The 230,686-nt window shown below is 36.5% G+C and carries 227 protein-coding genes, 1 tRNA gene, 1 other RNA gene, 5 pseudogenes and 3 riboswitches (2 of these 237 cut by a window edge); of the genes and pseudogenes, 54 read left to right on the top strand and 180 right to left on the bottom strand.

Annotation, left to right across the window (positions count from 1 at the left end):
* A protein-coding gene (locus M1D73_RS25945) for a DUF4077 domain-containing protein (RefSeq protein WP_000455082.1) crosses the window boundary here: on the bottom strand, window positions 1–1,314 show its 5' portion. It extends 189 nt beyond the left edge of the window; the window shows 1,314 of its 1,503 coding nt (coding positions 1–1,314); its start codon is at window positions 1,312–1,314; the stop codon falls past the left edge of the window.
* A gap of 32 nt (window positions 1,315–1,346) precedes the next feature.
* Window positions 1,347–2,405, bottom strand: coding sequence for an endonuclease/exonuclease/phosphatase family protein (locus M1D73_RS25950; protein ID WP_000714050.1), 1,059 nt, complete (start codon window positions 2,403–2,405; stop codon window positions 1,347–1,349).
* 232 nt (window positions 2,406–2,637) lie between these two features.
* A riboswitch (Fluoride riboswitch) is annotated at window positions 2,638–2,697 on the top strand.
* Between the two features lie 54 nt (window positions 2,698–2,751).
* Between M1D73_RS25950 and crcB (M1D73_RS25955) the strand changes: the two genes are divergently transcribed.
* Both crcB (M1D73_RS25955) and crcB (M1D73_RS25960) read left to right on the top strand, forming a co-directional pair.
* Window positions 2,752–3,156, top strand: coding sequence for a fluoride efflux transporter CrcB (gene crcB / locus M1D73_RS25955; RefSeq protein WP_000639315.1), 405 nt, complete (start codon window positions 2,752–2,754; stop codon window positions 3,154–3,156).
* Complete coding sequence (gene crcB, locus M1D73_RS25960; RefSeq protein WP_000568587.1) at window positions 3,153–3,509, top strand: fluoride efflux transporter CrcB; 357 nt, start codon at window positions 3,153–3,155, stop codon at window positions 3,507–3,509. The genes crcB (M1D73_RS25955) and crcB (M1D73_RS25960) overlap by 4 nt, the downstream gene beginning before the upstream one ends.
* A 30-nt stretch (window positions 3,510–3,539) precedes the next feature.
* Here the strand turns inward: crcB (M1D73_RS25960) and M1D73_RS25965 are convergent, their stop codons facing one another.
* From M1D73_RS25965 to M1D73_RS25995, 7 genes and pseudogenes are all read right to left on the bottom strand, one after another.
* The gene (locus M1D73_RS25965) at window positions 3,540–3,779 is read right to left on the bottom strand and encodes a DUF3947 family protein (RefSeq protein WP_000980930.1); all 240 of its coding nucleotides are present in this window, start codon (window positions 3,777–3,779) and stop codon (window positions 3,540–3,542) included.
* 79 nt (window positions 3,780–3,858) lie between these two features.
* Window positions 3,859–4,071, bottom strand: a complete 213-nt coding sequence (locus M1D73_RS25970) for a DUF3955 domain-containing protein (protein WP_025118109.1) — start codon at window positions 4,069–4,071, stop codon at window positions 3,859–3,861.
* A 180-nt stretch (window positions 4,072–4,251) separates the two neighbouring features.
* Window positions 4,252–5,445, bottom strand: coding sequence for an MFS transporter (locus M1D73_RS25975; RefSeq protein WP_001293752.1), 1,194 nt, complete (start codon window positions 5,443–5,445; stop codon window positions 4,252–4,254).
* A gap of 5 nt (window positions 5,446–5,450) precedes the next feature.
* Window positions 5,451–6,998, bottom strand: coding sequence for an ABC-F family ATP-binding cassette domain-containing protein (locus M1D73_RS25980; RefSeq protein WP_481157978.1), 1,548 nt, complete (start codon window positions 6,996–6,998; stop codon window positions 5,451–5,453).
* 437 nt (window positions 6,999–7,435) lie between these two features.
* On the bottom strand, window positions 7,436–7,951 hold the full coding sequence (speG, locus tag M1D73_RS25985; RefSeq protein ID WP_001071092.1) for a spermidine N1-acetyltransferase: 516 nt from the start codon (window positions 7,949–7,951) through the stop codon (window positions 7,436–7,438).
* A 142-nt stretch (window positions 7,952–8,093) separates the two neighbouring features.
* Window positions 8,094–8,498, bottom strand: coding sequence for a phosphate-starvation-inducible protein PsiE (gene psiE / locus M1D73_RS25990; protein WP_000834708.1), 405 nt, complete (start codon window positions 8,496–8,498; stop codon window positions 8,094–8,096).
* Window positions 8,499–8,547: 49 nt separating this feature from the next.
* Window positions 8,548–9,504: pseudogene (locus M1D73_RS25995) on the bottom strand (nuclease-related domain-containing protein).
* Window positions 9,505–9,981: 477 nt separating this feature from the next.
* On the opposite strand from M1D73_RS25995, the pseudogene M1D73_RS26000 reads away from it, so the two are divergent.
* Together M1D73_RS26000 and M1D73_RS26005 are read left to right on the top strand one after the other, a co-directional pair.
* Window positions 9,982–10,254, top strand: a pseudogene (locus M1D73_RS26000) (isochorismatase family protein); the annotation flags it as partial.
* A 303-nt stretch (window positions 10,255–10,557) separates the two neighbouring features.
* The gene (locus tag M1D73_RS26005) at window positions 10,558–11,523 is read left to right on the top strand and encodes a DUF4822 domain-containing protein (protein WP_001034145.1); all 966 of its coding nucleotides are present in this window, start codon (window positions 10,558–10,560) and stop codon (window positions 11,521–11,523) included.
* A gap of 107 nt (window positions 11,524–11,630) precedes the next feature.
* Here the strand turns inward: M1D73_RS26005 and M1D73_RS26010 are convergent, their stop codons facing one another.
* The 15 genes from M1D73_RS26010 to M1D73_RS26080 form a co-directional block, all read right to left on the bottom strand.
* Window positions 11,631–11,819 (bottom strand): hypothetical protein, encoded by a 189-nt coding sequence (locus M1D73_RS26010; protein ID WP_000222859.1) that lies wholly within the window; start codon window positions 11,817–11,819, stop codon window positions 11,631–11,633.
* A gap of 272 nt (window positions 11,820–12,091) precedes the next feature.
* Window positions 12,092–12,457, bottom strand: a complete 366-nt coding sequence (locus tag M1D73_RS26015; RefSeq protein ID WP_002164645.1) for a YxeA family protein — start codon at window positions 12,455–12,457, stop codon at window positions 12,092–12,094.
* Between the two features lie 409 nt (window positions 12,458–12,866).
* Window positions 12,867–14,405, bottom strand: coding sequence for an anthrolysin O/cereolysin O family cholesterol-dependent cytolysin Alo (gene alo, locus M1D73_RS26020; protein ID WP_000576723.1), 1,539 nt, complete (start codon window positions 14,403–14,405; stop codon window positions 12,867–12,869).
* 435 nt (window positions 14,406–14,840) lie between these two features.
* The gene (locus M1D73_RS26025) at window positions 14,841–15,593 is read right to left on the bottom strand and encodes an iron ABC transporter ATP-binding protein (protein WP_000590071.1); all 753 of its coding nucleotides are present in this window, start codon (window positions 15,591–15,593) and stop codon (window positions 14,841–14,843) included.
* Window positions 15,590–16,654, bottom strand: a complete 1,065-nt coding sequence (locus M1D73_RS26030) for an iron chelate uptake ABC transporter family permease subunit (RefSeq protein WP_000631245.1) — start codon at window positions 16,652–16,654, stop codon at window positions 15,590–15,592. Before M1D73_RS26030 ends, M1D73_RS26025 begins: the two co-directional genes overlap by 4 nt.
* On the bottom strand, window positions 16,651–17,667 hold the full coding sequence (locus M1D73_RS26035) for an ABC transporter permease (RefSeq protein WP_000042076.1): 1,017 nt from the start codon (window positions 17,665–17,667) through the stop codon (window positions 16,651–16,653). Before M1D73_RS26035 ends, M1D73_RS26030 begins: the two co-directional genes overlap by 4 nt.
* Before the next feature lie 19 nt (window positions 17,668–17,686).
* The gene (locus M1D73_RS26040; RefSeq protein ID WP_000749449.1) at window positions 17,687–18,703 is read right to left on the bottom strand and encodes a siderophore ABC transporter substrate-binding protein; all 1,017 of its coding nucleotides are present in this window, start codon (window positions 18,701–18,703) and stop codon (window positions 17,687–17,689) included.
* A 385-nt stretch (window positions 18,704–19,088) separates the two neighbouring features.
* On the bottom strand, window positions 19,089–19,766 hold the full coding sequence (locus tag M1D73_RS26045) for a response regulator transcription factor (protein WP_086402109.1): 678 nt from the start codon (window positions 19,764–19,766) through the stop codon (window positions 19,089–19,091).
* 400 nt (window positions 19,767–20,166) lie between these two features.
* Window positions 20,167–20,521: a transfer-messenger RNA gene (ssrA, locus tag M1D73_RS26050) on the bottom strand.
* A gap of 126 nt (window positions 20,522–20,647) precedes the next feature.
* Entirely contained in the window at window positions 20,648–21,115 is a 468-nt protein-coding gene (smpB, locus tag M1D73_RS26055; RefSeq protein WP_001123919.1) for an SsrA-binding protein, read from the bottom strand.
* A 126-nt stretch (window positions 21,116–21,241) separates the two neighbouring features.
* The gene (rnr, locus tag M1D73_RS26060; protein WP_369862067.1) at window positions 21,242–23,623 is read right to left on the bottom strand and encodes a ribonuclease R; all 2,382 of its coding nucleotides are present in this window, start codon (window positions 23,621–23,623) and stop codon (window positions 21,242–21,244) included.
* A gap of 187 nt (window positions 23,624–23,810) precedes the next feature.
* On the bottom strand, window positions 23,811–24,551 hold the full coding sequence (estA, locus tag M1D73_RS26065) for a carboxylesterase (RefSeq protein WP_000761986.1): 741 nt from the start codon (window positions 24,549–24,551) through the stop codon (window positions 23,811–23,813).
* Between the two features lie 161 nt (window positions 24,552–24,712).
* Window positions 24,713–24,946 (bottom strand): preprotein translocase subunit SecG, encoded by a 234-nt coding sequence (gene secG / locus M1D73_RS26070; protein ID WP_000557264.1) that lies wholly within the window; start codon window positions 24,944–24,946, stop codon window positions 24,713–24,715.
* Window positions 24,947–25,040: 94 nt separating this feature from the next.
* Window positions 25,041–25,733, bottom strand: coding sequence for an LrgB family protein (locus M1D73_RS26075; protein WP_000078309.1), 693 nt, complete (start codon window positions 25,731–25,733; stop codon window positions 25,041–25,043).
* Window positions 25,730–26,098 carry a CidA/LrgA family holin-like protein gene (locus M1D73_RS26080; protein ID WP_000673222.1) on the bottom strand — a complete coding sequence of 123 codons (369 nt, stop codon included), beginning with the start codon at window positions 26,096–26,098 and terminating at the stop codon, window positions 25,730–25,732. The genes M1D73_RS26075 and M1D73_RS26080 overlap by 4 nt, the downstream gene beginning before the upstream one ends.
* A gap of 352 nt (window positions 26,099–26,450) precedes the next feature.
* Between M1D73_RS26080 and M1D73_RS26085 the strand changes: the two genes are divergently transcribed.
* Complete coding sequence (locus tag M1D73_RS26085) at window positions 26,451–27,401, top strand: nucleoside hydrolase (protein ID WP_001125051.1); 951 nt, start codon at window positions 26,451–26,453, stop codon at window positions 27,399–27,401.
* A gap of 51 nt (window positions 27,402–27,452) precedes the next feature.
* Here the strand turns inward: M1D73_RS26085 and eno are convergent, their stop codons facing one another.
* The 9 genes from eno to M1D73_RS26130 all read right to left on the bottom strand — a co-directional run bounded on the left by eno (window position 27,453) and on the right by M1D73_RS26130 (window position 36,509).
* Window positions 27,453–28,748, bottom strand: a complete 1,296-nt coding sequence (gene eno / locus M1D73_RS26090; RefSeq protein ID WP_000103955.1) for a phosphopyruvate hydratase — start codon at window positions 28,746–28,748, stop codon at window positions 27,453–27,455.
* A gap of 30 nt (window positions 28,749–28,778) precedes the next feature.
* The gene (gpmI, locus tag M1D73_RS26095; protein WP_001231152.1) at window positions 28,779–30,308 is read right to left on the bottom strand and encodes a 2,3-bisphosphoglycerate-independent phosphoglycerate mutase; all 1,530 of its coding nucleotides are present in this window, start codon (window positions 30,306–30,308) and stop codon (window positions 28,779–28,781) included.
* Window positions 30,305–31,060, bottom strand: coding sequence for a triose-phosphate isomerase (gene tpiA / locus M1D73_RS26100; RefSeq protein WP_001231038.1), 756 nt, complete (start codon window positions 31,058–31,060; stop codon window positions 30,305–30,307). Before tpiA ends, gpmI begins: the two co-directional genes overlap by 4 nt.
* 32 nt (window positions 31,061–31,092) lie before the next feature.
* Window positions 31,093–32,277 carry a phosphoglycerate kinase gene (locus M1D73_RS26105; RefSeq protein WP_001036350.1) on the bottom strand — a complete coding sequence of 395 codons (1,185 nt, stop codon included), beginning with the start codon at window positions 32,275–32,277 and terminating at the stop codon, window positions 31,093–31,095.
* A 139-nt stretch (window positions 32,278–32,416) separates the two neighbouring features.
* Entirely contained in the window at window positions 32,417–33,421 is a 1,005-nt protein-coding gene (gap, locus tag M1D73_RS26110) for a type I glyceraldehyde-3-phosphate dehydrogenase (protein ID WP_000161236.1), read from the bottom strand.
* Between the two features lie 26 nt (window positions 33,422–33,447).
* On the bottom strand, window positions 33,448–34,476 hold the full coding sequence (gene cggR / locus M1D73_RS26115; protein ID WP_001258185.1) for a gapA transcriptional regulator CggR: 1,029 nt from the start codon (window positions 34,474–34,476) through the stop codon (window positions 33,448–33,450).
* A gap of 136 nt (window positions 34,477–34,612) precedes the next feature.
* Window positions 34,613–34,858, bottom strand: a complete 246-nt coding sequence (locus M1D73_RS26120; RefSeq protein ID WP_000869726.1) for a glutaredoxin family protein — start codon at window positions 34,856–34,858, stop codon at window positions 34,613–34,615.
* A gap of 9 nt (window positions 34,859–34,867) precedes the next feature.
* Entirely contained in the window at window positions 34,868–36,175 is a 1,308-nt protein-coding gene (gene rpoN / locus M1D73_RS26125) for an RNA polymerase factor sigma-54 (RefSeq protein WP_000647955.1), read from the bottom strand.
* Window positions 36,176–36,433: 258 nt separating this feature from the next.
* Window positions 36,434–36,509: transfer RNA gene (locus M1D73_RS26130), tRNA-Arg, on the bottom strand.
* Between the two features lie 204 nt (window positions 36,510–36,713).
* On the opposite strand from M1D73_RS26130, the gene M1D73_RS26135 reads away from it, so the two are divergent.
* The 8 genes from M1D73_RS26135 to clpP all read left to right on the top strand — a co-directional run bounded on the left by M1D73_RS26135 (window position 36,714) and on the right by clpP (window position 41,299).
* Window positions 36,714–36,920 (top strand): DUF1657 domain-containing protein, encoded by a 207-nt coding sequence (locus tag M1D73_RS26135; RefSeq protein ID WP_000216166.1) that lies wholly within the window; start codon window positions 36,714–36,716, stop codon window positions 36,918–36,920.
* 93 nt (window positions 36,921–37,013) lie between these two features.
* Complete coding sequence (locus tag M1D73_RS26140; RefSeq protein WP_001228545.1) at window positions 37,014–37,499, top strand: YhcN/YlaJ family sporulation lipoprotein; 486 nt, start codon at window positions 37,014–37,016, stop codon at window positions 37,497–37,499.
* A 29-nt stretch (window positions 37,500–37,528) separates the two neighbouring features.
* Window positions 37,529–38,005 (top strand): stage V sporulation protein AC, encoded by a 477-nt coding sequence (gene spoVAC, locus M1D73_RS26145; protein WP_000146953.1) that lies wholly within the window; start codon window positions 37,529–37,531, stop codon window positions 38,003–38,005.
* Entirely contained in the window at window positions 38,006–39,022 is a 1,017-nt protein-coding gene (gene spoVAD / locus M1D73_RS26150; RefSeq protein WP_000938970.1) for a stage V sporulation protein AD, read from the top strand.
* Window positions 39,019–39,369: a stage V sporulation protein AE gene (spoVAE, locus tag M1D73_RS26155; RefSeq protein ID WP_000575919.1), complete on the top strand. Its 351-nt coding sequence runs from the start codon at window positions 39,019–39,021 to the stop codon at window positions 39,367–39,369. The genes spoVAD and spoVAE overlap by 4 nt, the downstream gene beginning before the upstream one ends.
* Window positions 39,370–39,380: 11 nt before the next feature.
* Entirely contained in the window at window positions 39,381–39,587 is a 207-nt protein-coding gene (locus M1D73_RS26160) for a DUF1657 domain-containing protein (protein ID WP_000215909.1), read from the top strand.
* Between the two features lie 20 nt (window positions 39,588–39,607).
* Window positions 39,608–40,477 carry a DUF421 domain-containing protein gene (locus M1D73_RS26165; protein WP_000018922.1) on the top strand — a complete coding sequence of 290 codons (870 nt, stop codon included), beginning with the start codon at window positions 39,608–39,610 and terminating at the stop codon, window positions 40,475–40,477.
* A gap of 240 nt (window positions 40,478–40,717) precedes the next feature.
* Window positions 40,718–41,299 carry an ATP-dependent Clp endopeptidase proteolytic subunit ClpP gene (gene clpP, locus M1D73_RS26170; RefSeq protein WP_001049162.1) on the top strand — a complete coding sequence of 194 codons (582 nt, stop codon included), beginning with the start codon at window positions 40,718–40,720 and terminating at the stop codon, window positions 41,297–41,299.
* Window positions 41,300–41,698: 399 nt separating this feature from the next.
* On the opposite strand, the gene M1D73_RS26175 is transcribed toward clpP, so the two are convergent.
* From M1D73_RS26175 to M1D73_RS26280, 22 genes are all read right to left on the bottom strand, one after another.
* A complete protein-coding gene (locus M1D73_RS26175; RefSeq protein ID WP_000250307.1) occupies window positions 41,699–41,947 on the bottom strand; it encodes an HPr family phosphocarrier protein in 249 nt (82 codons plus the stop codon).
* A gap of 23 nt (window positions 41,948–41,970) precedes the next feature.
* Window positions 41,971–42,921, bottom strand: a complete 951-nt coding sequence (gene whiA / locus M1D73_RS26180) for a DNA-binding protein WhiA (RefSeq protein ID WP_000006558.1) — start codon at window positions 42,919–42,921, stop codon at window positions 41,971–41,973.
* An 88-nt stretch (window positions 42,922–43,009) separates the two neighbouring features.
* A complete protein-coding gene (locus M1D73_RS26185) occupies window positions 43,010–43,963 on the bottom strand; it encodes a gluconeogenesis factor YvcK family protein (RefSeq protein ID WP_000712188.1) in 954 nt (317 codons plus the stop codon).
* Between the two features lie 3 nt (window positions 43,964–43,966).
* A complete protein-coding gene (gene rapZ, locus M1D73_RS26190) occupies window positions 43,967–44,848 on the bottom strand; it encodes an RNase adapter RapZ (RefSeq protein WP_000138459.1) in 882 nt (293 codons plus the stop codon).
* A gap of 20 nt (window positions 44,849–44,868) precedes the next feature.
* A complete protein-coding gene (locus tag M1D73_RS26195) occupies window positions 44,869–45,327 on the bottom strand; it encodes an NUDIX hydrolase (RefSeq protein WP_001190080.1) in 459 nt (152 codons plus the stop codon).
* Between the two features lie 229 nt (window positions 45,328–45,556).
* The gene (locus M1D73_RS26200; RefSeq protein WP_000455196.1) at window positions 45,557–46,363 is read right to left on the bottom strand and encodes a DUF368 domain-containing protein; all 807 of its coding nucleotides are present in this window, start codon (window positions 46,361–46,363) and stop codon (window positions 45,557–45,559) included.
* A 165-nt stretch (window positions 46,364–46,528) separates the two neighbouring features.
* Complete coding sequence (gene trxB / locus M1D73_RS26205; protein WP_001288078.1) at window positions 46,529–47,485, bottom strand: thioredoxin-disulfide reductase; 957 nt, start codon at window positions 47,483–47,485, stop codon at window positions 46,529–46,531.
* Between the two features lie 85 nt (window positions 47,486–47,570).
* Window positions 47,571–49,082, bottom strand: a complete 1,512-nt coding sequence (locus tag M1D73_RS26210; protein WP_121868508.1) for a tetratricopeptide repeat protein — start codon at window positions 49,080–49,082, stop codon at window positions 47,571–47,573.
* Window positions 49,083–49,221: 139 nt separating this feature from the next.
* Complete coding sequence (locus tag M1D73_RS26215; RefSeq protein ID WP_001255055.1) at window positions 49,222–49,734, bottom strand: acyltransferase; 513 nt, start codon at window positions 49,732–49,734, stop codon at window positions 49,222–49,224.
* Between the two features lie 33 nt (window positions 49,735–49,767).
* The gene (gene ppaX, locus M1D73_RS26220; RefSeq protein ID WP_001222403.1) at window positions 49,768–50,418 is read right to left on the bottom strand and encodes a pyrophosphatase PpaX; all 651 of its coding nucleotides are present in this window, start codon (window positions 50,416–50,418) and stop codon (window positions 49,768–49,770) included.
* Between the two features lie 67 nt (window positions 50,419–50,485).
* Window positions 50,486–51,298, bottom strand: coding sequence for a prolipoprotein diacylglyceryl transferase (gene lgt, locus M1D73_RS26225; RefSeq protein WP_000922849.1), 813 nt, complete (start codon window positions 51,296–51,298; stop codon window positions 50,486–50,488).
* A 26-nt stretch (window positions 51,299–51,324) separates the two neighbouring features.
* Entirely contained in the window at window positions 51,325–52,254 is a 930-nt protein-coding gene (hprK, locus tag M1D73_RS26230; RefSeq protein ID WP_001127250.1) for an HPr(Ser) kinase/phosphatase, read from the bottom strand.
* Between the two features lie 156 nt (window positions 52,255–52,410).
* Window positions 52,411–52,791, bottom strand: coding sequence for a phage holin family protein (locus tag M1D73_RS26235; RefSeq protein WP_001267310.1), 381 nt, complete (start codon window positions 52,789–52,791; stop codon window positions 52,411–52,413).
* A gap of 115 nt (window positions 52,792–52,906) precedes the next feature.
* Entirely contained in the window at window positions 52,907–53,356 is a 450-nt protein-coding gene (locus M1D73_RS26240) for a DUF4275 family protein (RefSeq protein WP_000394736.1), read from the bottom strand.
* Window positions 53,357–53,415: 59 nt separating this feature from the next.
* A complete protein-coding gene (gene uvrA / locus M1D73_RS26245; protein WP_000045572.1) occupies window positions 53,416–56,292 on the bottom strand; it encodes an excinuclease ABC subunit UvrA in 2,877 nt (958 codons plus the stop codon).
* A gap of 5 nt (window positions 56,293–56,297) precedes the next feature.
* Window positions 56,298–58,274 (bottom strand): excinuclease ABC subunit B, encoded by a 1,977-nt coding sequence (gene uvrB / locus M1D73_RS26250; protein ID WP_000441063.1) that lies wholly within the window; start codon window positions 58,272–58,274, stop codon window positions 56,298–56,300.
* Window positions 58,275–58,424: 150 nt separating this feature from the next.
* Complete coding sequence (locus M1D73_RS26255; protein ID WP_000151274.1) at window positions 58,425–58,856, bottom strand: DUF4362 domain-containing protein; 432 nt, start codon at window positions 58,854–58,856, stop codon at window positions 58,425–58,427.
* Window positions 58,857–58,901: 45 nt separating this feature from the next.
* On the bottom strand, window positions 58,902–59,522 hold the full coding sequence (locus M1D73_RS26260; RefSeq protein WP_000025210.1) for a hypothetical protein: 621 nt from the start codon (window positions 59,520–59,522) through the stop codon (window positions 58,902–58,904).
* Entirely contained in the window at window positions 59,519–60,280 is a 762-nt protein-coding gene (locus M1D73_RS26265) for a MerR family transcriptional regulator (protein WP_000260344.1), read from the bottom strand. The genes M1D73_RS26260 and M1D73_RS26265 overlap by 4 nt, the downstream gene beginning before the upstream one ends.
* 100 nt (window positions 60,281–60,380) lie before the next feature.
* The gene (locus M1D73_RS26270; protein WP_000524139.1) at window positions 60,381–60,608 is read right to left on the bottom strand and encodes a hypothetical protein; all 228 of its coding nucleotides are present in this window, start codon (window positions 60,606–60,608) and stop codon (window positions 60,381–60,383) included.
* A 147-nt stretch (window positions 60,609–60,755) separates the two neighbouring features.
* Window positions 60,756–60,953, bottom strand: coding sequence for a helix-turn-helix transcriptional regulator (locus tag M1D73_RS26275; RefSeq protein ID WP_000538370.1), 198 nt, complete (start codon window positions 60,951–60,953; stop codon window positions 60,756–60,758).
* 317 nt (window positions 60,954–61,270) lie between these two features.
* Window positions 61,271–62,293: a YeiH family protein gene (locus tag M1D73_RS26280; RefSeq protein ID WP_000438415.1), complete on the bottom strand. Its 1,023-nt coding sequence runs from the start codon at window positions 62,291–62,293 to the stop codon at window positions 61,271–61,273.
* Between the two features lie 152 nt (window positions 62,294–62,445).
* Between M1D73_RS26280 and M1D73_RS26285 the strand changes: the two genes are divergently transcribed.
* The 4 genes from M1D73_RS26285 to abc-f all read left to right on the top strand — a co-directional run bounded on the left by M1D73_RS26285 (window position 62,446) and on the right by abc-f (window position 66,209).
* Window positions 62,446–63,339 carry a LysR family transcriptional regulator gene (locus tag M1D73_RS26285; protein WP_001100009.1) on the top strand — a complete coding sequence of 298 codons (894 nt, stop codon included), beginning with the start codon at window positions 62,446–62,448 and terminating at the stop codon, window positions 63,337–63,339.
* Window positions 63,340–63,390: 51 nt separating this feature from the next.
* Window positions 63,391–63,759 carry a MerR family transcriptional regulator gene (locus M1D73_RS26290; RefSeq protein WP_001219204.1) on the top strand — a complete coding sequence of 123 codons (369 nt, stop codon included), beginning with the start codon at window positions 63,391–63,393 and terminating at the stop codon, window positions 63,757–63,759.
* A gap of 4 nt (window positions 63,760–63,763) precedes the next feature.
* Window positions 63,764–64,309 carry a flavodoxin family protein gene (locus M1D73_RS26295; protein WP_000497611.1) on the top strand — a complete coding sequence of 182 codons (546 nt, stop codon included), beginning with the start codon at window positions 63,764–63,766 and terminating at the stop codon, window positions 64,307–64,309.
* 271 nt (window positions 64,310–64,580) lie between these two features.
* Window positions 64,581–66,209 (top strand): ribosomal protection-like ABC-F family protein, encoded by a 1,629-nt coding sequence (gene abc-f / locus M1D73_RS26300; protein WP_121868509.1) that lies wholly within the window; start codon window positions 64,581–64,583, stop codon window positions 66,207–66,209.
* Between the two features lie 100 nt (window positions 66,210–66,309).
* Here abc-f and M1D73_RS26305 read toward each other — a convergent pair whose 3' ends face one another.
* From M1D73_RS26305 to M1D73_RS26380, 16 genes are all read right to left on the bottom strand, one after another.
* Window positions 66,310–66,621 carry a YbjQ family protein gene (locus M1D73_RS26305; protein ID WP_000637521.1) on the bottom strand — a complete coding sequence of 104 codons (312 nt, stop codon included), beginning with the start codon at window positions 66,619–66,621 and terminating at the stop codon, window positions 66,310–66,312.
* A gap of 65 nt (window positions 66,622–66,686) precedes the next feature.
* Window positions 66,687–68,402, bottom strand: a complete 1,716-nt coding sequence (locus tag M1D73_RS26310) for an ABC transporter ATP-binding protein (RefSeq protein WP_000944620.1) — start codon at window positions 68,400–68,402, stop codon at window positions 66,687–66,689.
* Window positions 68,403–68,681: 279 nt separating this feature from the next.
* Window positions 68,682–69,884: a PDZ domain-containing protein gene (locus M1D73_RS26315; RefSeq protein WP_033687181.1), complete on the bottom strand. Its 1,203-nt coding sequence runs from the start codon at window positions 69,882–69,884 to the stop codon at window positions 68,682–68,684.
* Between the two features lie 91 nt (window positions 69,885–69,975).
* Complete coding sequence (locus M1D73_RS26320) at window positions 69,976–71,412, bottom strand: S41 family peptidase (protein WP_000830313.1); 1,437 nt, start codon at window positions 71,410–71,412, stop codon at window positions 69,976–69,978.
* Window positions 71,413–71,530: 118 nt separating this feature from the next.
* Window positions 71,531–72,424 (bottom strand): permease-like cell division protein FtsX, encoded by an 894-nt coding sequence (gene ftsX / locus M1D73_RS26325; RefSeq protein WP_000645027.1) that lies wholly within the window; start codon window positions 72,422–72,424, stop codon window positions 71,531–71,533.
* A complete protein-coding gene (ftsE, locus tag M1D73_RS26330; RefSeq protein ID WP_001986924.1) occupies window positions 72,414–73,058 on the bottom strand; it encodes a cell division ATP-binding protein FtsE in 645 nt (214 codons plus the stop codon). The genes ftsX and ftsE overlap by 11 nt, the downstream gene beginning before the upstream one ends.
* A gap of 327 nt (window positions 73,059–73,385) precedes the next feature.
* Window positions 73,386–73,709 (bottom strand): cytochrome c551, encoded by a 324-nt coding sequence (gene cccB, locus M1D73_RS26335; RefSeq protein ID WP_000727971.1) that lies wholly within the window; start codon window positions 73,707–73,709, stop codon window positions 73,386–73,388.
* A 439-nt stretch (window positions 73,710–74,148) separates the two neighbouring features.
* Window positions 74,149–75,247 (bottom strand): peptide chain release factor 2 gene (gene prfB, locus M1D73_RS26340; protein ID WP_096001716.1). Its coding sequence is split into 2 segments (ribosomal slippage): window positions 74,149–75,174 and window positions 75,176–75,247, totalling 1,098 coding nucleotides; the frame shifts between segments, so codons are not numbered across the junction.
* Window positions 75,248–75,391: 144 nt separating this feature from the next.
* Window positions 75,392–77,899, bottom strand: a complete 2,508-nt coding sequence (gene secA / locus M1D73_RS26345; RefSeq protein ID WP_000579385.1) for a preprotein translocase subunit SecA — start codon at window positions 77,897–77,899, stop codon at window positions 75,392–75,394.
* Window positions 77,900–78,173: 274 nt separating this feature from the next.
* Entirely contained in the window at window positions 78,174–78,716 is a 543-nt protein-coding gene (hpf, locus tag M1D73_RS26350; protein ID WP_000671185.1) for a ribosome hibernation-promoting factor, HPF/YfiA family, read from the bottom strand.
* A 322-nt stretch (window positions 78,717–79,038) separates the two neighbouring features.
* Window positions 79,039–79,236 carry a cold shock protein CspC gene (gene cspC / locus M1D73_RS26355; RefSeq protein ID WP_001990088.1) on the bottom strand — a complete coding sequence of 66 codons (198 nt, stop codon included), beginning with the start codon at window positions 79,234–79,236 and terminating at the stop codon, window positions 79,039–79,041.
* Window positions 79,237–79,362: 126 nt separating this feature from the next.
* Window positions 79,363–80,067: a ComF family protein gene (locus M1D73_RS26360; RefSeq protein ID WP_013142274.1), complete on the bottom strand. Its 705-nt coding sequence runs from the start codon at window positions 80,065–80,067 to the stop codon at window positions 79,363–79,365.
* A complete protein-coding gene (comFA, locus tag M1D73_RS26365; RefSeq protein ID WP_000225362.1) occupies window positions 80,067–81,416 on the bottom strand; it encodes an ATP-dependent helicase ComFA in 1,350 nt (449 codons plus the stop codon). Before comFA ends, M1D73_RS26360 begins: the two co-directional genes overlap by 1 nt.
* Before the next feature lie 127 nt (window positions 81,417–81,543).
* A complete protein-coding gene (locus M1D73_RS26370) occupies window positions 81,544–82,971 on the bottom strand; it encodes a C40 family peptidase (protein WP_071740931.1) in 1,428 nt (475 codons plus the stop codon).
* Between the two features lie 148 nt (window positions 82,972–83,119).
* Window positions 83,120–83,434, bottom strand: coding sequence for a winged helix-turn-helix transcriptional regulator (locus M1D73_RS26375; RefSeq protein WP_000400857.1), 315 nt, complete (start codon window positions 83,432–83,434; stop codon window positions 83,120–83,122).
* 172 nt (window positions 83,435–83,606) lie between these two features.
* Window positions 83,607–84,449 carry a DegV family protein gene (locus tag M1D73_RS26380; protein WP_000684725.1) on the bottom strand — a complete coding sequence of 281 codons (843 nt, stop codon included), beginning with the start codon at window positions 84,447–84,449 and terminating at the stop codon, window positions 83,607–83,609.
* Window positions 84,450–84,685: 236 nt separating this feature from the next.
* Here M1D73_RS26380 and M1D73_RS26385 point away from each other — a divergent pair, with 236 nt between their 5' ends.
* Complete coding sequence (locus M1D73_RS26385; RefSeq protein WP_000926669.1) at window positions 84,686–85,321, top strand: YigZ family protein; 636 nt, start codon at window positions 84,686–84,688, stop codon at window positions 85,319–85,321.
* A gap of 82 nt (window positions 85,322–85,403) precedes the next feature.
* Window positions 85,404–86,522, top strand: coding sequence for an LCP family protein (locus tag M1D73_RS26390; RefSeq protein WP_000392799.1), 1,119 nt, complete (start codon window positions 85,404–85,406; stop codon window positions 86,520–86,522).
* Window positions 86,523–86,560: 38 nt separating this feature from the next.
* Here M1D73_RS26390 and wecB read toward each other — a convergent pair whose 3' ends face one another.
* Both wecB and M1D73_RS26400 read right to left on the bottom strand, forming a co-directional pair.
* Window positions 86,561–87,676, bottom strand: a complete 1,116-nt coding sequence (gene wecB, locus M1D73_RS26395; protein ID WP_000140145.1) for a non-hydrolyzing UDP-N-acetylglucosamine 2-epimerase — start codon at window positions 87,674–87,676, stop codon at window positions 86,561–86,563.
* 74 nt (window positions 87,677–87,750) lie between these two features.
* The gene (locus tag M1D73_RS26400; protein ID WP_071739739.1) at window positions 87,751–89,076 is read right to left on the bottom strand and encodes a UDP-glucose dehydrogenase family protein; all 1,326 of its coding nucleotides are present in this window, start codon (window positions 89,074–89,076) and stop codon (window positions 87,751–87,753) included.
* Window positions 89,077–89,610: 534 nt separating this feature from the next.
* Here M1D73_RS26400 and M1D73_RS26405 point away from each other — a divergent pair.
* The 3 genes from M1D73_RS26405 to M1D73_RS26415 all read left to right on the top strand — a co-directional run bounded on the left by M1D73_RS26405 (window position 89,611) and on the right by M1D73_RS26415 (window position 94,401).
* The gene (locus tag M1D73_RS26405) at window positions 89,611–90,684 is read left to right on the top strand and encodes a glycosyltransferase family 4 protein (RefSeq protein WP_000378318.1); all 1,074 of its coding nucleotides are present in this window, start codon (window positions 89,611–89,613) and stop codon (window positions 90,682–90,684) included.
* A 199-nt stretch (window positions 90,685–90,883) separates the two neighbouring features.
* Window positions 90,884–91,621 carry a polysaccharide deacetylase family protein gene (locus M1D73_RS26410; protein WP_000597149.1) on the top strand — a complete coding sequence of 246 codons (738 nt, stop codon included), beginning with the start codon at window positions 90,884–90,886 and terminating at the stop codon, window positions 91,619–91,621.
* A gap of 104 nt (window positions 91,622–91,725) precedes the next feature.
* Window positions 91,726–94,401: a sigma-54-dependent transcriptional regulator gene (locus tag M1D73_RS26415; protein ID WP_000820971.1), complete on the top strand. Its 2,676-nt coding sequence runs from the start codon at window positions 91,726–91,728 to the stop codon at window positions 94,399–94,401.
* Between the two features lie 144 nt (window positions 94,402–94,545).
* Here M1D73_RS26415 and exsM read toward each other — a convergent pair whose 3' ends face one another.
* Window positions 94,546–94,959 carry an exosporium regulatory protein ExsM gene (exsM, locus tag M1D73_RS26420; RefSeq protein ID WP_000207046.1) on the bottom strand — a complete coding sequence of 138 codons (414 nt, stop codon included), beginning with the start codon at window positions 94,957–94,959 and terminating at the stop codon, window positions 94,546–94,548.
* 188 nt (window positions 94,960–95,147) lie between these two features.
* Between exsM and M1D73_RS26425 the strand changes: the two genes are divergently transcribed.
* The gene (locus tag M1D73_RS26425) at window positions 95,148–96,329 is read left to right on the top strand and encodes a chromate transporter (RefSeq protein WP_000739648.1); all 1,182 of its coding nucleotides are present in this window, start codon (window positions 95,148–95,150) and stop codon (window positions 96,327–96,329) included.
* A gap of 39 nt (window positions 96,330–96,368) precedes the next feature.
* On the opposite strand, the gene chbG is transcribed toward M1D73_RS26425, so the two are convergent.
* The 5 genes from chbG to M1D73_RS26450 all read right to left on the bottom strand — a co-directional run bounded on the left by chbG (window position 96,369) and on the right by M1D73_RS26450 (window position 100,583).
* On the bottom strand, window positions 96,369–97,073 hold the full coding sequence (chbG, locus tag M1D73_RS26430; protein WP_000593496.1) for a chitin disaccharide deacetylase: 705 nt from the start codon (window positions 97,071–97,073) through the stop codon (window positions 96,369–96,371).
* A 49-nt stretch (window positions 97,074–97,122) separates the two neighbouring features.
* Entirely contained in the window at window positions 97,123–98,448 is a 1,326-nt protein-coding gene (celF, locus tag M1D73_RS26435) for a 6-phospho-beta-glucosidase (protein WP_100654888.1), read from the bottom strand.
* 3 nt (window positions 98,449–98,451) lie between these two features.
* A complete protein-coding gene (locus M1D73_RS26440) occupies window positions 98,452–98,775 on the bottom strand; it encodes a PTS lactose/cellobiose transporter subunit IIA (RefSeq protein WP_000989055.1) in 324 nt (107 codons plus the stop codon).
* Between the two features lie 181 nt (window positions 98,776–98,956).
* Window positions 98,957–100,264 carry a PTS cellobiose transporter subunit IIC gene (celB, locus tag M1D73_RS26445; protein ID WP_001168848.1) on the bottom strand — a complete coding sequence of 436 codons (1,308 nt, stop codon included), beginning with the start codon at window positions 100,262–100,264 and terminating at the stop codon, window positions 98,957–98,959.
* A gap of 16 nt (window positions 100,265–100,280) precedes the next feature.
* Window positions 100,281–100,583 (bottom strand): PTS sugar transporter subunit IIB, encoded by a 303-nt coding sequence (locus M1D73_RS26450; protein WP_001023569.1) that lies wholly within the window; start codon window positions 100,581–100,583, stop codon window positions 100,281–100,283.
* Window positions 100,584–100,993: 410 nt separating this feature from the next.
* On the opposite strand from M1D73_RS26450, the gene M1D73_RS26455 reads away from it, so the two are divergent.
* Both M1D73_RS26455 and speD read left to right on the top strand, forming a co-directional pair.
* A complete protein-coding gene (locus M1D73_RS26455; protein WP_001123965.1) occupies window positions 100,994–102,094 on the top strand; it encodes a polyamine aminopropyltransferase in 1,101 nt (366 codons plus the stop codon).
* Window positions 102,095–102,121: 27 nt separating this feature from the next.
* The gene (gene speD, locus M1D73_RS26460; RefSeq protein ID WP_000456821.1) at window positions 102,122–102,493 is read left to right on the top strand and encodes an adenosylmethionine decarboxylase; all 372 of its coding nucleotides are present in this window, start codon (window positions 102,122–102,124) and stop codon (window positions 102,491–102,493) included.
* Window positions 102,494–102,653: 160 nt separating this feature from the next.
* Here the strand turns inward: speD and M1D73_RS26465 are convergent, their stop codons facing one another.
* From M1D73_RS26465 to M1D73_RS26475, 3 genes are read right to left on the bottom strand one after another with little or no spacing between them, the layout of a single operon-like run.
* Window positions 102,654–102,971: a PTS sugar transporter subunit IIA gene (locus M1D73_RS26465; protein WP_000379645.1), complete on the bottom strand. Its 318-nt coding sequence runs from the start codon at window positions 102,969–102,971 to the stop codon at window positions 102,654–102,656.
* 9 nt (window positions 102,972–102,980) lie between these two features.
* Window positions 102,981–104,282, bottom strand: coding sequence for a PTS cellobiose transporter subunit IIC (gene celB, locus M1D73_RS26470; protein WP_000617789.1), 1,302 nt, complete (start codon window positions 104,280–104,282; stop codon window positions 102,981–102,983).
* Between the two features lie 14 nt (window positions 104,283–104,296).
* The gene (locus M1D73_RS26475; protein WP_001023543.1) at window positions 104,297–104,599 is read right to left on the bottom strand and encodes a PTS sugar transporter subunit IIB; all 303 of its coding nucleotides are present in this window, start codon (window positions 104,597–104,599) and stop codon (window positions 104,297–104,299) included.
* Between the two features lie 224 nt (window positions 104,600–104,823).
* Between M1D73_RS26475 and M1D73_RS26480 the strand changes: the two genes are divergently transcribed.
* The 3 genes from M1D73_RS26480 to M1D73_RS26490 all read left to right on the top strand — a co-directional run bounded on the left by M1D73_RS26480 (window position 104,824) and on the right by M1D73_RS26490 (window position 107,783).
* A complete protein-coding gene (locus tag M1D73_RS26480; protein ID WP_000649362.1) occupies window positions 104,824–106,041 on the top strand; it encodes a dicarboxylate/amino acid:cation symporter in 1,218 nt (405 codons plus the stop codon).
* A gap of 164 nt (window positions 106,042–106,205) precedes the next feature.
* Window positions 106,206–107,363 (top strand): acyltransferase, encoded by a 1,158-nt coding sequence (locus M1D73_RS26485; protein WP_000194334.1) that lies wholly within the window; start codon window positions 106,206–106,208, stop codon window positions 107,361–107,363.
* A 39-nt stretch (window positions 107,364–107,402) separates the two neighbouring features.
* On the top strand, window positions 107,403–107,783 hold the full coding sequence (locus tag M1D73_RS26490) for a VOC family protein (protein ID WP_000610160.1): 381 nt from the start codon (window positions 107,403–107,405) through the stop codon (window positions 107,781–107,783).
* Between the two features lie 40 nt (window positions 107,784–107,823).
* Here the strand turns inward: M1D73_RS26490 and M1D73_RS26495 are convergent, their stop codons facing one another.
* A complete protein-coding gene (locus M1D73_RS26495; RefSeq protein WP_000676365.1) occupies window positions 107,824–109,824 on the bottom strand; it encodes a YhgE/Pip domain-containing protein in 2,001 nt (666 codons plus the stop codon).
* Window positions 109,825–109,959: 135 nt separating this feature from the next.
* On the opposite strand from M1D73_RS26495, the gene M1D73_RS26500 reads away from it, so the two are divergent.
* Window positions 109,960–110,844 carry a LysR family transcriptional regulator gene (locus M1D73_RS26500; RefSeq protein ID WP_481157979.1) on the top strand — a complete coding sequence of 295 codons (885 nt, stop codon included), beginning with the start codon at window positions 109,960–109,962 and terminating at the stop codon, window positions 110,842–110,844.
* A gap of 47 nt (window positions 110,845–110,891) precedes the next feature.
* Here M1D73_RS26500 and M1D73_RS26505 read toward each other — a convergent pair whose 3' ends face one another.
* Complete coding sequence (locus tag M1D73_RS26505) at window positions 110,892–111,977, bottom strand: hypothetical protein (protein ID WP_001231662.1); 1,086 nt, start codon at window positions 111,975–111,977, stop codon at window positions 110,892–110,894.
* Between the two features lie 91 nt (window positions 111,978–112,068).
* On the bottom strand, window positions 112,069–112,218 hold the full coding sequence (locus tag M1D73_RS26510; RefSeq protein ID WP_000283180.1) for a hypothetical protein: 150 nt from the start codon (window positions 112,216–112,218) through the stop codon (window positions 112,069–112,071).
* Window positions 112,219–112,473: 255 nt separating this feature from the next.
* On the opposite strand from M1D73_RS26510, the gene cydA reads away from it, so the two are divergent.
* From cydA to M1D73_RS26525, 3 genes are all read left to right on the top strand, one after another.
* Complete coding sequence (gene cydA / locus M1D73_RS26515; RefSeq protein WP_000381979.1) at window positions 112,474–113,829, top strand: cytochrome ubiquinol oxidase subunit I; 1,356 nt, start codon at window positions 112,474–112,476, stop codon at window positions 113,827–113,829.
* Window positions 113,822–114,847, top strand: coding sequence for a cytochrome d ubiquinol oxidase subunit II (locus M1D73_RS26520; RefSeq protein WP_000544186.1), 1,026 nt, complete (start codon window positions 113,822–113,824; stop codon window positions 114,845–114,847). Before cydA ends, M1D73_RS26520 begins: the two co-directional genes overlap by 8 nt.
* 391 nt (window positions 114,848–115,238) lie before the next feature.
* A complete protein-coding gene (locus M1D73_RS26525) occupies window positions 115,239–116,597 on the top strand; it encodes an arsenic transporter (RefSeq protein WP_000021123.1) in 1,359 nt (452 codons plus the stop codon).
* 101 nt (window positions 116,598–116,698) lie between these two features.
* Here M1D73_RS26525 and thiC read toward each other — a convergent pair whose 3' ends face one another.
* Window positions 116,699–118,459: a phosphomethylpyrimidine synthase ThiC gene (gene thiC, locus M1D73_RS26530; protein ID WP_000814450.1), complete on the bottom strand. Its 1,761-nt coding sequence runs from the start codon at window positions 118,457–118,459 to the stop codon at window positions 116,699–116,701.
* 114 nt (window positions 118,460–118,573) lie between these two features.
* A riboswitch (TPP riboswitch) is annotated at window positions 118,574–118,689 on the bottom strand.
* Between the two features lie 71 nt (window positions 118,690–118,760).
* Window positions 118,761–118,832: pseudogene (locus M1D73_RS26535) on the bottom strand (L-lactate permease); the annotation flags it as partial.
* 45 nt (window positions 118,833–118,877) lie between these two features.
* On the opposite strand from M1D73_RS26535, the gene M1D73_RS26540 reads away from it, so the two are divergent.
* Window positions 118,878–119,147 carry a transposase gene (locus M1D73_RS26540; RefSeq protein ID WP_371400274.1) on the top strand — a complete coding sequence of 90 codons (270 nt, stop codon included), beginning with the start codon at window positions 118,878–118,880 and terminating at the stop codon, window positions 119,145–119,147.
* A 483-nt stretch (window positions 119,148–119,630) separates the two neighbouring features.
* Here M1D73_RS26540 and M1D73_RS26545 read toward each other — a convergent pair whose 3' ends face one another.
* Entirely contained in the window at window positions 119,631–119,933 is a 303-nt protein-coding gene (locus M1D73_RS26545) for a hypothetical protein (RefSeq protein WP_000717611.1), read from the bottom strand.
* A 415-nt stretch (window positions 119,934–120,348) separates the two neighbouring features.
* Here M1D73_RS26545 and M1D73_RS26550 point away from each other — a divergent pair, with 415 nt between their 5' ends.
* Entirely contained in the window at window positions 120,349–121,170 is an 822-nt protein-coding gene (locus M1D73_RS26550) for an IS110 family transposase (RefSeq protein ID WP_001236335.1), read from the top strand.
* Window positions 121,171–121,236: 66 nt separating this feature from the next.
* Window positions 121,237–121,497, top strand: a pseudogene (locus tag M1D73_RS26555) (transposase).
* Here M1D73_RS26555 and M1D73_RS26560 read toward each other — a convergent pair.
* Window positions 121,493–121,609 (bottom strand): annotated as a pseudogene (locus M1D73_RS26560) (reverse transcriptase domain-containing protein); the annotation flags it as partial. The pseudogenes M1D73_RS26555 and M1D73_RS26560 overlap by 5 nt on opposite strands.
* Window positions 121,610–121,666: 57 nt before the next feature.
* Window positions 121,667–121,782: riboswitch (TPP riboswitch) on the bottom strand.
* Window positions 121,783–121,853: 71 nt separating this feature from the next.
* Window positions 121,854–123,515 carry an L-lactate permease gene (gene lldP, locus M1D73_RS26565; protein ID WP_001099333.1) on the bottom strand — a complete coding sequence of 554 codons (1,662 nt, stop codon included), beginning with the start codon at window positions 123,513–123,515 and terminating at the stop codon, window positions 121,854–121,856.
* Between the two features lie 296 nt (window positions 123,516–123,811).
* Here lldP and M1D73_RS26570 point away from each other — a divergent pair, with 296 nt between their 5' ends.
* Window positions 123,812–124,129, top strand: a complete 318-nt coding sequence (locus tag M1D73_RS26570) for a magnetosome magnetite crystal formation protein family (RefSeq protein WP_001014099.1) — start codon at window positions 123,812–123,814, stop codon at window positions 124,127–124,129.
* 71 nt (window positions 124,130–124,200) lie between these two features.
* Here M1D73_RS26570 and M1D73_RS26575 read toward each other — a convergent pair whose 3' ends face one another.
* Both M1D73_RS26575 and M1D73_RS26580 read right to left on the bottom strand, forming a co-directional pair.
* Window positions 124,201–124,692 (bottom strand): metal-binding protein, encoded by a 492-nt coding sequence (locus M1D73_RS26575; RefSeq protein WP_001139061.1) that lies wholly within the window; start codon window positions 124,690–124,692, stop codon window positions 124,201–124,203.
* 50 nt (window positions 124,693–124,742) lie between these two features.
* Window positions 124,743–125,108, bottom strand: coding sequence for a YkvA family protein (locus M1D73_RS26580; RefSeq protein WP_000810369.1), 366 nt, complete (start codon window positions 125,106–125,108; stop codon window positions 124,743–124,745).
* A gap of 546 nt (window positions 125,109–125,654) precedes the next feature.
* Here M1D73_RS26580 and M1D73_RS26585 point away from each other — a divergent pair.
* The 6 genes from M1D73_RS26585 (at window position 125,655) to M1D73_RS26610 (ending at window position 134,934) form a co-directional block, all read left to right on the top strand.
* Window positions 125,655–127,565 (top strand): LTA synthase family protein, encoded by a 1,911-nt coding sequence (locus tag M1D73_RS26585; protein ID WP_000665334.1) that lies wholly within the window; start codon window positions 125,655–125,657, stop codon window positions 127,563–127,565.
* A 648-nt stretch (window positions 127,566–128,213) separates the two neighbouring features.
* Window positions 128,214–129,098 (top strand): D-amino-acid transaminase, encoded by an 885-nt coding sequence (locus M1D73_RS26590; protein WP_078186980.1) that lies wholly within the window; start codon window positions 128,214–128,216, stop codon window positions 129,096–129,098.
* A 209-nt stretch (window positions 129,099–129,307) separates the two neighbouring features.
* A complete protein-coding gene (locus M1D73_RS26595; RefSeq protein ID WP_075676757.1) occupies window positions 129,308–131,041 on the top strand; it encodes a C40 family peptidase in 1,734 nt (577 codons plus the stop codon).
* A 366-nt stretch (window positions 131,042–131,407) separates the two neighbouring features.
* Window positions 131,408–132,619 (top strand): NupC/NupG family nucleoside CNT transporter, encoded by a 1,212-nt coding sequence (locus M1D73_RS26600; RefSeq protein WP_481157980.1) that lies wholly within the window; start codon window positions 131,408–131,410, stop codon window positions 132,617–132,619.
* 261 nt (window positions 132,620–132,880) lie between these two features.
* A complete protein-coding gene (locus M1D73_RS26605; protein ID WP_000653218.1) occupies window positions 132,881–133,636 on the top strand; it encodes a nucleotidyl cyclase domain-containing protein in 756 nt (251 codons plus the stop codon).
* Window positions 133,633–134,934: a glycosyltransferase family 2 protein gene (locus tag M1D73_RS26610; RefSeq protein WP_059304242.1), complete on the top strand. Its 1,302-nt coding sequence runs from the start codon at window positions 133,633–133,635 to the stop codon at window positions 134,932–134,934. The genes M1D73_RS26605 and M1D73_RS26610 overlap by 4 nt, the downstream gene beginning before the upstream one ends.
* A 622-nt stretch (window positions 134,935–135,556) precedes the next feature.
* Here M1D73_RS26610 and opuD read toward each other — a convergent pair.
* The gene (gene opuD / locus M1D73_RS26615; protein ID WP_001229103.1) at window positions 135,557–137,071 is read right to left on the bottom strand and encodes a glycine betaine transporter OpuD; all 1,515 of its coding nucleotides are present in this window, start codon (window positions 137,069–137,071) and stop codon (window positions 135,557–135,559) included.
* A gap of 664 nt (window positions 137,072–137,735) precedes the next feature.
* On the opposite strand from opuD, the gene M1D73_RS26620 reads away from it, so the two are divergent.
* Complete coding sequence (locus tag M1D73_RS26620; RefSeq protein ID WP_000733328.1) at window positions 137,736–138,614, top strand: cell wall-binding protein EntA; 879 nt, start codon at window positions 137,736–137,738, stop codon at window positions 138,612–138,614.
* An 85-nt stretch (window positions 138,615–138,699) separates the two neighbouring features.
* Entirely contained in the window at window positions 138,700–139,002 is a 303-nt protein-coding gene (locus M1D73_RS26625; RefSeq protein ID WP_098212596.1) for a DUF3910 family protein, read from the top strand.
* A gap of 171 nt (window positions 139,003–139,173) precedes the next feature.
* On the opposite strand, the gene M1D73_RS26630 is transcribed toward M1D73_RS26625, so the two are convergent.
* From M1D73_RS26630 to M1D73_RS26640, 3 genes are read right to left on the bottom strand one after another with little or no spacing between them, the layout of a single operon-like run.
* Window positions 139,174–140,553 carry a zinc ribbon domain-containing protein gene (locus tag M1D73_RS26630; RefSeq protein WP_121868343.1) on the bottom strand — a complete coding sequence of 460 codons (1,380 nt, stop codon included), beginning with the start codon at window positions 140,551–140,553 and terminating at the stop codon, window positions 139,174–139,176.
* Between the two features lie 12 nt (window positions 140,554–140,565).
* Window positions 140,566–142,116 (bottom strand): zinc ribbon domain-containing protein, encoded by a 1,551-nt coding sequence (locus M1D73_RS26635; RefSeq protein ID WP_121868344.1) that lies wholly within the window; start codon window positions 142,114–142,116, stop codon window positions 140,566–140,568.
* 5 nt (window positions 142,117–142,121) lie between these two features.
* Complete coding sequence (locus M1D73_RS26640) at window positions 142,122–142,613, bottom strand: zinc ribbon domain-containing protein (RefSeq protein WP_001281753.1); 492 nt, start codon at window positions 142,611–142,613, stop codon at window positions 142,122–142,124.
* Between the two features lie 158 nt (window positions 142,614–142,771).
* On the opposite strand from M1D73_RS26640, the gene M1D73_RS26645 reads away from it, so the two are divergent.
* Together M1D73_RS26645 and M1D73_RS26650 are read left to right on the top strand one after the other, a co-directional pair.
* Entirely contained in the window at window positions 142,772–144,391 is a 1,620-nt protein-coding gene (locus M1D73_RS26645; RefSeq protein WP_016123792.1) for an SWIM zinc finger family protein, read from the top strand.
* A complete protein-coding gene (locus M1D73_RS26650; protein ID WP_000610119.1) occupies window positions 144,375–147,131 on the top strand; it encodes a DEAD/DEAH box helicase in 2,757 nt (918 codons plus the stop codon). Before M1D73_RS26645 ends, M1D73_RS26650 begins: the two co-directional genes overlap by 17 nt.
* Window positions 147,132–147,203: 72 nt before the next feature.
* On the opposite strand, the gene M1D73_RS26655 is transcribed toward M1D73_RS26650, so the two are convergent.
* Window positions 147,204–147,689, bottom strand: a complete 486-nt coding sequence (locus M1D73_RS26655) for a VanZ family protein (RefSeq protein ID WP_001080709.1) — start codon at window positions 147,687–147,689, stop codon at window positions 147,204–147,206.
* Between the two features lie 111 nt (window positions 147,690–147,800).
* Here M1D73_RS26655 and M1D73_RS26660 point away from each other — a divergent pair, with 111 nt between their 5' ends.
* Complete coding sequence (locus tag M1D73_RS26660; protein WP_000963861.1) at window positions 147,801–148,025, top strand: DUF1659 domain-containing protein; 225 nt, start codon at window positions 147,801–147,803, stop codon at window positions 148,023–148,025.
* Between the two features lie 116 nt (window positions 148,026–148,141).
* Window positions 148,142–148,357: a DUF2922 domain-containing protein gene (locus M1D73_RS26665; protein ID WP_001197591.1), complete on the top strand. Its 216-nt coding sequence runs from the start codon at window positions 148,142–148,144 to the stop codon at window positions 148,355–148,357.
* Window positions 148,358–148,378: 21 nt separating this feature from the next.
* On the opposite strand, the gene M1D73_RS26670 is transcribed toward M1D73_RS26665, so the two are convergent.
* Complete coding sequence (locus tag M1D73_RS26670) at window positions 148,379–148,777, bottom strand: DUF4359 domain-containing protein (RefSeq protein ID WP_000731405.1); 399 nt, start codon at window positions 148,775–148,777, stop codon at window positions 148,379–148,381.
* Between the two features lie 190 nt (window positions 148,778–148,967).
* On the opposite strand from M1D73_RS26670, the gene M1D73_RS26675 reads away from it, so the two are divergent.
* Window positions 148,968–149,444, top strand: a complete 477-nt coding sequence (locus tag M1D73_RS26675) for a competence protein ComK (RefSeq protein ID WP_000368312.1) — start codon at window positions 148,968–148,970, stop codon at window positions 149,442–149,444.
* Window positions 149,445–149,498: 54 nt separating this feature from the next.
* Here the strand turns inward: M1D73_RS26675 and M1D73_RS26680 are convergent, their stop codons facing one another.
* From M1D73_RS26680 to M1D73_RS26700, 5 genes are all read right to left on the bottom strand, one after another.
* Window positions 149,499–149,969 carry a sigma-70 family RNA polymerase sigma factor gene (locus tag M1D73_RS26680; protein WP_002025078.1) on the bottom strand — a complete coding sequence of 157 codons (471 nt, stop codon included), beginning with the start codon at window positions 149,967–149,969 and terminating at the stop codon, window positions 149,499–149,501.
* Between the two features lie 215 nt (window positions 149,970–150,184).
* Window positions 150,185–150,865 carry a YknW family membrane protein gene (yknW, locus tag M1D73_RS26685; protein ID WP_000387927.1) on the bottom strand — a complete coding sequence of 227 codons (681 nt, stop codon included), beginning with the start codon at window positions 150,863–150,865 and terminating at the stop codon, window positions 150,185–150,187.
* A 113-nt stretch (window positions 150,866–150,978) separates the two neighbouring features.
* Window positions 150,979–152,181 (bottom strand): ABC transporter permease, encoded by a 1,203-nt coding sequence (locus M1D73_RS26690; protein WP_000054365.1) that lies wholly within the window; start codon window positions 152,179–152,181, stop codon window positions 150,979–150,981.
* Entirely contained in the window at window positions 152,178–152,858 is a 681-nt protein-coding gene (locus tag M1D73_RS26695; RefSeq protein ID WP_000631624.1) for an ABC transporter ATP-binding protein, read from the bottom strand. The genes M1D73_RS26690 and M1D73_RS26695 overlap by 4 nt, the downstream gene beginning before the upstream one ends.
* A complete protein-coding gene (locus M1D73_RS26700) occupies window positions 152,855–154,048 on the bottom strand; it encodes an efflux RND transporter periplasmic adaptor subunit (protein WP_000937320.1) in 1,194 nt (397 codons plus the stop codon). Before M1D73_RS26700 ends, M1D73_RS26695 begins: the two co-directional genes overlap by 4 nt.
* A gap of 384 nt (window positions 154,049–154,432) precedes the next feature.
* Between M1D73_RS26700 and M1D73_RS26705 the strand changes: the two genes are divergently transcribed.
* Window positions 154,433–154,624, top strand: coding sequence for a helix-turn-helix transcriptional regulator (locus M1D73_RS26705; RefSeq protein WP_001067016.1), 192 nt, complete (start codon window positions 154,433–154,435; stop codon window positions 154,622–154,624).
* Complete coding sequence (locus M1D73_RS26710) at window positions 154,625–155,137, top strand: DUF3278 domain-containing protein (protein WP_000975588.1); 513 nt, start codon at window positions 154,625–154,627, stop codon at window positions 155,135–155,137. It abuts the gene before it with no gap.
* Between the two features lie 113 nt (window positions 155,138–155,250).
* Here the strand turns inward: M1D73_RS26710 and pgtP are convergent, their stop codons facing one another.
* The 49 genes from pgtP to nuoA form a co-directional block, all read right to left on the bottom strand.
* Window positions 155,251–156,585 (bottom strand): MFS transporter, encoded by a 1,335-nt coding sequence (gene pgtP, locus M1D73_RS26715; protein WP_000477600.1) that lies wholly within the window; start codon window positions 156,583–156,585, stop codon window positions 155,251–155,253.
* A 19-nt stretch (window positions 156,586–156,604) separates the two neighbouring features.
* Window positions 156,605–157,639 carry an ABC transporter substrate-binding protein gene (locus tag M1D73_RS26720; RefSeq protein WP_001225644.1) on the bottom strand — a complete coding sequence of 345 codons (1,035 nt, stop codon included), beginning with the start codon at window positions 157,637–157,639 and terminating at the stop codon, window positions 156,605–156,607.
* Window positions 157,636–158,418, bottom strand: a complete 783-nt coding sequence (locus tag M1D73_RS26725) for a DUF3919 family protein (RefSeq protein ID WP_121868345.1) — start codon at window positions 158,416–158,418, stop codon at window positions 157,636–157,638. The genes M1D73_RS26720 and M1D73_RS26725 overlap by 4 nt, the downstream gene beginning before the upstream one ends.
* A gap of 66 nt (window positions 158,419–158,484) precedes the next feature.
* Window positions 158,485–159,915: a HAMP domain-containing sensor histidine kinase gene (locus M1D73_RS26730; protein ID WP_481157981.1), complete on the bottom strand. Its 1,431-nt coding sequence runs from the start codon at window positions 159,913–159,915 to the stop codon at window positions 158,485–158,487.
* An 11-nt stretch (window positions 159,916–159,926) separates the two neighbouring features.
* Window positions 159,927–160,598 (bottom strand): response regulator transcription factor, encoded by a 672-nt coding sequence (locus M1D73_RS26735; protein ID WP_047792168.1) that lies wholly within the window; start codon window positions 160,596–160,598, stop codon window positions 159,927–159,929.
* Window positions 160,599–160,718: 120 nt separating this feature from the next.
* The gene (galE, locus tag M1D73_RS26740) at window positions 160,719–161,711 is read right to left on the bottom strand and encodes a UDP-glucose 4-epimerase GalE (protein ID WP_098390429.1); all 993 of its coding nucleotides are present in this window, start codon (window positions 161,709–161,711) and stop codon (window positions 160,719–160,721) included.
* A gap of 83 nt (window positions 161,712–161,794) precedes the next feature.
* Complete coding sequence (locus M1D73_RS26745) at window positions 161,795–162,625, bottom strand: SGNH/GDSL hydrolase family protein (RefSeq protein ID WP_046393094.1); 831 nt, start codon at window positions 162,623–162,625, stop codon at window positions 161,795–161,797.
* A gap of 98 nt (window positions 162,626–162,723) precedes the next feature.
* Window positions 162,724–163,632: a polyisoprenyl-teichoic acid--peptidoglycan teichoic acid transferase TagU gene (gene tagU / locus M1D73_RS26750; RefSeq protein ID WP_016099301.1), complete on the bottom strand. Its 909-nt coding sequence runs from the start codon at window positions 163,630–163,632 to the stop codon at window positions 162,724–162,726.
* 127 nt (window positions 163,633–163,759) lie between these two features.
* Window positions 163,760–164,785, bottom strand: coding sequence for a GDP-mannose 4,6-dehydratase (locus M1D73_RS26755; protein ID WP_046393095.1), 1,026 nt, complete (start codon window positions 164,783–164,785; stop codon window positions 163,760–163,762).
* Entirely contained in the window at window positions 164,763–166,175 is a 1,413-nt protein-coding gene (locus tag M1D73_RS26760; protein ID WP_046393096.1) for a UDP-glucose dehydrogenase family protein, read from the bottom strand. Before M1D73_RS26760 ends, M1D73_RS26755 begins: the two co-directional genes overlap by 23 nt.
* 175 nt (window positions 166,176–166,350) lie before the next feature.
* On the bottom strand, window positions 166,351–167,811 hold the full coding sequence (locus M1D73_RS26765; RefSeq protein WP_016099304.1) for a lipopolysaccharide biosynthesis protein: 1,461 nt from the start codon (window positions 167,809–167,811) through the stop codon (window positions 166,351–166,353).
* 12 nt (window positions 167,812–167,823) lie between these two features.
* Window positions 167,824–168,957: a CapA family protein gene (locus M1D73_RS26770; protein WP_121868346.1), complete on the bottom strand. Its 1,134-nt coding sequence runs from the start codon at window positions 168,955–168,957 to the stop codon at window positions 167,824–167,826.
* Between the two features lie 30 nt (window positions 168,958–168,987).
* The gene (locus M1D73_RS26775) at window positions 168,988–169,911 is read right to left on the bottom strand and encodes an ATP-grasp fold amidoligase family protein (RefSeq protein ID WP_080342282.1); all 924 of its coding nucleotides are present in this window, start codon (window positions 169,909–169,911) and stop codon (window positions 168,988–168,990) included.
* 46 nt (window positions 169,912–169,957) lie between these two features.
* Window positions 169,958–171,214 carry an O-antigen ligase family protein gene (locus tag M1D73_RS26780; RefSeq protein ID WP_016099307.1) on the bottom strand — a complete coding sequence of 419 codons (1,257 nt, stop codon included), beginning with the start codon at window positions 171,212–171,214 and terminating at the stop codon, window positions 169,958–169,960.
* 208 nt (window positions 171,215–171,422) lie between these two features.
* Entirely contained in the window at window positions 171,423–172,514 is a 1,092-nt protein-coding gene (locus tag M1D73_RS26785; RefSeq protein WP_046393098.1) for a glycosyltransferase, read from the bottom strand.
* 118 nt (window positions 172,515–172,632) lie between these two features.
* Window positions 172,633–173,691: a glycosyltransferase gene (locus M1D73_RS26790; protein WP_060487992.1), complete on the bottom strand. Its 1,059-nt coding sequence runs from the start codon at window positions 173,689–173,691 to the stop codon at window positions 172,633–172,635.
* Window positions 173,692–173,704: 13 nt separating this feature from the next.
* Window positions 173,705–174,175 (bottom strand): acyltransferase, encoded by a 471-nt coding sequence (locus M1D73_RS26795; RefSeq protein ID WP_046393100.1) that lies wholly within the window; start codon window positions 174,173–174,175, stop codon window positions 173,705–173,707.
* Between the two features lie 50 nt (window positions 174,176–174,225).
* The gene (locus tag M1D73_RS26800; protein ID WP_046393101.1) at window positions 174,226–175,050 is read right to left on the bottom strand and encodes a glycosyltransferase; all 825 of its coding nucleotides are present in this window, start codon (window positions 175,048–175,050) and stop codon (window positions 174,226–174,228) included.
* A gap of 121 nt (window positions 175,051–175,171) precedes the next feature.
* Window positions 175,172–175,876: a sugar transferase gene (locus M1D73_RS26805; RefSeq protein WP_121868347.1), complete on the bottom strand. Its 705-nt coding sequence runs from the start codon at window positions 175,874–175,876 to the stop codon at window positions 175,172–175,174.
* A 25-nt stretch (window positions 175,877–175,901) separates the two neighbouring features.
* Window positions 175,902–177,125: a DegT/DnrJ/EryC1/StrS family aminotransferase gene (locus tag M1D73_RS26810; protein ID WP_046393103.1), complete on the bottom strand. Its 1,224-nt coding sequence runs from the start codon at window positions 177,123–177,125 to the stop codon at window positions 175,902–175,904.
* Between the two features lie 96 nt (window positions 177,126–177,221).
* Window positions 177,222–179,033 (bottom strand): polysaccharide biosynthesis protein, encoded by a 1,812-nt coding sequence (locus M1D73_RS26815; RefSeq protein WP_016099313.1) that lies wholly within the window; start codon window positions 179,031–179,033, stop codon window positions 177,222–177,224.
* 60 nt (window positions 179,034–179,093) lie between these two features.
* A complete protein-coding gene (gene bpsC, locus M1D73_RS26820; protein ID WP_016099314.1) occupies window positions 179,094–179,975 on the bottom strand; it encodes a UTP--glucose-1-phosphate uridylyltransferase BpsC in 882 nt (293 codons plus the stop codon).
* 246 nt (window positions 179,976–180,221) lie between these two features.
* Window positions 180,222–180,989: a tyrosine-protein phosphatase gene (locus M1D73_RS26825; RefSeq protein ID WP_046393104.1), complete on the bottom strand. Its 768-nt coding sequence runs from the start codon at window positions 180,987–180,989 to the stop codon at window positions 180,222–180,224.
* Between the two features lie 104 nt (window positions 180,990–181,093).
* Window positions 181,094–181,795: a CpsD/CapB family tyrosine-protein kinase gene (locus M1D73_RS26830; protein WP_016099316.1), complete on the bottom strand. Its 702-nt coding sequence runs from the start codon at window positions 181,793–181,795 to the stop codon at window positions 181,094–181,096.
* Window positions 181,785–182,531 carry a YveK family protein gene (locus M1D73_RS26835; protein WP_000393152.1) on the bottom strand — a complete coding sequence of 249 codons (747 nt, stop codon included), beginning with the start codon at window positions 182,529–182,531 and terminating at the stop codon, window positions 181,785–181,787. The genes M1D73_RS26830 and M1D73_RS26835 overlap by 11 nt, the downstream gene beginning before the upstream one ends.
* A gap of 257 nt (window positions 182,532–182,788) precedes the next feature.
* Entirely contained in the window at window positions 182,789–183,466 is a 678-nt protein-coding gene (locus M1D73_RS26840) for a CpsD/CapB family tyrosine-protein kinase (protein WP_000467938.1), read from the bottom strand.
* Between the two features lie 344 nt (window positions 183,467–183,810).
* Window positions 183,811–184,245: a 3-hydroxyacyl-ACP dehydratase FabZ gene (fabZ, locus tag M1D73_RS26845; protein WP_000931959.1), complete on the bottom strand. Its 435-nt coding sequence runs from the start codon at window positions 184,243–184,245 to the stop codon at window positions 183,811–183,813.
* A gap of 431 nt (window positions 184,246–184,676) precedes the next feature.
* On the bottom strand, window positions 184,677–185,678 hold the full coding sequence (gene mreB / locus M1D73_RS26850; RefSeq protein ID WP_000457978.1) for a rod shape-determining protein: 1,002 nt from the start codon (window positions 185,676–185,678) through the stop codon (window positions 184,677–184,679).
* A gap of 160 nt (window positions 185,679–185,838) precedes the next feature.
* Window positions 185,839–186,111 carry a sporulation transcriptional regulator SpoIIID gene (spoIIID, locus tag M1D73_RS26855; RefSeq protein ID WP_000544012.1) on the bottom strand — a complete coding sequence of 91 codons (273 nt, stop codon included), beginning with the start codon at window positions 186,109–186,111 and terminating at the stop codon, window positions 185,839–185,841.
* Between the two features lie 308 nt (window positions 186,112–186,419).
* Entirely contained in the window at window positions 186,420–186,554 is a 135-nt protein-coding gene (locus tag M1D73_RS26860) for a hypothetical protein (protein ID WP_000008901.1), read from the bottom strand.
* A 141-nt stretch (window positions 186,555–186,695) separates the two neighbouring features.
* Window positions 186,696–187,601, bottom strand: coding sequence for a stage II sporulation protein SpoIIQ (spoIIQ, locus tag M1D73_RS26865; protein ID WP_001214926.1), 906 nt, complete (start codon window positions 187,599–187,601; stop codon window positions 186,696–186,698).
* A 161-nt stretch (window positions 187,602–187,762) separates the two neighbouring features.
* Entirely contained in the window at window positions 187,763–188,467 is a 705-nt protein-coding gene (locus tag M1D73_RS26870; protein WP_060851504.1) for an ABC transporter permease, read from the bottom strand.
* Complete coding sequence (locus tag M1D73_RS26875) at window positions 188,467–189,309, bottom strand: ABC transporter ATP-binding protein (protein ID WP_071740949.1); 843 nt, start codon at window positions 189,307–189,309, stop codon at window positions 188,467–188,469. Before M1D73_RS26875 ends, M1D73_RS26870 begins: the two co-directional genes overlap by 1 nt.
* A 181-nt stretch (window positions 189,310–189,490) precedes the next feature.
* Complete coding sequence (locus M1D73_RS26880) at window positions 189,491–190,498, bottom strand: LytTR family transcriptional regulator DNA-binding domain-containing protein (RefSeq protein ID WP_098212615.1); 1,008 nt, start codon at window positions 190,496–190,498, stop codon at window positions 189,491–189,493.
* A gap of 100 nt (window positions 190,499–190,598) precedes the next feature.
* Entirely contained in the window at window positions 190,599–191,618 is a 1,020-nt protein-coding gene (spoIID, locus tag M1D73_RS26885; protein ID WP_086401092.1) for a stage II sporulation protein D, read from the bottom strand.
* 206 nt (window positions 191,619–191,824) lie between these two features.
* Window positions 191,825–193,129, bottom strand: coding sequence for a UDP-N-acetylglucosamine 1-carboxyvinyltransferase (gene murA, locus M1D73_RS26890; protein ID WP_000411274.1), 1,305 nt, complete (start codon window positions 193,127–193,129; stop codon window positions 191,825–191,827).
* A gap of 39 nt (window positions 193,130–193,168) precedes the next feature.
* A complete protein-coding gene (locus tag M1D73_RS26895; RefSeq protein WP_000767916.1) occupies window positions 193,169–193,873 on the bottom strand; it encodes a YwmB family TATA-box binding protein in 705 nt (234 codons plus the stop codon).
* A 51-nt stretch (window positions 193,874–193,924) separates the two neighbouring features.
* Window positions 193,925–194,161 carry a DUF1146 family protein gene (locus tag M1D73_RS26900; protein WP_000057889.1) on the bottom strand — a complete coding sequence of 79 codons (237 nt, stop codon included), beginning with the start codon at window positions 194,159–194,161 and terminating at the stop codon, window positions 193,925–193,927.
* 202 nt (window positions 194,162–194,363) lie between these two features.
* The gene (gene nuoN / locus M1D73_RS26905; protein WP_345703614.1) at window positions 194,364–195,878 is read right to left on the bottom strand and encodes an NADH-quinone oxidoreductase subunit NuoN; all 1,515 of its coding nucleotides are present in this window, start codon (window positions 195,876–195,878) and stop codon (window positions 194,364–194,366) included.
* Between the two features lie 7 nt (window positions 195,879–195,885).
* Entirely contained in the window at window positions 195,886–197,388 is a 1,503-nt protein-coding gene (locus M1D73_RS26910; protein WP_121868349.1) for an NADH-quinone oxidoreductase subunit M, read from the bottom strand.
* The gene (gene nuoL / locus M1D73_RS26915) at window positions 197,385–199,247 is read right to left on the bottom strand and encodes an NADH-quinone oxidoreductase subunit L (protein WP_000568229.1); all 1,863 of its coding nucleotides are present in this window, start codon (window positions 199,245–199,247) and stop codon (window positions 197,385–197,387) included. Before nuoL ends, M1D73_RS26910 begins: the two co-directional genes overlap by 4 nt.
* Before the next feature lie 30 nt (window positions 199,248–199,277).
* Window positions 199,278–199,592, bottom strand: a complete 315-nt coding sequence (gene nuoK / locus M1D73_RS26920; protein WP_000100079.1) for an NADH-quinone oxidoreductase subunit NuoK — start codon at window positions 199,590–199,592, stop codon at window positions 199,278–199,280.
* Entirely contained in the window at window positions 199,585–200,109 is a 525-nt protein-coding gene (locus tag M1D73_RS26925; RefSeq protein WP_121868350.1) for an NADH-quinone oxidoreductase subunit J, read from the bottom strand. Before M1D73_RS26925 ends, nuoK begins: the two co-directional genes overlap by 8 nt.
* Complete coding sequence (gene nuoI / locus M1D73_RS26930) at window positions 200,106–200,525, bottom strand: NADH-quinone oxidoreductase subunit NuoI (RefSeq protein ID WP_000677191.1); 420 nt, start codon at window positions 200,523–200,525, stop codon at window positions 200,106–200,108. Before nuoI ends, M1D73_RS26925 begins: the two co-directional genes overlap by 4 nt.
* A gap of 25 nt (window positions 200,526–200,550) precedes the next feature.
* Window positions 200,551–201,552 carry an NADH-quinone oxidoreductase subunit NuoH gene (gene nuoH / locus M1D73_RS26935; protein WP_000573426.1) on the bottom strand — a complete coding sequence of 334 codons (1,002 nt, stop codon included), beginning with the start codon at window positions 201,550–201,552 and terminating at the stop codon, window positions 200,551–200,553.
* On the bottom strand, window positions 201,552–202,652 hold the full coding sequence (gene nuoD, locus M1D73_RS26940) for an NADH-quinone oxidoreductase subunit NuoD (RefSeq protein WP_000621444.1): 1,101 nt from the start codon (window positions 202,650–202,652) through the stop codon (window positions 201,552–201,554). The genes nuoH and nuoD overlap by 1 nt, the downstream gene beginning before the upstream one ends.
* Window positions 202,653–202,654: 2 nt before the next feature.
* A complete protein-coding gene (locus M1D73_RS26945; RefSeq protein ID WP_349915822.1) occupies window positions 202,655–204,022 on the bottom strand; it encodes an NADH-quinone oxidoreductase subunit C in 1,368 nt (455 codons plus the stop codon).
* Entirely contained in the window at window positions 204,019–204,537 is a 519-nt protein-coding gene (gene nuoB, locus M1D73_RS26950) for an NADH-quinone oxidoreductase subunit NuoB (RefSeq protein ID WP_000236331.1), read from the bottom strand. Before nuoB ends, M1D73_RS26945 begins: the two co-directional genes overlap by 4 nt.
* Window positions 204,528–204,896 (bottom strand): NADH-quinone oxidoreductase subunit NuoA, encoded by a 369-nt coding sequence (gene nuoA / locus M1D73_RS26955; protein WP_000179273.1) that lies wholly within the window; start codon window positions 204,894–204,896, stop codon window positions 204,528–204,530. The genes nuoB and nuoA overlap by 10 nt, the downstream gene beginning before the upstream one ends.
* A gap of 254 nt (window positions 204,897–205,150) precedes the next feature.
* On the opposite strand from nuoA, the gene M1D73_RS26960 reads away from it, so the two are divergent.
* Window positions 205,151–207,880: an EAL domain-containing protein gene (locus M1D73_RS26960; RefSeq protein ID WP_000745012.1), complete on the top strand. Its 2,730-nt coding sequence runs from the start codon at window positions 205,151–205,153 to the stop codon at window positions 207,878–207,880.
* Between the two features lie 23 nt (window positions 207,881–207,903).
* On the opposite strand, the gene M1D73_RS26965 is transcribed toward M1D73_RS26960, so the two are convergent.
* The 19 genes from M1D73_RS26965 to M1D73_RS27055 form a co-directional block, all read right to left on the bottom strand.
* Window positions 207,904–208,548: a DUF975 family protein gene (locus M1D73_RS26965; protein WP_000622462.1), complete on the bottom strand. Its 645-nt coding sequence runs from the start codon at window positions 208,546–208,548 to the stop codon at window positions 207,904–207,906.
* 49 nt (window positions 208,549–208,597) lie between these two features.
* Window positions 208,598–209,383: a DUF975 family protein gene (locus M1D73_RS26970; protein WP_000578820.1), complete on the bottom strand. Its 786-nt coding sequence runs from the start codon at window positions 209,381–209,383 to the stop codon at window positions 208,598–208,600.
* A gap of 150 nt (window positions 209,384–209,533) precedes the next feature.
* Entirely contained in the window at window positions 209,534–209,935 is a 402-nt protein-coding gene (gene atpC / locus M1D73_RS26975; RefSeq protein ID WP_000847211.1) for a F0F1 ATP synthase subunit epsilon, read from the bottom strand.
* 20 nt (window positions 209,936–209,955) lie between these two features.
* Entirely contained in the window at window positions 209,956–211,362 is a 1,407-nt protein-coding gene (gene atpD, locus M1D73_RS26980) for a F0F1 ATP synthase subunit beta (protein ID WP_001032595.1), read from the bottom strand.
* Between the two features lie 239 nt (window positions 211,363–211,601).
* On the bottom strand, window positions 211,602–212,462 hold the full coding sequence (gene atpG, locus M1D73_RS26985) for a F0F1 ATP synthase subunit gamma (RefSeq protein ID WP_000157696.1): 861 nt from the start codon (window positions 212,460–212,462) through the stop codon (window positions 211,602–211,604).
* Between the two features lie 213 nt (window positions 212,463–212,675).
* The gene (gene atpA / locus M1D73_RS26990) at window positions 212,676–214,184 is read right to left on the bottom strand and encodes a F0F1 ATP synthase subunit alpha (protein WP_000027518.1); all 1,509 of its coding nucleotides are present in this window, start codon (window positions 214,182–214,184) and stop codon (window positions 212,676–212,678) included.
* An 11-nt stretch (window positions 214,185–214,195) separates the two neighbouring features.
* Entirely contained in the window at window positions 214,196–214,738 is a 543-nt protein-coding gene (gene atpH, locus M1D73_RS26995; protein ID WP_000064683.1) for a F0F1 ATP synthase subunit delta, read from the bottom strand.
* Window positions 214,735–215,241 (bottom strand): F0F1 ATP synthase subunit B, encoded by a 507-nt coding sequence (gene atpF / locus M1D73_RS27000; RefSeq protein WP_001142624.1) that lies wholly within the window; start codon window positions 215,239–215,241, stop codon window positions 214,735–214,737. The genes atpH and atpF overlap by 4 nt, the downstream gene beginning before the upstream one ends.
* Window positions 215,242–215,369: 128 nt before the next feature.
* Window positions 215,370–215,588: a F0F1 ATP synthase subunit C gene (gene atpE, locus M1D73_RS27005; protein ID WP_000052064.1), complete on the bottom strand. Its 219-nt coding sequence runs from the start codon at window positions 215,586–215,588 to the stop codon at window positions 215,370–215,372.
* Between the two features lie 56 nt (window positions 215,589–215,644).
* Window positions 215,645–216,364, bottom strand: a complete 720-nt coding sequence (gene atpB / locus M1D73_RS27010) for a F0F1 ATP synthase subunit A (protein WP_000399871.1) — start codon at window positions 216,362–216,364, stop codon at window positions 215,645–215,647.
* A gap of 7 nt (window positions 216,365–216,371) precedes the next feature.
* Window positions 216,372–216,764, bottom strand: a complete 393-nt coding sequence (locus tag M1D73_RS27015; protein WP_000567600.1) for an ATP synthase subunit I — start codon at window positions 216,762–216,764, stop codon at window positions 216,372–216,374.
* A complete protein-coding gene (locus tag M1D73_RS27020) occupies window positions 216,764–216,988 on the bottom strand; it encodes an AtpZ/AtpI family protein (RefSeq protein ID WP_001171223.1) in 225 nt (74 codons plus the stop codon). The genes M1D73_RS27015 and M1D73_RS27020 overlap by 1 nt, the downstream gene beginning before the upstream one ends.
* A gap of 26 nt (window positions 216,989–217,014) precedes the next feature.
* Complete coding sequence (locus M1D73_RS27025; RefSeq protein WP_000232962.1) at window positions 217,015–217,128, bottom strand: DUF4024 domain-containing protein; 114 nt, start codon at window positions 217,126–217,128, stop codon at window positions 217,015–217,017.
* A 379-nt stretch (window positions 217,129–217,507) separates the two neighbouring features.
* Window positions 217,508–218,137 (bottom strand): uracil phosphoribosyltransferase, encoded by a 630-nt coding sequence (gene upp / locus M1D73_RS27030; RefSeq protein ID WP_000517539.1) that lies wholly within the window; start codon window positions 218,135–218,137, stop codon window positions 217,508–217,510.
* Window positions 218,138–218,409: 272 nt separating this feature from the next.
* Entirely contained in the window at window positions 218,410–219,651 is a 1,242-nt protein-coding gene (gene glyA / locus M1D73_RS27035) for a serine hydroxymethyltransferase (RefSeq protein WP_000349805.1), read from the bottom strand.
* Between the two features lie 253 nt (window positions 219,652–219,904).
* Window positions 219,905–220,477 carry a TIGR01440 family protein gene (locus M1D73_RS27040; RefSeq protein WP_000136374.1) on the bottom strand — a complete coding sequence of 191 codons (573 nt, stop codon included), beginning with the start codon at window positions 220,475–220,477 and terminating at the stop codon, window positions 219,905–219,907.
* 66 nt (window positions 220,478–220,543) lie between these two features.
* Window positions 220,544–220,987: a ribose 5-phosphate isomerase B gene (gene rpiB / locus M1D73_RS27045; protein ID WP_000869538.1), complete on the bottom strand. Its 444-nt coding sequence runs from the start codon at window positions 220,985–220,987 to the stop codon at window positions 220,544–220,546.
* A 97-nt stretch (window positions 220,988–221,084) separates the two neighbouring features.
* The gene (locus tag M1D73_RS27050; RefSeq protein WP_000832373.1) at window positions 221,085–221,525 is read right to left on the bottom strand and encodes a low molecular weight protein arginine phosphatase; all 441 of its coding nucleotides are present in this window, start codon (window positions 221,523–221,525) and stop codon (window positions 221,085–221,087) included.
* A 242-nt stretch (window positions 221,526–221,767) separates the two neighbouring features.
* Window positions 221,768–222,265, bottom strand: a complete 498-nt coding sequence (locus M1D73_RS27055) for a PTS sugar transporter subunit IIA (protein ID WP_000473665.1) — start codon at window positions 222,263–222,265, stop codon at window positions 221,768–221,770.
* A 386-nt stretch (window positions 222,266–222,651) separates the two neighbouring features.
* Here M1D73_RS27055 and M1D73_RS27060 point away from each other — a divergent pair, with 386 nt between their 5' ends.
* On the top strand, window positions 222,652–223,038 hold the full coding sequence (locus tag M1D73_RS27060; RefSeq protein WP_000968616.1) for a DoxX family protein: 387 nt from the start codon (window positions 222,652–222,654) through the stop codon (window positions 223,036–223,038).
* A gap of 158 nt (window positions 223,039–223,196) precedes the next feature.
* Window positions 223,197–223,808, top strand: a complete 612-nt coding sequence (locus M1D73_RS27065; RefSeq protein WP_000949054.1) for a flavin reductase family protein — start codon at window positions 223,197–223,199, stop codon at window positions 223,806–223,808.
* A gap of 315 nt (window positions 223,809–224,123) precedes the next feature.
* Here the strand turns inward: M1D73_RS27065 and M1D73_RS27070 are convergent, their stop codons facing one another.
* The 9 genes from M1D73_RS27070 to M1D73_RS27110 all read right to left on the bottom strand — a co-directional run.
* Window positions 224,124–224,402: a DUF3935 domain-containing protein gene (locus tag M1D73_RS27070; RefSeq protein WP_000197472.1), complete on the bottom strand. Its 279-nt coding sequence runs from the start codon at window positions 224,400–224,402 to the stop codon at window positions 224,124–224,126.
* Window positions 224,403–224,481: 79 nt separating this feature from the next.
* Entirely contained in the window at window positions 224,482–224,613 is a 132-nt protein-coding gene (locus M1D73_RS27075; RefSeq protein ID WP_001037634.1) for a hypothetical protein, read from the bottom strand.
* A 19-nt stretch (window positions 224,614–224,632) separates the two neighbouring features.
* Window positions 224,633–225,181 carry a manganese efflux pump MntP gene (locus tag M1D73_RS27080; protein WP_000142475.1) on the bottom strand — a complete coding sequence of 183 codons (549 nt, stop codon included), beginning with the start codon at window positions 225,179–225,181 and terminating at the stop codon, window positions 224,633–224,635.
* 77 nt (window positions 225,182–225,258) lie between these two features.
* Window positions 225,259–226,299 carry an L-threonylcarbamoyladenylate synthase gene (locus M1D73_RS27085; RefSeq protein ID WP_000557353.1) on the bottom strand — a complete coding sequence of 347 codons (1,041 nt, stop codon included), beginning with the start codon at window positions 226,297–226,299 and terminating at the stop codon, window positions 225,259–225,261.
* Window positions 226,300–226,407: 108 nt separating this feature from the next.
* Window positions 226,408–226,866: a GNAT family N-acetyltransferase gene (locus tag M1D73_RS27090; RefSeq protein ID WP_000758437.1), complete on the bottom strand. Its 459-nt coding sequence runs from the start codon at window positions 226,864–226,866 to the stop codon at window positions 226,408–226,410.
* A gap of 49 nt (window positions 226,867–226,915) precedes the next feature.
* Entirely contained in the window at window positions 226,916–227,782 is an 867-nt protein-coding gene (gene spoIIR, locus M1D73_RS27095) for a stage II sporulation protein R (protein WP_098212642.1), read from the bottom strand.
* Between the two features lie 112 nt (window positions 227,783–227,894).
* Window positions 227,895–228,746: a peptide chain release factor N(5)-glutamine methyltransferase gene (gene prmC / locus M1D73_RS27100; RefSeq protein ID WP_001267065.1), complete on the bottom strand. Its 852-nt coding sequence runs from the start codon at window positions 228,744–228,746 to the stop codon at window positions 227,895–227,897.
* Complete coding sequence (gene prfA, locus M1D73_RS27105) at window positions 228,746–229,813, bottom strand: peptide chain release factor 1 (protein WP_000887064.1); 1,068 nt, start codon at window positions 229,811–229,813, stop codon at window positions 228,746–228,748. The genes prmC and prfA overlap by 1 nt, the downstream gene beginning before the upstream one ends.
* Before the next feature lie 391 nt (window positions 229,814–230,204).
* Window positions 230,205–230,686: the 3' portion of a thymidine kinase gene (locus tag M1D73_RS27110; RefSeq protein WP_000280859.1), read on the bottom strand. Its footprint extends 106 nt past the window's final position; only the last 482 of its 588 coding nucleotides appear in the window; the start codon falls outside the window, past its right edge; its stop codon occupies window positions 230,205–230,207.

The following is a 230,686-nucleotide window of genomic DNA, read 5'->3' on the forward strand; positions in this document are numbered from 1 at the left end:
GAAACTTTCTTGATGAACAACAACCTCTCGCATTACTTCATTAATCGCATCAATAAACTTCCCTAAATCAGTTACATTTGTTAAAACGCTTGCTAACATCTCGTTACATTCTTCTTGTACTCTTTCTGACTTTTCTACTTGCACTTCTACCTTACTTGCTTGATTACTAAACTCCTTCAAAATCCCTTGAATTCTTCCCGCAGAACGATTTGATTCTTCAGCAAGCTTTAACACTTCACTCGCTACAATAGCAAAACCTTTTCCATGCTCGCCTGCCCTCGCAGCTTCAATATTTGCATTTAAAGCTAGCAAACTCGTCTGACTTGAAATATTCGTTATTACATCTACAATTTCATTAATTTGTTTCGATTGCATCATTAAATCTCTAAATATAATTCCAGACTGTGAAACAACATCATTTAAACTTCTCATGTTAATTTCAAAATTTCTTAGAGTATGTACACTACCTTTTGAAATTTCTAAGCTTTCATCCACACGAGCCGATGCAGTTCTTACTTGAGAGATGATTTGTTCAATATTTCCCTCCATATCATTCAATACTTCTACCGAACGATACATCATCTCTGATTGTGATTGCGTACCAACTGCCACCTCTTCAAAGGCAAAATTAATTTCACTCATCGATTCCATCGACGTGTTCATATTTTGTCTTAAATGATTGAAATTACTATCTAGTTTCACAACTGTTTCTTCAATAAGTCTTTGCGTCTCTTCTAACTCCTGAGCTTTTCTCATTACTTCTTGCTTCTCATCACTTAAACGAAGGAGCAGATTAGAACCGATTTTCGTGACGCCCCACATAGCGATTGTTACAATCGCTAACAAACTTGCGAAATTAGCAGCTTCAGACGAGGCTGTATAAGCAAAAAATTGCTCCGGCCAATAGCTACAAAGGATAAATGTGATTACAACAGCTACCCCGCCAAGAATTAAAATGAGGCGCTCACTTAAGTAAATAAGTGAAACAGCTAATGTAAAATAGACCATTTGAAATACAGCCGGGCTTTCATTAAAGGCTTGTACCATAATGTAAGACATTGTAAGCAACATAAATGTCATGATATATTTATACGCTGATTCCATACTTTTTATAAAAGTAAAAAGCGTTCCAAATGCAACGACAGAAATACCACAAATCCAAAACGCTATTGCTCTCTCTGTAAAAATATATCCATAATACCCAATTGCGATTATCCCAAGAAAGAAACTACAAATCGTTATAAACAGTAATAAATGATTTTTCTGTGATTCTTTCTCAAGGTTAGAAAAACAAGTCCTCTTTAACCACTCCATATGAAGCCCCACCTTCTACTTATACATATCAATTACTTCAGTTTAAATACCGCACTTACTGGGTTATGATCGCTATTTTCAAACTTTAAATCTTTCCCTTGTACATTTACAATCTCTACATTCGGTGAAACGATAAAGCCATCAATAATAGTGACGAAATTTTCACCTTCTACATATTTCTTTACATCATCTCTCACAGTCATAACAGACGGATCTACAGCCCACTTAAAGCCACCGTCTGTAAAGTCCTTCGGTAACTCTACTAACCACTCAGGGCGCTCTTTCACGAACTTCGGATCACTTAATTGAGCGTTTGAAACTAATTGATTCCAATCTCCGCCCATTATTACGTAATCACCATTTTCATAATGCTTGTTCATATATTCTTTTAAGTACTCTACTTGCTGTTTTCTAATTTTCCCGCCTTCATCATAAGCAGACAAATGTAAATTTACGAGTCTAACATGTTTCCCATTATTAACAGGAATTTTATATTCCACAATTGCTCGATCTAAATCAAACAAACGCTTTGGCCAAGGCTCCATTCCAGGAAGCTGGAACCTCTTCGCTTCTTGAACAGTGTATTTAGAAAACGTACTTAATCCAGCCTCCGCATATCCCATTGGATTTATTATTGGCACTGGAACCCATTTCGTATCGTAGTTCTTGCCAAATGACGAAACATAATCAGGTAATCCTTTTTTCAAAAATTCATGTTCATTTACATCAAATGAACGAAGTGACTTTATATCAACTTCTTGTAATAGTGCAAAATCACTATTCTCATTTTGTAAAAACGAAAGCATATTCTTTAAATTAGTTTCCGTTTGCTCTTTACTACTTGAACCAGATCCCTTTCCACCATCCATAAAGAAATCTTGATCCTTATCTAACCCAGCATATCCAATATTAAATGTTGTAACTTTAAACTCATTTCCAGTCGCTAATACGCGCTCCTTATTATTCTCCACCTTCAAGCTTATAACATCAGCAGGCTGTTCTTTAGTAAGTGTCATATACGCTAGAAATCCTCCTACAATGCCCGCTACTACTAAAACACATGTAAATACGATTTTTAAAAATTTCTTCAAATAAATGACTCCTTTTCACGCGAATTTATTTTTCTTTATTTTCAGTCAAATAAAACAAAACGACACACATAAGAAACATTTTATCATAATTAAAACCGTATATCACTATATTTAGTTGATAAGTAATCGATCCCATTTTAATTACTTGAAAAACCTTCAGACATCAAAAAAAGAAACGTTACACCCACCTCCTCACTGGAATTTAAACGGTATATTTAGTACACTATATGTAATAATCCTAGGCGATGGAGTTCGCCATAAACGCTGCTTAGCTAATGACTCCTACCAGTATACATACTGGTAGGAGTCTATTTTTTTGAGCAATCTATTTAAAGAGGTGAGAAAATTGATTTATATTATCGTCGGCATTGCCGGTATATTAGGAGCTCTTTCTCGTTATTATTTAGGTCTTAATATCACCACATTTTGGCATCATTCATTTCCATTAGCAACATTACTCATTAACTTAATCGGTTGCTTCTTCTTAGCGTGGCTAACTACTTATATCGCCCGGCTAAACATCTTACCTTCAGAGGTCATCACAGGCATCGGAACTGGATTCATCGGTTCCTTTACGACTTTTTCAACATTTAGTGTAGAAACTGTGCAATTGATCAATCATTCTGAGTGGAGCATAGCCTTCTTATATGTATCATGTAGCATACTTGGTGGCCTCATTATGTCTGGCCTTGGCTATACACTTGGAGATTTCTTAATTAAGAAATCTCTTACGGAAGGTGATTACTCATGATAGAAGCCTTATTAGTCGCAACAGGAGGATTTTTCGGTGCGATTACACGATTTGCAATTAGCAATTGGTTTAAGAAAAGAAATAAAACACAATTTCCACTTGCTACATTCCTTATTAATATAACAGGGGCGTTTTTACTTGGATATATAATCGGCAACGGAGTTACTACAGGCTGGCAACTATTATTAGGTACTGGATTTATGGGTGCATTCACTACATTTTCTACGTTTAAACTAGAAGCCGTTCAACTTCTCAATCGAAAAAATATTAGCACTTTCCTTTTATACTTAAGCGCTACGTACATAATTGGTATCCTCTTCGCATTCCTTGGAATGAAGCTAGGCGGAATATGAAAAAAAGCGACTCTATTGAGTCGCTTTCTTTCATAAGAAATATGTCCCGCCATATGGAATAGAAAATAAACCAGCTGGATGTACATCGTAATGTACAATTTGCATCGGAAGCTGTGAATACGGCATATACTGACTTTGCATCATTTGTGCAAAATATGCTTGTTGTTGCATTTGAATAGCTTGATTCATAGCATGAATTGTTCCCTGTGCCCCAGCCAGCGTAATAGCTGCTCCTACTTGTCTTCCATTATAAAAATGATGGTTCATCATGATTCATCTCACTTATTCTTTTTCTTCCATATGGTATGTTTCTATTTCATAGTGAGTATTTTGTCCCTATTGGTAACCCCTATTTATTGCCCTTTTTCAGCTTTGAAGTAATAAATCCAAATAATAATACGCCAATACCACTAAGGAACAATACATAACTTATCGGTACTAGGAAAAAGAAAGGTTCTTCAAGGAATCCATCCGCTCCTACTTTACTGTTTGAAGCATGTATAGTTAAAGAAATAATCGCTAAAATCATGAAAGAAATAGCTACTACGTATTTATTTTTCATTTCACATTCTCCTCTACTCATGTAATTCTCCTTAGATTCTTAACATCATATTATCCAAAAAACCATTAACAGTCAATAATTATTTATCGTTTAACAATAAATAATTATTGACTAGAATAATAACAAAAAGGTTTACGAAGCATATTAAATCACTTCGCAAACCCTCTGTATTATAAATATTTACACTTCAAACCTCTTGCTTAATACAATATACATTGCGCAAAATAGCACGAATATCCCAGCATAAATTAACAAAATCTCTACACTAAACATATCCGACAATGGCCCAAATATTATCATTCCTAGAGGAAGCGCGCATGAATTCGCAATTTGTACAAGACTGAACATCCGTCCGTGCATTGATGGTTCTACTTTTTCCTGCAATAACACAGTAACTGGTGTATTGAAGCACGGCATCGTTATACCAATTAAAAAATTAAATACTAAATACATAATAAATATCGGTGCTATTCCGAGTCCAATCATAAGCAGTCCATATAATGCACAAGCTAGCGCTGTTGTATGCATACGATTACGAAAACCACCCCACGCGGCAATCAATACGCCACCAGCTGCCGCACCAGCACTAAAGGTCATCTCACTAGCAGTAAGTCTCCACATTTCGGCCCCGAAAGAACGAGTTACCATTAAAGGTGTTAAAAAAGCAGCTGGACTTATTAAAATCATGATGATAATCAATAAAACGATTAGCCTTTTAATAAATACATTTTCTTTTAAATAAGAGAATCCTTCTTTAATTCCTTGTAGATTAGATTTTTGCTTATTCTCTGCATTCACATGTCCCTCTACTTGAATGATAAGCATAATACTAATTCCAATCATAGCCGTAATAACATCAATAAAAAATGTTGTTTCAATGCTGGCAATAGAAAGAATCGCCGCACTTGCTGCTGGAGAAAGAAACATAATTAAAGATGTAATACTGCTATTTATTCCATTTACTTTCATAAGATACTCTTTCGGAACGATTTGCGGAATTAATGCATTCACAGCTGGCGTTTGTACTCCTGTTCCAGCTGAACGAATGAGTAACACAATAAAAAGTAACCAAATACTTTTATATCCTGTTAAAAATAAAATTGCTAAAACTAACGTCGCAATCGCTATAATTCCATCCGATAACATAATCATCTTTTTACGGTCATAACGATCAATCCAAACACCTGCAAACAAAGATATCGCAATTTGTGGTAGAAAACCGCAAACAGTTGAAATAGTCAACATCACTCCTGATGATGTTGTAAGGGTGATATACCATATAATCGCGTATTGTACGAGAGAGGAACCGAACAACGAAATAGTTTGAGCGGTCAAAAATAATATAATTTTCGTTTTCCAATTGTTTTCACTCATATGTTTCACACCCCCTTAACTATTCCTGTCTCTATATGAAAGATGCTATCTGCCCAATCAAGATAAAAACTCGCTTCGTGAGATACGAGTATAATGCTGCCCTTAAACTTAATTAGCGCCTTTTGCAAAGCTTCCTTCGCTTCTGCATCTAAATGATTTGTCGGCTCATCTAAAATTAATAAGTTACAAGGTGATAATAATAATCCGCACAGTTTCACCTTCGATTGTTCACCACCACTTAACGTACGAATTTCTTGCGAAACGTGCGTATCCTTCACTCCACACGCAGCTAAATGATGGCGTATTTCCTTCATATTCAGTTTAGGAAACTGTTCTGAAATAATTTGAAGCGGCGTTAAAGAATCATTGCTCCAATTTAAATCTTGCTCATAATATCCAATCTTTATTTGCTCTGAAAAGTGAAACTCTCCAGAAATACTATCAATATTTCCAACGATTGTTTTTAATAAAGTAGATTTTCCTACTCCATTGAAACCTGTAATAACAAGTTTTTGCCTACCCATTACTGAAAAATTCAACTTTGGTAAGAGAGCGAAGTCGTAACCAACTTCAAGGTTATTTACTTCAAGAACTGTCTGAACTGAAATGGGAAGTTCCTGAAAATGAATAGACGGTTTATGAGTAAAACTTGGTGGCGCAATTCTTTCCATACGCTTTAATTGTTTTCTACGACCTTGCGCTATTTTTGAATTCACCCCAGCAATATTTCTACGAATATACTCTTCCGTTTTTTCAATTTTCTTTTGCTGTGCATAATATTGGCGAATATAATCTTTTCGCAAATGCTCCTTCTGTCTTACAAAATCTGAGTATTTGCCGTAATACTTCTTAACTGTCCCGAACTCTACATCACATATGCAAGAAGTTACCTTTTCCAGAAAATCAAAATCATGTGATATGACAATAAACGCTCCTTCAAAATTCATTAAATAATTAGCAAGCCACTCCACATGCTCCTTATCAAGAAAATTCGTCGGTTCATCTAGTAATAAAATATTAGGCTCTTCTAATAAGAGCTTCGCTAAAATTACCTTTGCACGCTGCCCTCCGCTTAATTCACCAATAACACGATCCATCCCAATCACATCAATACCTAAGCCGGATGCCACCTTATTCGTAATACTATCTACTGAATAAAAATCATGAGCCTCGAGCAGTCCTTGAATTTCTGCCGCTTTCAATAGTTGATTTTCATCTCCAGTCATCGCACTTTCTTCATATAACTTGTTCATTCTCTTTTCCATTTCATACAAATCATAAAAGGCTCTCTTTAAATATTGTGAAATGGTGTAACCCTCATCAATTTCTGCGTATTGATCAAGATGTCCAATTTGAATATTAGGTTGCCACTTTATGTCTCCCTTATCAGGAATAATTTCCCCCACCAATATTTTCATTAATGTGCTTTTTCCTGCACCATTCTGTCCAATAATTCCCATATGCTCCCCTTTATGCAAATCAAAAGAAGCATTTTCGTATAATACTTTATCTATAAAACTATGTGATAAACTTTCCACTTTAAGTAAACTCATTTTTATTCCTCTTTTCCTGAAATTAAAAAAAGCAGAGAGATAGCGTCATTCGACACTAGCCCTCTGCTTCGTGGTTTTTCCTATACTACTCCAATTTATAGTAAAGACTCATCGGAATAATATACACAAAGGGCCATAGACAAAGCATTGTCTATGGCCCCTTAATCTATTTTATACACCAGCTGAAAAACCATAACGAAATAAGCATAGATAAACTATACTTTTTTAGAAAAGTTATTCAGCCGATGAATATAGGGGATTTATGCCCCTTGATTAAGCTCCGTACAACGCTTCACCGTATACATTTGTGCGGAGCAAAGTTTTCTAATGAGTTTTACAAATTTTATATAAAGCATATTATGCACCTTCCTTAATACTTAAAAAGGATTTTAGCATACGGTTTTACGAAGCGTCAACATTACTTCCGAATCTTTCAACTACTTGTTTTCAAAATATTGCTTCTGAAACATACACATTCTTATCGCATTATGATAGTTACCATCAACGAAAAACTCATCGATAAGCTCACCTTCTACCATAAACCCAACTTTTTTATAAACATGTACTGCCTTTTCATTTTCCTTATCCACAACTAAATAAATCTTATGCATATTTAGTACGGAAAAAGCGTAATCCATCGCTAAACGCGTCGCATCCACTGCATAACCATATCCTTGATAATTCGGATCAATAATGATTTGGAATTCTGTTCTACGGTGAATATAATCGATTTCTACTAACTCAACTAATCCAACCATTTCATTGTCTTTCTCAACGATAAATCGGCGTTCGCTTTGATCATGTATATGTTTATCATATAAGTCTTGCAGCTCCACAAATGCCTCATACGGCTCTTCAAACCAATACGACATAATATGCGCATTATTATTCAGTTCGTGTACAAACTTTAAATCTTCTCGTTCTAATGGACGTAACTTCAATTCCTGATTCATTTCTATAACCTCCAAGTAAAAGAAACCTCTTCACTTAATTTCTCAATTTTTTTCGATTTCAAACGCCCTAATTTCATTGTAAACTTTCAAGCAACTTGAAGGTCAAGATGTAAAAAAGTAGTGCAAACTTATGTCTGCACTACTACTCTTTTCTCAAATCTCTCATATTCGATATGTATAAAGCAATAACTAAAACAAGAATTGCTCCTGCGTATAATAACGTCTCCATCGGTTCCTCATGAGACACAATAATCAATCGAATTAAGGCCGTAATTCCGATATAAATAAAATAACGTAACGGGAAATGATAGTTCGATTTAAAATACTTAATAATTAATGCAATGAACTCGAAGTATAAGAAATAGACGATGATACTTTCAACCAATTTATACGACGTATACTCTTTTGCCGAAAAAATATACTGCACAAACGTAATTGTCTCATTCACTAAGAAAATCGATAACACAATGGATAATATAATTAAAGCTATATTTAATATCCATTGCAAAACACTAGCTATAACATGATCGATATTAAATGACTTCATTTTCTCTTTAGACTCCCCTTCGTATAAGTACTTATTTATTATAGCAAAATTACGATTGGAAAGAAGTTAAATCATATATTCGTCCTTTGTTGTTGCCAGTGTAGGGGAGATTTAGTGTGTGGAGAATTCTGTTTACAACCATACCCGACGAAACATGGAGAAACTCTTTCAAATTACCGTTCGTACATGTCGTACTAATGAGCAATGCATAATCTCGTATAGCATCCTCATGTGCCACTTTTGAAAAATCTTTACAACTTGTACAACGCCAGCCCTTCTTCACTTTAACCATTGGAATAACTAAGCTTTTCTCACATTGTACTCCATTTAACAACTCCTCTTTTTCTATTTTATATTGCTCAAGTATATTTTGTTGAAGTGGAGAATGCTCCGTTATTATTTAATGAATGAGCCTATCTACATTATCTATAACTTTTCTCTTATATTTACTTTCAAACCACTTTATTTTATGAGGTAAATTTGCACTATGAATAATTGTATGAAGAAGATTGTCATCTGAAGATTTTATAATGGTACGAGGCGAGCTAATAACAACGAGGGACTCGATTGGAAGACTAGAGGAAAATCCATGTAAGCTTAACCATTTCTTTAATTGTATTTCTTGCCTTTTTATTTGTAAAACCGGATCTGGAAATCCCTCTGAATTTCCTTCTGTTATTCGGATAAGTTGATTAAACTTTGCATCAAACATTAATGTACCTGCTATATTTTTTATCTCAAGAAAAAGAAGAAACTTTGTGGAAATGATAATAGTATCAATTTGAAAGTATTGATCATGATTAGACAAGCGAACATCATGTAAAACACTATACTCTTTCTCAGAAATAAAACTAAGTGGATAATCAATTGCTTGCTCCCCTTTATACCCCGCCATGTGTTTTGCCAAGTTTTCTCCAATTAAATTTCGTTTTGGATGATGTACAGGTAACCTTCTAAGCAGTGCTTCTAACTGTCTTATATAAATCGGCATTTTTCTTTCTTTCACAATCACCTCAAACACCCCTTTACAAATATATCAACGATTTTTTCAATATATCTATCATAACTCACAATATATCAACGATTTTTCCAATATATCTATCACAACTCACAATATATCAACGATTTTTCCAATATATCGATTGGTCGACAATATCTGACACTACCTCACTCCAATCACTCACAGCATATCCTAGAAAAACACCTTCAGCAAAAACTTAAAATCGTATTTCCTCATAAAAAAACCATAACCCGCTCCTCCAGCAAAGTTATGGTTTTTAACCCTGCAATGCCACTCTATCTATAACTTTGCCGTGAAGTCCACAAAATCCATTTGTACTTATAGCAACTTTCACTTTTTTCACACTGAAACTATATACCCCAAAATCGTTTCACAACGTTATTACTTCCGCATAGCTACAATTTATATAATAACGGTACAGTACAAATAACGTGCTGAATCACTAAGTATGGGGGCATAACGATGAACGAAGCGTTGCTATTAGTAGACATACAAAATGATTACTTTGAAGGTGGCAATATGGAATTACATCAACCTGAAAAAGCCGCACAAAAAGCGAAAGAAGTTTTGAAAGCATTTCGTGAAAAACATAAAACAGTTATTTATGTACAACATATTGCGAACAATGAAGGGGCTACTTTCTTCTTACCTGATACATTAGGTGTTCAAATTCATGATGATGTACAACCGATTGCTAACGAAAGAGTCTTACAAAAACACCACTCCTACAGTTTTTCTCAAAAGTTTTGCACTACAATCGATTAGCTATATTAGCAATTACATTATTATTAGCGGCTTTCCTTCTTCTTTACAGTGTATTTTTTGGATTACTCGTAGGCACTACAGCAAGCTAGCGATTTTTTATAAATATGAACATTTTTTAGGAATTAGTTTATCTTTTTTTAATGTTTTATTTAGAGGCAGTTTATAGTCGGGTATTAACATAAGAAACGTAGCAACTAAGTTCATATATGACGCACTGCTACTATAATCGCTAACCGTACTACTTGAAATCATAAAATAAGGAGACGATAAAACATGAACAAAAAAGCAAAAGCACTATCATCCGTACTGCTCGGATTCACATTAGCATTAACAGGGTGTGCTGGTACTAAAGCTGAAGAAAATCATGGGAAACAAAAACAAGAACAAGTTGCTAAAGAAACAAAAAAGGAAAATAAATTAACTAAAGGGCAAAAAATGGCTAATATTCTTAGCGAGACAAATTGGCAAGGTACACGAGTGTATGACAAAGATAAGAATGACTTAACAAAAGAGAATGCAAACTTCATTGGTCTTGCAAAATATGATGCGAAGTCAGGCAGATATGAATTTTTTGATGCTAAAACAGGTGCAAGTCGTGGCGATAAAGGCACTTTCTTTGTCACAAATGATGGGAAGAAGAGAATATTAATTTCAGAATCAATGAAGTATCAAGCTGTCGTTGACATGACAAAACTAAATAAAAATGTATTTACTTATAAACGAATGGGTAAAGACGCTAACGGTAAAGATGTAGAAGTTTTCGTTGAACATGTCCCATATAAAGAAAAAGAACTTTCTTTCACTGATCCGGACAAGCAGCTGAACACGACTACAGGAGATATTGTTAAAAACGTTGATGGAGATAAAATTTTAGGCAGTACCCTTTGGCATGGAACAAAGGTATTAGATGAAGCTGGTAACGATGTAACACAGTTTAATTCGAATTTTATAAGTTTAGCAAAATTTGATGACAAGTCTAATAAATATGAGTTTTTCAATAGCGAAACAGGTCAAAGCCGCGGTGATTATGGCTACTTCGATGTTGTACACGAAAATAAAATAAGAGCCCATGTTTCAATTGGAAATAACAAATACGGTGCTGCTCTTGAACTTACTGAACTAAATAAGAATAAATTTACGTATAAAAGAACTGGTAAAGACCAAGCTGGTAAGGATATAACTATATTCGTTGAACATGAACCTTATAAAGGTGATATGAAACCACAATTTAGTTTTTAAATACGTTTGATTAAAGATCCTGTACTGAGTTGCAGGATCTTTCTTATTAAGCAAGAGAACGAAAAGACGAAAAACATGTAGCTTTTCGTCTTCACAATATTCCCACCTTATAGTCGATGATTTACAAAACCTAAAAACATACCGATACAAAATAAAATAAATCCAATTAGAATTAAGGGAAGAGTGAAGCCACCCCAAGCTGGTTTATTAGCAAACGCCCTTATTTTAAAATTAATCCTCGCTAAAGACATGATAACGATACCCGCTATTGATAAAATTGTAGTTACATAAGTCATCTAGAATAATACTCCTCTTCTATATTGATTTTATATCTCTGCAAACCATCTACATAAGTGTTACAGTCCACTATTCATACATGTCATCCCAATTGTAGCAATCCAGCTTTGTGCCACATCATTTGTAAAATTCATTCTTCATTCCTAAAAAAAGACAGAACCAGACGGTTCGGTCTTTTTTGTTTTATAATAATCTCTTTTATTTTTGCTACAATACCTTTTTCTTATAAATCTTACGCTAACACAGCTTTTGATTAACTTATCCTGAAATATTATGAATTTGCGTTCAACTTATCTAAAATACCTTTATCTATTTTTGCTTGATTCACTTTAGCTATTTTAGAAACAATCCCACGGCGATCTTCCCAATCAATCAAATAATATTGATTTTTTTCCAATTCATTTTGCAAGGAAATTTTCAGTTCTCTTTCTTCCCCTTTTTTATCGTACACCTTCTCATCGTAAACATGATACGTAAGAACTTCTCCATTACTCAATTTTTCGTTTTCTACTTTAGAATCAGTCGTTACTTTTACATAATATTGTTTAGTCAAATAGTATCCATTCCCTGACTTCATATAGTAGAAAGCACCTCCTACTATAGCTAATAACACAAAAATTCTCATGATCCATTTCATATGGTAATACCTAACCTTTCTATTCTACTTGTAAGATTTATACCCGTTAAAATATAAATCTTCCTTACCTTAAGTATGCTTTAACCATACAGATGGTACAATCCAGTTTCCTTACACCCACATTACATTTTTGTAATCCTATCATTTTACAAAAGTTTCTTAAGTTGGCCCAAAACAAAGGAACATAAAGTTTTATTCCTCCAATTGCCACACTTTTAGCAACACTTGTCCAAGTAATAGGAATTTCATTTCAATCCATTTTACGTGAAGAAGTAAATCAACGCCGATTAACTATATTAGGAATTACATTATTAATCAGCCCTCATCAATCGGGCTGCCCGGCAAATAGAGGAATAAAATTTATGACTAAGTAAAAAAGCGCCCTACTTATAGGGCGCTTTTTTTATACTTAATGACTAATACTAGCTGTTGGATATAATGTTGTTCCTCCAATTGAAACTTTTATTTCATTTGTTAATGGAACGTTTTGTTCATTAATAATTGTTCTCCACCATTCCCATGCAAGACCTGTACATTCTCTTGCTACAATTTTTATATTTTTTGAGTTCGGTGGAAGAGGGATAACTGTAGAGTAATGAGCCGTTTTGTCTTTTCCGCTACCATCCCATGTTTTATGTGTTAGTACTTCGTTACCCTTTTGGTCAAATGTGAATTCATCCCAAGATACATCAAATTGAGCAACGTAAGCACCATAATGATCAAGTGTCATTTTAGCACTTGAATATTCTGTAGTTGTCGTCTCAATATAATCTGTATTGTTATGAACAGCAGCAGTTGCATTATCTTTTAAGAAAGTACTTGTATATGAAATTGGGTATGCTGGATTTTTAAGACTTAATTCAGCATTATCTTTAATAATATTTCGGATTTCATTGAAATCTTTAGTAACAACCTTGTTATGCTCTTTCGCATCTCCGCCTAATACTACAGCAGTAAAGGTACTTTCTTCAAAAATATCTTTATACTGTCCACTTGTTTCAACGCTGTTATCCTTAAGTAAGGCTTTAAAAGCAGCTTGTACATCTTTGCTCTTAGATGTTGTTTCTAATTTTACATAAATCGTTCTACCATAAGCTACATTTGAAACCATAACAGGTGGAGCCGAATTACTTACGCCTTTTCGAGTTAACTCATCAAAAGTAACGCTATTATCAAAAAGGTCGGATGGATTGTTAGGTAGTTCAGCACTTACCGTATAAAATATTTGCTTATACGCCGCTACCATCACTTTTTTCTCTCCATTTGCAACCGCATTAAAATCAATGTTTAGACTGTTATCAAGATATTTAGCGTTAACATTAAGAGCGCTTGCGATTTGCGATTTACTATAAACCATGGATTCCGTATACTGCATTCTTGCAGGCAACGTATGTGTTGTAGAATACTTTTCATTCCAAGTAGATACTAAATCGTCTACTGCTCCAGCTACATTACCATATGTCGGATTTTGGACAGTGATTGTATTTTCTTTTCTCATGCCCGGTAAGTCTATACTAATATTCAAAGGCTTTCTCTTAGCCACTAATAAACTCGGTTGATTGTCTGCAAAAGCTTTATTTGCAAGTTGTACAGCTCCTGGATACGTACGATTCACTACAGAATCAATAATTGAAATATCGACTGGTGACGTTGTAAGTGATTTTTTCTCGCGTTCCACTACTACAAATTTACCATTTGAATTGATACTTTCTTTCGGAACAAAACTCTCTATCTTATCACCATTTACAGCTAAAACCTCTTGATTATTATATTTAAGATTTGCTATACCAGTATCAATGCCACTAGCATTTTTGGTTACATCAGTTGCATTACTTGCTTGTGTTTCTGCGAAGGAAATAGATGAATAATTAATAGTGCATAGACTAACTAATAAACATGCAAGGAACTTTCTTCTTTTAGTGTTTTTCTTAATATTCAGAAAAATCACCCCGTTCTTTTTTTAGTAAAATATGATAATGATTGATAAATGATTGCTAACTAATAAATTTACATAAATGCTTTTAAAAGTTCTTGAATTAACGGGATTACGCCACCTACAAATTTTAAAACTGCCATTGCGATTTCCATATTATTTCCTCCTTTTTATTGCTACGAAAATATGATTTATCTTTATGCCCTCATTATAGTGACCCCTTACACTTTTATCAATACACTCTGATATGCAATATTACATATAAAAAAACAAGCTGAATTCTTTTGAAAAATTATACAGAGATATTTTTTCCACTTGGTACATACTTGAAAAGGTGAAGCATTCTTTTGCATTTTATAAGTAATCACATAAAAAAAGCTGCTGCCTATAAAATACAGACAGCAACTTCAACTAGAGTGTCTTGCATAATCTACGCAAGACATTTTATAACTAATAAACTGCTATTGGCCCATAAGGACCATTAATAATTTCTATTTTTGTTTCAAAAATATCTGTCAAAAGTGTTGAGTCCATAACCTCTTCTACTGTTCCAAAAGCAGCAATTTGTCCATCTTTCATAGCACAAATTTTATCCGAGTATTTAGCTGCAAAATTTATGTCATGCATAACCGTCAAAATTGTTCTTCCAAATTCATTAGCTGCACGTCTTAAATGCTCCATCATTTGAACAGAACGAGCAACATCAAGGTTGTTCAAAGGTTCGTCCAAAAGTACATATTCCGTCTCTTGGCACAGTACCATCGCTACATATGCCCTTTGTCTTTGACCACCAGAAAGCTCATCTAAATATCTATTCTCTAAACTAGTTAAATCTAAGAAATCGATATATTTAGAAATGATAACCTCATCTTCTTTAGTCAACCTTCCCTTTGAATAAGGAAAGCGCCCAAATCCAACTAATTGTCTAACTGTAAGCCTAGTTACAAAATGATTTTCTTGTCGCAATATAGTCAAAACTTTTGCTAAGTCTTTTGATTTGGATTCAGAAACATCCATATTTGCTACCTGAATTTGGCCTTCATCCATATCTAAAAGTCTGCCAATCATCAAAAGTGTCGTTGACTTTCCAGCACCATTTGGTCCAATTAAAGAAGTAAAGCCTGCTTTTGGTATTTCAATATCCAAAGGTCCTATTTTTACCTTATCAGTATAGAACTTTTTAACATTATCAATTTTTATCATAAAGCCCTCTTCCTTAAAACTATAGTTAAGAATATGATTCCACCAAATAATTCAATAATAACTGAAACTACACCTTGAGCATGGAATACATGATACATTAAAAAGTATGCGCTCGTCATTATTAAAAATCCTATAGCAAAAGCCATCGGAAAAATATATCTATGATCATAAGTTGACGCTGCCTGATAACTCAAAGTTGCCACTAAAAAGCCGTAGAAAGTAAGTGGCCCAATTAGAGCTGTTGAAATGGACATTAAAATAGCTACTAATACAAGCGTATAAATTACACTAGGTTGGTATTTAACTCCAAAAGAAGTAGCAACATCTTTTCCTAGTGATAAAACATTCAAATTCTTAGAATGAGCAAAAATTAATACCGCTACAATTATGATCATAGGAATTACAATAGGAAAATATGCAGGATCTGCATGATTAACAGAACCAAATAGTCTTGCTTGTAAAATATCAAATTCTGAAGGCGCAAGTAGTTTTCTCATGAAAGTTGACACAGAATTTAGCCCGGTACCAATAATAATTCCAACTAAAAGCATAAGTTGTAAATTCCCGTATTTACCGGAAAGTAACCATCCATAAAGTATCAAACTCATGAAGACCATAACAACAACTTGGAATAAAAATGATCCAATTCCATTAAAATTTATTAACGCACTAGCACCAAAGAAGAATACTGTACTCGTTTGAATTGCTGAATAAAGTGATTCGAAACCTAAAAGCGATGGAGTAATAATTTTATTATTCGTAATAGATTGGAAGGCAACTGTCGACAAGCTATGGCAAACCGCAGCAATAATCATTGCAACAATAGCTACTATCCTTCTCTTAACGACTGGGATAAAAGAAGGTGAATCTATCGGAACTGGATTGTTATAAACTAAAAGTCCATATGAAGAAAGAAGACCTAAAGCAATCAATGTTATCAGTAAAATCCAATAACGTCTTGCTTCCTTCTTAGACCGAAAAGCGCTAGCTGATCTACTTTCATTATGAAGGCTAGAATCGATTTCGACATTTTCTTTTTTTCTATATTCTAATGTGATCATCGTAGCCTCCTTGGTTTTCTTTTTCTCAATAAAATAGTAATAAACACGACTGCTCCCACTGTTGCAAGTATTAAAGAAACAGGTAATTCAAAAGGCTGTATAATTGTTCGAGAAATGATGTCACAGGCAGTTATTGATCCCATTCCGATCACACAAACCCAAGGTAAATTACTCCTAAGATCATCACCTCTAAACATTGAAACGATATTTGGCACAATTAATCCTAAGAAAGGTAAGTGTCCAATAACAGCTGCAACAATTCCAACTGCAACAGAGATAAGAGCAGTCCCAAAAAGAACAATTCTATTGTAATTAACTCCAAGACTTGTTGCGACATCTTCTCCTAGTCCAGCTAAAGTCAATCTATTAGCATACATAAAAATAAGAAAAGTAATGATAACAATCAGCCATAAATATTCATATCTTCCCACCTGAATGTTAGCAAATGAACCTACAAACCAAGTTTCAATACTTTGCGTCTTTTGAAAAAGGAGTCCTAAAAAAGTAGACACTGCAGAAATTACTGCTCCAAGCATCAATCCAATAATCGGAACAATTAAAGACGAACGAAGCTTAACTCTTCTTAAAAATAGAAAGAAAATCATAGTTCCTATAAAAGAAAAAATGATTGCACCAGTCATTCTTTGAACTAAAGTCGGGGCAGGAAATAATAAATACACAAAAAGCAGGCCTAAGCCTGACCATTCTATAGTCCCCGTTGTAGTAGGTTCAACAAAGCGATTCTGTGTAATGAGTTGCATGACGAGCCCTGCCATCGCCATCGCAGCTCCAGTAAGCATTAATGCAGCTGTTCTCGGAACACGAGTTATGAAAAACATCTCTGTCCCGTCCTCTTGTCCACGTATATCATAAACTCCAGTAAACAGTGATATAATCCCTAAAATTATAACAACTATAACTGCTATTATAAAAGGTTTTGTCCATATTTTATTTTGATTATAAAACTGGGGTTGAGAAATATTCTCAACCCTAGAAATCATATTTTTTGACACTGTTTCGTACTCCTTTACACTACTTAGCTAAAGTTTTTGCCATATTTCCAAATAACTCTATATAAGTTTGAATTGATTCATTCGTGTAAGTATCTTCTGGTGCATAAATAACTTGTTTTTTAGAAACAGCAGTTGTGTTTTGAAGAGCAGGTGATTTAGAAATAACATCCTTAGCAGGTGTTGACTTAGCTGCATCAGATGTTGCAGCATCACGATCTAATACGAAAATCCAATCAGGATTTGTTTGTGCAATAGCTTCAACAGAAACGTCATCACCTTTATGACCTGCAGTAGAATTTGAAACTTCTAACGCTGGAGTCCAACCGAAAATTTCATACATTGGTCCCCAAACACGACCAGAATGTGGAGCAGCAAAACCAATATTACCACCAGTAACGATAACACTCATAACTTTATCTTTTCCGTTATAAGCAGATTTTGCTTTTTCAATAGATTTATCAAAATCAGCTACTAATTGTTTAGCTTCTTTATCTTTATTAAAGATTTTTCCTAAAGTAACTGTAGAATCTTTAAGTCCTTTTACTAAGTTTTCGCCAGGCTTAGTAGCTTTCTCAGAAACATCAAAATTAAGATCAATAACTGCTGCATTTGGTACTAATTTTTTGATTTCTTCGTAATGGTCAGCAAATCTTTGACCAACAATTACAAGTTCAGGATTTGCCGCTGCAATAATTTCTAGATTTGGTTCACGGTGATTCCCAATATTTTGAACTTTTTCATCCTTTTTATATGCTGAATCAGCAGGCATGATATCCTTTGGAGCAGCCGCTAATTTAATTCCCCAATCAGATAAAGTTTCAAACGTTCTGTTATCCAAAGCAACTACATTCTTTGGGTTTACAGGGACTTTAACAGTTCCATGAGCATCAGTGATTTCAACCGTTTTTGGCTTATCACTACCATTATCTTTATTATTAGCCTTCGAAGTTTCTTTACTTGAATCTGAGCAAGCTACTAACATTAAAGTGAAAACTGCTAGAATACTCACTAATTTTAAAAGCATAGATTTTTTCATATGTATACTCCTTATAGTGTGATTTATTTCGAAAATGATGACATCCATAGATTGAATTAGAAGGTAACTTTTATTCAATTGAATCGCTATTGATAATCATTTTCATTTGAACATCCTGTTAATTAGTATAGTCATTAATTCTGTGAAAATCTTGTGAATGGTGTGAATTCATAAAATCAGGCATAGAAAGTAATATGTGAAGTCGGGCGTATTGATTAGCCATAATTTCCTCTACAAAACACGCCCATTAATAGCTAATATTTTTATAATCCATTTTTTTACGTCTTTTAATACTTCTAAGAAACTATTTGATTATTAGGTTTAATAGAAAAAAGAGTAAAACTGAATGAAACAGTTTTACTCTTTTTTCTATTACCTTATTTTATCATTCAATCATTGAATAGCCTCTACCATGTATCGTTTGAATATATCTGTCTTTCTTCTCGCACTTTAACTTTTTTCTTACATACCCAATATATAAGTCTACTACATTTGGATTTACTACTACATTATATCCCCATACTTGATTCAAAAGCATTTCACGGCTCAATATTGTGTTTTTATTCTTGATTAAAAATACAAGTAAATCGTACTCTCGCTTAGTAAGCGACAGGTTTTCGCCACCTTTTTTCACAATATTGCTAGATGCATCAACAAAGAGATCTTTAAACTGATAAAAGGTTGTCTCATTTTGCTGGTTACAGTCGCTTCTCCTTAAAATAGCTTGAACCCTTGCTACTAATTCTTCTTTCGCAAATGGTTTTCTTATATAATCATCTGCTCCTGCTTGTAACCCTGCTACGCAATCCTTACTAGAAATATTGTCAGTCACAATAATGATCGGTGTCGTTTTAACAAGTCGTATTTGTCTGCAAATTTCTGGTCCAGATATACTTAATGAATCCCAATCCAATATGATAATATCCCAATCTTGTTCATATATTATATTTAAACCTTCGTTTTCATTGTGAAGTTTTAAAATGAAGTAGCCTTCTTGCGTTAAACCGCTTACGATTTTCTTTGCTGAAGACCGTTCATTTTTAATCACCAACACCTGCTTCACCGATGGTTCACCTCTACTTCAATATAAATTATTTAGATAAAAAATTATTCCGAAAAAACAATTTAAGATTTATAAACTTAAAATCCCTAAATAATCCATTAAAACAGCTTATTAGGAGAACTCTATATAATCTTACAATAGGTATGGATAAAAACTCAAAACATATGAATATTCGAATAAAGTGAAAAAATAATAAAAACTCAACAATTGGGCGTTTACTAGCAGCTATATTATCTACCTGCTTATCGTCAATAACCATTTCTTCATTTTCTATTTCAGGGATATCGTCCCATCAACTTCAGCATTCTATAAAACCACAAACAAAAAGAACCATAAGCTTGCCGTTCCGGCAAACTTATGGTTCATATCACACAAAATAAAAAAACCACCAAATATGTATTGGTGGAGACGGTGGGAGTCGAACCCACGTCCAAAAATATCGGCACTTAAGCTTCTACGAGTGTAGTCGATATATTAGCATTTCGCGAACTCTTCGGCCTATCGACAGGCTTCCAAGTTGCTAGTCTGGTTGTTCTCTTCCTTTGTCCTCAGACGGCGAACTCCGGCGTAGTCCACTTAGTTTGAGTCCCTTACCCTACCACATGGACGATGGAGGGAGGAACCTTTAGTGCAATTAAGCAGCTAAAGAAAGATTGTTTTGTTTGCCAATTATAGGCTTTGACGTTTTAACGAGGCCGATCCCCTCGACTCGCAACCTAAGCTCGAACTATCCCTGTCGAATCCGTAACGTCCCCATGATAAAAATGGAGCATACGAAGAAAATTTCGTGATAGCTACTAAGAGCTGTTTTTCAATGTGCAACAATCTTACATAAATTATTATAACATACGCGCTCCATTTTACAAATGTAAATATCTGTATTACATCTTTTGGCGATCACGGAACGCGCGTGCAATTTCACGTTTAGCTTCTTTCTCTTTTAAATCGTGACGTTTATCATATTGCTTCTTACCTTTTGCTAAACCAAGTGCCATCTTTGCAAATCCATTTTTCAAATAAATTCTAAGTGGAACTAATGCGTAACCTGTTTCTTTCGCAGCGCCCGCTAGTTTATCAATTTCTTTTTTATGCAGAAGTAATTTTCTCGTACGAAGTGGATCATGGTTGAAACGATTCCCTTGTTCGTACGTATTAATGTGCATATTATGAACCCATACTTCACCATTATGTACACGTGCAAACGCATCTTTCAAGTTTACGCGTCCAGCGCGAATCGACTTAATTTCCGTTCCTTGAAGGACAAGCCCTGCTTCGTATGTTTCTTCGATGAAATAATCATGAAATGCTTTTTTATTCTGTGCAATAACCTTACCTGTACCCTTTGGCATATAACGTCCCTCCTCTATTTTTACTATTGTAACAAATGTTAATAAAAAGCGAAAGTGGCTCGCTCTCAAGCCACGAAGAAAAAAGAAAACGGCCCCGCTTTTCATCAAAGCGAAGCCACTCTTTTCTTACTTACGCTTTTTCTTTTTCTTCTTGAATCCTGGTACGTTTTCGAAGAATGCTTTTTTCTTCTTACCGTTACCATCTTTTTTTCCCGGCTGGCTAGCAGAAGCGGATGCAGATGCAGATCCTCTTCCTTTTCCTTTACCACCACGGTCAAATTTTCTACCTGTGCCACGTTCACCGCCGCGCTCATTACTGCGCTCGCTACGTCCACCGCGTTTCTTTCTGCCTGTTCTTGGCTGCTCGATAACGACTGGACGATCTTTGAACTTACGGCGAGGTGTGCCTTTCATGCCAACGATTTCAAAGTCGATTGCACGCTCGTCTTTGTTTACGTTAATAACGCGAATTGTAATTTCGTCACCGATGCGGAATACGTTTCCTGTACGTTCTCCGATCATAGCGAAATGTTGCTCGTCATAACGGTAGTAATCATCCGTTAAATAACTAACGTGTACAAGACCTTCAATTGTATTTGGAAGCTCTACGAATAAACCGAAGTTTGTTACAGAGCTAATCATACCGTCATACTCTTCACCGATCTTATCAACCATATACTCTGCTTTTTTCATCTCATCTGTTTCACGCTCTGCTTCAACAGCACGACGTTCCATATTAGAAGAATGCTCTGCAATCTCAGGTAATTTTTCACGCCATTTTGCTTGCGTTTCGTTGTCGACTTTACCGTTAATAATGTATTCACGAATTAATCTATGAACGATTGTATCTGGGTAACGACGAATTGGTGATGTGAAGTGTGTGTAGAACTCAGTTGATAAACCGAAATGTCCTAAACTATCCGCATCGTAACGAGCTTGCTTCATAGAACGAAGCATAACTGTTGAAATAACTACTTCTTCTGGCTGTCCTTGAACCATTTCAAGAATTTGTTGTAGCGCGCGAGGATGCACTTCATTCGCACGTCCTTTTACGGCATATCCGAAGTTCGTTACAAACTCGAAGAAACGCTCTAGCTTATCTTCTTTCGGATCTTCATGGACACGGTACATAAACGGTACGTTCATCCAGTGGAAGTGCTCTGCTACTGTTTCATTCGCAACAAGCATAAATTCTTCAATTAACTTCTCTGATACAGAACGATCGCGCATAACAACATCAGTCGGTTTTCCTTCTTCATCTACTAATACTTTCGCTTCTTTAAAGTCAAAGTCAATTGCACCACGGCGCATACGTTTTTCACGTAGAATTTGTGCCAATTGCCCCATCTCTTTAAACATCGGTACTAATGGCTCATAACGCTTAATTAACTCTTCGTCCTCATCTTCTAAAATGCTTCTTACGTCAGCATACGTCATACGCTCTGTCGTTTTAATCACACTTTGGAAAATCTCGTGTTTAACAACATCACCTAAGTTGTTGATTTCCATTTCACAAGATAATGTCAGACGGTCTACTTTCGGATTTAATGAACAAATACCGTTAGATAGACGGTGTGGAATCATCGGAATTACACGGTCAACAAGATACACACTCGTCGCTCTTTCCGCTGCTTCAACATCAATTGGAGAACCTTCTTGAACGTAATGACTTACGTCCGCAATGTGAACGCCAAGCTTGTAGTTACCGTTCTCGAGCTTCGTTACTGTAACAGCATCATCTAAATCTTTCGCGTCTGCACCGTCAATTGTTACGATCATTTGATCACGTAGGTCACGGCGATCTTTTAAATCTTCTTCTGAAATCGTTTCTGGTACACTGTTTGCATGTTCCATCACTTCTTCAGGGAACGCTAAAGGCAAGTGATGTTTATGAATGACAGATAAAATATCTACTCCTGGATCATTTTTATGACCTAGAATTTGAATAACTTCACCTTCTGCACTTAAACGATTCTCTGGATAGCTCGTAATTTTCACAACTACTTTATGACCTTCTACAGCGCCCATAGATGCACTTTTCAATACGAAAATGTCACTCGTCCAGCGCTTATTGTCAGGTATAACAAATCCAAAGTTTTTCGATTCTGTATATGTACCAACTAGCTCTTTCGTTCCACGTTCTAAAATGCGTACAATTGAACCTTCTTGACGCGAACCACTCGATTGAGAACTAAGGCGTGCTAATACTGTATCGCCATGAAGTGCACCGTTTAATTCTGTAGGCGGGATGAAAAGATCATCGTCTCCTGTTTTCTTCTCATCTGGTACAACGAATGCAAAACCACGTGCATGTCCAATTAACTTACCGCGTATTAAATTCATCTTTTCAGGAAGACCGTAACGGTTGCTACGAGTACGAATAACAAGTCCCTTTTCTTCCATCGTTACAAGTGCCTTTACGAAATCTTTAAAGCCCTCAGAACCTTCAATCCCAAATGCCTCTTCTAACTCTTGTATCGTTAGCGGTTTATACGCTTCTTCTCTCATAAATAATAACAACTTATCAATATGTTCTTGTATGATTTCTTCCAAGCAAAAATACCTCCTTTAAAACCTTATATTATTTAGTGTATCCGAAAGATAGGGGATGTATAAAGTGAAACTTCAATACTCCCCTTATGATTTTTACAGTTTTCACAAAAAATTCCTTATGAAAAAAAGAGGCAACTAGATCTTACCAATCTAGTTGCTCCAAGAAGTTATATACATCCTCATGTAGCTCGTCACGTTGTTTATCAAGTGTAATGACATGCGTAGAGTCTTCATACCATTTAATGTCTTTTAACGTAGATTCTACACCGTTATAAATAATGTTAGCACTATCTGTATTAATCATTTCGTCATGACGTGCTTGTACAACAAATGTTGGTGCATAAATCATATCCACATTGTTACGTACGTCAGCAATTAATTGTTGTAATGCTTTTAATGTATTCATCGGTGTCTTTTGGAATTCCAACATTTCTTGTTCAATTTGTTCTGGTGATTTTTGCTCACGTTTTTTATATTCGCGGGCATATGCCAATATACCTTGGTACATCGTTTCTTCGCTCTTAATATACATCGGTGCACACATTGGTACTACACCTAAAACCGGTACTGTATAACCTAATTTTAAAGAAAATACGCCGCCAAGTGACAATCCAACAACAGCAATTTTCTCAAAACCTTTATCTTTTAAAAGCTGATATGCCTCCGTTACATCTTGCCACCAATCTGTAGGCCCTGTATGAACAAGCTCTTCTGGTGGTACACCGTGCCCTTTATAAATTGGCGCATGACAAGTATAGCCCTTCTTTTCTAAGAAACGCCCTAACATACGTACATCAGCTGAGTTCCCTGTGAATCCATGTAGTAATAAAACAGCGCGGTCTCCACCCTCAAATGTAAATGGTTTCGGAGATGCTAATTTCATCATGTATTTCTCCTCTTTCTCTTCTGTAATCTAGTCGTATTCTTTCTATATCTAGTGTACCATATTTGTATTTCTATAATCTAATTAGAAACATCTTTCAAATAGCAAAACAAAAAAAGAAGAACCATTAGTACCATTCACTAACGCTTCTTCTTTCAATTCTATAAATTGAAGTACGTAACACCAATTGTTAATACAAAGAACAATACAGCTAAAACAATTGTAATACGGTTTAATACCGCTTCAATTCCACGTGCCTTTTGCTTACCAAATAATTGCTCCGCACCGCCTGAAATTGCACCTGAAAGGCCTGAGCTATTACTAGATTGCATAAGTACCATAACAATCATTAAAATCGATACAATAATAAGTAAAACTGATAATAACGTATGCACTTGGCGTACCTCCTACAAAGATTCAGTTATTGTAACTGTAGCATAAATTCTATAGAAAAGCGAGAGCTATAGAGGCGCTCTCGCTTTTCTTCTATTACATAAACATCATCGCAAATAACGGTCCAAGTAAACATGTCAAAATTGCTGTTAATGTCATTGTTACCGATCCAATAACACCTTCATGTTCGTTATTTTTCATCGCTCTCATCACGCCCATAATATGAGAAGCACATCCAAATCCGATACCTTTACCAACTGAGTTTGTAACACGGCTCCATTTTAATAAAAGGGGTCCTGTAATCGTTCCAGTAATACCTGCGATAACAACGAAAGCTGCTGTTAAGGAAGGTACACCACCGACTTGCTCTGAAACACTCATCGCAACTGGCATTGTCACCGATTTTGGTAATGACGATAAGATTAAGCTTTTATCCGTTCCCATAAGTGAAGCAATCGCAAAATCACTAGCGATTGCAACTGTTGTACCTACTAATACCCCGCCAGCAATCGGTACAACATATTTTTGCAGAACATGACGTTGTTTATAAAGAGGAATTGCAAATGCTACAACACCGGGTCCAAGTAGCTTTGCAATCCAGCCACCACCACTTTCCATATAATGTTGATATGGTATATCAAGCACGATAAATAGGAAAGCCATTAATCCAGTTGCTACAAGCATTGGAATGGTGAATGGTGTTGGAAATAATTTATAGATTTTTTTAGATAATTGATATAATAGCACCGTAAAAAGAACCCAACCGACTCCGATTAATATTTGGCTCATCGCGACTCTCTTTCCTTCCTATTCGCAAGATATTGTCCTGTATGTCCTGCGACAATAATAATTAAAAATGTACTCGCTACAACTGTAATGAAAAGAGAAATTCCTTTACTCATAAAAAAAGCACCGTAATTCATTAGGCCAAGCGTTGGCGGAATTAATAAAAACGGCATAATAGCAACGAGTGTTTCTGCTCCTAAATCGAACCATTTCACTGGAAGAACTTTTAGGCTAAGTAAAACAAGTAAGAGGAACATCCCAATCAAACTTCCTGGAATTGGAATATTTAACATTTCTTGCACCCAAGTTCCAACCATATAAAACACGTAAAGAGCAGCAATTTGGACAAGAATCTTTGTAAATTTCATGTTCATCATCCCTCATGTTTATACGATCTTCTGTTAATATCTTTATCATAGTATAAATTGTAAAAAGCTGCAATTTATCAACTTGACAGCAAAAACAGCCTATGTTATACGCTTACAACCTTGATACGACTGCATTTCTAAACGAAAATTACGTCAAAAACCTTGACCTAATATAAAAAGTTTTTATTTTCTGAATTTAAAAGACTATTATTTCAATAAAATAATCTTTTTATTCTTAAACTTACATATATATAAAGTGAAACTTTAATCAATGAGATTCCCCTCATCCTTATTGATTATTAGCCCTCACCAAGCTGGTTTGTACGGGATAAACAAGATAGGTGGTGAACATATGCCCAAAAAAGTTCTCATTTTTTGTGATCCTGGGATTGATGATACGATGGCTCTCCTCTTAGCATTCTTTATCGATGAAATAGAAATCGTCGGTATCGTTGCTGATTACGGCAATGTTCCAAAAAAAATGGCCGTAGAAAATGCTCATTTTTTTAATAACGAAACAAAGAATAGAAATATCAAGATATTCGGTGGTTCAGAACGTCCCCTTACTGGTGCCCCACCTGCGTTTTTTACGGATGTACATGGGAAACAGGGGCTTGGGCCAATTATTCCAAAGGTGAATGTGACTAACGGAGAAATGGAGAATTTTTTTGAAGTCATTCCTCTTATTGAACAGTATAAAGATGAATTAATTATTGTGAGTTTAGGAAGACTTACCTCCCTAGCAATTTTGTTTATCATGTGCAAACAGTTAATGAAACAAATTAAATCTTACTATGTAATGGGCGGTGCCTTTTTACATCCTGGTAATGTTACCCCTATTTCCGAAGCAAACTTTTATGGCGATCCTACTGCCGCTAATATAGTCCTTCAATCCACAGCTAACATGTACATATACCCATTAAACGTCACTCAATACTCCATCATTACACCAGAAATGGCAGAGTACATTGAGGCAAAAGGAAAAGCTCCACTTGTCAAAACGTTATTTGATCATTATTACTACGGATATTATAAAGACGCCCTACCACATTTAAAGGGGAGCCCCTTCCATGACACAATACCAATACTCGCTTTACTTGATAACTCTATGTTTACCTATCACAAGTCACCTATCGTTGTCATGACAGAATCTTATGCACAGGGGGCAAGCATTGGAGAATTTCGCTCTTTAGGAGAATCTAAACCATTTATTGATTGGCCGAGTCATCAAATAGCAATTGATTTTGATTATAACCGCTTCTTCAAACATTTCATGTCACTTATGACGGGTGAACAATTTTAGCATAAAAAAACAGACCGTGATTTCTCACGGTCTGTCGTTTATTTTCTACAATTATCGTTTGATGTTATAGAAAGATTTTACACCATCGTAAACAGCTACTTCGCCTAGCTCGTCTTCGATACGTAATAATTGGTTGTACTTAGCAATACGGTCAGTACGGCTCATAGAACCAGTTTTGATTTGGCCAGCGTTAGTTGCTACTGCGATGTCAGCGATTGTAGCATCTTCAGTTTCACCAGAACGGTGAGATACAACTGCTGTGTAACCAGCACGTTTAGCCATTTCGATAGCTTCGAAAGTCTCAGTTAAAGTACCGATTTGGTTAACTTTAATTAAGATTGAGTTAGAGATACCTTTTTCGATACCTTCAGCAAGTTTTTGAGTGTTAGTTACGAATAAATCGTCACCAACTAATTGTACTTTATCACCGATACGCTCAGTTAATAATTTGTGACCATCCCAGTCGTTTTCGTCTAAACCATCTTCGATAGAGATGATTGGGAAGTCTTTGCAAAGCTCTTCATAGAAATCAACCATTTCTGCAGAAGTTAAGCCAGTACGGCCTTCGCCTGCAAGGTCATATTTACCAGTTTCTTTGTTATAGAACTCAGAAGAAGCAACGTCCATTCCTAAGAATACGTTCTCGCCAGCTTTGTAACCAGCTTTTTCGATAGCTTCGATGATTACTTCTAGAGCTTCACGGTTAGAACCAAGGTTTGGAGCGAATCCACCTTCGTCACCTACTGCAGTGTTAAGACCTTTGTCATGTAATACAGCTTTAAGTGCATGGAATACTTCAGCACCCATACGGATTGATTCTTTGAATGTTGGAGCACCAACTGGTAAGATCATGAACTCTTGGAAGTCAACGTTGTTATCAGCGTGAGAACCACCGTTGATGATGTTCATCATTGGAGTTGGTAATTGTTTTGCATTGAATCCACCAAGGTAACGGTATAATGGAAGACCTACGAAGTCAGCTGCTGCGTGAGCTACTGCCATAGATACACCAAGGATAGCGTTAGCGCCTAGTTTACCTTTGTTTGGAGTGCCATCTAATTCGATCATAGCACGGTCAATACCAGCTTGGTCAGTTACATCGAAACCAGCGATTTCTGGAGCGATAATTTCGTTAACGTTGTTTACTGCGTTAACAACACCTTTACCAAGGTAACGAGATTTGTCACCGTCACGTAATTCTACTGCTTCGTGCTCACCAGTAGATGCACCACTTGGTACGATAGCGCGTCCGAAAGCGCCGCTTTCTGTGTAAACTTCTACTTCTACAGTTGGGTTACCACGAGAGTCAAGGACTTCGCGAGCATAAACATCAATAATTGTTGACATAATAAATTCTCTCCTTTTTATATAAGCAAATTATTTAATAATTGTTTTACCTGTCATTTCTTTCGGTTGCTCAACACCAAGAAGTGTAAGCATTGTTGGAGCGATATCACCTAAGATACCATCTTCACGTAATTCTACGTCGTTCTTAGTAACGATGAAAGGAACCGGGTTAGTTGTATGAGCTGTCATTGGCTCTCCTTCAGAAGTTAATTCTTCATCCGCATTACCATGGTCAGCAGTAATAAGTGCTACACCATCTTTTGCAAGAATCGCTTCTACAACTTTTCCTAAACATTCGTCAGTTGCTTCTACTGCTTTAATTGTTGGTTCCATCATCCCAGAATGGCCAACCATATCACAGTTCGCAAAGTTAAGAATGATAACATCATGTTTATCATTTTCGATTTCATTTACTAAAGCGTCCGTTACTTCGTAAATGCTCATTTCAGGTTTCAAGTCATACGTTGCAACCTTTGGTGAGTTAATTAAGATACGCTCTTCTCCTGGGAATTCAGCCTCACGACCACCGCTAAAGAAGAATGTAACGTGCGGATACTTTTCAGTTTCCGCGATGCGAAGTTGCTTTAATCCCGCTTGCGCAACAACTTCACCTAAAGTGTTATCAAGGTTCATTGGCTTGAATGCCACGTAACCATCTACAGTTTCACTGAAGTGTGTCATACATACGAATTCTGGAATGTGAGGTACTTTTTCACCACGATCGAACTCACGGAAGTCTTCGTTTGTAAATACACGAGCAATTTGAATTGCACGGTCTGGACGGAAGTTATAGAAGATAACTGCATCATCATCATTGATTGTTGCAACTGGCGTGTTATCTTCGTTAACAATTACAGACGGCAATACGAATTCATCATAGATACCGTTCGCATAAGAGTCTTCTACACACTCTTCTGCTGATTTATAAGTAGGGCCTTCACCATTCACCATAGCACGGTAACATTTTTCTACGCGATCCCAACGCTTGTCACGGTCCATGGAGTAATAACGACCAGAGATAGTCGCGAATTGTCCTACTCCTGTTTCTTTAATTACTTCATTTGTTGCATCGATATAGCTTTGTGCTGTTTTTGGTCCAACATCGCGGCCATCTAAGAATGCATGAATGTATACTTTCTCAACGCCTTCTTTAGCTGCTAAGCGAAGAAGAGCAAACATATGGTTCATGTGACTGTGCACACCACCGTCAGAAAGTAAACCGAATAAATGAAGTGCAGTACCTTTTTCTTTTACGCTTTTAATTGCACTTTGGAACGTTTCGTTCTTATCGAACTCACCTTCACGAATTGCAACGTTAACGCGTGTTAAGCTTTGATATACAATGCGGCCAGCACCGATATTTAAGTGACCAACCTCAGAGTTACCCATTTGACCTTCTGGAAGACCTACTGCCTCGCCACAAGCTGTAAGCGTTGTGTGAGGGAATTTGTTCCAGTAACCATCAAAATTAGGTTTCTTAGCTTGTGCTACAGCATTCCCGTAAGTTTCTTCACGAAGTCCGAAACCGTCAAGAATGATTAAAGCTGTTGGCTTTCTCATTTTACCGCCCCCAGAAGACCTAAGAACGAAGCAGGCTCTAAGCTAGCACCGCCAACTAAAGCGCCGTCGATGTCAGATTGTGCCATATACTCTTTAATGTTTTCTGGTTTTACGCTACCGCCGTATTGGATACGAACAGCTTCTGCAGCTTCTGGAGAAACAGCTTCTGCAACAACTTTACGGATGTGCGCACATACTTCGTTTGCATCTGCAGAAGAAGAAGATTTACCTGTACCGATAGCCCAGATTGGCTCATAAGCGATAACAGTTGCTTTAACTTGCTCTTCTGTTAAACCTGCAAGTGCTTTTGTCACTTGACCTGCTACTAGATCAAATGTTTTTCCGCTTTCGCGCTCTTCTAAAGTCTCACCACAACATACGATTGGTGTTAAACCATGTTCAAATGCTGCGATAGTCTTTTTGTTTACTGACTCATCTGTTTCAGCAAACATTTCACGACGCTCAGAGTGGCCAAGTACTACATAGCCAACTTTTAAGTCGCTAAGTGCTACTGGGCTAATTTCGCCAGTGAATGCACCATTTTTTTCGAAGTGCATGTTTTGTGCACCTACTTGTAAGTCAGTTCCTTCAGTTGCTGCTACAAGGCGCTCTAAGAATAGAGCTGGAGAGCAAACTACTGCATCAACAGCTGAAGCTGCTGGGATTTGACCTTTAACTTCCTCTACGAAGCTAACTGCTTCTGATAGAGTTTTATTCATTTTCCAGTTACCTGCGATAATTGGTTTACGCATGCTTTGCACCGTCCTTTTTCTTTGGCTGCTACTTATTTGTCGTTAAGACAAACTACACCTGGAAGCTCTTTACCTTCCATGAATTCTAATGACGCACCGCCGCCAGTAGAAATGTGGCTCATTTTATCAGCCATACCGAATTTTTCAACAGCTGCTGCAGAGTCACCACCGCCGATAACAGAGTATGTATCTTCTGCATCTGCTAATGCTTGTCCTACTGCTTTTGTACCTTCTGCGAATGGAGTCATTTCGAATACACCCATTGGTCCATTCCATACAACAAGCTTAGAATTTTTAATTACATCTGCATAAATTTCACGTGTTTTAGGACCGATGTCCACGCCTTCCCAGTTAGAAGGGATAGAGTCGATACCAACGATTTTAGTTGTTGCAGTTTCAGAGAATTCCTCAGTGATTACAACATCAACTGGCATGTAGAAGTTTACGCCTTTTTCTTTTGCAAGTTGCATAAATTCTTTAGCTAGTTCGATCTTGTCGTCTTCACATAGAGATAGACCAATTTCATGACCTAAAGCTTTAACGAATGTGTAAGCAAGTCCACCACCGATGATTAAGTTATCTACTTTGTCTAATAGATGACGAATTACACCGATTTTATCTTTTACTTTCGCACCACCGATAATAGCTGTAAATGGACGTTCTGGGTTAGAAAGTGCTTTACCAAGTACATCTAACTCTTTTTCCATTAATAGACCAGATACTGCTGGTAGGTAGTCTGCGATACCTGCTGTAGAAGCGTGAGCACGGTGAGCTGCACCGAATGCATCGTTTACGAAGATGTCAGCAAGTGCTGCAAATTCTTTCGCAAGTTCTGCATCGTTCTTTTCTTCGCCCGCATAGAAACGTACGTTTTCAAGAACTAATACGTCGCCTTCGTTCATTGCTGCAACCATTTCTTGTGCAACTGGTCCGAATGCTTCGTCCGCTTTTTTAACGTCTTTACCAAGAAGCTCACCTAAACGTGCTGCTACTGGAGTTAAACGCATTTCTTCTACTACTTGACCTTTTGGACGGCCTAAGTGACTTGCTAAAATAACTTTCGCACCTTGCTCTACTAAATATTGAATTGTAGGAAGAGCTGCACGGATACGAGTTTCATCTGTAATTTTGCCTTCTTTCATAGGTACGTTGAAATCAACGCGGCAAAATACACGCTTACCTTTTAAATCTACGTCACGAATTGATTTTTTGTTCATTGGATTTCCCTCCGACTACTAGTTAGGATTGACAAAACCCACTCAAAAGCTTAACACATTTGCTTTTAAAACGAAAGAAGAGAGAGAGGGAACAAACCCTCTCCCTCGTTTTGTCATTGATAACTTATATAATTAAGAATTAAAGACCTTTTGAAGTCATGTAAGCTGCTAGGTCTACTACGCGGTTAGAGTAACCAGTTTCGTTATCGTACCAAGAAAGTACTTTAACCATGTTACCTTCCATTACCATTGTAGATAATGCATCGATTGTAGAAGAAGCTGTACATCCGTTATAGTCGATAGATACTAATGGCTCTTCGCTGTATCCAAGGATACCTTTTAATTCGCCTTCAGCTGCTGCTTTGAATGCTGCATTTACTTCTTCAACTGTTACTTCTTTGTCAAGTTCAACAACTAGGTCAACTAGAGAAACGTTAGCAGTTGGAACACGTACAGCGCCACCGTTTAATTTGCCTTTAAGTTCTGGTAATACTAATGCTACAGCTTTAGCTGCACCAGTAGATGTTGGGATCATGTTTTCAGCTGCTGCACGAGCACGACGTAAATCTTTGTGTGGTAAGTCTAAGATTTGTTGGTCGTTAGTGTAAGAGTGAATTGTTGTCATCATTCCGCGTTTTACGCCGAATTTTTCGTTTAATACTTTAGCGAATGGAGCTAGACAGTTTGTAGTACAAGAAGCGTTAGATACTACGTTGTGGTTAGCTGCATCGTATTGTTCGTGGTTAACACCCATAACTACAGTGATATCTTCGTCAGAAGCTGGAGCTGAGATGATAACTTTCTTAACTGATCCACCTAAGTGTTTCTCAGCGTCTGATTTTTTAGTGAAACGGCCAGTAGATTCTACTACTACTTCTACTCCGTAGTCGCTCCATGGTAATTGAGCTGGGTCACGCTCAGCGATAACTTTAATTTCTTTACCGTTAACAACGATGCTGTTTTCGTTAGCAGATACTTCTGCATTTAAAGTTCCGTGAACTGTGTCATATTTTAAAAGGTGAGCTAATGTTTTAGCATCTGTTAAGTCGTTGATTGCTACTACTTCTACCTCAGAGTTGTTAAGAGCTGCGCGGAATACGTTACGTCCGATACGTCCAAATCCATTAATACCAATTTTAGTCATTTGAATTTCCTCCTTGGGGGATTATATTAAAGGGTAAAACCCTTTGTTAACTGTTTTGCTGCACCTTCATCTGTAATTAGAATTGAAGTGTGCCCTTGTTTAATTACAGCCTGTATTGCTTTTGCCTTTGAAGAACCTCCAGCGACTGCAACAACGTGAGATACATTTTGTAAATCCTCTAGTTGCATACCAACTGTTCTTACTTTATGAACAACATTTCCTTCTTCATTAAAGTAGTAACCGAAAGCTTCGCCAACTGCTTCGCTTGCCTGAATCTTTAACCAATCTGCTTCTGAAGTACTTCTGCGACGTGCCATTGTTAACGCATCACCTATTCCATGAATGACGATATTGGAAGATCGAATCAACTCAAGAACTTCTTTCACGGAAGGCTCTGTCACAATAGACGCATATGCTTCGCTACTAACATGGTCTGGAACATACAATAAGCGATAATTACTCATCGTATTTTGTGCCATCTTGGCACAAATGGTATTGGCTTCTAATTCGACGCCTTCTCCAATTCCACCACGTGCTGGGACAAATAGCATATGTAAATCTTTGCAATCAAGTTGCATCATGTCCGCAGCAGCAGCTAGCGTAGTTCCTCCAGCCACAGCAACGATATTATTCGCTGTCAGACGGTCTTTTATACAAGTCACACAAGCACGGCCCATCTCCAGTTTGACCCAAGGTGATTCATCACTATCACCAGGGACAACGAAAACTTCATCCAAGTCTAATGTTTCCTTAAGTTGCTTTTCTAAAACCTTTAACCCGGAAATTTCTTTCATAAAGTCTTCCAAAGCAAGAACTAAAGCTGTTCCTTCTTCTGTCAAAGTCATTCCAGAAGAAGCGACGTGAACTAAGTTTTGTTCTTTCAAAACTTGAACTTCACTTCGCAATACTCGTTCTGTCATACCGAGACTTGCTGATAAGTTTCTTCTTCCAATCGGCTGCATGAGCCTAATGTATTGAAGAATTTGCATTCTCGTTTGCATAACAGGTAGCAGATCAGGTAATAATTTTTTTGTGTTCTGAATCCATGAGCGCATATCTTTTCTCCTCACTACATCGGTTCATTTTTCCTTCGTGGTCACTTTACGTCCCGTAGTGACATTTTGTGTCCCACATAGGTTAAAAAAATAATCCCTGCTACGTGTATTATTGTAACAGGAGATAGAAACTTATTCAACTCTTAACTGCATTCTTTATATAGTTTATTATGACACCTTTGTGAATGTTACCATATTCTACTTGTTTTCCGTCCATTTCTACAACCGGAATCATTAAGTGATATTTTTCTAAAAGGTCATTATCTTCATATATATCTATTTCCTCGATTTGAAAAGAATATTCACATTGTACTTCCTTTAAAACTTGTTTCGCCTTCACGCAAAGGCCACAATCTTTTTTAGTATACAGTACAACTTTCATCTTCTTCACCTATCCGATCGTTTTTCGTAATGACGAAGCTGGGATATGCATTTGTTCTCTATACTTCGCCACTGTTCTTCGAGAAATAACAATTTCATGCTCTTCTTCTAATAATTTTGAAATCTTTTGATCTGAAAGTGGCTTTTTCTTATCCTCTGCCCCAATTAGCGTTTGAATAAATTGTTTTACACGTTTTGTAGAAACTGCTTCATCTTCAGTCGTCGAAACGGCATTGCTAAAGAACGATTTCATCTCAAATAAACCGTGTGGTGTTTGAACATATTTATTTCGCGTCGCACGACTAATTGTCGATTCATGCACACTTAACTCTTCCGCTACCTCTTTTAAAGCGAGAGGTCTTAAATACTCTGGACCTTTCCAGAAGAAATCACGTTGTTTTTCCATAATAATAGTCATTACTTGCAGCAATGTCTGTTTTCTCTGCTTCAAACTACGCATAATCCACTGCACATGCTGATACTTTTCTGATACGTAAGATGCTACTTCACTTTCACTATTATTAAGAAGCGCACTATATTCAGAATGAATTTCAATTCTCGGCATATTTCTCTCATTCATTTGTAAAACGAGGCGATCGCCATCTTTTTTCACCGCCATATCAGGCACAATATAAAGTGGTTTATCTGAAGAAAACGCAAGACCTGGTTTTGGTTGTAATGACGTTATACAATTTACCGCACTCTGTAATTCCTCATTACTACATTTCAACACTTGAACGAGCTTTCGCCAATCTTTCTTCACAAAATAAGCGAAATGATCTTCTACAACCTCTTCTGCTAATCCATTCCGTCTTTGTAAGCGCTTCAATTGCAAGGTTAAACATTCCTGAATATTACGCGCCCCTACCCCTGCTGGTTCCAGTGATTGGACAAGCTCTACAGAGCGGTCGACTACATGAATATGCGCAGAAAGGAGCTCTGCTAACTCTTCATTCGTTTCTTGTAAATATCCATTTCCATCCATGTTCATAATAATGAAAGAAGCTACTTTTCGCTCTTCTTCATCTATTTTATAATACTGTATTTGATTTAATAAATGTTGCTGAATCGTTGTAGAATCCACACTGTAGATCTCCATCTGATTCTCGACTTGTTTGCTGGTACTTTTACTGTTGTTAGAGCTCTTTTTCTTCTCCCTCTCAAAACCACCTAACTCAATAAGGGGATTCTCTAACGATTGCTCATACAAAAACTCCGATAATTCTTGTACATTATACTGGAGCATTGTAATCGCTTGCCTTAACTCTTGTGTCATTGCCAAACGTAAGCTTTGTTCTTGTAAAAGACTTGCCTTCAAACTAATCTCCCCCTTGTTTCTATTGTACAATAAGTTTGGTAAAAGGAGAATCCTCACGCAGACACCCATTCCAAAATATTATTAATTTATATGTATTAATGAGATTTACAACTTACAACCGAAATTTGAATAATATTGAAAGAAAATAATAAGGTTAAAAATTATCATCAAGTACTAATAGTAAATCTTATTACCAAATATAACAAGAGGGAAATAAAAAAAGTCCTAACCTACAAAACGTAAGTTAGGACTTTTTGACGCGCCCAGAGGGATTCGAACCCCCGGCAGACGTGGTACCGGAAACCACCGCTCTATCCGACTGAGCTATGGGCGCATGATTATAGAAAACACTTCATTTTCTTCTCATAATAATAGCAATAAAATCCATCTAAATCAATAAAAATATCCCCATAATACCTTATACACCTTAGCTAAAAGCATATAAAATCTATTCCACCCCTAAATTTTCCAATCATAAATTCAGCCCAACTCACAAATTATAATCTTTGAATTGATATTCCAAAGGGGGCTTCATTCAATGACTGTAATTACAAAATTAAAGCAAACTGTCTCTGGATTAAAAAGTGCACAAGCTAGCTTAGAGGGATTCGCTCTTGATACGGATAACCAACAAGCGAAGCAACTTTTCCAAACAGCTGCGCAGCAAACACAAACGATTATCGATTCTTTAAACCCACGCGTTGAAGAAGTCCAACAAGAAGAACCACAATACTCACAGCAATAACAAATCAGTCTTGCTGTGAAATAGAAAAAGGATGATATGCAGTCATCCTTTTTCTATCACATTACATATTGTAATAGAAATGGAATGATAATTATGCGAAAACTCGGCCTCATAACCGCATTATTTGCACTTCTATTTAGCTCTTTTACCGGATGTGATAATAGTCCTTTAGATAAAAAAGTGAAAGAAGAAGCAAAACGAACGGAGAAAGAAAAAGGTCCAAAGTTAACAAAGACGAGTACGGAATCCTTTAATCAATCTATATCACAAGGAGCGAAAAAAAGAGCTCTCGCTATGGATGAAATTATAAAAAGCACAGCAGTGAATTCAAATTTAGATCTCTACATAGCAGTTACACCTGAGCATCACGAAAGGTTTGGATTAAAACCTCTTCGTAAAAAGCTTCAAAAGCAGCTAAGTGATGAGCATCCTACTTTCGATGTTCGTGTCAGTACAGATAAAAAAATCTTTATGTTACTCGAAAAACTCGAAAGAAAAATTAAGGAAAAAGAAGTATCTAAAGATGAAATTAATAAACAATTAAAATTCATTGGTAAAAAAATGGAGTCTAACACTTAACGCTTTTTAAAAGAAAAGGAAGGATTGCAATGGCTAGTAAAGATAAAAACTTAACCCCTGTACAACAGGAGTATAAAAAATTCGAACAAGAACGCGAACCGAAACGACCTGTCTTAAAAAATTGTATAAAAGCCTTTTTCGTCGGTGGTTTTATTTGCTTCATCGGACAACTCATTTCTACTTTTTATATCACATATTTTGATTTCACTGAACGCTCAGCAGGCAATCCAACAGTCGCAACTCTCATTTTCATCTCCATGTTACTAACTGGATTTGGTATATACGATCGTTTTGGACAGTTTGCCGGAGCAGGTACAGCTGTACCTGTTACTGGATTTGGTAACTCTGTTATTGCCGCATGTATTGAGCATCGAACGGAAGGATTTGTCCTTGGCGTTGGCGGCAATATGTTTAAACTAGCTGGTTCTGTTATTTTATTTGGTGTATTTTCCGCTTTCGTCATCGCACTTATTAAAACTATTCTCGTTCAATGGGGAGGGCTATAAATGTTACAAGGACACCGAACGTGGGTATTTGAAAACAAACCAGTCATTATCTCAACAGGGGTTGTCGGTGGACCATTTGAAGCAAAGGGGAACATCCCAGAAGACTTCGATATCCTTCATGAAGATTTATGGCTTGGACAAGATTCCTATGAAAAAGCACATAAAATTTTATTCGAAGAAGCTTGTAGCCGCGCTACTGAAAAAGCAGAACTTCGTAAAGACGATATTCAATTCGTACTCGCAGGAGATTTAATTAATCAAATCACTCCAACAAGCTTTGCTTGCCGCACACTTGGCACTCCTTATCTCGGACTATTCGGGGCTTGCTCTACTTCTATGGAAGGTTTAGCACTTGGGGCAAGTATCGTAAATGCAAAAGGTGCAAAATATTTATTAACTGGAGCTTCAAGCCATAATACGGCTGTAGAAAAACAATTCCGCTACCCTACCGAATACGGCGGACAAAAGCCGCCTACTGCACAGTGGACAGTAACCGGAGCAGGAGCCGCTATTTTAAGCGATACTGGACACGGTCCAAGAGTAACCTCTGCAACAATCGGACGAGTGATTGATATGGGATTAACGGATCCGTTTAATATGGGAGGCGCAATGGCTCCAGCTGCAGTTGATACAATTGAAGCCCATTTACGTGAACGCCAAATTGATGCCTCTTACTACGATTTAATCGTAACAGGCGATCTCGGACATGTAGGACGCGAAATTGCTTATGACTTACTACATAAACACGGAACGAAAGTAACGAGCGAACAATTTCAAGATTGCGGAATTATCATTTACAGAGAAGGACAACCTGTCATAGCTGGTGCTAGCGGGCCTGGATGTTCCGCAACAGTCGTGTATGGTCATTTATTAAACCGAATGAAAAGAGGAGAGTTCAAAAAAATACTTGTCGTTGCGACAGGCGCTTTACTATCTCCACTTACATTCCAACAAGAAGAAACAATTCCATGTATCGCTCATGCCGTTTCGATTGAATTTGGAGGTGCAACGCAATGATTTTTTTCTGGGCTTTCGTCATTGGCGGACTCATATGTGTAATCGGCCAACTTATGTTTGATGTCGGCAAACTAACACCCGCTCATACAATGGCAACACTCGTTGTTGCTGGAGCTATATTAGATGGATTTAATTTGTATGAGCCATTAATTGATTTCGCTGGAGCCGGGGCAACTGTACCTATTACAAGCTTTGGTAATGCCCTCGTTCATGGCGCAATGGAAGAAGCTGCAAAACATGGCATCGTTGGCGTTATTACCGGCATGTTTAAAGTAACGAGCGCCGGTGTATCAGCAGCTATTATTTTCGGCTTCATTGGAGCATTATTATTCAAACCGAAAGGATAAGAGGTGTTTATATGACTGTTATCGCTAGCGTAAAAACTTGCCTTGCTAGTGTAAGGGGCGCTCAAGCAAGTTTAAGCTCCCTTTCATTAAATTCACAAGACGAAGAATCAAAACGCGTATTTCATGAATGTATGTTAGAAATGGACAGCGTCATCGCTGATTTAAAGGATAGAATTTCAGTATTAGAACGTGAAGAACCTCAATATAAAGGGTTTTAAGTAGACTGGAGGAAACGACTATGTCTCACCTGCCGGAATGGACACTTGTCATTCTTCGCTCTGTATTCATATTAATTATTTTATTCGCTATTACGAAATGGTTAGGGAAAAGACAAATCTCTCAGCTTTCCTTTTTTGAATACATAGCCGGAATGACGATTGGTGACATCGCTGCCCAAGTATCTACAGGGCTCGATTCAAAATTTTTTCACGGTGTCTTTGCAATACTCATTTTCGCTGTGGTACCTTTTTTAACAGGAATCCTCTCTTTAAAGAACAAAACAGCTCGGGACTTCTTTGAAGGAAAATCTACCGTATTAATAAAAGACGGAAAGATACTCGAAGATAATTTAAAGAAAGAAAAATATACGAGTGACGAATTACTGGAACTTCTCCGTGGAAAAAGTGCGTTCAGCGTAGCTGAAGTCGAATTTGCTGTCTTAGAACCGAGCGGAGAATTAAATGTATTATTAAAGAAAGATTCTCAGCCACTTACAGCAAAAGACATCGGTTTAAAAGTACCAAACGAGAAAGAACCACAAACTGTTATTATGGATGGAAATGTACTAGATGAACCTCTTTCAGCAAGCGGACATAACCGCGCTTGGCTACATTCAGAATTAGAAAAAATCGGTGTTGTTATTGAAAATGTCTTCCTCGGTCAAGTGGATTCATACGGACAACTTACTATCGACATTTACAATGACAAACTCCAAATGCCTTCTCCTCAAAATAAACCTTTATTATTAGCATCTTTAAAAAAATGTCATGCTGATCTTGAACTATTTTCCCTAGAAACAAAGTCGAAGTCAGCAAGCGAAATGTATAGTAAAAACGCGAAACAAATCGAAAAGATTTTAAATAAAGTAACCTATCTTTTAAAAGACTAATTATCGAAAGAACGCTTAAGTTAAAAGGCGTTCTTTTCTTTTTTCTCCAGTTTTCGTAACGTTTAAATTTATGTAATTCGGTTATGATGTTGAAGATACATAAGCAGGGAATTTCGAAAACATAGCGAATATTTCATGGTACAACTACATATTTTTTTGATTTAAAGTGGTTTCGTTTGACCTTTATTGACCATAATTGTATTATAAGACTAAGAAAGCTTTATAAGGAGGAAATAACAGATGAATTTAATTCCTACAGTAATTGAACAAACAAATCGTGGAGAACGCGCTTACGATATTTACTCTCGACTATTAAAAGACCGCATCATTATGCTTGGTAGTGCAATTGATGACAACGTAGCTAACTCAATCGTTTCCCAGCTTTTATTCTTGGAATCTCAAGATCCAGAAAAAGATATTCACATCTACATCAACAGCCCTGGTGGTTCTATCACAGCGGGTATGGCAATCTATGATACAATGCAGTTTATTAAACCACAAGTATCAACAATCTGTATCGGTATGGCTGCATCTATGGGTGCATTCTTACTTGCAGCAGGTGAAAAAGGAAAACGTTATGCACTTCCAAACAGTGAAGTAATGATTCACCAACCACTTGGTGGAGCACAAGGTCAAGCGACTGAAATCGAAATCGCTGCAAAACGTATCCTATTCTTACGTGAAAAACTAAACCAAATTCTTGCTGACCGCACTGGTCAACCACTTGAAGTACTACAACGCGACACAGACCGCGACAACTTCATGACAGCAGAAAAAGCTTTAGAATACGGTTTAATCGATAAGATCTTTACAAATCGTTAATACTTAAAAGCGAAAGCGGCTCGTTCAGAATCGCAGGGCGATGGAGCCCTGATTCCGAGGCGCTTTTTGCCTCGAATGAAGGGGCGAAACAACCGGAGATTCTAGCCGCTGGAGCTGGATATAACTAAAAGCGGAAGCGCCCTATAATTGGGCGCTTCTTTTATATATTGTTCCCCGCTCACATACCCCATCCAGTATCCCTCTAAATATATCAACGATTTTTCAATTATATCGAACAAAACTTAAATTATATCAACGATTTTTTTAATATATCAACGGTTCGACACAACATATCGATTTACCGACAATCTCCGACAAGGACAAACCAGCTAAATACCCCTCCCCGCTAATCCGCACAAACAACAAAACAAAAAGCTATCGCATATACGCGATAGCTTCTTATTGTACATATGCAGCTAATGCTTCTAAAGCCTCTTCTGCATCTGAACCTTCTGTTGTAATTGTTATCATGCTTCCAGTTCCAATTGCTAAGCTCATAATCCCCATTATGCTCTTTGCATTTACTGTCTTTCCATCTTTCTCGATGAAGATATCTGCATGAAAGCGATTTGCCTCTTGTACAAACAACGCAGCCGGACGTGCTTGTAAACCGTTTTTTAATGAAACCTGAACTCGTTTTTGAACCACAGCTCCATTTCCCCTTTAACCTCTTATTTTTTTACTAACGTTTCCCCCGCGCGTAATTTCTCTGCGATTTCATCGATTTTACGCAAACGATGATTAATACCCGACTTACTAATCTTCCCCCCGGATACCATCTCACCTAACTCTTTCAATGTTACATCTTGATAATCTCTTCGTAATTGTGCAATCTCTTGTAATTTATCCGGCAAAATATCAAGACCAACTGTCTCATCAATATAACGAATATTTTCAATCTGTCTTAGTGCTGCACCAATTGTTTTATTTAAATTAGCTGTTTCGCAGTTCACTAAACGATTTACAGAATTACGCATATCACGTACGATTCGAATATCTTCAAATCTTAAAAGTGCATTATGAGCACCTATAATATTTAAAAACTCTGTAATTTTTTCTGCTTCTTTCAAATACGTAATGTACCCTTTTCTTCTTTCCAACGTCTTACTATTTAAATCAAATCCGTTCATCAGTTCACATATAGCATCATTATGTTCCTTATATAACGAAAAGATTTCTAAATGATAAGATGATGTTTCTGGGTTATTTACTGAACCACCTGCTAAAAATGCGCCACGTAAGTACGATCGTTTACAACATTTCTTCTCAATCAATTCTTGTGATATATTTCGAATAAATGAAAAGTCATCTCGAACGATATGAAGATCAGCTAATATTTCGCGAGACTTCTCAACAAGCCGCACAATATATACATTATTTTTCTTCAAGCGCATTTTTTTACGGACAAGCAATTCTACCGTCACGTCATATCCTTTTTTCAAAAGCGTATAAATCCTTCTTGCAATTGCCGCATTTTCCGTTTGAATATCGATAGATAGACGACGGTTTGAAAAAGAAAGCGACCCGTTCATTCGAAGTAACGCTGATAATTCTGCTTTCTCACAGCATTCCTTCATCTCAAGATTCGTCAACTCTTTCTTTGTTTCTGATGCAAATGACACAGTCAACACCTCCTTATACGATTATTATGGAACAAAATTCTTGTCCTATATGAATGAGGAGCGCTACCTCAAACGAGGCAACGCATATTTATAACAATGAATATAAAATGGACGCTAACTTTAACGTATCATGCCTTACAACATGATCATCATACTTCGCTAATCCCTCTTGAATAACATCAATATTATTTTCAACAAAACGTTCTTCATCCACTACAACTGGTGTAGACATTTCTTCCTCATATGACTTGCGTAATTCACAAGGAATCTCACGGTTATTTACAATTGCAGTATTGATAAATGGTTGCCCTAAATGATCGTGTAACGCCTGTACATGATCAAAAGCAGTATATCCCATCGTTTCACCCGCTTGTGTCATAACGTTACATACATATACCTTCTTCGCCTTTGCAGCAAGAACAGCGTCTCCAATTTTGTTAACAACTAAATTGGGCAATATACTCGTATACAAACTTCCAGGACCGAAAACAAGTAAATCAGCTCGTTTAATCTCAGCCAACGTTTCATGCAATGGCTCTACATCTTCTGGAGTTAAAAAGACACGATTAATCTTCTTTCCGTAATAAGGAATCTTTGATTCACCTGTTACAATTTCCCCATCTTCAAGTTCCGCATGAAGTACCGCACTTTGATTCGCTGCTGGTAATACACGTCCTCTGACATTTAATACTTTACTTGTTTCTGTAATTGCATGGAAAAAGTCTCCTGTAATCGAGGTCATACCTGCCAACAATAGATTTCCTAACGCATGACCTTTCAGTCCGTCTCCTGTTGTGAAACGGTGCTGAAATAAAGCTTCCACCAGTGGCTCTACATCCGATAACGCAACAAGTACGTTACGGATGTCACCTGGAGGTGGAATTTCTAGCTCATCACGTAATCTACCCGAACTGCCACCATCATCAGCAATTGTAACAACTGCTGTAATATCAACAGGATATTGCTTTAATCCCCTTAATAAAACAGAGAGTCCAGTTCCGCCTCCCATGATGACAATTTTAGGCTTTCTCTCTTTTTTCATCCCTTAATGGCCCTTTCTCTTCTCCACATCACGATGAGATACATGAACACTATACTCTGGTTTCAAATGTTTCCCAAGGTATTCTGTAAGCGTAACAGAACGATGCTGTCCACCTGTACATCCAATTGCAATTACAAGTTGACTTTTGCCTTCTCTTTTATAATGAGGCAGCATGAAAGTAATCAGATCCGTCAACTTCTCTAAAAACTTATGTGTCTCATTAAATTTCAGTACATACGAAGAAACTTCTTCATCTAGTCCTGTTAATGGCTTCATATGTGGAATGTAATATGGATTTGGTAAAAAACGAACATCAAATACTAAATCTGCATCAATTGGAATACCGTACTTAAATCCAAATGACATAACATTTACACGAAATGCTTGCTCAGTTTCTGTTGAGAACAAGTGAACAATTTTTTCACGTAATTCTTTCGGTTTTAAATCCGATGTATCAAGCACAATATTCGCTCGTGCCTTCATATCTGTTAATAAATTACGCTCTGCTTCGATTCCCTTTAACGGCAAACCAGTTGGTGCAAGTGGATGCGAACGTCTCGTTTCTTTATAACGAGTTACAAGCGTACTATCTTTCGCATCTAAAAATAAAATATGAGGAATAATCCATGTACGTTCTGATAAATCATCAAGTGCTCCCCATAAATGTTCGAAAAACTCGCGGCCACGTAAATCAATACCAAGTGCCACTTTATTCATTTTCCCTTTTGAATCCGCCATAAGCTCAATAAACTTTGGCAATAACATCGGTGGTAAATTATCTACACAAAAATATCCTAAATCTTCAAAACTTTGTAAAGCTACTGTTTTTCCGGCTCCAGACATCCCTGTAATAATTACCATTTTTATATCATTATTCTCTGTCATTGTATCCTCTCCTTGACGGTTTAACTCGGATCTAATCGATATGAAAGCAACTCAAAATCTGGGGTATATACAAATGTACCGTAGATTATGCCATTTCCTTTAATTAAATAATCAATAATGTGATAATCTCCTGGCGCCATTGCTAAATCATCAATTTTATCAAATGTATGCCAACCAATGATGCCTTCTTCGCTCTCTAGTTTGTTTTCTCCTGCAAAATCTGTCGCTAAAAAGGAGAACATCATCCATTCAGAAACAACTTTATCACCTTCTTGGATGACAAAGGTGAAGACCCCCTTTAACGCTGGGTTTTTCAAATAAATACCTGTTTCTTCACGATACTCGCGAACAACGGAATCTCTTACAGTCTCACCACGCTCCATTTTCCCGCCTGGTGCAACCCACCAATTTCGGCGAGGTTTTTGGAGTAAGAGTACTTCATTATCTCTAATTAACACACAGTTTGTCACTCTTTGCATGTTTCTTCACCTCAGCTACTTGCAGTAAAATTTCTCACTGCATACTTCTTTCATTATACTATCAAAAACAGTTTGCTACAACGAAGGAGCCAGTCCTCTTTCGCTAAGCATATGCTACTCAGCAATTTTAAAAAAGCTTTCTATAACAAGCAATGTAAATGCTTATACTTTGAATGAATAGCATGAAAAATCCCCTTAACGATTTTTATCGCCAAGGGGATTAAAGCCCTTATTTCTTACCGAAATAAGTAACAATCGCAAATCCTAAAATAAAGGTAATGATTGAACTTATAATTGAAAATCCACCAGTCGGAATCCCAGGGAATACAATTACAATCGAACCGATTACAAGTCCAATAATTGCCGCAAATGTCATACTTTTATAACGATCTAATAAAAAACTAATGCCTTTACTACTTACAACAAATCCAACCATAACACCAGCACCGATAACCACGATTAAAGGTAAGTTAAGTGTAGTTAAAGCGTTAATTGCTGTTGGATACACACCAATAATTAATAAAATAAACGATCCACTAATTCCAGGAAGCAGCATGGCCATGCTAGCCATCCATCCTGCGAAAAATAAACCAATTGCATTTAAAATTGTTAACGTCGTAATTGGATCTGCTGCCTTATCTGGTTTAAAGAAAGCTGTAATCGCAACAAGAATTGCTGCAACTATTAATAAAACGATGTGCTTACCTTTAAACGACGACTTTGCATCAGCTTCCCTCATTAACATCGGTAATATACTAATAATTAAACCGAGGAAGAAAAATTGAGTCGGTTCATAATGATTTGCAAGTAAATATTTAATAACGTGACTTAACGTTAAAAATGCCGCTGCCACACCAGCTGCAAGTGGAATTAAAAATCCTAAATGTTTTTTCCATTCACGACTAAAGAATCCACTAATTGCCGCAAGCAATTGTTCATAAATCCCTAACACAACAGCGATTGTACCGCCGCTCACACCAGGAATTAAATCACTAACGCCCATACAAAATCCACGATATATATTACGCCATTCCATACTGAATAAATTCCTCATTTCTTATAGTGATTTTTTCCGTAAAGTCCAGTATATCAATAAGAAAGCTTATAATCCTTATATTTTTTGACAAAACTTTTACATTTTCACACAAAAAAAGAAGAAAGCTCCTGTCGGTAGCTTTCTTCTCACAAGGTATATTATCCCTTATTTTTCTGATACAGTTTTTAATTCCTCTAATAATTCTTCTACGTAATGTTGTGCACTTTGCGCTGCAATACTACCGTCACCTGTTGCAGTTACAATTTGACGAAGCATTTTTTCACGAACATCACCAGCTGCGAAAATACCAGGAATTTTCGTTTCCATACGCTCGTTCGTTTCAAGGTAACCATTTTCATTTGTAATACCTAGTTCAACAAATGGTTTTGATAAAGGTAACATACCGATGTATACGAATACGCCGTCAGTTTTGACTTCTTTCTCTTCTCCACTATTTACGTCCACAAGTGTTACACTTCCTACTTTACCACTTGCTTCGTTGATTTCTTTTATCGTGTGGTTCCAAATGAAATCTACTTTTTCGTTTTGGAAAGCACGGTCTTGTAAAATTTTCTGTGCACGAAGCGTGTCACGACGGTGAACGATCGTTACTTTTGATGCGAAGCGCGTTAAGAACACACCCTCTTCAACAGCAGAATCTCCGCCGCCAATTACGATAAGTTCTTTTCCTTTAAAGAATGCTCCGTCACATACTGCACAATATGATACACCGCGGCCGCCAAGTTCTGTTTCACCCGGTACACCAATTTTTTTATACTCTGCACCGCTTGCAACGATAATTGCACGTGCTTTATATTCTTTTTTACCAGCAATAATTGTTTTGTATTCCTTACCATCGATGACTTCTTTCACATCACCGTATGCATATTCAGCACCAAATTTCTTCGCATGCTCGAACATTTTATTTGATAAATCTGGTCCTAAAATAGACTCATAACCTGGGTAGTTTTCTACATCTTCCGTGTTTGCCATTTGGCCACCTGGAATACCACGCTCAAGCATTAATGTGCTTAAATTTGCACGAGATGTATATACTGCAGCTGTCATACCAGCTGGTCCTGCACCAATAATAACGACATCATAAATTTTTTCTTCTGACACACTATTCACTCCTATCCATTCCTACACAATTAAGTTACCCTCATTATACTGTTAGCATCATTTTTTTCCCAATGATTTGCTTATCTTATGTGTGCGTACGCTTAACAACTTGCACATACTTTCGGACAGTCGCTACAGATACATTATATACATCTCCAAGCTCCGACTGTGTCATTTTATTTCCTTGTTCGCCGCGTACAATGTATTCAATCGCAGCTGACCAGCCGTACACATTTGTAAATATGTCTCCAGATGTATATAAACGTATGAACGTACAAAACCAAAAGTGTAAACACTCTTCAATTAATTCATCATCTTTTTTCGTATAATTGTATAATGCATCCGCGATTCTCGCGCACTGCTCAAATTGCTGTAAATCAGCTGGAATACTCTTATGACTATTAAGTAAAAAGAAGTACTTTGCAAGTTGTGATACGATGGGAACACCGTTCTTCGCTTGCGTTATATCAAAGAAGAATCCCACCTTCTCCGGCGTTGACAATTCATTCATTAAATATAAAGCTAGCATTTGTTCTTCTAGCGTCGCACTTTGCTGAAATGATTTTCGTAATTCTTCAAATAACACGTTTTGTCCTTCATCTGCTAAATTCAGCGCATTCCACGGTTCTTTTCCCTTTTTATCAGGATGCAATTCCACGACATATTGCCACATTTTTTCAGCTAGTTGCTGATCTTTCACCATATAAGCAGAATATGCAAACCAATAATAAAAACTAACGTCTCCCTCATATCCTTGACGCTTTAATAGTTTGAACCATTTATATGCATGCTCGAAATAACCAATTGTTGCAAGTGTAGTTCCCAGTTTCAAACGATGTTCAAATGAAATTGGATATACTGAAACTAGCTGTCCCGCTAATGCTTCTACTTGTTTATGCTCTCCAATTGAATATAGAAAAATAAGTGTATTACAAAGCGCATGTATATTACCAGGATTTTTCTCTAAAATCATTTCTGTTAACTTCAGCGCTTTGTCTACATTACCCGATTGAAAATGTGCAATGGCTAAATTATTATGACCTGACCAAAATTCCGGATAATCTTTCGTAACAATTTCTAATGTAGCAATTGCTTCTTCTAATTGTCCATTACGAATATAACGATTCGCTTCTTCCTGCATAACAATTAAATCATCTTCATCTTCAATCTCTTCCGCACCCATTGCTTCTTCTTCCATAATCTCTAGAAGTTCTAATGTATCTTCTACGAATTCCTTCTCTTTTGCAACTTCTAAATAGCGATCCGCATATTTCTTCGCCTGTTGAAATAACCCCATATATGCATAATTATTTGCAATAAAATAATAGCACTGTTCAAGTTCAGGATTAGATCTAACTAACTTTAAGAAGGTTTGATTCGACTCTTGATATTCACCAGCCTCAGATAATACTGTTGCTAATTGACATAAAATAAACGGCTCCTTCTCACTTTGTGCCGCTCTTCGAAAATATTTAATTGCATCTTGCAATTTTTGTCCTTTGTAAGCTCTCATCCCTTTTTTATAAAAGAAGTCCGCTAATTGATTAAAAGAGATAACTTGTCCGTTCTCCTTATATATCCTTTGATTTTTCCCCATATATCCTCCAGTTTTTTGTTTTCTTCGTTCACACATTCTTCTATCTATAAGTATAAACGATTCCGTAAAAAACAAAACAGTATATTATACTCAATTATTTCCTTTTTATTCATAAAAAAAGAGGAGAAATGTTACATTTTCACCATGAACCTTCTCTGGCGGTCATTTGCTCTTTCGTATAAATAATACGCATTGGATTTCCACCTACGAAAGCACCGCTCGGTACATCTCTATGAACAAGTGTGCCAGCTGAAACAGTCGCACCGTCTCCAATTTTCACACCTGGTAATATTGTTACATTCGCTCCAATCATCACTTCATTTCCAATGACGATTTCTCCAAGTCGATATTCACGAATTAAATATTCATGTGCTAAAAGCGTTGTGTTATAGCCAATAATCGAATTCTCTCCCACAGTTATCTTTTCTGGGAACATAATATCCGGCATTACCATAAGCGCAAATGATGTTTTCTTTCCTACTTTCATCCGTAAAAAAGTGCGGTACAACCAATTCTTCACAGATAAACATGGCGTGTAACGTGCAATTTGGATAATAATAAAGTTTTTCATTACCTTCCAAAAAGACACTGTTTTATACACATTCCATAATGAATTTTCTCCTGAAACAGGATAGCGCGTTGTCCGTCGCACTTAGCTCGCTCCTCTACTAACTTACTTGGACCTTTATGAACGGTTCATATTAGACAAAATCGGTAGCAAATCACTCATTTTATCTAGCATAAAGTCCGGCTTGTAAGCCTCTAAATACGCTCTACCTTTCAACGTCCATGAAACCGCAGCTGTTTTCGTCCCCGCATTTTGACCACCGACAATATCATGATGATTATCCCCAACCATCAATGCTTCTTCTGGTTTTGCATCTAATAATTCAAGCGCTTTTTGAAGTGGCTCTGGATGTGGTTTCACATGCTCTACATCATCAATTGTCACGACAACATCAAAAAATTCATCAAGCTTTGACAACTGTAATCCCATCTCAACGGTTTGTCTCGCTTTCGTTGTAACAATACCAACTTTATAACCTTGCTTCTTCAACTCTCGAACTGTTTCATATACAGTTTCATATTCTTCTACTAATTCATCATGATGATCATGGTTAAATTCGCGATAACTTGTAATCATCTCTTCAACCTTACTTTCATCAATCTTACTGAAAGTATCATGCAAAGATGGACCGATAAATGGCAATACATCTTCACGCTTATATTGATTTGGATAATATGTATTTAAAGTATGTAAAAAAGAAGAAATAATAAGTTCGTTTGTATTAATTAAAGTTCCATCTAAATCAAATAAAACTGTATTTATTCTCATCGCCTTAGTCCTTTCGCCTTCCTGAATATGAAAGAAGCAGCATCTTATAATAAGATGCTACTTGTCTCTAATTTTCTAAATATCTTTTATCAGCTTGCCCCATTTTTCGTCTCACAATAATGAAAATAATAGAAATAACAACAAGTCCAATTGACATTACTTGTGCAATACGAAGTGGTCCTAGCATTAAACTATCTGTACGTAAGCCTTCTACGAAGAAGCGTCCTACTGAATACCAAATTAAATATGTGAAGAATAACTCCCCGCGACGTAAATTCACTTTTCTTAATGCAAGTAGTAAAATTACGCCTGCAAAATTCCATAATGATTCATATAAAAACGTCGGATGATAGTACACACCCTCAATATACATTTGATTAATAATAAAATCCGGTAAATGAAGACCTTCTAAAAACTGTCTCGTTACTTCATCACCATGCGCCTCTTGGTTCATAAAGTTTCCCCATCGGCCAATTGCTTGTCCTAGTAAAATACTTGGTGCAGCAATATCAGCCAACTTCCAGAAAGAAAGTCCGCGTCGTTTCGCAAAAAGAACACCTGTAATAACAGCCCCGATTAAACCACCATGAATCGCCAAACCACCTTGACGAATATTAATAATTTGACTCGGGTTTTGTGCGTAATATTCCCATTCAAAAATAACATAGTACATTCTCGCAAAAAGAATAGCGATCGGTACTGCAATTAATACAAGGTCAACAAATGTATCTTTTGGAATACCTAGCCTTTCTCCCTCGCGAGTTGCCAGCCAAAGACCTAATAGCACACCTGTACCGATAATAATCCCGTACCAATACACAGGAAACGGCCCAAGTTGGATAGCTACACGGTCAAGCTGTGGTACAGAAGCTAACAGCATATGTATATGACCTCCCTCTCCAAAGTTTACTCCTGATTTCCTAACTCAATTGCACTCATTAATCGTTCAGAGAACTGCTGTGCTGCATTGACTCCCATACGTTTTAAACGGAAGTTCATCGCTGCTACTTCAATAATAACAGCCAAGTTTCGACCAGGACGAACTGGAAGTGTAATCTTCGTAAGCTCTGTATCAATAATTTTCATCTTCTCTTCATCAAGACCTAAGCGATCGTAATTTTTCTTTTGATCCCAAATTTCAAGATTAATAACAAGTGTAATACGCTTATAATTTCGTACTGCCCCTGCACCGAATAACGTCATAACGTTAATAATACCTAGACCACGAATTTCTAATAAATGCTCGATTAAATCTGGTGAGCTTCCGACTAACATGTCTTCATCTTCTTGACGAATTTCTACACTATCATCCGCAACAAGACGGTGACCACGCTTTACAAGCTCAAGAGCTGTCTCACTTTTACCAACACCACTTTGACCTGTAATTAAAACACCAACACCGTAAATATCTACTAACACACCATGAACAGCAGTTGTTGGTGCTAACTTACCTTCTAAATAGTTGGTTAAACGACTTGATAATCTAGTTGTCGTTTGAGAAGAACGTAATAAAGGCATACCTGATTCACGTGATGCTTGTAATAACTCATCTGGTACATCTTGATTACGAGTTACAATAATACATGGCGTCTCCTCAGTACAAAGCGCTTTCATTCTCTCTTGTTTTTGCTCTGACGTTAACGTGTCAAAGAACGTAAGCTCCGTCTTTCCAAGAAGCTGCACACGATCTGCTGGATAATATGTAAAAAATCCTGCCATTTCAATTCCAGGTCGTGATAAATCACTTGTATCAATCGGACGATGAATGCCTTCTTCACCACTGATTAACTCCAATTGAAATTGTTCAATTAAATCTTTTGTCCTTACTTTCGGCATATGTATAAACCTCCACTCCGCTGCGGGTTCAGTCTCGTTTGATGTAAAATTCCATTCTATCGGATATTGTACCATTTTTTTCTGGAAACAAGAAATACGGTTTCTAATAAATAGAAAAAAACATTTCATACGAATAATGAAATGTTTTTCTTTTTGTCACTTTCTCTTTTTTCCATATAGAGGTTCAACAATTGCCTTTTCAATTATCATATTAAAAATTGAAATACAAATTGCCGCAACAATCGCTACACCAAATCCTGATATATTAAAAGCATCTCCTAATAATGAATCTGCTATTTTTAACGTAATCGCATTAATAACAATTAAGAAGAAGCCGAAAGTTACAACAGTAATTGGTAGCGTAATTAAAATTAAAAATGGCTTTACGAACACATTTAAAACCGCCAATATAATACTCGCAATAATTGCAGTTTGTATATTTGCTACGTAAAATGCATCTGGTGCAATCCCTTTTAAAAGTCCCGATACAGCGATTAACACAACGCTATTTACAAGAAGTGATACAATCCATCTCATTTCGTCACACATCCTTTTAAACATATATATTTCATCATACGCTAATAGATAATAAACGCAAGTATGATACAAACACTTATATCAACTTATTCTATCTTTCATGCTTGTATACCTACTAACACTTCCTCACAAAATAAGGACCACACCACCTATGTTCATGAGTTTTTACAAAGGTCCAAGTGAAATCTTTATCTACGATATAGATATCACCTTTATACGCATCGTCTGTCTCACACAATATATCATCCATATGTAATAAACTCGCATCCTTTATTAACAGTACCTCATCACAGTGTTGATAGAAAATGTAGCAATCCTTTTTCACTTCATTATGAAACGCGTTTTCTCCTTCTTTACCCTCTAAACACTTCTTTTTCTCATAACTAAATATGTGCCATAGATAACCACATGCATACTTATCTCCATAAAGAAAAATATCTTCTTTTTCTTTATCACTTAAATGATTTGCAAAGTGATCCTCCCAGCACTTTCGAAAATATACACCCCAACTTTGAAACTCTCTTACCTTCATATGTTTCTTCCTTAACACCTCTAAAAACTCCATCTTCTCCCCCTATACAATAAAAACCGAGCGTCATTTCCACTCGGTTTTCATCAATAAACTTATTGCGATAACTCTACTTCTTTTATTTTCTCTTTCATTCTTGCTTTATCACGATTTAAAATCTCTTTTAAATACTTACCTGTGTATGAGCGTTCTTCTTTCACTACTTGCTCTGGCGTTCCGGAAGCAACGATTTGTCCACCTTTATCTCCGCCCTCTGGTCCAAGGTCAACGATATAATCAGCTGTTTTAATTACATCTAAATTATGTTCAATTACAAGTACCGTCTCACCGCTCTCAACCAGACGTTGCAGCACTTCTAGAAGACGTGCAATATCATGCGCATGCAAACCAGTCGTTGGCTCATCTAAAATGTATAACGTACGACCTGTAGAACGACGGTGTAATTCAGAAGCTAATTTCACACGCTGTGCTTCCCCACCAGATAATGTTGTTGCTGGTTGACCTAATTTCATATAACCAAGCCCAACATCTACAAGCGTTTGAAGTTTACGCTTAATTTTAGGAATATTGGCGAAGAATTCTACTCCATCTTCAATTGTCATCCCTAACACTTCAGAAATATTCTTATCTTTATATTTCACTTCTAACGTTTCACGATTATATCGTTTACCATGACAAACTTCACACGGAACATACACATCTGGTAGGAAATGCATTTCGATTTTAATAATTCCATCACCACGGCACGCTTCACAACGGCCACCTTTTACATTAAAGCTGAAACGTCCTTTTTGATATCCGCGCACTTTCGCTTCATTCGTTTGTGCAAACACATCACGAATATCATCGAATACACCTGTGTACGTCGCTGGATTAGAACGTGGTGTACGACCAATTGGTGATTGATCAATATCAATTACCTTATCTAAATGTTCAAGACCTTTAATCTCTTTATGAGTACCTGGCTTCGCTTTCGCTTTATATAACTTTTGAGCTAGCGATTTATATAGTACTTCATTAATCATCGTACTTTTACCAGAACCAGATACCCCTGTTACCGCTACAAACGTACCGAGTGGGAATGACATTTTCGCATTCTTTAAGTTATTCTCTTTTGCGCCGACAATCTCTACTTTACGTCCATCACCTTTACGTCTTTCAAGTGGAACTGGAATAAACTCTTTACCACTTAAATACTTCCCTGTTAATGAATTCTCATCTTGCATAACTTCAGCCGGCGTCCCCGCTGAAACGACCTGTCCACCGTGAATACCTGCACCAGGCCCTATATCAAGTAAATAGTCAGCAGCCATCATCGTATCTTCATCATGTTCAACAACGATTAACGTATTACCTAAATCGCGCATTTCTTGCAATGTACGAATAAGACGATCGTTATCACGCTGGTGTAAACCAATTGAAGGCTCATCAAGAATATAAAGTACGCCAGTTAGACGAGAACCAATTTGCGTCGCTAAACGAATACGCTGCGCCTCACCACCTGATAAAGTTCCTGCGGCACGACTTAACGTTAAATAATCTAAACCAACGTTCACTAAGAACCCAACGCGCTCCTGAATTTCTCTTAAAATTAAATGAGCTATTTTTTGTTGCTTCTCCGTTAGCTCTACATTCGAGAAGAATTCTTGTACTTCTTGAACTGAATACTTCGTTACGTCAGCAATCGTTTTATTGCCAACAAATACAGCTAAACTCTCAGGCTTTAAGCGTCCACCTTTACACTTTGGACAAGCTTGTTCTGCCATATACTTTTCCATTTGCTCACGAATGTAATCGGAACTCGTTTCACGATAACGACGTTCAATGTTTGGAATAACACCTTCAAATAAAATCTCATTTTCCTTTACTTGACCAAATTCATTTACATAGCGGAAATAAACTTTCTCTTCCCCGCTTCCGTACAACACTTTATCAAATAAATCTTTCGGTATATTTTTTACAGGCACATCCATATCAACGCCGTAATGATTACATACAGATTGTAAAAGTTGTGGGTAATATTGTGAACTTGTTGGTTCCCAAGGCGCAATCGCATGTTCATTTAATGATAAATCCCAGTTAGGAATAACAAGCTCTAAATCTACCTCTAGCTTTGAACCAAGTCCATCACAAGAAGGACATGCTCCGAACGGACTATTGAATGAGAACATACGCGGCTCTAATTCTCCAATTGAAAAACCACAATGCGGACAAGCGTGATGTTCGCTAAACAGAAGTTCCTCTTCTCCCATAACATCGATTAACACTCGTCCCCCGCCAAGCTTTAATGCACTTTCAAGTGAATCAGCAAGACGGCTTGCGATTCCTTCTTTTACAACAATACGGTCAATTACAACTTCAATGGAATGCTTCTTGTTTTTATCTAACGCAATATCTTCAGATACATCAAGCATTTCACCGTCAACGCGAACACGAACATATCCTTGCTTCTTAATATCTTCAAGTACTTTTACATGCGCACCTTTACGCCCAGAAACGATAGGCGCTAACACTTGTAATTTCGTACGTTCAGGATATTCAAGAACGCGGTCTACCATCTGCTCTACTGTTTGTGACGTAATTTCAATGCCATGATTCGGACAAATTGGCGTACCAATTCGTGCAAATAATAAACGTAAGTAATCATAAATCTCCGTTACCGTTCCGACAGTTGAACGTGGGTTACGACTCGTCGTTTTTTGATCGATTGAAATTGCTGGTGACAATCCTTCAATCGTGTCCACATCCGGCTTATCCATTTGTCCTAAAAACTGGCGCGCATACGCAGATAACGATTCTACGTATCTGCGCTGCCCTTCTGCATAAATCGTATCAAATGCTAATGATGATTTCCCCGAACCAGACAATCCCGTTACAACGACAAGCTGATTTCTCGGAATGGTTACATCAATATTTTTTAAGTTATGTGCTCTAGCACCTTTTACAACGATAAAATCCTTGCTCTTACTCACTTTTTTCACCCTTCCGCTTTTAATTCTAATAGTAAATCTCTTAGTTCAGCTGCACGCTCGAAGTCTAACGCTTTTGCTGCTTCTTTCATCTCTGCTTCCATCTTCGCAATTGTCTTTTCGCGCTCTTTTTTCGTCATTTTCTTAGCAGGAGTTGCTTCGTATGTTTCTGTCTCTTCAGCAGCTGTCGTTGCACGGATAACATCACGAACGCCTTTTTGAATCGTTTTCGGCGTAATACCATGCTCTTCATTGTAAGCTTCTTGTATACTACGACGACGCTTCGTTTCTTCAATCGCAATTCCCATAGATTTCGTTATACGATCTGCATACATAATAACGCGGCCGTTTTCATTACGCGCGGCACGACCGATTGTTTGAATTAATGAACGTTCTGAACGCAAGAACCCTTCCTTATCAGCATCTAAAATAGCTACAAGTGATACTTCCGGAATATCTAATCCTTCTCGCAATAAGTTAATGCCGACAAGTACATCAAATTTACCGAGGCGAAGATCGCGGATAATTTCAATACGTTCTAACGTTTTAATTTCAGAGTGAAGATAGTTAACTTTAATTCCTACATCTTTTAAGTAATCCGTTAAATCCTCTGACATTTTCTTCGTTAAAGTCGTAATTAATACACGTTCATTTTTTGCAATACGATCTTGAATCTCTCCTAATAAATCGTCAATTTGCCCTTCAATTGGTCGTATATCAATTGGTGGATCTAAAAGCCCTGTTGGACGAATAATTTGTTCTATTACTTCTGGCGACTGTTCTAACTCATACGGTCCTGGCGTTGCTGAAACATAAATAACTTGATTCGTTTTCTCTTCAAACTCATCGAATGTGAGCGGTCTATTATCTAAAGCTGACGGCAGACGGAATCCATGATCCACAAGCACTTGCTTACGCGCTTGGTCCCCGTTATACATCGCTCTTACTTGCGGTACTGATACGTGCGATTCATCCATAACGATTAAGAAATCTTTCGGGAAATAGTCTAATAGCGTATACGGCGTTGCCCCCGCTGGACGAAGTGTTAAATGACGGGAGTAGTTTTCAATACCTGAACAAAATCCCATCTCGCGCATCATTTCTAAATCATAACGTGTACGCTGTTCTATACGCTGCGCTTCTAACAACTTGCCGTTTTCATTTAATTCCTTTAAACGCTCTTCTAATTCTTTTTCGATATTTTCAATAGCGACCTTCATCTTTTCTTCACGTGTAACGAAGTGAGATGCTGGGAAGATTGCTACATGCTCACGTTCTGCTAATACTTCACCTGTTAACGCATTTACTTCACGAATACGATCTATTTCATCACCGAAAAATTCGATTCGAATACAATGCTCATCAAGTGATGCCGGGAAGATTTCAACTACATCTCCTCGCACACGGAATGTACCACGCTTGAAATCAATATCATTACGTCCATACTGTACATCAACAAGTTCACGAAGCAATTGATTACGGTCTTTTTCCATACCAACTCGAAGCGAAACAACTAGCTCGCGGTATTCTTCTGGAGAACCTAAGCCATATATACAAGAAACACTCGCAACAATAATTACATCGTCCCGTTCAAATAATGCAGACGTTGCCGAGTGACGCAATTTATCAATTTCATCATTAATCTGCGCATCTTTTTCAATAAACGTATCTGTTTGTGGTACATACGCTTCTGGCTGATAATAATCGTAGTAACTAACAAAATATTCAACTGCATTATTCGGGAAAAAGTCTTTCAACTCACTATATAACTGCCCTGCTAACGTTTTATTATGAGCCATAACAAGTGTTGGCTTTTGCACTTCTTTAATGACATTTGAAATCGTAAATGTCTTACCCGTTCCTGTTGCTCCAAGCAACACTTGCTTTTTCTTTCCACTATTAATTCCCTCTACAAGCTTCTCTATAGCTACCGGCTGATCACCTTGCGGGGAATACGCTGAGACAATTTCAAATTGACGTTCCAAGAAAATCCGACCTCCTCATAAAAATCTGTATTATTATTTTACCACGAATACCTATAAAAAACCTAAAAAAACGAACAGATATTCGGTAAAGTTTTCGACAATATACACATAGAAAAAGGAAGGAGTAAATACTTCCTTCCTCTACTAACTCTATTTTTTTGATACATATAATAAGTCATATCCATTGCGTCCATCTTCATTCGTACAATCTGTTAACCGATAAGTACTTTCTGATTCGCGCTGCTCTTTAACAATACTTTTATAACTATCTTTATGTAATCCTTTATGGTCACCAGCAAACTTGTCTTGTCTACTATCTAACACATAAAGGATATCTTTCCCACTATGCTCTAACGTTTGAAAAACCGGGTCACCTTCATCGGTATACTGTACAATTCTTATTTTATCAACTTCCCCTTGATCAACGTTCATAACGAACTGTTCGAATTTATCTAGATTGGAAGTTCCTACTCCCTTTACAATGACATCATTCTTCTTATCAATTGTAGTGCTAGATGGTGAACATGCTACTAAACTAAAGAGAAATAGACATATACAGCTGATTCTTTTTTCTATTGTCATCCTCTCCTATAAAAATTATTTGTATACCAGAAAAGCTACTTTCAACTATGAAAGTAGCTTTTCTTTTCCTTTCTCCTTCTTCGGAAAAATCACATATGAAAATGAAATTGCTGTATCAACTAAAAATACAATCGCCCACACTTGGCTCACGCGACTTGCAGCTTTATTTAAAACGATTCCCGATTCTAACCAATTACCCCATTGTTCAAATGGAATAAATCCATACGCGAAGAAAAAGAATATGTGCACACCAACGAATAAAACAAGATGTAATACCCAATTTTTTATTTCCTGCTTTGCATAGGCCATGCCTATTAATTCTACCTGTTCTTCAATAATAGGCGCCGGTTCATTACGCCATTTCGCAACTGATTTTTGTGCAAATATATCAAGCTTCTTCAAATCCTTTTTCCCGTAGAAAACTGCATACAATAAAATAATTACAGTAATAATTTGAAAGTTAGAGAACTTTCCTGTTTGATAATAGTCCACTACTCCTAAAGTTAAAATAAACACTTCATTTACGAGGAGTACAATTCCCATAATAAAACTCGCCTTTTTCAAACGGAATCCGTAGCGAAGTAAAAAGAAACCGATAGCTGATAACCAAAATACAATTTCTGCCCCAATTAAAAAATACCAACGATATTCTGCGAGTATGCTCATTTATCCTTCTCCCTTTCATCATAAATACGAAAAGCCTCATCCATATACACTAAAAGTTCTTCTTCAATTGGATACATGCTCATTTTCTGTGAATCTTCCTTCGATTTTCTAACTTCCCATAACTTATCTAAAAACGCTTCATCACCATTGGCCATTTCTAAACACTTCTGCATTAATCTCTTCATTGCCCCTTGTACCTCATCACTAGCAGCTTCTTTACCGTCTTTCATAAAAGTGCGTAATTGCTTTAATAAATCTACCCATTCTAAAACATTCGGATCTTCCTTACTCATGTTTGGTAAATTATGAAGCAATTTTTGTTCTTCCTTTGAAAATACTTCATTTTGAAATATTTCACGTATACGAGGAGACTGCTTCGAAAGCTGAATCAGTTCAAACATAACTTTCCAATCGAGTTCTCCCTCCACATCTACCGAATAAACAACTGCTTGTAAAACACTCTCCATTCGATTAAATTTCTTTTGTTCTTCCTGTACAAACCGAAGTTGTTTTTCAAGCGAATTTTTTAAATCCAGCTCACCTTTTACTAACATATTCGCAGTTTCTTTTAATGAAAATCCCATTTCTTTTAAAAATAAAATTTGTTGCAAACGAATAACGTCATTTTCACTATATAACCGATGTCCACCCTCTGTTTTTCCGCTCGGCTTTAATAAATCTATTTGATCATAATAACGTAGTGTACGTACTGTAACCCCTGTTTCTCTCGTCAATTCTTGTATTGAAATCACTACCATCACCTCTTCCCTTTCATTATAAAAGATGACGTTACGTAACTTTCAAGCTTTTTGTAAAAAAAATACAAAAAGCTGTTTATACAAAATGTATAAACAGCTTTTATGGAAATAACCCCTTTTGTATGGCGCGCCCACAAAATAAAATAAGTGCTCCAACAACAACACTCGTTGCCGTTTTATGATAATGGGCTAATAATAATAAATAATACGATAAACCTACAGTACCAATCATAATACAAATACTCGGCACTGGATTACGAGAAAAGTTTTGCATTCCCCAAAGAAGCGAAAATATAGCTGTAGCGACACATAACACCGGTAATCCCATCCCAGTTCCCCTTTTTCTATCTATTATTCCTTGTTGCTAACACGCTCGTTGATGCGATACTAATTAATAAATCAAAACCAATCCTTATATATTTAAACGTTTACTCTAATTGAAATCTCTCAAGCTTATCATTTATTTTCTTTCTCCTTACTCCAGCGTAAATATTTCCTCCACCTTCACTCCAAAATATTTGGCAATTTTTAAAGATAACTCTAGACTCGGATTGTAATGATGATTTTCAATCGCCACTATCGTCTGCCGCGTCACCTGCATCACCTTTGCCATTTCAACTTGTGTTATATGATTTTGCTTTCTTAACTCTTTTATTTTATTTTTCACACCCATAGGATCCACCTTCAAAAGTAAAGATATCTTTACTTAAATTATAAATATTTTCCAGTTATAAGTAAAGATATCTTTACAAATTTTAGAAAAATGTTTCATTGAACATCTACTCTAACAAAGTACAAGAGTAATTCAATTTATATCAGCGATTTTCTAAATATATCAGTGCAACTTGAAATATATCAGCGATTTCCCAAATATATCAGCGCAACTCCATTTATATCGGCGATTTTCCAAATATATCGACATCCGTAGCGCTACTATAATCATAAGAAAAAGCTGTCCCCAAATACCTTCGGGAACAGCTTTCTCCTCTACTACATAAATCCTAACGCATATACAAGAACGTATCCAAGAACCGATAAGCAAACCGAGCCAATCAGCCCCGCCACAAATGCTTTACTTCCTAATTTACGGAACGTTTTAAACTCTACATTTAAACCGAGCCCTGCCATCGCCATTGCGATAAGCATGTAAGCAAGAACAACAATGTATCCCGCAACAACTTCTGGAATAATCCCGAGCGAATGCACTGCACTCATCGCTAAGAACCCGAAAATGAACCATGGTATTGGAAGTTCGCGCCATGATCTTTTTCCCTCGCTACCTTCACTCTTACCAAACCATAATCCGATTAAAATCGCTACTGGTACAAGCATTGCAACGCGCGTTAGTTTCACGATAACTGCGATATCTACAGCCGTGCTTCCTCCTGGCGCCGCAGCCGCAATTACGTGAGCAATTTCATGCAGTGTCGCCCCTGAGAACACTCCATATCCGTATGGAGATAGGCCAAGCACTGGATATAATAACGTATAAATAAGCGTAAATATTGTACCTAAAATTGCAATGATCGCCGCTCCAACTGCTGTTTCGTCATCTTTTGCTTTCACTTGCGGTGCAATTGCCACAACCGCGGCCGCGCCGCAAATTGCCGTACCGCATGCTGTTAAAATCCCAAGTTTCTTTTCTACTTTAAATACTTTCGTTAGTCCGTATACAACAAAAATAGTAAATGTAATAACAACCGCCGCGATGACCAATACTTTCGGCCCCGCCTTCGCAATATCAACAAGATTTAATCGCATTCCAAGTAAGATGATCCCAAAGCGCAGTAACTTCTTGCTCGCAAAGTTCGTTCCTGCAATCGCATCATGAGGAACTCCAATTGCAGCGCGCCAAACCATCCCAATTAGAATAGCAATTACTAATTGTCCCATAATATTTAAAAATGGAAGCTCTGCTAAATATTTCGCGGCAATTGCGATTAATAATGTAATCCCAATTCCTTGCGAAAATCCAAAGCCCTTCTTCTTTTGTATAACAAGTGTTTGTTCCACCTTGTACCACCCCAATAATCGTATTGGAACATGCATGTTCTTTCTACTTACATTATAAGAGAGTTTCTATAATAAGTTTAATACCAATACCAAATCTCTATCATCAGAAATACTTATGATAAGATGAAAGAAAAACGAAAGGAGCTTTGCAAATGAACGTAGACATTTTAAAAATTTTTGTTACTGTCGTTGAACAGAAACACTTCTCTCGTGCAGCGGAATTATTAAATCTTTCACAGCCTGGCGTAAGTATGCATATACGCAACTTAGAAAACGAATTTGGAACTACACTCATTCAGCGATCTCCGAAACATGTCCAAGTCACGGAAGCTGGAAATATATTATATATTCATGCAAAGCAAATGCTCTCTCTTTACGAAGATGCTAAGCAAGAAATTAATGAACTACATAACGTTGTAACAGGAACACTTCGCATCGGTGCTAGTTTTACAATTGGCGAATACTTACTTCCAAAAATACTCGCTAACTATGCGAATGAAAATCCACGCGTCGAAGTGCATACCTTTATCTCAAATACAGAAGAAGTTTTGCAAAGTCTTCGCTCTAATCAAATTGATATCGGCTTAGTGGAAGGGCAAGTCGTATACGCTGATGTTAACGTTGAAACATTTATGCAAGATGAAATGAAGCTCGTCGTTCCGCCAAATCATCCACTACTCCGCACAAAGGAAATAAATGAAAGCACACTCCAAGATCAAGTATGGGTACTAAGAGAAAGTGGTTCTGGTACACGCGCTTATAGTGACCGCTTTATTCATCAACACCATTTAAAAATGAAACGATTCTTTACATTCAGTAGTATCCAAAGTGTAAAGGAAGCTGTTAGTGCCGGTCTTGGCATCGCTATACTTTCTGATTGGACTGTACGGAAAGAGCTACTAGCAAAAGAACTATTCCACGTCGAAGTTCCAAATGAACAACTAATCCGTCCGTTTTCCATCGTACGCGGTAAATATTTCATTCCATCTAAAGCCATTCAAGTGTTCTTAAATCATGTAGATTCTTTTGCGAAAAAACAGAGTTGACCCTCACATTAGTGTGAAGGTTTACAATACATGTAGAAGGAGTGAAACGCATTGCGAATTGGAGAATTATCAAAAGAAACTGGCGTTAGTGAAAGATCACTAAGACATTACGAAGAAAAGGGCTTACTCCCTTCTAAGCGCCTCGCAAATGGTTACCGTGATTTTGATGAAAGTGCCATCGAAAAAGTGGAGCTTATTCAAATGTACTTACAAATTGGCTTAAATTTAGAAGAGACGGCAAGGATGCTGCGCTGCCTTGAAATTGAACCGCACCTGTACGACAATCCGTGTAGCAGTATCCTTACGCTTTACGAAGATAAACTCAATGAAGTAACAAAGCAAATCACATTACTTTCCAACATCCAAGCGAATTTGCAAAAACACGTTTCACTCCTAAAACAAGCAAAAGAAAAGGAATGATTACATGTTTGTTATACATGGCAGTTCAAGACAAAACGGAAATACAGAAGCTTTAACACATATGATGATAGAGGACATTGAAACAGAACAAATTTATTTGCGTGATCATACCGTCTATCCTATTACAGACCAACGTCATGATGCAGAAGGATTCCAATCCGTAAATGATGACTATGAGCAGTTAACCAAACGCATGCTAGAGCATGACACGATTATCTTTGCTACACCATTATATTGGTACGGAATGAGTGGACATATGAAAAACTTTGTTGATCGCTGGTCACAAAGCTTGCGCGATACATCTCTTCATTTCAAAGAAAAAATGAAAGGCAAAAAAATGTATGTTGTCATCGTTGGCGGGGATAATCCAAAGCTAAAAGCATTACCGCTTATTGCTCAATTCCAATATATCTTTGATTTTGTTGGTTCTTCATTTGAAGGTTATGTTATTGGAGATGCGAATGGACTGGATGAAATTAAAAACGATGCTGAGGCGCTGGCAAAAGCACAATTGTATAATAATAAATTCAAAAATAGCGAACAGAAATAAGTTTGACAAACCCTTTTGTATGCGCATACAATAAAAGTAATATTATGAAAGGAAGGTACTTTGACCAATGAAGTTCTAATTCTCTTATTTATTTCATCCATCACAAATAGTGAACAAAAATGATGAAAACTAGCAGGGGATTAGTCTGTCCATTTGTCGATACTTTCTTTCGAAACGATTATGTAAAAAATCGTTTATTTATGTACGATTTTTTACATACAAGGGCGACGTTTATCCTCTCTAGTGAAACTAGGGAGGTTTTTTTACGACTATTTTATTCGCACGTAATATTGAAAAGAGCTTTGGTGATCGCACACTATTTACATTACCATCACTGGAAATTCAAGCACAGGATCGCATAGGAATTGTCGGAGTCAACGGAGCTGGTAAATCTACGTTATTGCAAATATTAAGTAAAGAAATAGAAGCTGACAGAGGCATAGTAACTCATCATAGTTCTATCGCCATCATTCCTCAGCTCAGCGAAGAACTACCGGAAACCGCTTCTTCTCTCGCAAAAGGAAAATGGAGTATTTCAAACGTTACCGACGCAATGAGCGGCGGTGAACGAATGCGACTAAAGATTGCGCATGCTCTCGAACAAAATGCAGGCATTTTATTCGCTGATGAACCAACAAGCCACTTAGATATGGTCGGTACAGAGCAATTAGAAAAGGCACTTTCATCTTATAAAGGGGCACTTGTTTTAATATCGCATGACCGTGAATTTCTAGATAATATATGTACCAAAATTATTGAAATTGAAGACGGTATTATTCAAGAGTACAAAGGTAATTATTCAAACTATCGAAAACAAAAAGAACGTGAACGAATACAAAAACAAGCAGAATATGAGCAATATATACAAGAAAAAAATCGTTTAGAACAGTCCATTCTACAAAGAAAGCAACGTGCTTCTAACATGAAAAAAATCCCAACACGGTTCAGTTCATCTGAATCTAGACTTTATAGGTTAAGTGGGGCTCATGGCCAAGAACAGGTTAGTAAAGCAGCGAAAGCATTAGAGACACGTCTCGAAAAACTAGAAAAGAAGGAAAAGCCAAAGGATCTTTCTCAAGCTCAATTTGACGTGCAATACCATACACCCATTCATAGTAAGGTGGCAGTACAATTCAATAAAGCAACAAAGAAAATAGGCGACCGTATACTATTTAAAAATATGAATGGAACTATTGCCCCTGGTGCAAAGCTTGCCGTTTTAGGGGCAAATGGAAGCGGCAAAACCACTTTGTTCAACATGCTTCTCACAAACGAGCGTGGCATGCAGCTATCGAAAAGTTGTAAAATTGGATACTTCGAACAAACATTATCTATTTTAAAAACAGATAAAACCATTTTAGAAAATGTTCTAGAAGAAACAAACTATACAGAAGCATTCGTTCGCACAATACTTGCACGACTTCTATTCCGCCGTGAGGATGTTCATAAACCTGTGCACGTTCTAAGCGGGGGTGAACGAATGAAGGTTGCACTCGCAAAAGTATTTTTAGGAAACTATAATATGCTTCTGCTAGATGAACCGACAAACTATTTAGACTTAGCAACGCAAGAAAAATTAGAAACCATGTTACAAGAATATCCTGGCACAATACTTTTCATTAGCCATGACCGTGCCTTTATTCGCTCTGTTGCAGACCATATTCTACAAGTAGATGAGAGTGAACCTAGAGTATTCCACGGTAATTACGAGCAATACACAAAAAGAACCACCGGAGATTCTGTAAACGTTACTGAGCAAGAGTTGTTACGATTACAAACAAAATTAACAGAAGTCATCGGCCGAATTTCCATACCAAATCATCACAATGATATCTCATCTCTCGAACAAGAATACGAAACATTATTAGTTAAAATCCGGAAATGTAAAGAAGCACTCTAATGTCTTCCCTATATATCGACGGGACCTTCCGCATTTCCCAAGAAATATTGAATCTTCGACATAGAATACAAAAAGCCGTGCATCAGCACGGCTTCTCACTTTAGATACGGACAGCAGTCCCGCTCACAGCAACCATTAGCATCCCTTCGCGAACTACTTCGTAATCCACGTCGATACCAACGATGGCATTCGCATTTTTTTGTCTTGCAAGAGTTTTCATCTCTTCCATTGCGATGTCACGTGCTTCTTTCAATTTGCTTTCATAAGCGCCTGAGCGACCACCGACAACATCACGGACAGAAGCGAAAAGATCACGAACGATATTTGCACCCATAATCGCTTCTCCATTCACGATATCGACATAATCAATAATCTCTTTCCCTTGAATTGTAGAAGTTGTTGTTACAATCATACTTTATAGCCTCCCATATGAGATTTTTACCTACTTATGGTGCACTAATTCAGTACAAATTATATTTACGAACTAAACTGAGCTTCGTATAACCTACTGTATCCTCCGCCTTGCTCAATTAATTCATTATGTGAACCTTGTTCTGCAATACCATCTTTATTTACAACGACGATGCGATCTGCATTTTTAATCGTTGCAAGTCTGTGAGCGATAACTAATGTTGTACGGCCAACAGATAGCTCCGCAAGCGATTTTTGAATCGCAAGTTCCGTCTCTGTATCTAATGCAGAAGTTGCTTCATCCAATATTAAAATTGGAGGGTTTTTCAAGAACATACGAGCAATCGCTAGACGCTGCTTTTGTCCACCTGAAAGTTTCACGCCGCGCTCACCGATAACAGTATCTAAACCGTCAGGCTGTGAGTAAATTAAATCTTCTAATTGCGCACGTTTTACTGCCTGCCAAATTTCAGCTTCTGATGCTTTTAAATTTCCGTAAGCGATATTTTCACGAATTGTTCCTGAGAATAAGAACACATCTTGCTGCACAATTCCAATTTGCTTACGAAGTGAAGATAATGTCATATCTTTCGTATCAATTCCATCAATTTGAATCGATCCAGATGATTGCTCGTAAAAACGTGGTAATAGGCTACATAACGTCGTTTTCCCAGCTCCTGATGGTCCAACGAACGCAACTGTTTCACCTGCATGTATTTTCAAACTAATGTCATTTAAAATCGGTTCTTTGTTTTCATATCCAAACGTAATGTTGTTATATTGAATATCACCGTGTACATGCTTCACTTCCATTGCATCTTTAGAGTCTACAATGTCAGGCTCTGTTTCAAGAAGCTCTACATATCTTTTAAAACCGGCGATTCCTTTCGGATAGCTTTCGATTACCGCGTTAATTTTTTCAATTGGGCGGAAGAAAATATTCGTTAATAGAACGAATCCGATAAATCCACCGTACGTTAATTCTCCTTGCAGAACAAACCATGTACCGCATATTAAGACGAAGAGCGTTACGAGACGCATGAGCATATAACTAATCGACGAATTTAACGCCATAATTTTATACGCCATTAATTTCGTTGTACGGAAACGAGCGTTGTTCACAGCAAATTGCTCTTTCTCAAACTTTTCATTTCCGAATGCTTGTACAACACGAATACCACCAACGTTGTTCTCAATACATGCATTGAAATCAGCAACATCTGAGAATAAACGTCTAAATGTACCTGTCATTTTTTTATTGAAGTACAGCGCTAACCATAATAGGAATGGAATGACGAAGAACGTTAATAACGCTAACTTCCAGTTGATCATCATCATAAATGAGAATGCCCCAACTAAAGTCATTACGGCGATAAATAAATCTTCTGGTCCATGGTGAGCAATTTCCCCAATTTCCATTAAATCGTTTGTAAGGCGTGAAATTAAATGACCTGTTTTATTATTATCAAAAAATCTGAATGATAGCTTTTGAATATGATCAAATAATTTCTGCCTCATATCTGTTTCAATGTTAACACCAAGCATATGTCCCCAATATGTAACGACATATTGTAAGCCTGCATTTAACATATAAACTGCGAGTAAACCGAAACAAGCCCATAAAATAAGCGTCCAGTTTTGCCCTGGCAATAACTTATCAATAAATTGATTTACGATAAGCGGGAAGCCGAGTTCTAATAATCCTGCGACAACCGCACAAGAAAAGTCGAGTATAAATAAACCTTTATACGGTTTATAGTACGAGAAAAATTTACGCAGCATATTTTACCTCCATTTTCCAAAATTAAAAAGACTCCCTAAATGATAACCATTATCAAATAATTATTCAAGTTATCCGTCTATGAAACTGAAAATAAGCTTTGCGATAGTTGTCGTTTTTTGCTGGAAAGTCGATATATTCGAATAATCGCCGATATATTTCGAGTTGCGCTGATATATTTGCAAAATCGCCGATATAAACTTCATTTACTAACTACTCTCCCATTTCCCATCCCCCAAAAACAAAAAAGGTACCACCACAAGGTGATACCATTCCTTCTATTACATCGCTTCCGAATCCCACTCATGCTCCTGTTCAACGAATACAATACCTAATTCGTGATGTCCACCAGCATATAATGCAGTTTGTGCAAGACGAAGCTCACCATTTGTATCTAATACTTCTAATTTACAAAATGCTCCTGTCGTCTTCGTTTGAAGCGCATCATAAAATTCCTCGGCGCTTTTTGGAATGACTCCATTTACTTTCGTAATAATTTCTCCAGGCAGTAATTTCAGCTCTGCTCCAATTGTATTTGGAATTGTATCTAGTACAACGAGCCCATCATTGCGTGCAGCAAAATACGCTGGTCTTGTTTCATCGGCAATTTTTTCTTGCATCGAAATTGTGAAACGCCCAAGCATAGCGACTCCCATCGCGATAATTGCAAGTACGTGCCACCAGTAACTTGCGATTCCTAAAACGAGCACAAGTCCTGCTAACCCATAAACACGTCTTCCTGTAAATAATAAAGCTTCCGTCGGCTCATAACTTTTAATATTTCTCATAAATCCAATTAAAAATGGAACGAGGAATAGAGAATATGTATTTGAACCTATTGAAACGACAGGCCACCATGAAATAAACTGCGTTACCGCATCACCCGGTACAAGAATAAAAATAGGAACGATCCATAAACGCTTTGATTCGTGTAAACCAATCTTTAATCCACGCTTCCCCTGCCTAATCCTCGGCGTCGAATATCCTACTGCGTTTTTAGAAATCAATAAGCCTTCTACAATAAGCATAACGCCTAGTAAAATAACAAGGGATACAATGGTACTCTCTTCACCTTCTCGAAGCTGTAAAAAGGAAACTGGTAGCTTAGAAGATAATAGAACACATACAATCGCAATGCTAAATGTATAAGCCGCCGATAAATATCGATACATAGCCGTTAATCCAAATAGTAACGTCCAAATTAAAATGGCCCATAAGCTTGCTTTAGAAACAACAAGTCCAAGCCCAATCGTAATAATAGATACTACTAATCCGTATCCAATCCCTGCAAATAGAGAGGTTCGCAGTTCAAACCAAATATCATAAACTTTAAAAGAAAAATCTTTTCGTTCTCTTAACATACGTAAGTATCCAACGAAGATACTACTTATTACAAATATATAGACAGCAGGGTGTAAGAAAAAACGTCCAACTGCCCGCATTATTTCAAAAATCCACGCCTCCACGAACTCATTCACCACCATTTATATCATTCTTTCTTTTTATATTATCATAACTAAACAAACGTTTGTTTAACACAAAAAAATACAGGCAGCAAACTGCCTGTATTTCTTCTTATTTTGCCATTAATTTTAATGCTGACTGTAATTGTAGATCATTTTCTCCAGAACGGATTTTTTCGATAATTTTAGTTTGAATCGCTTCAGCTGTCTTTTTATCAAGCTGTCCTGTCGCTTCCATTTCATTTGCATTTTGGAATGCTTTCAGAGCCGATTCTGTCTCTTTACTAAAGTATCCATCTTCACGACCTGGTACATAACCTAAGCTCTTAAGCATTTCTTGAGCATGTTTTACTTGTACATCATTTGAATTGTATGAAAGTGTTTTTTCAATTTGAATTGGTGTCGCATGATAATAATTTGGTTGCTTCACTTCTACTGTTGGCGCGATTCCTTTTTTATGAATCCAGTTCCCATCCGGTGTTAACCATTTAAACATCGTTAATTTAATGTTGCTGCCGTCTTTAAATGGAACAGCTTGCTGGACAGTACCTTTACCAAATGTCTTTTCACCAATTAAATCGTATCCTTCTCCTTCTTTTAGCGCACCCGCTAAAATCTCTGAAGCAGAAGCACTTCCATTATCAATTAATACTGAAATTGGATATGGTTTTCTCTCTTTCAGTTCCGTAGAGAATTTCTTCTTCTCACCATTTCGCTGCTCTACTTGTAGCATCGGCTTTTTATTCGTCATAATTTCCCCTAGTATATCTTCTACACTATTTAAGTAGCCACCAGGATTACCACGCACGTCAATAACTAACCCTTTTATATTTTTCTTCTCTAACTCTTTTAACTGATCCTTAAATTCTTTCGCTGTATTTTCAGCAAAAGAAGTGATTTGCATATAACCGATATCTTTTCCGCTCTCTTGCTTCACAGAACTAAACACTGTAAAGATCGGAATCTTTTCACGCTTAATTTTAAATACAATCGGATCAGTTACTCCCGCACGTTTAATTTCAATTGCGACAGTCGTTCCCTTTTTACCACGAATTTTTAATACTGCTTCTTCACGTGATAAGTCTTTCACACTGTTTCCATCTACAGATAAAATTTGGTCATTCGGTTTAATTCCTATCTTTTCTGCTGGTGAACCTTTAATTGGCGATACGATAATAAGCTTACCGTCCGTCTTGTTCACCTCAGCCCCAATCCCCTCTAATTCGGGATCAAGCGATTCACTAAACTGTTTGGCTGTTTCTTTATCCATATACGTGGAATAAGGGTCCTTCAGCGTAGACAACATACCTTGTATTGCACCTTCAACTAACTTTTCATCTTTCACGTCTTCCACATAACGTGAATCAATTAGTGCATACGCCTCATTAATTTTTGCCAAATTCCCTTGCGCAGTGCTAGCATTCCCACTCGAAATTGTTTGCGTTACTTCTGATGGGTTAACCCCAAATACAGACATGCCTGCAAACATTCCGCCAGCACCAATTAAAAATGCAACAACCATTCCAATAATTGCAACTCTACGTTTCAATGCGGAATTCCCCTTTCCAAAACACACAGGTGGTGTAGCAAAAGGCATCACACATTGTGTGATGCCTTTTGCTATTTCTACTATATGATAAGCTTGTACGAATTATGTTTGCAACTTTTTATACTTTTAAGAAGCGACGAATTGACATTACACTTCCCCACATACCGATTAAAGCACCGATTAACACTAGTAAACCAGCTAATTGGAATACGAATGGACTGTATGGTAGAAGCTCGAAAATTGTTCCGCCAAGTTTTTCATTAAACACACCTTGCAACGAATTATACGTAATTAGAATTAGGCCAATTGGAATAATTGATCCTAATACTCCTAAGAATAATCCCTCTAGCAAGAATGGCCAACGAATAAACCAGTTTGTTGCACCAACAAGTTTCATAATTTCAATTTCTGTACTACGAGCATAAATTGTAATTTTAATTGTATTAGAGATTAAGAACATCGCTGTGAATAAAAGACCAGCAATTAACGCAATCCCAATGTTACGACCAGTTTTTACAGTATCAAATAATCGTTCAACTTGCCCTTTTCCGTACTGAACATTACTAACAAACTGCATTTTTTCAACCTTCTTCGCGATTGTCGCTGTATCGGTTGGTTCTTTCGCTTTTACAACGAATACGTTTTTAAGTGGGTTATCTTGTTCAAATAACTCAAACGTTTTTCCACTATCACCTAAGCTTTTAATTAAACGTTTTAACTCTTCTTCTTTAGAAGAATATTTAATAGAATCTACTTTTGCAATCTTACTCATATCTTCTTCTAATTTCTTTTGATCCGCTTCTTTTGCAGCTGGATCAATGTGTACACGAATCTCTACATCTTGCTCTACTTTCGTCGCAAAATGGTTCATATTCATAATCGCTGTTAAAAAGACACCTACAAGTAATAATGTAACTGTTACTGCACTAACAGAAGCAAATGTCATCCATCCGTTACGTGATAGATTCTTTACACCTTCTCGCAAATGTCGACTAAGGGTCTTAGCCTTCATATCCGTATCCTCCCTCAATCTCATCTCGAACAATTTTTCCGCCTTCAATCGCGATTACACGATGACGGATTGTATTTACGATATCTGCATTATGCGTCGCCATAACAATCGTTGTGCCGCGCTCATTAATGCGAGTAAAAATATTCATAATATCAAGAGCTGTTTCAATATCTAAGTTACCTGTTGGCTCATCGGCAATTACAACCTTTGGTCTATTTACAATTGCTCTTGCAATAGCCACACGTTGTTGCTCCCCGCCCGAAAGCTCACTTGGAAGTGCGTCTGCACGATCTTCAAGGCCTACAAGACCTAGAACTTCTGTTACACGCTCACGAATTGCATCCGGTTCTTCTTCAATTACTTCTAAAGCAAACGAAACATTCTCATATACCGTTAATTTAGGTAGCAATTTGAAATCTTGGAAAATCACGCCTAATTGACGACGGAAATACGGAACATCTCTTTCTGCCAATGTTTCGATAGTAAGTCCATTTACATTAATAGATCCTGTAGATGGTTTCTCTTCACGATACATCATTTTAATAAATGTAGATTTTCCGGCTCCACTCGGTCCAACTACGTATACGAATTCACCTTGTTTAATGTTAACTGTAAGACCAGCAATGGCTTTCATACCATTCGGGTACTCCTTATAAACATTCGTCATTTTTATCATTATTTATCACCCAATACTTAATGATTTTTTTCGAAATACTTTTCTGTACATCTGAAAACAAAAGACATTCTTCATTTTCATTTAGTCATCCTTGTTGAAGATAGTTTACTTATGCTTTCTCATAAGCAATACCACTCTATGTAATATATTTCAGCAAAATTCTACAAACCTCATTGTAACATCAAACGGTTTCCAATTTGGATACATTTTTGTTACAGTTATGTTACATACCAGAAAAAAGGAAAACGAGTTGACTATATTATCAACTCGTCCATTTCACCTTTTTTATTTATGTTCAGCTAACCATTCAGACACTTTTTTCGCATCTTCACCTTGAATAAGTCCTGGTGACATTGAACCGCGGCCTTTTTTAATAATCTCTTCGATATCTGCAGCGTCGTACTTACCGCCTACTTTTCTTAAATCAGGTCCAGTTGCCCCTGATAAATCTGTTGCGTGACATCCCGCACAACTTCTTTGGAAAATTTGTTCTGCGCTATCTGTGCTTGCAGACTGTTTCGAAGACTTACTCTCTTCTTTATTTCCGCATGCTCCTAAAGCAAAAACAACCGATGTCCCTAGCGCAATAGCCAACAATTTCTTTTTCACTTCTATCGCTCCCCATTGTTGATATTCTTTTTATTCCTAACACACTCATTTTCATTATAAGCATTATCTTTATATAGAAAAACTAAGGTGTATTTCATATTCCTCAAAAATACAGTGAGAACCTTGATAAAATAATGCTTTCATAAGTTGTTTCAATTCTGTGAACAACTTAAAAAACTCCTATAAAGCATCCTTTTTAAAAGGAAAATTAGAAAGTTCTATATAAATCTTTACCATATTACCGCTCTATTTTACTATTCTCTACTTTTTACAAAACAATATACAGCATTGTAATCTACATATAATCCCATCAAAAAGAGAAGTTGTCGTTTCCAACTTCTCTTCCTCTTTACTTCATCTATAAAAATAAAATCAAATTCTTTATATCCTCTATTGTCCTCAGCATGCGCCAACAATTTCGTTGGCTTTTTTTCGCTTATTAGATGCGAGAACGTAAGTAAGCATCAATAAATGGATCAATCTCTCCATCCATAACAGCTTGTACGTTACCAACCTCCGTATTTGTACGATGGTCTTTTACAAGAGAATACGGGTGGAATACGTAAGAACGGATTTGGCTACCCCATCCGATTTCTTTTTGCTCTCCGCGAATTTCATCTAATTCTGCTTGTTGCTCTTCTAGTTTCTTTTGATATAATTTCGCTTTTAACATTTTCATCGCATGCTCACGGTTTTTAATTTGAGAGCGCTCCGACTGACATGTTACAACCGTATTTGTCGGTGTATGTGTAATACGAACTGCTGAATCTGTCGTATTTACGTGCTGTCCACCAGCTCCACTTGCTCGGTACGTATCAATTTTTAAATCTTCTGTACGTACTTCGATTTCAACTTCATCATTGAACTCTGGTACAACTTCACAAGATACGAATGATGTATGACGACGCCCTGAAGAATCGAATGGTGAAATACGTACAAGACGATGTACACCTTTCTCTGCTTTTAAGTAACCGTAAGCGTTATGACCTTTAATTAATAAAGTTACACTCTTAATACCAGCTTCATCACCTGGTAAATAGTCAACCGTTTCTACTTTGAATCCGCGTTTTTCAGCCCAGCGTGTGTACATACGTAATAGCATAGAACCCCAGTCTTGTGACTCAGTTCCACCTGCACCTGGATGTAATTCTAAAATCGCATTATTTTTATCATAAGGATCACTTAATAGTAACTGAAGCTCATACTCATTCATTTCTTGAATTAAGCCTTTTACTTCTGATTCTAATTCCTCATGTAAATCTTCATCATACTCTTCTTTTAAAAGCTCATGCGTGATTTCTAAATTTTCGAACGTCTCATCTAACTGACGGAACTTTCCAACCATATCTTTTAACGCATTCGCTTCATTAATTACAGCTTGTGCGCCTTGTTGGTCATCCCAAAATCCTGCGCCCATCATTTTCTCTTCTAATTCTGCAATTTGTTTCTCCTTAGTAGGGAGGTCAAAGAGACCCCCTAAAAGCCGCTAATCGCTTAGCCATTTTCTCTAATTCCTGTCTAATTTCTACTAATTCCATTTCCTTCACCTCTATGTAATTGCTGTTACTTTCGTATGAAAACCAGGGAAACTCTCTCCACTTATTACGGAGAGAGTTTAATCCTTCTTAATTATACATTTTTGATATAAAAGTTTGCAAAACAGCCAAAGCTACCGTCCTATATTACTGAACGATACCACAGCAGTTTTTATATTTTTTACCACTACCACATTTACATAAATCGTTGCGGCCCACTTGGTCACCTTTTACAACTGGCTTTTTCTTTGCTTCTTCGCCATCGCTAGAAGGATGAACAGCTTCACCTTGAACAACTTCTTGACGTTCTAAGTTTTGTTCAATTTCAGCTTTCATAATGTAACGAGAAATTTCCTCTTCAATAGAAGCAACCATTGACTCGAACATCGCGAACCCTTCCATTTGGTACTCACGAAGTGGATCGATTTGACCGTAAGCACGTAAATGAATACCTTCACGAAGGTGATCCATCGCATCAATATGCTCTGTCCATTTCGTATCTACAACGCGGAATACAACAACCTTCTCAAACTCACGCATTTGCTCTTCTGGCATAAGCTTTTCTTTTTCATTGTATCGCTCAATTAATTTCGCAATAATTGGCTCGCTCATTTCCTCAGGAGCAAGGCGACGTAATTCTTCTTCTTTTACATCTCCGTCTTGAAGAAGGTTTGTATTTAAGTAGTCAACAAGACCTTTAATGTTCCAATCTTCTTCAATTTCCTCTTGTGTATGAAGAGCAACAGCACGTTCTACTGTAGATTTCATCATACCTTCAATAATGCCGCGTAAGTTGTCAGACTCCATTACCTCTTGACGCTGTTTGTAAATAACTTCACGTTGCTGACGAAGTACATCATCATATTGCAGTAACTGCTTACGTGCATCATAGTTATTTCCTTCAACACGTTTTTGTGCAGATTCTACCGCACGAGAAACCATTTTACTTTCAATCGGCTGAGAATCATCCATACCAAGGCGGTCCATCATTGCTTTCATATTATCTGAACCAAATCGGCGCATTAATTCATCTTCCATCGATAAGTAGAACTGCGTAACACCAGGGTCCCCTTGACGACCAGCACGACCACGTAACTGATTATCAATACGACGACTTTCGTGACGCTCTGTACCGATAACTGCTAAACCAACGTTTTTCACATCGTCTCCAAGCTTAATATCTGTACCACGACCTGCCATGTTCGTCGCGATTGTTACAGCACCTTTAATACCAGCCTCTGCAATGATATCTGCTTCACGAGCATGGTTTTTCGCATTTAAGATGTTATGACGTACACCTTTACGCGTTAACATTTTTGAAATAAGCTCTGAAGTTTCAATTGCAACTGTACCTACAAGAACAGGTTGTCCTTTTTTATGACGATTTACAATATCCTCAACAACAGCATTGAACTTACCTTCCATTGATTTAAAGATTAAATCGGCACGATCATCACGAATAATCGGTTTGTTTGTCGGAATTACAATAACGTTCATATTGTAAATGTTACGGAATTCCTCTTCCTCTGTTTTCGCTGTACCAGTCATACCAGATAATTTTTCATACATACGGAAGTAGTTCTGGAATGTAATTGTTGCAAGCGTCATGCTTTCATTTTGAATTTCTACACCTTCTTTTGCTTCGATCGCTTGGTGTAATCCTTCGCTATAACGACGACCTTTCATAAGACGACCAGTGAATTGGTCTACAATTACGATTTCGCCTTCTTGTACAACATAATCTGTATCACGATGCATAACAACGTGTGCACGAAGCCCCTGATTAATATGGTGAAGAAGTGCTACATGTTTTAAATCGAATAAGTTTTCAATATGGAAAGCTTTCTCTGCTTTCGTAATACCATCTTCTGTTAGCATTACATTTTTCGTTTTCACATCAAATGAATAATCTTTTTCATTTTCTAACGTACGAACAAATGCATTTGCAAACATGTATAGCTCTGTTGATTTTTGAGCTTGTCCTGAAATAATAAGCGGCGTACGTGCTTCATCGACTAAAATAGAATCGACTTCATCGATAATAGCAAAGTGAAGTGGACGTTGAACGCACTGCTCTTTATATAAAACCATGTTATCACGTAAGTAATCGAATCCAAGCTCATTATTTGTGCTATACGTAATATCAGCAGCATAAGCCTCTTGTTTCTCTTCGCGTGACATACTATTTAAGTTAATTCCTACCGTTAAGCCAAGGAACTCATGAAGTTGTCCCATTTCGCTCGCATCACGTTGTGCTAAATATTCATTGACTGTAACAACGTGAACACCTTTTCCTGTTAAAGCATTTAAATATACAGGTAATGTAGATGTTAACGTTTTACCTTCACCCGTTTTCATCTCAGAAATATTCCCTTCATGTAAGGCAATACCACCCATTAACTGTACGCCATATGGACGCATTCCAAGAACACGAGTTGCCGCTTCGCGAACAACTGCAAAAGCTTCAGGTAGTAGATCATCTACTGTTTCACCTTTTGTTAGACGTTCTTTAAATTCAAGCGTCTTTCCTTTTAATTGTTCATCAGTTAGTGGCTTAATAGATGACTCTAATGCATCAATTTGCTCAACTGTCTTTTGCATACGTTTAATTTGGCGTTGATTTACATCAAACACCTTTTTTAAAATACCGATCATAGGAAATACGCTCCTCTTTTTATTAAAATAAAACTTCCGATTGTTTTTCTTTTTCTCTATTACAATCAGTCGTTATAAAAATCAAATGTATGTTATGCCAATTTTTCTCCTAATTAAAAAAACTAAAATGTATATACCTAATGATAATTGTAACACTTGTCTTATAACTATGACAACAATCGGCCGATTGTCTCGTTCTAAATTAAGAAAAGTTTTTTAAAAATCTATTTTCAGCAAAAAAAGCGCAGCCTCATTCGGCTGCGCTTTCGAATTATTATTTAGTTTCGATTAAACCGTATTTCCCATCTTTACGGCCATATACAACATTAGTTTCATTTGTATCAGCATTTGTGAAGACGAAGAAATTATGTCCTAGCATATCCATTTGTAGGATTGCCTCTTCAACATCCATCGGTTTTAAATCGAATCGTTTTGTACGTACAAGTTCTAATTCATCTTCTTCTACCTCATCCAGCACAGCTACTGCTTCTGGAAGGATAAAGTTTGTTTTTATAGAACCTTTCTCACGTAACTTACGATTTACTTTTGTTTTATGTTTACGAATTTGTCGCTCAATTTTATCAACTACTAAATCGATAGCAGCGTACATATCGCTATTAGTTTCTTCTGCACGAAGTAATAAATCAGTAAATGGGATTGTTACCTCGACACGTTGCTTGTCAGAGTATACTTTTAAATTAACTTTAATCTCTGGGAATGTATCAAAATAACGCTCTAACTTACTTAGTTTTTTCTCTACATATTCCTTTAATGCTGGAGTTACTTCAATATTTTCACCACGAATGTTGAATTTCATAGATGAATTCCTCCTTTCAAGCCTATGTACTATAATTTCGACATTGGCTTAAAAACTCCTTCTAACTTTTTTAAAAAAATTAGTGGAATTGCGATTTTTTTATCGTTTTTTGTTGAAATGAAAAGATGCATCGTTTCTATCTTTATTTTATCCTATTAACATCGTGAATAACGAATATAACTGTGGACAATTCGTTACAGAAAAGAAACAACTTTTTGACAACTTACCCTATAACAAAAACCCCTTGCGAAAAACAAGAGGTTCTACTACATATATATAACGTTGCCACAAACGCAGCTTTCTCTTCCCAAAACAATATACCCTACAGTTTCACAACATTAGCTGCTTGTGGTCCACGTGCTCCATCTACAATGTCAAACTCTACTTGTTGCCCTTCTTCCAATGACTTATACCCATCTTGTTGAATAGCAGAAAAATGGACAAATACATCGTCACCATCTTCACGCTCAATAAACCCAAATCCCTTTTCTGCATTGAACCATTTCACTCTTCCTTGCATGTTCATTCCATTCCCTTCACTCTAAAAATCAGGGCATTCGCCCCATATTTTGACTATAACGAATGACAACATATGAAGTCAAAGAAGACTTATCGTCTTTTTATTATCCCTTTCGACACTGCCATATTAACTTCTACAAAGTGTCAAACTAGATACTTCCCTTGCCCCTCTTTCATATAACAAACTTCCGATTTGCCTAACTGTAATCCCTGTCGTATACACGTCATCAACGAGTAAAATATGTTGCCCAGAAAACATCTCTTCTCCCTGAAAATAAAAAGGATTGCTTCCTGACACCCTTTCTTTACGTGTCTTCTTACTTTGCTTTTCTGTTTCCCTTCTTCTTAATGATGGATAAGAAATTTTGACAGGCAAACAAGTTGCTAATAACTCAGCTTGATTAAAACCACGTTCAATTTCCCTTTCCTTACTAAGCGGAACAGCGATAACAGTTGAAACATTGGCAAAACACTTTTGAAATAAACTTCGAAAAGGACGATAAAAAATGTGCACTAACTCTGCATCCCCCCGAAACTTAAACTGCGCTACTATTTCTTTCATCTCATCATCATACATATATAACGAACGGTTTTTAAAAGAACGATACTTCTCCTCTTTCATCCACCTTATACAATCTATACAAATACCGTCTTCTTGAAATGAGGCAGGAACAAATTCTAAAGGTCGCCCGCACTCCATGCAAATTTCTCCTATAATATAGGAAAGTTTCTGCTCACATCTATCACATATATATTTTCTATGACACTTTACAAAAAAAGTGTACCAACTAACCTTTTCTACAAAACACTCATCACAAAGTAAACAATGCATTAATCGATCAATCCTTGTTCTTTCGCATTTTTATTCATACCTTGAATATGTTTTTTCGCGCGCACCATCGCCTCTGTCTTGCCATAGTGAAAATAAATGACCTCTCCATACGGTGCTTCAAAGCTCCGCCCTGCTCGGCCCGCAATTTGTACGAGCGCACTTTCTGAAAATATTTCTTCTTCCGCCCCTAAAACTGCAACTTGCAAATTTTTCACCGTTACGCCTCGCTCTAAAATTGTCGTTGTAACTAATAATGGGATTTCTCCCTTTCTGAACGCTGCGACTTTCTCTTTTCTCATCGGATCTTCTGCATGTACCCCTTCAACTTTATTATGCAATGATTTCAATAACGAGCTTATTTCTTCTATATATCGTACATGGGGAACGAATAAAAAAACAGGATACTTTTTGTTTAAGTACATCTTTAACCATTGTAGTAAAACTCGAGGAATTCTTTCACGGTTGAGGCTTTTCTTCCAATTTCCGCACCAGCAAAATAGAGGAACTGGCAACGGATGACGGTGATATCGTCCAGAAACAATAACACCTTTTTGTTCACCTTTTCTAAATTTTCGCTTCCACGTTTCATCTGGAGTCGCAGTTAAATAAATACGCGCCGCTTTTTCTTTCATCGCTTGTTTTACCGCGTACTGTAACATTTGATCTGCACAATATGGAAAAGCATCTATCTCATCTACAACTATGACATGAAACGCCCTATAATAACGTAATAATTGATGCGTGGTCGCAACGACTAGTACTGCATCTTTTTCTTTATCTACACTCCCTCCATATAAAGCCACTACCTTTATATATGGAAATACTTCTTGTAATCTCGGTGCTAATTCCAAAACAACATCCGTTCTCGGCGTTGCGATACAAACTCTTTCTCCTTTTTGAAGCGCTTCGTTAATACCGTAAAACAACATCTCTGTTTTCCCAGCCCCGCATACAGCCCAAATAAAAAATGATTCTTTTTGCTTAATAGCCTCTATAACTCCTTGCGCCGCCAAATTCTGGCCAGTAGACAACGTCCCGTTCCACTGTAACAAATTTGAATTCTTTTCTCTCTTTCTTTCAGCAATCCCGCGAACAAGTACAGTACATTCACTTACTCTCCCCATCGTTATACACTTCCGGCAATATGTGCACACTTTACTGCACCTTTTACATAAAAACGACGCAAATAGCCGCCGATCTACATTTCCACAGCGTTGGCACATATATTTAGAATTCTTCTTTTTTACACCTTGTACACATACGATCTCTCCCTTCTTTTTCAAATCGTTTAATTTCCTCTGTAAATCTGAAGAAAGTTCTTCTAATAGCAACTGTTTCCCCGCTACCATCAACAATCACCTCCAGCACTACTATAAACCTTTCTCATCATCTCGTAAAAACTCAAAAAAGCCGATAACCTACTTATAAAATAGTAAGCTATCGACTTTATACACTTGTTTTATTCTTTTATAAATCCTAGAATCGACCGTATCCTAAGAAATGTTTTTTGTTATACGAACTGTTAATATCACCGTACGCAATTCCTTTATCACTAGCATGGATCATTTGGCCATTACCAACGTAAATACCGATGTGAGATGGACCTGCTTTATAAGTACCTTGGAAGAATACTAAGTCTCCCGGTTGCGGGCTACTTACTTTTGAAACAGAATTCCAGTAACCATTAACGTCTTGACGACCTACACCAAAAATGTAAGAAATGAATCCACTACAGTCAAAACCACCGTTTGATGGAGATGCACTTCCCCAAACATATGGCATACCTAAGTATTGCTTTGCCTTACCAATTACGCCCGGAGTCGGATTTGAATCTGGTGTTGGAGCTGGCTTTTTCTCTTCTTGTTTAGGTGCTTCTTTCTTAGGCTCTTCTTTTTTTGGTTCCTCTTTTTTAGGTTCTTCTTTTTGAGCTTGTCCACCATTGTTTGCTGGTGCAACTTGCTCTGCAGGTGCTTGTGCTGGTTGAGCTTGCGCAGCTTTAGCAGCTTGCTCTGCTTGTTTTTGAGCAGCAGCTTCTTGTGCAGCTTTTGCTTGTGCTTCTTCTTCTGCAATGCGTTGTAATTGCAGTGCTTGTTTCTCAAGCTCTTTCAATTGACCTTCCGTACTTGTCATTGAAGTTACAACTGTATCCATTTTACCGCTTAAATCGTTTACCGCTGTTGCTTTTTTCTCTTTTTCAGCGTCAAGTTCTTTCTTAGCAGTTTCAATTTGAGCTTGTGCTTCTTTTAATTCTTTTTGTTTCTCTTTTACCGTTGCAACATCTTTTTTCACACTAGCTTGGTCTTCTTGTTGTGTTTTCATGATATCTTCATCAGACTCAAGAATTTTAGAAACTGAAGTTAAACGATCAACTAAATCAGCAACGTTTTTAGAGTTTACAAGAACTTCTGTTACAACGTTCGTATTTGGTTGTTCTTGAAGTGCAACTAAACGCTTTCTTAATAGCTCTTCACGTTTTGCAATCTTTGTTTGTAATTCTGCAATATCTTTATTTTTCTTTTCAATTAATTGCTCAGTATCAGAAACTTTTTTCATTGTTTCATCAAGCTTTGCAGCATTCTCTTGAACAGATTTATCTAAACCTTGAATTGTTTTGTTTAAGTCATTCATTTGCTTTTGTAATTCATCACGTTCTTGTTGTTGTTTATGTAAAGTGTCATTTTGTGTATTAATTTGTGATTTCACGTCAGAAATTTTATCTTCTGCAAATACATTTGGTGTTAGCCCAGAAAACATTAACCCTGCAACTAATGCGCAAGATGCCATTTTTAGCTTTTTCATTTTATTTTTTACACCGCTTTCTTTTTTCTTTTTCCGTATATAACCTATAAAATTTATACCATAATTCGGGATTTTTTTTGCTAATGTTACGTTTTTGTAAAACAAATGTAATATTATATGTAGCTCTAGCGCAAAATTCGTATATTTTTGTATGTGTGTGTAGAAATTTACATACTTTTCTTACTTCTATAAACAAAGAAAAAACGTAAGGAATCCCTTACGTTTTATTAAATATACGAATACAAATGAAATGCTACTTCATCCATTTCTCAGCCCAATTTTGGACCTCATCCATAACACTTTCTAACGCTTTCCCCTTGTCAGTTAAGCCATACTCGATTCGAACTGGTACTTCTGGATAGACATTACGAACTACAATGCCCTCGCTTTCCAATTCCTTCAAACGCTCTGACAACATACGATCGCTCATATTTGGGATAATATCTGCGATTTCTCTAAAACGTTTCGACTCTTCAAGCAAAGATTTAATAATTAAGCCAGTCCACTTCTTACTAAGCAGAGTAAAAGCTGACTCAAACTTTGGACATAAACAAGAATTATGCTCCATATGTTTCACCTCTCTTCTATTATAATATAGTTTCTTGTAAAAAGTAAGTTATAAAACTTTCCTCATTATTTTATTTTACGTACATTTTACCATTTCCAAATATTAACTTGTCAACCAAACGTAACATACCCGTAAAAAAACCCTCTTAAAAAGAGAGCTTTTTATATCTTTATTACTTCGTATACCATCCAAGACCTAATGCACCTTCACCTAAGTGCGTACCAATTACAGCTCCAAAATAACCTGTACGAATTGTGACGTGAGGATATTTTGCTTCTAATTCTTTCTTCCATTCATTCGCTTCTTCTTCACGTTGTGCATGAATGATAACTGCTTCCATAGGTACACCTTTACTTGCTTGCTCATCAAAAATTTCAATGATACGTTTTAATGCTTTTTTACGTGTACGAATCTTTTCAAACGGAATAATGATTTTATCTCTAAAATATAAAACTGGCTTCACTTGTAACAGACTGCCGATGAAAGCTTGCGCGCTATTCAATCGACCACCACGTTGTAAATGATGTAAATCATCAACTACAAAATAGGCGTCCATCGTTTTCTTCATTTCATCAAAACGAGCGATAATCTCTTTTGGGTTCTTTCCTTCACTTGCTAACTTTGCACCTTCACGCACATAAAATCCTTGTACTTCACAACTAATTTCAGAGTCATACGTGTATACATCAATACCCTCTACCATCTGTCCAGCTGTCGTTGATGTTTGATATGTACCACTAATTCCACTTGATAGGTGAATACTAATAACTGCATCATAATCTTTAGCTAGTTCTTCATATAGCTCAACAAACTTTCCGATTGCTGGTTGAGAAGTTTTTGGAAGTTCCTCTTGTTCACGTACTTTCACATAAAAATCATCTGCTGAAATTTCAGCTTCTTCTTGATAAGATTCTGTTCCAAACACAACGTTTAATGGAATCATATATATATTGAGTTCATCACGAATTTGCTTCGGTATATATGCCGTACTATCAGTAACAATAGCTATTTTCATTTTCGTACCTGCCTTATAAAAAGTTTTATTTCCTAATTTTACACGAAAACTACAAATGGTGCATCCATACATGAAAATGCCGGTTGAAATTATACCTACCATCTCGACAAATTACAACAAAAAGATAAAATACTCACCAAAAACTTCAGCATATTTAGAAAAAATGTTTGAATATAAAAAGGCTCGCTTTTAAAATGGAAAGTACTAGTCATTTTGATAGATAGGGGCGTACACAAGTGCTATTACAATATTTAACAATCAAAGACTACGGCGAACACGAAATCGTCATTCAAAAATCAAGATTTATTTGTTATATTAGCCGAGCAACGACTGAGGAAGAGGCTCAAGAATTTATACAAAAAATAAAAAAACAACATTGGAATGCAACACATAATTGTTCCGCTTATTTAATTGGCGAACAAGATCATATTCAAAAAGCAAATGATGACGGCGAGCCTAGCGGTACAGCTGGCGTACCAATGCTGGAAGTACTTAAAAAACGTGGACTAAAAGATACCGTTGTTGTTGTAACACGCTATTTTGGTGGCATTAAACTTGGTGCAGGTGGATTAATTCGTGCATATGGAAAGTGTACAAGCGAAGGCATTAATCATGTCGGTGTTGTCCAGCGAAAACTAATGCGTGTGATGCAAACCGAGATTGATTACACATTACTTGGCAAAGTGGAAAATGAATTACGCAATTCAAAATATGCCATTAAAGATATTCATTATCTAGAAAATGTCACATTTGATACGTATGTAGAAGAAGACGGCAAACAAGCATTTACAGATTGGATGATTGAATTAACAAACGGGAAATGTACAATTACAGAAGGAGATATGTTGTACTTAGAACAAGATGTTATCTAAGCATAACCCATTTATCACCTTCAAAGATTAATGTAGTGAATTACTTCCCTACAAATGAACTAACGAACTAAGGAGATTATATATGGAAGAACGTTATTATCATCTCCAAAATAGCAGAATAAAAAAGAAGCGAAGAAGGAAACTTTTCTTCTTCCTTATTTTCGCATTTTTATTTGGCAGCATAGGAGTTTATGTGTTAAATTCTTACTCTTCTCTCATGGGGATGTATAGTGGTTTTACTCGTGAAAAATCAGATTTAAGAAACAAAGATGTAGAAATTACAAAAGAACCTTTTACAATTCTCATTATGGGTATAGAAGATTATGCGACAGATGGTCAAAATGGTCGTACAGACTCATTAATGTTTGCAACAGTCAATCCAAAAACGCAAAAGATTTCACTTATGAGTATTCCTCGTGATTCTCGAGTTAAAATTGTTGGCAAAAATAAGGAAGACAAAATTAACGCTGCCCATGCTTACGGCGGAGAAGAAATGGCAATCAAAACTGTCGAAGGCTTTCTAAAAGTTCCTGTAGACCATTATCTGAAAATTGATTTCCAAGGCTTTAAAGGTATCGTTGATGCTGTTGGCGGCGTTACCGTTGACGTACCCTTCGATTTCTGGGAGCGCTCTGACGTGGATTACTACAAAAAAATTCAATTTAAGCAAGGACAGCAAAACTTAAACGGTGAAGAAGCACTTGCTTACGTCCGTATGCGAAAGCAAGATCCAAATGGCGATTATGGTCGAGCTGCTAGACAAAGACAATTACTGGCCGCTGTTGCTCATAAACTAAACTCCACCTCTACTGTATTTAAAATTAAAGATTTAACAGCTGTCGTTGGAAAATATATAAAAACCGACATTCCTATTTCAGACGGACTTGCTCTTTACAATAAACTTTCTGGATTTGATCCTTCTACAATGCAAACGTTAAAGCTTGAAGGCGAAGACAAAAAGATAGGCGGTATTTATTACTTCCTTCCAGATCCAATCAGTGTAGAAACGGTGCGTAACGAAATTGAAAAAGAATTAGGAGAAAAAGCAAAAAATCCAACTACAAAAAACAACTCAAATCCTGATTCAAGTTCTAACTCTAACGAACAAACAAAAAAAGAGACAAACCAAAATAAAACACCAACTGATCCGCCACCTTCTACAAATGCTCATGCAGAGTGGATTATGCGCAATCAGCCGTAAAAAAAAAGGCCCAATCTATCCGATTGGGCCCTTTTTATTTACTTATTAAAGTGTTGTAAAATCGCTTCTACAATACGCTCTGATGCACGACCATCACCGTAAGGGTTAGATGCTTTCGCCATCTTATCATGAGCTTCTTTATCTGATAACAACTCATCAGCAAGACCAAAGATTGTCTCTTCGTCTGTTCCTGCTAATTTCAGCGTACCTGCTTCAATACCTTCAGGGCGCTCTGTTGTATCACGAAGAACAAGAACTGGTACCCCAAGTGATGGAGCTTCTTCTTGTACACCACCAGAATCCGTTAACATTAAGTATGAACGAGCTGCAACATTGTGGAAATCAATTACATCTAGCGGCTCAATTAAATGAATACGGTTATGTTCACCTAAAATTTCATTTGCTATTTCACGAACAACAGGGTTCATATGAACAGGGTACACAACTTGTACATCTTCATGCTTATCAACAAGACGCTTAATTGCACGGAACATATTACGCATCGGTTCACCTAAGTTTTCACGACGGTGAGCTGTCATAAGTACAAGACGATCATTCCCAAGTTTCTCTAGTACAGGATGACTATATGTTTCTTTTACAGTCGTTTGTAGCGCGTCAATCGCTGTATTTCCTGTAATGAAAATACGTGACTCATCTTTATTTTCCTTCTGTAAGTTCGTTGCTGATTTTGCTGTTGGTGAGAAATGAAGATCCGCCATTACACCTGTTAATTGACGATTCATCTCTTCTGGATATGGAGAATACTTATCCCACGTACGAAGGCCCGCCTCAACATGACCTACTGGAATTTGATTATAAAAAGCAGCTAAGCTTGCAATAAATGTTGTTGTTGTATCACCATGTACAAGTACAATATCCGGCTTCGCTTCTTTCATTACTTTATCCAAACCTTCTAAACCACGCGTTGTAACATCAATTAAAGTTTGGCGGTCTTTCATGATATTTAAATCGAAATCTGGCGTAATTCCAAAGATACTTAATACTTGATCTAACATTTGGCGATGTTGTGCTGTTACAGTCACAATCGATTCAATTTTTTCTGGGTGTTTTTGCAACTCTAATACAAGAGGTGCCATTTTAATTGCTTCTGGACGTGTCCCGAAAATTGTCATTACTTTTAAACGTTCAGTCATGTGATTGCCTCTTTTCTTTCACTAATTACAGCTTCTATTATGACATATAAAAATATGCATGAGTACTTTCCTTTTTAACGCATAACAGAAACTTTTCTATTACAAATACTTTTTCTTCCCACCGAGTAATAATCTATCTTTTGTTTCTTAACATCTTCATCAGTATAACAATTTCTCCCATCAAATAAAATAGGCTCCCTCATAAGTTGTACGTACTTTTCTAACGGATATGTTTGAATATCTTTCCATTCTGTTACGATAAAAGCCGCACTCGCATCTCTAATCGATTCATCTATACATCTACTATATTGTATAGCATCTCCAAATATATTTTTCACATATTGAATTGCTTTTGGGTCGTAAAGAGCAATATCTGCACCTATATTAAGTAATGCTTCTATTATAATAAGAGATGATGCTTCTCTAATATCATCCGTATTCGGTTTAAAGGATGCGCCAAGAACTGCAATCCGCTTTTTATTCATATTCATAACTTTTTTGGCTTTTTCAATCAATAGCAGCTGCTGCTTATTATTTACTTCAATAACCGCTTTTAACAAACGAAAATCATGAGCAACATTTCCCGCAATTTGTACCAGTGCTTTCGTATCTTTCGGAAAACACGACCCTCCGTAGCCAATGCCCGCATTTAAAAAAGATGCACCAATTCTCTTATCCATTCCCATCCCTTTGGCAACATCCAATACATTCGCGCCTACCTTCTCACATATATTTGAAATTTCATTAATGAAACTAATCTTTGTAGCTAAAAAGGCATTCGACGCGTATTTAATCATCTCTGCACTTTTAATATCTGTAACATACGTTTCTAAACATAATTCACTATACAAACTCTCTACTCTTCTTGCTACTTCCTCACTATCCGCTCCAATTACAATACGATCTCCATGAAAGAAATCATAAATACCTGAACCTTCACGCAAAAACTCTGGATTCGATACGATATGTACTGTATGCCTCCCTTTTAACTTCTCCTCAATCCATCCCTTCATTACATCATTTGTACCTACTGGAACTGTACTTTTCGTAACAACAATAATATCGTTCGTCGCATATAATCCAATATCGTTACAAGCACTCTGAATATACGTTAAATCTGCCGTCCCATCTAATAAAGGCGGTGTTCCAACTGCAATAAATATAAACTCTACATCATCAAATGCCTCTTCTTTATTTGATGTAAAAGTTAAAGCATTATTCTCATATGCATAATTTATTAATTCATGTAATCTAACCTCATAAATAGGTAAATCCCCTTGTTTTATCCGTTCAATTTTTTCATTATCTATATCAAAACATGTAACTGAATGCCCTAATTTTGCCAATCCTACTCCTGTAATCAACCCAACATATCCAGTACCTACTATCGTAATTTTCATTTCCTTTTCGCACAGGAATTTACAATAGAAAAGATATGAAATATAGAACTCTCCCTGCGCTTCCCCCTCTCACGTTAAAAATGAGAAAACCCTTTTCCTTTTTCATTATATGAATTACTTCCCTTACTTTTTTTAAAGTTTTTGTAAAATTAAATGCACTATAAAGTAAAACTTAATCAGTGAGAATGAGGCTGCCAGGTCACGTGTAATAAATTCCCACATTTTAACACGAGACTTACTCATTTCTACGTGCAACACTTATAATACTGAAATAAAAGTATTCACTATCGAAGAAAAAGAGAAAATGTCACATTCCGAAGTCCAGTACGATTAACCTTCTTATATGATTCAACATTCTATATACAATTGTCATATATTTTATTCGCTTCCATTAACCGTAAAAAGAAAAAAAGATTGAATTCTAATCTTTTTGTGATACCATATGTTATGAGCCTGTAAACAAACATCATAATTTTCAGATAAATATATTTTCAAAAAAAAAAATTACGTTAGACTATAAAGGGTGGGGTATTAATGGACTCACAAGTGATTTATGCCATTTTGGCATCTTTCATCACTGTACTTGTCGTTACTCCTTTAGTTATTAAATTAGCTTTTAAAATAGGAGCGACAGATAAGCCAAACGCACGTAAAGTGCACCAAAAGATTATGCCACGTCTTGGCGGGTTAGCAATATTTATTGGTGTAGCTGTAGGATTTGTTGTCGGTGGCTTATATGAGCAAAGAATGTTATCGATAACGCTAGGTGCAATTATCATTGTAATCATCGGAATTTTAGATGATATGTACGAGTTATCTGCGAGAGTAAAATTCGGTGGACAACTGTTAGTTGCCATTATGATTGTAAAAAGTGGATTATTAGTGCAAGTATTATATATCCCATTCATTGGGGATACTGAACTTGGATGGCTTGCTTATCCAATTACAGTATTTTGGCTTGTAGGTATTACGAATGCAATCAACTTAATTGACGGCTTAGATGGATTATCTGCTGGGATTTCATCTATCGTACTTGCAACGCTAGCATATATGGCCTTCACTAGCCCATGGGGTACTGGAACAGCTATTATCTTGCCACTTGCATTAATTATATTAGCAAGTACAATTGGATTTTTATTCTACAACTTCCATCCAGCAAAAATTTTCATGGGAGATACAGGAGCACTATTTTTAGGATACTGTATTTCTGTTATATCGTTACTTGGATTATACAAAAGTGTAACGTTATTCAGTTTTATCGTTCCAATTATCATTTTAGGTGTACCTATATTTGATACGATATTTGCAATCATCCGTCGTATCGTAAATAAAAAACCTATTTCAGCACCAGATAAATCGCATTTACATCACCGCTTACTTGCAATGGGATTCTCTCATCGCAAAACGGTACTAATTATATACGCATTCGGTATTTTCTTTAGTGTAAATGCTATTATTTTTACTACTGCAACGTTATGGTTATCCATTATTCTTCTTTTCGCTTTGATTTTCTTCACAGAAATCATCGCTGAAATAATCGGGCTTGTACATGAACGCTACAAACCAATCATTTCCTTTTATAAAAAAGTGAAAAAACGCGAAGACTAATTGTAGTATAGCCTTTTCAATTATGAAATATTCAAATAGCATCCTCTTTCTTATAAGAGGATGCTATTTTTTATTCTCATTTTATATTTCCAAAATATAGATTGTTTGAGAGTTCCTCTATTGGAGAAAGATATACATAATAAGAAAAGTATCAAGTTTTCTTTTTTACATCTTGATTGTCAAACTGAGGGTGAATGTTATGATCAAGCGAGTATTTCAATGTATTATTTTATTTTTAACGATTACTATGTACGTATCATCTAATACTGAAGCAACAACTGTTATTCCTGCTGAATATCATCCAAATACTGAAACAACTTCTCCTACACAAAAAATTGCGTACTTAACATTTGATGACGGACCAAACAAATATACTACACAAATTTTAAACATCTTAAAAGAAAAGAACGGAAAAGCAACTTTCTTTGTTATTGGTGGAAAAGTACCACATTATAAAAAGACAATGCAACGATTAATTAAAGACGGACATTATATCGGACTTCACAGTATGTCACATGATGTAAAACGCCTTTACACTGGTGACCCTTCCACTTTAATTGCAGAAATGGAGCAAACACAAAGCATTGTCCAGCAAGTTACGAAATTAAATACACATCTCGTTCGCGTTCCATATGGTAGTATGCCTTATTTAAAGAAGAATTACCGTGACGCACTTGTATCGGCCCAGTATAAAATGTGGGATTGGACGATCGATACATACGACTGGAAAAGCTATGACAATCCTTCTGCCATACTCGAAAGAGTACGTAATCAAAGTGATGAACAAGTCGAAGTCATTTTAATGCATGATTCGAGTGTAACCGTACAAATACTGCCAAAAGTAATTGATTACTTACAGTCACAAGGATACAAACTTCTTCCCTATAATCCTTCTTCTCATCTCAAGGTAAATTTTTGGAAAGACACAAGATTGTAACAGCTTTAGTGCCTATGTGCTAAAGCTGTTTTATTTTTCTCTTCCCACCCTTCCCATTTTTGTGTAAAATTTTAAATAGTGATGAAGTTTCGAGGTGAATAGAAATGAAACGAATAGATCTCATTTTCAACGCAATACAAAAAGGCAATTATACAGAAGGTGTAACCGCATCAGAACTCGCTACATTTCTGCAACTAGATCGCGCCAATGTAAGTAGCGATTTAAACAAACTTGTAAAAGATAAACGTTTATTAAAAACAAATACGCGACCTGTTCGTTTTTACATAGAAACGAACACTTCGTTGGAAACGCATTCAAAAGGCATAACTTCATTAGATACATTTGCAATTGAAAATACGAGCCTTAAAATTGCAATTGAAAAAGCGAAAGCTTCTATTCTCTATCCTCCAAACGGTATGCATACTTTACTACTGGGAGAAACAGGGGTCGGAAAGTCTATGTTTGCTTCTTTAATGCACGAATATGCAATTGAAGTTGAACAGCTTCCCAAAGATGCACCATTTATCGTCTTTAACTGTGCTGATTATGCAAATAATCCCCAGTTACTACTCGGGCAATTATTTGGGATTAAAAAAGGAGCTTATACAGGAGCAAGTGATCAAAAAGGGTTAATTGAAAAAGCACATGAAGGAATTCTTTTCTTAGATGAAGTACATCGCCTGCCTCCAGAGGGACAAGAAATGCTTTTCACCTTTATTGACCGCGGAGTATACCGCCGCCTTGGAGAAACAGAGAACGAACGTAAAGCACAAGTATTAATCATTACTGCAACAACAGAAGAACCAAATTCATTTTTATTAAAAACATTTACAAGACGTATACCGATGACTGTTACGCTGCCACCACTTCGTGAGCGTACACATAAAGAGCGCTTTGCTTTACTACAGCTATTTTTCACAAATGAAGCAATTCGTCTGCGAAAAGACATTCACGTTAGCCCAAATGCAATGCGTGCTTTCGTCTTTTACAATTGTCCCAATAACATCGGTCAATTAAAAACAGATGTTCAAATTGCATGTGCGAAAGCCTATTCTGATTTGGTCACAAAGAAACGTGATTCTGTCTATGTTTCAAGTACAGATTTACCTTGGTATATGAAAGAAGGGTTGTTCATTGAAAGAAAGAGCCGTCACTTATACCAAATACCAAATGAAACATTTGTATTTACAGGTGAGGAAGGTTGGAGTAATCATAAAACAGAAGATGAAAAACGCTCTTCTATTTACGATTATATTGATTATAAATACGAAGAACTTCAAGCACGTGGTATTGAAGAGGAAGAATTAGAATTACTAATAGAAAATGATGTTCAAAGCTTTTTCGTACAATATTTTAACCAAATATCCAAAAAAACAAGCCATGAAAATGTTTTTAAAATTGTGGATCGTAATATCGTTTCCGTATGTGAAAAAATAGCGGAACTTGCTGAAAAGCATTTATCTAAGACGTTTGATGAAAAAGTATTTCTTGCTTTAAGTTTACATGTACAGACAACTCTACAACGTTTACAAAGCGGAAAACAAATACATCACCCACAATTAAATCAAATTCGTACGAAATATAAAGAAGCTTTTTCCGTAGCTATGCAATGCATTCAACTACTGGAGGAAGAATTACAAATAACAATGCCTATTGATGAAGCTGGCTTTTTAACAATGTTCTTCGTTGTTGATCCAATTCCTGCCTCACAAACAGAAGTAAAAGTATTAATATTAGCACACGGTAATGGCATCGCAACTGAAATGGCAAACGTTGCAAACGAACTTCTCGGTATTGAGGAAGTAACCGGTATTGATATGCCGTTACACGAATCACCGAAAGATTTCTTGGAACGTGTGAAAGTTTATATGAAAACACTACAAAATGTAAATGGGCTTCTCTTACTTGTCGATATGGGGTCACTTGCTTATATCGGTGACATATTAGAAACTGAGTTCAAAATCCCTGTACGTGTTCTCTCGATGACGAGCACACCACATGCACTAGAAGCAGCTCGAAAAGCTCAGCTCGGTTATTCATTAGATGCGCTGTATGAAACAGTAAAAAATTTAACACCGTTTTACTTAAACGTACAAGAAGAAAAGAAAAAACCTCTCTCTCCAATGAAATCTGTTATTTTAACAGCTTGTTTAACTGGTGAAGGAAGTGCTTTAGCTATTCAAAAAATGTTAGAGAACTATTTACGATTTGATAAAGACTTAATTGAAATTATTCCGATTAGTATCGTCCATGAAAAAGATTTAACGAAAATGATCGAGAACATAAAAAAAGAGCGTAATATCATTTGTATCGTCACGAATTTCGATGTGCAAGTGCCGTGCTTAACATATCATTTCCAAGACATCGTAAACTACACAGCAATTCAGCCCATTCAAGAATTAATTACGTATGAAGAAACATATGCAAAAATGGCGGATATTCTTGAACAACAAATGCAGCGTAACGATGGGGCATTACTTATTAAAACAATTCGTTACGCATTAAATACAATTCAAGAATTAATTTCCTTACAGCTAACTCCTGATAGCTTAATGGGGGTTATTCTGCATATGAGCTGTATGGTTGACCGTCTTCAAAAAGGAGAAAGCCTTCTTCCTCACCCTGATAAAGAGAAAAGAAGACAAGATGAATACTGGATGTATATGAAAGTAAAAAAAGCATTGCAACCGATTGAAAATACATTTGAAATACAAATACCTGATGACGAAGTATTTTACGTTATGGACTTCTTTATTAAAAATCAGCCTGTTAAAAATTAATTGAGGCCGTTTTTAAAAATATCGACCGTAACGTGAGTTATATCGGCGATTTTCAAAACATATCGATTTACCGACAATAATCGCTAAAACTAGCACCTTATATAATGAGAAAAGGCTGTTCCAACATATGGACAGCCTTTTCATCTACTTCTTTACTTTTCTAACTCGCCCTCTTATTTCTCCTCTTTTTTGTGATTTCGTATGGACATTAACATATACATTTGCTTGAATAATTTCTTGAAGTAAATGTACAAATGATTTCCCTTGTAAAGGTCCCTCAAAATCCTCTACATTCACTACACCAGTAATACTTCCCTCGTTCAAACTAATCCCTTGCTCCAGTGGACCATACAAATATAAAACAACAGGACCAATTTGAGTAGACTTCCCTAAATGAATTTGACACGATGTAACCTTTTCTATATTTTTTAGTATTACTCTGTAATGCAATTTCGTTAAATCATCACTAAAAATAAACTCTGCTACCCCAAAAGCTTCTGTATTTACAGGAGGCACTTCCCTCTTACCTGTTAACCTGGCAAAGAAATGTGTTGTCATAAGGCATTCTCCTTATATAAATTTCCCAGCACTACTTCTACTACTTTATGGTTTAGACATAATCATTTATGACTTTTTCAATTTTTAATTACAAAGAAAAGATTCACAAAATCTTTACATTAAAATCGTTCCTGTAGATTGAAAGTCTCTTGTATAATGCACATAGAAAAACATTATAGGAGGTTATTTTGAAAAAAAACAAACACATCTTTCACACATTATTAGAGATTTTTCTCGTCTCATTTAAATTAGGACTTACTTCATTCGGCGGTCCTGTCGCTCATCTCGGCTATTTTCACCACGAATACGTGCAAAAAAGAAAATGGATGGATGAACGAAGCTATGGAGATTTAGTAGCGCTATGTCAATTCCTTCCTGGTCCTGCCAGCAGTCAAGTCGGTATGGGGGTTGGATTATTAAGAGGCGGACTATTAGGAGCTATTATTTCATGGATTGGATTCACTTTACCGTCTGTACTTGTTTTGGTTTTCTTCGCCTCATTCCTTAATCAGTTCGATCTTGGAAGTGCTGGCTGGATTCATGGACTAAAACTTGTAGCAGTAGCTATTGTCGCTCATGCCATATGGGGAATGGCGCGAAAGTTAACTCCAGATCGCAACCGTGCGACGATTGCGATTGTAACTGCCGCAATTGCCTTATTATGGCCAAGTAGTTGGACACAAGTCATCCTTATTATAATATGTGGCTTTATCGGCTGGTTTTTATATCGCAACCAACCAATTAGCCAATCACAAAATATAAAAGTACCTATTTCAAAAAAGATAGCAGTTTCTTGTCTCGTCTTATTCTTTGGACTATTACTGCTGCTACCGATATTAAGACCGTTTTCTTATTACATCGCTTTATTTGATAGTTTCTATCGTTCTGGCGCACTTGTATTTGGAGGAGGACACGTCGTGCTGCCCCTTCTTGAAGGTGAGTTCGTACAAAACGGAATGATGACGAAAGAACAGTTCCTAGCTGGATACGGATTAACACAAGCAGTACCAGGACCACTATTTACATTCGCCTCTTATATAGGAGCAGTATTAAACGGGACGCTTGGGGCAACACTCGCAACAATTGCGATTTTCCTCCCTGCTTTCTTACTCGTTATTGGTGTTTTACCATTTTGGAACAGTGTGAGAAAAATATCATTCATACAAGGCGCACTACTTGGTGTTAACGCCGCAGTTGTTGGTATTTTAATTGCCGCTTTTTACGATCCTATTTGGACGAGTACAGTTATAAATGCTTCAGATTTCGTTTTCGCTTCGCTTCTTTTTTGCTTACTAGCTTTTTGGAAAACACCACCTTGGGTTATCGTTATACTGGGAGCCTTTGGCGGATATATTCTGTCCATTTTATAAATAAAAAACGACGGCATGATGTAGCCGTCGTTTTTTCTATTAAAACTTCACAAGCTCTATGCCTTCTGGCAACTCACTCTCTGTTAAAATACGCAATTCCTTCACACGATCCATTACGTAAGAAGAACGCTTCACAAGCTCTGGATCAATATATGCTGGATGAACCATAATTTCTACCGTTTGTTCACCTTGTACTCTTTCTTTTAACTTCACAAAGTAATCTTCCGTCACACCATCCGCATAAAAATCACTGTAAAACACATCAGAAAATGGATGCACCGCTCTATCTTCCTCACAACGACGAATCGGAACATTATATTTAGCCGCTAATCTCTCAAGAACATCATGTAAGATCGGTAAACCATGCACATGATGATGACTATCTAAATGAGTTGGTGTTAATCCGTAAGATAAAAACTTCTCAATTTGAGCAGTCCATTCTCTCTCAACTTCTTCTGGATTTATATTCCCTTCCCTTACAACACTTTGTTTATGAAACGATCCGTTTTCCCCTACGAGTGACGGTACATCCTTTAACAGTGGTTCTCCTGCCGTTAATACGAGATGTACGCCTACTCCGAGTAGGTTGTACTCTTTCGCTAAGCGTACCGCATGCTCTGTTCCTGGCATATTCATCATCATCGTCGTTGAATTTACAAGTCCATTTATATGCCCATCAATAATGCCGTAATTTGTACCTTCTGTAAGACCGAAATCATCTGCATTTACAATTAACTTAATCATCATAATACCTCCTAATAGAATAAAAAAAGCGGGCTAAATAGCGCCGCTTTTACTTCTCTACCTTTTTGAAGAACTGCGGAAGATACTCTTTATGTGCTTCCAACATTTCATCTAAAATTTGTTTTGCAACTTTATCTGATGGTACAAGTGGATTGATTGTCATAGCAAGCAGCGCCTTATGATAATCCCCTGTAACAGCAGCTTCAATTGTTGTGCGCTCAAATGATTTAATTTGTTGTACTAAACCGCGAACTGGTACTGGAAGATCTCCCACTGCAATTGGTTTTGGGCCTTCTTTCGTAATAATACAGTTCACTTCAACAGCTGAATCATGTGGTAAGCTTGCAATTGTTCCGTTGTTTCGTGTATTAACAGGCTGGATATCACCTTTATTATTGTAAATAGACGTAATTAAGCTACATGCTGCATCACTATAATAAGCTCCGCCACGTTTTTCTAATTGTGGTGGTTTAATATCTAAGTTCGGGTCTTTATATAACTCAAATAAATCATTTTCTAATTGTTTTACTACTTCTGCACGTGTACCTTTTTCAACAGAAGCTTCTTTCTCTTCTTCTAACATTTCACGTGTTTTGTAGTAGTAACGGTGGTATGGACATGGAATTACACGAAGTCCTCGAATAAAGTCTGGTTCCCAGTTAAGCGCTGCGATATTTTCCATCGTAATTTGCTTTTCTGGATCTGTCACAAGCTCTAACACACGGTCCATTACACTCACGCCATCTAAATATACGTCTAATCCATATACCATATGATTTAAACCTGCGAAATCAACGTGAACACGACTCGCATCTACTTCAAGTAATTTTGCAAGACCCATACGAATTCCGATTGGAACGTTACATAGACCAACTACTCTTTGAATATTTGTATAACGAAGAACAGCTTCTGTTACCATACCAGCTGGATTTGCAAAGTTAATTAACCATGCATTCGGACAGAGCTCCTCCATATCTTTACAAATATCTAAAATAACAGGAATCGTTCTCAACGCTTTGAATAAACCACCAGGACCATTCGTTTCCTGACCGATTACATCATATTTTAATGGGATTGCTTCATCTTTTGCACGTGCTTCTAATAAACCAACGCGAAGTTGTGTTGTTACGAAGTCAGCATCTTTTAATGCCTCGCGACGATCAAGTGTTAAATGTACCTCGATTGGTAAACCTGATTTTTTCACCATACGTTTCGCTAAGTTACCAACGATTTCTAACTTTTCTTTTCCTGCCTCAATATCTACTAACCAAATTTCACGAACAGGCAGTTCATCATAACGCTTAATAAATCCTTCAATTAACTCTGGTGTATAACTAGATCCACCGCCGATTGTAGCAATTTTAATTCCAGTCATGCTTTATTCCCCTTTCGCTTCAAGCTTTTTATAAAGATCGATAAACTCTGCTGCTAATTCTTTCACTGTAATCGCATTCATTAAATGATCTTGTGCGTGAATTAAAAGAACACTAACCTCTGTTTTTTCTCCTCTTGCTTCTGATTGTATGAGCTCTGTTTGAAAATGATGCGCTTCATTAATCGCTTCTTTTGCCTTTACCATCGCTTCATCTGCTTCTGCCATTTTCCCCTGTTTGGCAAATTGAAGTGCCTCCATCGCAAAGCTTCGTGCGTTACCACTATTTAAAATCAATTGGAATGGAATTTGTTCTGCTGTAGTCATCATAATTACCGCCCTCTCTATAAAGTTCAACCGATTTAAATACCCCTTCAGTTTGAACATGTCTATTAAAGTATGAATTTATTAATGATAGTTTAGTGTTCATATAGATGTTTTTCATCTTTTTGAACATGATATAAAGGTAATTATTCTGACGAGCTATAGGAACTCGCCAGAATAATATTTTTTAAAGTGATACTGAATTGTCGCTTCCTTTTGTTTCAGCTTTTGCAGCCTGTACATAAGTACGGTCACACATTAATACGAATGGATAGTAAATTACTACCGCGATTGCAAAGTTCACCACTTGTAGTGCTGCACCAGCGATGCTTCCGCCCGATACAAGATAACCACTAAAGATTGGTGGCATTGTCCATGGAACTAACGCAACTGTTTTTGGTACCCATCCTAAAGTAATTGCTGTATAAGAAGTAATAACTAATACAACCGGTGTAAGTACGAATGGGATAATTAACGTTGGGTTTAATACAATTGGCGTACCAAAAATAACTGGTTCGTTAATATTAAAGAAACCAGGACCGATAGATACACGGCCTACACCGCGAAGCTGCGCACTTTTCGCTACAAGCATTACTGCCACTAAGAACGCTAACGTTGCACCCGATCCCCCGATATATACGTATACATCAAAGAATGGTTTTGTGAAGATATGCGGTACGTCATATGCAGACATACCATCATTAAATAATTTCATATTTTTCTCTAATGCTGGTAAATAGATTGGGTCAATAATCCCCCCAATAATATTTGGACCATGTAATCCGAAGAACCATAATACGTGAATAAGTAACGCGATAATAATTGCACTTGGTAATGTACCCGCTAAACCTTGTAATGGTAATTGAATTGTTTCAAATACCATTTTATGAATGCTTGTTCCCGCAAGTTTCACAGCTAATTGAATACCTGCTGTTACAATCAAAATAACGAATGCTGGAACTAACGCTGCGAATGATTTCATTACTGCCGGTGGAACACCATCTGGCATTTTAATTGTAATATCCCTTTGAACAAAGAATCTAAACACTTCTGTTACAAGAAGAGCCACTATAATGGAAACGAATAGACCTTGTGCCCCTGTCCACGCTAAATCAATACCGCCTTCTTTTGGCGTTGTCGGAGAAATAATAATTAATGCACCGAATGTAATGATTGCTGCTGACAACGCATCGACGCCGTAAGATTTCGCTAAATTGTAACTTATCCCAACTGCGACTATGAGGGCGAGTATAGCAAAGGAACCAGTCCACATACCGCCACCGACATCTTTCCAAGCGTCACCAAATGTGCCCTTCATAAAGTTTTGGAAAGCATCAATTGGTAAGTTATTTATAAGTACTGCAAATGATCCAACTAAAATAAGAGGCATAACTGCGATAAATCCGTCACGGATTGCAACTAAGTGGCGCTGCGATCCAATTCTACCTGCGACTGGAACTAAATATTTCTCCATGAATGCAATAAACTTTTGCATTTCGCTTCCCCCCTAATTATTTTTTAAGTGTTAATGCGTGATCTAAAACTGCTTCTCCATTCATCATGCCGTAGTGCATTGGATTGATAACGTCGATTCCAACGTTTCTCTCATCAGCAAGCGTTTTCATTGAAGAAAGCATGTAACGAACTTGTGGTCCTAGTAATAATACATCTGCTTGATCGATATTCGTTTTTACTGCATCCCCAGATACAGCCCAAATCTTTCCTTCTAAACCGCGAGCTTTTGCAGCCGCTTCCATTTTTGTAACTAGTAAACTTGTAGACATCCCTGCTGAGCAACATAATAAAATATTCATTTGAAAATCCCCCTTGTGTAGTATAAAAAATTTATGTTTTATTTATTTTTCTTTACGCTATTTATTAATGCAATTAGCGTGCCAACTTTTTAAAACCACTAAAATCAGTGCTTTTTCGAGCATTTTCTTTGTGTGTTAACGCTTTCAATTAGTGTGTCGTCTAAAAAACACACAGTGTGTTATAAAACAACACGCTTTTAACACATAACTGTATGAAAATAGATTAGTGTTTAGTTGTCTAGTTATGTTTAATATGAAAAAACACTAAAAAAATTTTTTATCGTAGAAATCTAGTAAAAAACAACATTTTCTTGAGCTCAGTCTTCTATCTATTCTATTGTCCAAGCATACTCTACTAGATTACATAAAATAAAATAGAATAAAATAACACAATTCGAAAGGGGATTCCTATGCCAAAACATAGAAAACAAAGCAAAATAAAGATTTATAGAATAACAAGCTATAAAAAAGACAAGCGTTCTGAATTAGACTCTGACAAATTTGAACTAGAACAGCAGGACAAGCATGATATACAAGACAAACAGGACAAACAGGATGAGCAGAATAAGCAAGATAAGCAAGTACAATCGGAAAATGTAACTATAGTACCTACAGATTCACACAGCTTAGATGTGTGGGATGAAATTTCTCTAAAGGAAATACAAGCTGGTGAACATACGAGCCTATTTGAAGAAAAGAGTAATTATCAAAATATTAATTTAGTCCAAGTAAACGATGTTCGCTTATACTTGGACAAGCAACTACAATTCAGTTCCGTTGATGAGCAAATTTATCATGAAGCACTTGTACATCCGATTATGGCAAAAGTAATTGATCCAAAACGTGTTCTCATATTAGGTGGTGGCGATGGCCTTGCCTTACGAGAAGTTTTGAAATATGAAACTGTGCTACATGTAGACCTTGTTGATTTAGACGAGGCAATGATTAATATGGCACGTAATGTTCCAGAAATAGTATCTTTAAACAAAAATGCTTTTTTTGATAATCGTGTGAACGTGCACGTATGCGATGCAAAAGAATTTCTAAATTCACCTTCATCTTTATACGATGTAATCATTATTGATTTTCCAGACCCAGCGACAGAATTATTAAGTACTTTATATACAAGCGAACTATTTGCTCGTATAGCTACATTCTTAACAGAAGATGGGGCTTTCGTCTGTCAATCTAATTCACCTGCTGATGCACCTCTAGTATATTGGAGTATCGGTAATACAATTGAACACGCTGGATTAACTGTGAAGAGTTATCATACAATCGTTCCTTCTTTCGGAACTGACTGGGGATTTCATCTTGCTACTAATTCTGCACATGTACTCGATCAAATTGAACAATTATATGTAGTACCAACTCCTCGAACATTGCCTGCTCTTCTTTTTCCTTTATTTCAATTTAAAGAAGAACATCTAGAACAACGTAACCTCGCTCTTTTAAATTCAGAATCAAATCTTATCTTACATCAATGCTACAAACAGGAAATGAAGTTTTGACAATATTATAATAAGGAGTGCTACCCTATGGAATATTCTACTTTTGGCAAGCATATAATAGTAGATTTGTGGGGAGTGGACTTTTCCCTATTAGATGATATGCACTTTTTAGAATATCATCTAGTTACAGCTGCAGATTACTCTGGTGCCCATGTTTTAAACGTAAGTAAAAAAGAGTTCCAGCCATATGGTGTTACTGTATTAGTGTTATTATCAGAAAGCCATCTTTCCATTCACACTTACCCGGAACAAAATTTTGCGGCTATTGACTGTTATACTTGCGGTACAACCGTTGAACCACAAATAGCGATTGATTATATCGTAAATATATTAAAACCGGAACGGATGCATATAAAAAGATTAATTCGTGGTATAGGAGAAATTGTTACTGCCGATTAATTATAACTCTTACTCATCCGAAAAAAGGAGGATTGTAAAATACCATCAGTGGGATGAACATTCCACTGATGGTACAGGCACATACATAAAATGAAATTTTAATTAGTGGAAGTTTTACTGCCCGTTAATTCGAGATAAAAAAACCTTGCATAAGCAAGGTTCATTCATCCACCGACATCTTCCTATATAACTCTACAAACTCACTCGCTAATTCTTTCACCGTAATTGCATTCATTAAATGGTCTTGTGCGTGTACCATTAAAAGAGTAACTTCGGTCTTTTCACCACCAGCTTCTTTCTGGATAAGCTCCGTTTGTACACGGTGCGCCTCTTTTAATTCCTCTAGTGCTTCTTGTAATTTAGCTTCAGCTTCTGTAAACTCCCCACGCTTCGCACAATCAATTGCTTCCATTGAACAACTTCTCGCGTTTCCCCCATGCAAGATTAAATGAAAAGCTTTCGTCTCTATCGTATCCATTTTAGTTCTTTACTCCCCCTTTTCTTCCGCCAGTTTTTGTTTATCCCATATTTTTAAGAACGGTAAATAAATGAAGAATGCTAGCGCAAAGTTAACAAGTTGTAAAATAACACCTGAAATTTTCCCGCCCGATCCTAAATATCCACTAAAAAGAATAGGTGTCGTCCAAGGTACAGCGGCCCCACTCGGACGTGCGACCCATCCCCATTCCATTGCAAAGTACGAAACAATTGTTAACACAACTGGAACTAATATAAATGGAATTAGTAAAAGTGGGTTCATCACAATCGGCATACCAAAAGTTACCATCTCATTAATATTAAATATACCAGGTGCAATTGACAATCTCCCTAAACTTTTTAATTGTTGACTTCGTGCAAATAGTAACATTCCGACAACTAGAGCAAGCGTTGCACCAGAACCGCCCATATAAATCCATAAGTCAAAAAACTGTGCCGTAATCGTATTTGGTACATCTTGCCCAGCTTGAAAAGCGACTCGGTTTTGATCCATTAACGACAACCAAACGGGGCTCATTACACCACCAACAATAGTAGCACCATGAATTCCACACGACCAAAGAACATGAACGAGAATAACTGCTATTATTGCGCCCCAAAGACTAGCACCAAGTACACTAAGTGGTTCCTGTAAAATTTGTCCTACAATATTATGGATACTGCCAAAAGAAGTATTTTCTATAATTAAGCGTAAAATCCAAATAACTGTTACAACAATAAATCCTGGAACAAGTGCCGCAAATGAACGCGTGACAGCTGGTGGAACTGTCTCTGGCATCTTTATGATTATCTTTTTTTGTACAATAAATCGATAAAGTTCAGTAGATATAAGTGCAATAATCATTGCTACAAATAACCCTTGGCTTCCCATTAATGCAGCTGGGATAGCGCCTTCTACAAGTACACTTTCTTTTGTACTTGGTATAATATATGCAACTTGAAATGGCGTCGCAAGTAAAAACGTCACAAGCGACAATGCCCCGGATGCTAAAGCATCCACTTTATAATACTCTCCAAGCCTGTAAGCGATTCCAAAAACAGCTATTAAAGCCATTATATTAAAAGTTGCACTAACTGGATACCCTAAAGCTCTCTGCCAATTCTCACCAAACAAACCTGCCATAAACTCGTTATATCCGGGTATTGGCAGTGCACTAATAATGAGGAAAAACGATCCAATAATTAAGAAAGGCATCGTTAAAATAATTCCATCTCGAATTGCTTGTAAATGCCTCTGCTCTGCAACCTTCCCTGCTACTGGCATCACGTACTTCTCTAAAAACCGTATCATCTATCCCACTCTCCTCATGGTTTCATTGACAAAGCTGCTTGCAAGATAGCTTCTCCATTACAAAGTCCGTAATGAACGGATTGAATGACATCAACAGGTATCCCTTTATCCTTACATAATTCTTTCATTTTCGGTAATAAATAACGTACTTGCGGTCCAAGTAAAAGGACATCAGCTTTATCAATATGACTATTCACTTCAGAACCTGATACTGCCCAGATTTTCACTTCTATCCCTCTTGCCTCTGCTGCTTTCTCCATCTTTGTAACAATCAAACTGGAAGACATTCCCGCTGCACAGCAAAGTAAAATATTCATCCCGCTTCCCTCCCCTTTTTTCTCTACCTAAATTATGGTGCACTCCTTGCCACCACTAGGTTACAAATATATATGTCTAGATTTCCTGCTGTATGCCGAGCTTAAAAACAAAAATTTCTTGGTTTTCGCGCTATTCCATCTATCCGTATTCTCCTAGTAAAGAGAACTCTAACTCGCTATAATGATTCAGTATGACTTTTTTTAATTGATAGGAGGATATATTTATGAAGGCATATCGCTTTCCACTTATTTTATTATCTTCTATCCTAATTGGTGGTTTCATTGGTTATTTCATGGGTGCCGATGCAGTTGCTTTAAAGCCGCTTGGTGACATTTTCTTAAACTTAATGTTTACGATTGTTGTACCTCTAGTGTTCTTTAGCATCGCATCGTCTATTGCTAATATGGATGGATTAAAACGTTTCGGTAAAATTATGTCTAGTATGGCTGGGACTTTCTTATTTACAAGTATTTTAGCTGCTATTTTTATGATTATTGTTGTGAAAATATTCCCGCCAGCACAAGGTGTTGTACTAGAACTAACACAACCTGACAAAGCCGGCAAAGCTGTTAGTGTTGCAGATCAAATCGTCGGTATTTTAACAGTATCTGACTTCTCGAAGTTACTATCTCGTGAAAATATGTTAGCTCTTATTTTCTTCTCTATCTTAATGGGGATTGCAACTTCAGCAGTTGGCGAAAAAGGAAAGCCATTCGCTACATTCCTACAAGCTGGTGCAGAGATTTCAATGAAGGTTGTATCTTTCATTATGTACTACGCTCCAATCGGACTTGCTGCTTACTTCGCAGCATTAGTTGGCGAATTCGGACCACAACTTCTTGGAACTTACTTCCGAGCAGCAATGGTATACTATCCAGCTTCTCTTATCTACTTCTTTGTATTCTTCACGTTCTATGCATACCTTGCAGGTCGCAAACAAGGTGTACAAGTATTTTGGAAGAACATGGTCTCTCCTACAGTCACATCACTTGCAACTTGTAGTAGTGCCGCAAGTATTCCAGCGAACTTAGAAGCAACGAAGAAAATGGGTATTTCTTCAGACGTTCGTGAAACAGTTGTCCTTCTTGGTTCTACACTTCATAAAGACGGCTCTGTTTTAGGTGGCGTATTAAAAATTGCTTTCTTATTCGGTATTTTCAACATGGAATTCGAAGGACCGAAAACATTAGCAATCGCACTTGTTGTTTCTCTATTAGTAGGAACAGTAATGGGTGCTATTCCAGGCGGTGGTATGATCGGTGAAATGTTAATCGTATCTCTATACGGTTTCCCGCCAGAAGCACTGCCAATTATCGCAGCAATTAGTACAATCATTGATCCACCTGCAACGATGTTAAACGTAACAGCAGATAACGCTTGTGCCGTAATGACAGCTCGCCTTGTAGAAGGTAAGAATTGGATCAAAAACAAATTTGCTTAATAGAAAGAAAGAGGATGCTCCAAACGAGCATCCTCTTTCTTTCGTTATTTATTGATAGGTTGATATCTCCTCTCGCCACAAATTTGTTAAAATCTTCACAAATATTCCACATCCATTATCCATTCTCCGTACTATAATCATGTATGGAAAAGGAGATGGAAACGATGACACAAAGCGCACCTGAATTTAAAGTTTTGCAAAGCATTGCATTTCTCGCTGTCGTTTTGCAAAGTTCCTTATTATATACAATGAATCAAGGAAATGTCTTACTTGAGCAATCCCTCATTATGGGCATGCTATTTAATCTTGCAAAATTCTCAGCACCAGCATTCATATTTATCGTTGGATTTCACTTAATTCGTCACTATACGAAGCAATTAGTATATAAAGAATATATTTCTGAAAAAGCGACACACTTACTCATTCCTTATTTCTTTTGGTCTATTCTTTACTTATTAACAACAAATGATCTTATTACATTACAAGGCGGAATAAAAAGTTTATTACTCGGAACAGCCGCGCCCCATCTTTGGTACGTTATTATGATGTTCCAAATTCACTTATTGTTCCCTTTACTATGCACACTTTTTTATTGGTTTCAAAAACGAACAGAAAATAAAAAAGACATATATAAATATATGACCTTTTTCGCTTGCCTATATTTTCTATTAATGTGGTTCTCTTCTCACTATATTTTTAATGGAGAAAAATTAACAAGTTCAACAATTTTACATTATACAGATCGATCATTTCTATTCTACTCATTCTATTTCGTTATGGGTGGCATTGCCGCTGTAGCACTAAAAACTTGGCGTCTATTCGTCATGAAACATATCCCGCTTATAACAATATTATTTTTCATCTTATTTTTATTCATCAATTATGAGTTGTTTAGTTTTTACGGAGCAAACTCTATTCATTTAACTGTTTCTACCTATTTAAAGCCATCTATGTTTTTATATATCGTATGCGAAATTATCATACTGTATGTGTTATCTATTATGATAGTACAGCGTCGTGGTTTCTTATATAAAACGTTACGTTTCATTGGAAATTACACGTATGGTGCTTATTTAGCTCATTTATTCTTCTTGCAACTATGCACAAAACTTCTTTCCTTATTCACGCTGCAAGAAAATACTATATTATATACCCTATTACTATTTGTGTTAACGGCCATTATCTCTATTTCAACAATGGTCATTTGTAGCACAATACCATTTCATACTTGGATTACAGGACCTTCTCCTACAACAAAGATGAAATGGACGAAGGTTGTATTCCGAAAAAATCATAAAAAACTATTCAAGCCATATATTTGATATAATAATACGCATATAAAAAGAAAGCGAGAGACACCTATGATTAATCAAGTTGGACAAATTATGCTATATGTAAATAACCAAGACGAAACAGTACAATTTTGGACAGAAAAAGTAGGGTTCCAAATCATTGCGGAAGAAAATAACGGAAACGGATTCCGCTGGATTGAAATTGCACCGGCGAAAGAAGCAGGAACAAGCATCGTCCTTCACGATAAAGCGTTAATCGCGAAGATGCAACCTGAACTAAACCTAAATACACCTTCACTTATGTTCTTCTCAGATGACTTAGACCGTCTATATAAAGATCTTTCTGAGAAAAATGTCACAGTTGGACAGGTTGTAGATTTACCTACTGGTAGAGCATTCAACTTTGCTGATAATGAAAATAATTACTTTGCAGTAATGGAACGTAAATAAAAAATAAGCTATCCGAAAAAATCGGATAGCTTATTTCATCTTAAGAAACTTGTTCTACATTCGTTTCTCTATGCTGTATATGACTCGTGATCCAAGCAATTCCACCGGCAACAACGAGATAACATAACAATATTAAAATTTGCATTTGTAATTGCGACCAATCTCCTAAAGAGATAACATCTTGTAATCCTCTAAGAGAATGAGACATTGGGAGAAACTGTCCAATTTTGCTAAGAACAGCTATGTTTAATTCTCCTGGGAAAGTACCTCCGCTCGTCGCTAATTGCAGGACAAGAAGGGTTACCGCTAAGAACTTTCCAACAAGACCAAATACTGTTACTAACATAAGAATAAATGTCATGAACGTAAAGGAAATAACAATACTTGATAAAACAAAGAGTGGCACACTTGCGACTTCTAATTTCATAACACCTAGCACAACTACATCTACGAGTAGCGCTTGAATAAGTCCAATTAAATATACCAATCCTAGTTTATTAATAAAATGTACCGTTCCGCTTACCTTCATATTTTGTCTGCGGCCAAGAGGTAAAATATTCGATGCCATAATTCCGCCAACATAAAATGCAAGTGATAAGAAATATGGCGCAATGCCTGAACCGTAGTTAGGCACGTCAGAAACTGTTGACTTCACTAACTGAACTGGCTCTGAGAACATCGTATTACGTGCATCATCATTACGAACATCCGCTATCTTCTCTGCGCCCTCTCCCAATTTCGTAGAAAGTTCTTTCGCACCATCATCAAGTTTAACAAGTCCATTTGTTAATTTACCAGCACCGTTATTCAGCTCCGTTCCACCACTCGCAAGCTGATTTACACCTTCTTGCAATGATGTAAACCCATTTCCCCACTTCGTAAATCCATCAGCCAAATTCGATGCACCATCTGCTACCTTTTTCGTTCCAGCAGTAGCTTCATTTAACTTAACTCCGAATGTATTCATGCCTTCTTCAATCTTATGTTGACCGTCAGCAATCTTCTTCGCACCTTGTGTCAATTGTTGTTGGCTATTATTTAAAGTATTTGTTGCTTTAGCTAGTCCATCAGACGTAGCAACAATTTTTTGAAAAGCGGGATCTTGCTGCACTTCTGGATGATTTTTCACGTACTCTTCTAATTGTTGTTTTATACTATTAGCTGCACCATCCGCTTTTACTTGGCCTTCAGCAAGCTTCTCACTTCCGCTCACCCATTCATTTGTACCAGCACTTAATTCACTAACCCCTGATTGTAACGTTTTTTCACCTTGTGCTAATAACTCCATACCGCTATGAAGTGAAGTTGCTCCTTGACTTAGCTCATTCGCTCCGTCAGTTAAGGCTGATTTGCTAGAAGCAAGTTTTTCACTTCCCTCTTTCACTTTTGATGTCCCGTCACTTAAACGATGAATACCATCTGCAAGCTGATTTGCCCCATTTCTTGCATCTGTCGTTCCTTCATGTAACTTCCCAGCACCATTACTTGCATCACTCAACCCTTGTGCTAAGTCTTGAAACTTTGAAAACACACCTTCTGTATAAGATTTCGTAATACTATTTGAAATTTTTGTTTTCATATTTTCAACAGCTGTCGTTCCAATTTGCGCTGCTACAAAGTTTTTACCCGGATTTACTTTGTACTGCAATTGTGCTGGTTCTGGTTTCTCATCCATAAGTGTACTTACCTTTTTAGAGAAATCAGCTGGAATCGTAACAACCATATAGTACTTATCTTCTTTTAGCCCTTCATCAGCATTTTTTTCTGATACGAAATGAAAAGCCAGTTCTTTATTCTCCTTTAAATTTTTTACAAAATCGTCTCCTGCATGAATTGTTTTCTCATCCATCGCAGCACCTTTATCTAAATTCACAACCGCAACAGGTAATTTATCTAATTTTCCGTACGGATCCCAATATCCGGCTAAAAAGAATCCTGAATAAATTAACGGAACGATTAATAAAAAAATTAAAGCGATACGTCCATGTTTATGGTGCCACATCGCTTTCCAATCTTTAAATACAAGTTGAATTCCCTTCATGAAACATACTCCTTCTCCGAATTTAACACCATTAGAATGGTTTAACAGATTTACTATACACGTCACTTTCCATACTGTATAATACATCTTTAATTATTAATTCATTCCTTTTGGTCTATAGAAAGGAGACTCGAAATGGAACTGCTCCAGTTAAAATACTTTCAGACAGTGGCACGACTAGAACATATGACAAAGGCAGCTGAAGAATTGCATATCGCACAACCTTCACTCAGCAAAACAATCGCTAGACTCGAAAAGGATTTAGGCGTCCCTTTATTTGATCGCCAAGGTCGACAGATTACTTTAAATTCTTTCGGAAAAGTATTTTTGAAACGAGTAGAGCGTATTTTTCATGAATTAAGCGAAGGGGAACGAGAAATTAAAGATTTAGCCGAATTACAACAAAGCTCTATTACACTAGCCGTTTCTATTCCGAGAATATTGCCAGAACTACTTGGCTCTTTTTTACTAGAACATCCTAACGTTCGGTTCCAACAATTTCTGGCATCCACTCCTTCTATGAAACGACAACTAGATAATATAGAAATTGACTTTTGTATCTCCTCTGTGCCAATTGAAGGAGAAGAAATTGTTTGGGAACCACTTATTACAGAAGAAATTTTCTTAGTCGTCCCTTCAGGCCATCGTTTATCAGGCCGAGAAAATATCCACCTCCATGAAGTAAAGGACGAACCGTTCATTAGTATGAACACTGGCTATGGATTTCGGCACTTAACAGATGAATTTTGTAAAGAAGCTGGTTTCACTCCGCATATTGCTTTTGAAGTCGATGAACCGACCGTAATTAGCGACCTCATTAAGCACGGTCTCGGCATCGCTTTTGTTCCAAGTTTAACTTTATTAAAAAACTCTACTTTAGCATCAAGCAAGTTGCGTATTATTGAACCCACTTGTCAGCGAACCATCGGATTAAGTTGGTCAAAAAAACGCTACTTATCAAAAACAGCTCAGCAATTCCGTGAATTCGTGATTGACTACTTCTCTAATATTAGGACATAAAATTATATGAACAAATAAAAGGTGCCAACCTCATATGGTGGCACCTTTTATTGTTCACTCTTTTTTAATTCCATTTCAGCTAAAAGCGGCAATACGTTATCAAAAATATGCGTATTATTATTTTCACCTGTTACATATCCACCGTAATATCTACTAAATACATTGTCATTTCGGAATGTGGCCATATGATCATACAATTCCTTCGCAAACTTTGTATCACCTGTTTGTAGTACGTACAAAATCGTTAGTCCGTACGCGGCCGGCGATTCATAATTCACAGTTTGTTTTCCCGTTTCTAAATTGTAACGACCGTATAGCTTTCCATCCTCCTGGAACTTCTTCTTTATAAATTCCAAATAAGCGGCTGATGAAAGACCACCTAAACTTCGATGATATGCAACGTATGATTGGTCAATAAGATTCACTTCTTTATCGTACGTAAATGTACCATCTTCTTTATACTCTTTTGGGAATGCCCAGCCATGCCTTGGATAATCAGCTAAAAATTGAACGACTTCCTGATATTGCTGAGCAGAAACTTTGCCGTACTTCTTCATATAGGAGAATGCACGCGGATTTATGTATGATGTTGTTACAAAATTATTTTGTTTTCCTGCATCTGCATCATAATAATCAACATAATAATTATCTTTTTTATTATAACGAAGTACAGCATCACTTAATTGATCGGCAAGGTTTTTATAACGCTCTTCCTTATACATTTCATAAGCACGATATAATTGTTCTATAATACGAAGATCATCTATAAGTGCATTTGTAGCTGACTGCCTCTCTCCCTTTTCAGAGAGTTTCCATAAAACGATATGATTCTTATATATGAAATTATCTTGAATAACCTTTACTTGCTCATCAAATAACGCCTGATCATCTTTATCAAGTGTATACTGTAACCATAATCCCGCCGATTCTGATAAAGCTTCACGTCCCTTAGCTTCACCCGTACCTGCCTTAGTATCTACTAAACGATACGTGGCAAGTGTTCCATTGTCATTCACCATATGTCTTAAAATAAAATTTTCTGTACGGTTTCCTTGTAAAGCTGACCAAAATACAATTCCACCTAAAGCGATTAAGAAGATAACTCCAATCCCTATATATAAACGTTTCCGCAATCTTTTCACCTCCCTAGTAAGGCTAACCTTAATTTTATCAGAACATACATAAATTTAAAAAAGACAATCTATTAGATTGTCTCCCGCATTTCTATCCCCCGCAAACCTCTTTAGAAGGTTTATATAGCGATTGTACAAGTCGATCATATTCACGACGTGTAATTTCTTTATTATATAGCTTCAATAATAAATCTCTATGCTCTTTTGAAAATGCCATCTTTTTAATGACTTCAGGATACATAAAACACCCTCTCCATTTCACATAAACTTCTTGATTCCGAAAAACAGAACTTATGTTCGCATAAAAGATTATAAAAGATTCCTGAGCAAAAAACAAACAAAACATGACCAACTATTTATTTCTTTCTATTCAAAATATTACAACATTATATTATCATATTCACTTTTTAAATACATATATATTTTTGGTAGTTTTTTTGAATAAATCTTCCAATTCAATCAGAAAATAATGGCAAAAAAGAAGAGGAGTTTACATATGGATACGGTAACATTAGCAAGAGCATTTTTTGGTTCTTCATTAGCATTCCACATTATCTTTGCAACACTTGGGGTCGGTCTTTCATTGATGATTTTTATAAGCGAAATACTCTATCACTGGAAGAAAGACTCCGACTATGCCATTATGGCGAAAAGATGGACAAAGGCGTTTGCTATTCTTCTCGGTGTAGCAATTCCAACTGGAACAATTGTTGGTGTGCAAATCTCACTTCTTTGGCCTGGTTTCGCCAAAATTGTTGGGCAAGTTATTTCTGTTCCCTTCCAAATTGAGATTTTTGCCTTCTTTTTGGAGGCTTTATTCATGTCGATTTACGTATATGCAGCTGATAAACTTCCTCCATTTATGAGATTAATCTCGCTATTTTTCGTCATGCTTGGTGCCACGGCATCCGCCGTGCTCATTACATCAGCAAATACATGGATGAATACACCAGCAGGCTTTTCAATGAATCCAGATGGATCTGTTTTTAACGTTGATCCGTGGAAAGCTTTCTTTAATCCAAGTTTTGGCACAAGTGCATTCCATGTTGTTATTACGGCTTATGCAACTGGTGCGGCTGTCATTGCTTCTATCGCTGGATTTAAATTATTGAAGAAAAATTTAAGTACACGTGAAATTGCTTATCATAAAAAAGGGCTACTATTAGGGCTTGTCGTTACATTTATTACAGGCGCTACGATGTGGCTTTCAGGACATGAATCAGCGATTGCCTTACATAAACACTCACCTGAAAAACTTGCATCTGCTGAAGCTTTATTTGAAACGACATCACACGCACCGCTATCCATTGGCGGAGTTGTGGATCCCAATACACTTGAACTAAACTATGCACTTGAAATTCCCAACATGCTTAGCTTATTAGTGGGACTAGACCCTAGCACTGTCGTAAAAGGTCTAAAGGAATTTCCCCAAGAAACATGGCCACCATTTTATACACATACACTATTCAACTTAATGGTCGGCACCGCTGCGTTTACCTTTGCAGTTGCAGCAATTGCACTCTTATATTGGTACTTCGTTTACCGAAAAAAGGGAACAGAACTACCGAAGTGGCTACTTTGGGGGGCTACCGCATGCGGACCAATTATGATGCTCGGTATTGAATTCGGATGGATTTTCAGTTGTAGCGGTCGTCAACCATGGACAATTTATGGTATGCAACGTACCGTCGATGCATCTACACGCGCCGATTTCGTCGGTCCTTTATTTGTTTTGTTCATCATTTTATATATTGGACTCGCTATTTTAACAGTCATTGTTCTACGGACATTCTTTAGAAGACATCCATTAAAGAATGATTTACAACACCAAGGAGGCGATTCTCATGCATGAGGAAAGTATTGCAATCATCATCTTATGGGCCCTTATTTTCGTATACAGTATATTAGGGTCCATCGATTTTGGAGCTGGTTTTTGGGGCATGGTATACGCCAAACATCCAACTCTCGCTGCCAAACTAGCGAATCGGTACTTATCACCCACTTGGGAAGTAACAAATACGTTTCTTGTTTTCGTCGTTGTCGCATTTCTCGGCTTCTTTCCGAAAGCGGCCTTTACTCTTGCGACAGTAATGTTCGTACCAGTTATGTTAATTTTAGTGCTCGTTGCAGTACGTAGTACGTTTATGGTATTTGCTTACTCCTTACCAAAATATCAGTACCTTCTTCGGGTTATTTCAGGTATTACTGGTCTCTTAATTCCAGCACTATTAATTACCGTTTTACCCGTTACAGAGGGAGCCTATATTACAATGTCTGAAGGAAAAGAAGTACTCCTGTATGGAAAACTTCTTTCTAGCCCGGTTATCTACTGTTATATGCTCTTCGGACTAACGTCTGAACTATTTCTCTCCTCTCTCTTTCTTGCTGATTTTGCGAGAGAACAAAGTTCAGAAGATACGTATAGAATTTATAGAAGAAATGCTATCATTCTTGGTCCTGCAACGCTCGTTACAGCAATCATCGCCCTCGTTGTAATGGACCCAGAAACACATTGGCTTATGCAAGGATTAATAAAGCAATTCCCGTGGTTTACAGTTTCTATTGTTTTATTCGTTATCGGATACTCGTCCCTTTGGTGGACAAACAAAAAATACAATACACTAGGATACCCTCGCATTGCCGTTTTAGCTGTCGTCGCTCAATATGCATTTGCCAGCTACGCTTACGGCGTCGCGCATTTACCTTATATTATTTATCCTGACGTAACTGTATTTACAAGCTTTACAACGAAAGAAACGTTCTATGCACTGCTCATTCTATACGCAATTGGGATTGCAATTTTATTACCAGGATTTATTTTCTTCTGGAATTTATTCTTGAAGGATCGTACTTTTTTGAAGGAAAAATAATATAGTCTTGGAGTCTGTCCCAAAAGGCATTTTGGAATAGACTCCTTTTGTCATGTTTTGTCGATAAGTCGATATATTTTAAAAATCGCTGATATATTTTAAGTTGCGCCGATATATTTCAATAATCGCTGATATATTTTAAGTTGCGCCAATATATCTCCATAATTGCCCATATAAATCTCATTTACTACCTTACTGCCCAATCAATTTATAGACTCCTATCACAATAGTTATTTCACTACGAGTGACACTTGTCCTTTAGCTTGAAAAACACATATTCGCTTCATCTCGTTATACGTCTAGTTCTTCTTATTTTTTGCTGAATATACTACCAATATAAACTTGAGACAAGCTACATCTGTTCAAGGGAAAATAGAAAGGTAGGCAAAATATGAGCATTGAAATATGGATTACTATTATTGTATTCTTCTTAACGATGATCGTTATCTTTTGGCGGCCTCGAGGTTTGAATGAGGCGTGGCCAGCAGCAATCGGAGCTGGTATCATCATAATTACTGGACTTGTATCAAAACCAGACGTCATGGATATTATAAGTAAAATTGGCGGTGCTTCCATAACAATATTAGCGACCATCGTCATGGCAGTTATATTAGAAAGCTTCGGCTTCTTCCATTGGTCCGCAGCGAAACTGGCAAATCTAGCGAAAGGTTCTGGACGCCGTCTATACTGGTATATTCAATTATTATGTTTTCTTATGACTCTTTTATTTAATAACGACGGTAGTATTTTAATTACAACTCCCATTTTAATTCTTCTTCTAAAAAACCTTCAATTAAAACCACATCAACAAATTCCTTATTTATTAAGCGGAGCTTTAATCGCTACCGCATCTAGTGCACCAATTGGTGTAAGTAATATCGTAAACTTAATTGCATTAAATATCGTTAATATGACTCTTTATATGCATACTGCTATGATGTTTGTACCTGCAACATTAGGCTTATTATTTATGTCATGGCTCATGTATACAGTTTTGAAGAAAAAACTTCCGAAAAAATTACCTGTTTCTTCATATGATATTGAAGAAATTTTCTTCACGAAAAACTTCCATCCACTAAAAGGAAATAATTCTGTTGATACGAAACAAAAACGGACAAGATTCATGTTAAAAGTATTAGGTTTCGTCTTCCTGATGCGCTGTCTTCTATTCGTTGCATCCTTCTTATCCATCCCAATTGAAATCGTTGCAGTACTTGGTTCACTCGTTCTTCTCATTTGGAGATGGTACTACTTACGAACAAATCCTGTCGACATTTTGAAAAAGACACCGTGGCACATTTTAATTTTCGCCTTCTCTATGTACGTCATTATTTACGGACTCCACAACGCAGGATTAACAGCTGCACTTGTACAATGGCTCGAGCCAATTGTGAATCAGCATCTACTCTATGCTAGCTTTGCAATGGGCGGACTTGTATCCATCCTCTCTAACGTCTTCAATAACCATCCTGCCCTTATGATTGGTACAATCACATTAACAGAAATGGGACTAGATCCAGTCACATTAAAAACAATCTATCTTGCAAACATCATTGGTAGTGACATCGGTTCACTATTACTACCAATTGGTACACTAGCTTCACTCATTTGGATGTATATTCTGAAACAAAACAAAATTAAAGTAAAATGGAAAGACTATTTAAGTGTATCCCTTATCGTTATCCCGCTCACAACAGTCGTCACACTATTCCTCTTATTCTACTGGGTACATCTCTTCTTTGCCTTATAAACAACAGAATCCCCATTTGCTACCGTCTTAGCAAATGGGGATTCTTCTATAATAAAGTTAGGTACTACAGTGTGATCAATCAAGTAAAGAGGTGTAACATATTATTGATATAAATGACTACCAGCTTCTTTAAATTCTTCTGCTTTCTCTTTCATTCCTTTTTCAATTGCTTCTGTCGTTTCTAAATCATTTTCTTTTGCATACTCACGAATATCATGCGAAATTCTCATACTACAAAACTTCGGTCCACACATTGAACAGAAGTGAGCTGTCTTTGCCCCTTCTGCAGGCAATGTTTCATCGTGATATTCCATCGCACGTTCAGGATCTAAAGATAAATTAAATTGATCGCGCCAACGGAATTCGAAACGTGCTTTTGAAAGTGCATCATCACGCTGATGAGCCGTTTTATGTCCTTTCGCAAGATCAGCCGCATGCGCTGCAATTTTGTACGTAATAACACCCGTGCGTACATCATCTTTGTTTGGCAAACCTAAATGTTCTTTCGGCGTTACATAACAAAGCATCGCCGTTCCAAACCAACCGATCATCGCAGCTCCAATTGCCGATGTAATATGGTCATAACCTGGTGCAATATCTGTCGTTAGTGGCCCAAGTGTATAAAACGGCGCGCCCTGACAAATATCAAGCTCTTTCTCCATATTCTCTTTAATTAAGTGCATCGGTACGTGTCCAGGTCCTTCAATCATAACTTGCACATCATGTTTCCAAGCAATTTTCGTTAATTCGCCAAGTGTTTCAAGCTCAGAGAATTGTGCTTCGTCATTTGCATCTGCAATCGATCCTGGACGTAATCCATCTCCAAGAGAGAACGAAACATCGTACTGCTTCATAATTTCACAAATCTCTTCAAAATGAGTATATAGGAAGTTTTCTTTATGATGGAATAAACACCACTGCGCCATAATCGAACCACCACGCGAAACGATACCTGTCGTACGCTTTGCAGTAATTGGAATGTAACGAAGCAATACACCAGCGTGAATCGTAAAGTAATCAACGCCTTGCTCCGCTTGCTCAATTAACGTATCACGGTACACTTCCCATGTTAAATCTTCTGCAATTCCATTTACCTTTTCAAGCGCTTGATAAATCGGCACAGTTCCAACTGGTACAGGCGCATTACGAATAATCCACTCACGCGTCGTATGAATGTTTTTACCTGTAGATAAATCCATAATCGTATCTGCACCCCAGCGCGTTGCCCACGTCATCTTCTCTACTTCTTCTGCAATAGAAGAAGATACAGCAGAGTTTCCGATATTTGCATTTACCTTCACGTGGAAATTACGCCCGATAATCATCGGTTCTGCTTCTGGATGATTAATATTCGCTGGTAAAATAGCGCGGCCTTCTGCGATTTCCTTACGAACAAACTCCGGCTCTACTCCTTCACGAATTGCAACGTATTCCATCTCAGACGTAATAATGCCATTACGCGCATAATGCATTTGCGTAACATTTGCACCTTGCTTCGCTCTAAGCGGCTGGCGATCCATTTGCGGGAAAACAGGTGTATGTTTCGAAGCCACTTTCACACCATCATCCTCTGGTTTCACCTCGCGCCCTTCATATGCCTCTACATCCCCGCGCTCCATGATCCAAGAATGACGCGGCGTTGGAATTCCCTTTTCCAGCTCCACTTTATACGCCGGATCCGTATAAGGACCGCTCGTATCATACACACGGACTGGAGGATTTGGGATGCCGTTCGTTTCGCTTTGTTCAATCTCACGCATCGGCACTTTCATGCCTGCGCGTGGTCCATCCACATATACTTTCTTACTCCCTGGTAAACTCGATTTCAATTCAATTTGCTCAGCTGAAACAGACTGTTTCATAACCTTTGTTGCCTCCCCTGTTCGTGACAAGGACGAGATATGGCCAGCGCATGCCAAAATAAAAAGAGCCAGGTCCATAAAAAAATAAGGACCTGGCTCATAAAAGACATCATTATGTAAAGCCGTTAACTTCCCTACGCTGGTACGAGCCAGATCAGGTCCAAAGGGTTAAGAAGTTCACGCGCTTCTCTCTCAGCCTACGCATACGTTAGGCACCCCTAGTTTATCACTGATTTAATTTTCAATACTTTCCCATCATACACGATAATCTGAAAAATGCAAAGGTTATTTCTTTTTCTCTTTATGGAATCATCCACGTTAAATAATATGCTTGAACATACGTTATAATACCAACAATAATTATGAAGAACACCCTATTGTAAAAATAGTTTATGATTTAACATGGGAGTTTAAAAACATCTTCACCACAAAGAGTGTTGAGAATCTCAACCATTGTATTAAGAAAATTAAGAATACTAATATACAAGAGTTTAAGAACTTTACGAATGGATTAGCCCGGGATATTGAAGCTGTCAGAAATGCGGTAACTTATGAGAATAATAATGGTCTTGCCGAAGGGAGCATAAACAAGTTAAAGCTTATTAAAAGAATCATGTATGGTCGATGCAAATTCTCCACATTGCGGACAAAGATTCTACTTTTGGAGAGAATGAGACTTTTCAACTAACTCCGGGAAGAACCATTTTTTACTTGCCAAATACATTCATCAGTCCCGTTTGCCAAAGAGCCTTTGTCTCTGCTGTATTTCGCTACAACTGCTACTGTTACCTGCCATACAACCTGCAATAGAGATAGGTAACAATTTACTATACAAGGAACAAAATTGACCTGCTCCTCCATTTAGTGATTTAACTATCTTTATTATTCAGAGCTAAAACTCAAAGAAAAATCTCTTACATTTATTGTAACGTAATTTCCTTAATATGTTAATTATTTTTTGTTGTCTTGTTAGTTAAAGGGGTACTTAGTACAAAAAATAACCGTAGATAGTAGCACGAACACTGTTCTTGTTATAATTATTTTTTTTCAGAACGTCTATAATCCTCTTTTAAAAAATATATGTAAATATAATAAAAAACGAATGATTAATAGAAATATTCTACACCACTCGTTTTTTATCGGACTTCTTTTTACTGTACTTTTATTTTCTTTATGAGTTATTAGAAAAATAATTGTCTATATAAGTCTTTATTTTTTCAAAATTCTTTTCCATAAATAAGATTGCTGGTACTTCAATTATTGGAAGATTATTTTCATTATCAAAAGCTGGACACGGTTTGGGAACTACCAAATAGTCAACTGAGTTTTTATCCCTAATATAATTAATTGAAACATCATAATACTTAGAAAAATATTCCTTCAAATCATCCTGATTCCTTAAAAATGGTAGAGAAAATATTGAACCATAATTTATACCAGCGTCGACAATTAATACAAAGCATATTTTTTTCATGATACACCCTCCTCGTATAATAAGTTTTAAGTTAATAACTGTTCCTTGAAAATTAAATAGTTTTTATCTTCAAGAGCTACATCAAAAAAATGATGTATGGGTAAAATTTAGTCTTGGATACTGGGGGATTTCCCCAGATAATGGAAGTGCGGAAATGGATCCATCGGGAATATGCTTACTCCTCCTGTAGTTCGACCACGTTAAAAGACTGTGACCCAGACCAAAATGCACTGCATACGCACAAGCTGTATCGGTTTCCTTCACTTACCTCTCATAATGGTGGGAGGGGCAGCTTAGATGAAGGCAATCATTGAATACTCATACGCGAGGTTGTGGCTATGTTTTTGACTCTAGGGAGATCCCCACAGTATCCAAGCTCATTCCAAATACTATTCAAAGAAAGGAGGTCCTTTCTTTGAGATTATTCGTAGCTATTGATGTAAGCTCTGAAAAACTTGATGTATGTTTTCTTGACAGTCATGACACTGTTTTGAAAGAAATTTGTCTTTCAAACGATGTGAATGGTGCCAACGCCATTAAGGAGGATGTTCTCCATTTTCATCAGTTGTACAACTATAAAAAAATTGTCATTGGTATGGAATCTACTTCCGTCTATAGTTTCCGTCCTTCCATGTTCCTAACGGAAGATAAGGATTTGAGGGCTTTAGACGTGGAAGTGGTCGTACAAAATCCAAAAGCCATCCATCGGTATAAAAAACTCTTTGAAGAAGATAAGACCGATAAAATAGATGCTTTCCGTATTGCCGATTTTTTACGAACCGGACGGTATAATAAGTTTCTTATCAAGGAGGAAAAATACGTTGCCCTTCAACGTTTAACACGATCTAGATATCAACTCGTTCACCAGCAAACAGAATGTAAGCAACACTTTCTGAAGAACCTTTACTACAAATGTAATACGTTATCGAAAGAGTTAAATACCTCTGTTTTTGGTGCGACGATGATGGAAATACTCTCAGATTCCCTTTCGTTGGATGAAATCGCAGAAATGGATCTAGAAGCACTCGCTACTCTTCTTCAGAAAAAGGGGAAAGGACGCTTTAGCGACCCGGAAGATTTAGCGAAAACCATCAAGAAATCCATACGTGACTCCTACCGACTAGGTAAGGTCGTTCAAGACTCTGTGGACGTTGTATTAGCCACTTATGCACGATTGATTCAAACATTGAAAAAACAAATCAAAGAGATAGAAAAAAGCATTACTGCTTTATTCTAAGCCATTCCAGAAGCGAGATATTTAACAAGTGTTCCAGGCATTGGAGTCGTATACGCCGCGGGAATCATTGCGGAAGTTGGACAAATTGAACGCTTTGAGAACGAAGCACAATTGGCCAAATACACCGGTCTTTACTAGAAAAAATCGCAATCTGGAAACTTTGAATCGGAACGAACACCCATGACACGAACGGGAAACCAGTATCTTCGTTATTACATGGTTGAAGCTGCCAACTCTGTACAACTTCGTGAAGCTACTTACCGTGCTTATTATTTAAAGAAATATGATGAAGTTCCGAAATACAAACATAAAAGAGCCCTTGTCTAAAGCCGTAACTAGATTCGCTAAATTGTTTTTCAAATATTGAACCAAGCACTTGACTGATTGCTTGTTGAACAAGCCTATCCACTACTGTCGGTATTCCCAATTTGCGCATCTTCCATAAAAAGAGCCAGGTCCATAAAAAAATAAGGACCTGGCTCATAAAGACATCATTATGTAAAGCCGTTAACTTCCCTACGCTGGTACGAGCCAGATTAGGTCCAAAGGGTTAAGAAGTTCACGCGCTTCTCTCTCAGCCTACGCATACGTTAGGCACCCCTAGTTTATCACTGATTTAATTTTCAATACTTTTCTATCATACACCATAATTTGGAAAATTAAAAGTTTATTTCTTTTGTTGTTTATGGAATCATCCACGTTAAATAATAAGCCTGAACATAAGTCATAATACCAACAATAATTACGAAGAACAAACTATGCTTCACTGTAAAACGGAACAAATCCGATTCTTTTCCAGCAAGACCAACCGCTGCACAAGCGATCGCAATCGACTGCGGGGAAATCATTTTACCTGTTACACCGCCTGTTGTATTTGCTGCAACGAGAAGCACTTCAGATACGCCGACTTGCTGCGCTGTAATGGCTTGTAAATTTGAGAACAGTGCATTCGCAGACGTATCAGACCCTGTTAGGAATACGCCAATCCAGCCTAAGAATGGTGAGAAGAACGGGAATAGTCCGCCAGTTCCAGCTAATGCTAACGCTAACGTGGAAGATAGACCAGAATAGTTTGCGATAAATGCAAACCCTAGTACGAATCCGATAGATAGAATTGGCATTTTTAATTCGCTTAACGTTTCTTTAAATGTCACTACTGCATCTTTTACATTCATTTTCAAAATAAACATGGAAATGATACAAGCAATTAAAATCGCTGTTCCGGTTGCCGATAATACATCAAACTTCAGAATTGCCTCGTAAGGCGTTGGTTTATTTACAATTGGCTCTGCTTTCATTACTAGATTATGCAGACCTGGAATTTCAAACTTAAATACAAGACTTTCTAAAGCCCCTCCTGGAGTGAATAATGCCTTAAAGAAACTTTGGCTCCAAATGACTACCATAACCGTTAATACGATAAATGGGGACCATGCCTTCACTACTTTTCCAAACGTTAATTTCGGCATCGATGCCGCTGTCGTTGTTGCTGCTACTTCACTATTTGCTTGCCCAGATTGATAAATTTCTTTCGGCTGCCAAACTTTTAAGAACAGCGCTAAACTAATTAAACTTACAAGTGCCGATGTAATATCCGGAAGTTCTGGTCCTAAAAATGTCGCTGTAATGAACTGCGTAATCGCAAATGAACTACCCGCTACAAATAACGCAGGCCACGTTTGTCGTATCCCCTTAAATCCATCCATTAAAAATACGATAAAGAATGGCACAAATAATGATAGGAACGGTAATTGATGCCCAGCCATTTGTCCAATTTTATGTGGATCAATACCTGTTACTTGTCCAGCAACTGTAATCGGAATTCCCATCGCTCCGAACGCCACTGGTGCAGTATTTGCAATCAAACAAAGACCTGCTGCGTATAAAGGATTTAACCCAAGCCCCGCAAGAAGTGCTGCTGTAATCGCTACTGGTGCCCCAAATCCTGCCGCTCCTTCTAAAAATGCTCCAAATGAAAATCCAATTAAAATAACGAGTAGACGATGATCGTTCGTAATCGATAATACCGATGCACGAATCACATCGAATTGACCTGTTTTCACAGAAATTTTATATAAAAATACCGACATAATGATAATCCAAGCAATTGGCCATAATCCGTATAAGAAACCATATCCGGTCGCTGCCATTGCCATCGTGAACGGCATTTTATAAGCGAATAACGCTACTAAAACTGTAAGTACAACCGTAATAAATCCTGCCACATACCCTTTCATGCGGAAAACTGCTAAAGCTAAGAAAAAAAAGATAATCGGAATAAGTGCTACCGCTGCCGAAATCCAAATGTTTCCGAACGGATCATAAACTTGTGTCCATGTGTTCATTGTTCTCTCCCCCTAAAGAATCCCCTTTTAAATAGAATAACCTCATCAATAGACTATCAGGTCATCATACCTTTAAGTCTAAAATAAAAAAACGTTTAAGAAAACGTTTTCAACAACTTTCATTTATACTGTACCATAACAATTTCCATTAAAAAAGATTTTTTTGAAAATTTTATCATTTAACGAAAAAATCTTACAAAATCGTCATGTTCCTGTAATGTTCATCGATAGAAAGCTTGCAAAATTTATTGCATAATAATAGTATAACAACAGAAATTATTTATGAGGTGATATATATGAACGGAAATAAAATATTAGCTGCGTTATCATACTTTAGTGTACTATTTGCCCCTATCTTATTCCCTATTATCGTTTGGATTGTAGGAGACGCTGAAACAAAACCACATGCAAAACGTGCTCTATGGACACACATCATTCCAAGTATCGCTACATTCATTGGCGTAACTATTTTAGGAATTATGGGTCTTGGATCTGATCAACCAGATGTAACACTTGGAATTGGATCAATGATTGTCTTAGCTATTTGCGGAATCATCAGCTTATACTACTTCATCTGGAACATTGTAAAAGGAATTAAAGTGCTGAAAGCTTAATTTTAAACAAATGTTTGTTTAAAAAGGGCCCCTTGCAAATTGCAAGGGGCCCTTTTCCTAATTCGTTCACTTTATCTTCTGCGTTTCTTCTTTTTTCTCATCATTTTCTTTCGGCGTGTATTCACTTTATCCGCTATAATGTGGAGCGTACTTGCCACAACAATTCCCATTAAGAATGTTACAATTTCAACCTCATGTTTCTGCGCAATTTCTATTAAATTACCATCCAATGCGATTACATTTAATAGTAATAAAAATGGAGAAAAGACAATTAACATGTACGCAATACGAATCACATCACCAAGTATAATCGTATGCGTAAAGAAAGATCGATGCGGCATTACTTTTTTATAAGGATACCAAAATATACGTAAGAAACCCCATTTGTTATAAGCATTACTGTACGTATCTAAATCTGGTGTTAAAAATGAAGTACCTACTAAAAAACCAATTGCAAAAGTTAATAAAAAATCAAAATTTGTTAATCCATACGAAAAGAGCAAAAACAAAACAACCGGAAGGGATATTAAGTTTATTTTCGTATGCGTTCTTCCTGATGGCATAATGCACTTCCTCGCTTACGTTCGTCCTGTCACCTCATGACAGATTTCACCTATTGACCTAATTTCTGATCGATAAATGTTGTGTCTATATCCGAACCAAACCATTCTGCCAACTTCACTCGTGCCTTATCTTTCACATCTTCATTGACGTATAACGACACCTGTATTAGTGCGGCCGTTAACGCCCCTAAATCATCCGTATAGCCAATTCCAGCAATGAAATCTGGAATCGCATCAATCGGTGCAATAAAATAAGCAAGTGCTCCAATTACAATAATTTTCACTCGTTTTGGAACATCGGGTCTTTGCAAAACGTAAAACAGTAATAAACTTGCATAAATGACCGACTGCCCAGCTTGCTTTGCAACATGTTTTACTTTCTTCCAAAACGCTTCAACTGAAAATTTTTGTTTCATGTAAAAAGCCTCCCTATTTTTAAAAAGAAATAAGCTACAATATGTTATCAGTAAAAGTTCATGGAAATTACACAAAACCTATCAATGAACTTTTATTGTAACAAACAAACTAAAAAAGAACAAGTGTTCGTTAATTTTTACACGATTTCCTTCATATAATAGATTTCTAGATAACCCTTACCCATCTTCGTTTCTTATTTCTCAACAAAGAAAATTTTCACTTCTACTTAACATTCTGCTCTACCTTTGTTATATTTTCTAGTTGACGGACATATAAACGAATGTTAAAGTTTTCTCTGGTAGTGACAAATCTTATACAAAAAATGTAAAATGTTATAGTGTTTCTCAGAAATGAATTTTGTTGTATAATACAGAAATGACGTTATGCTTATGAGCAACAAAAGAAACCAAAAGGGTATGCATAGTTATAGTCGTATATGGGTGAATATAGAACCTTTAATTATGGCCAAGAAAACTATGTATTTTTTATTTTAGCATTTTTCGCTCCAAAATCGACCAAGCCTGATAGAGAAAGGGTGGAAATGAATGAAAGAAACCTTGAAATCACAATTTCAAAATGTGCGTTTCACTTTATTCGTAGCTTTAGCCTTATGGCTGAAAACTTACCTTATTACACGCACAAGCTTTGATTTAAAACTTGAATCTTTCATGCAAGAATTCATTTTATTCCTTAGCCCATTAGCAGCATCATTACTGCTTGTTGGTCTTGCATTATTTGCAAAAGGGAAAAAACGTAACTATATAGCACTTGGAATTAATTTTGTCTTAACAATCGTTCTTGTTGGTAACGTAATGTTCTACGGATTCTACAATGACTTCGTTACATTACCGGTGCTAGGACAAACATCTAACTTCGGAAGTTTAGGTTCTAGTGTGAAAGAATTATTTAACTACAAAATTATCCTTGCATTTGCAGACATTATCGTTTTCTTCGTTCTATTAAAGAAAATGAAGAACTTTGCACCTACAGAGCGTGTAGCACGCCCGATGCGTTCTCTATACTTCGTATCAACAGTTGCTATTTTCTTCGCAAACTTAGGACTTGCAGAAGCTGAACGCCCAGAACTATTAACACGTTCATTCGACCGCGTTATGCTTGTTAAAAACTTAGGATTATATGTACACCAAGTATACGATCTTGGCTTACAAGCAAAATCAAGTTCACAAAAAGCGTTCGCTGACGGTAGTAAATTACAAGAAACAGAAAACTACGTAAAAACAACACAAAGTAAACCAGATCCAAATATGTTCGGTACTGCAAAAGGGAAAAACGTAATTGTTGTCTCTCTTGAGTCATTACAAACATTCTTAATTGGTGCAACAGTTAACGGACAAGAAGTTACACCATTCTTAAACCAATTTACGAAAGAAAGTTATTACTTTGATAACTTCTTCCATCAAACTGGTCAAGGTAAAACATCTGATGCTGAATTCCTAGTAGATACTTCGTTATATCCACTAGACCGCGGTGCTGTATTCTTCACACACGGTAACAATGAATATACAGCAACTCCAGAAATTTTACGTCAGCAAGGGTATCACACGTCGGTATTCCACGCAAACAACGCAACATTCTGGAACCGTAACATTATGTATCCAGCACTTGGTTATGATCGTTACTACAACGAACTTGACTACAAGATTACACCAGAAACAAAATTAAACTGGGGATTAAAAGATATCGAGTACTTCGATCAATCTATTGATATGTTAAAACAAGTGAAGCAACCATTCTATACTCGCTTCCTTACTTTAACGAATCATTACCCATTCACTTACGATGACAGTACAAAATTAATCGACGAATACAATTCTGGTGATGGAGTATTTGACCGTTACATGGTAACTGCTCGTTACTTAGACGAAGCAATGAAACACTTTATTGAGCGTCTAAAAGCAGAAGGTATTTACGACAACTCAGTAATCGTATTCTACGGTGACCACTACGGTATTTCTGAAAACCATAACCGTGCAATGGCACAGTTCTTAGGAAAAGAAGAAATCACTGCATTTGACCATATGAACTTACAAAAAACACCGATGTTTATTCACGTTCCAGGTCAAAAAGAAGGTAAAACAATTTCGAAACCAACTGGTGAAATTGACATTAAACCAACTATTCTAAACTTACTTGGTGTAGATTCTACAAATGACGTTCGATTCGGTCATGATGTATTCTCACCTGATAATAAAGGATTCGTTGTTCTTCGTGACGGTAGCTTCGTTACAGATAAATACATGTACACAAATAGTACATTCTATGACCGTGCTACTGGCGAAGTTGTACAATTACCGAAAGAAGAATCTCAACCACTAATTGATCGCGCCCAAAATGAATTGAACATGTCTGATAAAATCATTGAAGGTGACTTACTTCGCTTCTCTGAAAGTAATAAGATCAAAACTGGTGAAGTAAAAACAGTTATTAAAGAATAAAAGAAGAGTGCTGAGTAATCTCAGCCTCTTTTTTTATTTTCTTCCATACAACTACTTATATTCATTAACTTTAAAATTACATAACCTTTACCAAATATTCACATAGTGTTAATGAAGAATCTCTATAATAAAATATGTAAACGAGGTTCTACATATTTCTTATCTCTCATCTTTCGTAAGATCCCTTAAAGAAGTGTGTAAATCTTTTGTTTCTACTTTCTTATAATTGTCTTTCAACATGTTTTGTTTCCATACACAAAACATTCAACGAGACAATGTCCCTATGAAAGATAGCTACCCTCCTTGTGCAGCATTCCATAAGAATGTTGCTTTTTTTTATTTAAAAGCAGGATTCTCATTCTTATTTTCGAATTTGTATATACAAAATGCTGTAAAGTGAAACTTTAATCAGCCCTCACCAATCGGGCAGCTACGGGCAGTTATTCGCCCAATTCACTTCTTTGCTCCACCCGAATTTTTAAGTAGGAGTTTTACTGCCCGTTAATGCGGGGTAAACCATCCTTACTTCTCTATGATTTACAAATACATATACGGTCATATGTAGAGAATTGCTTACATAAAAATTACTATAGTGATTTTTATCTCGCATGAATGAAAGTTTCACATTACTTACGTACTTACGAAAGGATGGGACGGAAATTGGCATACGAAAAATTTGTACTTTGGAATGATGAAGTTATTGATACAACAAAACAACAAACGTACATAGAACTTGAAGAGAGAGGTTCGCAGTTCGGAGATGGTGTCTACGAGGTTATTCGCCTATATAAAGGGAACTTTCACTTATTAGATCCGCACATAACGAGATTATATCGATCCATGGAAGAAGTAGAATTATCGCTCCCTTTCTCAAAAGCTGAGCTCATCACTTTACTTTACAAATTAATTGAACGAAACCATTTCCACGAAGATGGCACAATTTATTTGCAAGTATCTCGTGGTGTACAAGCTCGCACACATGTATTTTCATATGACACCCCTCCGACAATTTATGCCTATATTACAAAAAAAGAAAGACCAGCCTTATGGATTGAATATGGTATACGCGCTATATCAGAACCCGATACTCGATGGCTACGCTGTGACATTAAATCATTAAATTTATTACCAAACGTACTAGCTGCTACGAAAGCTGAACGAAAAGGCTGTAAAGAGGCACTTCTCGTAAGGAATGGTATTGTAACGGAAGGAAGCCATTCCAACTTCTTTTTAATTAAAAACGGAACTCTTTACACACATCCAGCCAATCACCTTATTTTAAATGGCATTATTCGTCAATATGTCCTTTCTTTAGCGAATACTCTTCACATTCCTGTACAGGAAGAACTTTTCAGCGTTCGTGACGTTTATCAAGCAGATGAATGCTTTTTTACAGGCACAACAATTGAAATTTTACCAATGACCCACCTTGATGGAACCGCGATTCAAGATGGGCAAGTTGGACCTATCACCAAAAAACTGCAAAAATCTTTTAATAAAATCTTGTTACAATCCAATATGTCATCTTCTTAAACACGAATAATTTCTGTCCTTTTATATTCAATATATGCATTTAAATGGAAATCAAGGTGTAAATTTATACCTTGATTTTTTCTTGTAATCTTTTTGTCATATTCAGATTCCCACATAAGCCTTGACAGTAATCGACATGCTCTTTAGAATTTTTAACAGTTGGTAAATATTTCTTCACTACATTACAGACAGAAAGGAATCGACAAATTATGAAAAAGTATCTTGCCGGTCTTGCGGCAGTGTCTGTAGCAGGAGGAGCAGCACCTACACTTGATAGTGTTCAAGCTGCACCTGAACAAAATACACAAAAAGCTGCTACAACTGTCCAAGCTTCTGCGTCAAACAACTCATCTTATACGGTAAACGCGAGCGTCTTACATGTTCGTGCGGGATCAAGCACTTCTCACGACATCATCTCACGCGTTTATAACGGTCAATCACTAAACGTGATTGGCGAAGAAAATGGTTGGTTCAAAATTAACATTAACGGAAAAACAGGCTTTGTTAGTGGCGAGTTTGTATCAAAAAGTGGAGCAGCAAACAACAATGTAAGCACAGGTGGAAACAATAAAGTTACCGCTGATGTATTACGTGTACGTACAGCTCCTAACACTTCTAGTTCTGTTTCTGGACGTGTATATGCAGGACAAACATTAAACGTAATTGGACAAGAAAATGGTTGGGTGAAAATTAACCATAATGGACAAGTAGGTTATGTAAGTGGCGAATTCGTATCTGGCGTTTCTTCTACTGGGGGTTCTTCAAACAACAATACGAATAATAACAACCAAGAAGTAAAACCAGCAAGCGGAAACTATACAGTAAATGTATCTTCCCTTCGTGTTCGTACAGGTCCTAGCACTTCTCACACAACTGTAGGTTCTGTCAAAAAAGGACAAGTAGTACAAGTTGTTGGCGAAGTTCAAGATTGGTTCAAAATCAATTACGCAGGACAAACTGCTTATATAAGCAAAGACTACGTAACAAAAGGCGGTTCTAACGAAAACGTTACAGAAGGCAACAAACAAGAGCAAAACAATAATGGAACTATTCAAACTGGTGGTTCTTACGTAGTTAACGCTACATCTTTACGTGTTCGTACAGGCCCTGCCGCTTACCATAGTGTAATTGGTGGCGTTTTAAACGGTACAACATTAAACGTAGTTGGATCTGAAAACGGTTGGTTTAAAGTAAATTACCAAGGAAAAACAGGCTTTGTTAGCAGCGAATTTGTAAAATTCGTTAAAGGTGGCACTACTACTCCTGAGCAACCAAAACAACCTGAAAAACCTAACCAAGGTGCAATTGGTGACTACTACATTAATGCTTCTGCACTAAATGTACGTAGCGGCGAAGGTACAAATTATAGAATCATAGGCGCACTTCCACAAGGTCAGAAGGTTCAAGTAATCTCTGAAAACTCTGGATGGAGCAAAATTAACTACAACGGTCAAACTGGTTATATCGGAACACGTTACCTATCTAAAACACCAGTTGGAGGCGCAGTAGATAATAAGCCTAACAATAACCAAAATAACAATCAAAACAATAACAACAATAATAATACAGGTAATAATAGCGGCGACAGTTCTTCCGTACTTGCATACGCAAAATCAATGCAAGGTGTACCATACGTTTGGGGTGGAACTTCTGCTAACGGTGTTGACTGCAGTGGTTACATCTACCACGTATTTAAGAAATTTGGTCATAACATTAGCCGCCAAAGTGTTGCAGGATATTGGAGTAGCCTACCAAAAACTTCAAGTCCACAACCTGGTGACTTAATTTATTTCCAAAACACTTATAAATCTGGCCCTTCTCACATGGGTATTTACCTTGGGGGCGGATCATTTATCCAAGCTGGAGATAAAGGTGTAGCAATCGCTTCATTAAGTAACTCTTATTGGAAGAGCCACTTCTTAGGATACACGAAAGCACCTTAATTAATAGTTTCAAAGCCTTCTAGTTTACTAGAAGGCTTTTTGCTATGAGTTCAACATATTACTCCCTTTCCCCTAGCTTCCCTCTACAAAAATAATGTATCTATTCTTCCATTTCATACACTTTATTCTGCAAAAACAATCCATAACGTTATCATAATGTATATATTCCCATAAAAAACATAACCTATTTCATGTCTATTTATTTCATATGTGTTTTTTTGAAGAATTTTCTTTTTATTTAAACTTTTCATTAGACGTTTGACCTCCGATGTCCATTATGATAAGTTACTTAAGATGTTATATTCGTAAACGTATAGACAACTGGTTTATACACTGTTTTTACTATGAGGAAGGAGCATACACTGCATGAATCTTTTATGGGGAATTGGCGGCGTGATTGGAGTATTAGCAATTGCATTCTTACTATCTTCCAACCGCAAAGCTATTAATTGGCGCACAATTTTAATCGCGCTAGCATTACAAATGTCATTTTCATTTATCGTATTACGATGGGATGCTGGTAAAGCAGGTTTAAAACACGCTGCTGACGGTGTTCAAGGATTAATTAATTTTTCTTACGAGGGAATTAAGTTCGTTGCTGGGGATTTAGTCAACGCAAAAGGACCTTGGGGATTTGTATTCTTTATTCAAGCACTACTTCCAATCGTATTTATTAGTTCATTAGTAGCAATCTTATATCATTTTGGTATTATGCAGAAATTTGTTAGCGTCGTTGGTGGCGCATTAAGTAAACTTCTTGGAACTTCTAAAGCAGAAAGCTTAAACTCAGTAACGACTGTATTTTTAGGACAAACTGAAGCTCCAATTTTAATTAAACCTTACTTAGCACGTTTAACAAATAGTGAATTCTTCGCTATTATGGTAAGCGGTATGACAGCTGTTGCTGGATCTGTTCTCGTCGGTTATGCAGCAATGGGTATTCCGTTAGAGCACTTATTAGCGGCTGCAATAATGGCAGCTCCATCAAGCTTATTAATTGCGAAACTGATTATGCCTGAGACAGAAAAAGTAGATAATAACGTTGAACTTTCTACAGAACGTGAAGACGCAAACGTTATCGACGCAGCTGCACGCGGTGCATCTGAAGGTATGCAACTTGTTATTAACGTAGCAGCAATGTTAATGGCTTTCATCGCATTAATCGCTTTATTAAATGGATTATTAGGATGGGTTGGTTCTTGGTTCGATATTAAACTTAGCCTTGATTTAATCTTCGGTTACTTATTATCACCATTTGCAATCTTAATTGGGGTTTCTCCTGGTGAAGCTGTACAAGCAGCAAGCTTTATTGGTCAAAAACTTGCAATCAACGAATTCGTTGCATACGCAAACTTAGGACCACACATAGCAGAGTTCTCTGACAAAACAAATCTAATTTTAACATTCGCAATCTGTGGATTCGCAAACTTCTCTTCTATCGCAATTCAATTAGGTGTAACAGGAACGCTAGCTCCTACTCGCCGTAAACAAATTGCACAATTAGGGATTAAAGCAGTTATCGCTGGTACATTAGCGAACTTCTTAAATGCAGCAGTTGCAGGTATGATGTTCCTATAAACTTATATAGAGTCTTCTCTTTCTACAAGAGGAGACTTTTTTCATGCAATCCAAATGTCTTTTGTGCATCTATTAATCACTTTATGCCAAATATAAGAACATTATGATACAATAATGTTTAAGTCTTTTTATTTTTCTAATGAAAATAGAGATACTACTTGTTGTTGCCCTTCAAAAGAATGTAACGACATGGTCAATTTCTTAATAATTGCGCATACTACAAGTATCTATTGATGAAATAGCTTTAAGGAGGAAAGTTTTGTGAAAGATAAGTTCTATAAAATCCTCTCTATGTGGATTTTACAAATTGTATTTTATTTTACTACTGTACATGTGACGAAATATGAGCATGCTCTTATTTTTACAATAATATACGTAATCGTAAATGTACTATTCTTATTTTTAGCTGACAAAACAGCATTTGTTTTCTTCATACTAGGAACCATTATTTCCGTATTTTATTTGTTCTATCAAGCATGGCTTCATTTATGGAGTACATCAGATCAATGGCAATATATGATTATCCACTTCCTGATGGCAGCTAACTTCTTCATTGTATATATAACAACTCACCTATTGAAAAAAGTGATTCATGAAAATAAAACTTTAACTGAGCGTGTGAGAACGTTAGAACAATATATTGGAGAATCAAAATTACTAACAAGACAAGAATTCGAGAGACGCCAAGCATTATTAACAACTGCAATGAATCGTCGTAATGAAACAGGCGTTATCATTTACTTTGATTTCACTCCCTTTAGTAAATATACGAAGGAAAGTGTTATGGACCGTGTAGCTTCCTTATTAGTTGAAACGGTAAGGAATGATTTTGACCTTGCTGCTGAATATGATAATAATACGCTAGTTATTTTATTACAAAACACAAATGAAGCTGGTGCTGACATTGTAATGAATCGCCTAAAGCCAAAAATGGAGCAATGGCTTGCTGCTGAAGCAATCCGAGATATAAAAATTTCACGCGAGCAAATTGGAAACAAAGGACAGACACTGTTATGATGACTCTCGTTATACTTCTTTTATTCCTTCTGTTTTGCGTACTCGTTTTTTGGATTAGTATCACATTTTCAATTAAATATGTACTTATTTTTACGGCCTTTCTATTCTCTGGCTTACTCGTTTACTACTCTTTCTTAACAATCGCGGGCTTAATTCACCGAAATAGTAAACGAAAAGATCGTACATTAGACCATTATCCAAGCGTCGATATTTTCATACCTGCCCATAATGAAGGCGTCGTTATTAAAGATACTTTAGAGGCGATGGCGCAGATTGAATATCCAGGAAAACTAACTATTTATTTATTAAATGATAACTCTCAAGATGAAACACCTGAAATTGGCGATGATTTCGACAAAGCTTATGCTCATATTCGCCATATTCGTGTTCCACCCGGTGAACCGAAGGGTAAATCACGTGTACTAAACTACGGCCTTAGTATTTCAGATGGTGAATACTTCTGTGTGTACGATGCAGATAACCAGCCTGAACCACACGCACTGCGAATGCTTGTAGAACACGCTGAAACAACTGAAGATGCTGTTGGAGCTGTTGGACATGTTCGTACAGTAAATGAAAAGCGCAACTGGCTGACGCGAATGATTTCACTGGAATTTCAAATCTTCCAGCTCCTTATGCAATCTGGACGCTGGTTACTATTCCAAACAGGCTCACTGACAGGAACAAATATGCTTCTTCGTCGCTCCGCACTAGAAGAGCTTGGTGGCTATGACCCTTATGCAATTGCAGAAGATGCTGAATTAACATTAAGAATTACACAAAAAGGTTATCTCTTACCAATCGTCCCAGAATCAGTTACTTGGGAACAAGAACCAGAGCATTTAAAAATTCTTATTAAACAACGTACACGTTGGCTCCAAGGGAATTTATACATTTTAGAAAAAATGTTCTCATCATTAAGTTTCTTTAAAGGAAAACTTCTCGTCCATTCCTTACAACAAGTTCTAGTGTATGTTGTATTTTGGCTATTCCTAATCATTTCGAACGTTTGGTTTGTAATTGGGCTACTCGGGATATTCCAAATTCAATATAGCATTCCGCTACTATTTATGTGGTATGTCGCATATATTACATATGTTTCTCAATTATTTAGTGCCCAGAGTGTCGAACGAACCTTTACACCGACTAATATTTTTATTAGCGTTATTATGTACTTTACGTACGCACAGCTCTTTACGTACTTATTTATTCGTAGCTTAATCTTATACTTACGTGCAAAGAGCAAGAAACAAGTCATTGGCTGGGATAAGACAGTTCGATTCAAAAAAGATAAATAATAACAATAAGCACAGAGCGCCGTATGCTCTGTGCTTATTTATTGCCGTATAAATTATATATCAGACAATACCCCTTAGCTGAAAGTAATTTCACGTCCATCCCCCAACGAACGATCGACCTTCATTTATATACGAAAAAGTGATTGCTATTTTTGTAGAACCAATTGCTTCTCTTGCTGTTCTTTGCGCGTTTCAGTCTTAGGTTCCGTGCTTTCTTGGACACTACGATGTGCCACACGTTTCAAACAAATATGCTTCCACTTTCTTTCGTAACGTTTCATTATTCTAGATGTCCCCCTTGAATGCGCTTTAAAACTATTTGAAATCGCTTACAGGAAATAATATAGCACATATATATAAACGTGACAACACATTTCCGACATATTTTTGACAAAAATACGAATAGAATTCGTAAGATATCGAATATTGTCGAAATCTATCGTTTTTTCTTCGTATAAAAGGCATACTACTTATATGGTAAAGTATTTTATTTCCCCTACCCGCATTTCAAATTCCTTCTATATAAAGTGAAACTTTCATTAGCCATCACCAATTGTACTTTTACAGGCAAATAGAGAAATAAAAAAGAGCTGATATGAAATCAGCTCTTTTCCTTCTATTATTAATGACGCTTCATACGCCCTTCTTTTTGTAACTCTTTAAATAATGCTGCCATCATAAAGAAAATAACGAAGACGAACGGGAATGCCGCAATGATAGCTGCCGTTTGTAAGGCTTCTAATCCGCCAATATATAATAGCGTAGAAGCTATCGCGGCTAGAACGATACCCCAAATCATTTTAATACGATTTGGTGGGTTTAAACTACCATGTGTCGTTAACATTCCTAAAACAAATGTTGCAGAGTCTGCCGATGTAATAAAGAATGTTGCAATAAGTAAAATACCTAAAACTGATAAAGCTGATCCAAAGCTGCCCATCTGATCGAACATAGCGAATAATCCTACTTCTGTTCCCATTTCTTTCACTTTGTCGAAGATATGTGCATCACCAAACAGCTCCATATGAATACCAGTACCGCCGAACACAGAGAACCAAAGTGCACCAATTACGGTCGGCACAAGTAACACACCGATAACAAACTCACGAATCGTACGACCTCGTGAAACACGAGCAATAAACGTACCTACGAACGGTGACCACGCAATCCACCATGCCCAATAGAAAATTGTCCATGACTGAATCCATTGATTCCCACCTTCGTCTAATGGACTTAAACGGAAACTCATACTTGGCAATTCCTGAATATAAGAACCGATTGTTGAAGTGAAGTAATTCATAATAAAGTTTGTTGGACCTGCAAATAATACAATGATCATAAGTGCAAATGCAAAAATAATATTCGTATTACTTAAATATTTAATTCCTTTATCAAGACCTGTTTGCGCAGATAACATAAATAATACTGTTACGATTGCAATAATAACTAACTGAGTCGTTAATGAGTTCGGGATAGATGTTAAATAACTAACACCACCTGCAATTTGTTTCGCACCAAGACCTAATGACGTTGCAACACCAAACACAGTTGCGAAAACAGCTAACACATCAAATGAATGAGCAATACGCCCGTGTTCCCCGCCCTTAAATAACGGACCTACTGTCGCACTAATCGTACTTGCTTTTCCTTTTCTAAAGGTAAAGTAAGCAATACATAACGCTACAAACGCATATAGTCCCCAAGGATGTAATCCCCAATGGAAAAATGAAAAACGCAGTGCAAGGCGCGCACTTTCCTCAGTTGCACTATCTCCAAACGGAGGTGCGTATAAATGGTTTAATGGTTCGGCAACGCCCCAGAAAACTAAGCCAATACCCATACCAGCACTAAATAACATAGCAAACCATGTCATATAACTATAATCAGGTTCATCATCATCTTTACCTAAACGAATAGAACCGTATTTCGAAACAATTAAAAAGATAGACACACCTAAAATAATAGAAACGGAAATAATATAAAACCACCCGAACTTACTAACTAATGCAGTTTGAATTGCGGTTGTTACATTTCCTAAGCTACCTTTTCCAATAATAGATTCGGGAATAATCCCCCAAATTGTAAATGCAATACATAATGTTAATGAAACGATGAATGTTTTTGTCAGTTTCCTCATCAAATCCCCCTTCGTAGGTTTCGTTTTTGTAAATAACATAAATTCCGATATGTAAAATCGGATAGAAAACTATAATTTTGCGGTGATTTTCTTACTTTCACCTTCACCAATTCGAATTCTTATGGACAGCCTTACCTTTCGTATAACCTTTTCACTCTGCAAGAGCTACAAGTTAGAAATACTGCTGTCAAATTGTGTGAGAAAAACGCGGATAGGAATGTATTTTCCTAAAAAAGGATGTGTTACATATGTAAAAAAGGGCAAAGTTCTTCCTTGCAACCCTTTCGTTTTGTAACAATTATGCGGTTTTTTTGCTAGTATATAGCACGTGTTTATAGCTTCACAAACAAAATGTTTATGTTTATATAACTATATTACCCATAAAACGGTAAAATACTCAAGGAATGTAATCGTTTAGTAAACATCATGTAACATTGCTGTAATATTTTTATTTACGTCGAAAAAAACATGTTGTATTAAATATTTTGAATATAACTAGAAACCTATGAGTCATATAGAATGAAAAACGCTTTCCTATATTTTTTGTTATATTACAGGATGTTAACGACTTATTACGAATGGTTTGTAATTGTGTGTTTTCCCCAAATCCGAAAAAATCTGTTGCTATAATGAGGACACGAAAACAAACGCAATGGAGGCTATCATGAAAAAATTAATTGGTATAGCAACAGCAGCAGTTTTTGGTCTTGGGATTTTCACATCATCTGCTAATGCAGAAACTGTTGTAACAACAGACGTACTAAACGTACGCGAAAACCCTACTACTGAATCAAAAGTTGTCGGTAAATTACTAAACGGTAATAAAATAGATGTTCAAAATACAGAGAACGGATGGTCAAAAATTACTTTAGACGGTAAAGACGCATTCGTAAGTGCAGAGTTCACAAAAAGCATCTACTACGTAACAGCTAACGTATTAAACGTACGTGCTGAAGCGAACACAAACTCAGAAGTTCTTGGAAAGTTGAAGAAAGACGATGTAATCGAAACAACGAACCAAGTACAAAATGAGTGGTTACAATTTGAATATAACGGGAAAACAGCTTATGTTCATGTTCCTTTCTTAACAGGTACAGCACCTGTAATTGAGAAACAAGAAACAACTGCTCCTGCTAAAGCTGCAGCACCAGCTAAGGCTCAAGCACCTGTAGCACAAGCAAAACCAGCTGCTAAGCCTGCTGTGAAAGCTGCTGAAACTAGCACACCATCTGGTGGTCGTGAGTTAACAGTTGTAGCTACAGCATATACAGCTCACCCGAGCGAAAACGGTGGCACATATGGCGGCCGTGTATTAACTGCAATGGGTCATGATTTAACTGCGAATCCAAACATGAAAATGATCGCTGTTGACCCGAAAGTAATCCCATTAGGATCTAAAGTATGGGTAGAAGGTTACGGAGAAGCTATCGCTGGAGATACTGGTGGTGCAATTAAAGGTAACCGTATCGACATCTTACTTGGATCAGATAGCGCTGCTCAAAAATGGGGACGCAAAACTGTTAAAGTGAAAATTTTAAAATAACCAATGACTGCTAAATTACAAGCCGGTTCTCTTTATTGAGAGCTGGCTTTTATTTATTTATAATACATATAAGGAGGCTACGCCCATGAATGTACAAGCAAAAGTAGACTGGATTGGTACGCCAAAGCCGTACATATATAAAGATGAAGTAACATATAACGCTACTTCTATTGATTTTTCACTCGCTGGCGATGATAACCGCTATAAGTTAATTGTGCTCAAGTCTGAAAACAATACACATTACAAAATTGTGCAATATGGAATAAAACCAGGCTCTCAAAAGCCATTTCCTATCAACATTCCATTTGAACAAAACATGTTACCAATTATAGAGCAAATATTACATGATCCATATGTACAAGCGATACTAAAGGAAACACACTCATAATTGTAAAAAAATATATCAACGATTTTTCAATTATATCTATCATAAATCGCAATATATCAACGATTTTTCGATTATATCTATCATAACTTACGATATATCAACGGTTCGACACGAAATATCGATTTAGCTACAAAAAAGAAGCTGTTCAAATATTGAACAGCTTCTCTCATATTAACGAGTTGGACCAGATACATCTTCTGATTTCAACGTATTATTTGCACCAAGAGAATGATACAACATCTTTCCATTTCCATTCACAGTTACAATATGTTCGTTATTAAAACTTTTGAACTTCACAGATCCATCACCGTAACGAATATGGTACTCTTCATATGTCGTTACTTTATATTTCGTAGCACTTTGACGCTCTACATTACGAACTTCCATCGTTAATAAGTCTTCTGTAATTCCTTTTTTGTGTAAATACTGTATATAATCACGGTCTTCCTTATACGATTTCCCGCTCTTATCATAATTATTTTCAATTAAACTAAAATCATTTAATGAAATTGCACGTACGTTATCATAAATATGATTTCTTACAAATTCGCCCACTGCTGAACTTGATGTTTCTTTCGGGAATTTTAAGTAATATGTGCTTTGGTCTCCAATTTTAACACTTTCAGATTTCATCACACCAAGATCAGTAGTTTTCTCTAAATGTACTTCTACTGTTTCATCTGTGGATACAGGGCCAAGCTTATAACTTCCATAATTTAATTTTCCACGTTTTTTCCCATTCACAAATACAGTTGCATCACTTTCATCAGAAGAAATGCTTACATACTTGCCTTCAAGCGATAAATCCACTTTCACCTTCTCGCTCTGTTCATCCGCTAAATCTACTTCTTTCTCTGTTTCTAATTCAGTAAGTTCTGTCTTCGCCGTTGCCTTTACAACATATGTACCTGGGAAGTATGGCCCCAACTCTTTCGAAGTTTTATCACTAGAAAGCTCTGCTTCTTTTTTGTCATTCACATATATTTCTGCATTTTTTGCAGTTGTACTAACGCTCATATAATAAGATTTCATGCTGAACTTATACTTTGGATATAAGAACCACTCTTTTCCCTCTTCTACTATTTCCCCGTCCTTAAATGAAGATTTATCTTTTATTAACTTTTGATCTACTGTCTCTTTCTGTAAATAAGACAGTAATTGTTTGTTGTAAGAAGGATTCTCTTTTAAATAACGCATGTACGCTTTAAGATCCTCTGTCTTAATCTTTAAGCTTGAATCATTTGCTTTTACAAACTCATCAATTGCATTAATATCTTTCTTTTGGAATGCTTCAATCATTACATTTACTTGCTTTTCTTTTGAAAACTTATATGCTCCAAATTTATATGCCCCAAATAATAATGCAGCAATAATGGCAAAACCAATGATTAAAAATAAATTTTTCTTACTTTTCACTGGTTTTGTCTCGCTTTGTAATTCTGTATATGAAGCAGCAGTGTTATCAACGATTACTTCTACTTTACTCCCACACTCAGGACAAAAGTTCAAATGGTCTGCAACATTCTTTTTACATGTTCCACAAAACTTCAACGTGCTCTCCTCCTATTTTTTAGCTAATTTCATTCCAGCAAATGCCGCTACATATGTCACAATAAAACTAAACAAAATTAAATATGTAAATGAATTTTGCATAGATAGTACTGTTCCGCTTGTTCCAAATAAACTTGTTACAGTTCCTGAAACATTAATTTGGAACTTAGAAATCATATTCATTACAATCATCATAATTGTGTAAGAACCACTGCATACCGCTAATGTAATATATATATTGGCAGCCGGTAATTTAGCTAACTTTCTTCCCGCTCTAAACATAAAGAACAATGGAATAATAAGCAGTAATAAACCGTAATGGAATACGTTATTCACTTTATCAAATTCTGCAAGGCTTCCCTCATTTGCTCCTTTTGAAATCAATATCTCTCTAAGCTCTACGCCATTTACAGAGACGCCTGATATAAATGAAAACGATAGTGTGCTCTCATATGCATTTGATTTCTTACCAATTCTAGTAAATTCCTTACTAAGTGCTGGACTTGATACTTCTAACGGCGCAAAATGAGCCATACTCCATAATTGAGGTGTTAACTCTAATGCTAATAATGTACTTTCAGATTTTAAAGTTGTTATTTCTTTTAATGGTTCAATACCGTCTTCCTTACTTACTAACGCCATAATACAAACCGCTACTGCTGTTACTAAAAGTCCTTTTATCATAGCCGAAACACCGTAATAAACAGACGCTCCATATGGCATTAACTCTTGAAATGCTGCTGCCATATTGTTTTTGCTTGTATGAGCAATAAATCCTAATAAGGTAAATAATGTCCCACATACAAAACCACTCAATAAACTCTTCATCGCTGAATAGCCAACCGTAATCTTACCTGCTTCTGAGAATGGGATTGCAAAAGATTGTGATGCTATAAAACTTATAATGAATAAAAAGACTCCATAAATAATACCAACTGTTGCTGCCATAAAGATTTGATCTTTAATCGTTTTCGCAACATGCTGTTTCCCTAACCAAATTCCTGTACCAGCGAAAATAATAAATGGAATGATTAATAATAATGTAAATGGAGTATGCCAAGATAAAGAAAATATCAATCCACTATCATCGTTAGCTGTAAAACCAAGTAAATGGTAACTTAACATCGTAGAAGTTGCACTCGAATAAAAACTTGGCAACATTTCTAATTCTTTCGCAAATTTGCTAAACATCTCACTTAACATAGAGGCAAATAATAAACTACCAATCCAACCAGCAATTAACATGAGAATACTTGCAACAGCCCCACCAATAAAACCTTTTTGTAAAACGGCTTTATCTGCTTTAAATTCAACTTTAGGAGCACCATCCATTGTAGGTAATTTTACAGTTTGTTCTTTTTTCTTCACAACAGATAAAGAATACCCACACTTTTGACAATATAAATTTTTTTGAGCATTTTCACTGCCACAACCTCTGCAGTATTTTGCAGTATCTTTTTCTAATGTTACTGCATCTATAGCTCCTGCAATCTCCATACTACCTTCATTTGGGCAATAATTTACTTCTTCACCATGTTGTTTTCCACATGTGCGACAATACATTTAATTCACTCCCCACTTTGCTTAATTCCACAAACTGGACAGTAAGTAGAGTTTTTATCGATATGCTCATTACATGAAATACAATTTACCGTTTCACCTTCATTTTCTACTGCTAACATCGGGTTAGGCTTTCCACACGAACCACAAAACTTATCATTTATTGATAAAGGTCCACCACATTCACATGTAGCTTTTTCACCTTGTTGTTTTTGCAATTCAACAATGCGCTTTCTTGCTTGATAAATAGCTACATCAAATTCTTGAACTGGAGCAATCATTTCTTTTAAGCTCGCTTCATTTACTCCACTTCCTCTTAATTGAACATACACTTGCTGTCCAACCTCTAATAGAACCTCTGCTTTTTTCTGCATTTGCACTTGCATTCCCTTTTTCAATTGAGCAATTTCTTGTGCAACTTGCAACTTCATTTTCCCTTGTTCTATTCCTTCTTGTAACTTATTCATTCCACTACCTAACTTCGTCTGTAAATCTGACAAATCATTTCTCCTCCTATACATATATATTCATATATGAAATTAACATTTTATATATTACCATGATTTTCAAGTTATGTAATCCAAATTTCATTTTTTCTGTTTTGAGCATTTTTTGTTTATAATGGTAAAGGAAAGAAATATGTGTACGGAGGAATATTATGCTGCAACACTCAATTACGAAAGATGAAATTATGATGATTGCGAATGAGTTCGTTCAAGGACTAGATCCACAGCAAACAGCTGATCAGGAACATGTCGCTACAGCTCGGCACCTATATCGTAGTGGTGTTGTCTACAACGTTGACTTTGATGGTTATACACTATCAGGAACTGTAGATGCGGAAGGCAACGTATATAGCGTTCATATTCCGATTCGTAATGTCGCTGAAAGTTATTGTGATTGCTTCGCACCAACACAATGTGAGCATATGCTCGCTGTATTACTATCTGCAGCGTCTAGTTTCGGGCAAGTAGGAGATGTATTAACTTTATTTAAAAATAATACGAAACCTTCCCTTCCTCCTATTCGAACTGCAAGACAAGTATTGCAATCATCAGCTTTTGAAGAAACGGATTATAAAAGTTGGGAATCATATTTTGAAAAAGAATATGAATCATTTAAAAAAGAACAAGCTCGCCTTACTTATAAACAAATGTATTTTCTTATGAGTATCTTTACAGATTTCTATACGAAGCTTGAGCGGAAAGCTCCGCGCGTCATCGCCATACATGAATTATTCAGGTTACATGCAGCACTTTACTGCTTTCAAAAATTATTAGAAGAAATCCAGGCATTCGAAGCAAACAAAACGTATTCTTATCACCAACCCGTTAATGTCGTTCGCCTATTTGTAGACAAAGTGGAATCCATCGTTCGGGACTTACAATCAGAAGCGATTCCTTCAGAGTCTGAAATAATTTTGCAAGAAACAGCTCGTCTTGTTCATGAAGTATTCTTCTCTACCGACGCTTATACACAAGAGCGATTTTTCATTTATCGCCACATATGGAGTGAACTTTTAAACAATAAAGAGAAAATACAAGAGGAAGAAAAACGAATCGATACGAAAATCAATCCACTATCTAAAGCATTAGCGTCTTCTCACCTTCTCTTTTTAAATGAAGAAGATCTACTAGCGATGGACTTACTAAAAAAACAGCCTGCTTCTGTTGTGAGTCTATACTTCTATTGGTTAGAAGAACTATTAAGTGCCATGCAGTGGGATCGTGCAAAAAACTGGCTTTCCTTTACGTATAAACAAGTAAAGAAAACGCTCCAAGATCACGAAAATACGATTTTTATAAAAGATATCGTTCGGCTATTTGTAATCATGTATGAAACATACGCAACACATACAAATGAACAAGCTGGTTTTGAAATGATTTTACAAGAACTATTACCGTATAGTTTCACAAACTATGAACAGTACGTACTCGCGAAAAAACAGTATCACACATGGGCAGAGCTTCATCTCTTATATGGGTTTGAAGCAATTGAACTGTTAAAAGAACCACTGAAAGATATTGAGAAAGAAGCACCAGAAGCAGCACTTCCTCTTTATCATCTTGCTGCTGTAGAAGCAATTGAAGAACGAAATCGTAAATCATATAGACGCGCAGTTCGTTACTTAAAGAAATTACGTACATTATATAAACGATTAAAACGCACCGATGAATGGGATGCTTTCATTATTCACATCGCCAATCTCCATTCACGTCTGCGTGCACTACAAGAGGAATTACGGAAAGGAAAATTAATCGATGATCAATCAAACTGAAGTAACAATTAGGCTCCAGCATGTTAGTCAAGGTTGGTTCCTTTGGGGAGAAGATGACAGCGGTACTCCATTATCCGTAACAAGTTGGAAACGAAATGCATTCACATGGCACTCCACTTCTTTCTACGGTACGTTTCTAAAAGAAGCAACCTTCGAAGGAAAACAAGGTGTGCTACTAACAAATGCACAAGCCTTTGAATACATTGCAAACAAACCGATGAATTCCTTTGCACATATTCAACTGAACGGCCCTATTACAGCACTTACAAAGGATGCAAATGAATTATGGGATGCCTTTACGAGCGGTAGCTTCGTACCAGATATGGAGCACTGGCCCAAGCAACCATCTTGGAAAGTTCAAAATACGCCAATTGAAGATGACACATTAGCATCTCTTTTCTCAGCAGCAGTTAATGAAAGCATATTACAAGACAATCGCTCAAATGACGGCTGGGAAGATGCTAAAAGACTATATGAACATTACGACTTTACGAAAAGACAATTGGAAACAGCACTACATGAAGAAGATTGGCTTCGAAAAATTGGTTATATTGAAGATGATCTTCCGTTTACAATCGGACTAAGACTGCAAGAACCACAAGAAGAATTTGAAATGTGGAAACTTGAAACAATCGTGACACCAAAGCGCGGGGCGCATCGCATATATGTATATGAAAACATCGATTCCTTACCGAAAAGATGGCACGATTACGAAGAACGGATTACAGAAACACAAGAAGGTTTTAGTAAGCTCATACCGTGGTTAAAAGAAGGAGATACGTTCCGAAATGAGCTCTTTGAAACAGAAGCTTGGAACTTCTTAACAGAAGCAAGCAATGAATTACTTGCAGCCGGCATTACAATTTTACTACCATCATGGTGGCAAAATTTAAAAGCAACAAAACCGAAATTACGTGTCCAGCTGAAGCAAAATACAGTACAAACACAATCGTTCTTCGGTATGAATACGCTCGTTAATTTTGACTGGCGAATTTCGACGAACGGCATTGATTTATCAGAAAGCGAATTTTTTGAACTCGTTGAACAAAACAAACGTCTATTTAATATAAACGGTCAATGGATGCGACTAGATCCAGCCTTTATCGAAGAAGTAAGGAAACTCATGAACCGTGCCGATAAATACGGACTAGAGATGAAAGATGTCCTGCAGCAACATTTATCAAATACGGCTGAAACAGAAATTGTAGAAGATGATAGTCCGTTTACTGATATTGAAATTGAACTAGATGGATATTATGAGGAACTATTCCAAAAGCTGCTTCATATTGGAGATATTCCAAAAGTAGATGTCCCTACTTCACTAAACGCAACACTTCGTCCATATCAACAACACGGCATTGAATGGTTATTATATTTACGAAAGCTTGGATTTGGAGCATTGCTAGCTGACGATATGGGACTCGGGAAAAGTATTCAAACAATCTCTTACTTACTATATATAAAAGAAAACAATCTCAAAACAGGCCCTGCATTAATCGTAGCGCCGACATCTGTTCTTGGAAATTGGCAAAAAGAATTTGAGCGTTTCGCACCGAATTTACGTGTTCAATTACATTACGGAAGTAATAGAGATAAGGGCAATTCTTTTGAAGATTTCCTTCAATCAGCAGATGTTGTATTAACATCTTATGCATTGGCTCAACTCGATGAGGAAGAACTAACTTCATTATGCTGGGATGCTGTTATTTTGGATGAAGCACAAAATATTAAGAACCCACATACGAAACAGTCGAAAGCAGTACGAAACTTACAAGCAAATCACAAAATCGCTTTAACTGGTACGCCGATGGAAAATCGCCTTGCTGAACTTTGGTCCATTTTCGACTTTATTAATCATGGATATCTCGGAAGCTTAGGGCAATTCCAACGTCGCTTCGTCACACCGATTGAAAAAGATCGTGATGAAGGAAAAATCCAGCAAGTTCAACGGTTTATCTCACCATTTTTACTGCGCCGAACGAAGAAAGATCAAACGGTCGCATTAAATTTACCAGATAAACAAGAACAAAAAGCTTACTGTCCTCTTACTGGTGAACAAGCTTCCTTATATGAACAACTTGTTCAAGATACACTGCAAAATGTCGAAGGATTAAGTGGAATTGAAAGACGCGGCTTTATATTACTTATGCTGAACAAGCTAAAACAAATTTGTAATCATCCAGCTCTTTATTTAAAAGAAGAAGAGCCACAAAATGTCGTTGAACGCTCTATGAAAACAAAAACGTTAATGGAGCTCATCGAAAATATAAAAGATCAAAATGAAAGTTGCCTCATCTTCACTCAATACATCGGCATGGGGAACATGCTAAAACGTGTGCTAGAAGAAAAATTCGGCCAGCGTGTCCTCTTCTTAAACGGTAGTGTGCCGAAAAAAGATCGCGACAAGATGATTGAGGAGTTCCAAAACGGAACGTATGACATTTTCATCTTATCCTTAAAAGCTGGCGGAACAGGATTAAACTTAACCGCTGCCAACCATGTCATTCACTACGACCGTTGGTGGAATCCAGCTGTGGAAAATCAAGCAACAGACCGCGCATATCGCATTGGTCAAAAACGATTTGTTCATGTTCACAAACTTATTACAACAGGAACATTAGAAGAAAAAATTGATGAAATGCTAGAAAGAAAACAATCTCTAAACAATGCGGTCATCACAAGCGATAGCTGGATGACTGAACTATCAACAGACGAACTAAAAGAATTACTTGGTGTATAAAGTGAAACTTGAATCAAGCCAGTTAAGTGGAGTTTTACTACTCGCAAAAAAAGGCGCTAATCTCAAATGAGATTAGCGCTTTTTTCTATTCCAAAACCAATTACTTATTATAATTCCCGTTAATCCGCCGCACGTATCAAGCAATGAATCTTGCCACATTGGTGTGCGGTCTCCCGTATACCATTGGTGAATCTCATCAAATGTTGCATAACCCGCAACGAAAAGAAGGGCATATATAAAACATCTTTTCCTCGAATAACCTGATCGATGAAAAGCGTAATAAATCAATGAACCTAGCATAAAGAACACCATAAAATGAGCACCTTTACGAAGGAAAAACTCAATAAATCCGCCTACACCTTTATTCGCAATACTAACAGGGGTTCCTCCACCATAATCGATAGATACCCATGAAAAATGCTCTTTCACAAATTCAACATTTACATATTGTTCAATATCTGAACGCATATCCTGCTTTTTATATGGTTGTGCCGAAGAATAGAAAATCAGCCCCATCCATAGTAATACAGGAATCCAAAATAACCATTTACGATTCATTATCTAGAATTCTCCTCTCTTAATCTTTTAAGGGTACCAAAAAAAAGAAAAAATTTCACGCCAAAACATGACATTCATGCCCTATTTATAAAGTGAAAGGAGGTGATACACATGGCAATTGAAACAATCGTAATGGATTTAACTTTACGTCTTGTCTTAAACAACGGATTAGATAAGAACGGCAAAACAGTTTTCAAGAGCAAACAATTTAAACGTGTTAAAACAAATGCGAGCTTAGATCAAGTACACAATGTAGCTCATGCTCTAGCTTCCTTACAAGCATCACCACTTCACGCTGTACAACTTGTAAGCACATCAGATCTTTCTAAACTATAAAGTAAAACTTGGATCAGTGGGGATTTTATTCATCCCCGCTGATTATTAGCCCGCAATTTAACCGGCAGACCCAAATCCCGTAAATAGCGGGATAAACACAAAGGAGGGAATAACACATGCAAGTACTAGAGTTGATTTTCGCGAAAGAAGATGGAAAAACAGTCGTTTTTTCTATCGATACGCCCATCACACCAATCGATGCACAAGTCGTAAATCAAGTAATGGATACAATCCTTGCCTCATCTGTATTTTCATCCATTGATGAAAATACAAGAAAAAAGGGAGCTCGCCTTATAGAAAAAAATGTATCTGAAGTTCAAATTACTTTATAAAATAAAAAAGACGAATCTGCATCATTTTGCAGATTCGTCTTTTTTCTTCGGCATTTCAATCGGGATAAAAATCTTTGAAAAACCGACGCATACATACTTATAATGTTCTTCCCCTATATCAAACTCAGTCGTATATGTTGAGAAGAATATATAATCATTTCGCTTCGTATAATGATCGATTAATAACCCAACTTGTGGCTCAACATACTTTTTCGCTAACTTTTTACCGGCCGATGCCAAGTCGCCAAGGAGACCCTCTTCATTCTCTTTTTGAACTTCATCTAGCTTCTTACTCACATCATTACGCTTCATAAACTGCTTCGCTGCCCATTCTGTATATTCTCCTTTACTCGGATTACTGTTTGCTAAATATACTAGGAGAACGACAACTAAAGCCATAATAATATACTTTTTCTTCATACTATATCACCGCCTACTCTTTTCTATTTTCATATATATGTACAAGCGATGCAAATTAGAAAGACTATCACCTATTGATTGTAAACGAATAGCCAAAATTTACAATATGAAATAGAATATTAACAGTAAATTTACTTAATTTATATATAATTATATTCGGAATGAAAATTATAAGGGAGGATATAGAATTATGGATAATGAAAACAACATTTTTATTTCTAGTTCTACAATGATGCTTGAACCATGTAAACACCCTTATTACCGTACAAAAATTATTGACAGTAGCGGAAACCATCTTTACTCCTGTCAAACTGCTCTCCAACTTATACAGAAATCTTGTCTAACAAATATTCATTCTACTTATCAAGGGAGACGTAATGCTGTAAAAACAAAATTTAAATTTAAACAAAACGTTCCAATTCCAATCAATCATAGAGAATATATTTGTGCTTTCCCAACAGAATCTCCTGCTTCTCCAAATTGTATTTGGCTTTTCTTCAAACATGTTCATACAATAGAGTTTTTCAAAAAAGCTAAACGAGCTAAAATTCATTTTTCAAACGGAGCTACCGTAACGATACAAATTAGTCCCCATAAGTTAAGCCAGCAATTATGGAAAGCTGGATATGTATTATCCCAAATGAACATGCAAGATTCATCACCTTAATAACAAATAGAATGGAAGGTAGTATTTCCTTACCTTCCATTCTATTTTCTATTTTTATCCTTTTACACTATCTCGCATTTTCTCAAGTGCTTGCCGATACATCCATCTTACTTGATAATATGTCATTTCCGTCTCTAAAGCGATTTCTCCCATCGTCTTCCCTACAAAAAAACGTTCAAAAATAATATACTTCTCCTTCTCATCTAACACGCTCATAAAATCCTTCACTCTTATTTCAACATCCTCAAAATGAAAGATATCCTCATACTCTCCTACACATACACATCTCTCCTGCACTGCGAACTCTTTCTTCAATCTCTCTAATATATAACCTCGCACCGTTACAACTGCATATGCAGGGAAATACCCCTTCTTTTCATCAAATCTTTCATACGCATGCCAAAGACCGATTAAACCACATTGATAATACTCTTCATAATCTTTACGAATACCTAATTTCTTTATTTGATTTACAATCATCCCTTCATACAAAACAACTGCCTCTTTAAAAGTCGCTGGCTTCACACAGTACCCGTTTCTAAAAGGTATACCTTTCTAGTATTCCGCGGTACCTTCACAATATAAAAATAAAGAAAAGATTTCACTGTGAGTAATTTCAAATACTACCGACGGAATTTGAAATTACACTATGTAGAATTTGAAATTCTGTTGGTGGTATTTGAAATAGGGGTAAAAATAAAAAAGGTGACTCCAAAGAGTCACCTTTTTAAAATAATATGTTATGCACCAAAGCCGCTTACTAAACCTCTTACAACGCCGAATGCAATTGTTAGGATAAAGAAGATTACAATTAAAATCGTAGCTTGTTTCTTACTTAAACCAGCTACAATGTGTAAGCCTAGTCCTGTTAGAATGAGGCTCCAAATATTAAAAATTTCAATTGAAGAGGCAATTCCATGTGCTACTGTCCCTTGTTCAAATAAAGGAGCTAAACTTGTATAAACATCAGTGCCATTTCCATCAAAAATAAAGCCTAATCCTGCATTTAACAATCCGCCGATATAATAAACAAGATTAGCATATAAGTAAATCGATAGTATTTTCATGTACGGTGTATCATTGCTCATAAACATCATAATAATTTTATAAAAACCTGCCGCAATAAAGAGACCTATAGGTGTTCCTAATAGCCCAACAAGTGCGCCTCCACCAAGGGTAAATCCTTTTACCATTGCCCCCGCTTCACCATTTAATTCTTTTGCTAATTCTGGAGTACTAATTAATGTTAAGTAAGACACTGCTGTTGCTATAATCGTTCCTAATATAACAAATAAGAAAAATACTCCCCAAACCGGACTTTTCGTCTTCATTCTCTCAAATTGCTCACCTGGAGAAGTAATCATTCCTAATAATGATGGCTTCTTCGCACCTACATCTTGCGTATTAATATTTGCTTCCATTATAACGCCTCCTTCTATTTATATAACCCGTTCTAACGGGCGGTTCACTTCCTCATATAGAGGCTACGAACCGCCCACTAGAACGGTAATGTGTAGTTCTACTACACTATTAATTACTCATAACGCAATGCTTCAATTGGATCTAATTTCGCAGCTTTATTTGCTGGAATTAATCCGAAAATAATACCGAGTGTCATCGAGAACAGTACGCCTCCAACGACAACTTCCCATGAAACAAGTGGTGGCCATTTTGCGAATGTAGAAACGATATATGCTCCGCCATACCCAAGGCCAATTCCGATCAAACCACCTAGAAGTGTTAACATAACTGCTTCAATTAAAAACTGTAATAAAATTTTACTACGCGTTGCTCCAAGCGCTTTACGTATCCCAATTTCGCGCGTACGCTCCGTTACAGATACAAGCATGATGTTCATAACACCGATACCACCAACGACTAATGAAATACCAGCGATACCACCGATGATCATTGTCATAATGTTAGTAACTTTAGAAACATTTTCTTGGAATTCTTTTAAATTAACCAGTTCATATTTACCCGGAATTTCACTTGGCTTACGGCTATTTAATACATCAACAGCTTGTTTCCCTGCTGCTTCTAAATCGTCTACATTTTTAGCTTGAATTGCGATACTTTGAATTTCATCTGTTCCGTATAAAACAGGCCATAACGTAAGAGGGATTAACGCTTCTTCCATTTCAAATCCCATAAATTCATTATCAGATGTATACACACCGACAATTTGCATCGGTTGTCCTTTCATCTCAATAATTTGTCCTACTGGATTTACACCCTTAAATAACGTCTCTTCTGTTTTTGTACTAATCATCACAACGTTATTTGCATGAGAAATATCTGATTCATTTAAAGTACGTCCCTTTACGACCTTTACTTTATTAACCGCAAAATATTCATTATCAAGACCAATAACATTCAAATTTGCTTTTTTATCATTTACATCAAGCACCTCTGTCGTCTGGTTTGTCGTAATAACATGTGAAACATCTTTCACTTGTTTTACTTCCAAAATATCCTCTTCCGTTAACTTAGGCATTTCAAATCCACCTATAGCAAACTCATCATTAATATCTGGTTTAAATTGAATTGGCATAAGGTTATTACCACCAGAACCTGCGAATTTCGACTTCAGCATCGCTTCTCCGCCTTGCCCAATTGCAACGACAGTAATAATCGAACCTACCCCGATAATAATACCGAGCATCGTAAGAGCAGAACGTAGTTTATGAGCTAAAATAGAAGATAAGGCAATTTTTATACTATCTAGTAAACTCATACCGCACACCTTCTATCTTCTGTAACTTTCCCGTCTCGCAGTACAATGCGGCGGGAAGAATACGCTGCTACTTCCTCTTCATGCGTAACCATAACAATCGTCGTACCTTCTGCATTAAGCTTCGTGAAAATATCCATAACTTGCTCACCAGACTTCGTATCAAGTGCACCAGTCGGTTCATCGGCCATAATGAACGTTGGATTATTCGCAATCGCTCTTGCAATCGCTACACGCTGCTTCTGTCCACCTGATAACTCATTTGGTAAATGATGCACGCGATCTGCCAATCCAACTTTACCTAACGCCTCCAAAGCACGCTTGCGACGCTCCGCTTTCTTCACGCCACCATATACGAGCGGAAGCTCAACATTTTCCACTGCGGAAAGACGAGGTAGTAAATTAAAATGCTGGAATACAAAGCCAATATATTCATTACGAATTAAAGCAAGCTTTGACTCGTCTGCTGTTAAGATATTCACGTCATTCAGCATATATTCGCCTTCTGTTGGACGATCTAAACAACCGATAATATTCATAAGCGTCGACTTACCAGAACCAGACGGCCCCATAATCGAAACGAACTCACCGCTCTGAATTGTTAAACTAATACCATGCAAAATCGGCACCGCCAATTTTCCTTGATAATACGTTTTAGCAATATTATTTAACGTAATCATTTCTCTTTCACTTCCATTCCGTCATACACATCGTCGGAAGGATTTTTAACCACCTTTTGCCCCACTGTTACGCCTTCTACAACCTCTGTCCAATCTCCATCAGTAGAACCTTTTTTCACATTTTGTTTACGAAGCTTTCCTTTCTCCTCAACATAAACAAATGCATCATCGCCTTTTTCTACAATGCTTTTACTTGGAACAGCAACCATCGTCTTATTCTCTAAGTTTACTTGCAGAGAAACGTGATAACCTGGAGATAAACCATCTTGACTATCAAGGCTAGCTTTATATGTATACTGAGACATATTTTGAGTTGCTTCACCCATGCCGCCAGCTTGCGCCATCTCTGCACTTGTTGGGAACTCACTTACCTCTGTAATCTTACCTGTCCACTTCTTCTTATTATTTGCTTTTGCAGTTACAGTGAATGTTTGATCTTTTTGAATTTGTGACTTTTGAAGCTCAGTTAACGTACCTTGAACTTGGAATGGATCTTTAGAAGCTACTTGTAAAAACGCTTTTCCTTGACCACCTAACGCTTGAGATGAACTTTGTGCCGCATCTTTATCTAACTTTTGAACAACACCAGCAAAATTGCTATAAATCGTAAGTTCTTTCTGCTTCTTACTTAACTCTTCTTTCTGCAACTTTCCTTTTTCTTTCTCAAGGTCAATTGTTTTTTGTCCTATCTCTAACTCGTTTACTTGCTCGTCCATCGGATCTGTTACTTCTTTCCCAGCTCCGCTATCTTTCGCCTTCTTAATTTCTTTCTTCAACGAATCAATCTTCTTTTTCCCTTGATCATAACGCATATCCGCCATCTTCTGATCAAGCTCAGCTTGCTTCATTTGAAGGTTAATCTCTTCATTATCATAAGAGAATAACTTCGTGCCTTTCTCTACCTCTTGCCCTTCTTTTACCTCAATATCTTTCACTTTCCCTTTGGCCGGATCTGCATAGAAGCTTTCAATATTACCAGGCTTCACCTGACCAGAAATTAACTTCGTATTATTCAGCTTACGCTCTGTCACTTTCTCAAAACTTACAGCATCAGCATTTGTTGATGCACCCTTCTTCTTACCTTGCATAACAAAAATATTAATTGCCGCTACAATAACAATTAGTGCAATAACCCCAATAATAATCCATTTCTTCTTCTTGTTTGGAGTACGAACCGTATTTGGTAACATATTACCGCTCCTTTTTTTATAACTTAATAGTTTAATATAAAAATTGTATAAAACTTTCTGAAAATAAACTATATATTATTACAATCTTTTTACAAAGTTTTACACATCCATTTATATTGTAACAAAAATTCCAATGATTAGAAATATGACATTATATCTTTTAAGATAGATTTAAGGAAAGAAAAAAGAGCAATTTTAATTGAATGGAAGCCATTCTTTATTAACAAACTTCTTGCCAAAATGAATCATTAAAATCATTTTCCTAATTGCACCATCGCTATTTTGTCATATATATTTGACATTTCATCTATTCAATTATAAAATGTCACATATAAATGACATTTTGGTACAAGAGGTCTACAACCATCAATGGGAGGGTTATATTTGAATAACGTTAAACAATATCGAAAATCTGAAGGTCTATCGCAGCTAGAATTAGCTAAAAAAGTTAACGTAGCGAGACAGACAATAAACTTAATTGAAAACAATAAATATAACCCCTCTTTAGCCTTATGTATCGAATTAGCAAAAGCACTAAAAACAGATTTAAACAGTCTATTTTGGGAGGGAGATTAAATGATGAAAATTGAATGGAAAGAAAGAGTTTATAATAGTTTTGTTGGAACACTAAGTGAGAGAGATGAATACCAAAAACAAGAAATCAATAAAGAGTTATCTGTCGCTGGAATTGGTTTGTGGTGGTTAAATATGTTGGTAATGCTTATTATGTTACTTGTTGATACTATGAACCACACAATATCTATAGGAACTATATTTATTTTTCTATCTAATATGATTTACGCTAATTACTTAGCCTTTAAATTCAAGAAAAAAGGTTTAAGTGATACTGAATGTGCAACAAAAGAAGAATATTTACAACACAAGAAAAAATTAAGAAAAGCTGGCTTAAAAGCAGGTCTGCTTTGGGGCTTTCAAATGTTTGTTTTTATGAATTATATCCTTCCCTATGTAGGCTCAGAAGAAATCTCTATTTCTTTATTTAAGGTTGTAATTTTCATCTGTGGCGGTGGATTTTTCGGTCTAACTATGTACGTGATTGGTTTATTAAATCTAAAAAAATTATATTAAGTAACAAAAATCTTTTACACATTAAACTCCAATTTTACATACTGTTTGTTTTTTCTAAATAAAAATATAAAAGCTATCCAATATAACAATTGGATAGCTTTTCAAACAAAATATTACGCTACTTTAGGATCTTTTCTCTCATGTCCACGTTGAACAATAAATAAGAAGACTGTTGATAAAATTGCTCCTGTTAATAGTAAGATGAAACAACCATCCCAGCCAGAACTATCAACAATAACACCAATTGCTGCGTTAGCTACAAGACTTCCGCCTACATAACCAAATAGACCACACATACCAACTGTCGTACCTACTGCAAATTTCGGTACTAATTCCATCGCACTTAAACCGATTAAGAACTGTGGTACATAAATTAAACAACCGATAATAGAAACTGCAATACTTACAACAAGTACGCTAGTTGCTTGCCAATATATAAACGTACCAATAACAACTCCAACCATACTAATAATACATAATGGCATACGTTTTCCTTTAAATAATTTATCACTTAAAAAACCAACGATTAATGAACTTGGAATTGCCATACCTTCAAAGATTGCATATGCCGCATGCGCTTCTGCTTTTGAAAATCCTTTAACTGTCGTTAAATAAAGTGGAACCCAGTTAATAACACCGAAACGAATTAAATAAACAAAAGCATTCGCAATACATAAGAACCATACAAATTTATTTTTCACTACATACTTCATTAAAATTTCTTTTGGTGACATCTTGTTAGCATTATCTGCTTTTTCAAGATTTTCATAGTCATTACGATACTCATCAATTGGAGGAAGACCTTCAGATTCTGGTGTATCCTTCGCATTGATCCAAACAAGAACTGCAATTACCATTGCGATAATCGCAGGGAAAATAAACACGCCGCCTTGCCAATGATTTTCACCGAAAATACCTACACCAATTCCGACAAGTGGTGGCACAAGCATTCCACCAACGTTATGTGAAATATTCCAAAGACCTGTTTTCGTACCACGTTCTTTCTTCGAGAACCATTTCGTCATAACAATACTACAAGGTGGTGCTCCCATACCTTGTACAATACCGTTAACAACAAGTAATGTAACAATCATCCCAAATGATGATGCAAAGCCGAAACAAATATTTACAAGCCCTGATAAGAATAAACCGACTGCGATAAAGCGCTGGGCGAAAGCTTTATCTGATAAATTCCCCATAAAGAACTTACTAAATCCATAAACAATTGCCATTACTGAGCCTAGTAGACCAATTTCAGCTGTACTAAAACCATATTCTTGTACTAAATACGTACTTGATAACGTAAAGTTACTACGAACTAAATAATAAGCAGCATATCCAACTGAAATCCCGATTAACACACGAATACGTAGTAATCGATATACACGATCGATCATATCCGCTGGCAATCTTTCAATTGCAGGTGCTGGCTTGAGCCATTTAAACATATATTTCCGTCTCCTTTTCTCACTTCAGAGAGAGACGCTGTCTATTCCATATCTCGATTATTCCGCTATTTGATATATTTTGGTTCGTCCTTCTAACCGGCTGTCCTTCTATTTCTTTCTCATTCTTCGCAAACATCGTTGGTACGCCAAACGACACTTTTTCTAAAATATGCCCCGCTTCTTCTGATAAACAATAATCAATAAATAAATCCGCAATAATACCACTCGGTGCACGTTTTAGTTTAGAAATCGCATTAACAGATAACCCTGTTTGCTCAGGTTCGTTACTTAAAATCGGAAAACCTTGTTTTTGAAGCATTCTCTGATCTCCCATAAAGTTGATGCCTATCATATATTCACCGCTCGCAACAAGTTCTGCTGGGATGTAACCATTCACTGTTACTTCTCCAACTTGTTCTGCCAGACTCTTCACATATTCCTTCGCTTCCTCTTCACCTAACGTATCAATAAGTGACTGGAAAAACGTATATGCTGTACCTGAAACATTTGGATCGGGCATGACAATCTTTCCCTTATATACTGGATTCAATAAATCTTTCCATCTTAACGGATACGAGAGACCGAGCGGCGCTATTTCCTCGTTCCACCGCTCTTTATTAATCGCAATTGCCAGCTTCTCCACTTCATAACCGTACCAATAACCATCTTTATCTTTAACAGTTTTTGAAATACGATTTGCATGTTGGCTTATCACAGGAATAGAAAGATTTTTTTGCTTCATCATTTGATGCGCATCTACTGTACCGCCAATAATAATATCCGCCTTCGGATTTCCAGCTTCTTCTTCCACTCTACGAAGAAGTTCTTCTGTTGAAAGACGAATAAATTCATACGTACATCCGCGCGGCTTACAAAATGATGAAAGTAACGCTTCACCAACTTCCTCACGAGCCGCCACATACGCAACAATATGACGATCATCCAAAATAGGGAGACCATTTTTACTATATTTAATAGAGGTTGTATCTCGAGAGCAACTAGACATCGCTCCTCCAATTACTAGCAAAAAGAAGAAAAAGGCTATCTTTCTCATGACGCATTCTCCTTTACGAATAACTCTGCTAGAGAGCTTTTCATATACATGACATTTCCGTTATTATCACCGAGATATTGCACAACAAAGTACGATGGATACACAGAAATCGTAAGAATATCTTCACGATCATTCTTTACACGCTTACCTGTTTTATAAGCTGTAATATAAGCAATCGGTTCATTCTGCGATTGTAATAACTTCTGAATTTCTCCGTAATCTGTAATTTGCTTTGCGTATCGAATAGAATCAAGTATGTGCGTAAGATTGATAGTACGTACCACATCACCTTGACGTACTACGACATCCTTTGCTGAAGTAAAGAAATCACTAATACGCTCTGGTGTGTAATACAGGCTTAATAAATACGTTTGAAGTGCTGAAATCATCGGATCCATGCCATTCTTTCCGTATACATTTTCCCCATACTGGAACAAGTCACCTACTGCAAAAGTACGCTTATGTCCATTCAAGTACGTTACTTCTCCAGTAAATACTTGTTCTTGGCTCTTAACGTCCCCAGGCTCTATTCGAATTCGGTCAAAGAATGAAACAATTGTATGCAAACGAACTTCATCCGTTACAACGATTTCTCCCCACTTTTCATGTCTTACTTTCACTTCAATTGGAAGAGATTCATTCACCCTTTGTAAAACGGCTTGTTTATCATTTACAATGTTGATTCGATTATATATTTGCTTCTCCATAACATAAAACAAAACAAGAGAAACAACCATACAAATGACAAACATAAGAATTTGAAATGATAGCCTTTTCATTTCTGCCTACCTCCAAGATAAAAAAACGTTGTTTCGAAAATACCGCATAATTGTTTCATAAATGTATCATTTAACCGCTTTCAAGTTTTTTATGTCTTCCATCCTTCTCGGAAGCAAAAATGTAATGAATATTGTAGTACCTATTTCTTCACTACTCTCAATCCGCATGCTTCCGCCCTGCTTATTCATAATCTCCTGACAAATATACAAACCATAACCATTCCCATAACTAGAAGGAAGTGCCTTTCCTTTCGGAGACTCATTCCACTCTGCAAGCACCTCTTCGTCTATACCGATCCCATCATCATGAACAAAAACCTTCGCCTCATGCTCATTTACAATTACATTCATACGAATATGCGAAGCATCACTATACTTAATTGCATTATCAAGCACATTTAAGAAAATTTGCTTCGTCTTATCAAAATCCGCAACAACATGTACATCTGTTAACTCATTTATCACTTCAATTTCAAACTGATTTAGACGAGGCTTCACAATTGAAACTGCTTCCTCTGCCAATTCCTTTATGTTCACAACTGTAGGAGACACTTCAAACGTACTCGTTCCATATTTCGAGGACTTAAGCAGCTCCTCTACAAGTGATAATAAACGCTCACTTTCCACAGCCACATAACGGAGACTTTCCTGTACATCTTCTTTCGATTGTAACTTCGGAATTAAATCAACATAACCGATAATTGCCGTTAGCGGTGTTTTTAGCTCATGCGTAATACGGTCTAGGAAATCTTTCTGCTTCTCTTTCTCCTCCTGCAATTGCTTAATATGCAGCTCAATTCCATCAGCCATCGCATTAAAAGATGCTGAAAGCTGAGCGATTTCCACGTACTCATTTAACTCAATCTTACTCTTATAATCACCATTCGCGAGCCTCTGTGCCATTTGTCTCAACTGATCAATTGGTTTATGAAGAGACTTCGCCAAACGAATCGCAAAGAAAATACCGGTAGCTACTAAACAAAGAGACGTCATTAAGAAAGTCCAGCTCACATTTGTTAAAACTTCCTTCTCACCCGTTAACTCATTTATATAACGAATACTTCCAATGACATCGTTTCCATAATAAACCGGGCTTGAAAACAAAAGAATGGGAGCGGGATCCGCCTCCTCAAAAACATAAGACTTCTTCCCCTTCAAGGAACTCTCAATGTCGATGTTACGGTGAAGCAATGCTCCTTTTTGTGTATCTGCAACAACATCGCCATTCTTCCCGATCATCTGCACACGGACATCCATACGCTTCGCTAAATACGACGCAATTAAAAGTGAATTCGGACCAAGCGTATCCACTTCTGCTTCCTTCTCTAAATAATTCATCGTATAAATTTGCGCTTCTACACTTAACTTTTCTAAAGAATCTGCTGCGTTATGATACATATTCTTTTCTAACGTAATATAAACAACTGCATATAAAAGAACAAAAATCGGAATTAACAGCCCAACTATTCCGAACACCATATTTCGCTTTAAAGACATACCATCACCACTTAACAATCCAGTTTATAGCCAACGCCATAAATTGTCTTAATATATTCTCCACTCGTCCCAAGCTTCTTGCGAAGTCTCTGCACCATAATATCAACTGCTCTCGTATTTCCGATATACTCAAATCCCCATACTTTCTCAAGCAACTCATCCCTCATAAACACACGCTGCGGATTTGAAACAAATAACTGACATAAATTAAACTCTCGGTACGTTAACTGAATCTCTTGTCCACTCACATGTACCTTTCTTTCCTTAGGACAAATCACGATCTCTCCAGCCTCAATTACTTCATGACTTACAGCAGTCTCCGTCTTCTTTACACGCCGCGCCATATTCTTAACTCGAAGAATAAGCTCCGCATAATTAAACGGCTTCGTCACATAATCATCAGCACCAAGCTGCAAGCCCAGCAACTTATCATTCATCTGACTCTTTGCCGTTAACATAAGCACCGGAATATCCCTATCCCTCTCACGGAACAAACGAAGCAACTCATACCCATCCGTGTCCGGAAGCATAACATCCAAAATCAATACATCCGGCCCTTCATTCCATTTCTCTAAAGCTTCTCTCCCATCAGCCGCTGCCAACACTTCATAACCTTCCATCTCCAACTGCATCCGAATCAAATTACGAATACTCGATTCATCATCAACCACAAGTATTTTCATCATTCTCCTCCTTCCACCACGTATTATAGTACAGTTTAGTATAGCAAAAATCCTATAAAAAAAGAGAGGGTATTGTCGAACATATTTTGTCGACGATACCCTCTCTTTCACTTATTATATTTATTTAGCATATCCATTCGGTTGCTTTTGATGCCAATTCCAAGCATGTTCAATGATTGTCTTAACATTTACATACTTAGGATCCCATCCTAGCTTCTCTTTCGCTTTCTTAGAAGAAGCAACTAAACGTGCTGGATCGCCCGCACGGCGCGGTGCTACCTCAGCAGGAATTTCATGATTTGTAACCTCACGAACTGCATCAACGATTTCTTTTACACTGAAACCATTACCATTTCCTAAGTTATAGAAATCACTCTCTCCGCCGTTCTGCAAGTCTTTAAGCCCTAAGAAATGAGCCGCTACTAAATCTTCAACATGAATATAATCACGGATACAAGTACCGTCTGGTGTATTATAATCATCACCAAACATCATAATCTTCTCACGTTGACCTAAAGCCACTTGCAACACAAGAGGAATTAAATGTGTCTCTGGGCGATGATCTTCTCCAATAATACCATTTGGAGTTGCACCAGCCACGTTAAAGTATCTGAAAATCTTATAACGTAAATTAGAAGCTTGGCTATACCAATGAAGCATCTTCTCGATTGCTAACTTCGTCTCTCCATACGTATTCGTTGGATTTGTCATCGTTTCCTCAGTAATAAGATCCACATCTACCTCACCATACGTTGCTGCAGTAGAAGAGAAAATAAACTTATCTACCTTAAACTCATCCATCACTTCTAACAAGCAAAGGGCACCATACACATTATTATTATAATATTGAAGGGGCTTTTCCATACTAACTCCAACTAAAGAATCAGCTGCAAAGTGCATAACCGCCTCAATATTTTCTTTTTTAAAAACATCCCTTAAAAAGGATTTATCACGAAGGTCACCATTATAAAACTTCGCGCCTTCCGTAATTGCATCTTCATGACCAGTTTGTAAGTTATCTACCACTACTACCGATAAACCTTCGTCTACTAATTTTTTCACAGCGTGAGAACCGATGTAGCCAGCTCCGCCACAGATTAGGATTGAGTTCATTGTTTTCCTCCTACTATTTCAAATATCTTAATTATAAAAGGAAAAGGTATACGATAACTCGTACACCTTTTATCTCTCCTTCATTACTTAGCTACAAAATAATCAGTTACATACTTCGCCCAAACGTCATGTCCTTTTGCACTTGGGAAACCGAATTCTTCTTGTAGGTATGGTAAAATTGCTTTCGTTGAAGCATCCGGCCATGCTGCCCAATGATCAATATATGTATAATTATTTTGCGTCGCAAATTGTTTTAATGCTTCAATCGATTTCGGATAATTCTTCGCACCATACACTGGATTTGATGGTTGAATCATAATCGTAGCGCCTTTTGCACTAGTAGAAAGTGCTTGAACAAACTTCTGTGTATTCACAACAGAGTTCCCATTACCAGTTTTACCGTTATCAGTAATGAATGGTGGTTCAAATAAAATCACATCTGGATTGTCTTTCGCAATCTCTTTATCACGCTTATTCGCGATTAACTCTTCTGTGCTTTCACCCTTATATTCCTTTACCGTCACATTCCATAAACCTTTACCGTAAGCTGTTTCTAAATTAGTTGTTAACTTAGCTGCCCAAGCATCTTTTGCAGATGAAGAAGCTTCATCACCAACAATAACAAGATTTACTGCCTTTTTATCCTCAGTAGCTTTCTTTAACTTCTCTTTCACTGCATCTGGCAAGTTCTTCGCGTATGCTTCATTAAAAGATGACTTCGTATCTTGTTTTTTCTCTTCCTTTTTCTCTTCTTTCTTCGCTCCGCTATCTTTCACTTCAACCTTTGTTTTCGTTACTTCACTCGTTTGTCCCGTTGCATTCGCAATCTTCTTATTCCAGTGCAATTTACCACTTACAACCGAAGCGACAAACAATACAAAAATAACAAGGACAAGTACTGCTTTCTTATTCATCAATTCACCTCATCTATTAATCTCACAATATATAATATTAATATAAATCCATGCAAAAATAAACCCAACTCCTTCCAAAGGAGTTGGGTTATTACATATTATTTAGTCACTTCAAGATGCGCTCTTAACTTATTCGTTAAATCTTGTTTTGCTGCATCTGGAACGTAGTAGTACCAAATACCATCAGCAGCTTTGTGTCCGTCACCCGGGATTTGGATATCTTCACTATTCTGCAGACAATCTTTATAGTTCTTTTGCATATCAAACATTTGATCTTGCGTTAAGTTTGTCTTCACATTTTTTTGAATCGCTGTAAGTACATCTCCATAGCTTGATAAAGAAGAGAAGCTTGCACCTTTCTTAATAACGGCCTGCATTACTTGACGTTGACGCATTTGACGACCGAAGTCACCTCGCGGGTCTTCATAGCGCATACGTGTAAATGATAGTGCCTCATTACCTGTTAAATGAATATTTCCTTTAGCAAAATGATGATTATCTTGTGTAAATTCTAAATCATTATTAACATCTACGCCACCGACTGCATCTACAATATCCTTAAAGCCTTCCATGTTCACTTCAATATAATAGTTGATAGGAACATTCAAGAATTTTTCCACTGTCGCTACAGACATGTCTACCCCACCAAATGCATAGGCATGGTTAATTTTATCACTTTTTCCTTTTCCAACGATCTCTGTGTATGTATCACGAGGGATACTTACTGTTTTCATTGAATTATTTTTTGGATTTAACGTGATGAGCATTAATGAATCTGAACGACCTTTATCTTTACCGCGCTCATCTGCACCTAGTAGTAAAATTGAAACAGGTTCAGATTTATTGATTTTTTCTTCTTGTTTATTACCTTGATCGCGTTTTAATGGTTTATGAACTTCATCTAATGTTTTTGAAACCGAAGAATATATATTATAAGCGTAAACCCCTCCACCTATAATTAGTACCCCTATGATTCCTAATATCCAAAATAGGATTTTCTTTTTCATTGCTATAGACCTCTTCTTTCCATTATTCCGAACTATTTTTCAGATAATACAAATACTAACTTAGTCTAATATACTATGATTAATATTCTCTAACTAATATATCATCTTTTACACACTAGGCTTTTAATTATTTAATTTTATAATAATCTACATACCAATTAGCAAATTCTTGTAAACCTTTTTCAATGGATGTTTCAGGTTTAAATTCAACAGCTTTCTGCAATAAATCCGTTGATGCATAAGTAGCTGGTACATCCCCAGGTTTAATAGGTTCAAACTCCTTTTTAAACTCTACCACTCTTCCTAAGGAGTTACTTAACGCTTTCTCTAACGCTTTAATAAATACCATCAACTTTTCAGGATTATTATTACCAATATTAAATACCTTATGCTTTACATCTTCTATAGGAGGATTATTTAAAAGGCGTTGGATCCCTTCAACAATATCATCTATATAGGTAAAATCACGATATAAGTCGTTTTCAAAATCTCCATTATTAAAAATCTTAATTGACTCACCAGCAAAATACTTATCGGTAAATCCAAAATAAGCCATATCTGGACGTCCCATAGGGCCATACACCGTAAAGAAGCGAAGTCCAGTAGCAGGAATTTTGTACAAGTGACTATACGTATGTGCCATTAATTCATTTGATTTCTTAGTAGATGCATAAAGTGATACTGGATTGTCTACAAAATCTGTTTCCTCAAATGGCACCTTTTTATTAGCACCGTAAACAGAACTAGATGATGCATATACAAGATGATCTACTGGGTAATGTCTACAAGCCTCTAGGATATTATAGAAGCCTATAATATTACTTTGAATGTATACATCTGGATTTTCAATGGAATATCTTACACCTGCTTGTGCGGCTAAATTCACGACAATATTTGGCTTGTACTCCTCAAAGAGCTTGATAATCATATCCTTATCGGAAATATCACCTTTCATAAAGGTGAAGTTCTCATATGGCTTAAGTTGCTCTAGACGAGCATGTTTAAGATTCACATCATAATAATCATTTATATTATCAATACCTATTACTTTGCAACCTTGTTCTAATAATTTTTTAGATAAGAAGTATCCTACAAAACCAGCCACTCCCGTAACAAAGTATATTTTACTATTATCTAGAGGTTTGTAATTCAACGCTATCCAACTCCTTCATACGGTCTCTACTTGTTGATTTTCTACCAATAGAATGATACTCTATACCCACTTCTTGCATCACTTGAACATCATAAATATTTCTTCCATCATAAATTAAAGGTGTTCTCATTAATTTTTTATACATTTCTGGAGTTAATGCCTTCACTTCTCCCCATTCTGTGAAAATGAAGCACGCATTTGCACCTTCTAAAGCCTTTTCAATATCCGTAACATATGTGATATTTCCGTTCTTATTTTTCCCCTCTGGATACACTTTAGCAAAGTTACTCGCACCTACCGGGTCAAACGCGTAAATATCTGCTCCTTGTTCCAACAATAGCGGAATATTTTCAAGAGAGGCCGCTTCTCTTAAATCATCTGTACCAGGCTTAAACGTTAATCCTAGTACAGCCACTTTAAGTCCATTGAAGGTAATTAACCTTTGACTTGCTTTTTTGTATAACAAAGTTTTTTGATCTTTATTCACATCGATTGCAGCTTTTACCGTTCTTAACTCATAACCATTTTGTCTTGCTAAATATTCTAACGCTTTTGTATCTTTAGGGAAACATGATCCACCAAAACCGATACCTGCGTTTAAGAACTTACTACCAATACGCTCATCAAAACTCATACCTTTTGCAACATCTTGAATATCTGCTCCAACTAATTCACAAAGATTTGCAATATCATTCATATAAGAAATTTTAAGAGCTAAGAAATCATTAGAAGCATACTTAATCATTTCAGCTGACCTTCTATTAACAGAAACAATTGGCAAATGGAATGGTTTATAAAGGTTCATTAACACTTCCTCAGCCCATTTACTTTCTGTACCAATAACAATCCTTTCTGCATATAACGTATCGTGAACAGCAGAACCTTGCGCTAAAAACTCTGGATTCGATGCTACTTCTACTTTCACATCATGAACTAAAAAGTCTTGAATAAACTGCTCAACTTTATCATTTGTTCCAATTGGAACAGTTGATTTCACAACAACAAGGCAATCTTTTTCTACACTTTCAGCAATTTGTTTCGCCACAGTTGCAATGTATGAAAGATTTGCAGAACCGTCTGCTTTCTCTGGAGTTCCTACACCAATAAAAATTGCATCTGCGTCTCTGTATGCCGATTTGTAATCTGTTGTATAATCAATTCTTCCAGCGGCGTAATTTTTTTGCATTAATTCCTCCAAATCCGCTTCATAAATTGGTGAAACACCAGATTTCATTAGATTTACTTTCTTTTCATCAATATCAACACAAGTAACTTGGTGTCCAACTTCTGCAAAACACACACCAGCTACTAACCCTACATAGCCAGTTCCTGCAACTGAAATTTTCATTTTCCGATTATTCACAATATTACTCTTTGAATCATTAGTCATAAAAAAACTTCCTTTTTATATTTATTATTAAACCATTAGTTCTCTCGCCTGTAATAATATATCATTAAGAATTCTGGATACTCATATGAAATAACAATACCCCTGTTTTAGGGTAATAACTCTAAGATTATAGTACTACTATCTGACAGTTATTTCTAAATATAAATCTCTCATTTTAGCGAATACGCGATTTTAATCCTCTCAATATGCCTACGGCATCTCTTCTAATATTAGGGAATAAAGATAAGAACCCAAAATAAAAAATAATACATAATAAAATCGAAACAAAATTCCAAATTAATCCTTCATTTAATTGTCTCAAAAAATAGCCTAAAGCCCCCATTAAACTTGCTGCCATTAAAGAAGGAAAAACATTGCTCAACATTTTTCCAACAGGAAATCCGACTATAAATTTCATCATACATAAATGAACTAAAATTAATTCCATCCGAATCCACGATCTTGCATAAATAAAACTCCAAAAACTATATTTGACACTAATTATACAAACAGGAATTAAGACAATTAGATGTAATAATTGCACAATTAGTGATAATTTAGGACGACCTTTAGCACGATATACTTCACTACAATAATGACCAAAAATGATAGTTATTACACTAGTTAATGCCCAAATCCCTACTATTTTAGTAGCCTCATTCCATTTACCACCAAATAATATCTGAACTACAACATCATCATATAGATATATACCTATTCCCAACGGAAATACTAAAACTGCTACACATCTTTGAATATTAAAAAATGTTTTATTAAATTGCGAGTTATCATTTTGCAAACGGGATAATGCAGAAAACAATATCGGTGTGGTGGCCGCAGTAATTAATGCCAATAAAGAATTAACCATTGTAGTTGATGTTTTATATAGGCCTAAATAATAATCATTTAATACCGTTCCTATAATAAACGCATCAATCCAGGTTGTTAACCAAATAGCAATAGCTTCTACTAATGACCAAACACTAAATGATAACATTTGTTTTAAGATTTTTAAGTTATAAAACCATTTAGGTTTCCACTTAGATTTAATATTCAAAATAACTACATTCGCTAAACTTCCACAAATCGTTCCAATAATTAACGACCAATAATCAAACCCAAATAAAGCGAGAGGGATTGTTACAATGATTGGAATAAAAATCGTAGTCATTCTTACTAAAAATAGAATTTTAAATTCAAAATCCCTTCTATATAATGCCATTTGTATACTTGAAAATGCAGATAAGGGAAGCTGCATAGAAGCTATTATTATTACATGTCCCATTCCCGGATTCCCAACTAAATCTGCAATAACATCACTAAACACGATTATTCCTATTAAAAATAAAATAGATATTCCAAGATTTGTCCAGAAGGCAACATTGGCACTTTTATATTTTTCTATATCATCTTTAAATTCACGTTGTACTAAGTATTTTTGGAAACCAGCATCAGTAAACATTTCAGCAAAGCTGATTATCATTGCTATCGTAGCTACTACTCCAAAAGCTTCCGGAGCAAGAATCCTAGCTAAAATCATATAAGTAATTGGACTAATAATTTTTGCTGCTAATTCAGTAATAGAAGACCACTTGGTGGCATTTATTATCTTTTTCTTTAAAATAAAATTATCCAAATTTACTACCTCTTATTTCCCATTCAATTTCTGCTCATTCAATTTTAAACCTGCAAGTACTAATTCTCTATGCGCTTCACATTCAATAAAATTCTGGAGGGCCAATAAACGCTTTTTGGTATATAACCTGTTTATTAGAAAGCTATTTAATAATATCCGGTCTATCCGTAACGTCCACTTACCTAATCCAGAGAAGCTTCTTAGATATGTCATCCTATTTTTTTGCGCAAACTTTTGATAGGTTTCTTCAACAAATTTAGTATTTAGTATATCTTTTGAACGCTGATGAAACTCTTTTAATATTTCTAACGAGATTTCCTTACTAGCCATTCTTACTCCATTATCAGATTTAACTATTGGAATGTACTCTAACTTAAATCCCTTATTAATTTTAATTAACAAGCTTGTTTGCCAAAATTCATTATCAGCATAATCAAACAAGAAATTCCCTTGTCCATAAATAATTGTTGAACCAGCATGTTCTTCAAAGGAGCCTATACAATGACTATGTTGACAAACAACTAAGTCCGCCCCCTTTTTAACTATTTTCCTACAAACTTTTTGTAAATAAGGAGAAGGATAACGATAATGCTCTTTACCACCATGATATAGAACAATAACATAATCACAACTTCTCTTAAGATTTTGTATATGATCTAAACTTTCAAAAGGATCGAATGGATTAGCCCCAGCTGTTGTATCAGTTGCGATAGTAAATTCATTCTCTGCACATGCATAAATTCCTATCTTCATCCCATCTTGTTCAATAATATAGGCTTCATGTGCCTTAGAAAGATTTTCTCCGGCTCCTATAAAATTAATGTCATTTTCAATTAAAGTTTTCTCAGTAGATTTTAGCCCTTGTTCTCCCTGATCTAGAATATGATTATTAGCCAAAGTTAATACAGTTGGATTAAGCGCCTTTAGTCCTTTTACTGTAGAAGTTGGTGCAATCAAATTAGGGCCACATTTTTCAATTGGAGTTTCTTTATCTGCTAGAGGGACTTCTAAATTAAAAATCCGATAATCCGCCTCATTCAAAATCGAGATTATTTCCTCACCAAATAAATTGGAAATATTACCTTCAGAAAATAATTTTTGATTGGACTGAGTTGGTACTAAATCTCCACCAATTATTATGCTCATTTCCGTGCTCCCTTTCTTTTATTATTACTTTTATCTTATTAACTTCTCTTTAGGTAGTTGCATCCAATCCCCAAAAATTTCATCATATTTCTCCGGTGAAAACTTCTCTAGTCCAGACCCTGGGTAAAATGTCAATTCCCCGAAATATAGATTACCATTAACCTCATAAAAATCTACTCTAACAAACGGAAAATCTTTTGATAATAGCTCTGCGAATTCAATCATTTGATCATAGTTTTTAGGTTTATTGATTTTCTGACCGCTATTTGGATATTGTCTGGTAAAAGGCATTGGATTCCAGTTTAAATCATAAAAATCAACGTTTAGCCCTTCTTTTGTACCCCTATTTAAGCAAACAAAAGAACATTGCACCTTCCCATTAAAACATAAAAATTTATAATCCTTTAATTCTTCATTAGATTCATCTAACATATATTTTTCACATATAATTCTAGGTTTTACGTTTTTATATGGCCATTCCCTTTGCAGATAATAATAATTTCTTTTTAAACTTCTATTAATCTTCCTTTCTGCGCTTTCCATATCCAATGCATTTTTATCTTTGCATACTACCAGCCCACCAGAATCATGAGTACACTTTAGAACAAATTGCCTAGGTAATTTATCAAAATCTATATCACTAAATTTCTCATATACTCCTAGTAATGGAATTAAGTATCTTTCTCCAATAATATTAGAAATATATTTTCTCACCTCATACTTATCTACTAATTGAGTATATAAAGGGTTTCGATCATATAATTTTAGCCATTGAAGTTTTTCATTGAAAGTAATTGGATTCTCCATATCTAAATTTTTATCCATTCTTGCTCGATAAATCCATTTTAAATAAATCTCATCTGGGATACTTTTTAACATTCCTCTTTCCCCTAAATAAGAGGCTAATTTATATGGATTTTTTATCGTCTTATATATGCTTTTATAATTAACCATTTTTTCAACTCCTTATATTACTAAGATTATCCCTCCGTTTAATCTTTTATTTTAATAGTGAGACATCCGCTTCATTTTTCCAATTTGGCTTTAAAGCTAGAGCCAACAATATGTAATTTGGATACCATTTATAACTAACTAATCCCCAATCAATTATAAACATACATATTAATAACGAAATACAAAATAAATAATATCTTTTTTCCTCTAAACTTTTCGACTTTCTTCTTCTATCGTTAGCTTTTAAAATAACACTTATATAAAATGAATAATATAATAATAAACCTACGATCCCATTGTTAACTAATAACTCTATATAATTATTATGAGAGTATGTTTCCTTTCCTACTTCTTGAGCATATAAATATCTAAAATTTTCTATACCATGCCCTAATAGTGGTCTTTCTTTAAAATAATCCATTCCATATTGAATCATATTTTTTCTAGTATGATAGGAACCTTCATTACTTGACTCATGTAAAAAGATTTCTTGATACATACTTTCAAATCTCCATCCAATATTTTCATATAAAATATCAATTTTAAATAAAATATTATAAAACAATACTGATAATAGGGTGGCTAAAATTAGTGACACAAAAAAATACTGTATATTTTTCTTTAAATTAGATTTCATCCCCATTAAAAATATATTAATAAACATAGGAATGAAGCATATTAACAAACCCTTTCTTGATCCTGTTAATAGAACTGCTGTTAACATCACTAACGCAAATATTAAATGTTTATAATTACGCTGATAAAAAACCTTATAAACCCCAAAATTAAATGCCAATCCTATTAATAATGCTACTGCATTCCGATTTCCAATACTCTCTTCTAATACTTCAGAAGCATAGTATCTCCCCTCTAACAACCTATTGTAATCAGTTAAAGAAATAACATATACACTTAGAATCAAACCAAAAATAATAAACCAACTCATAAATATGTATAATCTTTCTTTAGTACTTAAAATAAGTGGCAAAACAATTACTAACATTAAACAACATGTTAATGTCAGTAAATTCCCTATAGTCACATCATTCCTAAAACCATATAAACCTGAAGCTCCTGTCAGGATTAAAAATAAATAAAAAATATATATATTTTTCTCAAAACTTATACTTTTATTCTTAACAAAATAAACCAACGATATCATCATTATAATTAAGAATTTACTATAATAAATACCTTCTTCTGACATATCGGCAAATACGGTAATCAAAAAGATAATAATTAAAATAAATTCCAAACCATATATTCTCTGTTTTCCATTACTGTAAATTAATTTATTTATCATTTTAACCTACCTGACATTTTATTAATCCATTTCATTTGTACTCAATCCTTCAAATCCATGTCAAAATACAATAATTTTTCATTTACTTATCATATTAAAATTAATTTCTACTGACGCATTCTTCTATAGTAGAATTACAAAACTCTTCACTTTAATTAACAAGGTTTTCAAATAAAACCTCCTAAAATAATTTTTACCGCAGAATTTCTCATTGTTTCGCTACCATCTGCATATAATCATCCCAGGATTTAAAAACTTTATCTGCGGAATTAGTGAGACAAATATTTTTTGCATTTTTAGCAATACTTGTTGCACTCACTTGATTGTTTAAAACTAGTCTCATTTGATTTACTAAATCTTCGACATCTTCCACTTTAAAAAGGAGGCCGTTTTCCCCATGTTTAATTAATTCTCTAGGCCCTCCAGGGGTACAGTCTGCTGATATACATGGTATCCCTAAAGCCATTGCCTCCATTAATGCATTGGGCATCCCCTCATAAATAGAAGGCAGTACAAATAATGCTGCTCCATATATTTCATCCATTATTTTTTCTGTAGTTCCCATAAGCTTAATTCTATTTTCCAATTTTTTTTCTTTTATTAATAATCTCAAATTTGATTCTAAAGAACCTTCTCCATATATTTCTAAATTATAATTAGGAAATTCCATTGCTATTTTGGAGAAAGCGTTGATTAATAAGGCATGGTTTTTCTGACTACTAAGCCTCCCAATGCTAACAATTCTATTATCACGCTCTTCTTTAAATGGATATGCATCATAACTAATATATAAAGGATTGTGAATTACCTTGGATTTTTTCTGTATATCTTCTGAGAAGTACGCTTTTGCTCCTCCCGATTGAAATACAAATCCATCTAATTTTGGAAAAACAAAATCTCTTATTTTTTTTAAAGTAGAGCCATATTCAAGATTTGGATCATTTCTTTCTGAATAGATAAATTTTATCCCTTTACTATTAGCAAACTTGTAACCATAAAAAACTGGATGTAACCAGAAAGAAATTATTACATCTGGACTATACTTTTTGATAACACTTAATGTATTTTTCATAACTTTAATATGTGTCAAAATTTTATTTCCTTTAAAATCAGGGAAAGAATGATATTTAACCCCTTTATCAATTGGATAAGCTACATGATTACCTAAAAGTGATACTAAATGCACATCATGTCCAAATTCAGAAAAGGAATTTGCTAGCATAATCATTGACTTTTCTGCACCACCAAACGATTTTACACCGTCATTAGACCTTAAAAAACCTAGTATAAGAACTTTCATAACTATTTTTCTCCTATATTAAATATATGACTTTCTTTTATAATAATAAATTAACATTTTATTATATCTCTAGAATATTCATGTATTATTGTCACTGAGGATTATTAAATATTTTTATCTAACTATTAGACAATAATTCAATAGACAGTTTAGATATTTCTGACCAACTATAGTTTTCCTTTACAAAATCTCTAGTATTTTTCACATATGAAGCGGGATTATTTTTATAATCTTCAATAGCCTTTAAAATAGTTTCAGATATTTTATCGTATTCTGTTCCCCAGCCTATGTTATTTGCTTCAATCATTTTTCTAACATTTGTTCCATTTGTTACTATACAAGGATTACCATAAGAAAGAGCTTCTAATACCGTAATGGGGAAACCTTCATATCTAGAGGTTAATATCATTATATTAGATTCTTCAAACACACTCTCTTTCTCTTTACCATACACAGGTCCCTTATATTCAAGTTCTAAAGTTTCAAATTGTCGAATATAGTTATTGACGGCTTCAATTTCTTTTTGAGATCCTACACCATAAAAATAAATTGAAAAGTCCCTTTTTACACCATCAAGTTTTTTTAATTCCTGAAATAGTAAGTCTAGACCTTTATGATTAATGTCCATTCTACCAATAAAGAATATTTTCAACTTTTCTTCCTGACTTTTTTCTAATTCCCTATAATTAGCATCTATACCATTAGGAATAATAAGATCATTCTCAGTTCTATATATCGATTTATCCATTTCTGCTTGATTTAAAAATATATAACCATGTGCATTTTTTATTAGTCCTTTAAATAAGGTATTATTAGCAATATATTTTTTGATTTTCCCTTTCTCTTGAGCTGTTTTCATAAACGAGCTATGTGGCTGTATAAAATATCTATACTTATGTGAGCTGAGAATTTTCATAACTTTAACATACTCTATAAAATACAAACCGTGAAAAACGGTAACATCTGGATTGTAATCTTTTATAAATTCTTCTATTTCATTATAATCACTTCTAAAATGAAAGAAGTTTGATTTCAATTGTGCCACTTCATTTTTCACCGAAAGAACTAGGGATTTGGTACCTATAATTTCATTTTGATGTTTTACTAACTTTTCTAAAACAACTGGAATTCCACCGTACTTATTTAGATGGGTCGCTGTTATATGAAGTACTTTCATGCTTTCTCACCCTTTATATAATCTTTTTAATTTTTTTAGCTGGAATTCCACCATACATATACCCAGGCTCTAACAAACTATCTGTAACAACTGAACCAGCTGCAACAATTATATCATCTGCAATATTTACCCCCGGAAGGACAGTTACATTTGCACATAACCAAACATTCTCTCCAATAATTACTTTTTGGTCTTTATGGACTTTTCTAATCTTGTTTTCAGCCCAATTATTAGTATCGTAGCCTGTTGAAAGTATTGTAACACCATAGGATAAAGTAACATTCTCTTTTAATATAATTCCTCCAGCCCCATGCATAAAAATATTCTCATTTATTCTCACATTTTTTTCTATTTTTATCTTTTCTCTCTTAATCAATTTAGGAATTCCATATAAAATTGCTCCTTGCTTATACAATTTATAATTGATTAACTTGTATATAAATATATATATCTTTTTTATAACTTTACTTAATAGTTCTATCATCCTAATTCTTTAACCACCAATCCTCTTATAGACAATAGCATCTAAGCATTTTATTTTTTAGAAGTTCTCAAAAAGTTTTGATAAATCCATCTTTGAAATGTAATTGGCATAATATAGATTAAAATCTGCATAATACAAATTTTTGAAAAATCACTAAAACTCGAAAACCCTTCTCTGAAAGCATGATAACGAATATTAATTAATGACTTAGTATTAAGCCAATTCTTTCTTCTTTTATAAGTTTCATCTTCAAACCTAAATAGTAATAAAGAGTGATTAATATTTTTACCCTTACATCCATTCATTAACATTCTTAGCCATAAATCTGTATCTTGATTCTTCCTTAAATCCTTATATCCACCCAAATCTAATATTTTCTTTTTTTTATACATCACAGTTGGATGATTAAATGGGTCCCTTTGTTTAGCATAGCGATATATATCTTCATTAGTTCCGGGAACTGATCTTGTACAAATTATATTATCTTCATTTCCCACAAATTCATCTACATCACATCCAACGATATCTAGATCTATATCCTTTTTAAATTCCTTCAATTGCATTTCACAGCGTGTACTAAGGGATATATCATCGGCATCCATTCTAGCTACAATATCATTTTTACACACTTTAAGCCCTTCATTTAGCGCTAATCCTAACCCAACATTTACCTTCAAATCAACTTGTTTAATTACTGATGGGAACTCTTCGTCCATTAAATCTATAACATTTTGTAATTCCTCAGTAATTGGTCCATCTTTCACGACAATAAAGTCGTTAGTTAAAATACTTTGATTTAATATACTTAACATACTCTTTTTCAAATAACTTGGATTATCATTTTTATAAACAGTCATTAATACACTATAATTCATGATCCCGCTCCTAAAATATTTATTACGTAAAATAAAAAGATAACTAAAATTAAATAGTTATCTTTTTATTTTATGAGTTCCTTTTATTAATATTAATACCACCATAACACCATCAATATTTCTAATCTTTCTTAAAAACAGCTTTTAAAGTTTTAATCATAGTTTTTATTTCTCCAGTAAAACTAAATCTTTTAATACTGTTTAAATTATATTTCATTTTCTCTGGTAGAACTTTGTTAATATACGTAAAATCAGCATCGGTTGCTTTAACCAAAAGCTTTTCTTCATCCTTAAATTGAATACTAGCTTCTGAAGTTATACCAGCTGGCAATAAAAGTGTAGCCATCATTTCACTATTGTATCTTTCTACATATTTGACTACTTCTGGCCTTGTTCCGACAAAACTCATATCCCCTGCTAGGATATTAAATAATTGTGGAAATTCATCGAATCTATACTTTCTTAGTATAAAACCAATCCTCGTTATCCTATTATCATTTTTAGTAGTTACTTGTGCACCGATTTTCTCAGCATTTTGAACCATTGTTCGAAATTTGAGTATCTTAAATTTTCTCCCATACTGTGTAACTCTAACCTGTCTAAACAGAATAGGTCCCCTAGAGTCCAATTTAATAGCAATCCCTATAATAATTAACAAAGGCAAAAGTATTACTATAGCAAAAATAGCAACTATAATATCAAATATTCGTTTAAAAAGCAGACTAAACCTTTTTTTATATAATATATTATAGTAATTTCTAACAGCATCTCTTCTTATATCATCCGGTAAATCTTCCCATTTCTTTAATATCAATTTGCTATTCATCCTTTCTCTACTCAGTTCACCGGAATTATATTAAAATACCGTCCAAAATTTCTTTTAAAGAATTACATATATACTCTACATCTGTATCACTTAGTAACGTATGTAAAGGGAGCGTAATCTCATTTTTATAAACGTTGAAGGCATTAGGATAATTTTCAATATCAAATCCAAGTTTTTTATAAGCCGTCAACATTGGTAAAGGCTTATAATGAACATTAGTAGCAATCCCCATATTAGCCATCTTCACAATAATTTCATTTCTCTCAGCCTCACCAATCCAAGGTATTCGTGCCAAGTAAAGATGCCCCGATGAAGTAGATTCCTCCCCATAATGTTGTAAACTTTGAATTCCAAGTGGTAGTAATAATCTATCGTACATTTCAATAATTTCACGACGTCTTTGCATAAGTTTCTCATATCTATTTAATTGAACTAACCCAATAGCTGCCATAATATCTGTCATATTACATTTATAAGCAGGATAGACAATATCATACTCCCATGCACCCTTTTGAGTTTTAGCCAAAGCATCTTTAGATTGACCATGAAGGCTATATAACATAAATTGCTTATAAACCCACTCATCATCCAATCCTGAATCATTACGCCAAACTACTCCGCCGCCTTCAGCTGTTGTCAAATTCTTTACTGCATGGAAAGAGTAACAAGTAAAATCTGCAACTTGTCCACATTTCATACCGTTTCTCTCTGCTCCAAATGCATGGGCTGCATCTGTCATTACAATTATTCTATTAAATAACCTTTGAATATCATTATTAGGTTTAAATAATTCTTTTTTACTCTCCACTACTTCATATATAGCATCGTAATCACACATTTTCCCAGCAATATCAACAGGAATAATAACCTTTGTTTTCTCTGTAATTGCCTCAGCAAGTTTTTCATAATCCAGCTCGAAAGAATCAGGAGCTGTATCAACTAATACAATTTTTGCGCCCACATGATCTATAATAGAAGCAGATGCTGTATAAGTATACGCGGAAGTAATAACCTCATCTCCAGGACCAACACCTAAAATGCGAAGTGTTAATTCCATGGCTGCCGTTGCTGAATTTAAACATACCGCCTTATTTACCCCTATGTATTCAGCTATTCTTTTTTCTAATTCCTTCGTTCTAGGTCCCGTAGTAATCCAACCAGATTTCATCGCTTTTACAACTTCTTCAATTTCCCCTTCTGTAATATCTGGTGGAGAAAATGGTATATTTCTTTTTTCTCTATTAGTCATTTAATTTTTCCTCCCTATATTTAATTTTATCTTTAAATATAAAATAAACACTTAGACTAATTAATTGGTAGCATAAGTGTTTATTTGCTCTTACGTTCAAATGGGCATCTGATTTTTATTGTTTGCAATATCTAATAATCTTTCTCTTATTTCTCCTTTATTCATCCCTTCAAAATCATTCATAAACTTCATTAAAATATCTTGATCTATTAAAACAGCTTTCCCTATATGAATTTTAGGGAATATTTGTTCAGGATGAATTTCTCCTTCGTTTAGGAGCTCTTCATACATTTTTTCCCCTGGTCTTAACCCAGTAAATTCAATTCCAATTTCTTCAATAGAGTAACCTGAAAGGGTAATTAAATTTTTAGCTAAATCTAAAATCTTAACTGGATCCCCCATATCTAGTACAAATAATTCCCCACCTCTTGCTAAAGTACCGGCCTGAATAACTAACCTAGAAGCCTCAGGTATTGTCATAAAATAACGAATCATATCAGGATGAGTAACTGTTACAGGTCCACCTTTTTGAATTTGTTTCTTAAACAGAGGAATTACACTTCCCCTACTTCCAAGAACATTACCAAATCTAACTGCAACAAAACGTGTACTATTACTAACAGATGCCATATGCTGCACAATCATTTCTGCAAATCGTTTTGTAGCTCCCATTACATTTGTCGGATTTACAGCTTTATCTGTAGAAACCATAACAAATGTATTCACTTTAAATGTATCTGCCGCTTCAGCAACATTTTTTGTTCCGAAGATATTATTTTTCACAGCTTCTTCAGGGTTACGTTCCATTAAAGGAACATGCTTATGTGCCGCAGCATGATATACGATATATGGCTGATGCTTTTTCATTATTTCAAAAATCTTATGTCGATCTTGTACATCAGCAATTTCTGTTGTAATTTCAACTGTATCTTTATAGGTAACTCTCATTTCCATTTCGATATTATAAATACTGTTTTCACCATGCCCTAAAAGAACAATTTTAGCTGGTTTGTATTTCATTACCTGACGACAAATTTCTGATCCAATTGATCCACCAGCACCTGTTACTAAAATTGTTTTACCTTTAATCTTCTCTCCAATTCCTGCATCATCTAGCTTTATTGGCTCTCTTCCTAATAAATCTTCCACTTGTACATCACGGAATTCATTAACAGAGAGTTTTCCATCTAAAAGATCTTCAAGCATCGGTACAATTTGTGTTTTCGCCTTCGTTTTTCTACACTTCTCAAAAATCTCGTTTATTTGCCCTCTATTTAATGAAGGAATTGCGATAATAATATGTTCTATATCATTATCTTCTACAATTTCTTGAATATGATTTGTTGTACCAACAACCGGCACATTATAAATCTCCAATTTTTGCTTATTTCTATCATCATCAACAAACGCAATCGGATACAAATCTGCTTCTTTATTATGTTGTAATTGACGCACTACCATCGTTCCTGCTGAACCAGCACCGATAATTAATGTTCGTTTTTTATCAGTAGCTTTTGTAATATATGTATCACGGAACATACGCCATACGAAGCGAGAACCGCCAATTAATAATAAATGTAGCATCCATGCGATTGCTAAAATCCGAACATAAATATCATGATTTATAATTTGTTGAACAATTGCTGTTACTAAAATTGATAGCGTAATCGCCTTAAATATTTGCTTTAGCTCCCCAATACTTGCATATTCCCACGCCTTGTTATAAAGCTTATAAATAGCAGCAAAAATATGATGACTACACAATAATGTAATAGAACTAATAACTACTGTTGTAGGAATTTTGCTTAATACATTTGGATGTATAAACCAATAGCTTAAATACACGGCAGTTAATACTATAAATGAATCTAATAAAATTAATAATGAGAGCCGTTTTCGATAACTCAATATACATGTTCCCTTCTTTATATAATTAACATCTTATTGATAGTAAAAGGACTTGCTCCCCTATGCTTGTACCTTTTCTTTTTGTACAAGTTCATTCATATATTTCATCAATTCTTCTTTCAGTTCTTCATGCTGAAGTGCCATTTCAATCGTTGTCTTAATAAATCCAAATTTCTCTCCAACATCATAACGAGTTCCCTCAAAATCATAAGCAAACACACGTTGAATTTCATTTAATCGTTGAATCGCATCTGTTAATTGAATTTCACCGCCTGCACCTGTCTGTTGATTCTCTAGGAACATAAAGATTTCTGGTGTTAATACGTAACGTCCCATAATCGCTAAATTTGATGGTGCTGTTCCTTGAGCTGGCTTTTCCACAAATTGACGCACTTGATAACTGCGATCATTTTGTTCAATCGGATCAATAATACCGTAACGATGTGTTTCGTTTTCAGGCACTGTTTGTACACCAATAACCGACGACTGTGTACCTTCATATTGATCCATTAATTGACGTAGACATGGCGTTTCTGCTTGGACAATATCATCACCAAGTAATACTGCAAATGGTTCATTTCCAATAAACTTACGTGCACACCATACTGCATGACCTAAACCTTTCGGCTCTTTTTGTCTTATGTAATGAATATTAATTTTTGAAGAAGCTTGTACCTTTTCAAGCATTTCATATTTCCCTTTTTCTAAAAGGCTTTGCTCTAGTTCGAAGGAATGATCAAAATGATCTTCAATCGCGCGTTTTCCTTTTCCTGTTACAACAATAATATCTTCAATTCCTGATTCTATTGCTTCTTCTATTATGTATTGAATAGTTGGTTTATCTACGATTGGTAACATTTCTTTCGGCATCGCTTTCGTTGCTGGTAAAAATCTCGTCCCCAGTCCAGCAGCTGGAATAATTGCTTTTCTTACTTTTTTCAAATCTAGTACCCCCAAAAATAAATTATTATATTTTCATGTAGCAATAACAAAAACCCTACCTATGGAGTCATAGTTATAACCCCATAGGTAGAGTTTCTATTACAAATAAATTATGGGCATCTAACCCAACCTCACGCCATACTCCCGACGACAAGCGTCTAAGGTAGGCACGAAATAAAATTTCTACCCACAGCACGACCGAGTGCCCCCATTGATAAAGGTTAGGAGACATCACCCATTACTTATTTAAAAAATACCGAACAATTTTTTGCGTCGAATTTGTTCTGGATCTTCTTTGTAAATTGCCTTCCCACTAATTAATAAGTACGGATTTTCTTTCAAATCACTCATAACATTCATTCCAAATTCTTTCTCAATTAATTCATAGCTTTCTGCTAAATGAAATCCTCTTGAAGTTGTGTTATGTGCATCTGAAGCGACCATATGTGTTAAATTATGTTCTACAAGTTGAAGTGAAAACTTTTTAATTTTTTTACCGAACTTCCCTAATAAACTACCTGCCGTTACTTGCGTTAATGCCCCTTTATTTACAAGGTTATATAACTTATCTGGCCGCTCGATTAACTCGGCATTACGTTCTGGATGAACGATAATTGGAATCATTCCCTTTACACGTAATTCGTATAATAATTGTTCAGTGTAACGAGGTACGTGATTCGATGGAAATTCAATGAATATGTATTTATTTGTTTCATTTAAAGTAACAATTTTACCAGCTTCATAGTCTTCTAATAAATCCCCATATAATCTGACCTCTTGTCCCGGTAAAATAGTAAGTGGAATATTATGTTGTTGTAGTTCATCATTTAGTTGTTTTACGTGATGAATAATTGAGGTACGTTCATTTACATATTTTCCATTTTGATGGTGCGGCGTTGCGACAATTGTATGTATTCCTTCTGACACGGCTTGTTGTGCCATCGCTAAACTATCTGTTACTGTCTGTGCACCGTCATCGATGCCATGTAAAATGTGACAATGTAAATCAATCATTTATTTTATCCTCTCTCCTACTAATCTTTTTTCCCTTGAAGATGAGACATCTCATATTCAAGGGAAAAAAGGAGATATGTTTCAACCATATCTCACCCTTTTAATTAGTTTGCACCGTAATAATAATATAATCCTTGTTCGCGTTCACGGTCGTTTAGAACAACACCTAACAATTTACCTTTTGCAGACTCCAATAATCCCTTTGCTTTTACCGCTGTTTCTTTCTCTGTTGATTCACTACGAACAACAAGAATAGAAGCATCGCATACATTTGCCATAATTTGTGCGTCGGTAACAGCTAAAATAGGTGGCATATCAAAAATAACTAAGTCGTACATGCTGTATGCTTGTCCAAGAAGCTCTTTCATTGATTTCGAACCTAACAATTCGGCCGGATTTGGCGGAATTGGACCACAAGCTAAAAAGTGTAGATTATCAACTAATGTTGTTTGCACACATTTCTCTAAACGTTCACTATGTGTTAATACATTCGTTAGTCCAAAAATATTATCTACTTGGAACATTTGATGCATCGCTGGTTTACGCATATCTGCATCAATTAATAATACTTTTTTTCCTTGTTGAGCAAACACAACTGCCATATTCGCCGTCGTTGTTGTTTTCCCTTCACTTGGGTTTGCAGATGTTACCATTAATGAATGTAAATTCGTATCAATAGCTGCAAATTCAATATTCGTTCGAATATTACGATATTGTTCTGAAATTGGTGATTTCGGTTGTTGATGAGCAATTAATTGACGACGTTGACGATGATTCTTTTTCTTTTTAAATAAATTAAGAGCCAATTGTTTGTCCCCTCACTTTTCTTGATGATGAAGTATGTACTGACCTATTTATTTGCGTTTCTTCATCCATACGCGCTACAACGCCCAGCACTGGTAAACCTAATAAGTTCTCTACATCCTCTTCTTTTTTCACTGTGTTATCTAAAAATTCCAACAAAAATACCAAACCAAACGCTGCCATTAATCCAACAATAAAAGCTATTGCAATATTTAGCATAGGAACTGGTTTTATTGGTGATTGATTCTCCATAATTTCAGCTTTTGATAATACAGTTACATTATCAACACTCATAATTTTTGCAACTTCACTTTTAAATATCTCCGCTATCGTATTTGCAATATCACGAGCTACTTTCGGATCATTATCTTGTGCAGTTACTGTTACAACTTGCGAATCTTTTTCATTTGTTACTTCAATTCTTTTATTCAATTCTTGTACAGGTATATTTAAGCCCAATTTTTCTTTTACTTGTTCTAATATAACTGGGCTTTTAATAATAACCTTATATGTATTCGTTAATTGAATATTGGTTTGTACCTCGTTATATTGAATCACTGCACCTTCTTGTTTCTTCTGGTTAACAAGAATTTGCGTCGAAGATTGATAGATTGGTGTCATGAAGAAAAAGCTAATGATAGCACTTACAATAGCTGCACCAAAGGCGATTACGAGGATCATTGCTAAACGTTTTTTTAAGATATGAAATAACTCTTTTAGACTAATTGTTTCTTCCATAGGTTCCTCCAACTTTCTAAAATTTACACATAGGAAAAATTATAACATATAAATCTTACATTTTTTATTTTTAATAATTCAGTTCTATATTTGTTCACAAGAAACAAGTTTAATCTTACAAAATAATCTTAAATATGACAACACATTCCAATGATTTCCCAAAAATTTTATCATATCATGCTTTTTACACTGTATAACTTGATAAATAATTTTCAGAAAACAAAAAAGCCAACAAAATTTTGTTGGCTTTTTATATTTTAGTAATAACCATACTGCTCTTTTTCTTCTCTTTTATCGTTTAAAACGACTCCAAGTAGTTTGCCTGATGCTTTATCTAATATTTGTTTCGCTTTTACGATTTTATCTTTTTCCGTCTTTTCACTTCGTACAACGAGTACGATTCCATCGCATTTATTCGCAAGTATTTGTGCATCTGTAACCGCAAGGACAGGTGGTGTGTCAATTAATATAATATCAAACATGTTATATGCTTCTAGCAACGCCTCGTCCATTGCCCGGCTCCCTAATAGTTCTGCTGGGTTTGGCGGGATTGGACCTGCTGCCATTAAGTATACGTTCTCTATATCTGTTTTTTGAATGCATTGCATAAGTTTTGCTTGTCCTGATAATAAGTTCGTTAGCCCATTTGAACTATGAATGGCAAATAAGTTTTGTATCGTCGGCTTACGCAAGTCAGCTCCAATTAATAAAACTTTCTTTCCTTGTTGTCCGAAAACAACTGCTAAGTTTGAGATTGTTGTTGTTTTCCCATCACCTGGATCGGCTGAAGTAACAATAATAGAACGAATATGATTATCTACAGATGTAAACTCAATGTTTGTACGAATGTTACGGTATTGTTCTGTAATACGCGATTTAGGCTCTTTATGTGTAATTAATTGTCGTAATGGTTTTCTTTTCTTTCTCCCGAACATATTCATAATCTCCTTTTGTGAAATGCGACATTTCCCTTTTCTCTCTCTTATGCTCGATTTCATACGTCTAATTAATATTCTTGCTGAGTTCCCCACATTTCATCATAATCAATAACATCCTATTTTGTCTTATTTAAGTACCTTAACAATATGACAATGCCCTTATTTCTTTATTACCTTTATCACTTATCCTGTTTTCTAGATAAATAATAAAGTAAGTATATGGTAATTACCATCTATTTACAAGATATTTTCTGATTAGTTTGTATATTATTGTTTAATCGTTATATAGCAGAAATTAAAAAATCCCCTTGTCTTTTCACAAGGAGATTTTTTAGTACTATCTATTCTTTTTTATCACCAATCGCAAATGTAATTTCTGCCTCACATGCAACTTCACCATCTACTGTTGCGATTGCTTTTCCTTTTCCAATTGGGCCGCGTACGCGTGTCATTTCTACTTCTAGACGAAGCTGATCACCTGGTCGTACTTGTTTTTTGAAACGGCAATTGTCGATACCTGCAAAGAAAGCAAGTCTTCCGCGATTTTCTTCTTTCTTTAATACTGCAACTGCTCCGACTTGTGCTAATGCTTCTACAATAAGTACACCAGGCATAACTGCATAGTCAGGGAAGTGTCCGTTAAAGAATTCTTCGTTTGCGGATACATTTTTAATCCCAACCGCTCTTTTACCTTCATCTACTTCTAATATTTTATCAACAAGTAAAAATGGATAGCGGTGAGGAATGATTTCTTTAATTTGTTCTATATTTAGCATGTAACAATCGCCCCTTTTGTAATATTGGTCTTACCACTTGGACATATTGCTATTATCCCATTTTGTTTATTGTTTGTCATTACAAAGTAACATTTTATATTTAGTACAACTTCCTAAAAAAAAAATGCACACACTCTATTCCATTAAAATAGTTGCACATTTTTGCAACTGACACGGAGGTGGAAAGGAGTGTATGCCCAAATTAGGGAAAGGCAATATGTATTGAAACATTATTTGCCTTAATGTCGTATTCGACTCATTATATTATAAACGTTTTCAATTAAGGAAATATTAAATTTAACCATATATATGAATATTTTACCTGTTTCCTTCAGATTTCTCTATTTTCCTTCCATTTTCGCAAAAAATCAAAATAAAAAAATATAAAAACGAAAAAAAAGAACTAAGGCGTCAGCCTTAGTTCTTTCAAATTATCTCAAAGCACGCTTTGGTAATCTATCGATATTCTCTAACATAATACCTGTACCAACCGCAACGCAGTGCATTGGGTTTTCAGCAATTAATACTGGTACTTTTAGTTCTTCTGCTAAAAGCATGTCGATACCGTGTAGTAAAGCTCCACCGCCTGTTAGAATAACACCGCGGTCGATGATATCTGCAGATAATTCTGGTGGTGTGCGCTCTAATACGCCTTTTGCAGCTTGTACAATAACAGCTGCATTTTCTTTTAATGCTTCTGTAATTTCTTCAGAGCATACTGTAATTGTACGTGGTAAGCCTGTTACCATGTCACGTCCGCGAATTTCAAGCTCTTCGCTACGTGCACCTGGGAATACTGTACCAACTTTAATTTTAATATCTTCTGAAGTACGTTCTCCGATTAATAGCTTATACTTACGTTTAATATAGTTTAAGATCTCCATATCAAACTTATCGCCAGCCATTTTGATAGAGGAAGAGGTAACAATATCACCCATAGATAGTACAGCGATATCTGTTGTACCTCCACCAATATCAACAACCATGTTACCGCTTGGTTGGAAGATTTCCATACCAGCACCAACTGCGGCTACTTTTGGTTCTTCTTCTAAAAATACTGTTTTACCACCTGAACGTTCAGCAGCTTCACGAATTGCTTTTTGTTCTACTGATGTAATATTTGTTGGACAACAAATTAAAATACGAGGTTTTGAAAAGAAGCTCTTTACGTCCAATTTGTTAATGAAATACTTTAACATTGCTTCTGTAATTTCGAAGTCTGCGATTACACCATCTTTAAGTGGACGAATTGCTACAATATTACCCGGTGTACGTCCCACCATACTTCTCGCTTCTTCACCTACTGCTAATACTTTACCACTATTACGATCAATTGCCACAACAGATGGCTCATTTAATACAATACCCTTACCTTTAACATGAATTAATACGTTAGCCGTACCTAGGTCAATTCCGATATCTCGCGCAAACATTCCCGTTTTTTCCTCCTCGATATTCAAAATCAGGTTACACCCGAATTCTTTTCACCTAATTTCTGATTTTATCATAAATTTAACAGAAACGTAATATTCGCAAAAAGAATTCTTCTGAAAAATATTACCGAATGTGAACGGAATGTTTGCTATTGTAACATTATTGACGTACAGGCTTCTCTACATCTTCTTTTCTATACTTTTGCTTTGTTGCTTCTCCACCTCTTAAATGACGAATAGACTTATGATAATCAAGAATTTCTTTCACTTCATTTGCGAGCTCTGGATTAATTTCTGGTAGACGTTCTGTTAAATCTTTATGGACTGTACTCTTTGATACCCCAAATTCCTTTGCAATGACACGCACTGTCTTTCTTGTCTCCACGATATACTTACCAATCTTGATAGTTCTCTCTTTGATGTAATCGTGCACACCACTCGCCTCCCTAATTTGGATGTGAGAAGGGTGAAATGAGCCTCGCTGCATACGACTAAGAAGTAAGTGTGAGTGCTGTTTGTAAGCGTTAAACATTCTTGGATTTATAATGAAATGATTCACGATTTCTCACCTCAAACACTCTCTTTGCTTTGGTTTATACCATTGTATTGCCCGCACTACTGATATATGCTACATGTTCACTATTTTTGCGGACTAAGTTAAGAAAAATTACGTTTTTTTGTGAGAAATACGTTAACAGTGACTATTTTGGCGAAAAAAAATGACACCTTATATGTAAGGCGTCATTCTTCTCTTTCAAACTCTTCTTCTAATAATTGATGGTGGGGAACCTCTTTCTTACCGGCAATATAATAATATAAGGTGAATAAAACAAACAATAAAATAATAGCAGTCGACAGAACAAATAAAAATGACACAGTATCCCCTCCCTTTTGTAATATATATTCGAGAATCTCGTCATTTTTCCTTGTTTTTGCAACTTTTTTCTCGAAATTGAGTATTTTTATATAAAAATAAAAAAATCAGCTCCCCTAGTGGGAACTGATTTTTTCACTTTCTTATTCTTGTGAAGAAGAATCGTTAGATGATTCTGTAGAACCATTTGTTGATTTTTCTTCTTTCTTCGGTTCTTCTTTTTTGTCACTAGTTGAACCGCTTGTTGATTTCTCTTCTTTTTGAGACTTGTCTTCTGTTTTACTTTCTGGTTTCGTGCTCGTTGACTTCTCTTCTTTTTGAGATTTGTCATCAGCTTTTTTACCAGAAGCATTCGTAGCCTTTGCAGCACCTGCATCAGCTTTAATTTCTGTTACTGATTTATTTAAGTAACGTTCAGGGTTCACAGCCACATTGTCTTTACGTACTTCAAAGTGAACGTGAGAGCCTGCCTCTTTATTCATTGCACTTAGACCGGATGTTCCTAATACTTCACCTTGTGCAACTCTTGCACCTTTTTCTACTTTCACACTGCCTAAGCTTTGATAAGATACCGCTACACCATTTCCACTATCAACTGTTACAACATAACCAAGAAGTGAATCTTTTTCAGCTTTCGTTACTGTACCACTTAAAGCAGCAGCAACATTGAATTCTTTTCCATTCTTCGCAGCAATGTCAATTCCTTTGTTCGGGGAATATGTGTTGTTATAAAAGACAAGTGCTTTTTCTTGTTCCGCCTCAGTTGCTGCATCTTCATAGAATTTCTTTTGTACGACTACTTCCGCATTCGCGGCAGCTGGCATTTTCACTACTTCTGAAGATTTCGTTACTGGTACTGCTGGATCTTCCGATTGTGTATACGGTGTTGCTTGATCGTGGTTTGGAGTCTTCTTCGGATTAGCTCCTTGGAACCATAGCGCAACCATTAAGATTACCGCTGCACAAGCAATGTATAGTGCCGGAAACACCCATCTTTTTTGAAATAAATGTACTACCTTTTGCGACTTTTTATTATTTCTTCCTCGCATTCCATCATCACCTCAGCAATCATTTTGAACAATATTCACGTATCCTATACAACGTATAACTAATTACTTTTCGACAAAATCTGTAAAAATATGTATAAGAACTGTAAAATTTCCGAGGAAATGATAGAAAAAAGAAAAAACTGAGCGTTTCGGCTCAGTTTTTAGTCTAATTGTTTCTTTTTATATACGATTAAACATACAACGAGCGATATAATAAGCCAAACTGCAACATTTAATACATGCCCACTAATACTACTAAATGCCGCCCCACCTACTAAGCTTTTAAGTGCTTTCACAATATGAGATGTTGGAAGATATCCAATCATCGTCTTAATTACTTTATTTTCAACCATTGGCTCAAACTGTACAGCCAAATACATCGTCATTAATATCGGCATTCCAATTATTGATGTTTGTGGTACAGAAGATGCAAGTAATCCGATCATTGTTCCAAGTACGATAAACAAAATAGTTCCGCATAAGAATATCAATCCTACCAATGGAAGGTTAATATTTAACTGATCTAAAATGAATAAATTTGCAATACAAATGACCATCGTCAGACCCGATGTTAATAAACTCTTTCCAAGTAGAACTTCAACCGAAGATGCCGGTGATAGCATTAATACACGCAATGTATGTTTTTCTTTTTCTTCTGCAATTACCATAGATTGAACAAAGCCTGCGACAAATAGGAAGGCCGTTATAGTAGTAATACCTAACATTTCCTTTCCCACTCCAAATCTGCTAAACAAAAATGAAAGTATAATTGGTAAAAATGCCATTAACAACACTTGTGAATTTGTCTTAAAATCTTGTACTTCTTTTCTAAAAATAGCTGATACACGTCTCATTGAAAATGTCATTATAATCCCCTCCCAGTAACTTCAATAAAAATATCTCCTAGCGTTGGTTCGTGTGAATGAATGGATAGTAATTCTCCTTTGTTCATCCATTCTGAAATACGTTTTGCGCCTAATTCATCTTTTTGCACTACTTCTTTTTGTTTATCTTTTAATACGACCTCTATTTGATCCTTAGCGTATTGCAAGCGCAGGTTCTCTGGCGTATCAAGCGCTACAATTTCTCCGCCACAAAGGAAGGCAATACGGTTACAAAGCGTTTCTGCTTCGTCCATGTTGTGTGTCGTTAAGAAAATCGTTGTTCCTTCTTTATTTAAGTCTTTTAAGATTTTATGAATATTTTGTACGTTTACTGGATCAAGTGCAGATGTTGGTTCGTCTAAGAAGAGGATATCTGGTTTATGAAGGATTGCTCTAGCTAATGTGACGCGTTGTTTCATTCCCTTTGATAATTTTTTTACTGGTGTTTTTTTATCATCTAATAAATTCACTTGTGCTAGTACTTCATCGATTCGTTCTTTTTTGCAATCATATAATTCACAAAATAATAGTAAGTTATCATAAATGCTAAGTCTTTCATATAAGCCACTGTTATCTGTTAAAATACCAATTCGTTTATAATCGATGCTACTTGGTCCTGTAATATCTTTCCCTAATACTCTTACCGTTCCAACACTATGAAGCAATTGAGAAGTTAAAATTTTTACTGTTGTCGTCTTACCAGATCCACTCGGTCCGAGGAATCCGAATATCTCTCCTCGCTTCACCTCAATATTTACATTTCGAAGTGCCGTTTTTCCGTCGAAACTTTTCATTACATCTTTCATTTCAATTGCCAATGTCATTTCTTCATCTCCTTTGTTTTTCTTCTTTATAGATGAAAGTCGCTTTAGCGCTTTTCGTTCGTTTGTTTCACTTTTCTTGACTCAATCATATGAAAAACAAAGGGTTTACGCAGTAAAATACCGGTAAAAGGAGTATTTTCACCGGTGAATGGATCGCATGTTAAGCTTATTGGAGCACTTTTTATAGCCCAATCACGCCTTTTAATTCATCCATGCGTCCTTTTGAAAGCGGAATTGAACTTTTTCTTTCGTCATCCAAAATTAAGCTAAAACTGTTACGAGTCCAAGTAATCACTTCTCGCACTCTTTGTAAATTCACAAGATACGAGCGATGACATCTAAAGAAACCAAAACCTGTTAATCTTGCTTCTAGTTCACTTAATGTTAATGCACATACGAAATCACCTTCACGAACGTGAATATGCGTTACTCCGTTTTGCGTTTCAATGAAATGGATTTCCATCGGATCAAGTAAAATGATTTTATCGTTCACTTTCGCAGGTATTCTTTCTAACTTCATTTGCGGAATTATTTGAACGACCTTCTCTTCATCGACTTTTTCTGCTTCCTCTTGTTCAATTTCTACTTTTTTCACACCATCATTGTTTAGTATGTATACATCTTCCGTTAACGAAAGGGCATCCGATAGAAAAGATGACGTAATAAAAATCGCCTTTCCTTGCTCTTTCATTTTCATAATTGCTTTTCGAATAATAACCGTACTCTCTATATCTACATTTTGCTCCGGTTCTTCCAAAATGATTAAATCCGGATTATGAATCATCACTCGTCCGATATGAAAACGGCGTTTCTCTGAAAATGATAATTTTTCTATTTTAACGTTTAGTTTATCTAGGAGACCAACAGACTGCACAACTTCTTCTATACTTATCTTTGATTCATAAAGCCCTAATAGAAATTTGAAGTATTCTTTCACCTTCAAACGATCATATGCCTCATCTTTCAAAAAACAAAAACCGATGCGGGAATAATTTTTCTTTCCAATTGCTTCTCCTTCAAACAGTACATTGCCAGTCGACGCCTCTTCTTCACCAATAATGATGCGGTGTAACACTTTAGCTGTATGATTATTGCATTGCAAAACAATACATTGTCCCTTCTCCACCTCTAGCTCAATTGCCGGTAACTGGTTCGCCTTCCCTAATTGTTTCAACTCTAGTAACGCCATTTCATTTCCCCCAAATGCCTTTTTATCCTATTATACCAAACAGTTAATGGAAAATTATGATATTTTAAACAGAAAAAAATAGGTGCCAGAGTTCTGACACCTATTTCTTCACCATCAATTTTCCTTCATAATCATTCATCGTCTTTATTTCAACGCCTTTATAGTAATGAGCGACGATATCTGTATATTTCTTTCCTTCCGCTGCCATGCCGTTCGCCCCGTATTGACTCATACCAACGCCGTGACCGAAGCCTTTCGTCGTAACGATGATTTTATCTCCTTGTTGTTTCCACGTAAAATCAGAAGAACGTAAATCTAACTTTTCACGAACTTCTTTTCCTGTTAATGTTTTTCCTTGAAAAGCTACATCCTTTACGCGCTTTCCTTCCGTAAGGTCTTTAATATTTCCAACCTTCCCGTCTGCTAGCACTTTCACACCGAGACGTTTTTGAAAATCAGCTACTGTAAATGTTTGCTCGCTCGTAAACTTTGGAGAGGCTTGATCCCACGGACTATCTACACTTTTCAAGTACGGATAATCATTTCCCCAATAGTCAGCTGCATTTTCTGTTCGGCCATTACTCGTTGAAAAGAAGGATGCTGAAATTGGTTTTCCATCATACGTTAAAACTTGTCCTGCTGTTTTCGAAACGGCTTCTTCGATTTTCTTCAAATTATTTTCGTAGTTATTACCCCATTGCTTCTTCAATTCATCTTTGCTTTTGTACACTTGATCTTTCACCGTATCTGTCACGTCCGCATTATTTTTCTTTCCTCCGCTTAGCATACGTTGTACTACAAATGTTCTCGCTGCTAATGCCTGCGCCTTTAGTGCCTCTATTTCAAAACTGGCATTCATCTCAGAAGCTACTACACCTGTCACATACTCCTCCACTGGTAATGTTTCTACCTTCTTCTGTTTTTCGCGATATACAGCAACTTGAACAGCTGTATCTACTTTTCCTGGAGCTGGTATGCTTTCTATCGCTGGAGGAGTGTTAGAGGCCGTTTCTTCCCCTACTTTTGCTTTCGCAAATGGAATAACAAGGGCTGCAGGTACAATGATAACGAGCGCTATTAAGAGCGCTACTGTAATAAAAAGTGGCTTTGAAAATTTCATCCTATTTTCCTCCAATATAAAAGCTTTACTCCATTCATTCTTATGGAACAACTCTTTCTTTTAGAACATACTTAAGGGGAAGAGTATAAAACATAAATTTTCTAAATATTTTTACTGGTACGTGCATAAGTATAGAATTTATTGACTATAACAGTAATAACCCAAAAAAATAGCCCCTATGTCAAAAGACATAGAGACTATTTTAATTAAGCGTGAAGATCAGAAACTTCTTGTTCTTTCACTTCTTCTACTTTTTCGTTTACACGTTCAATAGTTGCACCTAATGCAGCTAATTTCTTATGGAAGTTTACATAGCCACGGTCAAGATGTTTTAACTCAGTTACACGAGTATAACCTTCTGATACTAAACCAGCTAAGATTAATGCAGCTGCAGCACGTAAGTCAGTTGCTGCTACTTCAGCACCTTGTAAGCTGTTTGGACCGTTCATAATAACAGAACGACCTTCAATTTTAATATCAGCATTCATACGACGGAATTCTTCAACGTGCATAAAGCGGTTTTCGAATACCGTTTCTGTAATCATGCTTGTTCCATCAGCTTGTAGTAATAATGCCATCATTTGTGATTGCATGTCTGTTGGGAAACCTGGGTGAGGCATAGTTTTAATATCAACCGCTTTTAACTTATCTGGGCCGATAACACGTACACCTTCGTTTTCCTCAATAATTTTAACACCCATTTCTTCCATTTTCGCTGTAATTGAGCGTAAATGTTCAGGTACAGCATTTTCAATTAAGATGTCTCCACCAGTAATTGCTGCTGCAACCATGAATGTTCCCGCTTCAATACGGTCAGGAATAATAGAGTGGTTTGCACCATATAATTTATCAACGCCTTCGATACGAATCGTTCCAGTTCCAGCTCCGCGTACTTTCGCTCCCATCGCATTTAAGAAGTTAGCTAAGTCAACGATTTCTGGTTCTTTCGCTGCGTTTTCAAGAATTGTTGTCCCTTTTGCTAATGTAGCTGCAGACATAATGTTTTCTGTCGCGCCTACGCTTGGGAAGTCTAAGTAGATTTTAGCTCCTTTTAGTTCTCCCTCAACATATGCCTCAACAAAACCGTTACCAACCTGTACTTTTGCTCCCATTGCTTCGAAGCCTTTTAAATGTTGGTCAATTGGACGTGAACCAATTGCACATCCACCAGGAAGTGCAATACGAGCACGACCGTTACGTGCTAATAATGGTCCCATTACTTGAACAGATGCACGCATTTTACGTACATATTCAAATGGTGCTTCAATGTTTAGTTCTTTAGAAGAATCGATTGTTACTTGATTATTTTCAAATACGACTTCAGCATTTAAATGACGTAATACCTCATTAATTGTGTATACATCAGACAAAACTGGTACTTCAGATAGTACATTCTTTCCATCACTCGCTAATAGGGCTGCAGCGATTATAGGTAATACAGCATTTTTTGCGCCCTCAACACGCACTGTGCCGTTTAACCGCTTTCCGCCACGGACGATGATCTTTTCCAAATTATTCCCCTCCGTGTCCTTTTTTCAGTATCTATTCACTCAATACTCAGAAGTTATGATCGGTGTGCCAACCACAATTGTATCTTTGTTGTCTGTAGAACGTATTGCTATTTGCACATTTATTTTCTCTCTATTTGTTGAAAGAGCGTCATCCCACTTTTTATTGTATGCGGAGACTGACACAAATGCTCTTTCTTCTACTTGTTCGATCGCTCTTGCTGAAAGATCTTTCAAAACCTGATTGGTTTTATTTTGCAAAACACCTTCAATCTTATCATTCAGTACACCTTGAACACAAGTGTAAATTATAGGTTTTTCACTAAAAATTTTATTCATGTTTTGAACATACTTCGGGTCCCATTTCGCCCCACTTACTTCAAAGATAATGAAAGTGTTTTCTTTAGTATTTTCTTTACTCCAAGTTACTACTACTCGTTCTTCATAAGAAGAAAGCTTTTTATAGGATGTAGCTTTATATCCATCTGGAGATTGCTCTACTTCCCACTTTTGAATATTTGCCTTTTCCTTCACATCGTTTAACAACTTTTGAAACGTATGTATGTTAGAAATTGTTTTTGTTTCTCTCGCTAACCATGACCATTTTTCTACTTTAGCATCATTTTTCTCTAAAGCCTTGATCATGCTCTCCATTTTCTGTTCATCGCTTATCGGTTTCATCTCTCTATATCCAACCAAAAATAAAACAACACTAAGTGCAACAATAAGAATGGCTTTAAGCTTCAATTTCATCCCCTCCTATCCCCATTGTTAACGGAGATTTGAGGTTCTATACACTTACTTTACTAAATACGTTAAACTCTTCGAATAGCCTAAATAATCAAGGAAAAAGTTACTTACAGATGTCCCAATTGCAATTGTAATTAAGATGAGTAATACTCGCGTCTGCAGCACTTTTCCGGACTTCATTAAACGCTCAATGTGAATGCCTTGTAAGGCCCACCACGTAATGGTAATAAACAATAAATGCGAAACAATGGCAATCAGTGCTTGTTGCCCTAAAAGTTGTGCCAAAAAATCGACCCCTTTTTACTCAGCTACTACTTATGAAAGAATATAAAAACGATACCATAATAAGTAGGAGCTACACTTTTTCAAATGCACATAGACATCTTACATTTTACATCGTGATTTTCTTTCCAAAAACGTATATCTACATTACAAGTTAACACAAAATAAAAAGCGCAGAGTACTGACTCCACACCTTTTATTTTCACTATTGTACCACGTTCCCTAAGAAGAAGAAATCTTTCATTAATGGAAAATATTCATAAAAGAAATTGTACCCAATCATCGGCATAATCCCTAGTATTACAATCGAAATTGCACAAAGACTCATAACAACCTTTATATTTAACGGTAACCGTATTCTCTCTTCTGTCTCTCCGGTGCGGAAAAACATTTGTTGTAAAATACGGAAATAATATACGAATGAAACAACTGTCGTACCCATCATAATCGAAGCTAGTACGTAATGTGCTGGCTCTACATGAAGTGCGCCTAAAAAGATATTAATCTTTCCAATGAAGCCAGCCGTTCCTGGTATCCCAGCCAACGATAAAATAAAAATTGTCATCATTATCGCTGTAAATGGCGACCTTTTATATAAACCTGTGAAAATTGTTATATTTTCCTCATTATTTTGTAAGATTAAGCCGTGGATAATGGCAAATGCGCCTATATTCATAAGCATATATGCCAGCATATAAAACCACATGCTATCCATCGTAAATGGTGATAATGCCACAAGTGGAACGAGTAAATACCCTGCATGAGCAATGCCCGAATAAGCAAATAAACGCTTTATATTGTATTGTTTTAACGCTACTACATTCCCAACAATCATCGTAATACTTGCTAGCACCGCAATATATATACTCATATGCCCATATAAAGATTGCATATCTCCTTGTATTAATACACTTGCAAAAACCATAAGGAACAAACGAATAATGAGTAGGAACCCGGCAATTTTAGAAATCGTTCCAAGAAAAGCAGTAACAGGTGTAGCTGCTCCTTCATACACATCAGGTGCCCACATATGAAACGGCACTGTGGCAATTTTAAATGAGAGACCAACTAGCAATAAAAGAAATGCGAGAGCTAACAATAACTGAATACCACTAGCGAGTTCCCCAGTGAGTACCTTTTGCGTATCTACAATGTTAGTTGAACCTGTAATACCGTATAAATAACTCATTCCGAAGAGCGTAATCGCCGTTCCAATTCCTCCGCTAATGACGTATTTCATTGCCGCTTCATTTGATGCACGGCTCTTTTTTCGTATTCCTACTAAAATATAAGAAGAAAGTGAAAGTAACTCCAAACCAACGAAAAGGGTAATAAAATCTACACTAGAAGCCATGAACATCGCACCAAGAAGTGCCATTAAAAATAAGTAATAATATTCACCTTTATCTTCGATTGGATTCTTCTTATCATCGCTCATTGCGGTGCATAAAATGAGGGCTGAGGCACCTAATAGTAACGTTTTAAACCCTTTTGAAAATCCATCTAACACAAACGATCCATTTAAAATATCTCCTGCCGGTTCGCTATATAGAGTAATTAATGACACGATTGCTAATACGATGGCAGCAATCGCACCAAGAGCTACATATCTATGGTTCAGCTTAAAAAACAAATCACATATGGAAAGGAGGATGGCGGCGCCGAGAATAATAAATTCTGGCACCATTAGATGCCACGATAAGCTAAATAACGTATTCATATCCATCCTACTTCACCCCCAATGTTTTCAATGTATTTTGAAGCGGATCCCCTAGTATTTCTGGCATAACTCCAATTGCAATAATACAAAAGATAAGTAGTAAAACAGGGACATACTCCCATCCGTGTATATCAGATTTTGCTTCCCACTCTTTCTTTCCAAATGTCACTTGAAGTGTCGCCCTTAATACATATACAGCGGTTAAAATGATGCCAATCACACCGACTGCAGCAATGACGGGCTCTCCTTGAAATAAACCGAGAAAGGCAAGAAATTCACTAACAAACCCAGACATCCCTGGTAATCCGAGCGATGCCATTCCTCCTGCTAAGAAGAAGCCGCTAAGTACTGGGACACTTTTTGCGAGTCCACCAAGCGCTGTAATGTCTGATGTTCCGAAACGTTGTTCTATAACACCGAGTAAGAAAAACAGCAAGGCTGCAATTAAACCGTGCGATACAACCTGGAATAACGCTCCTTGTGTACCAGGTGCATTAAGTGACGCAAGTCCCATTAACACAATTCCCATATGCGAAATACTAGAGTAAGCCAGTACTTTCCTAAAGTCTGTTTGGATGAGCGCTAAAAAGGCACCGTATAATAAATTAATTACGCCTAATATCGCAATTAGTGTTGCAACATCGTGAAAATATTCCGGGAATAGCCCTTTCCCGAAGCGAATAATACCGTACGCTCCAATCTTCAGCAAAACACCCGCATGAAGCATAACTACAGCTGGATGCGCTTCTATGTGTACATTGACCATCCAGCGGTGCAACGGAAAAACAGGTAGTTTAATTGCAAAAGCAATCATTATGGCAATAAATACACTAAGCTGCAAACTACCTGGGATGACGAGTGCTCCCTCTGCGTTTACGCTTCTTAATATCTCTTTCAGCTCCACAATATTTGTTGTACCTGTTTTCGCGAACAAAATTGAGAAAATAATGAGCAAAATAGCTGAGCCAATACCGTTATATATTAAATAACTATACGCAGCCTTTTCACTCGACAATTTTCCCCACTTTCCAATTAATAAGAACATTGGTGGCAACGTAATTTCAAAGAAGATAAAAAACAACATTAAGTTTTGAGCAGCAAAGACACCGAGCATTCCTATTTCTAGCATGAGTAACAGCATATAAAATGCTTTTAAATTTCTTTTAATAGAAAAGGCTGCAATTGCTGCAAGCGTTGCTAGAAGAGCCGTCAGTACCATCATGACAAGCGACAAACCATCAATACCGAGCTCGTAATAAATAGAAAACCACCTTTTATCTACCGCTGTAAAATCGCCGAACTTAATCCATTTCACTTTTTCATCGAATAGTGACAAATTCTTTCCAGAAGCATATGTACAAGCGAGGACGATAGCGATTCCAAATGGCAGTGCCGTCCCAAATAAGCCAAGCGCTCGCACTGTACGCAATTCCTTTTTCGGTGTTAATACAAGCAATAAAATTCCTAAAAGCGGGGAAAAAATGAAGAACGTTAACAACAAATCATTCATCGTAAATCCCCTCCCGTATAGAGCAAAATAATGACGAGTACAGCGAGCGAAACCGCGGTTACAGTACCGTATACTTGTACATTCCCGTTTTGAAGTTTCGATCCAAGGTTACTTGTGCCTTTCACTACACTTGCAATTAAAACTGCAATTCCTTCGACTACATACACTTCAAATAAGCGAAGCACATGAGCGATTCCTTTCGTAATAGGGATCACCGTCATGTTGTATAGTTCATCCACATAATATTTTTCTTTCAAAAGATTATAAAGCGATGTTTCCGTACCCCCAGCCCAATTCCTAGAAATTGATTTCTTCCTATATATGAAATATGCAAGAGCGATTCCCGCAAATGAAACGAGTGTCGCAACAATCATAATCCAAACTGGTCCATGCGTTTCTTCAACCTTAAACCCTACATCTTTCGTCAACCAATCTCCGAGAAACGTCCCAAACCATGGTGTATTTATATATCCTGCCACTACTGCGAGAACGCCGAGAACAATCATTGGATACGTCATAACGCGAGGCGATTCATGCACTTCTTCCTTCGTCTTCGTTTCTCCAGTAAAGACAAGAAAGTAAAGGCGGAACATATAAAACGCTGTTAAAAACGCCGCAATTACCGCTAAAGTAAATAAAACGTAATTGCCATTCATCCACGTCGCCGCTAAAATTTCATCTTTGCTGAAAAAACCGGAAAGCAGCGGAACACCGCTAATGGCAAGGGTACCTATTAAAAATAGCGTACCAGTTACTTTCATCTTCTTCTGTAAACCGCCCATTTTATTAATGTTTTGCGTATGCACAGCATGAATTACACTTCCTGCCGCCAAAAATAGTAGTGCTTTAAAAAAAGCGTGTGTCGTTAAATGGAATATACCAGCTACATAACCGGCAGAACCTAACGCGAGCATCATATACCCGAGCTGGCTAACTGTAGAATAAGCAAGCACCCTCTTTATATCTGTTTGCACAAGACCGATAGAGGCCGCAAAGATTGCAGTGAAAGCTCCAACGATTGCCACTGTCTGCATCGCCACTGTACTTGCTGAAAATAGAGGGAACATCGTCGCTACTAAATATACGCCAGCTGCGACCATCGTCGCCGCGTGAATAAGTGCCGAAACGGGTGTTGGCCCCTCCATTGCATCTGGCAACCACGTATGAAGCGGGAACTGCCCTGATTTCCCCATCGCCCCGATAAAAATTAATATCGCTGTTATTGTAATCATGTAAGGAGGTAGATCCCCTGTATAAATCGCCCTAAATATTGCGTCATATTCAAAACTACCTGCGTACCAAAAAATTAAAATCATCCCGATAAATAAACCAACATCCCCAATACGGGTCATAATAAAAGCCTTTTTTGCAGCAGCCTTCGCTTCTTCTTTAAAGAAATAAAAACCGATAAGTAAAAATGAGCCAAGGCCAACTAATTCCCAAAATATATAAAGTTGTAATAAATTCGTTGATATAACAAGCCCTAACATCGCAAATGTAAAGAGTCCTAAATATGCGTAAAAGGTCGGTAATCGTTCATCACCTTTCATATAACCTTTCGAATACACATGTACAAGTAGACTCACAAGCGTCACGATAAATAACATTAAAGCTCCTAATGCAGTCACTTCAAAGCCGAATGATATATCCACATCTCCAGCTCTAAGCCACACCCACTTATGCTTCACGCTTGCTTCTGAAAACCTTTCTATTAACACAAGTACCGCAAGTATAAAGGAGAGAAAGACGAAAAAAATACTAAGTACGCTGCTTCCTTCTCTAATTTTCTTCCCGAATATAATAAGTAACAAAAACGAAACGAGTGGGAAAAGCGGTATGAGCCATGCATAATCGATCATTGTTTCCTTCCCCCTTTTTCGGTCACAATGCTATCCTTTGAGCGTATCCATTTCATCCACCTGAACTGTCGTACGATTACGATATAAAGCAATTAAAATAGCGAGTCCTACCGCCGCTTCCGCTGCCGCTACAGCCATCGTAAACAGTGAGAAAATTTGACCTGTTAAATTCGGAAATAAGCCTAATTTACTAAACGCCACTAAGTTTAAATTGGCAGCATTCAGCATTAATTCGATACAAACTAATACGATTACTGTATTCCGCTTTGTTAAAGCTCCAAATAGACCGATGCAAAACAAAATAATCGCAAGTGTTAAATATGCAGAAGCTGGAACGCTACTCATTGGAATCCTCCTCTTTCTCGTCCTTTTTCGCAAGTATAATTGCGCCAACGAGTGCTACAAGTAAAATAACTGAAGTTAGTTCCAATGGAATAATATATTTTGAATAGAGAAGCGTACCGATTTGAAGTGTGTTGTTTTCATGGAGAGGTAAACTTCCTTGTGTGCTTTCATTTGCAAAATCAACATTATTAACAGCGAAATACATAACCGCTCCAAATGCTACAACTGCAAAGAAGATAATCCATTTTCGAAGAGTAAGACGCGATTCATTTTCCGCGTTATGTTTCGTTAACATAATGCCGAAAATCATAATAATTGTGATTGCACCAGAGTAAAGTAAAATTTGTGCAACGCCTATAAATTCGGCTGACAAAAGAAAATACAAACCTGCAATGCTGAGAAATGTCAGAACGAGAGCTAGCATCATGTGCATAACTTTCGTTAAGTTCAACATAAGAACACCGCCGATAATTGCAGACAAGGATAGTATAAAGAATGCTACAAACTCGCCATTCATGCCTTATTCTCCTTCCTGACGTTTTCGTCGTTTTCGTCAAGCCACTGCAAATTTTTAAATAAGTCATCACGTGAATATTCCGCGAGTTCAAAGTTATTTGTCATGACAATTGCCTCTGTCGGACAAACTTCTGTACATAAATCACAAAGAATACAAATTTCAAAATTAATATCATACGTGTCGATAATTTTTCCTTTTTTCGTAGGATCCGGATGTTTCTTTCCTGTTAACTGAATACAGTCTGTCGGACAAATGTTAGAGCACTGATTACAAACAATACATTTCTCCGGATAAAATTTTTGAATCCCCCGAAAACGGTCTGGCAACGGCAACGGTTGATTTGGATAATCATACGTTACCTTCTTCTTGCTCAAATTACTTAATGTATATTTTAACCCTTTAAATAGTCCTTTCATCTCTTACTGGCACCCCCCTCATAGATTAGAAGAATAACTCCTTAATCAATGCCGTTAAGAAAATATTTGCAAGTGCAATCGGCAATAATACTTTCCATCCAAACTCCATTAACTGGTCACCTCTTATACGCGGGAACGTAACGCGGAACCAAATTAATAGAAAGACTACACTGCTAAATTTCAAAGCAAACCATACGGCACCTGGGATAAATCCAAGAAACATGACTGGATTCCATCCGCCTAAAAAGAGCACTGTAATTAACGATGCCATCCCGAAGAAATATACGTACTCTGAAAGCATGAAAAACGCCCAGCGAAAACCTGAGTATTCCGTATGATATCCAGAAACAAGTTCTGACTCCGCTTCCGGCAAATCGAATGGCGTCCTATTTAACTCTGCAACTGCTGCGATTAAGAAAACGACGAATCCAATTGGCTGTACGAAAATGTACCAGACCTTCTCCTGCGCCGCTACAATCTCATTTAAATTCAGGCTACCAGCTAGCAAAACGATACCAATTACACTCATTACGAGCGGAATCTCATAAGAAATCATTTGCGCCGCCGCACGCATCCCTCCTAAAAGGGAATATTTATTATTCGATGCCCATCCCCCAGTTACAACACCTATCGTCGTAATACCGGAAACAGCAATATAATAAAGTAGCCCGACTCCAATATCTGCAAATTGAAATTTATCAGTGAACGGGATAACCGCAAGCACCATAAATGCTGGTGCAAATGCAATGACAGGCGCTAATATAAACAGCGGTTTATCTGCTGCTTTCGGAATACTATCTTCTTTCAATAATAGTTTTAAAACATCAGCTACCGTTTGCAGTAAACCGAATCGGCCTCCAACCTGGTTTGGTCCAATCCGCCCTTGCATAAACCCCATCACTTTCCGTTCTGCCAAAATTCCATATGTAACGAAGCCAAGGACTGCAAATAGTAGAAGTACCGCTAATCCGAAAAAAATGAAGAAATTCGTCCAGCTTGAAGGTGATTGTAAGAGCGTCTCAATCATTAGCCATCAACCTCCCCAAGTACAATATCAACTCCACCTAAAATCGTAATTAAATTAGCGATGTTTTCACCTTTCAATAACTTCGGTAAAATTTGCAAGTTATAAAAAGATGGCCTACGAAACTTCAAACGGTACGGCTCTTTCTTTCCGTCACTTGCGATATAACAACCAATCTCTCCGCGCGGCGATTCGATACGTACGAACGCTTCTCCCTTAGGTGCCTTAATAATTTTCGGTACTTTTGCCAGCACAGCTCCATCTTTCGGGAACTGCTGAACCGCTTGCTCAACAATCTTTAAAGACTCCTCGATTTCTTGCATTCGGCAAACGTAGCGATCCCAAGCATCTCCCACGCTTCCAACAGGAATATCAAAATCAAAACGATTATAAATCGAATACGGCTCATCTTTGCGAAGATCCCAGTTTACTCCAGTGCAACGCAAATTTGCTCCGCTTAAAGAATACGAGATCGCTTCTTCCGCGCTATATATACCAACGCCTTTCACACGATTTAAGAAAATCTCATTACCGCTAACAAGATCATGATAACCTGCTAATTGCTCCCTCATATACGGAACAAACTCTTCCACCTTTTCAATCCAACCATCTGGCGCATCCCACTTCACACCACCAACTCTCATATAGTTAAAAGTAAGCCGTGCCCCGCATAATTCATTTAATAAATTTATAATCATCTCTCGTTCACGAAACGCGTACAAAAACGGGCTGACCGCTCCTATATCAAGAAGATTCGTCCCCCACCAAACGAGATGACTCGCAATTCTTCCTAACTCCATCGCAAGTACTCGCAAGTATTCGGCACGCTCCGGAATTTCAAGCCCCATCATCGTCTCCACAGCATGGCAAATGACGTAATTATTCGTCATGGCTGATAAATAGTCCATTCGATCTGTATAAGGGATAATTTGCGTATACTGTAAGCTCTCAGCGATCTTTTCGGTCCCGCGATGCAAATATCCAATAACAGGTGTAGCTTCTTTAATAATTTCCCCGTCAATCTTAATTACGAGCCTGAACACACCATGTGTACTCGGATGCTGAGGTCCTACATTCAAAAGCATCTCTTCCGTGCGGATCATAGCTACACCTCCACATCATACGGTTCATAGTCTTTTCTAAGCGGATATCCTACCCAATCATCTGGCATTAAAATACGCGTTAAATTCGGATGCCCTTTAAATACAATACCGAGCAAATCGTATGCTTCTCTCTCCGGCCAGTCAGCCCCTTTCCAAAGCGCTGTCACAGACTCGACTTGCGGCGCTTCCCGGTCTAGCTTTACCTTCACCGCTACCGATTGTTTCTTGCCATATGAAAACAAATGAACATACACTTCCATATGTGTCACAAAATCCGTCGCATGTAGCTCTGACATATAATCAAAAGCAAGTCCCTCATGGAATCGCAATGACTCCATCACTTCATAATACTTTTCGGGATCCACCACAAGAGTTGGCACATCCTTTGACAGTTTATTAATGTAGGAATCTACTAATGCACCCTCTCCTAACTTCTCCCTAATAGCCTCAACATACTGATTTAAATACGGCTGATTTACGGACGGTTCTTCCTGCTTCGGCTCATCCTCTTTCTTACCTTCAGCTCCCTTTGTCTTCGCTCTGGCAGCCGCTGCTGCTTTCGCTTTTGCCGCTGCAATTGCCTTTGCCTTTTCATCTCCCGAATCCCCATCACCTTGCGAGGCTTTCTGCTTCGCCAATGCTGCCGCTTTTGCCTTTGCCGCCGCCACCGCTTTTGCCTTGGCTTTCGCTTTTTCTTCTTCCGTTACTTCTTCTGTCCCTTCTCTTTTCTGCTTCGCTAACGCCGCCGCTTTTGCCTTGGCAGCTGCCGCCGCCTTCGCCTTGGCTTTCGCTTGTTCTTCTTCCGTTACTTCTTCGGTTCCTTCTCTTTTCTGCTTCGCTAACGCCGCCGCTTTTGCTTTTGCAGCTGCTGCTGCCTTCGCCTTGGCTTTCGCTTGTTCTTCTTCCGTTACTTCTTCTGTCCCTTCTCTTTTCTGCTTTGCTAATGCTGCCGCTTTTGCTTTTGCGGCTGCTGCTGCCTTCGCCTTGGCTTTCGCTTTTTCTTCTTCCGTTACTTCTTCGGTTCCTTCTCTTTTCTGTTTCGCTAACGCCGCCGCTTTTGCTTTTGCGGCTGCTGCTGCCTTCGCCTTGGCTTTCGCTTTTTCTTCTTCCGTTACTTCTTCTGTCCCTTCTCTTTTCTGCTTTGCTAATGCTGCCGCTTTTGCTTTTGCGGCTGCTGCTGCACGTCGTTTTGCTTCTTCTATAGTAATATCATCATTTTTTGGTAGCGCTTTCTCTTTTTCTTGATCTTCCTCCTCAAGTTCACTTATTTCCGCCTCGTGTTTCGCTACAAGGCGTTTTCTCGCTTCTTCTTTCGCACGCCTAGCTGCTTCTTTTTTTAGATCCTCTAAATCTTTATTTGGATTACTCATTTATTCGTCACCTGCTTTCCGGTCTTTGCCTCGTAACGAATTTTCTCTTTTAATTTATTAATTCCATAGATTAAAGCAGCTGGATTTGGGGGACAACCAGGAATATACACATCAACTGGTACGATTTGGTCTACACCTTTCACAACAGCATATGAATTTACATACGGACCACCTGCTGTCGCACAAGATCCCATCGCAATAACCCATTTCGGTTCGGGCATTTGATCATATAAACGCCGAACAATAGGAGCCATCTTCTTCGTTACTGTTCCCGATACAATCATGACGTCTGATTGCCTTGGTGAAGTTCGAAAAAATGACCCAAATCGATCTAAATCGTAATGTGATGAGCCTACCCCCATCATTTCAATTGCACAGCATGCCAGTCCGAATGTCATCGGCCATAAAGAGTTGCTCCTCGCCCATCCTTTCAACTGTTCCAATGTAGAAAAAAAGATATTTCGTTCTAATTCTGCTCGCTCATTTGGATGTAATTCCTCAAAATTTATAACCATTGTAACACCTTCTTTTTCCAAGCATACGCTAATCCAACTAGCAACATTACAACAAAGATGAGCATTTCAATTAATGCAAATAAACCTAGCTTGTCATACGCAACAGCCCAAGGATATAAAAATAAAGTTTCTACATCAAAGATCACAAACAATAAAGCGAAAATATAATAACGAGCATGAAACCGAATATTTGCATCATGAAAAGGCTCAATTCCACTCTCATACGTCGTCGCCTTTGCTGCACTTGGTTTATTTGGGCGCAGCATCCTTCCTAATGTAAGAGCCACTACCGGCAGCAATATACCTAATAGCAAGAAAATCAAAACGATCATATAACTATTTTCATATACACTTGCCATTGTGAAACCCTCCCCCCTAAATTAAGAACAAGTTCACATAGTAAACAATATGTCCTAGTTGCAGTAATTATTATTTTTAAATTTTTCTAAATAATGCAACTATTCTAATCATTATAGCAAACTTCAAATTCCTATGTCGATATGTTGGGAGACAGAAACAAGAATTATTAAAATCTATCTTTACAACTTGCTATAATTGTGCAAAATAAATATAAAACTTATATATGCTTTTCAAGAAACCGTAGGTGATATAAATGAAAAAACAAACACATGTAAGTATTCTTATAAGCATTGTATTGCTGTCTATAACGCTTCACTATGTAGCAATGCCTTTTGTATATGAATACTCATTTCCTTTTCAGCTATTAATCGGAACGAGCACCCTATTAATTGATATTATCGCTTGTAGTTATATACTTTATTTTTCAAACATGAAAGAAGGGCTATCTCGTTTATTTTGGATCATATTATCTGTTGGAGCTCTCTCTTATTTTATCGGTGATATAGTCGTTGCCTATCAGCGTTTAGTTGTAAAGGACTTCTATACGTTCGTTGATCCATCTGACTTTTTTTACTTACTTTTTTTAGTTAGCTTTACGTTTGCCTTTCTATACGAAATCATTTATAACCGAGATTTATTAGAAAAACTTTTTATGCTATGTGATATTTGTATTATCGTTACAGCCCAATTTACTTTAAGTTACTACTTACTTATTGAACGAACTATTCATATCTTTACAACATCCTATATCGACATATTTGTTCAACTTACCTATCCAATGGCTGATTTACTCTTTCTCTTAATAGGAATCAACCTTTTATTCAAACCACTATCCTTATTACCTAAAAAGGTCGGTGCACTTCTTGGCAGTGCTTTAATTTTATATGCTACTACAGATGCGATTTATGCTTATATAAAATACTTCATACCAGAGTATTCTATGTTTACAGTTACGCCTTTCTATCAAGTAACCTTAGTACTAGTAGCAATCGCCTGTATTCTCCATACAAAAAAGCCTGAAAAACAAGAACAAGTACTACTAACACCTAAAATTGGCGAATCAATCCGATTATCATTACCGTATATTTCTGTAGTAATGCTTATTGTTTTTATATTAGTTGAATACGTTTTTGCGCCTATTATAGTAATCGGACTTATAATAACTTTTTCTTTCGTTCTCATACGTCATAGTTTAGTTCGAAAACAAAATAAAATATTATTGATCGCTCAAATGCAATTCAACTCAGAACTCGAGAAACAAATTAAACTACGTACAGAAGATTTAGTAGAACAGAAAAATGAACTCTATCATAATCAACAAATGTTTAAATCTTTATACGAGCATCATCCAGATCCAATTTTCACATTAGATTTGTACGGTAATTTTCTCAAAGTAAATAACGCTGGTACTACTTTACTCGGTTATCAAACGAATGAATTATTAAACCAGCCTTACTATTCACTCATATACGAAGAAGATTTAGAAGAAATGATTAACGCCTTTCATCGCGTGAAAAAGGGATATTCGATTTCTTTAGAAATACGGGCTTACCATAAAAACAGAGATATTTACTACTTGCACGTTACCGCCGTACCGATCTTTTTAAAGGAGAAAATTTCTGGGGTTTATTTAATGATTAAAGATATTACGGAAAGCAAACAACAACAAGAACAAATCAACTTCCTAGCATACCATGATACTTTAACAGAGCTTGCAAATCGTCGTGCATTTCATCAACATTTAGAACAGGCAATTGCGCGAGCAAAAATATCGAAAAAGCCTTTTGCTGTTATGTTTCTCGACCTAGACCGTTTTAAAGTTATTAATGATACCCTCGGTCATCGAGTAGGAGACCTATTGCTCATCGCAGTAGCAAAAAGGCTCGAAAGAATAGCAACATCAAATATGAAACTCGCGCGGCTAGCTGGGGATGAGTTCACAATCCTTATCGAGAATTACAAAAAAAAGCCAGATGTCCAAAAAATAGCTGATAGGATTGTAGCGGCCATGAATGAGCCATTTGAAATCGAAAATCAACATTTACAAATCTCACCGAGCATCGGAATTGCAATATATCCTGAAGCAGGTGAAGATGCGCTATCCATTTTGCAGCATGCTGATATGGCCATGTACGAAGCAAAGAATAAAGGAAAAAACGGTAGCTCTCTTTACACGAAAGAACTATATAAAAAAATGGAACGAAAAGCTCGAATTGAAAAAGATTTGCCAATCGCTTTAGTAAACAAAGAATTTTATCTCGTTTATCAACCACAAATTGATACGACAACAAATAAAATTATCGGTGCTGAAGCTTTAATACGATGGAAACACCCGCTATTAGGTGACATTTCACCATGTGAGTTTATTCCAATTGTAGAAGAGACGCCACAAGTAGTCCCACTTGGACATTGGGTATTACAAGAAGCTTGTCTCCAATTAAAAATATGGCATACCTTTGGCTACCAAAATTTAAAAATAAGTGTTAATTTATCCGCAAAAGAATTCCGGCAAGATCAATTAATCGAAAACATTTCACAAATATTAAACGACGTGCAAGTCGACCCAAAATATGTAACCCTTGAGTTAACAGAAAGAATTGCAATGATTGACGAGAAAGAAACGTTATTGAGACTGAAGCAATTAAAAGAGTACGGTATCCAAACTTCCATTGATGACTTCGGTACTGGGTATTCTTCTCTTGCTTATTTATCAATTTTTCCAATCGACACATTAAAAGTACCGAGAGAATTTACACAATTAGCTGATCATCGTCCTGAAGAACGAGCCATCGTTTCTACAATACTTTCCCTCGCAAATACTTTAAATCTTTCAGTCGTTGCCGAAGGAATTGAAACCGAAAAACAGCTTAAGTTTCTGCAAAAACATAACTGTAAATATATGCAAGGTTACTATTTCAGTAAACCACTTACTAGTAATCAATTTATAAAATTTCTACAAAAAACCCCCAGTATGAACAAATAATTCATACTGGGGGTTTTATAGTGCTAAATTTTTTTCTCATAATATTCTTCTGCAATCTCTTCGTAAAAAGCTGCAGATGTCGTATAGAAATATGGAATTAACCATAAGAATCCAATCCCTAACGTAATACAACTTAATATAAACCAGCCAATAAAACTTAAACATAAAATGAAATACTCCATCTTATGTCCATCCATCATACGACGACTTTCTGTAATAGCTTGGTTCAGTGAATACTCAGGATGATCGTTTATAATAAAGTATGTCATCGCATAAGAAAATGATTTAATAATACCTGGAATAATGAACAATAACGTCCATAAGAAAAGATAAAGATTTACTAATAAATATAATAAAAATGATTTTAGAAATCTCTTTCCCTCTGAAAACCAAATGAATACATTACCAATACTAGCTTGCTTTTCACGAAGGATATTTAAACCAAGGTAATATCCACCTAAAGTTAACGGTCCAGTTACAAAAAATGAAAGAATATTCGTTGAAAGTGAACCATTTGTTTTTTGCCAACCGAAAATTAAAGAAAATCCCCAATCAACACTAAAACTAAAAGCCGTGATAAGAATTGAAATGAGTAGTGTAGCTCCAACAGCTAATCCCCATTTCCCTTCTAATGAATCTAGTGCTTCTCCTTTTAAATCACTAATCATGCGTAGCCTCGCCTCCTATACACAATAATTCTATTAGTATAGCATGTTCCTATTGAAATTCACCTTTTGAAATGTAGCGATAAAAGTGTGCTGTCGTCGTACTCATATACGGACTAAGCCAAAGAAATCCTATTCCAAAAGTAAGCAGCGCTAAAATAGCCCATCCTATGAAGCTCAGCCATAAAAGAAACAAATCTAACTTATGACCCTTCATAAGATTCTTACTTTCCTTCATCGCCTGCGAAACACTATATTCTGGATTTTCAATCATCACATAGTACGTCAGTGCATAAGAAAAATACATCACAATCATACCAACAATTGAAATTGCTAATAGTACGAAGAAAGCTATTGCAAATGACGTATTCCCTTCTTCACCTAACAATGCAAATAAGCCTATTAACAGCATCGGAATCCATGTACCTGTATATAACAAAATCGCAAGCATTGCCCACATTGTTTTCATCATTCTTTTAAAGCCACGAAATCCTTCGAATAAGTAATCTACTTTAGCATCTTCTCGTTTACTAATCTGTAAAAATACATTTGTATAACCATATGACGTAATCCCATACGATGCGTTACTCAAAATTATCATAATGCAATAAAAAATTCCAAAGGTAATACCTGCTCCAATTGACATCGTTTCCTCTTCAAATGATCCAGTTAAGCTTACAACTGAGAGAAATATAATAATTCCTGGAATTAATAGTATAAGCATTGCAGCCAGCGAAACAACATAACTTAAAATAAAATATAAAATTGTTGATCCAACACCTAGTCCCCATTTTCCCTTTAAAGAGTACAATGCTTCTCGCTTCATTTCACCAATCATTGATCCATCCCCTTTATGAAATATAAATTGTTGTACACTTCTACTTATACAAGCATCAATATAATTATACCAGTTTTGTAAAATTATCCATAAAATACAAAAAAAAAAAAAAAAAAAAAATCCGTAAAGGCAAAGCCCTTACGGATTTTTTTACTTCATATCGGAAACGTTCAAACGGTTCACAGCACGTTGTAATGCCATTTCTGCACGTTTAAAGTCAACATGTGCTTGTTTATCTTGCAGACGTTGCTCAGCGCGACGCTTCGCTTCATTTGCACGATGAATATCGATATGGTTTGCTTCTTCAGCAGATGATGATAATACAGTCACTTTATCTGGACGAACTTCGATAAAGCCACCGCTTACTGCTACATAATCAGTGTGTCCACCATTTTTCAGACGAACTGCACTAATTTTTAATGGTGCAACAGTTGGAATGTGACCTGGTAAGATCCCCATTTCCCCACTCTCTGCTTTTACACTTACCATTTCTACTTCTTTTTCGTAAACCGGTCCATCAGGAGTTACAATACTGACTGGAAATGTCTTCATACTTCGTCCCTCCTAAGGCCTTACGCCATCATTTTCTTCGCGTTTTCAATAACTTCTTCAATGCCACCTACTAAGCGGAATGCATCTTCTGGAAGGTCATCATATTTTCCTTCTAGAATTTCTTTGAAACCACTAACTGTATTCTTTACAGGTACGTAAGAACCTTTTTGACCTGTAAACTGCTCAGCTACGTGGAAGTTTTGAGATAAGAAGAATTGAATACGACGAGCACGATGTACAACTAACTTATCTTCTTCAGATAACTCATCCATACCTAAGATAGCGATGATATCTTGAAGTTCTTTATAACGTTGTAAAGTTTGCTGTACTTGACGAGCTACTTCATAATGCTCTTCTCCTACGATTTCTGGAGAAAGTGCACGAGATGTAGATGCTAATGGATCTACGGCTGGGTAAATACCCATTTGCGTTAAACGACGCTCTAAGTTTGTTGTTGCATCTAAGTGAGCGAACGTTGTAGCTGGTGCTGGGTCAGTATAGTCATCGGCTGGTACATATACCGCTTGGATAGACGTGATAGACCCTTTATTTGTAGATGTAATACGCTCTTGTAATTGACCCATTTCTGTTGCAAGTGTCGGTTGGTAACCTACCGCAGATGGCATACGACCAAGAAGGGCAGATACTTCAGAACCCGCTTGCGTGAAACGGAAGATGTTATCGATGAACAGAAGTACGTCTTGTCCTTGCTCATCACGGAAATGCTCAGCCATTGTTAAACCTGTTAATGCAACACGTTGACGTGCTCCAGGTGGCTCGTTCATTTGTCCGAATACCATCGCAGTTTTCTTGATTACGCCAGAATCGCTCATTTCGTGGTATAAGTCATTACCCTCACGAGTACGCTCACCTACACCAGCGAATACAGAGATACCACCGTGCTCTTGTGCGATGTTATTGATTAATTCCTGAATTAATACTGTTTTACCTACGCCGGCACCACCGAATAGGCCGATCTTACCACCCTTAATGTAAGGAGCAAGTAAGTCTACTACTTTAATACCAGTTTCAAGAATTTCTACTTTAGTAGATAATTCTTCGAATGCAGGTGCTTGACGGTGAATTGGATCACGGTGTACATCCGCAGGAAGTTCACCATCTAAGTCAATTGCATCACCTAATACGTTGAATACACGTCCAAGTGTTGCATCACCAACTGGTACAGAGATTGCTTTACCAGTATCTTCTACTTCTGTGCCACGAACAAGTCCATCTGTGGAAGACATCGCAACTGTACGAACTGTATCATCACCTAAATGAAGTGCAACTTCAAATGTTAAGTTCATGCTTCCGTTTTCGTTGCTTTGTTTTACCGTAAGGGCATTGTAGATTTCTGGTAGCTTTCCGCCATCAAACTTAACGTCTACAACCGGACCCATGATTTGCGTAACGCGCCCTTTATTCATCGGGTTCCCTCCTAGCTTTCTTTTAATTAGCTACCTCTATCAGAGAAGTTAGCTTTTAATTTTTTATTAGTTTAGCTTACGCGACTCTCCTGAAAGAGCCGCTTCCGCTTTTTATTGAATCTATCTCCAGCGGTTAGAATGTTCGGTGGCTTCGCTTTTTCCTACGAGGCACAAATCGCCTCTACGTCAAAAGCTCCATCCCCCTCTCATTCTGAACGAACCGCTTCCGCTTTTTAATACTATTCTAACGCTGCTGCTCCACCAACGATTTCCGTAATTTCTTGCGTAATCGCTGCCTGACGCGCACGGTTGAATGAAAGTGTAAGTGAATCGATAACTTCCATTGCGTTGTCTGTAGCACTCTTCATTGCTGTCATACGCGCTGCGTGCTCACTTGCTTTACCGTCTAGTAATGCACCGTACACTAAGCTTTCTGCGTATTGTGGCAATAGTACTTTTAAAATTTCTTCTTCAGAAGGTTCGAATTCATAAGCTGTCGTCGGTTTGTCAGACGCCACATCAGTAAGCGGTAAAATTTTATTTTCCGTTACCTCTTGTGAAATTTTACTTACGTAATGGTTGTAGTAAATGTACAGCTCATCATAAGCACCATCTGCGAACATCGCAATTGCTCGAGAAGCAAGGTCTTTAATATCAGTAAATGATGGGTGGTCAGATAATCCAACTACTTCATCAATAATGTTAAAGCCGCGACGTTTTAAATAATCACGTCCTAGTCGTCCAAGCACAATAATAGAATATTGGTTTGAATCCATATTATGACGTTCACGAATTACGTTACTTACTGTACGTAATACGTTACTGTTATAACCACCTGCTAGTCCGCGATCAGACGTAATAACGATGTATCCTGTACGCTTTACAGGACGCGCATTTAGCATTGGATGATTAATCCCTTTGCTTCCTTGCGCAATGCTCGCTACTACTTCTTGAATCTTTTCCATATACGGAACGAAAGATTTAGCATTTTGCTCTGCACGGTTTAACTTAGATGCAGATACCATCTCCATCGCTTTCGTAATTTGACTCGTTTTCTTTGTCGAGTTAATCTTCGCTTTTATATCGCGTAAAGATGCCACAGGTTTTCACCACCTTTTTTCCGGAAGTTGGCACGATTAGTAAGAATCCTCTTCCTAATCTACGTTGCAAGATATTCTTGCTCATGATTGAAGGAAAAGAATAGGTGCACCTACTCTTTTCCTTTACATGACCTTTAGCAATCTCAGAGCCCGAGATGCCTTTTATATATACTATCTAGCTCCAGCGGCTTGAACGAGCCGCTTCCGCTTTTATTATTCAGAAGCTACGAATACTTTTTTAAATCCATTGATTGCTGCTGCAAATTTGTCGTCATCCGCAAGTTTCTTAGTTGTGCGGATTTCTTCTAATAAGTCAGTCGCATTAGAATCTAACCAAGCATGGAATTCTTCTTCAAAACGAGTGATATCTACTACTGGGATATCATCTAGGAATCCACGTGTTAAAGCGTAAAGAATGATAACTTGTTTCTCTACACGTAACGGTTTGTGTAATCCTTGTTTTAATACCTCAACAGTACGAGCACCACGGTTTAATTTCGCTTGAGTTGCTTTATCAAGGTCAGAACCGAACTGAGCGAACGCTTCTAACTCACGGTAAGATGCAAGGTCAAGACGAAGTGTACCTGATACTTTACTCATTGCTTTAATCTGAGCAGATCCACCTACACGAGATACAGAAGTACCCGCATCGATCGCTGGACGTACGCCAGAGAAGAATAGGTCAGATTGTAAGAAGATTTGTCCATCCGTAATAGAAATTACGTTTGTTGGGATGTATGCTGATACGTCCCCTGCTTGTGTTTCGATGAAAGGTAGTGCAGTTAAAGAACCGCCGCCTTTTGCATCACTTAATTTTGCTGCACGCTCTAATAAGCGAGAATGTAAGTAGAATACATCCCCTGGGTAAGCTTCACGACCTGGAGGACGACGTAATAGTAATGACAGCTCACGGTAAGCCGCTGCTTGTTTTGATAAGTCATCATATACTACTAATACGTGTTTACCATTGTACATGAACTCTTCACCCATTGTTACACCAGCATAAGGAGCTAGGTATAATAATGGAGCTGGTTGAGAAGCAGATGCAGTTACAACGATTGTGTATTCTAATGCACCGTGCTTACGTAGTGTTTCTACTACGTTACGTACAGTTGATTCTTTTTGTCCAATTGCTACGTAGATACAAATCATGTCTTCATCTTTTTGGTTAATGATTGTATCAAGTGCAACTGCTGTTTTACCAGTTTGACGGTCACCAATGATTAACTCACGTTGACCACGGCCAATTGGTACAAGAGCATCGATCGCTTTAATACCTGTTTGAAGTGGCTCATGAACAGATTTACGATCCATTACACCTGGTGCTGGACTTTCGATTGGACGAGTGTTTGTTGTATTGATTGGGCCTAAACCATCAACTGGTTGACCTAATGGGTTTACAACACGACCAATTAGTTCTTTTCCTACTGGTACTTGCATGATGCGACCAGTACGACGAACTTCGTCACCTTCACGGATTTCTGTGTAAGGTCCTAAAATGATAATACCTACGTTGTTTTCCTCTAAGTTTTGTGCTAGTCCCATAACGCCGTTAGAGAACTCTACAAGTTCACCAGCCATAACGTTATCAAGACCATGAGCACGCGCGATACCGTCACCAACTTGGATAACTGTACCAACATCACTAACTTCGATTTCAGACTGATAGTTCTCGATTTGTTGCTTTATCAGTGCGCTAATTTCTTCAGCTCTGATGCTCATGTGCTTCACCCCTATCTATTCTTCATTAATTCACGCTGAATACGTGCTAATTTTCCTTGTAAACTTCCGTCATAAATGCGATTTCCAATACGTACTTTAATTCCGCCTAGTAAATCTTCATCTACAACATTTTTCACGCGAATTGCATCTTTTCCCGTTCTCTTTGCAAATGCTTCAGCAATGTTAAGCTTCTCTTCTTCTGATAGAAGACGAGTAGAATATACAGTTGCATCCGCTACGTTACGTTCTTCATTAGCAAGAACAACATATTCATCTGCAATTTCAGGTAAGATATCAATGCGTTTGTTATCAATTAAAATATATAACGTATTTAAAATAGATTCAGAAACAGATCCGAATACGTTTGCAAGAAACGTTTTCTTTTGTTCCTTTGAAATGTTCGGTTGCGTTAAAAAGCTATGTAGTTCTCCGTTCTTTACATAAACGTTTTGTACAAGGCGTAATTCCTCTTCAAACATTTCTAATACGTGTTTTTCTTTTGCAATTTTAAAAAGAGCGACAGCATAACGTTTTGCTACAATCCCATTGCTCATCGCGCTTCTCCTACTTCTTTAATATAATCGCGAATTAACTTCACTTGATCTTCTTCTTTTAATTCTTTTTCAATTACTTTAGAAGCAATTTGAACAGATAAAGAAGCGACTTGTTCTTGTAAAGCAGCAATTGCTTGCTCTTTTTCGCGTTGAATTTCTTGTACAGCAGATGCTTTAATTGATTCTGCTTCTTCTTTCGCAGCAGCAACAATAACATCCTTTTGATCTACAGCTTGCTTTTTCGCTCTTTCGATTAACTCTTGTGCTTCAACACGCGATTGTTTTAACATCTCACGTTGTTCTTCTACTAATTTCTTCGCTTCAGCATTATTTCTTTCTGCAGCGTCGATTTCATTAGCAACGTGCTCTTCACGTTCTTTCATAATTCCCATTAAAGGACCCCACGCAAATTTGCGTAGCATTACTAATAGAAGTAAGAAAATGAACAATGTATAAGCAATCGTTCCAAATGGAATGGAAGCTCCTAATAATAAAGTTGGCACAAGGATTCACTCCCTTCAAAATATCTAAATTGATCATATGAAAAAAAAGACATACGTTTCGTTCATAAAGCAATGGCGAAGAAAGTTCGGAAAAACACTCTTCGCCATCTATGTAAGGGGAGTCTCCCTTATTTGTTCATTACGATGAATGCAATAACTACACCGATGATTGGAAGTGCCTCAACTAAAGCAACCCCGATGAACATAATTGTTTGAAGTGCGCCTTTTAATTCTGGTTGACGAGCAACACCTTCGATTGTACGTGATACGATAAGACCGTTACCAATACCTGCACCTAATGCTGATAAACCAATTGCAATTGCAGCTGCGATTACACCTAAACTCATTTAATTTGTCCTCCTTTGTATTATAAAAAAATAAATTTTTTCTTACTTAAATTATATTAATGGTCATGGCTTACTTTATGAGCCATATAAACCATCGTTAACATAACGAAAATAAATGCTTGGATTGATCCAACGAATACACTGAATCCCATCCATGCTAACATTGGTACAAGCGCACCTAATGCCCCAAGGACTGATGCTCCGCCCAACTTAGCAAGTAATCCTAATAAGATCTCACCTGCATAAATGTTACCAAATAAACGAAGACCTAACGTTAATGTGTTAGCAAACTCCTCAATAACCTTTAATGGGAATAAGAATTTCATAGGTTGGAAATAACCTTTTACGTACTCTTTCGTACCCTTCATCTTAATTCCATAATAATGGGTGAGGGTAACTACCATCACGGCTAATGTTAATGTAACTGCTGGATCAGACGTTGGTGATCTCCACCATGCAATATGTTCGCCAGCTTCAGTTGCTGAATACATGAATGGTAAACCAAGGAAGTTCGATACGATGATAAACATGATAAGCGTAACGCCAAGCGTTAAGAAACGTCCACCTGTTTTCCAGTCCATCGTACTATTGATAATCCCTTTCACGAAGTCAAACACCCATTCCATGAAGTTTTGCATCCCGGTTGGGCGAAGAGCTAAGCTGCGAGTTCCGATAACAGCGATTAAGAAAACAATAACTGCTGCTACAGTAACCATCATAACTGATGACAAATCGAACGTTAAACCTAGAAATTCAACTAATTTACCGTGTTCCACTAGTAATTCACCTCTCTTCCCTGCTCTTATACTCTAAATAAAGAAAATCTATGATCATGACAAGGTATCCTGTCAGCAATCCTACACCTAGGCCCCACATCGCGATTAACTCTTGATATTTGGCTGCAAATAAAATTAATAACCCAATCGTGGCGAATCTTGAATATGTACTTACCGCTGTTGCCTTGAACTTCACGTTTTCTCCATTTGTTACGCGATCTAGCAGCTTGTCTGTTCTACGTGCAATGATGCGCAAACTAAGAAAACTGAAAATCGTACCGATAATCAGTCCAAGAAATACATCCTTGTAAGAGGTAAATCCCCATCCTAGCACTAGAAGCGCAAGCAAGTAGTACATATATTTCTTTTGTCTTTGGACAAGTCCATGTACGTCTATCATCATTGCTCTCCCGAATAGTAATGTCGAATGAGTCGAATCATTGCGTATACCCCTGTTCCTAGTCCGAGTAATAACCCTATAATAAGAAACAACGGAAACGTTCCAACCTTATTATCAATCCACTGCCCACCAAAGATTCCAACAAGAATAGAACCGACTAATTGAGCAAGAATACCTGACATTAAAGCATAAGCTTTTATATGGCTGCGATCGTTTTTTTGCAAGGATTCATCCCTCCAATATGTAACCCTCATTCACGATGTGTTAATAATAACTCATTTTTTTGCATAAATCCTATACAAAACAAAAAGTTTACATTTTCGTCACGGAATAGATGTAATTTTGTCACTGAAAGCCCTACCATCTATCCCCGTTGTTAGCATACAATAGGGTATTAACAGTGTCAACGAGAAATCGTAAAAAATCTAAAAATTTGAGTATTAGGCATTTCCTCCCAAAAATGAAAACGTTCCCCTTCTAAATACTGGTTACATATATGCAATTTCTAACAGTTTTCTCTTTATAATAGAAGGAAATGTTCACAAGTTTGTCACTATTATATTTTCGAGATATAACGCTTTTCTTCCATAATATAGTGTTCCTCAGACGTAAGACTTCTATATTATATGTGAGGTGTATGCAACTTATGTTGTATATACGATGTATATTTATCCTCTCCCCCTCCCCTACTTGCTTACAGCAAAAAAGACGAGCTGGGGAATCTCCCCTGCTCGTCAGTTGTCTTACTTCGTTCCGAATAAACGGTCACCAGCATCACCAAGACCTGGTACTACATATCCGTGGTCATTTAATTTCTCATCTAATGCTGCTACATAAATATCAACATCAGGATGTTCTTCTTGTACTACTTTTACCCCTTCTGGAGCTGCAACGATACACATTAATTTAATTTGTTTCGCACCGCGCTTTTTCAGAGAGTTAATTGCTTCAGCCGCAGAACCACCTGTTGCTAGCATCGGATCTAGTACGATAAAGTCACGCTCTTCTACATCCGTTGGAAGTTTCACATAGTATTCTACCGGTTGCAATGTTTTAGGGTCACGGTATAAACCAACGTGTCCTACTTTTGCTGCTGGAATTAATTTCAGAATTCCATCAACCATTCCTAAACCTGCACGTAAAATCGGAATTAAACCAAGTTTTTTACCAGCGATCACTTTTGTTGTCGCTTTGCTTACAGGTGTTTCAATTTCAATGTCCTTAAGTGGAAGGTCGCGAGTAATTTCGAAAGCCATTAAGCTTGCTACTTCGTCCACTAATTCACGAAAATCTTTCGTACCTGTATTCTTATCGCGAATATATGTAATCTTATGTTGAATTAACGGGTGATCAAATACATACAGTTTTCCCATGTGAATCTCTCCTTTAGATGATATTCATGCGTTTGCACGCTTTTTTACACTATTTACGATTGTAAAGAAAACGCTACTAATATTCAAGGGCAAATTTGGCAAAATCATGATTTTACAATGAATCTATCTAGTATCTTTACCAATTATGGGAGCTGTATCCTTCATTATATCGCCAAAATTTATTCATCATTTGTATACATACTTTAAAAATAATATATGTCCAAAAAAAAGACCGCCAAAACAATTAAGTCTCGGCAGTCTTCTTCAATCTATTATAGATTTGGATACATTGGGAATTTGCTAGTTAACGCTTCTACACGCTTACGTGCTTCTTCTAATGCAGCTTCATTTTCATGATTTTTTAATGTATAAGCAATAAGTGACGCAATTTCATCCATTTCTTCTAAACCAAAACCACGAGATGTTACAGCTGCTGTACCGATACGTACACCACTTGTTACAAATGGGCTTGCTGTTTCAAATGGAATTGTATTTTTGTTCACTGTAATACCAACTTCATCTAATACGTGCTCTGCTACTTTACCTGTGATTTCTAAGTTACGAACATCAATCAAGATTAAGTGATTGTCTGTTCCGCCAGAAACAAGTGTAAGTCCTTCTTTTTGAAGACCTTCAGCTAAGCGGTTCGCATTGTTAATGATATTTTGTGCATATGTTTTGAAATCATCTTGAAGTGCTTCACCAAATGCAACAGCTTTTGCAGCGATTACGTGCATAAGTGGACCACCTTGAATACCAGGGAAGATTGATTTATCAATTTGTTTTGCAAATTGCTCTTCACATAAAATCATACCACCACGCGGACCACGTAACGTTTTATGTGTTGTCGTTGTAACGAAATGTGCATGTGGTACTGGATTTGGATGTAAACCAGCAGCTACTAAACCTGCGATATGTGCCATATCAACCATTAAATAAGCGCCCACTTCATCTGCAATCTCACGGAATCGCTTGAAATCGATAACACGAGGGTATGCACTTGCACCTGCAACGATTAATTTTGGTTTATGTTCTTTCGCTTTTGCTAATACATCATCGTAATTAATACGGTGAGAGTCAGCATCCACGCCATATTCTACGAAATTATATTGTACTCCACTGAAGTTAACAGGGCTTCCGTGTGTTAAGTGACCACCATGAGATAAGTTCATACCAAGTACTGTATCGCCTTGCTCTAAAATCGTGAAGTATACTGCCATGTTCGCTTGTGCACCAGAGTGTGGTTGAACATTTACGTGCTCTGCGCCGAAAATTTCTTTCACGCGATCACGTGCGATATCTTCTACTACGTCTACGTGTTCACAGCCACCATAGTAACGTTTTCCAGGATATCCTTCAGCATACTTATTCGTTAAAACAGAACCTTGTGCCTCCATTACTGCTTCACTTACAAAGTTTTCCGAAGCAATTAACTCAATCTTTGAACGCTGTCTTCCTAGTTCTGCCTCAATTGCAGCAAATACCTTTTCATCTTGACGTTTTAAATGATCCACCAAAATCCCCCTTTTCTGAACGAATTACATCGATTCCCAACAGTTTTTTCTTATTTATTCAGAAAAAACGAAAATTCAGGTTGTAATTCTTTCGAACCTTCATGTTTTCAACTACATTCTAACATGACTTTCTATATCATAAAAGAAAAAAAAGACCGAAAATCGGTCTTTTCTTTCTTCTATTATAAAGTCAGACAACATACCTTTTATCTTATGATAAACAGGTACTATATGACTTCCTAATTTCTCATATTTAACGGCAAGTGGTAGTCTCTTCCACTGCCGCATAGACAGCACGTGCTCCACCAATTAGTTTTCCACGTGTTTTGGCCATCGTTACATGCGCACTTCCAATTTCCTTCACATTTGTACGAACCGGAACAGCTACATGCTTTAAATGCATACCGATAAATGTATCACCAATATCCATTCCTGCATCAGCTTTAATAAACTCAACTACTACCGGATCTTTCAAATTGTGATACGCATATGTCCCCAATGCACCACCTGCTGATCTAACAGGCGTAACTGTTACAATTTCAAATTGATATTTTATCGCTACTTCTCTCTCAACTACTAAAGCACGGTTTAAATGCTCACAACATTGAAACGCTAATTCAATACCTGTTTGCTCTTGAAATTGTTTTAACTCAGAGAAAATCGCCTCTGCTACTTCCATCGTTCCTGATGTTCCAATTCTTTCGCCTAGCACTTCGCTCGTGCTACAACCCACTACAAAAATTTGACCGCTTTGTAATGAAGCTTGTTCTTGGAAATCAGAAAGCGACATTTGTAGCTGTTCTCTTACCTTTACGATTTCTGTCATTACGCCTCTTCCTTTCACAGGTTGGTTCACCAAATTATATTTCACACTACTGATAGTTAGAATCTATTACTTTGTTTCGTATGTTTTAATTTTTCCTACGCGGTTTTCGTGACGACCACCTTCATAATCAGTTGTTAACCAGATTTTCGCGATATCACGCGCTAGACCAGCACCAATTACACGCTCGCCCATTGCTAGCATGTTAGTGTCATTATGCTCTCTCGTCGCTTTCGCGCTGAAAGTATCATGAACTAACGCACAACGGATACCATTTACTTTGTTTGCTGCGATTGACATACCAATGCCTGTCCCACAAACTAAGATACCACGATCTACTTCACCATTCGCTACCATTTCAGCTGCTGGAAACGCAAAGTCAGGGTAATCAACAGAACCAGCTTCACATTCACAACCTAAATCAATATATTCAATATTTAACTCTTCTAATAAATTTACAAGTTCTTTGCGGATATTCATACCGCCGTGATCAGATGCTATTACTACTTTCATTTTTACCCCTCCAAAGTTTCAATCAATTATCTTCATTTCACACTCGCTACCTCATATAGGAAGAAGTGATCTCCAATATCGTATTATACACGAAACATCAACCTACTGAATGTTTTTTCAGTAAAGTTTGTACAAGTTTTTCCATCTCATCTAACGTTTCTTTATAAATAGAAAGCGAGCCTCCAAATGGATCTGAAATGTCCTTGCCTATACCTTCAGTTAATCCATATAACGTATTTAATTTCTTTTCAACGCTCGGATAATGCCCAAGTACAATTTGCTTATGGTTTTCTGTCATCGTTACGACAATATCAGCCCAATCAAGCAAAGTTTCATTTACTTGCTGCGCCGCATGATCAATTGAAATTCCTTTTTCAGCTAAGGCTTCCTTCGCATGTACCGATGCATCGCTCCCAGGATAGGCGAAAACACCAGCAGATTGCACTTCAAACTTATCTCCTCCGTGATGACGAAGCAACGCCTCAGCCATTGGACTACGACATGTATTGCCAGTACAAACAAATAACACTCGTTTCATTCAAACCCACCCCTATATTCGATTTCTTATCATTCATCATAACTTACATTAGAATAGAACAAAAGAAATGTGAATATACAAAAGGCGCATTTCTCTTATATTTTTTCTAAGAAAAATGCGCCTTATCCACATATATGTGAAACCCTATTTCCAAGTGCCTAGAGTATTTTAACATACATACTGAACACGCAACAAAAATAAGGAATCCATTTCATACGAAACGGATTCCTCTTATATTGCAATTATTTCATTGTAACTTTCATTACTTCTGTTGAACCTTTTGTAGCTGCTACGCCTACAGTTGTCTTAATAGACTCAGCTGCATCTGTGTTTGTAATAACAATTGGAGTAATTGTGCTTTTCGCTTTTTCACGGATTAATTCTAAGTCGAATGAGATTAATTTATCTCCAGCTTTTACAGCTTGGCCTTCAGAAACGTGAGCTTCGAAACCTTCACCTTCCATTTTTACAGTTTCTAATCCAACGTGGATTAGAATTTCTGTACCGTTTTTCGCTTTAATTCCGATAGCATGTTTTGTGTGGAATAATTGTACGATTTCACCATCAACTGGAGATACAACTACACCTTCAGTAGGATCAATTGCAACACCGTCACCCATCATACGACCAGCAAATACTGGATCTGGTACTTCTTCAATATTTTTCACTGCTCCAGTTAATGGAGCTACGATTGTTTCTTCATTTGTTTTTGAACCAAGACCGAATAATTTTTTAAACATAGGATAGTCCTCCTTATAATTTACCTAAAAGTTTATAGGGCAATCCCTAGTAAAACTCGGGATACATGTAAGACTTCATACTTCGAATATTATGCTGTAAAAACGCTTTCGAAATAAATTATGTCATTACTAATAGACTCTTATTGTAGCGCTTCACAAAATTCCAGTCAATTCTGATTGTCTGAATAACAATTAGAAGTTAACTTCTATTTATATTTTCTCTTTTTTTGCCCAACTTGTCTAGAGGTCTTTACTACATTTTATTTTTTGTTGTTAATTTGTAAAATTTAATTCAAACTTTTTTCAAAATCCACTTGACTATAGTAAGTAACTATTTTATTATTACTTACGTAAGGTAAGTTAATAACTTTTAGGAGGTTTTAAAAATGATGGATTTCGGTCTACTTATTATTCGTCTTATTATAGGAATTACATTCATGGGTCATGGCGCTCAAAAATTATTTGGTTGGTTCGGCGGTTACGGTTTAAAAGGAACAGGTGGCTGGATGGAGTCAATCGGTTTACGTCCTGGTGTATTTATGGCATTTATGGCTGGCGCAACTGAATTACTAGGTGGTTTCTTATTCGCATCAGGTATTTTCATTGTAGTTGGTTCATTATTTATCGTTGGAACAATGTTAATGGCTATCTTCACTGTTCACGGAAAAAATGGTTACTGGGTAACACAAAACGGATATGAATATAACTTAATGTTAATCGCTGTCGCTGTTGGTGTAGCTTTAATCGGGCCTGGGGCATACGTTTTACTTTAATTTTTATCTCAAATTTGAGATTCTTGAAAAAGAACTTACTTCATTACAATTGAAGTAAGTTCTTTTTATGAAACAAAATATTATTTCCAGCAGGATTTTCTCATCGTTATCTTGTAAACAAACAATAAGTATTCATATTTAGAAAGGGGATTACAAGCATGTTATCCATTAATCCAAATGAACAAACTGAAAAAGATAATTACAAATTACTTACCGGAAGTATCATCCCTCGTCCTGTCGCATTCGTTACTTCTGTAACAAAAGAAGGTGTACTAAACGGAGCACCATATAGTTATTTCAATATTGTCGCTGCTAATCCACCACTTATCTCAGTATCTGTACAACGAAAAGCAGGAGAAAGAAAGGACACTTCCCGAAACGCAATTGAAAAAGGAGAATTTGTCGTACATATTTCTGACGAATCGTATGTAGCAGCAATTAACGAAACAGCAGCTAACCTCCCGCCAAATGAAAGTGAAATTGAACTAGCAAAACTAACACCAATCGAAAGTGAAGTCATCTCTGTTCCAGGTGTAAAAGAAGCAAATATTCGAATGGAATGCGTATTAGAACGTGCAATTCCACTTGGCGGAACGGAAGACTCACCAGCTTGTGATCTACTAATTGGACGCGTCGTTCGTTTCCACGTTGCCGAACATCTATATGAAAAAGGGCGCATTCACGCCGAAGGACTCAAACCAATAAGCCGCCTAGCAGGACACAACTATGCAAAATTAGGAGAACAATTTGAATTAGTTAGGCCAATCTAAAAGCGGAAGCGGCTCGTTCAGAATCGCAGGGCATTGGAGCTCTCGACCTTGAAGCGCTTTTTGCTTCATGCGAGAGAGCGAAATGACCGGAGATTCTAGCCGCTGAAGCTGGATAATATCTAAAAGTGGAAGTGGCCCGTTTAGCTCTGACCAGCTAAGGTTCTCTCGCACAAAAGGTGCTTTTTACCTCGTAGGAAGACGCGAAGCCACCGACCATTCTAGCCGCTGAAGCTGGATAATATCTAAAAGTGGAGGCAGCTAGATTCCTCCCATCACTCAAATATAAAATCCCCTGCTTTTTAGCAGGGGATTTTATCATTGTAATTCTTCCTTCTTTTCCTCTAAAGTAGGCATTTTCTCTTTTTTCGGCTTCCCTAGCTTAATTACGAAGAAGTATAGGGAAAGCAATGTAATAAGAAAAACAATTAAAAACGGGTACGGAGAGTAAAAAGCACGCGCCGCCTCAGTCTTTCCCGCAACAAATTTCAATGACTCAATATCTAAAAACTCAGCAAACATTTGTACACCGAGCATACTAAACCAAAAAACAAAAAAACTAATAATAATACCAAAAACTTGCTTCAATCTCGTCATTCATCTCATCCTTTCTATATCTGTAATTTTTAGCGTAATAAATATAGTACAAACAAAATATTCACAGAAAGGAACTATCTCACCATTCACGAATTAACTTAATCCAACCTAACATCGAAATTTGCAAAATAATACCCCAAATTATAAGTCTTCTTAGCCATCGAGGAAAGAAGGTTAAAAATTTAACATACCATTCCAATAGCTTGTTCATAATTCCCTCCTACATAAAATTATATAGGAAAAAGGATATATAATCCAAACCCAACCAAAATGATACCACCTACTATCTCACCGTATGTACCGAGCATATCTTTCGCATGTCTCCCAATTAATAAACCAATCCACGCTAATAACATGCTAACAAATCCAAAAAGTAAAATCGTAATAATTGTCTGTGCCCCATAAATACCAAGACTAAGCCCTACTGAGAAACTATCTATACTGACGCCAAATGCAAATACGAATAAACTAATTCCAATAGGGGCAGTTCTAGTCTCTTCATTTTGTAAAATGGTCGAATATACGATATAAAACCCTAGTCCGATTAATAAAATAGCACCCGCAAAATGTGCGATATCTCCATATTTCTCTGATAAAAAACGACCTAGTACCATTCCTATAAACGGCATAATAATATGAAATATCCCTATCGTCATACCAATATACAGGATTTGTCTTAACTTTAGGGGCATCATCCCCATACCAAGACTCACCGAGAACGCATCCATCCCTAAGGCGAATGCCATAATTATTAAAGGTATTAGCTGTTCAAACGTCATTCATGCCCCTCCTTGGACGTGCTACTTCACAATATGCTTATCCAAGGAGAAATATTCTGTTTGCTAATCTTACCTTATCATTCAATAATAATATGATGTCCTGCCGCTTTTGTTAAACGATTCATAATTGCATTCCCTATTCCTTCATTAGGGAATGACTCACTAAAAATAACATCCACTTCACTTGCATCAAATGTTCTAAGTACATCATATAATTTAGTCGCAACGCTAGCTAAGTCACTTCTAACACCACAAGATAATATAACATCTGCACTATATACATGCTGATACTCTTCTGTCGTTAATACGCCTACTTTAAATCCTTCTTTCTTTTTCTCATCCACAAGATGCTGAATAAACTCACGTGAGCCCTCGACAATACTAAGTGGTGCTTTCGGCGCATAATGTGTGTATTTCATTCCAGGCGATTTCGGTTTTTCCTTCTCATCCTTTAAAGCTGGATCTAAAGAAACAGTACCTATCACCGCTTCTAATTGTTCTTTCGTAATCCCACCTGGACGTAATATTGTTGGAACCGTGCTTGTACAATCAATTACAGTTGATTCAACGCCTACTCCAGTTGCACCACCATCAACAATACCTGCAATCTTCCCATTCAAATCTTCATATACGTGAGAAGCTAATGTTGGACTTGGACGCCCTGAACGATTCGCACTTGGTGCCGCAACAGGTACATTCGCCTCTTCAATAAGAGCAAGTGCAATTGGATGATCAGGCATTCTTACTCCAACCGTATTAAGTCCTGCCGTCACCTTCTCTGAAATTCCTTCTTTTCTCGGCAAAATAATTGTTAATGGTCCTGGCCAAAAATGTGCCATTAACTTTTCTGCAACTGGTGGAATTTCTTTCACAATCCCATCTAACTGAGATTTTGTACCTATGTGGACAATGAGTGGATTATCACTCGGTCTTCCTTTCGCTTCGAAAATTTTCGCGATTGCTTCATCATCCATCGCGTTTGCCCCTAACCCATATACTGTTTCCGTAGGGAAAGCAACCGCCTCATTTTCTCTTAATAATTTTGCTGCTTCTTGTAACTGTGGATAATATTTTTTTCTTTCCACAACATTATCCACAACCCACATATTTGTATGCATTTTTTTCCACGTCCTTTTCTAGCCTTAAATACTTGTCTATTTTTAGTTTACTATGAGATTTATCCAAAAGACAAACAAGGTTTATCCACAAAATGTGGATAAACCTAATTAATCCGTGGATAACTTTGTGAATAGCTGACAATTTAGTATTATTGCATTCTGCTCTTTTATATTTTTACAAAAATGTTCTAGCTGTTGAATTCCCTCTGGAACCTCATCCTTTTCTATAGTAAAAAAGTCAAAGAACTGAAAGATCGGTACAGATTGTGGATGATTTGTTAGTAAGTACAATTGTTGAACACTTTTTTCTTTCATATACTGCAAAAACATTTCAAAAAAATATAAGAAAGTCTGTTTATCCACATGAGGTGTGAATAAACAAGAACGAATAAGTACATCTTCCCCACTTTGTTCATAACCAATTACAGCTCGTATTTCTTCCGCCTCTTCCAAAATCATAAATTGTGCGTACAACTCATTTATTTTATCATCTTTTTTATTAGCTTGTCCGAAAAAAGAATGTAATCTTTCCACATCTGCTTTCGTAGCAAAATACACTTTCTTCATAATAAATCCCTCCTCATTTTTATATATGAGGAGGGATTTATTAATAGTACTATTTAGAGAATAAAGATGTAAAAGCTTCTACAATAAACAATTTAACTTCTGGCTTTTCTTCTTCCTCTTCTACTTTTACATACTCATTTTGCTTTTCTTGTTTTTTCTCCACAGATTTCTCCACTTTTTCCACATTTTTCGTTTCTTCTTTACTTACAGGCTGCTCTTCGACTTTTGTTTCATTTTTCACTACTTTCTTTTCAGAAGCTGTTACTTTTTTTACTGCTTCCCGCTTTACAACTTTCGTTTCTTTTACCTCATCCTCTTTTTTCTCTTCTAAATTTACTACTTCTTCATTATCTATTTGTTTTACTTGCTCCTCTTCAGGAGATTCAGCCTTCACAACATGTTCTTCTTTCCTTACAGCTGTACCACTTGAAAAATCTAAGAAACACATCGGTGGAAATAATACACACCACCAGTTTGCCCCTTCACCTTCCCCAATTGTAATTAAGACTGCTTCATATTCCCCTGCCGGATAAATAAAATTCCCATATACCTTTGTAGGAAACTTTACATTCTTACTAAATTTCACTTGAAATGATTCTTTACTTCCTTCTCTTTTTAACGTATTTTCCACCGTTTTCTCGATTTCTGGAATATGACTTTGAATTACTTTGCGCGCCTCTTCAAATGAAGTTAAATCCGCTACCCATCCATCAATTTGTGCTTTTACTTCATCACGCACTTTACGCTTTAATGCCTGGTCTTTATCTGAATCACTATTTGCTAAAATTCGTAATCGAACGGCCTCTGTCGGAATAACTGAAGGCCCTTTCGCATCAGCTTTCATATATCCAAACTGCACAAGTAACTGTGCACCAATTAATAGTATAAGAAGATAAGCAATAACTTGTTTTTTCATTTCCTCCACCGTCCCTTCTACAAACAGTGTGGACAGACTTTCATCTTTCTAAACTATTAAATTCAAAATCTATATGAATTTTTCCACAAAAAAATAGAGTAAGGTGTGAACCTTACTCCATCTCTGCAAATACCATACGATCTTTTCCGTTAATATCGAAAACAACTTCAACATGAGCATGTGGAAAAGCTTGTTGTAACAATCTTTTTACATCCTCACCTTGTCCTACTCCAATTTCAAACGCCACAATCGCTTTCTTCTGCAACACATTCGGCAATTCTTCCATAAAACGGCGATAGAAATCTAATCCGTCTTCACCACCAACAAGTGCTCTCTTCGGCTCATGCTCTTTCACAACAGGAGAAAGACCACGCCAATCCTCTTCCGGTATATATGGAGGATTTGAAACAACAACATCTAGCTTTTGACCCGTTTTATGAAATGGTGACAATAAATCACCGTGATAGAACGTTACTTCTGCACCTAAAGCTTTTGCATTTTCTTTTGCAACTTCAATCGACTCTTGTGCAATATCTACTGTATACACATGAAGATTTTTATTTTCTAAAGCAAGCGTAATAGAAATCGCTCCACTACCTGTACCTATATCTGCTACATGTAGTTTCTCATCACCAAAATGGCGCTCGATTCTTTCTAATACTCCCACTATAAGCTCTTCTGTTTCCGGCCTTGGTATTAATACTTCTTCATTCACAAAGAAAGACCGTCCATAAAACATTTCATAACCAATCATATATTGAATAGGAATACCTTCTACATGCTTATGGATAAACTCCGTAAAGCTTTTCTCTTGTTCCTCAGTTATTTCTTCACGCATATTCATAAGTAATCCTGTTCTGTTCACCTTTAATACATGACAAAGGACAATTTCTCCCGCATTTTCATCTCGTCCATTTTCCTGTAAAAAAGAAGAAGCCCATTTCAGGGCTTCATAGACACGCATTACTCAGCTGCCTCCATCTTTTGAGCCTGATCTTCCATCACTAAGGCATTGATGAAATCATCTAACTTACCTTGTAAGATTTGATCTAGCTTTTGAATCGTTAAACCGATTCGATGGTCTGTAACACGGTTTTGCGGGAAGTTATACGTACGAATACGCTCTGAACGATCTCCCGTACCAACAGCTTGTTTACGGTTTTGATCATACTCAGCTTGCGCTTCTTGTCTAAACTTATCATAAACACGTGCGCGTAATACTTTCATCGCTTTTTCTTTATTCTTGATCTGTGATTTCTCATCCTGACAAGATACAACTACACCAGTCGGTAAATGCGTTAAACGCACCGCTGACATCGTTGTATTAACGCTCTGTCCACCAGGTCCACTAGAAGCGAATGTATCAACACGAACATCTTTCTCATGAATATCAATTTCTACTTCTTCTGCCTCTGGTAATACAGCTACAGTTGCTGTAGATGTATGAATACGTCCACCAGATTCCGTTTCAGGAACACGTTGTACACGGTGAGCACCATTCTCGAATTTCAGCTTCGCGAAAGCACCTTTACCATTAATCATAAAGATAATCTCTTTATATCCACCTAACTCTGTATAGCTAGCCTCAATAATCTCCGTTTTCCAGCCCTGTACCTCAGCGTAACGGCTATACATACGGTATAAGTCACCAGCAAATAAAGCTGCCTCGTCTCCACCAGCAGCTCCACGAACCTCAACGATAACGTTCTTATCATCATTAGGGTCTTTTGGAACAAGTAAAATTTTCAGACGCTCTGATAATGTTTTATCTTGTGATTCTAACTCAGAAACTTCTTCTTTTACCATTTCACGCATTTCTGCGTCTAACTTATCTTCTAACATTGCTTTCGCATCTTTTAATTGCTCACGAACATCCTTATACTCACGATACACCTCTACCGTTTCCTGTATATCAGACTGTTCCTTTGAATATTCACGAAGCTTATTTGAATCACTAATAATCGCTGGATCACTTAACAATTCATTTAACTTCTCATAACGATTTTCTACAGCTTGCAAACGATCTAACACATCATTCACCTCTACATCCTAGTATCTAATACAAATAGTATATGGTACTTACTCAAAAAAACGCAAATTATATTTAAAAGCGCAAGCGGCTCGCTCAGAATTGCAGGCCATTGGAGCTCTCGACCTTGAAGCGCTTTTTGCTTCGAGCGAGAGAGCGAAATGGCCGGAGATTCTAGCCGCTGGAGCTAGATAATATATTTAAAAGTGGCAGTGGCTCTTTCAGCTCTGACCAACTAAGGTTCTTTCGACCTAAAGGTGCTTTTTACCTTTCGGGCGGAAGGTTCTTAGATGCGAAGAGCTAGCCACCGGAACTAGATATATTTAAAAGCGTAAGCGGATCACACCACTCACACTCTCTATTTTGAAAAAAACCCGCCTTGCGCAGCGAGTTTTACTTATCTTTGTTTGCAGGTACTGCATGACAATGACGACAACGTGGTTCATACGATTCTGAAGCTCCAACTAAAATAATTGGATCATCAAATGCCGCTGGTTCTCCATCAATTAATCGTTGCGTACGACTTGCTGGAGATCCACATACAGAACATACTGCTTGTAGTTTTGTCACATGTTCAGCAATCGCCATCAGCTGAGGAACTTGTCCAAATGGTAGACCACGGAAATCTTGGTCTAAACCAGCTACAATGACACGATAGCCACGATTTGCCAATACTTGCACCACTTCCACAATGTCCCCATCAAAAAATTGCACCTCATCGATTGCAATAACATCCAGCTCTTCTGTAATATGTTCAAATATATCCTTTGAAGCTGAAACAGGAACTGCTTTTACCTTTAATCCGTTATGTGATACAACATCTTCTTCACTATATCGATTATCAATACATGGTTTAAATACAATTGCATGTTGTT

This window comes from Bacillus sp. PK3-067, assembly GCF_056738645.1.

What these genes read in the sequence shown, in the direction of transcription:
- crcB (WP_000568587.1), top strand. Translation starts at nt 3,153, where the DNA reads ATGATAGAAGCCTTATTAGTCGCAACAGGAGGATTTTTCGGTGCGATT.
- M1D73_RS25965 (WP_000980930.1), bottom strand. Translation starts at nt 3,779, where the DNA reads ATGATGAACCATCATTTTTATAATGGAAGACAAGTAGGAGCAGCTATT.
- M1D73_RS25970 (WP_025118109.1), bottom strand. Translation starts at nt 4,071, where the DNA reads ATGAAAAATAAATACGTAGTAGCTATTTCTTTCATGATTTTAGCGATT.
- M1D73_RS25975 (WP_001293752.1), bottom strand. Translation starts at nt 5,445, where the DNA reads ATGAGTGAAAACAATTGGAAAACGAAAATTATATTATTTTTGACCGCT.
- M1D73_RS25980 (WP_481157978.1), bottom strand. Translation starts at nt 6,998, where the DNA reads ATGAGTTTACTTAAAGTGGAAAGTTTATCACATAGTTTTATAGATAAA.
- speG (WP_001071092.1), bottom strand. Translation starts at nt 7,951, where the DNA reads ATGAATCAGGAATTGAAGTTACGTCCATTAGAACGAGAAGATTTAAAG.
- psiE (WP_000834708.1), bottom strand. Translation starts at nt 8,498, where the DNA reads ATGAAGTCATTTAATATCGATCATGTTATAGCTAGTGTTTTGCAATGG.
- M1D73_RS26005 (WP_001034145.1), top strand. Translation starts at nt 10,558, where the DNA reads ATGAACAAAAAAGCAAAAGCACTATCATCCGTACTGCTCGGATTCACA.
- M1D73_RS26010 (WP_000222859.1), bottom strand. Translation starts at nt 11,819, where the DNA reads ATGACTTATGTAACTACAATTTTATCAATAGCGGGTATCGTTATCATG.
- M1D73_RS26015 (WP_002164645.1), bottom strand. Translation starts at nt 12,457, where the DNA reads ATGAAATGGATCATGAGAATTTTTGTGTTATTAGCTATAGTAGGAGGT.
- M1D73_RS26025 (WP_000590071.1), bottom strand. Translation starts at nt 15,593, where the DNA reads ATGATAAAAATTGATAATGTTAAAAAGTTCTATACTGATAAGGTAAAA.
- M1D73_RS26030 (WP_000631245.1), bottom strand. Translation starts at nt 16,654, where the DNA reads ATGATCACATTAGAATATAGAAAAAAAGAAAATGTCGAAATCGATTCT.
- M1D73_RS26040 (WP_000749449.1), bottom strand. Translation starts at nt 18,703, where the DNA reads ATGAAAAAATCTATGCTTTTAAAATTAGTGAGTATTCTAGCAGTTTTC.
- smpB (WP_001123919.1), bottom strand. Translation starts at nt 21,115, where the DNA reads ATGCCAAAGGGTACAGGTAAGGTTATTGCACAGAATAAAAAAGCATTT.
- rnr (WP_369862067.1), bottom strand. Translation starts at nt 23,623, where the DNA reads ATGAGAGAAGAAGCGTATAAACCGCTAACGATACAAGAGTTAGAAGAG.
- estA (WP_000761986.1), bottom strand. Translation starts at nt 24,551, where the DNA reads ATGAAATTAGCATCTCCGAAACCATTTACATTTGAGGGTGGAGACCGC.
- M1D73_RS26075 (WP_000078309.1), bottom strand. Translation starts at nt 25,733, where the DNA reads ATGAGCCAAATATTAATCGGAGTCGGTTGGGTTCTTTTTACGGTGCTA.
- M1D73_RS26080 (WP_000673222.1), bottom strand. Translation starts at nt 26,098, where the DNA reads ATGAAATTTACAAAGATTCTTGTCCAAATTGCTGCTCTTTACGTGTTT.
- M1D73_RS26085 (WP_001125051.1), top strand. Translation starts at nt 26,451, where the DNA reads ATGCCCAAAAAAGTTCTCATTTTTTGTGATCCTGGGATTGATGATACG.
- eno (WP_000103955.1), bottom strand. Translation starts at nt 28,748, where the DNA reads ATGTCAACAATTATTGATGTTTATGCTCGCGAAGTCCTTGACTCTCGT.
- gpmI (WP_001231152.1), bottom strand. Translation starts at nt 30,308, where the DNA reads ATGAGAAAGCCAACAGCTTTAATCATTCTTGACGGTTTCGGACTTCGT.
- tpiA (WP_001231038.1), bottom strand. Translation starts at nt 31,060, where the DNA reads ATGCGTAAACCAATTATCGCAGGTAACTGGAAAATGAATAAAACTCTA.
- M1D73_RS26105 (WP_001036350.1), bottom strand. Translation starts at nt 32,277, where the DNA reads ATGAACAAAAAATCAATTCGTGACGTAGATTTAAAAGGTAAGCGTGTA.
- gap (WP_000161236.1), bottom strand. Translation starts at nt 33,421, where the DNA reads ATGACTAAAATTGGTATTAATGGATTTGGACGTATCGGACGTAACGTA.
- cggR (WP_001258185.1), bottom strand. Translation starts at nt 34,476, where the DNA reads ATGCGCTCATGGATTCAGAACACAAAAAAATTATTACCTGATCTGCTA.
- M1D73_RS26120 (WP_000869726.1), bottom strand. Translation starts at nt 34,858, where the DNA reads ATGAAAGTTGTACTGTATACTAAAAAAGATTGTGGCCTTTGCGTGAAG.
- M1D73_RS26135 (WP_000216166.1), top strand. Translation starts at nt 36,714, where the DNA reads ATGACTGTAATTACAAAATTAAAGCAAACTGTCTCTGGATTAAAAAGT.
- M1D73_RS26140 (WP_001228545.1), top strand. Translation starts at nt 37,014, where the DNA reads ATGCGAAAACTCGGCCTCATAACCGCATTATTTGCACTTCTATTTAGC.
- spoVAC (WP_000146953.1), top strand. Translation starts at nt 37,529, where the DNA reads ATGGCTAGTAAAGATAAAAACTTAACCCCTGTACAACAGGAGTATAAA.
- spoVAD (WP_000938970.1), top strand. Translation starts at nt 38,006, where the DNA reads ATGTTACAAGGACACCGAACGTGGGTATTTGAAAACAAACCAGTCATT.
- spoVAE (WP_000575919.1), top strand. Translation starts at nt 39,019, where the DNA reads ATGATTTTTTTCTGGGCTTTCGTCATTGGCGGACTCATATGTGTAATC.
- M1D73_RS26160 (WP_000215909.1), top strand. Translation starts at nt 39,381, where the DNA reads ATGACTGTTATCGCTAGCGTAAAAACTTGCCTTGCTAGTGTAAGGGGC.
- M1D73_RS26165 (WP_000018922.1), top strand. Translation starts at nt 39,608, where the DNA reads ATGTCTCACCTGCCGGAATGGACACTTGTCATTCTTCGCTCTGTATTC.
- clpP (WP_001049162.1), top strand. Translation starts at nt 40,718, where the DNA reads ATGAATTTAATTCCTACAGTAATTGAACAAACAAATCGTGGAGAACGC.
- M1D73_RS26185 (WP_000712188.1), bottom strand. Translation starts at nt 43,963, where the DNA reads ATGAAAAAAGAGAGAAAGCCTAAAATTGTCATCATGGGAGGCGGAACT.
- rapZ (WP_000138459.1), bottom strand. Translation starts at nt 44,848, where the DNA reads ATGACAGAGAATAATGATATAAAAATGGTAATTATTACAGGGATGTCT.
- M1D73_RS26195 (WP_001190080.1), bottom strand. Translation starts at nt 45,327, where the DNA reads ATGCAAAGAGTGACAAACTGTGTGTTAATTAGAGATAATGAAGTACTC.
- M1D73_RS26200 (WP_000455196.1), bottom strand. Translation starts at nt 46,363, where the DNA reads ATGGAATGGCGTAATATATATCGTGGATTTTGTATGGGCGTTAGTGAT.
- M1D73_RS26210 (WP_121868508.1), bottom strand. Translation starts at nt 49,082, where the DNA reads ATGGGGAAAAATCAAAGGATATATAAGGAGAACGGACAAGTTATCTCT.
- ppaX (WP_001222403.1), bottom strand. Translation starts at nt 50,418, where the DNA reads ATGAGAATAAATACAGTTTTATTTGATTTAGATGGAACTTTAATTAAT.
- lgt (WP_000922849.1), bottom strand. Translation starts at nt 51,298, where the DNA reads ATGCTGTTAGCTTCTGTACCACAGCTTGACCGTGTAGCTATCCAACTT.
- hprK (WP_001127250.1), bottom strand. Translation starts at nt 52,254, where the DNA reads ATGCCGAAAGTAAGGACAAAAGATTTAATTGAACAATTTCAATTGGAG.
- M1D73_RS26235 (WP_001267310.1), bottom strand. Translation starts at nt 52,791, where the DNA reads ATGAGATGGATTGTATCACTTCTTGTAAATAGCGTTGTGTTAATCGCT.
- M1D73_RS26240 (WP_000394736.1), bottom strand. Translation starts at nt 53,356, where the DNA reads ATGGAGTTTTTAGAGGTGTTAAGGAAGAAACATATGAAGGTAAGAGAG.
- M1D73_RS26255 (WP_000151274.1), bottom strand. Translation starts at nt 58,856, where the DNA reads ATGACAATAGAAAAAAGAATCAGCTGTATATGTCTATTTCTCTTTAGT.
- M1D73_RS26260 (WP_000025210.1), bottom strand. Translation starts at nt 59,522, where the DNA reads ATGAGCATACTCGCAGAATATCGTTGGTATTTTTTAATTGGGGCAGAA.
- M1D73_RS26265 (WP_000260344.1), bottom strand. Translation starts at nt 60,280, where the DNA reads ATGGTAGTGATTTCAATACAAGAATTGACGAGAGAAACAGGGGTTACA.
- M1D73_RS26270 (WP_000524139.1), bottom strand. Translation starts at nt 60,608, where the DNA reads ATGGGATTACCGGTGTTATGTGTCGCTACAGCTATATTTTCGCTTCTT.
- M1D73_RS26275 (WP_000538370.1), bottom strand. Translation starts at nt 60,953, where the DNA reads ATGGGTGTGAAAAATAAAATAAAAGAGTTAAGAAAGCAAAATCATATA.
- M1D73_RS26285 (WP_001100009.1), top strand. Translation starts at nt 62,446, where the DNA reads ATGAACGTAGACATTTTAAAAATTTTTGTTACTGTCGTTGAACAGAAA.
- M1D73_RS26295 (WP_000497611.1), top strand. Translation starts at nt 63,764, where the DNA reads ATGTTTGTTATACATGGCAGTTCAAGACAAAACGGAAATACAGAAGCT.
- M1D73_RS26305 (WP_000637521.1), bottom strand. Translation starts at nt 66,621, where the DNA reads ATGATTGTAACAACAACTTCTACAATTCAAGGGAAAGAGATTATTGAT.
- M1D73_RS26310 (WP_000944620.1), bottom strand. Translation starts at nt 68,402, where the DNA reads ATGCTGCGTAAATTTTTCTCGTACTATAAACCGTATAAAGGTTTATTT.
- M1D73_RS26315 (WP_033687181.1), bottom strand. Translation starts at nt 69,884, where the DNA reads ATGGTGGTGAATGAGTTCGTGGAGGCGTGGATTTTTGAAATAATGCGG.
- ftsX (WP_000645027.1), bottom strand. Translation starts at nt 72,424, where the DNA reads ATGAAGGCTAAGACCCTTAGTCGACATTTGCGAGAAGGTGTAAAGAAT.
- ftsE (WP_001986924.1), bottom strand. Translation starts at nt 73,058, where the DNA reads ATGAAAGCCATTGCTGGTCTTACAGTTAACATTAAACAAGGTGAATTC.
- secA (WP_000579385.1), bottom strand. Translation starts at nt 77,899, where the DNA reads ATGATCGGTATTTTAAAAAAGGTGTTTGATGTAAATCAACGCCAAATT.
- hpf (WP_000671185.1), bottom strand. Translation starts at nt 78,716, where the DNA reads ATGAAATTCAACATTCGTGGTGAAAATATTGAAGTAACTCCAGCATTA.
- cspC (WP_001990088.1), bottom strand. Translation starts at nt 79,236, where the DNA reads ATGCAAGGAAGAGTGAAATGGTTCAATGCAGAAAAGGGATTTGGGTTT.
- M1D73_RS26360 (WP_013142274.1), bottom strand. Translation starts at nt 80,067, where the DNA reads ATGCATTGTTTACTTTGTGATGAGTGTTTTGTAGAAAAGGTTAGTTGG.
- comFA (WP_000225362.1), bottom strand. Translation starts at nt 81,416, where the DNA reads ATGGTAGCGGGGAAACAGTTGCTATTAGAAGAACTTTCTTCAGATTTA.
- M1D73_RS26375 (WP_000400857.1), bottom strand. Translation starts at nt 83,434, where the DNA reads ATGGAGCATAATTCTTGTTTATGTCCAAAGTTTGAGTCAGCTTTTACT.
- M1D73_RS26380 (WP_000684725.1), bottom strand. Translation starts at nt 84,449, where the DNA reads ATGAAAATAGCTATTGTTACTGATAGTACGGCATATATACCGAAGCAA.
- M1D73_RS26390 (WP_000392799.1), top strand. Translation starts at nt 85,404, where the DNA reads ATGGAAGAACGTTATTATCATCTCCAAAATAGCAGAATAAAAAAGAAG.
- wecB (WP_000140145.1), bottom strand. Translation starts at nt 87,676, where the DNA reads ATGACTGAACGTTTAAAAGTAATGACAATTTTCGGGACACGTCCAGAA.
- M1D73_RS26400 (WP_071739739.1), bottom strand. Translation starts at nt 89,076, where the DNA reads ATGAAAATTACGATAGTAGGTACTGGATATGTTGGGTTGATTACAGGA.
- M1D73_RS26405 (WP_000378318.1), top strand. Translation starts at nt 89,611, where the DNA reads ATGGACTCACAAGTGATTTATGCCATTTTGGCATCTTTCATCACTGTA.
- M1D73_RS26410 (WP_000597149.1), top strand. Translation starts at nt 90,884, where the DNA reads ATGATCAAGCGAGTATTTCAATGTATTATTTTATTTTTAACGATTACT.
- M1D73_RS26415 (WP_000820971.1), top strand. Translation starts at nt 91,726, where the DNA reads ATGAAACGAATAGATCTCATTTTCAACGCAATACAAAAAGGCAATTAT.
- exsM (WP_000207046.1), bottom strand. Translation starts at nt 94,959, where the DNA reads ATGACAACACATTTCTTTGCCAGGTTAACAGGTAAGAGGGAAGTGCCT.
- chbG (WP_000593496.1), bottom strand. Translation starts at nt 97,073, where the DNA reads ATGATTAAGTTAATTGTAAATGCAGATGATTTCGGTCTTACAGAAGGT.
- celF (WP_100654888.1), bottom strand. Translation starts at nt 98,448, where the DNA reads ATGACTGGAATTAAAATTGCTACAATCGGCGGTGGATCTAGTTATACA.
- M1D73_RS26440 (WP_000989055.1), bottom strand. Translation starts at nt 98,775, where the DNA reads ATGATGACTACAGCAGAACAAATTCCATTCCAATTGATTTTAAATAGT.
- celB (WP_001168848.1), bottom strand. Translation starts at nt 100,264, where the DNA reads ATGCAAAAGTTTATTGCATTCATGGAGAAATATTTAGTTCCAGTCGCA.
- M1D73_RS26450 (WP_001023569.1), bottom strand. Translation starts at nt 100,583, where the DNA reads ATGAATATTTTATTATGTTGCTCAGCAGGGATGTCTACAAGTTTACTA.
- M1D73_RS26455 (WP_001123965.1), top strand. Translation starts at nt 100,994, where the DNA reads ATGCCAAAACATAGAAAACAAAGCAAAATAAAGATTTATAGAATAACA.
- speD (WP_000456821.1), top strand. Translation starts at nt 102,122, where the DNA reads ATGGAATATTCTACTTTTGGCAAGCATATAATAGTAGATTTGTGGGGA.
- M1D73_RS26465 (WP_000379645.1), bottom strand. Translation starts at nt 102,971, where the DNA reads ATGGATACGATAGAGACGAAAGCTTTTCATTTAATCTTGCATGGGGGA.
- celB (WP_000617789.1), bottom strand. Translation starts at nt 104,282, where the DNA reads ATGATACGGTTTTTAGAGAAGTACGTGATGCCAGTAGCAGGGAAGGTT.
- M1D73_RS26475 (WP_001023543.1), bottom strand. Translation starts at nt 104,599, where the DNA reads ATGAATATTTTACTTTGCTGTGCAGCGGGAATGTCTTCCAGTTTGATT.
- M1D73_RS26480 (WP_000649362.1), top strand. Translation starts at nt 104,824, where the DNA reads ATGAAGGCATATCGCTTTCCACTTATTTTATTATCTTCTATCCTAATT.
- M1D73_RS26485 (WP_000194334.1), top strand. Translation starts at nt 106,206, where the DNA reads ATGACACAAAGCGCACCTGAATTTAAAGTTTTGCAAAGCATTGCATTT.
- M1D73_RS26490 (WP_000610160.1), top strand. Translation starts at nt 107,403, where the DNA reads ATGATTAATCAAGTTGGACAAATTATGCTATATGTAAATAACCAAGAC.
- M1D73_RS26495 (WP_000676365.1), bottom strand. Translation starts at nt 109,824, where the DNA reads ATGAAGGGAATTCAACTTGTATTTAAAGATTGGAAAGCGATGTGGCAC.
- M1D73_RS26500 (WP_481157979.1), top strand. Translation starts at nt 109,960, where the DNA reads ATGGAACTGCTCCAGTTAAAATACTTTCAGACAGTGGCACGACTAGAA.
- M1D73_RS26510 (WP_000283180.1), bottom strand. Translation starts at nt 112,218, where the DNA reads ATGTATCCTGAAGTCATTAAAAAGATGGCATTTTCAAAAGAGCATAGA.
- cydA (WP_000381979.1), top strand. Translation starts at nt 112,474, where the DNA reads ATGGATACGGTAACATTAGCAAGAGCATTTTTTGGTTCTTCATTAGCA.
- M1D73_RS26520 (WP_000544186.1), top strand. Translation starts at nt 113,822, where the DNA reads ATGCATGAGGAAAGTATTGCAATCATCATCTTATGGGCCCTTATTTTC.
- M1D73_RS26525 (WP_000021123.1), top strand. Translation starts at nt 115,239, where the DNA reads ATGAGCATTGAAATATGGATTACTATTATTGTATTCTTCTTAACGATG.
- thiC (WP_000814450.1), bottom strand. Translation starts at nt 118,459, where the DNA reads ATGAAACAGTCTGTTTCAGCTGAGCAAATTGAATTGAAATCGAGTTTA.
- M1D73_RS26545 (WP_000717611.1), bottom strand. Translation starts at nt 119,933, where the DNA reads ATGAAAAAAATATGCTTTGTATTAATTGTCGACGCTGGTATAAATTAT.
- lldP (WP_001099333.1), bottom strand. Translation starts at nt 123,515, where the DNA reads ATGAACACATGGACACAAGTTTATGATCCGTTCGGAAACATTTGGATT.
- M1D73_RS26570 (WP_001014099.1), top strand. Translation starts at nt 123,812, where the DNA reads ATGAACGGAAATAAAATATTAGCTGCGTTATCATACTTTAGTGTACTA.
- M1D73_RS26575 (WP_001139061.1), bottom strand. Translation starts at nt 124,692, where the DNA reads ATGCCATCAGGAAGAACGCATACGAAAATAAACTTAATATCCCTTCCG.
- M1D73_RS26580 (WP_000810369.1), bottom strand. Translation starts at nt 125,108, where the DNA reads ATGAAACAAAAATTTTCAGTTGAAGCGTTTTGGAAGAAAGTAAAACAT.
- M1D73_RS26585 (WP_000665334.1), top strand. Translation starts at nt 125,655, where the DNA reads ATGAAAGAAACCTTGAAATCACAATTTCAAAATGTGCGTTTCACTTTA.
- M1D73_RS26590 (WP_078186980.1), top strand. Translation starts at nt 128,214, where the DNA reads ATGGGACGGAAATTGGCATACGAAAAATTTGTACTTTGGAATGATGAA.
- M1D73_RS26595 (WP_075676757.1), top strand. Translation starts at nt 129,308, where the DNA reads ATGAAAAAGTATCTTGCCGGTCTTGCGGCAGTGTCTGTAGCAGGAGGA.
- M1D73_RS26600 (WP_481157980.1), top strand. Translation starts at nt 131,408, where the DNA reads ATGAATCTTTTATGGGGAATTGGCGGCGTGATTGGAGTATTAGCAATT.
- M1D73_RS26610 (WP_059304242.1), top strand. Translation starts at nt 133,633, where the DNA reads ATGATGACTCTCGTTATACTTCTTTTATTCCTTCTGTTTTGCGTACTC.
- opuD (WP_001229103.1), bottom strand. Translation starts at nt 137,071, where the DNA reads ATGAGGAAACTGACAAAAACATTCATCGTTTCATTAACATTATGTATT.
- M1D73_RS26620 (WP_000733328.1), top strand. Translation starts at nt 137,736, where the DNA reads ATGAAAAAATTAATTGGTATAGCAACAGCAGCAGTTTTTGGTCTTGGG.
- M1D73_RS26625 (WP_098212596.1), top strand. Translation starts at nt 138,700, where the DNA reads ATGAATGTACAAGCAAAAGTAGACTGGATTGGTACGCCAAAGCCGTAC.
- M1D73_RS26635 (WP_121868344.1), bottom strand. Translation starts at nt 142,116, where the DNA reads ATGTATTGTCGCACATGTGGAAAACAACATGGTGAAGAAGTAAATTAT.
- M1D73_RS26645 (WP_016123792.1), top strand. Translation starts at nt 142,772, where the DNA reads ATGCTGCAACACTCAATTACGAAAGATGAAATTATGATGATTGCGAAT.
- M1D73_RS26650 (WP_000610119.1), top strand. Translation starts at nt 144,375, where the DNA reads ATGATCAATCAAACTGAAGTAACAATTAGGCTCCAGCATGTTAGTCAA.
- M1D73_RS26655 (WP_001080709.1), bottom strand. Translation starts at nt 147,689, where the DNA reads ATGAATCGTAAATGGTTATTTTGGATTCCTGTATTACTATGGATGGGG.
- M1D73_RS26660 (WP_000963861.1), top strand. Translation starts at nt 147,801, where the DNA reads ATGGCAATTGAAACAATCGTAATGGATTTAACTTTACGTCTTGTCTTA.
- M1D73_RS26665 (WP_001197591.1), top strand. Translation starts at nt 148,142, where the DNA reads ATGCAAGTACTAGAGTTGATTTTCGCGAAAGAAGATGGAAAAACAGTC.
- M1D73_RS26670 (WP_000731405.1), bottom strand. Translation starts at nt 148,777, where the DNA reads ATGAAGAAAAAGTATATTATTATGGCTTTAGTTGTCGTTCTCCTAGTA.
- M1D73_RS26675 (WP_000368312.1), top strand. Translation starts at nt 148,968, where the DNA reads ATGGATAATGAAAACAACATTTTTATTTCTAGTTCTACAATGATGCTT.
- yknW (WP_000387927.1), bottom strand. Translation starts at nt 150,865, where the DNA reads ATGGAAGCAAATATTAATACGCAAGATGTAGGTGCGAAGAAGCCATCA.
- M1D73_RS26690 (WP_000054365.1), bottom strand. Translation starts at nt 152,181, where the DNA reads ATGAGTTTACTAGATAGTATAAAAATTGCCTTATCTTCTATTTTAGCT.
- M1D73_RS26695 (WP_000631624.1), bottom strand. Translation starts at nt 152,858, where the DNA reads ATGATTACGTTAAATAATATTGCTAAAACGTATTATCAAGGAAAATTG.
- M1D73_RS26700 (WP_000937320.1), bottom strand. Translation starts at nt 154,048, where the DNA reads ATGTTACCAAATACGGTTCGTACTCCAAACAAGAAGAAGAAATGGATT.
- M1D73_RS26710 (WP_000975588.1), top strand. Translation starts at nt 154,625, where the DNA reads ATGATGAAAATTGAATGGAAAGAAAGAGTTTATAATAGTTTTGTTGGA.
- pgtP (WP_000477600.1), bottom strand. Translation starts at nt 156,585, where the DNA reads ATGTTTAAATGGCTCAAGCCAGCACCTGCAATTGAAAGATTGCCAGCG.
- M1D73_RS26720 (WP_001225644.1), bottom strand. Translation starts at nt 157,639, where the DNA reads ATGAGAAAGATAGCCTTTTTCTTCTTTTTGCTAGTAATTGGAGGAGCG.
- M1D73_RS26725 (WP_121868345.1), bottom strand. Translation starts at nt 158,418, where the DNA reads ATGAAAAGGCTATCATTTCAAATTCTTATGTTTGTCATTTGTATGGTT.
- M1D73_RS26730 (WP_481157981.1), bottom strand. Translation starts at nt 159,915, where the DNA reads ATGTCTTTAAAGCGAAATATGGTGTTCGGAATAGTTGGGCTGTTAATT.
- M1D73_RS26735 (WP_047792168.1), bottom strand. Translation starts at nt 160,598, where the DNA reads ATGAAAATACTTGTGGTTGATGATGAATCGAGTATTCGTAATTTGATT.
- galE (WP_098390429.1), bottom strand. Translation starts at nt 161,711, where the DNA reads ATGAACTCAATCCTAATCTGTGGCGGAGCTGGCTACATCGGTTCTCAC.
- M1D73_RS26745 (WP_046393094.1), bottom strand. Translation starts at nt 162,625, where the DNA reads ATGAATAAGAAAGCAGTACTTGTCCTTGTTATTTTTGTATTGTTTGTC.
- tagU (WP_016099301.1), bottom strand. Translation starts at nt 163,632, where the DNA reads ATGAAAAAGAAAATCCTATTTTGGATATTAGGAATCATAGGGGTACTA.
- M1D73_RS26760 (WP_046393096.1), bottom strand. Translation starts at nt 166,175, where the DNA reads ATGACTAATGATTCAAAGAGTAATATTGTGAATAATCGGAAAATGAAA.
- M1D73_RS26770 (WP_121868346.1), bottom strand. Translation starts at nt 168,957, where the DNA reads ATGAGCATAATAATTGGTGGAGATTTAGTACCAACTCAGTCCAATCAA.
- M1D73_RS26775 (WP_080342282.1), bottom strand. Translation starts at nt 169,911, where the DNA reads ATGGTTAATTATAAAAGCATATATAAGACGATAAAAAATCCATATAAA.
- M1D73_RS26780 (WP_016099307.1), bottom strand. Translation starts at nt 171,214, where the DNA reads ATGATAAATAAATTAATTTACAGTAATGGAAAACAGAGAATATATGGT.
- M1D73_RS26785 (WP_046393098.1), bottom strand. Translation starts at nt 172,514, where the DNA reads ATGAAAGTTCTTATACTAGGTTTTTTAAGGTCTAATGACGGTGTAAAA.
- M1D73_RS26790 (WP_060487992.1), bottom strand. Translation starts at nt 173,691, where the DNA reads ATGAAAGTACTTCATATAACAGCGACCCATCTAAATAAGTACGGTGGA.
- M1D73_RS26795 (WP_046393100.1), bottom strand. Translation starts at nt 174,175, where the DNA reads ATGATAGAACTATTAAGTAAAGTTATAAAAAAGATATATATATTTATA.
- M1D73_RS26800 (WP_046393101.1), bottom strand. Translation starts at nt 175,050, where the DNA reads ATGAATTATAGTGTATTAATGACTGTTTATAAAAATGATAATCCAAGT.
- M1D73_RS26805 (WP_121868347.1), bottom strand. Translation starts at nt 175,876, where the DNA reads ATGAATAGCAAATTGATATTAAAGAAATGGGAAGATTTACCGGATGAT.
- M1D73_RS26810 (WP_046393103.1), bottom strand. Translation starts at nt 177,125, where the DNA reads ATGACTAATAGAGAAAAAAGAAATATACCATTTTCTCCACCAGATATT.
- M1D73_RS26825 (WP_046393104.1), bottom strand. Translation starts at nt 180,989, where the DNA reads ATGATTGATTTACATTGTCACATTTTACATGGCATCGATGACGGTGCA.
- M1D73_RS26835 (WP_000393152.1), bottom strand. Translation starts at nt 182,531, where the DNA reads ATGGAAGAAACAATTAGTCTAAAAGAGTTATTTCATATCTTAAAAAAA.
- M1D73_RS26840 (WP_000467938.1), bottom strand. Translation starts at nt 183,466, where the DNA reads ATGTTCGGGAGAAAGAAAAGAAAACCATTACGACAATTAATTACACAT.
- fabZ (WP_000931959.1), bottom strand. Translation starts at nt 184,245, where the DNA reads ATGCTAAATATAGAACAAATTAAAGAAATCATTCCTCACCGCTATCCA.
- mreB (WP_000457978.1), bottom strand. Translation starts at nt 185,678, where the DNA reads ATGTTTGCGCGAGATATCGGAATTGACCTAGGTACGGCTAACGTATTA.
- spoIIQ (WP_001214926.1), bottom strand. Translation starts at nt 187,601, where the DNA reads ATGCGAGGAAGAAATAATAAAAAGTCGCAAAAGGTAGTACATTTATTT.
- M1D73_RS26870 (WP_060851504.1), bottom strand. Translation starts at nt 188,467, where the DNA reads ATGACATTTTCAATGAGACGTGTATCAGCTATTTTTAGAAAAGAAGTA.
- M1D73_RS26875 (WP_071740949.1), bottom strand. Translation starts at nt 189,309, where the DNA reads ATGACATTGGCAATTGAAATGAAAGATGTAATGAAAAGTTTCGACGGA.
- M1D73_RS26880 (WP_098212615.1), bottom strand. Translation starts at nt 190,498, where the DNA reads ATGGCGTTACTAGAGTTGAAACAATTAGGGAAGGCGAACCAGTTACCG.
- spoIID (WP_086401092.1), bottom strand. Translation starts at nt 191,618, where the DNA reads ATGAAATTTTCAAAGCCACTTTTTATTACAGTAGCGCTCTTAATAGCG.
- nuoN (WP_345703614.1), bottom strand. Translation starts at nt 195,878, where the DNA reads ATGAATACGTTATTTAGCTTATCGTGGCATCTAATGGTGCCAGAATTT.
- M1D73_RS26910 (WP_121868349.1), bottom strand. Translation starts at nt 197,388, where the DNA reads ATGAATGATTTGTTGTTAACGTTCTTCATTTTTTCCCCGCTTTTAGGA.
- nuoL (WP_000568229.1), bottom strand. Translation starts at nt 199,247, where the DNA reads ATGATCGATTATGCATGGCTCATACCGCTTTTCCCACTCGTTTCGTTT.
- nuoK (WP_000100079.1), bottom strand. Translation starts at nt 199,592, where the DNA reads ATGAGTAGCGTTCCAGCTTCTGCATATTTAACACTTGCGATTATTTTG.
- M1D73_RS26925 (WP_121868350.1), bottom strand. Translation starts at nt 200,109, where the DNA reads ATGAATGGCGAGTTTGTAGCATTCTTTATACTATCCTTGTCTGCAATT.
- nuoI (WP_000677191.1), bottom strand. Translation starts at nt 200,525, where the DNA reads ATGAAAGGACTATTTAAAGGGTTAAAATATACATTAAGTAATTTGAGC.
- nuoH (WP_000573426.1), bottom strand. Translation starts at nt 201,552, where the DNA reads ATGATTGAGACGCTCTTACAATCACCTTCAAGCTGGACGAATTTCTTC.
- nuoD (WP_000621444.1), bottom strand. Translation starts at nt 202,652, where the DNA reads ATGATCCGCACGGAAGAGATGCTTTTGAATGTAGGACCTCAGCATCCG.
- M1D73_RS26945 (WP_349915822.1), bottom strand. Translation starts at nt 204,022, where the DNA reads ATGAGTAATCCAAATAAAGATTTAGAGGATCTAAAAAAAGAAGCAGCT.
- nuoB (WP_000236331.1), bottom strand. Translation starts at nt 204,537, where the DNA reads ATGGTTATAAATTTTGAGGAATTACATCCAAATGAGCGAGCAGAATTA.
- nuoA (WP_000179273.1), bottom strand. Translation starts at nt 204,896, where the DNA reads ATGGCAAGTGTATATGAAAATAGTTATATGATCGTTTTGATTTTCTTG.
- M1D73_RS26960 (WP_000745012.1), top strand. Translation starts at nt 205,151, where the DNA reads ATGAAAAAACAAACACATGTAAGTATTCTTATAAGCATTGTATTGCTG.
- M1D73_RS26965 (WP_000622462.1), bottom strand. Translation starts at nt 208,548, where the DNA reads ATGATTAGTGATTTAAAAGGAGAAGCACTAGATTCATTAGAAGGGAAA.
- M1D73_RS26970 (WP_000578820.1), bottom strand. Translation starts at nt 209,383, where the DNA reads ATGATTGGTGAAATGAAGCGAGAAGCATTGTACTCTTTAAAGGGAAAA.
- atpC (WP_000847211.1), bottom strand. Translation starts at nt 209,935, where the DNA reads ATGAAGACATTTCCAGTCAGTATTGTAACTCCTGATGGACCGGTTTAC.
- atpD (WP_001032595.1), bottom strand. Translation starts at nt 211,362, where the DNA reads ATGAATAAAGGGCGCGTTACGCAAATCATGGGTCCGGTTGTAGACGTT.
- atpA (WP_000027518.1), bottom strand. Translation starts at nt 214,184, where the DNA reads ATGAGCATCAGAGCTGAAGAAATTAGCGCACTGATAAAGCAACAAATC.
- atpH (WP_000064683.1), bottom strand. Translation starts at nt 214,738, where the DNA reads ATGAGCAATGGGATTGTAGCAAAACGTTATGCTGTCGCTCTTTTTAAA.
- atpE (WP_000052064.1), bottom strand. Translation starts at nt 215,588, where the DNA reads ATGAGTTTAGGTGTAATCGCAGCTGCAATTGCAATTGGTTTATCAGCA.
- M1D73_RS27015 (WP_000567600.1), bottom strand. Translation starts at nt 216,764, where the DNA reads ATGATAGACGTACATGGACTTGTCCAAAGACAAAAGAAATATATGTAC.
- M1D73_RS27025 (WP_000232962.1), bottom strand. Translation starts at nt 217,128, where the DNA reads ATGGTAGGGCTTTCAGTGACAAAATTACATCTATTCCGTGACGAAAAT.
- upp (WP_000517539.1), bottom strand. Translation starts at nt 218,137, where the DNA reads ATGGGAAAACTGTATGTATTTGATCACCCGTTAATTCAACATAAGATT.
- M1D73_RS27040 (WP_000136374.1), bottom strand. Translation starts at nt 220,477, where the DNA reads ATGACAGAAATCGTAAAGGTAAGAGAACAGCTACAAATGTCGCTTTCT.
- rpiB (WP_000869538.1), bottom strand. Translation starts at nt 220,987, where the DNA reads ATGAAAGTAGTAATAGCATCTGATCACGGCGGTATGAATATCCGCAAA.
- M1D73_RS27050 (WP_000832373.1), bottom strand. Translation starts at nt 221,525, where the DNA reads ATGAAACGAGTGTTATTTGTTTGTACTGGCAATACATGTCGTAGTCCA.
- M1D73_RS27055 (WP_000473665.1), bottom strand. Translation starts at nt 222,265, where the DNA reads ATGTTTAAAAAATTATTCGGTCTTGGTTCAAAAACAAATGAAGAAACA.
- M1D73_RS27060 (WP_000968616.1), top strand. Translation starts at nt 222,652, where the DNA reads ATGATGGATTTCGGTCTACTTATTATTCGTCTTATTATAGGAATTACA.
- M1D73_RS27065 (WP_000949054.1), top strand. Translation starts at nt 223,197, where the DNA reads ATGTTATCCATTAATCCAAATGAACAAACTGAAAAAGATAATTACAAA.
- M1D73_RS27070 (WP_000197472.1), bottom strand. Translation starts at nt 224,402, where the DNA reads ATGACGAGATTGAAGCAAGTTTTTGGTATTATTATTAGTTTTTTTGTT.
- M1D73_RS27075 (WP_001037634.1), bottom strand. Translation starts at nt 224,613, where the DNA reads ATGAACAAGCTATTGGAATGGTATGTTAAATTTTTAACCTTCTTTCCT.
- M1D73_RS27080 (WP_000142475.1), bottom strand. Translation starts at nt 225,181, where the DNA reads ATGACGTTTGAACAGCTAATACCTTTAATAATTATGGCATTCGCCTTA.
- M1D73_RS27085 (WP_000557353.1), bottom strand. Translation starts at nt 226,299, where the DNA reads ATGCATACAAATATGTGGGTTGTGGATAATGTTGTGGAAAGAAAAAAA.
- M1D73_RS27090 (WP_000758437.1), bottom strand. Translation starts at nt 226,866, where the DNA reads ATGAAGAAAGTGTATTTTGCTACGAAAGCAGATGTGGAAAGATTACAT.
- spoIIR (WP_098212642.1), bottom strand. Translation starts at nt 227,782, where the DNA reads ATGAAAAAACAAGTTATTGCTTATCTTCTTATACTATTAATTGGTGCA.
- prmC (WP_001267065.1), bottom strand. Translation starts at nt 228,746, where the DNA reads ATGCGTGTCTATGAAGCCCTGAAATGGGCTTCTTCTTTTTTACAGGAA.